Annotated in this window: 198 protein-coding genes and 2 other annotated features (1 of these 200 only partly in view); of the genes, 52 read left to right on the top strand and 146 right to left on the bottom strand. The window is 40.6% G+C overall.

Annotation, left to right across the window (positions count from 1 at the left end; all coding sequences use genetic code 11):
* Positions 1-119: 119 nt before the first annotated feature.
* The 6 genes from AC1Z3S_RS09795 to AC1Z3S_RS09770 form a co-directional block, all read right to left on the bottom strand.
* Entirely contained in the window at positions 120-1109 is a 990-nt protein-coding gene (locus AC1Z3S_RS09795; protein ID WP_461740220.1) for an aldo/keto reductase, read from the bottom strand.
* A 211-nt stretch (positions 1110-1320) separates the two neighbouring features.
* Positions 1321-2229: an ROK family protein gene (locus AC1Z3S_RS09790; protein WP_461740219.1), complete on the bottom strand. Its 909-nt coding sequence runs from the start codon at positions 2227-2229 to the stop codon at positions 1321-1323.
* A 111-nt stretch (positions 2230-2340) separates the two neighbouring features.
* Positions 2341-4353, bottom strand: coding sequence for a beta-galactosidase (locus tag AC1Z3S_RS09785; RefSeq protein WP_461740218.1), 2013 nt, complete (start codon positions 4351-4353; stop codon positions 2341-2343).
* Positions 4354-4380: 27 nt separating this feature from the next.
* Entirely contained in the window at positions 4381-5613 is a 1233-nt protein-coding gene (locus tag AC1Z3S_RS09780; RefSeq protein WP_461740217.1) for an MFS transporter, read from the bottom strand.
* Between the two features lie 106 nt (positions 5614-5719).
* On the bottom strand, positions 5720-6799 hold the full coding sequence (locus tag AC1Z3S_RS09775) for a helix-turn-helix domain-containing protein (protein WP_461740216.1): 1080 nt from the start codon (positions 6797-6799) through the stop codon (positions 5720-5722).
* A gap of 412 nt (positions 6800-7211) precedes the next feature.
* Positions 7212-7598, bottom strand: a complete 387-nt coding sequence (locus tag AC1Z3S_RS09770) for a MerR family transcriptional regulator (RefSeq protein WP_461740215.1) — start codon at positions 7596-7598, stop codon at positions 7212-7214.
* A 339-nt stretch (positions 7599-7937) separates the two neighbouring features.
* On the opposite strand from AC1Z3S_RS09770, the gene AC1Z3S_RS09765 reads away from it, so the two are divergent.
* Entirely contained in the window at positions 7938-8768 is an 831-nt protein-coding gene (locus AC1Z3S_RS09765) for a C39 family peptidase (protein WP_461740214.1), read from the top strand.
* 104 nt (positions 8769-8872) lie between these two features.
* Here the strand turns inward: AC1Z3S_RS09765 and AC1Z3S_RS09760 are convergent, their stop codons facing one another.
* The 6 genes from AC1Z3S_RS09760 to AC1Z3S_RS09735 form a co-directional block, all read right to left on the bottom strand.
* Positions 8873-10147 carry a diaminobutyrate--2-oxoglutarate transaminase gene (locus AC1Z3S_RS09760; protein WP_461740213.1) on the bottom strand — a complete coding sequence of 425 codons (1275 nt, stop codon included), beginning with the start codon at positions 10145-10147 and terminating at the stop codon, positions 8873-8875.
* Between the two features lie 147 nt (positions 10148-10294).
* Positions 10295-10780, bottom strand: a complete 486-nt coding sequence (locus AC1Z3S_RS09755) for a GNAT family N-acetyltransferase (RefSeq protein ID WP_461740212.1) — start codon at positions 10778-10780, stop codon at positions 10295-10297.
* A 58-nt stretch (positions 10781-10838) separates the two neighbouring features.
* Positions 10839-11948, bottom strand: coding sequence for a 5-methyltetrahydropteroyltriglutamate--homocysteine S-methyltransferase (locus AC1Z3S_RS09750; protein ID WP_461740211.1), 1110 nt, complete (start codon positions 11946-11948; stop codon positions 10839-10841).
* A gap of 69 nt (positions 11949-12017) precedes the next feature.
* Positions 12018-12872 carry an ROK family protein gene (locus AC1Z3S_RS09745; RefSeq protein WP_461740210.1) on the bottom strand — a complete coding sequence of 285 codons (855 nt, stop codon included), beginning with the start codon at positions 12870-12872 and terminating at the stop codon, positions 12018-12020.
* 125 nt (positions 12873-12997) lie between these two features.
* Positions 12998-14656 (bottom strand): hypothetical protein, encoded by a 1659-nt coding sequence (locus AC1Z3S_RS09740; RefSeq protein ID WP_461740209.1) that lies wholly within the window; start codon positions 14654-14656, stop codon positions 12998-13000.
* Positions 14640-15368: an ABC transporter ATP-binding protein gene (locus AC1Z3S_RS09735; RefSeq protein ID WP_461740208.1), complete on the bottom strand. Its 729-nt coding sequence runs from the start codon at positions 15366-15368 to the stop codon at positions 14640-14642. The genes AC1Z3S_RS09740 and AC1Z3S_RS09735 overlap by 17 nt, the downstream gene beginning before the upstream one ends.
* A gap of 158 nt (positions 15369-15526) precedes the next feature.
* On the opposite strand from AC1Z3S_RS09735, the gene AC1Z3S_RS09730 reads away from it, so the two are divergent.
* Entirely contained in the window at positions 15527-16408 is an 882-nt protein-coding gene (locus AC1Z3S_RS09730) for an SPL family radical SAM protein (protein WP_461740207.1), read from the top strand.
* Between the two features lie 112 nt (positions 16409-16520).
* Here the strand turns inward: AC1Z3S_RS09730 and nifJ are convergent, their stop codons facing one another.
* The gene (gene nifJ / locus AC1Z3S_RS09725; RefSeq protein WP_461740206.1) at positions 16521-20051 is read right to left on the bottom strand and encodes a pyruvate:ferredoxin (flavodoxin) oxidoreductase; all 3531 of its coding nucleotides are present in this window, start codon (positions 20049-20051) and stop codon (positions 16521-16523) included.
* Positions 20052-20296: 245 nt separating this feature from the next.
* Positions 20297-20746 carry a flavodoxin gene (locus tag AC1Z3S_RS09720; RefSeq protein ID WP_461736309.1) on the bottom strand — a complete coding sequence of 150 codons (450 nt, stop codon included), beginning with the start codon at positions 20744-20746 and terminating at the stop codon, positions 20297-20299.
* Between the two features lie 387 nt (positions 20747-21133).
* Between AC1Z3S_RS09720 and AC1Z3S_RS09715 the strand changes: the two genes are divergently transcribed.
* Positions 21134-21679, top strand: a complete 546-nt coding sequence (locus AC1Z3S_RS09715) for an ECF transporter S component (RefSeq protein WP_461736307.1) — start codon at positions 21134-21136, stop codon at positions 21677-21679.
* A 47-nt stretch (positions 21680-21726) separates the two neighbouring features.
* Here the strand turns inward: AC1Z3S_RS09715 and AC1Z3S_RS09710 are convergent, their stop codons facing one another.
* From AC1Z3S_RS09710 to AC1Z3S_RS09680, 7 genes are all read right to left on the bottom strand, one after another.
* The gene (locus AC1Z3S_RS09710) at positions 21727-23481 is read right to left on the bottom strand and encodes an NADH-dependent [FeFe] hydrogenase, group A6 (RefSeq protein ID WP_461736305.1); all 1755 of its coding nucleotides are present in this window, start codon (positions 23479-23481) and stop codon (positions 21727-21729) included.
* Positions 23482-23493: 12 nt separating this feature from the next.
* On the bottom strand, positions 23494-25377 hold the full coding sequence (locus tag AC1Z3S_RS09705; RefSeq protein ID WP_461736304.1) for an NADH-ubiquinone oxidoreductase-F iron-sulfur binding region domain-containing protein: 1884 nt from the start codon (positions 25375-25377) through the stop codon (positions 23494-23496).
* Between the two features lie 17 nt (positions 25378-25394).
* Positions 25395-25889: an NADH-quinone oxidoreductase subunit NuoE family protein gene (locus AC1Z3S_RS09700; protein WP_265458751.1), complete on the bottom strand. Its 495-nt coding sequence runs from the start codon at positions 25887-25889 to the stop codon at positions 25395-25397.
* A 432-nt stretch (positions 25890-26321) separates the two neighbouring features.
* Positions 26322-27287, bottom strand: coding sequence for a serine hydrolase (locus tag AC1Z3S_RS09695; RefSeq protein WP_461740205.1), 966 nt, complete (start codon positions 27285-27287; stop codon positions 26322-26324).
* A gap of 353 nt (positions 27288-27640) precedes the next feature.
* A complete protein-coding gene (locus AC1Z3S_RS09690; protein ID WP_461740204.1) occupies positions 27641-27772 on the bottom strand; it encodes a FeoB-associated Cys-rich membrane protein in 132 nt (43 codons plus the stop codon).
* Positions 27772-29919 (bottom strand): ferrous iron transport protein B, encoded by a 2148-nt coding sequence (feoB, locus tag AC1Z3S_RS09685; RefSeq protein WP_461740203.1) that lies wholly within the window; start codon positions 29917-29919, stop codon positions 27772-27774. The genes AC1Z3S_RS09690 and feoB overlap by 1 nt, the downstream gene beginning before the upstream one ends.
* Positions 29916-30389 (bottom strand): ferrous iron transport protein A, encoded by a 474-nt coding sequence (locus AC1Z3S_RS09680; RefSeq protein WP_461740202.1) that lies wholly within the window; start codon positions 30387-30389, stop codon positions 29916-29918. The genes feoB and AC1Z3S_RS09680 overlap by 4 nt, the downstream gene beginning before the upstream one ends.
* Before the next feature lie 441 nt (positions 30390-30830).
* Here AC1Z3S_RS09680 and nrdH point away from each other — a divergent pair, with 441 nt between their 5' ends.
* The 5 genes from nrdH (at position 30831) to AC1Z3S_RS09655 (ending at position 35951) form a co-directional block, all read left to right on the top strand.
* Positions 30831-31052, top strand: a complete 222-nt coding sequence (gene nrdH / locus AC1Z3S_RS09675) for a glutaredoxin-like protein NrdH (RefSeq protein ID WP_461736295.1) — start codon at positions 30831-30833, stop codon at positions 31050-31052.
* Between the two features lies 1 nt (position 31053).
* On the top strand, positions 31054-31431 hold the full coding sequence (gene nrdI / locus AC1Z3S_RS09670) for a class Ib ribonucleoside-diphosphate reductase assembly flavoprotein NrdI (RefSeq protein ID WP_461736294.1): 378 nt from the start codon (positions 31054-31056) through the stop codon (positions 31429-31431).
* Positions 31412-33571 carry a class 1b ribonucleoside-diphosphate reductase subunit alpha gene (gene nrdE, locus AC1Z3S_RS09665; protein ID WP_461740201.1) on the top strand — a complete coding sequence of 720 codons (2160 nt, stop codon included), beginning with the start codon at positions 31412-31414 and terminating at the stop codon, positions 33569-33571. The genes nrdI and nrdE overlap by 20 nt, the downstream gene beginning before the upstream one ends.
* Positions 33572-33790: 219 nt before the next feature.
* Positions 33791-34756 (top strand): class 1b ribonucleoside-diphosphate reductase subunit beta, encoded by a 966-nt coding sequence (nrdF, locus tag AC1Z3S_RS09660; protein ID WP_265458254.1) that lies wholly within the window; start codon positions 33791-33793, stop codon positions 34754-34756.
* Positions 34757-34943: 187 nt separating this feature from the next.
* On the top strand, positions 34944-35951 hold the full coding sequence (locus AC1Z3S_RS09655; protein WP_461740200.1) for a hypothetical protein: 1008 nt from the start codon (positions 34944-34946) through the stop codon (positions 35949-35951).
* On the opposite strand, the gene AC1Z3S_RS09650 is transcribed toward AC1Z3S_RS09655, so the two are convergent.
* Positions 35946-36653, bottom strand: a complete 708-nt coding sequence (locus AC1Z3S_RS09650) for a methyltransferase domain-containing protein (protein WP_461740199.1) — start codon at positions 36651-36653, stop codon at positions 35946-35948. The genes AC1Z3S_RS09655 and AC1Z3S_RS09650 overlap by 6 nt on opposite strands.
* An 89-nt stretch (positions 36654-36742) precedes the next feature.
* On the opposite strand from AC1Z3S_RS09650, the gene AC1Z3S_RS09645 reads away from it, so the two are divergent.
* Positions 36743-37636 carry a tyrosine-type recombinase/integrase gene (locus AC1Z3S_RS09645; RefSeq protein ID WP_461740198.1) on the top strand — a complete coding sequence of 298 codons (894 nt, stop codon included), beginning with the start codon at positions 36743-36745 and terminating at the stop codon, positions 37634-37636.
* Positions 37637-37790: 154 nt separating this feature from the next.
* Here AC1Z3S_RS09645 and AC1Z3S_RS09640 read toward each other — a convergent pair whose 3' ends face one another.
* From AC1Z3S_RS09640 to AC1Z3S_RS09630, 3 genes are read right to left on the bottom strand one after another with little or no spacing between them, the layout of a single operon-like run.
* Complete coding sequence (locus AC1Z3S_RS09640) at positions 37791-38624, bottom strand: Cof-type HAD-IIB family hydrolase (protein WP_461740197.1); 834 nt, start codon at positions 38622-38624, stop codon at positions 37791-37793.
* A gap of 21 nt (positions 38625-38645) precedes the next feature.
* Entirely contained in the window at positions 38646-40070 is a 1425-nt protein-coding gene (locus tag AC1Z3S_RS09635; protein WP_461740196.1) for a 6-phospho-beta-glucosidase, read from the bottom strand.
* 26 nt (positions 40071-40096) lie between these two features.
* Complete coding sequence (locus AC1Z3S_RS09630; protein ID WP_461740195.1) at positions 40097-41983, bottom strand: beta-glucoside-specific PTS transporter subunit IIABC; 1887 nt, start codon at positions 41981-41983, stop codon at positions 40097-40099.
* Between the two features lie 136 nt (positions 41984-42119).
* On the opposite strand from AC1Z3S_RS09630, the gene AC1Z3S_RS09625 reads away from it, so the two are divergent.
* Positions 42120-42827 (top strand): GntR family transcriptional regulator, encoded by a 708-nt coding sequence (locus AC1Z3S_RS09625; RefSeq protein WP_461740194.1) that lies wholly within the window; start codon positions 42120-42122, stop codon positions 42825-42827.
* Positions 42828-42909: 82 nt separating this feature from the next.
* Here the strand turns inward: AC1Z3S_RS09625 and AC1Z3S_RS09620 are convergent, their stop codons facing one another.
* From AC1Z3S_RS09620 to AC1Z3S_RS09600, 5 genes are all read right to left on the bottom strand, one after another.
* Positions 42910-43233, bottom strand: a complete 324-nt coding sequence (locus AC1Z3S_RS09620) for a DUF1667 domain-containing protein (RefSeq protein WP_461736288.1) — start codon at positions 43231-43233, stop codon at positions 42910-42912.
* A 17-nt stretch (positions 43234-43250) separates the two neighbouring features.
* Entirely contained in the window at positions 43251-44513 is a 1263-nt protein-coding gene (locus AC1Z3S_RS09615; protein WP_461740193.1) for an NAD(P)/FAD-dependent oxidoreductase, read from the bottom strand.
* Complete coding sequence (locus AC1Z3S_RS09610) at positions 44506-45969, bottom strand: NAD(P)/FAD-dependent oxidoreductase (protein ID WP_461740192.1); 1464 nt, start codon at positions 45967-45969, stop codon at positions 44506-44508. Before AC1Z3S_RS09610 ends, AC1Z3S_RS09615 begins: the two co-directional genes overlap by 8 nt.
* Positions 45970-46158: 189 nt before the next feature.
* Entirely contained in the window at positions 46159-46725 is a 567-nt protein-coding gene (locus tag AC1Z3S_RS09605; RefSeq protein ID WP_461740191.1) for a glycerol-3-phosphate responsive antiterminator, read from the bottom strand.
* On the bottom strand, positions 46715-47839 hold the full coding sequence (locus AC1Z3S_RS09600; protein ID WP_461740190.1) for an AI-2E family transporter: 1125 nt from the start codon (positions 47837-47839) through the stop codon (positions 46715-46717). The genes AC1Z3S_RS09605 and AC1Z3S_RS09600 overlap by 11 nt, the downstream gene beginning before the upstream one ends.
* 96 nt (positions 47840-47935) lie before the next feature.
* Here AC1Z3S_RS09600 and AC1Z3S_RS09595 point away from each other — a divergent pair, with 96 nt between their 5' ends.
* Positions 47936-48754, top strand: a complete 819-nt coding sequence (locus AC1Z3S_RS09595; protein ID WP_461740189.1) for a DUF92 domain-containing protein — start codon at positions 47936-47938, stop codon at positions 48752-48754.
* Between the two features lie 84 nt (positions 48755-48838).
* Here AC1Z3S_RS09595 and AC1Z3S_RS09590 read toward each other — a convergent pair whose 3' ends face one another.
* The 7 genes from AC1Z3S_RS09590 to opp3b all read right to left on the bottom strand — a co-directional run bounded on the left by AC1Z3S_RS09590 (position 48839) and on the right by opp3b (position 55341).
* Entirely contained in the window at positions 48839-49588 is a 750-nt protein-coding gene (locus tag AC1Z3S_RS09590; protein ID WP_461740188.1) for a tyrosine-protein phosphatase, read from the bottom strand.
* 20 nt (positions 49589-49608) lie between these two features.
* Positions 49609-50319: an MgtC/SapB family protein gene (locus AC1Z3S_RS09585; RefSeq protein ID WP_461736281.1), complete on the bottom strand. Its 711-nt coding sequence runs from the start codon at positions 50317-50319 to the stop codon at positions 49609-49611.
* Between the two features lie 129 nt (positions 50320-50448).
* Positions 50449-51150: a glucosamine-6-phosphate deaminase gene (nagB, locus tag AC1Z3S_RS09580; protein ID WP_461740187.1), complete on the bottom strand. Its 702-nt coding sequence runs from the start codon at positions 51148-51150 to the stop codon at positions 50449-50451.
* Between the two features lie 182 nt (positions 51151-51332).
* Positions 51333-52286 (bottom strand): ABC transporter ATP-binding protein, encoded by a 954-nt coding sequence (locus tag AC1Z3S_RS09575; RefSeq protein WP_461740186.1) that lies wholly within the window; start codon positions 52284-52286, stop codon positions 51333-51335.
* 12 nt (positions 52287-52298) lie between these two features.
* Complete coding sequence (locus AC1Z3S_RS09570) at positions 52299-53351, bottom strand: ABC transporter ATP-binding protein (RefSeq protein ID WP_461736548.1); 1053 nt, start codon at positions 53349-53351, stop codon at positions 52299-52301.
* Positions 53348-54400: an ABC transporter permease gene (locus AC1Z3S_RS09565; RefSeq protein ID WP_265458229.1), complete on the bottom strand. Its 1053-nt coding sequence runs from the start codon at positions 54398-54400 to the stop codon at positions 53348-53350. The genes AC1Z3S_RS09570 and AC1Z3S_RS09565 overlap by 4 nt, the downstream gene beginning before the upstream one ends.
* Complete coding sequence (gene opp3b / locus AC1Z3S_RS09560; RefSeq protein ID WP_461736277.1) at positions 54400-55341, bottom strand: oligopeptide ABC transporter permease; 942 nt, start codon at positions 55339-55341, stop codon at positions 54400-54402. Before opp3b ends, AC1Z3S_RS09565 begins: the two co-directional genes overlap by 1 nt.
* An 87-nt stretch (positions 55342-55428) precedes the next feature.
* Here opp3b and AC1Z3S_RS09555 point away from each other — a divergent pair, with 87 nt between their 5' ends.
* Positions 55429-55773, top strand: coding sequence for a DUF3899 domain-containing protein (locus AC1Z3S_RS09555; RefSeq protein WP_461740185.1), 345 nt, complete (start codon positions 55429-55431; stop codon positions 55771-55773).
* A gap of 200 nt (positions 55774-55973) precedes the next feature.
* On the opposite strand, the gene AC1Z3S_RS09550 is transcribed toward AC1Z3S_RS09555, so the two are convergent.
* Positions 55974-57653 (bottom strand): peptide ABC transporter substrate-binding protein, encoded by a 1680-nt coding sequence (locus AC1Z3S_RS09550; protein ID WP_461740184.1) that lies wholly within the window; start codon positions 57651-57653, stop codon positions 55974-55976.
* Positions 57654-58096: 443 nt separating this feature from the next.
* Positions 58097-59761 carry a peptide ABC transporter substrate-binding protein gene (locus AC1Z3S_RS09545; protein WP_461740183.1) on the bottom strand — a complete coding sequence of 555 codons (1665 nt, stop codon included), beginning with the start codon at positions 59759-59761 and terminating at the stop codon, positions 58097-58099.
* Between the two features lie 199 nt (positions 59762-59960).
* Between AC1Z3S_RS09545 and AC1Z3S_RS09540 the strand changes: the two genes are divergently transcribed.
* Entirely contained in the window at positions 59961-61145 is a 1185-nt protein-coding gene (locus AC1Z3S_RS09540; RefSeq protein WP_461740182.1) for a winged helix DNA-binding domain-containing protein, read from the top strand.
* Between the two features lie 269 nt (positions 61146-61414).
* On the opposite strand, the gene rplL is transcribed toward AC1Z3S_RS09540, so the two are convergent.
* The 14 genes from rplL to rpmG all read right to left on the bottom strand — a co-directional run bounded on the left by rplL (position 61415) and on the right by rpmG (position 75725).
* Positions 61415-61786, bottom strand: coding sequence for a 50S ribosomal protein L7/L12 (rplL, locus tag AC1Z3S_RS09535; RefSeq protein WP_265458217.1), 372 nt, complete (start codon positions 61784-61786; stop codon positions 61415-61417).
* Positions 61787-61851: 65 nt separating this feature from the next.
* Complete coding sequence (rplJ, locus tag AC1Z3S_RS09530) at positions 61852-62352, bottom strand: 50S ribosomal protein L10 (RefSeq protein WP_461740181.1); 501 nt, start codon at positions 62350-62352, stop codon at positions 61852-61854.
* Between the two features lie 42 nt (positions 62353-62394).
* Positions 62395-62519: a sequence feature (ribosomal protein L10 leader region), on the bottom strand.
* Positions 62520-62571: 52 nt separating this feature from the next.
* Positions 62572-63261: a 50S ribosomal protein L1 gene (gene rplA / locus AC1Z3S_RS09525; protein ID WP_265458213.1), complete on the bottom strand. Its 690-nt coding sequence runs from the start codon at positions 63259-63261 to the stop codon at positions 62572-62574.
* A gap of 101 nt (positions 63262-63362) precedes the next feature.
* A complete protein-coding gene (gene rplK, locus AC1Z3S_RS09520) occupies positions 63363-63785 on the bottom strand; it encodes a 50S ribosomal protein L11 (RefSeq protein WP_265458211.1) in 423 nt (140 codons plus the stop codon).
* A gap of 229 nt (positions 63786-64014) precedes the next feature.
* Positions 64015-64944 (bottom strand): hexose kinase, encoded by a 930-nt coding sequence (locus AC1Z3S_RS09515; RefSeq protein WP_461740180.1) that lies wholly within the window; start codon positions 64942-64944, stop codon positions 64015-64017.
* A gap of 10 nt (positions 64945-64954) precedes the next feature.
* Positions 64955-65941 carry a tagatose-bisphosphate aldolase gene (gene lacD / locus AC1Z3S_RS09510; protein WP_461740179.1) on the bottom strand — a complete coding sequence of 329 codons (987 nt, stop codon included), beginning with the start codon at positions 65939-65941 and terminating at the stop codon, positions 64955-64957.
* Positions 65942-65977: 36 nt separating this feature from the next.
* Positions 65978-67144: an SIS domain-containing protein gene (locus AC1Z3S_RS09505; RefSeq protein WP_461740178.1), complete on the bottom strand. Its 1167-nt coding sequence runs from the start codon at positions 67142-67144 to the stop codon at positions 65978-65980.
* Between the two features lie 188 nt (positions 67145-67332).
* Positions 67333-68055 carry a GntR family transcriptional regulator gene (locus AC1Z3S_RS09500; RefSeq protein ID WP_461740177.1) on the bottom strand — a complete coding sequence of 241 codons (723 nt, stop codon included), beginning with the start codon at positions 68053-68055 and terminating at the stop codon, positions 67333-67335.
* 799 nt (positions 68056-68854) lie between these two features.
* Positions 68855-71554: a glycosyltransferase family 2 protein gene (locus AC1Z3S_RS09495; protein ID WP_461740176.1), complete on the bottom strand. Its 2700-nt coding sequence runs from the start codon at positions 71552-71554 to the stop codon at positions 68855-68857.
* A gap of 274 nt (positions 71555-71828) precedes the next feature.
* Positions 71829-73562 carry a GH25 family lysozyme gene (locus AC1Z3S_RS09490; RefSeq protein WP_461740175.1) on the bottom strand — a complete coding sequence of 578 codons (1734 nt, stop codon included), beginning with the start codon at positions 73560-73562 and terminating at the stop codon, positions 71829-71831.
* Positions 73563-73645: 83 nt separating this feature from the next.
* Positions 73646-74512: an alpha/beta hydrolase gene (locus tag AC1Z3S_RS09485; protein ID WP_461740174.1), complete on the bottom strand. Its 867-nt coding sequence runs from the start codon at positions 74510-74512 to the stop codon at positions 73646-73648.
* Between the two features lie 192 nt (positions 74513-74704).
* Positions 74705-75247, bottom strand: coding sequence for a transcription termination/antitermination protein NusG (gene nusG / locus AC1Z3S_RS09480; RefSeq protein ID WP_461736264.1), 543 nt, complete (start codon positions 75245-75247; stop codon positions 74705-74707).
* A 134-nt stretch (positions 75248-75381) separates the two neighbouring features.
* Entirely contained in the window at positions 75382-75555 is a 174-nt protein-coding gene (gene secE / locus AC1Z3S_RS09475) for a preprotein translocase subunit SecE (RefSeq protein WP_461736263.1), read from the bottom strand.
* Between the two features lie 17 nt (positions 75556-75572).
* Positions 75573-75725, bottom strand: a complete 153-nt coding sequence (gene rpmG / locus AC1Z3S_RS09470) for a 50S ribosomal protein L33 (RefSeq protein WP_265458195.1) — start codon at positions 75723-75725, stop codon at positions 75573-75575.
* Positions 75726-75895: 170 nt separating this feature from the next.
* Here rpmG and cbpA point away from each other — a divergent pair, with 170 nt between their 5' ends.
* Complete coding sequence (gene cbpA, locus AC1Z3S_RS09465; protein ID WP_265458193.1) at positions 75896-76549, top strand: cyclic di-AMP binding protein CbpA; 654 nt, start codon at positions 75896-75898, stop codon at positions 76547-76549.
* 87 nt (positions 76550-76636) lie between these two features.
* Here the strand turns inward: cbpA and AC1Z3S_RS09460 are convergent, their stop codons facing one another.
* Positions 76637-77149, bottom strand: coding sequence for a QueT transporter family protein (locus AC1Z3S_RS09460; RefSeq protein ID WP_461736262.1), 513 nt, complete (start codon positions 77147-77149; stop codon positions 76637-76639).
* A 196-nt stretch (positions 77150-77345) separates the two neighbouring features.
* Between AC1Z3S_RS09460 and AC1Z3S_RS09455 the strand changes: the two genes are divergently transcribed.
* From AC1Z3S_RS09455 to AC1Z3S_RS09445, 3 genes are all read left to right on the top strand, one after another.
* Entirely contained in the window at positions 77346-77858 is a 513-nt protein-coding gene (locus AC1Z3S_RS09455) for a DUF1307 domain-containing protein (RefSeq protein ID WP_461740173.1), read from the top strand.
* A 176-nt stretch (positions 77859-78034) separates the two neighbouring features.
* On the top strand, positions 78035-79648 hold the full coding sequence (locus AC1Z3S_RS09450; RefSeq protein WP_461740172.1) for an FAD-dependent oxidoreductase: 1614 nt from the start codon (positions 78035-78037) through the stop codon (positions 79646-79648).
* A 117-nt stretch (positions 79649-79765) separates the two neighbouring features.
* Entirely contained in the window at positions 79766-80731 is a 966-nt protein-coding gene (locus AC1Z3S_RS09445) for a diacylglycerol/lipid kinase family protein (RefSeq protein WP_461740171.1), read from the top strand.
* 137 nt (positions 80732-80868) lie between these two features.
* On the opposite strand, the gene AC1Z3S_RS09440 is transcribed toward AC1Z3S_RS09445, so the two are convergent.
* The 5 genes from AC1Z3S_RS09440 to AC1Z3S_RS09420 all read right to left on the bottom strand — a co-directional run bounded on the left by AC1Z3S_RS09440 (position 80869) and on the right by AC1Z3S_RS09420 (position 86521).
* On the bottom strand, positions 80869-81348 hold the full coding sequence (locus AC1Z3S_RS09440; RefSeq protein WP_461740170.1) for a DUF2798 domain-containing protein: 480 nt from the start codon (positions 81346-81348) through the stop codon (positions 80869-80871).
* A 155-nt stretch (positions 81349-81503) separates the two neighbouring features.
* Entirely contained in the window at positions 81504-84227 is a 2724-nt protein-coding gene (gene recD2, locus AC1Z3S_RS09435) for an SF1B family DNA helicase RecD2 (protein WP_461740169.1), read from the bottom strand.
* 23 nt (positions 84228-84250) lie between these two features.
* Positions 84251-84889, bottom strand: coding sequence for a histidine phosphatase family protein (locus AC1Z3S_RS09430; protein WP_461740168.1), 639 nt, complete (start codon positions 84887-84889; stop codon positions 84251-84253).
* A gap of 24 nt (positions 84890-84913) precedes the next feature.
* A complete protein-coding gene (gene trmL / locus AC1Z3S_RS09425) occupies positions 84914-85420 on the bottom strand; it encodes a tRNA (uridine(34)/cytosine(34)/5-carboxymethylaminomethyluridine(34)-2'-O)-methyltransferase TrmL (protein WP_461740167.1) in 507 nt (168 codons plus the stop codon).
* 249 nt (positions 85421-85669) lie between these two features.
* Positions 85670-86521: a methyltransferase domain-containing protein gene (locus AC1Z3S_RS09420; RefSeq protein WP_461740166.1), complete on the bottom strand. Its 852-nt coding sequence runs from the start codon at positions 86519-86521 to the stop codon at positions 85670-85672.
* A gap of 122 nt (positions 86522-86643) precedes the next feature.
* Here AC1Z3S_RS09420 and AC1Z3S_RS09415 point away from each other — a divergent pair, with 122 nt between their 5' ends.
* Positions 86644-87285: a copper homeostasis protein CutC gene (locus AC1Z3S_RS09415; protein WP_461740165.1), complete on the top strand. Its 642-nt coding sequence runs from the start codon at positions 86644-86646 to the stop codon at positions 87283-87285.
* Between the two features lie 100 nt (positions 87286-87385).
* On the opposite strand, the gene mgtE is transcribed toward AC1Z3S_RS09415, so the two are convergent.
* Genes mgtE through yjbM form a run of 4 tightly spaced genes read right to left on the bottom strand, consistent with a single transcriptional unit; the run spans position 87386 to position 91136 of the window.
* Entirely contained in the window at positions 87386-88750 is a 1365-nt protein-coding gene (mgtE, locus tag AC1Z3S_RS09410) for a magnesium transporter (protein ID WP_461740164.1), read from the bottom strand.
* Positions 88751-88768: 18 nt separating this feature from the next.
* Entirely contained in the window at positions 88769-89674 is a 906-nt protein-coding gene (locus tag AC1Z3S_RS09405) for an RluA family pseudouridine synthase (RefSeq protein ID WP_461740163.1), read from the bottom strand.
* 2 nt (positions 89675-89676) lie between these two features.
* Positions 89677-90474: an NAD kinase gene (locus AC1Z3S_RS09400; RefSeq protein ID WP_265458168.1), complete on the bottom strand. Its 798-nt coding sequence runs from the start codon at positions 90472-90474 to the stop codon at positions 89677-89679.
* Positions 90471-91136: a GTP diphosphokinase gene (gene yjbM, locus AC1Z3S_RS09395; protein ID WP_461740162.1), complete on the bottom strand. Its 666-nt coding sequence runs from the start codon at positions 91134-91136 to the stop codon at positions 90471-90473. Before yjbM ends, AC1Z3S_RS09400 begins: the two co-directional genes overlap by 4 nt.
* Before the next feature lie 142 nt (positions 91137-91278).
* On the opposite strand from yjbM, the gene AC1Z3S_RS09390 reads away from it, so the two are divergent.
* Positions 91279-91878, top strand: a complete 600-nt coding sequence (locus AC1Z3S_RS09390) for a CYTH domain-containing protein (RefSeq protein ID WP_461740161.1) — start codon at positions 91279-91281, stop codon at positions 91876-91878.
* A gap of 49 nt (positions 91879-91927) precedes the next feature.
* On the opposite strand, the gene apf is transcribed toward AC1Z3S_RS09390, so the two are convergent.
* From apf to AC1Z3S_RS09350, 8 genes are all read right to left on the bottom strand, one after another.
* Complete coding sequence (gene apf, locus AC1Z3S_RS09385; RefSeq protein ID WP_461740160.1) at positions 91928-92524, bottom strand: aggregation-promoting factor; 597 nt, start codon at positions 92522-92524, stop codon at positions 91928-91930.
* Between the two features lie 421 nt (positions 92525-92945).
* Positions 92946-94472 (bottom strand): alkyl hydroperoxide reductase subunit F, encoded by a 1527-nt coding sequence (gene ahpF, locus AC1Z3S_RS09380; protein WP_461740159.1) that lies wholly within the window; start codon positions 94470-94472, stop codon positions 92946-92948.
* Between the two features lie 14 nt (positions 94473-94486).
* On the bottom strand, positions 94487-95050 hold the full coding sequence (gene ahpC, locus AC1Z3S_RS09375; protein WP_461736246.1) for an alkyl hydroperoxide reductase subunit C: 564 nt from the start codon (positions 95048-95050) through the stop codon (positions 94487-94489).
* A 308-nt stretch (positions 95051-95358) separates the two neighbouring features.
* A complete protein-coding gene (locus tag AC1Z3S_RS09370) occupies positions 95359-96117 on the bottom strand; it encodes a sulfite exporter TauE/SafE family protein (protein ID WP_461740284.1) in 759 nt (252 codons plus the stop codon).
* A 263-nt stretch (positions 96118-96380) separates the two neighbouring features.
* On the bottom strand, positions 96381-98033 hold the full coding sequence (locus AC1Z3S_RS09365; protein WP_461740158.1) for a peptide ABC transporter substrate-binding protein: 1653 nt from the start codon (positions 98031-98033) through the stop codon (positions 96381-96383).
* Positions 98034-98088: 55 nt separating this feature from the next.
* Positions 98089-98793, bottom strand: a complete 705-nt coding sequence (locus tag AC1Z3S_RS09360; RefSeq protein WP_461736244.1) for a gamma-glutamyl-gamma-aminobutyrate hydrolase family protein — start codon at positions 98791-98793, stop codon at positions 98089-98091.
* A 153-nt stretch (positions 98794-98946) separates the two neighbouring features.
* Positions 98947-99564, bottom strand: coding sequence for a DUF1054 domain-containing protein (locus AC1Z3S_RS09355; RefSeq protein ID WP_461740157.1), 618 nt, complete (start codon positions 99562-99564; stop codon positions 98947-98949).
* Between the two features lie 21 nt (positions 99565-99585).
* On the bottom strand, positions 99586-100458 hold the full coding sequence (locus AC1Z3S_RS09350) for a LysR family transcriptional regulator (RefSeq protein ID WP_461740156.1): 873 nt from the start codon (positions 100456-100458) through the stop codon (positions 99586-99588).
* Positions 100459-100604: 146 nt separating this feature from the next.
* Here AC1Z3S_RS09350 and AC1Z3S_RS09345 point away from each other — a divergent pair, with 146 nt between their 5' ends.
* The 5 genes from AC1Z3S_RS09345 to AC1Z3S_RS09325 all read left to right on the top strand — a co-directional run bounded on the left by AC1Z3S_RS09345 (position 100605) and on the right by AC1Z3S_RS09325 (position 104888).
* Positions 100605-101834, top strand: a complete 1230-nt coding sequence (locus AC1Z3S_RS09345) for an L-lactate MFS transporter (RefSeq protein ID WP_461740155.1) — start codon at positions 100605-100607, stop codon at positions 101832-101834.
* 4 nt (positions 101835-101838) lie between these two features.
* Positions 101839-102816 carry an aldo/keto reductase gene (locus AC1Z3S_RS09340; protein ID WP_461740154.1) on the top strand — a complete coding sequence of 326 codons (978 nt, stop codon included), beginning with the start codon at positions 101839-101841 and terminating at the stop codon, positions 102814-102816.
* Positions 102817-103036: 220 nt separating this feature from the next.
* Complete coding sequence (locus AC1Z3S_RS09335; protein ID WP_461740153.1) at positions 103037-103207, top strand: hypothetical protein; 171 nt, start codon at positions 103037-103039, stop codon at positions 103205-103207.
* Positions 103183-103542 carry a hypothetical protein gene (locus AC1Z3S_RS09330; protein WP_461740152.1) on the top strand — a complete coding sequence of 120 codons (360 nt, stop codon included), beginning with the start codon at positions 103183-103185 and terminating at the stop codon, positions 103540-103542. Before AC1Z3S_RS09335 ends, AC1Z3S_RS09330 begins: the two co-directional genes overlap by 25 nt.
* Positions 103539-104888 (top strand): glycosyltransferase family 2 protein, encoded by a 1350-nt coding sequence (locus AC1Z3S_RS09325; RefSeq protein WP_461740151.1) that lies wholly within the window; start codon positions 103539-103541, stop codon positions 104886-104888. Before AC1Z3S_RS09330 ends, AC1Z3S_RS09325 begins: the two co-directional genes overlap by 4 nt.
* 99 nt (positions 104889-104987) lie before the next feature.
* Here AC1Z3S_RS09325 and AC1Z3S_RS09320 read toward each other — a convergent pair whose 3' ends face one another.
* The 4 genes from AC1Z3S_RS09320 to AC1Z3S_RS09305 all read right to left on the bottom strand — a co-directional run bounded on the left by AC1Z3S_RS09320 (position 104988) and on the right by AC1Z3S_RS09305 (position 110505).
* Complete coding sequence (locus AC1Z3S_RS09320) at positions 104988-105914, bottom strand: serine hydrolase (protein WP_461740150.1); 927 nt, start codon at positions 105912-105914, stop codon at positions 104988-104990.
* 216 nt (positions 105915-106130) lie between these two features.
* On the bottom strand, positions 106131-107891 hold the full coding sequence (gene recQ / locus AC1Z3S_RS09315; RefSeq protein ID WP_461740149.1) for a DNA helicase RecQ: 1761 nt from the start codon (positions 107889-107891) through the stop codon (positions 106131-106133).
* Between the two features lie 380 nt (positions 107892-108271).
* Positions 108272-109234, bottom strand: a complete 963-nt coding sequence (locus tag AC1Z3S_RS09310; protein WP_461740148.1) for an aldo/keto reductase — start codon at positions 109232-109234, stop codon at positions 108272-108274.
* A gap of 38 nt (positions 109235-109272) precedes the next feature.
* Positions 109273-110505: an MFS transporter gene (locus tag AC1Z3S_RS09305; RefSeq protein WP_461740147.1), complete on the bottom strand. Its 1233-nt coding sequence runs from the start codon at positions 110503-110505 to the stop codon at positions 109273-109275.
* 198 nt (positions 110506-110703) lie between these two features.
* Here AC1Z3S_RS09305 and AC1Z3S_RS09300 point away from each other — a divergent pair, with 198 nt between their 5' ends.
* Positions 110704-111333, top strand: a complete 630-nt coding sequence (locus AC1Z3S_RS09300; protein ID WP_461740146.1) for a hypothetical protein — start codon at positions 110704-110706, stop codon at positions 111331-111333.
* Positions 111334-111476: 143 nt separating this feature from the next.
* On the opposite strand, the gene AC1Z3S_RS09295 is transcribed toward AC1Z3S_RS09300, so the two are convergent.
* The gene (locus tag AC1Z3S_RS09295; protein ID WP_461740145.1) at positions 111477-114158 is read right to left on the bottom strand and encodes an HAD-IC family P-type ATPase; all 2682 of its coding nucleotides are present in this window, start codon (positions 114156-114158) and stop codon (positions 111477-111479) included.
* A 343-nt stretch (positions 114159-114501) separates the two neighbouring features.
* Between AC1Z3S_RS09295 and AC1Z3S_RS09290 the strand changes: the two genes are divergently transcribed.
* Positions 114502-115278: an epoxyqueuosine reductase QueH gene (locus AC1Z3S_RS09290; protein ID WP_461740144.1), complete on the top strand. Its 777-nt coding sequence runs from the start codon at positions 114502-114504 to the stop codon at positions 115276-115278.
* 88 nt (positions 115279-115366) lie between these two features.
* Here the strand turns inward: AC1Z3S_RS09290 and yicI are convergent, their stop codons facing one another.
* From yicI to AC1Z3S_RS09245, 9 genes are all read right to left on the bottom strand, one after another.
* Entirely contained in the window at positions 115367-117634 is a 2268-nt protein-coding gene (gene yicI, locus AC1Z3S_RS09285) for an alpha-xylosidase (protein WP_461740143.1), read from the bottom strand.
* Positions 117631-118515 (bottom strand): ROK family protein, encoded by an 885-nt coding sequence (locus AC1Z3S_RS09280; protein WP_461740142.1) that lies wholly within the window; start codon positions 118513-118515, stop codon positions 117631-117633. Before AC1Z3S_RS09280 ends, yicI begins: the two co-directional genes overlap by 4 nt.
* 222 nt (positions 118516-118737) lie before the next feature.
* The gene (locus AC1Z3S_RS09275) at positions 118738-120156 is read right to left on the bottom strand and encodes a response regulator (RefSeq protein WP_461740141.1); all 1419 of its coding nucleotides are present in this window, start codon (positions 120154-120156) and stop codon (positions 118738-118740) included.
* 38 nt (positions 120157-120194) lie between these two features.
* Entirely contained in the window at positions 120195-121016 is an 822-nt protein-coding gene (locus tag AC1Z3S_RS09270; protein WP_461740140.1) for an alpha/beta hydrolase, read from the bottom strand.
* Positions 121017-121026: 10 nt separating this feature from the next.
* The gene (locus tag AC1Z3S_RS09265) at positions 121027-122487 is read right to left on the bottom strand and encodes an alpha-L-fucosidase (RefSeq protein WP_461740139.1); all 1461 of its coding nucleotides are present in this window, start codon (positions 122485-122487) and stop codon (positions 121027-121029) included.
* 1 nt (position 122488) lies between these two features.
* Positions 122489-123130, bottom strand: a complete 642-nt coding sequence (locus tag AC1Z3S_RS09260; protein ID WP_461740138.1) for an SGNH/GDSL hydrolase family protein — start codon at positions 123128-123130, stop codon at positions 122489-122491.
* A gap of 162 nt (positions 123131-123292) precedes the next feature.
* Positions 123293-125032: a type 2 periplasmic-binding domain-containing protein gene (locus AC1Z3S_RS09255; RefSeq protein ID WP_461740137.1), complete on the bottom strand. Its 1740-nt coding sequence runs from the start codon at positions 125030-125032 to the stop codon at positions 123293-123295.
* A gap of 32 nt (positions 125033-125064) precedes the next feature.
* Positions 125065-126006, bottom strand: a complete 942-nt coding sequence (locus AC1Z3S_RS09250; RefSeq protein ID WP_461740136.1) for a carbohydrate ABC transporter permease — start codon at positions 126004-126006, stop codon at positions 125065-125067.
* A gap of 11 nt (positions 126007-126017) precedes the next feature.
* The gene (locus tag AC1Z3S_RS09245) at positions 126018-126896 is read right to left on the bottom strand and encodes an ABC transporter permease (protein ID WP_461740135.1); all 879 of its coding nucleotides are present in this window, start codon (positions 126894-126896) and stop codon (positions 126018-126020) included.
* Positions 126897-127207: 311 nt separating this feature from the next.
* Between AC1Z3S_RS09245 and AC1Z3S_RS09240 the strand changes: the two genes are divergently transcribed.
* Together AC1Z3S_RS09240 and AC1Z3S_RS09235 are read left to right on the top strand one after the other, a co-directional pair.
* A complete protein-coding gene (locus tag AC1Z3S_RS09240) occupies positions 127208-127813 on the top strand; it encodes a DUF624 domain-containing protein (protein ID WP_461740134.1) in 606 nt (201 codons plus the stop codon).
* Between the two features lie 8 nt (positions 127814-127821).
* On the top strand, positions 127822-129603 hold the full coding sequence (locus AC1Z3S_RS09235; RefSeq protein ID WP_461740133.1) for a sensor histidine kinase: 1782 nt from the start codon (positions 127822-127824) through the stop codon (positions 129601-129603).
* 94 nt (positions 129604-129697) lie between these two features.
* Here AC1Z3S_RS09235 and AC1Z3S_RS09230 read toward each other — a convergent pair whose 3' ends face one another.
* Positions 129698-131698 (bottom strand): beta-galactosidase, encoded by a 2001-nt coding sequence (locus tag AC1Z3S_RS09230; protein ID WP_461740132.1) that lies wholly within the window; start codon positions 131696-131698, stop codon positions 129698-129700.
* A gap of 107 nt (positions 131699-131805) precedes the next feature.
* Between AC1Z3S_RS09230 and AC1Z3S_RS09225 the strand changes: the two genes are divergently transcribed.
* Positions 131806-132612, top strand: coding sequence for an AraC family transcriptional regulator (locus AC1Z3S_RS09225; protein WP_461740131.1), 807 nt, complete (start codon positions 131806-131808; stop codon positions 132610-132612).
* Positions 132613-132765: 153 nt separating this feature from the next.
* On the opposite strand, the gene AC1Z3S_RS09220 is transcribed toward AC1Z3S_RS09225, so the two are convergent.
* Positions 132766-134226: a glycoside hydrolase family 1 protein gene (locus AC1Z3S_RS09220; RefSeq protein ID WP_461740130.1), complete on the bottom strand. Its 1461-nt coding sequence runs from the start codon at positions 134224-134226 to the stop codon at positions 132766-132768.
* Between the two features lie 212 nt (positions 134227-134438).
* On the opposite strand from AC1Z3S_RS09220, the gene AC1Z3S_RS09215 reads away from it, so the two are divergent.
* Positions 134439-135950, top strand: a complete 1512-nt coding sequence (locus tag AC1Z3S_RS09215) for a glycoside hydrolase family 43 protein (protein WP_461740129.1) — start codon at positions 134439-134441, stop codon at positions 135948-135950.
* 61 nt (positions 135951-136011) lie between these two features.
* On the opposite strand, the gene xylB is transcribed toward AC1Z3S_RS09215, so the two are convergent.
* Both xylB and xylA read right to left on the bottom strand, forming a co-directional pair.
* Positions 136012-137514 (bottom strand): xylulokinase, encoded by a 1503-nt coding sequence (gene xylB, locus AC1Z3S_RS09210; RefSeq protein ID WP_461740128.1) that lies wholly within the window; start codon positions 137512-137514, stop codon positions 136012-136014.
* Between the two features lie 92 nt (positions 137515-137606).
* Positions 137607-138914, bottom strand: a complete 1308-nt coding sequence (gene xylA / locus AC1Z3S_RS09205; RefSeq protein WP_461740127.1) for a xylose isomerase — start codon at positions 138912-138914, stop codon at positions 137607-137609.
* Positions 138915-139067: 153 nt separating this feature from the next.
* On the opposite strand from xylA, the gene AC1Z3S_RS09200 reads away from it, so the two are divergent.
* Positions 139068-140231 carry an ROK family protein gene (locus AC1Z3S_RS09200; RefSeq protein WP_461736219.1) on the top strand — a complete coding sequence of 388 codons (1164 nt, stop codon included), beginning with the start codon at positions 139068-139070 and terminating at the stop codon, positions 140229-140231.
* A gap of 98 nt (positions 140232-140329) precedes the next feature.
* Here AC1Z3S_RS09200 and AC1Z3S_RS09195 read toward each other — a convergent pair whose 3' ends face one another.
* Entirely contained in the window at positions 140330-140626 is a 297-nt protein-coding gene (locus AC1Z3S_RS09195) for a hypothetical protein (RefSeq protein WP_461740126.1), read from the bottom strand.
* Positions 140627-140641: 15 nt separating this feature from the next.
* Positions 140642-141988, bottom strand: coding sequence for an NADP-specific glutamate dehydrogenase (gene gdhA / locus AC1Z3S_RS09190; RefSeq protein ID WP_461740125.1), 1347 nt, complete (start codon positions 141986-141988; stop codon positions 140642-140644).
* A gap of 305 nt (positions 141989-142293) precedes the next feature.
* On the opposite strand from gdhA, the gene AC1Z3S_RS09185 reads away from it, so the two are divergent.
* Entirely contained in the window at positions 142294-143514 is a 1221-nt protein-coding gene (locus AC1Z3S_RS09185; protein WP_322597295.1) for an argininosuccinate synthase, read from the top strand.
* A 467-nt stretch (positions 143515-143981) separates the two neighbouring features.
* The gene (gene argH / locus AC1Z3S_RS09180; RefSeq protein ID WP_461740124.1) at positions 143982-145364 is read left to right on the top strand and encodes an argininosuccinate lyase; all 1383 of its coding nucleotides are present in this window, start codon (positions 143982-143984) and stop codon (positions 145362-145364) included.
* A gap of 257 nt (positions 145365-145621) precedes the next feature.
* Here argH and AC1Z3S_RS09175 read toward each other — a convergent pair whose 3' ends face one another.
* The 3 genes from AC1Z3S_RS09175 to AC1Z3S_RS09165 all read right to left on the bottom strand — a co-directional run bounded on the left by AC1Z3S_RS09175 (position 145622) and on the right by AC1Z3S_RS09165 (position 150181).
* Positions 145622-146737: a 5-methyltetrahydropteroyltriglutamate--homocysteine S-methyltransferase gene (locus tag AC1Z3S_RS09175; protein WP_461740123.1), complete on the bottom strand. Its 1116-nt coding sequence runs from the start codon at positions 146735-146737 to the stop codon at positions 145622-145624.
* A 71-nt stretch (positions 146738-146808) separates the two neighbouring features.
* Positions 146809-147052: a binding site (T-box leader), on the bottom strand.
* Positions 147053-147185: 133 nt separating this feature from the next.
* Positions 147186-148676, bottom strand: coding sequence for a glycoside hydrolase family 32 protein (locus AC1Z3S_RS09170; protein ID WP_461740122.1), 1491 nt, complete (start codon positions 148674-148676; stop codon positions 147186-147188).
* 2 nt (positions 148677-148678) lie between these two features.
* Positions 148679-150181, bottom strand: coding sequence for a PTS transporter subunit EIIC (locus AC1Z3S_RS09165; RefSeq protein ID WP_461740121.1), 1503 nt, complete (start codon positions 150179-150181; stop codon positions 148679-148681).
* A gap of 131 nt (positions 150182-150312) precedes the next feature.
* On the opposite strand from AC1Z3S_RS09165, the gene AC1Z3S_RS09160 reads away from it, so the two are divergent.
* Positions 150313-151128, top strand: a complete 816-nt coding sequence (locus tag AC1Z3S_RS09160) for an AraC family transcriptional regulator (protein ID WP_461740120.1) — start codon at positions 150313-150315, stop codon at positions 151126-151128.
* A 183-nt stretch (positions 151129-151311) separates the two neighbouring features.
* Here AC1Z3S_RS09160 and AC1Z3S_RS09155 read toward each other — a convergent pair whose 3' ends face one another.
* From AC1Z3S_RS09155 to kdpA, 6 genes are all read right to left on the bottom strand, one after another.
* Positions 151312-151683 carry a YccF domain-containing protein gene (locus AC1Z3S_RS09155; RefSeq protein WP_461740119.1) on the bottom strand — a complete coding sequence of 124 codons (372 nt, stop codon included), beginning with the start codon at positions 151681-151683 and terminating at the stop codon, positions 151312-151314.
* 73 nt (positions 151684-151756) lie between these two features.
* A complete protein-coding gene (locus AC1Z3S_RS09150; RefSeq protein WP_461736213.1) occupies positions 151757-152440 on the bottom strand; it encodes a response regulator transcription factor in 684 nt (227 codons plus the stop codon).
* Positions 152430-155063, bottom strand: a complete 2634-nt coding sequence (locus tag AC1Z3S_RS09145) for a DUF4118 domain-containing protein (protein WP_461740118.1) — start codon at positions 155061-155063, stop codon at positions 152430-152432. Before AC1Z3S_RS09145 ends, AC1Z3S_RS09150 begins: the two co-directional genes overlap by 11 nt.
* Positions 155064-155077: 14 nt before the next feature.
* Positions 155078-155611, bottom strand: a complete 534-nt coding sequence (locus tag AC1Z3S_RS09140) for a potassium-transporting ATPase subunit C (protein ID WP_461740117.1) — start codon at positions 155609-155611, stop codon at positions 155078-155080.
* A 24-nt stretch (positions 155612-155635) separates the two neighbouring features.
* Positions 155636-157666, bottom strand: coding sequence for a potassium-transporting ATPase subunit KdpB (kdpB, locus tag AC1Z3S_RS09135; RefSeq protein ID WP_461740116.1), 2031 nt, complete (start codon positions 157664-157666; stop codon positions 155636-155638).
* 52 nt (positions 157667-157718) lie between these two features.
* Entirely contained in the window at positions 157719-159395 is a 1677-nt protein-coding gene (gene kdpA, locus AC1Z3S_RS09130) for a potassium-transporting ATPase subunit KdpA (RefSeq protein ID WP_461740115.1), read from the bottom strand.
* A gap of 691 nt (positions 159396-160086) precedes the next feature.
* On the opposite strand from kdpA, the gene AC1Z3S_RS09125 reads away from it, so the two are divergent.
* Positions 160087-160212 carry a hypothetical protein gene (locus tag AC1Z3S_RS09125; RefSeq protein ID WP_461740114.1) on the top strand — a complete coding sequence of 42 codons (126 nt, stop codon included), beginning with the start codon at positions 160087-160089 and terminating at the stop codon, positions 160210-160212.
* A gap of 122 nt (positions 160213-160334) precedes the next feature.
* On the opposite strand, the gene AC1Z3S_RS09120 is transcribed toward AC1Z3S_RS09125, so the two are convergent.
* From AC1Z3S_RS09120 to AC1Z3S_RS09080, 9 genes are all read right to left on the bottom strand, one after another.
* Positions 160335-160802 (bottom strand): PTS sugar transporter subunit IIA, encoded by a 468-nt coding sequence (locus AC1Z3S_RS09120; RefSeq protein WP_461740113.1) that lies wholly within the window; start codon positions 160800-160802, stop codon positions 160335-160337.
* 10 nt (positions 160803-160812) lie between these two features.
* Positions 160813-161283 (bottom strand): hypothetical protein, encoded by a 471-nt coding sequence (locus tag AC1Z3S_RS09115; RefSeq protein WP_461740112.1) that lies wholly within the window; start codon positions 161281-161283, stop codon positions 160813-160815.
* Positions 161243-162028 carry a MurR/RpiR family transcriptional regulator gene (locus AC1Z3S_RS09110; RefSeq protein WP_461740111.1) on the bottom strand — a complete coding sequence of 262 codons (786 nt, stop codon included), beginning with the start codon at positions 162026-162028 and terminating at the stop codon, positions 161243-161245. Before AC1Z3S_RS09110 ends, AC1Z3S_RS09115 begins: the two co-directional genes overlap by 41 nt.
* Positions 162029-162264: 236 nt before the next feature.
* The gene (locus tag AC1Z3S_RS09105) at positions 162265-163596 is read right to left on the bottom strand and encodes a 6-phospho-alpha-glucosidase (protein ID WP_461740110.1); all 1332 of its coding nucleotides are present in this window, start codon (positions 163594-163596) and stop codon (positions 162265-162267) included.
* Positions 163597-163626: 30 nt separating this feature from the next.
* Entirely contained in the window at positions 163627-165225 is a 1599-nt protein-coding gene (locus tag AC1Z3S_RS09100; protein ID WP_461740109.1) for an alpha-glucoside-specific PTS transporter subunit IIBC, read from the bottom strand.
* A 244-nt stretch (positions 165226-165469) separates the two neighbouring features.
* Positions 165470-166516 carry a Gfo/Idh/MocA family protein gene (locus AC1Z3S_RS09095; RefSeq protein ID WP_461740108.1) on the bottom strand — a complete coding sequence of 349 codons (1047 nt, stop codon included), beginning with the start codon at positions 166514-166516 and terminating at the stop codon, positions 165470-165472.
* A gap of 98 nt (positions 166517-166614) precedes the next feature.
* The gene (locus AC1Z3S_RS09090; RefSeq protein ID WP_461736202.1) at positions 166615-167583 is read right to left on the bottom strand and encodes a sugar phosphate isomerase/epimerase family protein; all 969 of its coding nucleotides are present in this window, start codon (positions 167581-167583) and stop codon (positions 166615-166617) included.
* A 170-nt stretch (positions 167584-167753) separates the two neighbouring features.
* Positions 167754-168827 (bottom strand): Gfo/Idh/MocA family protein, encoded by a 1074-nt coding sequence (locus tag AC1Z3S_RS09085; RefSeq protein WP_461740107.1) that lies wholly within the window; start codon positions 168825-168827, stop codon positions 167754-167756.
* Between the two features lie 32 nt (positions 168828-168859).
* Positions 168860-169894 carry a LacI family DNA-binding transcriptional regulator gene (locus AC1Z3S_RS09080; RefSeq protein WP_461740106.1) on the bottom strand — a complete coding sequence of 345 codons (1035 nt, stop codon included), beginning with the start codon at positions 169892-169894 and terminating at the stop codon, positions 168860-168862.
* 336 nt (positions 169895-170230) lie between these two features.
* Between AC1Z3S_RS09080 and AC1Z3S_RS09075 the strand changes: the two genes are divergently transcribed.
* Positions 170231-171112 carry a shikimate dehydrogenase gene (locus tag AC1Z3S_RS09075; RefSeq protein WP_461740105.1) on the top strand — a complete coding sequence of 294 codons (882 nt, stop codon included), beginning with the start codon at positions 170231-170233 and terminating at the stop codon, positions 171110-171112.
* Positions 171113-171232: 120 nt separating this feature from the next.
* The gene (aroD, locus tag AC1Z3S_RS09070; RefSeq protein WP_461740283.1) at positions 171233-171988 is read left to right on the top strand and encodes a type I 3-dehydroquinate dehydratase; all 756 of its coding nucleotides are present in this window, start codon (positions 171233-171235) and stop codon (positions 171986-171988) included.
* 330 nt (positions 171989-172318) lie between these two features.
* On the opposite strand, the gene AC1Z3S_RS09065 is transcribed toward aroD, so the two are convergent.
* The 4 genes from AC1Z3S_RS09065 to AC1Z3S_RS09050 form a co-directional block, all read right to left on the bottom strand.
* On the bottom strand, positions 172319-172618 hold the full coding sequence (locus AC1Z3S_RS09065) for a DUF2316 family protein (RefSeq protein WP_461740104.1): 300 nt from the start codon (positions 172616-172618) through the stop codon (positions 172319-172321).
* Between the two features lie 207 nt (positions 172619-172825).
* Positions 172826-173206, bottom strand: coding sequence for a hypothetical protein (locus AC1Z3S_RS09060; RefSeq protein WP_461740103.1), 381 nt, complete (start codon positions 173204-173206; stop codon positions 172826-172828).
* Between the two features lie 281 nt (positions 173207-173487).
* Positions 173488-174147 carry an amino acid ABC transporter permease gene (locus AC1Z3S_RS09055; RefSeq protein WP_461736195.1) on the bottom strand — a complete coding sequence of 220 codons (660 nt, stop codon included), beginning with the start codon at positions 174145-174147 and terminating at the stop codon, positions 173488-173490.
* Positions 174147-175004: a transporter substrate-binding domain-containing protein gene (locus AC1Z3S_RS09050; RefSeq protein ID WP_461740102.1), complete on the bottom strand. Its 858-nt coding sequence runs from the start codon at positions 175002-175004 to the stop codon at positions 174147-174149. Before AC1Z3S_RS09050 ends, AC1Z3S_RS09055 begins: the two co-directional genes overlap by 1 nt.
* A 651-nt stretch (positions 175005-175655) precedes the next feature.
* On the opposite strand from AC1Z3S_RS09050, the gene AC1Z3S_RS09045 reads away from it, so the two are divergent.
* On the top strand, positions 175656-176147 hold the full coding sequence (locus tag AC1Z3S_RS09045) for a flavodoxin family protein (protein WP_461740101.1): 492 nt from the start codon (positions 175656-175658) through the stop codon (positions 176145-176147).
* A 123-nt stretch (positions 176148-176270) separates the two neighbouring features.
* Here the strand turns inward: AC1Z3S_RS09045 and cls are convergent, their stop codons facing one another.
* From cls to AC1Z3S_RS09005, 8 genes are all read right to left on the bottom strand, one after another.
* Positions 176271-177746 carry a cardiolipin synthase gene (cls, locus tag AC1Z3S_RS09040; RefSeq protein WP_461740100.1) on the bottom strand — a complete coding sequence of 492 codons (1476 nt, stop codon included), beginning with the start codon at positions 177744-177746 and terminating at the stop codon, positions 176271-176273.
* A gap of 124 nt (positions 177747-177870) precedes the next feature.
* Entirely contained in the window at positions 177871-178836 is a 966-nt protein-coding gene (locus AC1Z3S_RS09035; RefSeq protein ID WP_461740099.1) for a TMEM175 family protein, read from the bottom strand.
* 110 nt (positions 178837-178946) lie between these two features.
* Entirely contained in the window at positions 178947-179405 is a 459-nt protein-coding gene (locus AC1Z3S_RS09030) for an S-ribosylhomocysteine lyase (protein WP_461740098.1), read from the bottom strand.
* A gap of 217 nt (positions 179406-179622) precedes the next feature.
* Positions 179623-181818, bottom strand: a complete 2196-nt coding sequence (locus tag AC1Z3S_RS09025; RefSeq protein ID WP_461740097.1) for an alpha-galactosidase — start codon at positions 181816-181818, stop codon at positions 179623-179625.
* A gap of 343 nt (positions 181819-182161) precedes the next feature.
* Entirely contained in the window at positions 182162-182992 is an 831-nt protein-coding gene (locus tag AC1Z3S_RS09020; RefSeq protein ID WP_461736188.1) for a carbohydrate ABC transporter permease, read from the bottom strand.
* A 15-nt stretch (positions 182993-183007) separates the two neighbouring features.
* Positions 183008-183874 (bottom strand): carbohydrate ABC transporter permease, encoded by an 867-nt coding sequence (locus AC1Z3S_RS09015; protein WP_461736187.1) that lies wholly within the window; start codon positions 183872-183874, stop codon positions 183008-183010.
* A gap of 24 nt (positions 183875-183898) precedes the next feature.
* Complete coding sequence (locus AC1Z3S_RS09010; protein WP_461740096.1) at positions 183899-185170, bottom strand: extracellular solute-binding protein; 1272 nt, start codon at positions 185168-185170, stop codon at positions 183899-183901.
* A gap of 215 nt (positions 185171-185385) precedes the next feature.
* Positions 185386-186390: a LacI family DNA-binding transcriptional regulator gene (locus AC1Z3S_RS09005; RefSeq protein ID WP_461740095.1), complete on the bottom strand. Its 1005-nt coding sequence runs from the start codon at positions 186388-186390 to the stop codon at positions 185386-185388.
* Between the two features lie 284 nt (positions 186391-186674).
* Here AC1Z3S_RS09005 and rsgA point away from each other — a divergent pair, with 284 nt between their 5' ends.
* Positions 186675-187637 carry a ribosome small subunit-dependent GTPase A gene (rsgA, locus tag AC1Z3S_RS09000; RefSeq protein ID WP_461740094.1) on the top strand — a complete coding sequence of 321 codons (963 nt, stop codon included), beginning with the start codon at positions 186675-186677 and terminating at the stop codon, positions 187635-187637.
* A 54-nt stretch (positions 187638-187691) separates the two neighbouring features.
* Here the strand turns inward: rsgA and AC1Z3S_RS08995 are convergent, their stop codons facing one another.
* The 13 genes from AC1Z3S_RS08995 to AC1Z3S_RS08935 all read right to left on the bottom strand — a co-directional run bounded on the left by AC1Z3S_RS08995 (position 187692) and on the right by AC1Z3S_RS08935 (position 202316).
* Positions 187692-188333, bottom strand: coding sequence for a hypothetical protein (locus tag AC1Z3S_RS08995; RefSeq protein ID WP_461740093.1), 642 nt, complete (start codon positions 188331-188333; stop codon positions 187692-187694).
* Positions 188330-190456: a hydantoinase/oxoprolinase family protein gene (locus AC1Z3S_RS08990; protein ID WP_461740092.1), complete on the bottom strand. Its 2127-nt coding sequence runs from the start codon at positions 190454-190456 to the stop codon at positions 188330-188332. The genes AC1Z3S_RS08995 and AC1Z3S_RS08990 overlap by 4 nt, the downstream gene beginning before the upstream one ends.
* 14 nt (positions 190457-190470) lie before the next feature.
* Complete coding sequence (locus AC1Z3S_RS08985) at positions 190471-191754, bottom strand: gluconate:proton symporter (RefSeq protein WP_461740091.1); 1284 nt, start codon at positions 191752-191754, stop codon at positions 190471-190473.
* 125 nt (positions 191755-191879) lie between these two features.
* On the bottom strand, positions 191880-192422 hold the full coding sequence (gene hxlB, locus AC1Z3S_RS08980; protein ID WP_461740090.1) for a 6-phospho-3-hexuloisomerase: 543 nt from the start codon (positions 192420-192422) through the stop codon (positions 191880-191882).
* The gene (locus tag AC1Z3S_RS08975; RefSeq protein WP_461740089.1) at positions 192419-193036 is read right to left on the bottom strand and encodes an orotidine 5'-phosphate decarboxylase / HUMPS family protein; all 618 of its coding nucleotides are present in this window, start codon (positions 193034-193036) and stop codon (positions 192419-192421) included. The genes hxlB and AC1Z3S_RS08975 overlap by 4 nt, the downstream gene beginning before the upstream one ends.
* Before the next feature lie 13 nt (positions 193037-193049).
* Positions 193050-194003 (bottom strand): sugar kinase, encoded by a 954-nt coding sequence (locus tag AC1Z3S_RS08970; RefSeq protein ID WP_461740088.1) that lies wholly within the window; start codon positions 194001-194003, stop codon positions 193050-193052.
* Positions 193996-194730 carry a sugar phosphate isomerase/epimerase family protein gene (locus AC1Z3S_RS08965; protein ID WP_461740087.1) on the bottom strand — a complete coding sequence of 245 codons (735 nt, stop codon included), beginning with the start codon at positions 194728-194730 and terminating at the stop codon, positions 193996-193998. Before AC1Z3S_RS08965 ends, AC1Z3S_RS08970 begins: the two co-directional genes overlap by 8 nt.
* A gap of 19 nt (positions 194731-194749) precedes the next feature.
* Complete coding sequence (locus AC1Z3S_RS08960) at positions 194750-195742, bottom strand: LacI family DNA-binding transcriptional regulator (RefSeq protein WP_461740086.1); 993 nt, start codon at positions 195740-195742, stop codon at positions 194750-194752.
* Between the two features lie 206 nt (positions 195743-195948).
* Positions 195949-196767: an alpha/beta hydrolase gene (locus AC1Z3S_RS08955; RefSeq protein ID WP_461740085.1), complete on the bottom strand. Its 819-nt coding sequence runs from the start codon at positions 196765-196767 to the stop codon at positions 195949-195951.
* Positions 196768-199035, bottom strand: coding sequence for a glycoside hydrolase family 65 protein (locus tag AC1Z3S_RS08950; RefSeq protein WP_461740084.1), 2268 nt, complete (start codon positions 199033-199035; stop codon positions 196768-196770).
* Between the two features lie 82 nt (positions 199036-199117).
* The gene (locus AC1Z3S_RS08945; protein ID WP_461740083.1) at positions 199118-200062 is read right to left on the bottom strand and encodes an alpha/beta hydrolase; all 945 of its coding nucleotides are present in this window, start codon (positions 200060-200062) and stop codon (positions 199118-199120) included.
* Entirely contained in the window at positions 200055-201584 is a 1530-nt protein-coding gene (locus AC1Z3S_RS08940; RefSeq protein ID WP_461740082.1) for an MFS transporter, read from the bottom strand. Before AC1Z3S_RS08940 ends, AC1Z3S_RS08945 begins: the two co-directional genes overlap by 8 nt.
* 252 nt (positions 201585-201836) lie before the next feature.
* Positions 201837-202316 carry a hypothetical protein gene (locus AC1Z3S_RS08935; protein WP_461740081.1) on the bottom strand — a complete coding sequence of 160 codons (480 nt, stop codon included), beginning with the start codon at positions 202314-202316 and terminating at the stop codon, positions 201837-201839.
* 189 nt (positions 202317-202505) lie between these two features.
* Between AC1Z3S_RS08935 and AC1Z3S_RS08930 the strand changes: the two genes are divergently transcribed.
* The gene (locus tag AC1Z3S_RS08930) at positions 202506-202871 is read left to right on the top strand and encodes an iron-sulfur cluster biosynthesis family protein (RefSeq protein ID WP_461740080.1); all 366 of its coding nucleotides are present in this window, start codon (positions 202506-202508) and stop codon (positions 202869-202871) included.
* A gap of 66 nt (positions 202872-202937) precedes the next feature.
* Here the strand turns inward: AC1Z3S_RS08930 and AC1Z3S_RS08925 are convergent, their stop codons facing one another.
* Complete coding sequence (locus AC1Z3S_RS08925; protein ID WP_461740079.1) at positions 202938-203321, bottom strand: hypothetical protein; 384 nt, start codon at positions 203319-203321, stop codon at positions 202938-202940.
* Positions 203322-203658: 337 nt separating this feature from the next.
* Here AC1Z3S_RS08925 and AC1Z3S_RS08920 point away from each other — a divergent pair, with 337 nt between their 5' ends.
* Positions 203659-205806 (top strand): HelD family protein, encoded by a 2148-nt coding sequence (locus AC1Z3S_RS08920; protein WP_461740078.1) that lies wholly within the window; start codon positions 203659-203661, stop codon positions 205804-205806.
* Positions 205807-205913: 107 nt separating this feature from the next.
* Here the strand turns inward: AC1Z3S_RS08920 and AC1Z3S_RS08915 are convergent, their stop codons facing one another.
* From AC1Z3S_RS08915 to AC1Z3S_RS08895, 5 genes are all read right to left on the bottom strand, one after another.
* On the bottom strand, positions 205914-206162 hold the full coding sequence (locus tag AC1Z3S_RS08915; RefSeq protein ID WP_461738192.1) for a GlsB/YeaQ/YmgE family stress response membrane protein: 249 nt from the start codon (positions 206160-206162) through the stop codon (positions 205914-205916).
* A 22-nt stretch (positions 206163-206184) separates the two neighbouring features.
* A complete protein-coding gene (locus tag AC1Z3S_RS08910; RefSeq protein ID WP_461740282.1) occupies positions 206185-206721 on the bottom strand; it encodes an Asp23/Gls24 family envelope stress response protein in 537 nt (178 codons plus the stop codon).
* A 63-nt stretch (positions 206722-206784) separates the two neighbouring features.
* Complete coding sequence (locus AC1Z3S_RS08905) at positions 206785-206976, bottom strand: DUF2273 domain-containing protein (protein ID WP_265458004.1); 192 nt, start codon at positions 206974-206976, stop codon at positions 206785-206787.
* An 18-nt stretch (positions 206977-206994) separates the two neighbouring features.
* Positions 206995-207558, bottom strand: coding sequence for an alkaline shock response membrane anchor protein AmaP (gene amaP / locus AC1Z3S_RS08900; RefSeq protein ID WP_461740077.1), 564 nt, complete (start codon positions 207556-207558; stop codon positions 206995-206997).
* A 503-nt stretch (positions 207559-208061) separates the two neighbouring features.
* Positions 208062-209279, bottom strand: a complete 1218-nt coding sequence (locus AC1Z3S_RS08895) for an MFS transporter (RefSeq protein ID WP_461740076.1) — start codon at positions 209277-209279, stop codon at positions 208062-208064.
* 232 nt (positions 209280-209511) lie between these two features.
* Between AC1Z3S_RS08895 and AC1Z3S_RS08890 the strand changes: the two genes are divergently transcribed.
* The 3 genes from AC1Z3S_RS08890 to AC1Z3S_RS08880 all read left to right on the top strand — a co-directional run bounded on the left by AC1Z3S_RS08890 (position 209512) and on the right by AC1Z3S_RS08880 (position 210772).
* Complete coding sequence (locus AC1Z3S_RS08890; protein ID WP_461740075.1) at positions 209512-209979, top strand: GNAT family N-acetyltransferase; 468 nt, start codon at positions 209512-209514, stop codon at positions 209977-209979.
* 75 nt (positions 209980-210054) lie between these two features.
* Positions 210055-210492, top strand: coding sequence for a VOC family protein (locus tag AC1Z3S_RS08885; RefSeq protein ID WP_461738197.1), 438 nt, complete (start codon positions 210055-210057; stop codon positions 210490-210492).
* A 130-nt stretch (positions 210493-210622) separates the two neighbouring features.
* Positions 210623-210772 carry a hypothetical protein gene (locus tag AC1Z3S_RS08880; RefSeq protein WP_461740074.1) on the top strand — a complete coding sequence of 50 codons (150 nt, stop codon included), beginning with the start codon at positions 210623-210625 and terminating at the stop codon, positions 210770-210772.
* Positions 210773-210874: 102 nt separating this feature from the next.
* Here AC1Z3S_RS08880 and AC1Z3S_RS08875 read toward each other — a convergent pair whose 3' ends face one another.
* Together AC1Z3S_RS08875 and AC1Z3S_RS08870 are read right to left on the bottom strand one after the other, a co-directional pair.
* The gene (locus tag AC1Z3S_RS08875; protein WP_461740073.1) at positions 210875-211858 is read right to left on the bottom strand and encodes a LacI family DNA-binding transcriptional regulator; all 984 of its coding nucleotides are present in this window, start codon (positions 211856-211858) and stop codon (positions 210875-210877) included.
* An 11-nt stretch (positions 211859-211869) separates the two neighbouring features.
* Complete coding sequence (locus tag AC1Z3S_RS08870) at positions 211870-213354, bottom strand: sucrose-6-phosphate hydrolase (RefSeq protein WP_461740072.1); 1485 nt, start codon at positions 213352-213354, stop codon at positions 211870-211872.
* Between the two features lie 250 nt (positions 213355-213604).
* On the opposite strand from AC1Z3S_RS08870, the gene AC1Z3S_RS08865 reads away from it, so the two are divergent.
* On the top strand, positions 213605-215566 hold the full coding sequence (locus AC1Z3S_RS08865; protein WP_461740071.1) for a sucrose-specific PTS transporter subunit IIBC: 1962 nt from the start codon (positions 213605-213607) through the stop codon (positions 215564-215566).
* A complete protein-coding gene (locus AC1Z3S_RS08860) occupies positions 215553-217169 on the top strand; it encodes a glycoside hydrolase family 13 protein (RefSeq protein WP_461740070.1) in 1617 nt (538 codons plus the stop codon). Before AC1Z3S_RS08865 ends, AC1Z3S_RS08860 begins: the two co-directional genes overlap by 14 nt.
* 126 nt (positions 217170-217295) lie before the next feature.
* Here AC1Z3S_RS08860 and AC1Z3S_RS08855 read toward each other — a convergent pair whose 3' ends face one another.
* Positions 217296-219476 carry an alpha-galactosidase gene (locus tag AC1Z3S_RS08855; protein WP_461740069.1) on the bottom strand — a complete coding sequence of 727 codons (2181 nt, stop codon included), beginning with the start codon at positions 219474-219476 and terminating at the stop codon, positions 217296-217298.
* Positions 219477-219557: 81 nt separating this feature from the next.
* Between AC1Z3S_RS08855 and AC1Z3S_RS08850 the strand changes: the two genes are divergently transcribed.
* Positions 219558-220367 carry a helix-turn-helix domain-containing protein gene (locus tag AC1Z3S_RS08850; protein ID WP_461740068.1) on the top strand — a complete coding sequence of 270 codons (810 nt, stop codon included), beginning with the start codon at positions 219558-219560 and terminating at the stop codon, positions 220365-220367.
* A gap of 26 nt (positions 220368-220393) precedes the next feature.
* Positions 220394-221263: a fructokinase ScrK gene (gene scrK, locus AC1Z3S_RS08845; protein ID WP_461740067.1), complete on the top strand. Its 870-nt coding sequence runs from the start codon at positions 220394-220396 to the stop codon at positions 221261-221263.
* 134 nt (positions 221264-221397) lie between these two features.
* Here the strand turns inward: scrK and AC1Z3S_RS08840 are convergent, their stop codons facing one another.
* The gene (locus AC1Z3S_RS08840) at positions 221398-222222 is read right to left on the bottom strand and encodes an AraC family transcriptional regulator (protein WP_461740066.1); all 825 of its coding nucleotides are present in this window, start codon (positions 222220-222222) and stop codon (positions 221398-221400) included.
* A gap of 170 nt (positions 222223-222392) precedes the next feature.
* Here AC1Z3S_RS08840 and AC1Z3S_RS08835 point away from each other — a divergent pair, with 170 nt between their 5' ends.
* The 4 genes from AC1Z3S_RS08835 (at position 222393) to AC1Z3S_RS08820 (ending at position 228015) form a co-directional block, all read left to right on the top strand.
* Positions 222393-224588, top strand: a complete 2196-nt coding sequence (locus AC1Z3S_RS08835; RefSeq protein ID WP_461740065.1) for an alpha-galactosidase — start codon at positions 222393-222395, stop codon at positions 224586-224588.
* 14 nt (positions 224589-224602) lie between these two features.
* Positions 224603-225865, top strand: coding sequence for an extracellular solute-binding protein (locus AC1Z3S_RS08830; protein WP_461740064.1), 1263 nt, complete (start codon positions 224603-224605; stop codon positions 225863-225865).
* An 8-nt stretch (positions 225866-225873) separates the two neighbouring features.
* Complete coding sequence (locus tag AC1Z3S_RS08825) at positions 225874-226749, top strand: carbohydrate ABC transporter permease (RefSeq protein WP_461740063.1); 876 nt, start codon at positions 225874-225876, stop codon at positions 226747-226749.
* 435 nt (positions 226750-227184) lie between these two features.
* Positions 227185-228015, top strand: a complete 831-nt coding sequence (locus AC1Z3S_RS08820) for a carbohydrate ABC transporter permease (protein ID WP_265457975.1) — start codon at positions 227185-227187, stop codon at positions 228013-228015.
* A 319-nt stretch (positions 228016-228334) separates the two neighbouring features.
* Here the strand turns inward: AC1Z3S_RS08820 and gtfA are convergent, their stop codons facing one another.
* Positions 228335-229780, bottom strand: coding sequence for a sucrose phosphorylase (gene gtfA, locus AC1Z3S_RS08815; protein ID WP_461740062.1), 1446 nt, complete (start codon positions 229778-229780; stop codon positions 228335-228337).
* A 4-nt stretch (positions 229781-229784) separates the two neighbouring features.
* On the bottom strand, positions 229785-230686 hold the 3' portion of the coding sequence (locus AC1Z3S_RS08810; protein WP_461740061.1) for a glycoside hydrolase family 13 protein. The gene runs 784 nt beyond the window's last position; only the last 902 of its 1686 coding nucleotides appear in the window; its start codon lies off the right edge, out of view; its stop codon occupies positions 229785-229787.

The raw sequence follows: 230686 nt of genomic DNA, 5'->3' as shown, positions 1-230686 counted from the left end.
GAAATTACTTTGTATTGCATTCAAAACAAGTGGCATATGATCCCTTACTGTTTTTTACTTTCCTGCATAATAAAAAAACCTTGAGCAGCCCTAGCCAACTTCAAGGTTTTTACACAATTTTATTTCAATACATTATCAATTGCTTCTAATTCTTTTCTTGAAAATTCAAGATTGTCGAGAGCTGAAATATTATCATCAAAATTTTTCACTTTAGTCGTTCCGATAACAACTGAGGTAATTGCTTTTTGATTTAGTAACCAGGCTAAAGCTAATTGTGACAGGGTTTGATTCCGCTCATTCGCAATTTGTCGCAACTGCTGTAACTGTTTTTGAGTCTTTTCTCGGTTACCTTTTTCAAGTAGTTGACTATTCGTGCGGTGAATTGGGAAATCATCGGGAATTGCTTCACTGAATTTATCGGTCAATAAGCCTTCTGCAAGCGGACCATAGGCAATTCCACCAATTTTTTCTTCCTCTAAAACATCAAACAGACCATCGGCCTCGAGTTCTCGGTTCATCAAATTATAAGACATTTGGTGAATAACAAACGGAGTACCTTTGCCCTTTAACAATCTAGCCATTTCTTTGGTTTCTTCTGCACTATAATTGGAAATCCCAACATAAAGCGCCTTACCTTGTCGAACAATTAAATCCAGCGCTTCAGCAGTTTCTTCAAAAGGAACTGTCGGATCTGGTCGATGACTATAAAAAATATCTACATAATCTAGCTTCATACGTTTTAAACTAGCATCTAAACTGCTATACAGATATTTTTTTGAGCTCCCTTCACCAAATGGCCCTTCATACATTAAAAATCCGGCTTTGGTTGCAACAATTATCTCATCCCGATAAGGACGTAAATCGGCCTCGTAAATCTGACCAAAAGTACTTTCAGCACTACCAGGACCTGGCCCATAGTTATTTGCCAAATCAAAGTGAAAGACTCCTTGATCAAAAGCATGAAGAACCAATTCACGACTCTTAGCTAAAGTTCCTTGGTCCCCGTGACCTCTCCATAATCCTAAAGAAACTGGTGGCAAAACCAAACCTGATGCGCCGGAACGACGATAAGACATCTTTTGATAACGATTTTCTGCTGCTGAATACATGAATCAAACCCCCTTCAGATTTTAAGATCATCTTTATCTTACCAAAAATATTGAAATATTTTTAATAATACGATTGAAATGATAAAATTTGCAAGGAATTTTTCTGAATCAGGCAAATCAGCCTAAAGTCTCACAACCTAAACAATTATTTAAGTGATTAAAACCCGACGGACGAGCTTTCTACCCAAATCCTTGCGATATAACCTTCCCCTCAGGCCAAATCCTTCTCTAAAAACAACTGATAAATGGCTCCTAACAAGTTGGCTTGACTTCTAAAAGCACAGCTTTGAATTTCCATTGGATAAAAGGAATTTTTGAAAAAATCTGAGACATTCCGCAGCAGATGATATTGACGATTAATTTCTTCAATCAAAATTTCTTGGGCACTGATGCCGCCGCCAATCACAATTCTTTGCGAGTCCAAGGTTGCCTGTAGATTTAAAATCATCCAAGCAATTTCCCGGCAATAGGTTTCAAATAATTCCGTCAGCCGAGGATTATCTTTTCTAGCAATTGCCTGAAACACAGCGACACCGTCACTATCATCGGCTAGTTGTAAAATTCCGCTGGCCCTTTTAATAAAATAGACCGCTGAAGTCGTATAAGCAATCACATTTTCCATTTCAGCAGGTGCAGGTGTCCGTAAAAGAAAACTCAGTTCCCCCGCTTGAAAATGATTACCCTGCACTAATTTGCCATCAACAATAATGCCGCCACCAATGCCTGTGCCTAAAACAATAGCTGCTCCATTGGCCACGCCTTTTAGATTGCCTAGCCATAATTCAGCTAAAGCAGCAGCCTTGCCATCATTACTGACTGCGCATTCTAAACCAAAGCGATCGCTGAAAAATTTCTTAAAGGAAAATTCATGTAAAAAAGGCAGGGCGCCACCGTTATAAATAATCCCTGTTGCCGGATCGACGCGTCCCGGGCAACTGATTCCCACGCCTTTGATTACTTCTTGAACAGGTAGAACGACTTCTTGAATGGCTATCAATAAATCCTCTAAATTGTGGGGCGTTTTAAATTTATTTTCTTTTTCAATATTCCCTGAATGATCAATGGTCGTGTGTTTGACAAAAGTCCCGCCGATGTCAATTGCTAAATATCCATGTGCCATCTTGTCAGCTCCTTCACTAAAAAGTAAGCTGTGATTTCACCACCTTCTGAGAAAATCACAGCTTACTTTTATTTTAACGATTTTATTGATTGAAATAAAGCTTTGCCTGGGTTATTCCTCGATAATGACAACATCCCAAGGAGCAATGGTGATTGGATTGCCGGCTTCGATTAAGCCGTCAGTCCGCAGCAGTTTTCCACTGACTGGTGCGGTAACTTCAGCCATTTCTTTTGCATAATTGAAGAAGAAATTGACTTTTTTGCCCTCGTCATTATAGCCACTCTTTTGAATGAGAGGAAATGTCTGCTCTGTTAACTGATAGTCAAAAATTTTGGTGAAAATACTTTGGATCAGCTGCTTCATGCCGCTATCTTCTAATAAGCAACCGAGATAGACTGCCGTACCTTGTCCTTTGTGATTGAGGGTGATAGCAGTTTTTTCAGTGAATTGTGAATTGTCATACCGAGCCAAAACTTGCGCCTGGTCAGCCTCCAGCATTTCCATAAAGCCGATAACTTTGGTGGCTTCTGTAAAATCAAAAAATTCGCTTTGCAGATAAATATCTTGAGGAATCGCAAATTGATTGTAATGCATACCTAAAGTCTCCTGCAAGTTATGGGGCGTACTATTGCTAGAAATTTTCACATGTTCATTTGCCACAGCCGTCTTAAAGCCGGTTAAAAGCTTGCCGCCTTTTTCCACAAAATCAGCCAATTTTTCAAAAATTTCGTCAGCACCCGCATATAAAGCTGGCACAACTAAAATCTCATAATCTGTCCAGTTCTCGACATCCGGCGACACAATATCGACTTCGATATTCAATTGATACAGTTGGGTATAAAATGCTTTGACGATATCATTGTAAGTAATGCTGGATTGAAAAGCGGCATTTAAATCTACCGGAAACCAATTTAAAGCAGTCAATGCTTCATTGCTGACAACTAAGGCAACATTGTTTTTCTTTTTCAAGTTGACTAGTTTTGGCGATAGTTTTTGAAACTCACTGCCAATTTTAATGGCTTCTGTATAGGTCGCATTTTCTTTAAAATCATGGCTAAGTAGGCCTCGCCAATAGGTCTCGGCTGAATTATGAATCGAATGCCAATGCCAATACATCACACCGTTGGCTCCAGAAGCTACGTGACTATATGCTTGTAGTAATAATTGGTTTTGGTACGGCGTCCACTGGGGAAAGCCTTGCGCTTCTGTTTCCATCACCAAATAATTATTTTTTTTCAAGTTACGAGTGATATCGCCACAAAAGGCAATTTCTTGACCAGTCAGTTGAGCTTGTGTCGGATGATAAATGTCACAACTGGCAATGGTGGTTGCCTTGGCCGCTTTAAAGTGATTGACTTCCGGTTGCACACCATATGAATAACCCCGCCATTCAAAGTCAAAGTTTTGGGTGACGAATTGGTCCTCTCTTTTATATTCGCTGACAATATCTGCCTGCCATTGAAGAAAACGATCGACTAATAGCCGTTGAAATTTCTCAAACTCTGCCCCTAAACTGCCGTTAATCGTCCCGTTGACATCGGGAAAATTTTCCCACGAATCAATACGATTGCTCCAATAATCCAAGCCAAATTCCGCATTTAATTTATCCAAGTCATTGTCGAACTCGTCTTTTAGATATTCGACAAATTCTTTTTGGACATTTTTACTAGATGACCCGTAGGCCTTGGTTTCATTGTCAATTTGAAAGCCGATAACGTTGGCGTGATGAACGGTTCGCTCAATTAATTTGCGGATAATTCTTTCAGCGTAGCGTAAATAGGTGGCATTGGTGATATCCATTGACTGCCGCGGCCCGTAGATTGCCCGACCGCTATTTTTTCTGGACACCATCACATTTGAGTCTAGTTCAACTAACCAGCTGGGAACAGCATAAGTCGGTGTACCGATGATAACTTCAATGCCGGCTTTAGCCATTTCGTCAATCACTAAATCAACGGTCGAAAAATCAAATTTTCCGGGGGCTTTTTCATAAGTAGACCAAGTCGATTCTGCAATGCGCACCACATTGATACCGGCTTTCTTCATCATCGCAATGTCTTCTTGTAGACGGTCATAGGGTAAGTATTCATAATAATAGGCAACGCCATAAATAATTTTTTCCATTGTTATTTCCTCCAAAGGTTTCATGTTTTATTTAAGCCCACTGATTACTTCTAATTCTTCTTCAATACTCATTGGCGTTTCACCCGAGTCATCCGATTTCAGATACTTGGCAGCAAAAAGATAGATGATGCTTAAAACAAATGCCATGATTCCACAAATCAGCAGGGTAAAGCTAGCACTAGTATTCCCTAAAAGTCCGCCGATAAAAGCTAAGACATAAGGCGATAAGTAGCAGCCGATATTACAAAAGACCATTGAAATTGACACTGCTAAATTTGCTGAATTCTTTGGCGCTCGCTCCATAACAATCCCAAATGCAAAGGGAATAAAGAGGGATGAGCCCAAGCCTGTTAAAGCTAAAATAACCGTGAACATCACAATATTAGAAGCGAAGGAAATTCCGATAAAGCCTAAGGAAATAATTAAATAGGCGATGAATAGTGTATATTGTTTAGTATATTTCACAATATTGCCATAAAAGAAACTCGCGACAAAACTGACCAAACTAGAAACGGATAAGGCCGTTCCTAAAAATTCTGGATTAGCCATATTTTGCTCTTGAACTAAAGCAGTTGCCTTTAAGCTAGTTGCCATCAAAATAACAAAGGTAAACAATATGGCACAGGATTCAATGACGACGAAGCGATTCAAGCGCTGCTTTGGTTTTTCAACTTGGCCATTGACCACCGTCGTCTCCGGTTTAGTATCCGGAATAAAGATAAAGAATAAAACGAAGGAAACAATCGCTAAAAAGTAAATCGCAAAGGCATAATGCCAGTTGTAATTCACCAAAATCCCAGCAATAAAAGTTGTAAAGGTCTGACCCAAACTTTGAACCGCCGCTTGATAACCTAGCATTTTATTACGGGTATCACCGGTGTAAAATTCATTGATTAAACTCACCGCCAGTGAATTGAACATGCCCAGTCCTGCCCCTAAAACTAAACGCGAGATGTAAACCATCGTGTAGTTGTCTGAGAAAAACGGGAAAACGCCTCCAATTCCCGCTAAGACAATCCCCAGTAAAACTGTTTTCTTAGTTCCTAAGAAATTGACAATAAAAGCACTTAATAAAACAAAAATCATGACGCTGATGTTGGAAGCTGTTACCAAAGCTTCGACGGCAGTTGCGCTATGGCTGCTAAAGGTTTCCTGCATGTGGCTCACGGCTGAGGCAATGGAGCCGCCGGAAGTCAGCAATAAAGAAATCGACAGCAGAGCAACTTTAAAGGTAGGTTGTTTCGCTTTTTCCAAATTCATCTGGTTCTCTCCTTTTGAAAACGTTTTTTTGATATCGCTATCATACAAGGTTTCACGCTTTCAAAATATAAAAAAACTAAACTGAAATGGAAAAATCTAAGCTAAACTACTCTTGGCGGAACTTTTTTTGATAATCCTTAGGCGTCAGGCCCCTAATTTTTTTGAAGGTTTGACTAAAATGACTCTGATCGCTAAAAGCCAGCGTCGAGGCAATCTCCCCCAAACTTTTTTCTGAATAGCGCAGGAGATTTTCGGCATAACGGATTTTTTCCTTTAAAATATATTGCTTAATCGTCTGCTCCTCACCACTTCTAAAGACGTGCACTAAATATTCCGGTGTCACCTTTAAATCCAGTGCCAAATCTTGGACACTGATTTTTTGATGCAATTGTTGGCTAATCAGCCGTTTAGTTTTGATAATTAACGGATTTTGCTGACGCCCTTCCGCCAGACGAACCTGTGCCACCATCTTGGCAAAAGTAATTTCAATCTCCCTTAAAAAAAGAATCAGACTATTTTGATCTTGAAATTCTTCCAATTGCATAATGCTTTGGTCCACCAGTGTAAATGATTCTTCCGGCTGCAGGCCGCCACGAATGGCTGCTCTTGAAGCCAAAGCAATCACACAGATACAAAGATTTTTTAAATTACGCAGTTGATCCTTCGCCAAAATTCCCGGTTTACCTGAATATGTTTCTTCAAAACTTTTTTGCAGCAATTCCACATTGCCTTGTTCGATACTATCCATCTCCCTCAGTTCTTGATCGTAAGGATTGTGAAACTCAGCCAATTCAATATGCTGAAACAAGTCTTCTGTTGTTTTCAATAAAATGGGTTTGTGCTGATTAGGCAGACCTTGTACGGTAATGGCCTCCGGTGTTAATTCCCGCTGATTGATTAAAAAATCTAAAAAGATAATTTCATTGGCAAAAAGATGAGGATTGACAGTTCCTTGAGTCTGAACCATCACATACAATTGATTGGGCTCCTTTAAATTGATTGTTCCTCCATAAACTGCATCTTTAAAGACCATAAAAAAAGGAAATTCTTGAAAATCCAAAACCGCCTGCAAATATTCTAAATGGCTGTCGGTGGAGTTTATTGCGGCAACAGTTTTAACCTGCCGCTGAATTAAATAAATTCTCGCAGATGTGATTTTTAACCATTGCTCCAAGCCAAAGTTCATAAAATCATCCCTTCTGTAAAATTTTTCATCCTGAATGTTACCGTATCTTTTGCCAACAGGAAAATTTAGCCAGCCGTTACTCTAGCTTGCTAGTGTATTGTCCTTGCATTTTCCCTTGCTTAAATTGAGTCTGTCTTAATTCACCTTAGTAAAACAAATTTATTTTCAAATTGCAAACCAACTCCCGCTAATTGAGCTGCACTTACCCTCAGAAACAAAAAATGAACATTTGATTGATATAACTATGCAAGTTTTTGAAAAACTTACAATCTCTTTAACTAAAACCAAATTGAAATCTTGGTGCATTTCGCTTCTTATTACCTGAAAATTAATAAACAATTTAAACTAAAAAATCTGCGAAATCCTATTAAGATTTTCGCAGATTTTAAATTTCTAGTAGTATCAAAAAGTATTAGGAATTATTTTCTCCTTCCTTTAAGCCATCTGGTTTTAAACTATTTTCATAAAAAGCAATCTTGTCGTTCATCCGTTGCAGCGTCGTTTGAATATCCAGCAGCTTCACTTCCAAACTGTTTTTTTCTTCTTGTAATAAATCTCTTCTAGCTAAGACTGTGCTGTCTCCTAGCTGATATAGACGAATGTATTCAATCAGCCCTTCAATTGAAACGCCGGCGTTGCGCATGCATTTGGTGAAGTCCACCCAGCGCAAATCCTCTTCGTTATAATCACGAATGCCGCCCGGTGTACGATTAACCGGCGGAATCAGACCGATTCTTTCATAATAGCGCAGGGTATCGGCTGAAATATCCTTTAACTCGCTAACTTGTTTTATATTCATAGCAATTACTCCTTCTGTCTAACCTAATCAACAACTTAATAATAGCTAAAGTATAAACTCTAGAGTCCACTCCAAGTCAACTGTTTTTGCTTTCTTTTATTAAATTTTTCCGCTAGTAAAATTTTTATCAATCAAGCGAGTCCTTTTTTAAGCCCGTAGCTGAGATAATAACCAACTCCATATTTTTTGCCTCAAGAGCTTTTTCCAAGCTATCACTGAGTGAACTGAGGCAAAAAAATTCTCAAAATTGAAATACTTTAAATTAATAAAGTTTCCCCCTTGACTTCGACCCGACTCTAAGCTGTAGCATAAATGCAAATGAAAGAGGAGTTGAGTGACATGACCTATTTTCTAAAAAAATACGTCAATAAAAAAAGAGCTGGTCTAACGTTAGGTCTTCTGATTAGTCTAACAGCCTTGCTATTTTTCAGTGAAGCCGATTTTGCGGCACAGCCTGATGAGTTTATTGGCCCCAAAAAAATTGAAATCAATGCCAACCGAAATTTTGTAACAGAAGAAACTATCATAGAAGACGCTCCCGTAATTGAGGAACAACCATTAAAGTCAGCGGTTCGTTTAGATGTCCCCTTGCTGAATCAAATGGCAGAGCCCCGCTTATACAATGGTTGTGAGGTCACCAGTTTGGCGATGATCTTAAATTATCATGGCTTTGCCGTAACCAAAAATCAATTGGCTGAAGAGCTGCCAACCGTGTCGGTTCAAGATGCAAACGGCAATTACGGAAATCCCCATGAGGCCTTTGTCGGGGATATGACGGCCAACAGCGGCCCCGGTTATTTTGTTTACCATGAACCGATTTATCAATTAGCCAGTCAATTTATTGATGATTCTTATGAGGCAATTGATTTGAGCGGCAGTGATTTTACAGAAATCCAGCGGCAGTTGTCTATCGGCAATCCCGTCTGGGTAATTACCACCACAATTTTTGCCGAGACGGGCGATAATTTTACTTGGCAGACTGCAACTGGTGAGGTATCAGTTTCGATGTCTGAGCACAGTGTCGTTTTAACCGGCTATGACGAGAATGAAATTTATTTAAATGACCCTTATGGCAACCAGGATTATGCGACTGATTTAGAAGCCTTTATCGCCTCTTGGGAGCAGATGGGCCGCCAAGCCGTTGTGATCACTGAAGTTTCTGAAGTCTAATAAAAAAGATAGCCCGGCTGTCCCGATTGAAACTTTAATCGAGATGGCGGGCTATCTTTTAGGTTTAAACAGGAAAATTTTTTTGATTAATCTTTGCTAATTAATCATGACACCTTGCAGATATGTCTTTCCTCTTGTAAAACTGTCGCAACTGCAGAAAAAATTATCTTTAGACCGGCTCTTAGTTGCGCTTCCGGAATTGTCAGCGGTGGTAAAATTTTCAAAACAGCATCTTTGCGGCCAGCAAGTTCGATAATCAGGCCTTGAGATACGCATAATTGCTGAACTTTTTTGGCCAGTTGTGAATCAATTTCAGAAAAGTCAATTCCCCAGAGAAGCCCTAAGCCCCGCATTTGTAATTGCGGGTGTAATGGCATCAGCTGCTGAGTTAAAAATTCTGCTACAATCTTCCCTTTTGTTTTAGTCAACAGGGAGAGCTCTTGGGCCGCATAAAATTTCAAGGCTGCCGTTGCACCGACAAAGCCCAGCTGATTACCCCGAAAAGTTCCATTATGTTCCCCCGGATTAAAAACATCCAACTCCGGTTTGAACAACACTAGGGAAAGCGGCAGACCAAAACCACTGATTGATTTAGACATCATTACCATATCAGGCACGATACCAGCTCTTTCAAAAGAAAAGAAACTGCCGGTACGACCAACTCCTGTTTGAATTTCATCAATCAATAATAATAAGCCAAACTCATCACAGATGCTTCTTAACCCCCGCAGCCACTCGCTGTCAGCTACATGGACGCCCCCTTCTGCTTGGACCGTCTCCAGCATGATGGCAGCCGGCAGTTCCAGACCAGAATGGTCATCTGCCAATAAGTCTCTTAAATTTTTAAGGGCCATTTGTGTGTCAGCTGCTGATTCAACAAAGGGCAGATGGGTGACAAAGTTTAAGGGCACACCTGCACCTTTGCGGCTCGCTTGATCGCTGGTTAACGCTAAGGCGCCTAAGCTCATCCCATGAAAGCCACCGGAAAAAGCCAAAATATTTTGACGACCAGTTACTTTGCGGGCCAGTTTCAACGCTGCCTCGACCGCATTTGTACCAGTTGGGCCACAGGACATAATTTTATAGTCCAAATTTTTCGGCTCAAGAATCTCTTTGTGAAAGGTTGCAAAAAATTCTGTCCGAGCGGTAGTGTCTAAATCTAGGCCATGGATAATTCGGTCCTTACTCAAATAAGCTAAAATTTGTTTTTTGATATAAGGATTGTTATGACCAAAGTTCAAAGCCCCAGCGCCGGCAAAAAAATCAATAAATTCCCGTTGGTCGGTCGTCATTAAGGTCGCATTTTTCGCAAAGTCAAACTGAAAGGGAAAACTCTTAGCATAAGAAACGACGTTTGCTTCTAAAGACTGTATCACCATCAACTTCCTCCTTTTCGTTACTAGTTTAACTTTACGACTTGGAGTCAACTTTAAGTCAAGTCTTTTCTCAAATTTTTCGCCTCCTTTTTTAAAAAAACTGAAAAACCTGCTTTGAGCAAGCTTTTTGCTAAGCTTTCTGATTTTTGTTTACTTCACCAACAAGTCCAAGACAAAATATTGCGCTACTGAATCCCATTGAAACCCGTTGGCTAATAAAACAGCGATTGAGGCCTGATTTTCTTTTTCCGGAGCCACAATAATTTTTTTAGCCCCCAAGCGAGTCAGCTTTTCAATTAAAGCGGTGATGATTTGCCGACCATAGCCCTGCTTTAAAAATTGTTCAGCACCAATCAGATAATCCAAACTGAACACTGCCCCCGGCTGATTAACCTCATACCAGTCCTCCAACTGATTCGCAAAATAGCAGTCATAATATTGACAAAAACCGATGGGTTGCTCTGCCAGCATTACAATAAAATGCTGAATCCAACGATATTCAGTCTGGCGGCCGCGAATTTCAGCCAACCAATTTTGCGGATGCTCAAACCAGGCGGCCACGTGAGGCTGCGTCAACCACTCTGACATCAAAGACAAATCTCCATCAGTAAAATCCCGTAAATAAATTGCTGCCATTTAGTCGACCTCCTAAAAAAACACTTCAACTCAGAAATGAATTGAAGTGTCCAAATTTTTATTCTGCATCCGGCCACACTGCCCGAGCCGTTTCAATTACTAAGGCTAGCTTTTGCCATTGGTCTGCTTCGGTAATCGTATTGCCCTCCTGCGTTGAAGAAAAACCGCATTGAGGACTGAGACACAGCTGATTTAACGGAACAAATTGAGCCGCCTCTTGAATGCGAGCCTTCAGCATTTCTGGATCTTCTAAAGCAGCTGTCTTGGTGGTAACTAAGCCTAAAACTAAACGCTGGTCCTGCAAATTAGCCATCGGTGCAAAACTGCCGGAGCGTTCGTCATCGAATTCTAAAAAGAAACCATCAAAATTTTTGATTGCCAATAGCCGCTTGGCAATTTTATCGTAAGAACCGTTATAGAGCCAGTGGGACTGGAAATTTCCTTTACAAAAATGGAAAGTGATTGCCATATCGGCGGGTTTTTTCGCCAGAACAGCTTCGGTGATATCACCAAACTCTTGAATTAATTGATCTGGGTCATAGCCATTTTGAGTAATCATGCCTCTAAAACGGTCATCAAATAATCCACCCCAACTAGTGTCATCCAATTGTAAATAGCGACAGCCGGCATCATAAAAAGCTTGAATCGCTGCTTGATAGGTCACAGTTAAATCAGCAACAAATTCTGATAAATCAGCATAGACTGGTGCTTCGTTGTATTGCTTAGACAAAATCATAGAATCCAAGAAAATCATATTTGGTCCGGGAATTGTCTGTTTCGCCAGTACATCACCAGCCTGTTTTTTGGTAAATTTGAAATGCTCTAGAAAAGGATGGGTCGGGTCAAAGGCCAATTTGCCACTGACAAAAGTGCCCTGCGCTTCTGTGGTGATGCCAAAAGCTGTCGTCTCAAAATCATAGACCGTAATCCCCTGCAGTCCGGCGATAAAATCTAAATGCCACCAGCGCCGCCGAAATTCGCCATCTGTCACAGCCTTCAAGCTAATGGCCTTTTGTTTTTCGATAATCTTGATGATTTCTTGGTCTTCGACTGCCGCCAGCTCAGCAGCAGAAATCTGACCGGCTTTAAAATCGGCCCGGGCCTGTTTTAAAACGGCCGGTCGCAGTAAACTACCGACTTGATCGTACCGAAAAGGAATTTTTTCCATATCCTCGCCTCCTAAAAAATTTCTTAATTATAGCATATATTTTGTGAAAAAATGAACCTATTCCAGATTTTATCCGTGAATTTGTTGATAATTGAGTGCGGCACCGATTAGATTGGCATCATTTTGATACTGGGCCGTAGCAATTTCCGGTAAAATGTATTCTACGCCAAGCTCTTTTAAGCGCCCTTCAAGCCGAGTGCTTAATTGCTCTGCCAAGTCTGGGCGGGCAGAAATTCCGCCGCCTAAAATCACTTTCTCTGGATCCATTACAACTTGAATATCATATAAACTATCAGCAATGTTATCGTACATGCTATTGATGATTTCAAGCGCTAGCTCTTCCCCGTTATCATAACGAGCAAATAACTCCACGCCATCAATTGCTTCACCGGTCGCTTTTTCATAACGAGCCGCCATCTTAACAGCAGTCCCGTTAATACTCAAGGTTTCACCGTTGGCATTTTTCATCATGCCAAACTCGCCACCAAATAAATGGGCCCCTTTATAGAGCTTGCCGTCAATAAAAATTGCTCCGCCAATTCCCGTTCCAATAACCACAAAAACGCTGTTCAAACTGTCTTTGCCAGCACCCAATTCCATTTCGCAAATACCAGCACAGTTGGCATCATTTTCAATTGCCACCGGCAGATTTAAATCTGCCTCTAATAAATCAAAGAAGCGGCCTTCGTGGATAAAAGGTACGGCGCTGATGCCGTCAATTCGACGCTCTTTAACATTGACCGCTCCCGGCGCACTCAAGGCAATGCCGGTGACATCACCGATTTGTGCGACCACCTTTTGCATTTCGGAAACTAATTCTGGATAGCTTTTCGGCGTGGGGAATTTACCGAGGGTCGTTAACTCCTCTGTCCACTTGCCAAATTTTACAAACGTACCGCCAATATCAAACACTGCTAAACTCATCTGCTCACCTCAAAAAAATTTTCTTTTCCAGTTATTTTACCACGTAATCGCTTGCAAGATATGCGGATATCAAATTTTTCGCAAAAAAATTTTCTCAAGGGGGCTCCTTGAGAAAATCTAGTTTTCTAGCTTTTAATTTTAAAGGTTCTCGGTGCGACACGGTAAATAATCACCAAGCCGATGGCCACATACAACAAACAAATCACTGAAATCCCAATTACATATAAAAAACCAGTGAAACGAATCTGCGTATTCATGTAGGCAAAATAATAAAAGACCCAAGTAATCACTTTATACAGCGGACTTTTAACTGTCATATCCACCGTGAAGGGCTGAATTAAATAATAAATAAACAGCTCATGGAAGGAAAAGAGAAAGCCCAGTGCCACTAAAAGTAGTAGTAGCGCACCAAAAAACTGCCAGCTTAAATAAAAATTATTCAATACCTGCAACAAGACAAACAAAAGAAAAATCCCTAAAATAATCAGACTGTTATATTTAAAAGTCTGACGCAGACGATAGGTGAAGCCCTTTAAAATGGTGCTGCCTTCCCGATAAAAAGGATAATACAGCATCGAAGAATCACAGTTAACAAAGAGCATCTGAACAATCTGCTTACCAAATGAGATAAAATACATCAAAAAGAATAGTAGCGGTAATAGTTGCAGGGTTCCGCCTTCATCCAAATAATCAGTGATATTGAAAATTCGCAGGCCGATTAAAAGAACCGTAACCACTGCAAAACCGATCAGCAAATAGCGAATTTTTTTATTAAAGACCTGCCGATAACGACTAAAAAGTAAGGCATTCAAGTATTCACTGCCCTTTAGTTTGTCAACCTTGTCATCGAAATTAACCTCCAGCTGCTTTTGCATCTTCAGGCCTGTACCGATATACTCTTTATTCTTTTGCAAATCGCTAGTATTGGCTTCATAAAAGCCAACTGATTGAACAATTGTCTTGCCGATAAATTCATTTTGTCGCGGATAACGCCACGCACCGCTAAAGCCAACAACAGTTAACAGCAGCCAGACTGGTACTGAAAGCCAGCTAGTATAGATACTTGTTAACGGTGCAATTAAATCAAAGTAATAGAGCCCTGCTATGACGGCTAAAAAAAGACCTGTTGCAATAACACCAATCAGCCGGCGAGTCCCCTTACTGAAGTTCAGCATATACAACCATCGGCAAAAGACAAACAATAAGAAATTCCCTGCTAAATACGATAGTGGGAAAGTCAATGCCAGCGCAATTTTCCCAGCCAATACCCCATAGATCAGTCCAGTCAATAAATAAAAGACAGCACTCTTAAAAATCTCGATAAACTTTTGACCTAAGATAAACTGATTGCGGGAAAGGGCAAATTCTGTGTAGAAATCAATCATTCCTTGTGTAGTAATTACAGAAAATTGATTGTAAAATCCCCAGACGAGCACCACCAATAAAAGCCATAATAAAGCTGCTTGCTGCAGTAGTGGTTGATTGAGCTGCATGAACAACTCAAAAAAATCACCCCCGTCAAATAACGTGACCATGAAAATTTGAGCGGCTACTAGTAGGACAAACACTAGAATTTTCTTCAGAAAAGAATAGCCGACACTCAAAATCGTTAAGAGAATTCCCAAGGCTCTTTTCAGTTCATAGGCCGCATAGATTTGTTCACTAATAATTTTTTTAAGCCCCGGCACTCGCCTTAAAAAATAAAGAAAGCCATTTAGATTTTTGGTCAGTTTATAGTTAAAAAACTGCCAATCCTCTTTAAAGAAACTAGCCAATACTTTCATCCAGCAGCTCCTCTCTATCCGTCAAAAGCTGCACCACTTCCTCTTCAAAATCTTGATCGTGAATCCGCTCAGCCGGCACGCCCCGCAGTTTTCCATGATGCAATAAAACAACCTCATCACATAAATCCTGAGCCAATTGTAAAATATGAGTAGAAAAAATCACCACGGATTCAGATTTCATTCTGATAATCATTTCCTTCATCTCATGGGCAGCTACTACATCAAAGGAAGTCAAGGGCTCGTCCAATAGCAAAACAGGCGGCTGAATCATCAAAGAGACTAGCATTTGAACTTTATTTTGCATCCCGTGGGAAAAATCTTTTAATAAGCGATGGTGGTCTTCTTTTTCGATGCCGACTGATAGCAGATAATCTTCAGTTCGCTGCACCTCTTTAATTTTGTCACGATTGATGTCCACAAAAAAGCGCACAAACTCATAGGCAGTCATGAAGCCCTGCAGATGCGGCGTCGTATAGACAAAGCCAATTGCCGTATTATCATACTGCAGATTTTTTTGACCATCGTCTTCTAGATAAATTTCCCCACTATCGATCGAAATATTGCGGGAAATGCAATTAAACAATGTTGTTTTGCCGGCACCGTTTCGCCCTAAAAGGCCATAGATTTTACCTTTTTCAAACCGAAAACTCGCCTCATCAAAAATAACCTTTTCTTCAAATTTCTTGGTAATCCCATCAATTACTAACTCCATCTCTTCACCTACTCCTTCTGTTAAGAATAAGTGTACTGGAAGCAGCCGCTTTTGAATAGGCAATTTAAAAAAGTTTTTCAACAAAAGCAAAAATAACTTCTCTCCTTGACCTTGACACTATGTCAAAGGGTAAACTTTAGATAGGAGGTGCAGTTGAAATGGACTTATTACCAGCGAAAAAAATTTTGATGAAAACTAAAAGCAACACCTGGTTCGGTACAGATTACACGATGAATCTATACAAGGGCTGTCACCATGGTTGTATTTACTGTGACTCCCGCAGTCGCTGCTATGGCATTGAAAACTTTGAGCGCGTCACAGGTAAACAAAATGCTTTGCAGCTACTAACCTTAGAATTGCAGCAAAAAAGACAGAAAGCCGTGATTGGTGACGGCTCCATGTCTGATTCTTATAATGCCTTTGAAAAAAAGTACCAATTGACTCGACAAGCCCTTAAGCTTTTCGACACCTTCGGCTTTGGTGTCTCTTTAGCCACTAAAAGCGACCTAATTTTACGGGATCAAGACCTACTGAAAAAAATCAGCGGCCATGCTCCTGTCAATATCAGCTTTTCTTTTTCAACCATCGATGACGCCTTAGCAAGAAAAATTGAAAAGCGGGTTAGCTTACCAAGCCAACGAATGGCCTCCCTTAAAGAATTGACTGCTAGCGGTCTTTATAGCGGAGTTCTCTTGATGCCGATTCTGCCGGCTCTGACAGATGATTGGTCAACAATTGAAAAGCTAGTGCTTCAGGCCAAAGAAAATGGCGCTGCCTACATCTATCCTTTTTGGGGTGTCACTTTAAGGGATATTCAAAAAGAATATTACTTCCAACAGCTTAAAAATATTGCGCCTAACTTACTGCAAAAATACCAGCAAGCTTCTACAGACAATTACTATTATCCAATTGAAAATTTGATGGAGACCAAACAAAAATTTGAGAAACTCTGCCGACAGCTGCATCTCGAATACTCAATGACCCGCATTATTGAAAATTATCAGCAGCGGTATCAAGTGGAGCAATTGAGTCTTTTTTAACAGTGTCTTTAGTTCCTTAATTCCTACATCATGAAGTTATTTTTTAGATAGTTTCAATCCAGAAAAAAAGCGCTGCAGCTTTTAACACAGCTGCAGCGCTCTTCTTAGTTTCCTATTTCTTTGTATCCGCTAAATCAACATATTGTTCCTGCCGAGCTTCCATGTCCTCGACGGTTGTATCTAGCATTTCATCTACTTCTTGTTCATCTTTGATATTGTACAAAGCAGAGAAGCGAGTTTGACCTTCCAAGAAGTCATTCATCTTAGAGAAGTCGGTTTTCTTGAAGTCAATCTTCATTGGATTCTTGCCTTTATCTGCTTGACGAGGGTCAAAGCGATACAATGGCCAGTAGCCGGATTCAACGGCCTTAACTGATTCTTCAATCGATTTACCCATACCGCCTTTAATACCATGATTAATACAAGGAGTATAACCGATGATTAAAGAAGGTCCAGGGTAGCTTTCCGCTTCGGCAATGGCTTTGATTGTTTGAGCTGGATTAGCTTCAATCGCCACAGATGCCACATAGACATCCCGATACGTCATCGCCATCATACCAAGATCTTTCTTCTTAGTTTTCTTACCGCCGGCAGCAAACTTAGCAATCGCAGATGGTGGCGTTGCTTTCGACATTTGACCACCAGTGTTGGCATAGACTTCATTATCCATAACAAAGATATTGACATCAGCACCCGTTGACAGTACATGATCGATGCCGCTAAAGCCGATATCGTAAGCCCAACCATCACCACCGATAATCCATTGGCTCGGTTTAGCAAACATATCCTTGTCTGCTAGAATACTCACTAGGTTCGCTTCGGTTTCATCCGCTAAAACAGCGGCTAGTTTGGCAGCTCGTTGTTGCGTGCCTTCGCCATCATCTTTATGCTCTAACCAATCCTTCAGCTGTGCTTTGGTATCATCTGAACCAACATCCGCTTTAACGGCTGCTGAAATCTTATTAGCTAGACGACTGCGTTTAGCTAGGTTAGCCACATACATACCGTAGCCGTACTCAGCATTGTCTTCAAATAATGAATTACTCCAAGCAGGTCCTTTGCCTTCTTCATTAACCGTGTAAGGCGTAGCTGGAGAAGAAGCACCCCAGATAGAGGAACAGCCGGTAGTATTGGCAATCATCATCCGGTCGCCATACAACTGCGTTAACAATTTAACGTAAGGTGTTTCCCCACAACCTGAGCAGGCACCAGAGAATTCTAATAGTGGTTGTTCAAACTGTGAACCTTTAACTGAGAATTTCTTCACAGGATTAGCTTTTTGTTTCAAGGTCATGGCAAACGCCCAATTAACTGCTTCAGCCTTTTGATCATCATAAGGTTCCATTACCAAAGCTTTGCCTTTTGCCGGACAAGCTTCAACACACAAGCCACAGCCTGTACAATCTTCTAAGGAAACTTGAATCCGATATTTAAAGCCATCTGGTCCCTTCATATCCCGGGTAATAAAGCCTTCTGGTGCTTGGGCCATTTCTCCGTCATCTGCTAAGAATGGACGAATGGCAGCGTGCGGACAAATAAAGGCACATTCATTACACATCGTACAAGTTTCTGGAAGCCATTCTGGTACTTCTAGTGCAATACCGCGTTTTTCATACGCCGCAGTTCCCATTGGCATCGTGCCGCCTAACATGCCGTTGCGCATTAAGTCGCCAACAGATAATGAATTGCCTTCTTGGCGATTCACCGGGTCTAAAATATTGCGGACATAAGCTGGTCGATTTTCATCAACTGTTTCAAAGTCAGGCGCATTATTTTCCAAATCTGCCGCTGTCAGTTCAACTTTGTGCAAAGCATCGAAGGTTTCATCAACCGCTTGCCAGTTTCTTTCCACAATGACTTTCGATTTTTTACCGTAGGCTGCTTCAATTTCAGCCTTCAATAATGGAACAAAGGTTTCTCGATCCATGATATCGGTCACTTCAAAGAAGGCTGTTGACATGACGGTATTGATTCTGCGTCCCAAGCCAGCTTTTTGAGCGATATCCATTGCGTTGACAATATAAAAATTAATATTGTGATTAACAATGTACTCTTTAATCGCTTTAGGTAATAGACGACGCACACGATCTTCATCCCAAACAGTGTTTAAGAAGAAGATACCGCCATCTTTTAAGCCCTTCAGCAAATCATATTTATGCAGATAGGCTGCATTGTGGCAACCAACAAAATCGGCTGCCTCAACATTATAAGTTGAGCGGATTGGATCTTTCCCAAAGCGTAAATGGGAAACTGTTAGACCGCCTGATTTTTTAGAATCATAGGCAAAATAAGCTTGCGCATATTGATCTGTGTTATTCCCGATAATTTTGATAGCTTGTTTGTTGGCGCCAACTGTACCATCGGAACCTAAGCCCCAGAATTTCGCTTGGAAAGTCGTGTCTGGCGTCAAATCTAAAATTTCTGTTACTGGTAATGATAAATGCGTCACATCATCGACAATCCCGATGGTGAACCGCGGTTTTAATTCATTAACTGGTAATACTAAATGGTCATAGACTGCAACAATTTGATCTGGTGTCACATCTTTTGAAGCAATACCATAGCGACCACCGATAACGATTGGCCGATTTTCATGACGATATAAAACACTTTGAACATCTAATAATAATGGTTCGCCATCAGATCCTGGCTCTTTAGTCCGGTCCAATACAGCCACTTTTTCAACTGTTTTTGGTAATTTTTCTAATAGATGGTCTGCCGGGAAAGGACGGTACAAATGCACATCAATGTGACCAACTTTACGGCCCTGGGCATTTAAGTAGTCAACTGTTTGTTGAATTGTCGGTGAAGCTGAACCCATGGAAATAATTACTTCCGTTGCCTCAGGATCGCCATAATAATTCATCAAATCATAATTTGTGCCTCGAAGTTCATTGATTTTGCCCATGTATTTTTGAACAATTGCTGGCATTTCATCGTAGAATTTATTAACTGTTTCCCTTTGTTGGAAATGTAAATCAGGGTTTTGTGCAGTACCAGAAACATCAGGATGATTTGGATTCATCCCCCGTTTGCGGAATTTTTCCAGCGCTTCTTGATTGACTAAGCCCTTCAAATCATCATAATCCAGCGCTTCAATTTTTTGCAATTCGTGACTGGTTCTAAACCCGTCAAAGAAGTTCATAAACGGTAGGCTACCTTCAATACTGGCTAAATGAGCAACTGCTGACAAGTCCATTACTTCTTGGACGCCATTTTCAGCTAACATACAAAAACCAGTTTGGCGAGCTGCCATCACGTCACTGTGGTCACCGAAGATACTCAGGGCGTTTGTGGAAACGGCCCGAGCTGCTACGTGGAAAACTGTCGGCAATAACTCACCGGCGATTTTGAACATATTAGGAATCATCAACAGTAAACCTTGTGAAGCTGTATAAGTGCTGGTTAGAACACCCGTTTTAACTGAGCCGTGTAATGTGCCGGCCGCACCTGCTTCTGATTGCATTTCGACGACTTGAACCGGTTCGTCAAAAATATTTTTGCGCCCCTGCTCAGCCCATTCGTCAACTACTTCTGCCATTGTGGAGCTAGGAGTAATGGGATAGATGGCTGCCACTTCAGTAAAAGCATATGAAATATATGCTGCTGCAGTATTCCCATCCATAGTTTTCATCATTTTCATTTGATCACCCTTCTACTAAATAATTTCCTGTTTCGTATGCGTCAACCTACGAGTTCAGATAGCGTGTGATTATCTGAACAAAAAATCCGAGAGTAACAACCGTAAACGTCCTGATGTTCCCTTACTCTCACATCTCTAACAGGGGCGATGTTAACGTTTACAACAACAATTATAAAAGAGGAAACGATGGCCTGTTCAGATATTAAAAATTCCTGAGCCCCATGTTTCCTCAAATGTGAACCAAACTAAGCTTGTGCATCCACCAACGCTTGAACGAAAGCCTTCAAGACTTTTTCGTCATCGTCGTCAGCATCATTTTCAATTTTTACAACATCATGGCCTTTCGTGGCACCAGTGTTGGCAAAGGCTTTGTCGAAATCAATCGCTGCAAAACAGAAATAATCTGGATATAATTCGCTGTCTCCGCTGCCGACAACTCCGTAAACTTTGCCTGATAAATCTAAATCAGGTAATTCTTCATAGAAGTCCTCAAAGTCAAACGGACGCTCGCCATCACCATCTGTGTAAGTTGCAATGACGCAGATGTCTGCATCTTCAAAAGTTTCGTCATCGGCATCGTCAGCTTCTAAGCGTTCAACGTCAATTCCTAACTCTTCAAATGCATCTTCCAAAATTTCTGAGATTCCTTCTGTGTTGCCTGTTGCACTTGCATAAACGATTTTCGCTAGTGTCATGTTATCAATCCTTCCTTGTCTATCAATAATTTAATATAAAGAATTTATTAGCAACCCTTTACATTTTTTAAAACCTAACAAAATAATCCATTCTTTTAAGAATAACCCTTGTGTTTATGATACTCCTTTTTACTATTTTAGAAAAGGGGTTTTACGAATTTTACTCCGACTTCGTTATCTTAAAAACAGCAGAGTCTTGATTAATTATTTTACTTTTTTTAACTTATAACCTAAAAAATGTTACTTTTTTTGAAATTTCTCTTAAAAACGCTTCCAAGTTCTGGTAAAATGCTTTTAAGGGGATTTGTGTAATTATTCACATTATTAAACCTGCATTACCCCTAACAAAATTTGGAAGGATGTGACAGGCGTTTAACGCCAACAATTATGAACAGAAAAGCTCATTGGATTACTCAAACCGCCGTTTTACTAGCGATGCTAGTAGCGGTTCAAGGACTAACTTCGGCCCTTGGCAATCAATTTGTCACCGGAACTTTAGTCAACCTGATTTTAATCGTAGCTGTTTCCCTCGGAGGCTTATCCAGCGGCTTAACGATTGCAATCGTCTCACCATTTTTCGCTAGAATCTTCGGGATTGGGCCCGTCTTTTGGCAAATTACTTTATGCGTGGCTCTAGGAAATGCTGTCTTAGTACTGATTTGGCACTTGATTGCCGGTAAGAAAAATCAATTTGGCTTCAGCATTGCGGCGACCATCGTAGCCGCAGCTGCAAAATTTGGCTTCTTGTATCTCTCCGTAGTGCAATTAGTCGTACCAGTTGTCTTAGCCATTCCAGCACCACAATCAGCAGTTGTATCTGCCGCTTTTTCATTCCCACAATTATTTACAGCTTTAGCGGGCGGCGTGATTGCAACTATCATCATTCCGTTGCTGAAAAAAGCTTTAGGCAATTTACCGCTAGCTTCCCATTAAAACTAAATAGAAAAGGCGTCGCCACAGGCGGCGCCTTTTTCATTGGTTTACTTTTGGTTCGCAGCGTGAACGCGATCACGATAAGTGGTATGCAACATGTGATGGGCCTTCAAGCCGCCAGGTTCACCGATATATTCCTTATAAATATGCTGAAGAATTGGATTTTCGTGGGATTTACGCAGACCACGATCTTTGTCTTCAGCGTAAAGACCTGCCGCCCGCTTAGCTTTTAAGTCAACAAAGTTGCGGACAGATGCTGGCTGAACTGGCTGTCCGCCACCATTAATACAGCCACCAGGACAACCCATGATTTCCACAAAGTGATAGAATTCTTCACCGGATTCAATTTTTTCAATAACTTTTTTGGCATTGCTGATACCGGAAGCCACCGCAACTTTAATCGTATTGCCGCTCATTTCATAAGTCGCTTCTTTGATGCCACTCATGCCGCGAACTTCACCAAAGTCAACCGTCTTCGCTTCGCCGCCAGATAAGATATCGCTGGCTGTCCGCAAGGCTGCTTCCATTACACCGCCGGTTGCTCCAAAGATATAACCAGCACCGGTCGCATCGCCTAATGGATTATCAAAAGCTTCGTCTTCTAATTCAGTAAAGCGAATCCCAGCTTTATCAATCATTCTTGCTAATTCCCGGGTTGTTAAAGCCACATCAACATCTTGATAGCCAGCTGCTGCTTCATCTTCTCGGGTTACTTCAAATTTCTTGGCGGTACATGGCATAATTCCCACCACAAAAATATCTTTTGGATGGACATTAATTTTTTCCGAATACCAAGTCTTAACAATTGCACCAAACATCTGCTGCGGTGATTTACAACTGGAAAGATTTGGAATTAATTCTGGATGGTAGGATTCACAATATTTTACCCAACCTGGAGAACAGGAGGTAAACATCGGGAATGGGCCATCATTTTTAACCCGTTCTAAAAATTCGGTTGCTTCTTCCATAATCGTAAAGTCAGCTGCTACGTTAGTGTCAAAGACGTTATCAAAACCAAGACGCCGCAATGCTGCGACCATTTTCCCTTCTACATTTGAGCCAATCGGCATCCCGAAGGCTTCACCGAGAGTTACCCGTGTTGAAGGAGCTGTTTGAACAACAACATATTTACTTGGATCAGATAGGGCTTGCCACACTTCTTTTGTTTGGTCCCGTTCAGTAATGGCACCAGTTGGACAAACGACGATACATTGACCGCAGGAAATACATGGTACATCCCCTAAACTTTGTTCATAGGCACTACCGATATGGGTCTTAAATCCACGGCTATTAGGGCCAATTACGCCAACCGACTGCCATTTTGAACAAGCTGCCACACAGCGACGGCATAAGATACATTTATTATTATTACGGGTCATATGCACGGCAGTATCGTCAAATTCATATTCGCAGTTTTCACCGTTGTAGTAGTCTTCATCGTCAACGTTGAATTCTTTACATAAGCGCTGCAATTCACAATTGCCGCTGCGGATACAAGAAAGACATTTACGTTCGTGGGTCGAAAGCACTAATTCTAAATTGACTTTACGCGATTTAAAAACTTTTTTCGAATCGGTGGTGATTTCCATCCCTTCTGCAATGGGATGAACACAGGAAGTGGCTAAATTACGAGCCCCTTTAACCTCCACCACACACATGCGGCAGGCTCCGATTTCATTAATTTCCTTTAAGTAACATAAGGTAGGGATTTCAATATTATTGAGCCTTGCTGCCTCCAGAATCGTTGAGCCTTCTGGTGCAGTACAAACTTTTCCATTAATCTTAATCGTTAATTCTTTCATAACTACACCTTCCTAACTCACTGTGATGGCATGGAACCGACAAGTATCCAAGCATAGACCACACTTGATACAGACAGCTTGATCGATTTCATGAGGTTTTTTGATTTCTCCAGAGATGGCCGCCACCGGACATTGCTTGGCACAGGCTGTACAGCCGGTACAGGCATCCTCTTCAATTTCATAACGAATCAAGTTCTTACAAACTCCCGCTGGACAGCGGCGTTCTTCGATATGGGCTAAATATTCTTCTCTGAAATAATGTAAGGTGGAAAGCACCGGATTTGGTGCCGTCTGACCGAGACCACAGAGAGAATTTTCTGAAATGTGATGGCAGAGTTCTTCCATTTTATCCAAATCGGCCAAAGTACCATTGCCCAAAGTGATTTTTTCTAAAATTTCTAAGAGACGTTTGGTGCCGACCCGACAAGGAATACATTTGCCGCAGCTTTCCTCCACCGTAAATTCTAAGAAGAATTTGGCAATATCCACCATACAATTGCCTTCGTCCATGACGATTAAACCACCAGAACCCATCATGGAACCAATTTCAATTAAATTATCATAATCAATTGCTACATCATAATGTTCAATTGGGATACAACCACCAGAAGGTCCACCAGTTTGAGCCGCTTTAAACTTCTTGCCGTCAGGAATTCCGCCACCAATATCTTCGACGATTTCTCTTAAGGTCGTCCCCATGGGAATTTCCACCAAGCCGGTATTTTGAATTTTGCCACCGAGGGCAAATACTTTGGTTCCTTTAGATTTTTCAGTCCCCATGCCGGCAAACCAGTCAGGGCCCTTCAAAATAATCTGCGGAATATTGGCATAGGTCTCTACGTTATTTACAATCGTTGGTTTGCCAAAGAGTCCTTTGACTGCTGGAAACGGTGGCCGTGGTCGAGGTTCGCCCCGATGGCCTTCAATACTTTCTAGTAAAGCTGTTTCCTCACCGCAGACAAATGCGCCGGCGCCCAGTTTTAAATCTAAATCAAAATCAAAGCCTGAACCGAAAATATTTTTACCTAACACGCCAACTTCACGGGCTTGCTTAATGGCAATCCGCAACCGATTTACAGCTATTGGATATTCCGCCCGCACATAAATATAGCCTTGATTGGCACCGATTGTATAACCGGCAATCGCCATCGCTTCAATAACCGCGTGAGGGTCACCTTCTAAAACTGACCGGTCCATAAATGCCCCGGGATCGCCCTCATCTGCATTACAGATAACATATTTCTGATCAGAGACACTCTTATTGGCAAAAGACCATTTCATAAAGGTTGGGAAGCCGGCACCGCCGCGTCCTCTTAAGCCGGATTTTTCTAAAACATTTAACACATCTGCCTGACTGTATTCATTGACCACTCTAGCCAACGCTTGATACCCATCAAAGGCAATGTACTCTTCAATTTTTTCTGGATCAATGCGGCCGCAGTTTCTTAAGGCGACCCGTTTTTGTTTGTGATAAAACGGTGTATCCATCAACTTGTCAATAATTTCTTCCGTTTGATGGTCATGGTACAATAATTTTTCTACCAGCTGGCCCTTCATAATGTGCTCGCTCACGATTTTCTTAGCGTGTTTAGCCTGCACTTGATGATAAAAGACACCTTCAGGATAAATAATCACGATTGGGCCCTGTGCACATAAGCCAAAACAACCAGTTTGCACGATATTCACTTTATCCGTCAAGTCATTTTTAGCTAACTCTTCCTTTAAAGCTGTCACAAACTCGCCGCTTTTTGATGAAATACAACCTGTTCCAGCACAGACTAAGACTTCTTTTTCAAAATGATCCGTCTTTTCTGCTTCAGGCGCATCTTCTAATCGAATGGCCACCTTTTGCCGGTACTGGTCTTTTAATTGACTTAACTCTGTCCAATTCTCCATGTAGCTGCTCCTTCCCCCTATTCACCTTTTTGATAGGTTACTAGCACTTTGTCGGCTTTTTTCTTAGTCAAACGTCCATAAACTTCTTCATTAACCGTCAGAACTGGCGCTAATCCACAAGCCCCGATGCAGCGACAAGACTCCAAACTGAATTTACGGTCAGTAGTTGTTTCCCCCGGCTGAATTTTCAACTCAGTCGCATAGGAATCGATAATGTCTCCTGCCCCTTTGACATAGCAGGCAGTTCCCATACAAACACTGATTGTGTATTTTCCTTTCGGGACAAAAGAAAATTGCGAATAAAATGTCGCCGTGCTGTAAAGTTCCTCCAAAGGAAATTCTAGTTCTTCAGAAATCCGTTCCAAAATTTCAATTGGCAGATACCCATAAATTCTTTGAGCTTCCTGCAAAGCCGGCATTTGTCCCCCCGGCTGACCCTTCAGCTCGGTTAAACTTGCTTGAAATTCCGCTTCTTGACTCTCTGTTTCAATAAATGCAAATTGTGTCTCCATCACCCAGCAGCCTCCTAATCGTTTCTTGATTTAATTTATTTTTAAAGCATTAAATGACAAGTTCAATTGTTCACAAATGTAATCGAAATGGTAACGCTTACCTCTTAACTACAAATATTATAGCAAAAATTTCCGTTTTCGGAAGGCTAAAATCAAGTTTTTTACAATAATTATCGAAAAAAATTACTAAATTTGCTTTTCGAACCCGTTTTCAGTGATTTTATTTAAAATGATTATAAATAACCAGCTTGACTCCTCAATAATTTCTATCGAAAAAAATCATTAAACGCAGAATTAATGAGAAAATCCTAAATTAAGGAAAATTTTGTTAGTTTTTTATCTTGCCAGTTAAAAATTGACAAAAAAATATCTGAAAGACTTCCCTAATAGGATGGAAATCTTTCAGACATTTCATGTAATTTTAAATTAAACCTATTCTCCCGGATACTCACTCTCTGTCAAATTCCAAACGGTATCTGACAGGCTGCTGATTAAGTCTCTAGCAGCATCAATATCATCAGTATTGGTGTAAATCGTTAAGATATAGGGATGATCGTTAAAGAAAATGCCGATATCATGTTGATAGCTTTCATTGCTACCGATTTTATGGGCAACTTGGCCGCTAGTGGTGTCAGTTACTAAGCGGTCATCATAGATAGTGTTGGTCATATTTTTAATCAATGTTTGGTAGCCGGCATTGATGGACTGATTTTGATACAGATAAGCCAAAATAGTGGCCGCATCATCTGAGGAAATTAGGTTTTCACTGTTGCCGCTTTTGCCAAGATACGTTTGATACCATTGATTAATCCCGGCTTCGCTGCCGCCTAATGTATCATACAACATATTTTTTGCAATATTATCTGAATTGGTAATTGCCACCTCAGCAAGCTGGGCTATACTATATTTTTCTTGAATATCATTTTGAATACTACCAGTGCCGGTTTCAAAGTCGCTTTCTTGGTAAGTCAACGACTGGGCCCACTGTAAATTCCCTGCCACTACTTGGTCGCTAATTAGCATGACCAGCGGAACCTTGGTGGTGCTAGCGCCGACAAATTCTTGGCTGCCATTAACCGAAATTTTACTGTTGGTACTTAAATCTAAATAGGTAATGCCGATTTCACCATCAATATCGGCTGCAGTATTCGTTAAAATTTCTTTTAGTTGTTGATAAAAAGCCGCTTGTTCACTTGAATACTGGGGTGCAATGGTACTTTCAGTGGTGGCTTCACTGTTGGTATCGGTGAGCTGCTGACTGGAATCTGTGGCAGCATTGGTATTGACTGCTTCAGCATTTATTTCATTGAGATACCAGAAAAAAAGCGTGAGCAAACAAATTGCCAGCACACTAATTGCTATCTGATAATTTTTCAATTTAGCTAAAAAATTCTTCACAGTCGTTCCCCTTCATACTCATTATCCAAAAAAAGGATTCTGTCTTACCTTAGCAAAATTTGCTGTGAGATTCAATAAAGGAAATGTTACAATCTAGTTTCAAAATGAAAAAAGTGCCCTGACCCAAGTTAGAACAGAGACAACTTCCCCAATCAATATTTAGCAAACTCAACTAATTTACTAAATATTATGGCTTTTGCGATTTGAAATCCTCAGACCGCAAAAGCCGCATTTTTTTGTCCCTTAAATTTACTAGACTTAGAGACAAAAACAATATAATTGGGGGAATGTTCTGTCAAAAAACTTGTGCCACAGACACATTTTTTTCCATTTTTAATTGCTTTATGTTGTTTCTATTTTTCCTCCTGCGGTTTAACTGCACAATCGCAATGGCAATCGCCGCAATCGCTAGGAGCTTTAATTTTTTTATAGACGACATATCCGGCGAAGCCGAAAATACCGGCTGCGATGATAAAAGTTGCCATTATTTTTCACTCCCTACAATAATGTCTTCCATATTCATGACTGCTTGAGGCGCTTTTCTTTCTTTGCGGAAAATCAGATACAGCATAGCTAAGAATAAGCCGGTTGCCACAACTGTCAGCAGATTGAAACTGCCGCCTTCAAAAATGATGTGGCCATATTGATAAATAATCAAGCTCACAACATAGGCTAAACCAGTTTGATAGCCAACTGCAATCATCGTCCATTTGAAATCGCCCATTTCTCGGCGAATGGCACCGATTGCTGCAAAACATGGGGCACAAAGCAGATTAAAGACTAAAAATGCATAGGCAGCGACCGGTGTATAGGCGGCCTGCAATGCTCCCCAGACCTCTTGACCATTTTCAGAGACTTCGCTGATATTTCTAAAGAGAATTCCAAAAGTACCTAACACATTTTCTTTGGCAATTAAACCAGAAATCGTTGCAACGGCGGCCTGCCAGTTGCCAAAGCCTAATGGTGCAAAAATCGGCGCAATCACGCGGCCTAAGCTGGCTAAAATACTATCGCCTTCTGCCACTTCCTGCAATTGGAAATTATAGGTCATCATAAACCAAATCAAAATACTGGAGACAAAGATAATCGTACCGGCTTTTTTGACAAAGGACCAGCCACGATCAAAGGTCTGCCGCAACACGTTTTTAAAAATCGGCAGATGATAAGCTGGCAATTCCATAATAAAAGGTGCCGGATCTCCTGCAAATAAACGGGTTTTCTTCAAGGCAATTCCTGATAAGACAATCGCCGACATACCGATAAAATAAGCAGAAGGTGCGACCCAAGAACTAGTTGGGAAAAAAGCTCCCGCAATCAAGGCAATAATTGGTAATTTTGCTGAACAAGGCATAAAGGTAGTCAGCATGACCGTCATCCGCCGATCTTTTTCATTTTCAATCGTTCGGCTAGCCATAACCCCAGGAATTCCGCAGCCAGTTGCCACAAGCATCGGAATAAAAGACTTACCGGATAAGCCAAACTTGCGGAAAATCCGATCCATTACAAAGGCAATCCGCGACATATAACCACAGTCTTCTAAAATTGATAAACAGAAAAATAAAACCAATAGTTGCGGGACAAAACCTAAGACAGCGCCGACCCCAGCCACAATACCATCTAAAATTAAATTTTGCAGCCATGGTGCTACGTTGATAGACTCTAGACCTACGGCTAAATAGTTGGGCACCCAATCACCAAAGAGAACCTCATTGACCCAGTCCGTTCCCATCGCGCCCACCGTTTGAATCGCTAAATAATAAACTAGCCACATCACGCCGGCAAAAATCGGCAGTGCTAAGATTCGATTGGTGACAATCCGGTCAATCCGATCATTCAAGGTTGCCTTGATATCGGCTTCTTCGCTGTAACAAAGTTTTACAACGCCTTCAATAAAACTATAGCGTTCATTAATTAAAATAGACTCACTGTCTTCATCAAAAATCTTTTCAGTGATCGCAATAATTTCTTCAATTTCTTTGGTTTGAAACTGGCTGAGGGATAATTCTTGGCTTACGCGAATATCCCGTTCAAATAATTTAATTGCATACCAACGGGCTTGCCGCTCAGCTACCGTTTGTCCTAAAATAGTAGCAATTTCTCCCAAGGCCGCCTCTAAACGATCACTATAAACTGGATAACCGTCTTCATGATAATCAACTTGGCTGGCTTCTTTCAACGCTTTACTAACGCCGCGGTTTTTCAAGGCACTCATTGGGACAACGGGTGTATTTAACGCATACGCCAATTTATCTGCATTGATTTGCTGGCCATTTTTTTCTGCTAGGTCCATCATGTTTAACCCAATTACCACAGGAATTCCAGTTTCTAAAAGCTGAGTGGTTAAATACAAATTGCGGGTTAAATTCGTACCATCGACAATATTTAAAATGGCATCGGCCTGACGGGACAATAGATAATCTCTGGCAATGATTTCTTCTGGTGTATAAGGTGACAAAGAATAAATTCCCGGTAAATCTTGAATTTTAATCTCTTTGTTTTCCTTCCAAAAGCCTTCTTTGCGGTCAACCGTTACCCCCGGCCAATTGCCGACTCTTTGATTGGAACCAGTTACTAAATTAAATAGACTTGTTTTTCCAGAATTAGGATTTCCGACTAAAGCAATCTCTCTCATTGGCCAATCTCTCTTTCGACTAAGACTTGGGCGGCTTCATTTTTCCGTAGACTCAATTGGTAGCCCCGCAGTGTAATTTCGATTGGGTCGCCTAAAGGAGCTAAATTTCTGACTAGAATCTCCGTGCCTCTAGTTAACCCCATATCCATCAGCCGGCGCTTGACTGCACCGCTGCCGTAAATTCGCATGACCTTGGCCTTCTCACCGATTGCCAGCATGTCTAAGGAATGCAGGCTAGTTTCTTCTGTCGGTGCTTCCTCCACTAGGATGCCGGCTAAAATTTGCTGGCTCATCGCCAGTCGAGCATTTTGCGAGAGGACGATGCCATTATCCTTTGACAATTTTGTGATGACAATTTTACTGCCTCGCACAATTCCTAATTCCTTAAGATGGCGCGTTGTGTTGTCATCCAACTGAATTTCTTTGACGCGACACGTAATATTTTCCTTCATATCTAATAAAGCATTCATGATTGATCACTCCTGTCAAAATCCGATAATGAGAATCGTTCTCAGTAATTACTTCTAGATTATGCTTTTTTCTTCACTTTGTCAATCTAATTTGTGCATTTCGTACAAATTCTAAGCTTGATTTTAGCGGACTTTAATTTAAATAAAGCGCTTACTAGTTTAAAAGTGCACAGCTTTTGATTTTTTTTACTTTTTTAAGCTGCATTTTCATAGCTTGTGGGTAAAATTGTGGATAAAAAATTTTTTCAGGGAATCATTGAACAGAGAAAAAAGTGAAGAAGCCTTGATTGGCGTGAATGTAAGGGGCTTTAAAAAACAGCAAAACCACAAAACTTAGTATCACAACTTATCCACACCACAATATATAGTGTTTTTCCATTGACTTTTTTCCAGAAGAATTTATACTAATATATGACATTAAATGAGTGGAGGTTTTTCAAAATGGTGAAAATTTATTCTAAAAATAATTGCATGCAATGCAAGATGACCAAGCGTTTTTTAAGTGAAAATCAGATCGACTTTGAAGAAATCAATATCGATTTGCAACCTGAAGCAGTTGACTTCTTAAAGGGACAAGGTTTCCAAAGTGTGCCGGTAACCTTTAAAGATGCCACAGCCATTATCGGTTTCCGTCCTGATCAATTAAAATCATTGGCTAGCTAAGATGAAAATTGTCTACTATTCAATAACTGGTCAAACTCGGCGTTTTATAAAAAAATTGGATTTGCCCGCTTATGAAATTGAGCCAGCAAATCCTTTTTTTGAGATAAATGAGCCCTTTGTATTAGTTGTTCCTACCTATGACATTGAAATGACAGAGGTAGTGAACGACTTTCTTGATTTTAAAGACAATGCCAGCCAGATGCTGGGCGTTGCCGGCGGGGGCAATCGCAATTTTGCCGATTTATTTGTCTACACCGCCAAAGATATTGCCCGTGATTACCACGTCCCCTTAGTGTTCGCCTTTGAGTTTAGCGGCACGAATGAAGACGTCCAAAATTTTCAGAAGGTTGTGATGGAACTTGAGTCTAAAAGAGCTTAAAGATGTCAGCTATTTTAAATTAAATAATGAGATTAATCGTCCCGTTAACGGACAAATCCCTTTAAATAAAGATAAAGAAGCATTGGCGGCGTTTTTCAAAGAAAATGCCGAACCGAATACACGAACCTTTGCTTCTGCGAATGAAAAAATCCAGTTTTTAATTGACAATGATTACTTGGAGGCTGAATTTATCGCAAAATATTCACCAGCCTTTATTGAAAAATTATACCAATTTTTAGCGGAACAAAATTTCCAATTTAAATCCTTTATGGCAGCCTATAAATTCTATTCCCAATATGCCTTAAAATCTAATGATGGAACGGAATACTTGGAAACCTATGAAGACCGTGTTGCCTTCAATGCCCTCTATTTTGCTGATGGGGATGAAGAATTGGCGTTAACCTTAGCTGATGAAATGATTCATCAGCGTTATCAGCCAGCAACACCGTCCTTTTTAAATGCCGGCCGCAAACGTCGGGGCGAATTGGTTTCTTGTTTCTTAATCCAAGTCACCGACGATATGAATAGTATCGGTCGGTCAATCAATTCAGCCTTGCAATTGTCAAGAATCGGCGGCGGCGTGGGCATCACCTTGTCTAATCTACGAGAAGCCGGCGCTCCAATTAAAGGCTATGAAGGAGCAGCGAGCGGTGTCGTACCAGTGATGAAATTATTTGAAGATAGCTTCAGCTACTCCAATCAATTAGGTCAGCGACAAGGAGCCGGCGTGGTTTACTTAAACGTCTTCCATCCGGACATCGAAATGTTTTTATCGGCGAAAAAAGAAAATGCCGATGAAAAAATCCGTGTCAAAACGTTATCCCTTGGTGTCTTAGTGCCGGATAAATTTTACGAATTGACCCGTAAAAATGCCGATATGTACTTATTCAGTCCTTACAGCGTTGAAAAAGAATACGGCGTGCCTTATTCTTACGTTGATATTTCCGCTGAATACGACAACATGGTGAAGAATCCAAACATCCGTAAAACTAAAATTAAGGCCCGGGATTTAGAAAATGAAATTTCTAAATTGCAGCAGGAATCCGGTTATCCTTACATCATTAATATTGATTCTGCAAATAAGCAAAATCCCGTCGCTGGTAAAATCATCATGAGCAATCTTTGTTCTGAAATTTTACAAGTCCAAGAGCCGTCTTTATTAAACGACGCTCAAGAATATGACGTGATGGGAACTGATATTAGCTGTAACCTAGGTTCTACCAATATTGTCAACTTGATGGACAGCCCAGATTTTGGTAAATCTGTGCGAGCGATGACTAGAGCGTTGACGTTTGTCACAGACGCCTCCAATATTGATGCGGTTCCTTCAATTCAAAACGGCAATAAATTAAACCATACAATCGGTTTAGGTGCGATGGGTCTGCATACTTATTTCGCAAAAAATCAAATGGTTTATGGCTCTGAGGATTCCTTAGACTTCACTAATATTTATTTTATGCTATTAAATTACTGGACTTTGATGGAAAGTAATCAGTTGGCGAAGGAACGTGGCGAAGTTTTCCACAACTTCGAAAAATCAAAATATGCGGATGGCAGCTATTTCGATAAATACACAACTGGTGAATTCCAACCAAAATCTGATAAAGTCAAAGCTTTGTTTGAAGGAGTCTTTATCCCAAGCGCTGAAGACTGGCAGAATTTACAGGCAGCCGTTCAAAAAGACGGCTTGTACCACCAAAATCGATTAGCAGTAGCGCCAAATGGTTCTATTTCTTATATTAATGATACGAGCGCCAGCATTCATCCAATCACCCGCATGATTGAAGAACGTCAGGAAAAGAAAATCGGTAAAATTTATTACCCAGCGCCTTATTTAAGTAATGATACCTTACCTTATTACACCTCTGCTTATGATATGGATATGCGCAAGGTGATTGATGTTTACGCTACGGCCCAACAGCATGTCGATCAAGGTATGAGCATGACCTTGTTTATGCGTTCTGACATCCCTCGTGGTTTATATGAATGGAAAAATAATACCAAACAAACGACCCGTGATTTAAATATTTTGCGTCATTACGCTTTTAATAAGCAAGTCAAATCAATTTACTATGTGCGGACTTTTACGGATGATGCTGAAGAAATCGGCAGCAACCAATGTGAAAGCTGTGTGATTTAAACTTTTTGACAAAAACAAACTGAAGAGGCTGTGACATTAGTTAGAACAAAGCCAAACTTTACGAAGAACAGCTAGTGAAAACCACTAAATATTGTCAATTTGCTCCCGCGGACCTACTGGACCGCGGGAGCAGATATAATATAGTTCGGGATTTTAGCTGTTAAAAAACTAATGTCACAGGCTCCTTTCTTAAGCAATTGACTGAAGGAGGTCCCCATTATGGCAGAAACTTATTATAAAGCAATTAACTGGAATGAAATTGAAGACTTAATTGACAAGTCCACCTGGGAAAAATTGACAGAACAATTTTGGCTGGATACCCGTATCCCCTTATCCAATGATTTAGATGACTGGCGCACGTTAAGTCCCTTAGAAAAATTAACTGTCGGCCACGTTTTCGGCGGTTTAACCCTCTTAGACACTGTCCAATCAGAGAGCGGCATGGAACAGCTGAGAAACGATGTCAGAACCCCTCATGAGGAAGCCGTCTTAAACAATATTCAATTTATGGAATCTGTTCACGCCAAAAGTTATTCTTCGATTTTCTCAACCTTAAATACGAAAAAGGAAATCGACGAAATATTTGACTGGACGGATACCAATCCTTATTTGCAGAAAAAAGCCGAGCGGGTCAATGAAATTTATAAAAATGGCACACCCCTTGAGAAAAAAGTTGCCAGTGTCTTTTTAGAAACTTTCCTTTTTTACTCAGGTTTTTACACACCGCTCTATTATTTAGGCAACAATAAGTTAGCCAATGTTGCGGAAATCATCAAACTAATTATTCGTGATGAATCTGTCCACGGCACCTATATCGGTTATAAATTCCAATTAGGCTATAACGAGCTGCCAGAAGGCGAACAAGAAGCCTTAAAGGATTGGATGTACGATTTGTTGTATGAATTATATGAAAACGAAGAACGCTATACAGAAGAATTATACGATGAATTAGGCTGGACTGAGGAAGTCAAAACTTTCTTGCGCTACAATGCCAACAAAGCCTTGATGAATCTTGGGATGGACCCGATGTTCCCTGACACAGCCAACGATGTAAATCCGATTGTTATGAACGGCATTTCCACCGGCACTAGTAACCACGACTTTTTCTCACAAGTCGGAAACGGCTACTTGCTGGGTGAAGTTGAAGCTATGCAGGATGATGATTATTTGATCGGATTGGAATAAAAAAGCAAAAAAACTTGGATAGATGGTATACTTATGTAGCCTCTTGTCCGAGTTTTTTTGCTTGAGCTGGTTAATTGTCTTTAAGTTGACTGATTAACAGTCAAAAGTATAAATAGATTCAATTTAATAGGCTTTTGTACGATACTAAAACCTCCAAATAATACGCAATTATTTGGAGGTTTTTATTTTGGAAAACAAGTCATACTCGAGTGAATTTTCCATTGTAAGGATAACAAAGACAGATACAAAAGAGTATGCTGATGCACTTAGAATTTATAATAAAGAAACACCTAGTGAAATAAAAACAGATTCAAACGAAATCACCAGTATGCTTTCAAAGAAAGATATATTAGATTTTGAGATTTATGGTTTCATATTAAATTACAATGGTAAGGTAAGCGGATTGGCGCTCTTAACATATTTAAAAGATTCAAAAAGTATCTTAATTGAATATATTGCTATAGATAGTCAGATTCGTACTAATATTGCCTTTTTAGTTTATCTTAATTTACTCAGATCATATATTGTTGATATAGCTTTAGATGTATCATATTGGCTAGTTGAAATTAGTAATAAAGATAATGGGGAAAATATAGACAAAGAAAGTCGCCTATTTAGAAAACTTATTTATTTGGATAATTTTGGAAAGCTTGAAGGCAAATACAAAACGCTCCCAATTGGACAAGATAACTACGAAAGTAGTTTTGAGGCAAGTTTATATATCAATGCTGGTGATAATGTCTCCAGCATTTCAAAAGAAACTTATTTACAGATTGTTCAAAGTATTTATTACTACTCAGTAAGGTGGTTTGAATACTTCGACATTTTAGATAAAACTACTAATTTTCAAGAAATAGTAGAGAAAAATATAAATGAGATTAAAAAAACGATAAAACTAAAGCCTAAAATTATTATTGAATACTCTATTTATGATATTCAAAGCAATGGAGACCTTACTGAAAATACGAGTAAACTATTACCATCATCTAAAGATAAAGTACCCAAAAAAAAATTGATAGTTTCTGGTATTTTGGGATTTTTGGGAGCAATTGTTCTTTTGGTATTAGTAAATACGGTCTTAAAAAAGTTTGGAATAGAGATAGGGGATGTCAATACTATCTTAGGGGCTCTTATAACCGTTATTCTTACACCTATTTTATCAGTTTACTTCACGAATATTAAAAATAAATCATAACTTACTGGCTACCATAAGAACATTATCAGCATGTTTCTTAAAATAAGGCAGTTTACTAAATAAATTGTCAAATTTATCAAACTTTGCTGCTTGGTCTTCATTTTGAGAAAATCTAAAATGAAGCGCCCCCAGAATATGAAACCCTTCTCTATTAATAATTTTGAATCCATTACTTTGCAGAAGTTTCGCAACATATACTGGAGAGTATACCCATTGTGCTTGCTTAGATTCGTAATATTTAAGTTCTAAAATTTCAGCATCTTTTTTGTATGCTTCAGTTTTTATGTGTTCAAATCCCCAACTACTTTCAAATTCTAGAATCAGCTTCCCTTGTTTTTTTATCACTCTACTGATTTCAGATACAGTAGTAAGAGCATCTGTATAATTTAAGACACTTCCAACACAAATTACTACGTCAAATGTGGAGTTTTGGTAATTAGTTTTTTCAATACTTCCAACTGTATAGTGTTTAAACTGTTTTATTTTATTCTCCGCTAAGTCTAAATGTTCCATCTTATTTGCCAAATTATAGTCATTTCCACCGGAACCTGCATTTAAAATGAAATCCGTTTTCTTAATCTGCTGTTTAGCAATAAATTTCTCAATAGTTTCTTTTGAGTACGCATACCATCTATCTTGCTGCCAAACTGAGTCAACGGCTTCATAAAATTCTTTTACCTTTTTAGTTTCAATTTTTTTCAAATAAAAACCTCCAAATAATTGCGTATTATTTTCAGTTTTATTATATCATACCTTATAGATAAAATTAATTCAGGAGAATAAAAATTTATATGAACAATTTAATAAAACTTTTCTTAGAATCTAAAATCCTTCAAAATCTTTCAACGAAATCGATTAAAGCGTACACTTTTGACTTAAGTCAATTGAACAGATTTCATCAAGCTAGCAGTGATAAATCTATTGAAAACTCGCTCATACATTATACTTACTTCCTCGTGAAAACCGCCAAATATAAAAGTAGTACAAAGAAAAGAAAAATCATTACTTTAAAAATGTTTTGGAAATTCTTACAAGAAGGTACAAAGGTACAGTTAGAAGACTTTCCAAATATTGAGATTCGAAAGGAATATAGAATTCCCAAAACACTTAGTAATGCGGAAATAGAAAAACTTATCAATACATTGGATTGTACGAGTAATTCAACTTTCATAAAAAAAAGAGATAATTTTAGAGACAAAGCAATTCTAGAAGTGATGATAAATCTTGGCTTAAGAATAAGTGAGGTTAGCAACTTGAATATACAGGACTATAATGAAGGGCATATTTTGATACATGGGAAAAATAATAAAGAAAGGCTACTTTTTCTAACCAGCCAAACCTCAAAAGAAATTTTTGATACTTATTTAAAATATCGAGTAGATTTTATCCCAACAGAAGATGAATCAGCTTTTTTTCTAAATAAATATGGAAAAAGAATTTCCATCTATGGCATTTCAAATATATTTAATAAATATAAAAAATTGGCACAAATTAATTCTTTGTCAACTCCCCACTATCTTAGACATAGCTTTGCAACTAACTTATTAAATAACGGGGCAAACCTTAGAGATATCCAAGAATTATTGGGTCATTCAAATATTTCAACAACAGAAATCTATACTTCAGTTTCCTCAACTAGAAAAAAAGAAGTGCTATCCCTTTATGGATTTAGAAACAATTGCTGAATATAAGCTTTGCCTGTTCTGTCTCTTTTTTGAAAGTAAAGAAAAAAAGAGCCCACCTGCTAAAGTGTGCTCTTTCTTGCCTTATCTTCTTTTTGTAAATTGATTATTACTAATCAACTAAATTTGTAGTTTACTCGCAATCCCCTTCAACGAATTAAATCAACCCAAAATGCTTAAAGGCATTGGCCAACCCATCTTCACTAACCCAGTCAGTAATGTAATCAGCCATCGCTTTGATTTCATCGCCGCCATTGCCCATGGCGACACCAACTGCACAGTATTCTAACATTGGGATATCAACTTTGGCATCGCCAAAAGCCAGAGTATCCTCTTGTTTAGCGCCGATATGATCTAATAAAACATCAATGGCGTGGGCTTTAGTAATATCTTTGACACCTAAATCACCGAACAAAGCAATTTCCCCTTTACCACCCCAAGTGCCGGGTTTTAAATTAGGAAAGGCCTCAATCGAATCTAGATGATCTTGATAGCTATCTAGGATAAAACTAATTTTATTAACATCGTCGCGGTACAAGTCTCCATCAAAAATCATGTCTGGAAACGCATCATGCACGGTCATTTCTTTATCTGCTGGACCGCCTTTGCGTTTGCTATATTCTTGAATCACCGGTTGACCCCGCTTGGCAAAATTTTTGCTGGCAAACAAACCATTGTTACTTTCTAAATAAAATTCTAAGTTGCGGGCGTCCAACCAATCAACGACAGCCCGATTATCCTCGGCTGAAATCAATTGGTGCATAACCACTTCGCCGCCATCTTCGACGTAACTGCCGTTGCCGCCGATAATCCCATCTAAGCCGATGGTTAAAATATCATCGTAAATCTCAGCTTTACTGCGGCCGGTGGAAATATACACCTTATGGCCATTTTTTTGGGCCTGCTTAATGGCTGCCACCGCTGATTCTGGTAAATTATTTTCATAGTCCACCAAGGTTCCATCAACATCTAGAAAAATTACTTTGCTCATTCGTTTCTCCTTATCAGAAAATTATAGTCCGTTATTTTCGATGACTTGACGATACCAGTCGAATGAGTCCTTTTTGTAGCGTTTCATTGTTCCGTTACCCTCGTTGTCACGATCTACATAAATCATACCATAGCGTTTTTTCATTTCGCCAGTAGTAAATGAAACTAAATCGATAATTCCCCAAGGAGTATAGCCTAAAAGCTCAACGCCATCGTAATCAACAGCTTTTTGCAGCTCTTGAATATGTTTGGTTAAATAAGCCACCCGTTCAGGATCATGGACTTGACCGTCTTCTAGCTGGTCAATTGCACCAAAGCCATTTTCTACGATGAATAATGGCAATTGGTAGCGGTCATACAAACGATTCAAGGTGAAGCGCAACCCTTCTGGATCAATCGCCCAACCCCAGTCAGTTGATTGAATGTAAGGATTGTCAACGCCGTTTGCCAAGCCACCGTTAACAACATTATTATCAACTGAATTCTCAGCGTCTGCTTTGACTACAGTAGACATGTAATAGCTAAAGCCAACGTAATCGACTGTACCGGCTTTCAGGACTGCTAAATCTTCTAAACGAATGTCTAAATTGTAGCCTTCTCTTTCAAATTCTTTTAAAGCATAATTTGGATATTTCCCTCTGACATGAACATCGGCAAAGAAAAAGCGTTGGCGATTGGCTTCTTCGGCGGCCATAATATCAGCCGGGTTACATGAATATGGATAAATTGGTACATGGGAAATCATACAGCCAATTTGAAAATCTGGATTGATTTCTTTACCAATCATCACTGCTTTGGCACTAGCCACTAATTCATTATGAGCCACTTGATACATAACTTCTTTGGCATTTTCGCCTTCTTCAACCAATACACCAGAATTAGTCCAAAGGAAAATCGGATTGTTGACATCCATTTGATTATTGATTTCGTTAAAGGTCATCCAATATTTTACTTTATCTTGATAGCGTTCAAAGACAACTTTAGCAAATTTTGCGAAGAAGTCGATGACTTGGCGGTTACGGAAGCCGCCATATTCTCTAGCTAAGTGTAAAGGCATTTCAAAATGAGATAAGGTAATCACTGGTTCAATACCGTTTTTGATTAACTCATCAAAAACATCATCATAAAATTGTAAGCCAGCTTCATTGGGCTCTGCTTCATCTCCCTTTGGAAAAATCCGCGTCCAAGCAATTGACGTCCGCAGACATTTCAGACCCATTTCTGCAAACAAAGCGATGTCTGTTTTATATTGATGATAAAAATCAATCGCCACTTGGTTAGGATAAAATTTATCTTCTTCAATTGTGGCCGTAATTTCTCGGGCCACCCCGTGGGCACCTGCTGTCATCACATCAATCACGCTAGGGCCCTTACCGGCTGCATCCCAGCCACCTTCAAATTGATGGGCAGCTAAGGCGCCGCCCCATAGAAAATCTTTTTGTACCATTTGTATAGCCTCCACTGAAAGTTTTTTTAATTAAATTCTAAAATTGGCTCATTCGCTGCAACGCTGGCTTTTTCAGTTACCAGCACATCGTCTAACTCTGCACTGTTAGGAATCACGACAATCGTGGTGGTTGGATACCCCGCCGCTTTGATGACTTCGCTGTCAAAGCTCAACAATAGATCACCGGCTTGAATTTCTTGATCCTGTTTCACAAAATACTCAAAGCCTTCCCCTTTTAAATTAACAGTATCTAAACCCACATGAATTAAGAGTTCCACGCCATCATTTGAGGTTAAGCCGACCGCATGTTTTGAATCAAAGACCACCGTTACCTTACCAGAAAACGGTGCATAGACTTGATTGTCACTTGGTTCAATTGCAACTCCGCTCCCCATCGCACCAGAAGAAAAGACGGGATCAGGTACAGCACCCAATGGTAAAACTTCACCAGCTAAAGGAGCCAAGACTGGCGTTTTCAAGCCGTCAACAGCAATCAAATGTTCGCTGTCTGCTAATTCTTGATTTAGTTCTTGGTCGTCAGCTAAACTTTCACCAGAACCAAAGAGTTGTACTAAAACAACTGGTCCAATTAACGCAATTGCCGCCCCAATTAAAATACCGATAAATGAGCTTGGATTATCAGCATTGATTCCATTCACAACTGTCAATGGTCCAGGCAAGCCAGCATAAGCATAATAGTAAGGATTGAAGAAACTAGCAACAATCGCCCCGATTGCCCCAGAGATACAGCCATAAATAAACGGCCGCTTCAAGCGCAGCGTCACCCCATAAATCGCCGGTTCAGTAATTCCAAAAATCCCGGTGATAAAGGCTGACAGTGACACACCCTTCATTTCTTTATTCCGTGATTTCAAGAAGACCGCCAAAGCCGCACCTACTTGAGCGATAACGGCAATCGTTTGAAAGGCTTGGAAGGAATCTCGGCCATACATATCAAAATTAGCCAAGACCATCGGCGTCACGCCCCAGTGAACTCCGAAAATAACAAAGACTGACCAGACACCGCCAATAATTGCCGCGGCAACAGCCGGCACTGTTTCTGCCAAGAAGTTATAGCCATTGGCAATCGCTGTTGCAGCACCTGCTGAAACTGGGCCGATGATTAAAATCGTTAGCGGCACCATAATAACTAAACAAATTAATGGGACAAATAAAGAACGCACCACATTGGGAATTCTTTTTTCAATAAAATGTTCCAAATAAGACAAGAGCCAAACCAATAATAATGGCGGTAAAACGGATGATGTATAAACCGTTTCAGACAACGGAATGTTAAAGAAGGTAATCACTTCACCGGCTGAAATTGAACCGGCCATCTCTGCCCAGGTTGGCGATACCAACGCCGCACAACAAGCAATCGCAATATACATGTTGGATTTGAAATGACGAGAAGCGGTAATGGCAATAAAAATCGGTAAGAAGGTAAAAGGCGCCCACGAAATAAAACTAAAGACTTGATATGTGCCAGTCGCCGCAAATTCTGGAAAAGCCAACGTCACTAAAATTAAAATCCCCTGCAAAATCCCAGCCGCTGCTAAGACATAAATAAACGGGGCAAAAACCGCCGACATCGTGGCAATCAGCCGATTTAAAATCGAACTTTTCGGCGCATCGTCATCGCTGGATAGACTTTCCATATTTCCCAGTCCGACAAAAGCATCGTAGACTTCGCCCACATGGGTGCCGATAACAATCTGCATCTGGCCGCCGGATTCAACAGCTGTGATGACACCAGTTAATTCACTCAGCTGCTCTTTCATTTCGGAACTGCTTTCTTTTAATACCAAACGCAAACGAGTCGCACAGCGGGAAACACTGCTGACATTTTCTGCGCCGACAATCGTTAAGATGTCTTTGGCAAGTTTGTTGTAATCTCTAACCTTCTCACTCAATCGAAAAACTCCCTTATCTATAAATTATACCTTTACAATTTATATTGTATGGGTACAATATAAATGTAACCATACACTTTGTCAAGGACCTTTTTTTCTGGTAAAATAAATTTACTGAATATCTGGAGCGAAAATTATGTTGAAATATCAAGAAGTGGCTTCGCAAATTGAAGCCAAAATTATTGAAGAGGATTTAGAGCAGGGAACCAAATTACCTAGCGTTGGTGAATTGGTCACGGAGTATCAGGTCAGCAAAAACACCATTTTACAAACTTTAAAAGTCTTGGAATCACGAGGCTTTATTTATCAAGTCCAAGGCAGCGGCATTTTTGTGCGCCGCAAAAAACGAATTGGCTACTTGACTCTTTTGGAAAATCAAGGCTTTTCCGGTGACTTAGATTATGCAGAGATGCAGGCCAAGGTTCTAAGTGTGAAAGTCATCAAGGCACCAGAAGAGGTGGCGAATAATCTTCACTGCACCACAGCTGATGAGGCCTACCAAATCAAGCGAGTCCAATATATTAATGGCCAAATTTTATGTGTGGAGGAATCCTATTATAAAAAAAGTGTCGTGACCTTTATGAGTAAGTCGATTGCTGAGGGTTCGATTTTTCAATATTTGGTGGATGGTTTGAACATTCACATTGGTTTTTCCGACCGTTATTTGAGTGTCCACAAAACAAAAGGCGAAATTTCCCAGCATTTAGAACTGCCGGAAAACTCGCCGATGTTATTAATTGAAGAAATCTATTATGCCAATAATGGCGATCCCTTTGACTTCGCTAAAAACTATTACCACTACGAGCATTCGCAATTTTTCCTGCAGAGTAATGGACGGATGTAAAAAAGTGTCAGCAGCCAAACTTGTAACAGCCAGCACCCTATTATCGGGGGCGCTTTACAAGCTAAGCTCTGACACTTTTTATTTACATATTTGCAGTTGCCACCACATCGACGCCAGTTCCCAGTAAATCCTTAACCACGACATCACCAATGTGAACCGGTGATTTCAAATGAACTTGATTGATGACCTTCATGGCATCAATCACTTCGGTCTTCGGAATACCATCTGCGGTTTTTACCGGTACACGGTTGCGTTGACCGCCCTCGACAACCACCGTTGATGTCACCACCCGCACAGGATTTGTCGCCTCCGCCTTGCCATATTTAATGCCCTTGGCACAGCTATAGCCGGTCACCGCGTAATCATTTTGTTCATCGACGGAAAGATGACATCCTTTTGGGCACATGATACAAATAAACTGTTTCATACTTGGACCTCCTCTACACAAATCTCAACTTCGCCGTTGTGAATTTTGTCCATGACTTTGCGGCTCAATTTAACCTTTTCCATCTCTCCGGGCACAATATAAGTACGTTTGAATTTCGCCAAGACTTCTCCATCAGATTGAATCGTAATCAGGCTGTCATCGTAAACTTTATTGACTCTAAAGGACAATTCAACCCGCTTATCAACTTGGTCCGCCCGAACTTTTTGCGGCACGACGTAGGTCACATGCTCACCATTTTTAATGGTGAGAAATTCGCCTTCAGCGCTGTCTCCCTGATTTAAGACATACTCGGCAGCGGCATCCCCTGCTTTGATACTTTCTTCCGTCACAAAATCGACTAAATCATGGACATGTACCACATTTCCGCAGGCAAAAATTCCGGGAATCGACGTTTCCATATTTTCATAGACGATAGCGCCATTGGTTCGGCGATCTAAAACCACACCGGCACCTTTGCTTAATTCATTTTCTGGAATTAAACCGACAGACAATAAGACGGTGTCGCATTCAAAGACTTGTTCGGTGCCAGCGATTGGCCGGCGATTTTGATCGACTTCCGCCACTACAACAGATTCCACGCGGTTTTTCCCACGAATATCGGTAATCGTGTGGGATAAAAAGAGCGGAATATCATAGTCATCTAGACATTGAACAATATTTCGAGTTAGGCCGCCGGAATAAGGCATCACTTCAACACAGGCCAACACCTCTGCCCCTTCTAAGGTCATCCGCCGAGCCATAATCAAACCAATGTCACCGGAACCGAGAATAATTACTTTTTTCCCGACTAAGTAGCCCTCCATATTTACATAGCGTTGAGCGGCACCGGCGGTATAAATGCCGGCTGGTCGACTTCCAGGAATGCCGATGGCACCTCTAGTTCGTTCCCGACAGCCCATCGCGAGCACAATCGCCTGCGCTTCTAAAATTTGATAGCCGCCACTTTGATTGACGATGTGGACTTGTTTTTCCGGTGTGACTTCTAAAACCATCGTATCCGTCAAAACTTCCACCTCAGTTGCCGCAATCATCTCGATAAACCGATTGGCATACTCAGGGCCGGTCAATTCTTCTTTAAACTGGTGAAGGCCAAAGCCGTTATGGATGCATTGATTCAAAATACCGCCTAGCTCTTTATCCCGTTCAATAATTACAATGTCTTTCAATCCTTTTTGATAGGCTGCATAAGCTGCTGCTAACCCAGCGGGCCCACCGCCAACCACGATTAAATCATGCATGCTCAGTCACCTCCGCTTCTTTGGTGGCTGCTTCTAAAATAAAGCTGCCCCTTCGATCTTGATAAATATCTAATGGCGAAACACCTAATTCATCCGCTAAAATTTCTACCACACGAGGGCCGCAGAATCCGCCCTGACAGCGCCCCATGCCAGTATTACAACGGCGTTTAATTCCATCAACAGAAACCGGGGGAATCGGCGAGTGAGCCGCTGCTCTAATCTCTCCTTCGGTAATCGTTTCACAGCGACAAATCACCCGACCATAATCCGGTTGTTCTTTAATCAATTGATTTTTTTCGGCCAAGGTCAGATTCTGGAAAATCACGTGTTGCCGTTCATCGATAAATTCATCCTTTTCAACAAAGTGTTCTCCAACAGCTTCTTCCAGCAAGTTTATGCCATATTTGGCAATGGCAGGAGCCGAAGTTAAGCCGGGGGATTTAATACCGGCCAAATCAATAAAGCCCGGTGCCGCTTCTTGAATAATAAAATCACTGGCTGTGCTATTCGCTCTGACTCCCGAAAAATTGCGAATCGATTGCCGTAGATTTAAATCCGGTACGGAGCGTTTTGCCAGCTCCGCTACTTGTTCCATGCCGGCAGCTGTATTGGCTGTATCTAGACCAGTATCTAATTCTTCTGTTGGGACCGCTTCTGAGTTAGGCCCGACAATTAAATTACCATGAACTGTCGGAGAAACCAACACACCTTTACCGACCTTTGAAGGACATTGGAAGACGACTGTATTGACGACATTGCCTTCTGATTTATCCAATAAAAAATATTCCCCGCGATTTGGTGTAATTTTAAAACTAGGTTCGGCTACTAAATTATGAATCAAATCAGAATGGACACCCGCAGCATTAAAAACAAAACGCGTTTCAAAGCTATCTGTTTCCGTTGTAATCCGGTAGCCGCCAGCTATCGCTTCAATATTTTGGACCCGCTGGTTTAAGGACAGCTCAACGCCATTAACAACTGCCGTTTCTCCTAATGCAATACACAATTCCCAAGGATTTATCACGGCTGCTGTCGGCGCCCACAAAGCGGCTAATGCTGTCTGTGACAAATTCGGCTCCATTTCCCGTAATTCTGCTTGATCAATAATTCGTAAATCCTTGACGCCGTTTTGCTGACCCCGCTTCAATAATTCCTGTAAAGTTGGCAACTCATCTTCTGCAAAGGCAACAACTAAAGAACCGATTTGATGATAGTGAACTGATAATTTTTGACACAACTCTTTACAAAGCTCAGCACCTTCAACATTTAACTTGGCCATCAACGTTCCCGGCTCTGGGTCATAGCCGGCGTGCATAATTGCGCTATTGGCCTTCGTTTGACCTAAACTAATATCATCTTCAGCTTCTAGGACTAAAGTTTTCAACTGGTACTTACTTAATTCATAGGCGGTTGAAGCTCCGACAATTCCGCAGCCAATGATTATTACATCGTACATTTTTCCTTCCCCCTGTCTTAAAAATATCCGAAAAAAGAGTACAGCTAACAAACACCAAGTTTTTTGGTGAATGCCGCTATACTCTCATCTCTCTAGCAGATATTTACTTATTGTTATTATATCATTTCACAGAAAAAGCTACAATAGCGTTTTCATGCTTTTAAGTTCCCCTTTTCTTTGTGAAGCTTTCTAGCTATTCCACACCTGCTGACTTGTTGTTGAAATCGCTAAGGCACCAGCTCCCAAAGTGGCAAAGACATCTTCTTTGTCTTTGATTAACCCGCCAACGATTAAAGGCCGCTTCGCCTTTTGCTGAACGCCTTTAATAATTTTGGGAGAAACATTCGGCAAGACCTCCACCAAATCAGCCTCGGTTAAAGAAATTTGCCGTTCAACATTTGCCAAGGCGGTGGAATCTAAAAGAAAGAAGCGCTGGACGGTTAACAGCTGATGCTTTTTGGCTGAGCGAATCATCGCCGGCTTTGTGGAAATAATGCCGTCAAATCCGCTGTGGCGGCTGATGTATTCAATCGCCATATCATCGGTGGATAAGCCTTTAACTAAATCAGCGTGTAAAAAACCTAATTTGCCACTTTCTTTAATTGCTTTTGACAGCGTCGCCAGCTCCATCAAATTAGAATGAAGTACAAAAACGACGGCTACATCAGTCGCCAAAGCAGCAGTTAATTCGCTGCTGTTATTAATAGCAGCGATAATCGGCGAATTTTCTAAGGCTTGATATAATTTACGATTCATCAGAAATCTCCTCACCTTCACTGACGAGGCGGCGATTGCGCAGCTGCCAAATTTTCCGGATATTTAAGACTAACGTTTTGATTACAGCGTAAACTGGAATACAAATCAGCATCCCGACAACTCCGGCCACACTGCCGGCGGCGATTAAGACTAAAATAATCGTTAATGGATGGATATTTAAATTTTTGCCGAATAACAAAGGTTTAATCACATTGCCGTCCAATTGCTGGATGACCAAAATGGAAAGGCCGATATACAGCGCTTGCCATGGAGAAATAAACAATCCGACAATCACCGCCGGCACTGCTCCAATAAACGGCCCCACATAAGGGATAATATTCGTCACGCCGCAGACGACTGCCAATAAAAGTGCGTAAGGCTGATTTAGTAGAGTCATTGCCACAAAGGACATGACGCCAATAATTACCGCATCAATCATCGTCGAGCTAATATAAGCCGATAAGGTGTCATTCATTTCTCTGACTGTTTCCTGTAATTCACTACGAATCGAGGCCGGAAAAAAATTGCCTAAAGCACCGGAAAATTTATCACCATCTTTAAACATAAAGAGGAGGATAAACGGTACTGTAAAGAGAATGACAAAAAATTGCATCAGAAAACTAAAAATAGTCGTCAGGCTATTGGTGACATTAACCAAAACCACATTCAGCAAATTGCTGAGGGTTAGATTAGCCGATTGCAATTCGTTGGTTAAATCCAGTCCCTGCAAATCTGGATGGCGGGCAATGCTTTCTAACCAGCGCCCCGTTTCCTGCAAGTAAGTTGGCAGGCTTTGCGACAGTTGGACTGCTTGATGGGCCAATTGAGGAATAATATTCATCACCCCTAAGACCAGCAATAAAATCAAAACTGCCAAGCAGATAATCGCGCCAAAAATTCGTGGTAGGCCCTTAGCCGCCATTTTCGAAACTAGCGGGTCCAACATATAATAGAGGAAACCTGAGACTAAGAGCGGTAAAAAGATTGCCGACAGCATCGTTAAAAATGGTCGGAAGACATTCGGCATTTGCAATACGAAAAAAATGCCGACAATAATTAAAACGATTTCAATCGTCCAATAAAGTAATTTAGATTGTTTCCTATTTTTTCCCAAAAAATTTCCCCCTTTCTCTCCCATTTTACCAAAGATTATTTTGAAAAGGGTTAATTTTAGAAAATATGGTAAAATTTAAAATGCGAGGTGTGTGTGATGGTCATTTTCTTGTATCAATTGCTGATTGGCCTACTGCTGTCCGGCAGTATCGCTTTTTTAGCCTATTTATTAAACCTTTTAAGCTTGTCAGGGATGGTTGCCAGCATCCTTTTAGGCAGTCTTGTGATTGCAATGGGGCCTTGGTATGCAATTATTCTGATTGGCCTGCTCTTTGGAACTTCTGCCATAATTCAATTTTTAAAACAATTCTTTCATAAAAATGAACAGTCACAAATTATTGAAAAAGGCAGTCGGCGGGACCAACAGCAGGTTTTAGCCAATACACTACCGGCTTTTTTTGCGTTGCTGTTTTATGCGGTCACCAAAGATATTATTTTTCTCATCGCCTTTGTCAGCAGTCTAGCCGGAGCTACTGCCGACACCTGGGCCTCAGAAGTCGGCATGCTTTCAGCAAAGCCGCCCCGTTCGATTTTAACTTTAAAACCATTATTAAAGGGGCAATCCGGTGCCATCAGTTTGCTGGGAACAGCCGCCTCCACCATAGGCTCACTTATAGTTGCTGCAAGTTTTTTTCTTTTTTTAAGCATGAGCCACAGTTTTCAGCTGCCACCGTGGGAATTTTTGCTCATTCCTTTTCTGGTTGGCATCAGCGGTTCCATTATCGACAGTTTTCTTGGTGCAGCGATTCAAGCCCTTTATCGTTGCGTCGTCTGTGGGCAACTGACTGAAAAAGAAGTCCATCACCAACAGGCCACTAAATTAATCAAAGGTTATCAGTGGGCCAATAACGATATGATTAATTTTCTGACTGGTCTACTAACCGTCTTCCTCAGTCTATTTTTGACAATACTCTAAAAAAAACTGGAGCTGTATTACAGGACTGTCTCACTTGTTGAAAATCAACTCTTTAAGACAGCCTGCACACAGCTCCAGACTTTTTTATTTATCTAAATACATTTTTTTCAAATCTGCTAAATCCGTTGCGCTTAATTTCAAAGCATCTTTAGCGTAGCCCACCACACCGCCATAATTTGTATCTAGCAGCTGATAAACCCGCTCTAAATACTCTTGCTTCACTTCTAAGGCAACCTTCATCCCTGCCAACTGATCATCCGTTAACCCTTTTTTCCGCATCTCTTCAAAAAGCAATTCATTCGGTGCTTTTCTCAGCTCATTGGTTTTCAAATAATCTTGGTAGATAGTTTCCCGCGGAACATCTAATAAATCCAAAGTCAATGCCGCAGCCACACCAGTTCGATCTTTACCGGCATAACAGTGGAACAAGACCGCACCATCTTCTGTTCGCAACAGCTCTTCAAAATAGCGCTGATAACCAGCCTGCGCCCCAGCATTCATCGCTAGATTATCATAGATCCCCAACATATGCTGGTCCACTCCATCGACATCTCCAACTTTTGTTAAATCATTAAGACTGCCGGAATTATGAACCTCCTTCATAATATCAATCCACACGTAATCAACGGCTGGAAAAATATCATCCGGATGACCGGCGATTTCATCTTCTCCCCGCAGGTCAACAATCGTCGCTAATTGATGATTAGCTAATAAGTTTTTGGCCTCGGCATCAATTTGATACAATTCGCCAGAGCGTAATAGGCGATTGTGGCTCACCAACTGCCCCTCTTTATTTTTTAACCCACCTAGTTCACGAAAATTCGCTAAATCCACAAAAATTCCTCCTTTTTCCTTTAAATTGTCACTAACCGCAATTCAGTAATATTTTTATAAATAGATAAATCCTCAATCACATCTGTATAAGTCATTCCGCTAGGCAAATCTATCGTATAGATATTCGTGTACAAGCGGTAATCTTCATTAAACGTTACCGTAAAATTGACATCTTCAATCTCAATTTTGTGCTTGTCAAAATATTCGGTAATAAACTCCTTGGTCTCTTCCCGATGAATGTAGCGGACTTCCAATTTCTTACGGGTTGGCACTTTGATGATTCGTTTAATTAATGTCAGCGCAATGATAATTGCCACAAAAGAACTGATGGCAATCGCATAATAGCCCATGCCCACCGCAATCCCGACGCCGGCGACAGCCCATAATGAGGCTGCTGTGGTTAGGCCCAAGACATTTTGTTTGGTCACAATAATCGTCCCAGCGCCTAAAAAACCGATACCGCTGACAACTTGGGCAATCAAGCGGGCCTGATCAGAGCGAATGACCCCCGATAATTCCGGATTGGCCAAGGCATCATTCAATGCCTGCGCAGCAATTTCCACTTGGATTAGTGCAATAATCGTTGCCCCCATACAGACCATGATATGCGTGCGCATGCCAGCTGGCCGATTGGCATATTGTCGCTCATAGCCGACTGAGCCGCCAATCACCATCGCTAAAAGCAAACGAAAAATTATTTCAACAATTGTTAAATCTGCTGTTGCTGTCATTAAGTAACCGTCTCCTTCTTAACTATAGCATTTTCCCTGCAAAAGAAAAACTGAAAGTCAAAAAAGACTGCAAGAAAAGCTGATTTGGCTTCTATCGCAGTCTGGAATTTATTCAGCTATTTTTAAAGATTAGAGAGTTGCTGCCGCCGCTTCATCAACAATCACAACTACATTAGGATGATTTTGTAAAACGCTCGCTGGCAACGCTTCTGTCACGTCCCCGTCTATCATGCCTTTAATCGCAGCTTGCTTATTTTCACCATAGGCCATCAAAATAATTTTTTTAGCCTTCATAATCGAACCAATTCCCATTGACAAGGCTTGGGTTGGCACATCTTCCACTTTATCAAAGAAGCGTTTATTGGCATTAATTGTTGATTCCGTTAAATCAACTAAATGAGTTTGACTATCAAAGGCTGTTCCCGGCTCGTTAAAACCGATATGACCATTTTGACCAATCCCTAAAATTTGTAAATCAATCGGATGTTCTGCAATGATTTGATCGTAACGGGTGCATTCAGCTTGCAGATTTTCAGCTTTACCGTTGGGCACAAAACTTTCTTTAAAGGATTTTTCGTTAAATAAATGTTGATTCATAAATTGACGATAGCTTTGCGAATCTTCCCCGCTTAAACCAACATATTCATCCAAGTTAATTGAGACCATTTCTGAATAATCTCTCGAGCTGTGAATCATTTCTTGGTACAAAGTTTCCGGTGTGCTACCAGTGGCTAAACCCAACACGCCAGCACCTTCATTGATAGCTGCTTCAATTAATTCAAAAGCTTTTTTTCCGCCTGCTTGAGCATCTTTCACGCGAATAATTTCCATTTTTATCCACCTCTTGTTTGGTATAGTCCAATTATAACCAGAAGCCGACAAATAAGCAAGGTAAAAGATGCAGCTTTTGTGATTTTTGAAATAATACTTCTACAGTTTGATTCGACAAAGTCTAATAAAAAAAGCAGCTGAAACTCGAAAGTCTCAACTGCTTAAAAAATTTCAGTCAACAATTAGTTATTGTCGGCTTTAATTTTTTCTTCGATTTTATTGCGGTAATAATCCACTTCATCGTCGCTCGCATAGACATAATGACCATCCGTGATTTCCCGCAAGGAACGAACTTTTCCATCATGCTCAACATCATCTTTATACTTAATCCGCGTACGTGTACGTTCGTAATCGGGATCTGGTAAAGGAATCGCTGAAAGCAGGCTTTCTGTGTAAGGGTGAACGCCGTGATTGTAAATTTCATCACTGGTGCCCACTTCTAATAATTTACCGCCGTGCATTACGCCGATTCGATCACTGATATGTTTTACCATTGATAAATCATGGGCGATAAATAGATAAGTTAAATTATGTTCCACTTGTAAATCTTGTAATAAGTTAACCACCTGAGCTTGAATCGACACATCCAAAGCAGAGATTGGTTCATCACAGACGATAAACCGTGGCTCAACTGCTAAAGCTCTAGCAATCCCAATCCGTTGGCGCTGACCGCCGGAAAACTCATGGGGATAACGAGTACCGTGGTTTGGATCCAAACCAACTGTTTTTAATAATTCATTCACTCGTTCTGCCCGGGCCTCTTTAGAAGCTGCTAGATTGTTGATATCAATTCCTTCAGCGATGATATCATTGACCTTCATCCGTGGATTTAATGACGCATACGGATCTTGGAAAATCATCTGTACATCACGACGGAATTTAGTTAAATCCGCCCGTGATTTTAATGAAGCAACATCACGACCATCAAAAAGTATATCGCCGGCAGTCCGCTGGTTTAAGCGGATGATTGTCCGACCAGTTGTTGACTTACCACTACCAGATTCTCCAACAAGTCCAAAGGTTTCCCCTTCGTAAATGTGGAAGCTGATATCATCTACCGCTTTGACTTCGTCAGGACGGCCAACGTTGAAATATTGTTTTAAACCTTTTACATCTAATAAGATTTTATCTGACATTCTGCCACCCCTTTACGCTTGTTTAACCGCTTGTTTTTCTTGGAAAATTTTCCAGCGACGTTGAATCTCAACCGGCGGCTCAACTTTAGGCGCTTGTGGTGCCAATAACCAAGTCGCAGCTTTATGCGTGCTAGATACTTCAAAGAACGGTGGAGCTTCTTCGGTATCAATCTCTAAAGCAAACTCATTACGAGGATAGAAGGCATCTCCAGTTGGTGGATCTAATAAATCTGGCGGTGAACCAGGAATTGCGTATAAACGATCTTCGCCGCCATCCATTGAAGGCATCGAACCTAACAGCCCCCATGTATAAGGATGTTGCGGATTGTAGAAAATTTCTTCAGAGGTGCCGACTTCAACGATTCGGCCACCGTACATTACGGCAACTCGGTCGGCAACATTGGCAACAACCCCAAGGTCATGGGTGATGAAGATGATTGATGTATTGATTTTCGTTTGAATATCCTTCATCAATTCTAAAATTTGCGCTTGAATCGTCACGTCCAAGGCAGTCGTTGGTTCATCAGCGATTAAGACTTCAGGATAACAAATCAAGGCAATCGCAATGACAATCCGTTGACGCTGCCCGCCAGAAAATTGGTGGGGGTAATTTTTCAAACGCTTTTCAGCATTGGGAATACCAACGAGTTTTAATAATTCTAAAGCGGCTTCTAGACCTTCTTTTTTCGACACTTTATTGTGTTTAATCAAGGACTCAGCAACCTGTTTGCCAATCGGCATAGTCGGATCCAATGAGGTCATCGGATCTTGGAAAATCATGGCAATTTCTTTACCACGAATTGCTTGCATTTCTTTTTCAGTCTTCTTTGCGATATCTTCGCCTTTAAAAAGGATTTGACCATTGTCAATATTGGCATTGTCTGATAAAAGGCGCATCACGCTACGAGTTGTAACGGATTTCCCACTTCCTGACTCACCAACAATTGCTAAGGTTTCTCCTTCGAACAAGTCAAAGCTAACACCACGAATTGCGTGCACTTTTCCGGCAAAGGTATCGAAAGATATTTTTAAGTCTTTAACTTCGAGTACTTTTTTCAAAATTATCCCTCTTTCATCTTCGGATCGAATGCATCACGTAAACCATCGGCCAACATATTAAAGGCAATCATAATAACTGACAACACAAAGGCTGGTGCCCACATTAAGTTAGGCAAGTAACGGAAAGTCTTGTACCCTTCATTCAGCAAAGTACCTAATGAAGCAGTTGGTGCCGAAACCCCTAAACCGATGAAACTTAAGAAGGCTTCGAAGAAAATTGCTGATGGAATACTAAACATCATTTGAATAATAATAACACTGGAGATATTCGGTAAAATATGCTTGAAGGCAATTTTAAATTTCGATTCTCCTAAAGTGATAGCAGCTAAAACAAATTCTTGATCTTTCAGCTTCAAGGTTTGGGCCCGCACAATCCGAGCCATGGAAATCCAGTTAGTAATCGCCATCGCCGCAACGATTGAGATAATACCTGGGTCAAACACAACTAACATCAAAATCATTACAACTAAGTTAGGAATACCTGAAAGGATTTCAATAATCCGTTGCATAAAGGTATCCACACGGCCACCAGCTAAACCAGAAATAATTCCGTAGGTTACCCCAAAGAAAATATCTAAGAAAGCTGCAAAGAAGGCAATAATCAAGGATACCCGAGTACCCATGAACAAACGAGACAATAAGTCACGACCTAAACTATCTGTTCCTAATAAGTAATAGGTACCTTCAGGAACATTCGCTTGAGCATAACGGTCAACCCATTGCCCACTAACCTGTGAATAACCATTAAAGCCATTGATATCAATACCAGGAATTTTAATCGGTAAGTTTGTGTAAGCAATATTTTGCTGCGTTGGGTCAAATGGTGACCAGAAAATAGTAATAATAGAAACCAAGATGACAATTGCCAGTAAAATCATGGAGATCACAGCAGCCCGATTTTTTCTTAAACGGCGCCATGCATCTTGAATAAAGTTTAACGATGGAGCAGCAATTCTTTCCCGTTCAGCAACGGAATTTCGCTTAATAAAATCAAACTTGGAAGCAGGAATTTCTTTGATTTTTTCAGGGATATTATTTAATTTAAAAGAATCCATTAACTCTTGCTCCCTTCTGATACGCGAATTCGTGGGTCAACAATTCCGTATAAGATATCAACGATTAAGATAACTGTAACTAACATCACCGAATACAAAATCGTTACGGCCATAATCGTTGGGTAGTCATTTGTCAAAATTGATTTAGTAAATTGATCCCCGATACCAGGCACAGCAAAGATGTTTTCAATAACCAAAGACCCGGTCATTAAACCTACAGCTAGTGGCCCTAATAAAGTAAGCAAAGGAATCAAACTATTTCTTAAACCATGGCGGAAGGCAACTTGCCAGCGGCTTAACCCTTTAGCCCGTGCCAGTTCCACATAATCACTATGGAGCACTTCAACCATTTCCGTTCTGATGAAACGAGCTGAATCGGCTAATGGCGACATCGCTAAAGCAACGGATGGTAAGATGGTATAAACAAAGCCATCCCATTTTGCGATTGGCAGAATTTGCCATTTAATAGAGAATAAGTATTGCAGAATAACCGCAAAGACAAAGTTAGGAATCGAACGTCCTAAAATCGCGACTAAAGTTGCTAAACTATCAATCCAGGTATTTTGACGCATCGCAGAAATGGTTCCTAAAATAATACCAACAAATGTTCCCAAAATAATTGCTTGGGCACCTAATTGTAAAGAAGGTCCGATTCTAGCAGATAATAAGTTGGCAACTGGTTGGTTTTGGAATTGGAAGGAAATCCCAAAATTCCCGGTTACAAGATTTTTTAAATAAAGCCAATATTGGACGATAACTGGCTGGTCCAAACCATTTTGCGCATTTAACTGAGCAATCACTTCTGGACTCAAACGTTCTTGGTTCGTATAAGGTGTTCCTGGCAACAATTTCATTAAGAAGAATGTGATTGTAGCAATCAACCACAAAGTAATTACCATAAACAGTATACGTTTCAAGAGATATTTTACAAAACTGTTCAAAAATTCCGCCTCCTAAAGTATTTTGACTTCCAAACAAAAATTAGGTAAAGTAAACAACGACTAATCCATTAGAAATGAAGTGAATCTATGAAAAAATTTCGTCTACCACTAATCGTCTCCGCCATCTGTCTTGTACTAAGCATCATAATTGCATTAATCAATGACCAGCTCTCCTGGGGAACCGTTTCAGATTATTTATTTATGTTTATGCTGTTCTTTTTGATAGTCGGTGGCTTTTTAGGGGTCTTTGCTTCTGGCTTCTTTGATTTTTTCCAACATTCTATGCGAAAAGCTCTTGCTCGAAAAGAAAAAAGAGAGCTACCATTTAAAAAATTGTCTGAAGTTGGAGCAGAGAATTATCTATTCTGGATTTTAACAACCGGAATTCTCCTTCTATGCTCTTTATTTTTTTTGCTAGTTTCTTTTATATAACTTTTCTTAACATATGTAAAGAGGTTTAACATGATAAATTAAAAAAAACGACTCAAAAACTTCACAGTTTCCCATTTTTGCATCGCTTTTCTTTCCATTCTTTCATCATAACAGCGTGGCGTATCTGCTATTTACTGATACGCCACGCTTATTTTTCACACGATGAATACTATTTAATTTTAAGACTTTAAAACTACAAATTATTCAGCAGCCATGTAAGCCCATTTGAAGTCTGTATCAACGCCAGATGCGTGTTGAACAACACCTTGCATTGTTGAGCGTTGCATTGTTGCTAATGAACGTTGGTAGAAAGGAATAACACCTAATTGGTCAGACATAATGTTTTCTGCGTCTAACATATTTTGCCAGCGAGCTTCTGGATCGTTTGCGTTTGTTGTTGCTGCCGCTTCAATTAAAGCATCATATTCTGTGTTGCTCCATTGTCCACGGTTATAAGAGTTACCAGTCACAAATAAATCTAAGAAGCTAGATGGATCGGCATAGTCAGCCCCCCATAGAGAAACTACCATGTCAAACTCACCATTTGTTGAACGGTCTAAACGAACTGAGAATGGCACGTTCGTAACTGTTACAGTCACGCCATCTAAAGCATCTTCAATTGCACCTTGTAAGTATTCCAATGAACGCTTAGCAGCATCACCGTCATCACTCAAGATATCAAAGTTTAAGCTATCAATGCCTAGCTCTTCTTTAGCAGTTTCCCAATACTGAGCAGCTTGTTCTGGATCATATTCAAAACCATCAACATCGGTATCTTCAGTAAAGTCATTACCGTCAGGCCCAACAGCTAATGCAGATGGTACGATACCAGGAGCAGAAACTGAACCGTTAGCTAAAATATTTGTTACAAAAGATTCACGATCGATAGCATACGAAATTGCTTTACGCAGGTTTTCGTTGTGCCATACAGAATCTTCTTCTCTTTGATTCATTTCAAGGTAAGCAGTTGTACCTTGAGCTACTGTTACAAATTGCGGATCAGAAGACATTTGTTGTGCTAATTCACCAGATAAAGTAACGTAATCTGCTTGACCATCTTGGAACAAGTTCAAAGCAGTCGCAACTTCAGTTACCACACTAACGTTAACTTTATCTAAAGTCACGCTGTCAGCATCCCAATAAGTATCATTCTTAGTGTATGACCACTCAGTATCAGTACCAGGACCATCGAAGTCAGTTAAAGTAAATGGACCATTGTAAACAGCGTTGTCACTTGTTAAGGCATAGTCAGCACCATATTGCTCAACAGTAGCTTGGTGTTGAGGGAAGAATGATGGGAATGCCAATAAGAAATCAAAGTAAGGCGTCGCCACATCTAAAGTAATTGTCAAGTCGTATTCGCCATCTGCAACAATTCCTAAAGTCGAAACATCAGCATTGCCTTCCATGATATCATTAGCGCCAGCAACTGGAGCATATAGATAAGCATATTGAGAAGCAGTCGCTGGATCAACAGTTCTTTGCCAGCCATAAACATAGTCAGCAGCGGTTACAGGGTCACCATTCGACCAAACTGCATCTTCATTCAAGTGAATTGTGTAAGTTAAACCATCATCGCTAACAGTCGCCATTTCAGCAGCACCAGCAGGTTCAACTACTTGTTCGTCATTGACGCGGTAGATACCTTCATACACTGCGTTTAAGGCTCTGAAACTTACCGCATTCGTTGCAACTGATAAGTCAGCCGTTGGAATTGCCGAACCTTCCACATAATTTAGCTCTTGTGTTGCAGCTAACTCGCTAGAACCAGAACTTGATGTACCGGAGTCATTTGTTGAAGTATCATTACTCCCACCTGAACATGCACTAAGCACTAGGGCACATGTTGCAGTTAAACCAAAAAGAACACTCTTCTTCATTTGATAACCTCGCATTATTTTGTATTTTCAGAAAAATTAGTACTGTCTGAAGTTAATTAAGATTTTAAATAATTTCGATTAAAATTGCAATAGAATAAACCAAAAAAAATCGATAAAATAATGCCAATTTTTCATAAATTCAATACATTTCCAAAATTTCGTGAATATTTCAAGGCTTTATCTAGAGGTTTTCATAAAAAAAATTTTTAAATAACATAAGAAAAATTCAGATTATTTTATTTCATAGCAATTTTATGAGCGTTTTCTAATTATACAATAACCGTTTCATCATTTTAATGGGATGATTTCCTTTAAAAATTTCCCTACATAAGAAATAAATTAAATCGCCGCTGAATTTATTAGATTAAAATAGCAAAAAAAGCTCTGTAGAAGAAAATTTTACAATCATTCTACAGAGCTCCTTCATTTAATCTTTGTCTAGCTTATTCAATATAAGCCCATTTGTAATCATAAGAAGCGCCAGCTCCGTGTACGACGACATTTTTTACCTCTGTGGAACGTAGGTGACCTTCAGCTTTTTGGAAGACTGGAATAACACCCATCTCACCGGAGATAATCGCTTCAGCATCCACTAGATTCTGCCAACGGGCTTCAGGATCATTGGCGTTGGTTGTTGCTGCTTCCGTTACTAAAGTATCATACTCAGAATTTGACCAACGACCACGGTTGTAGGTATTGTCTGTAACAAATAAATCAGTGAAGCTACTTGGATCAGAATAATCGGCACCCCAGCCGCCTAGAACCACTTCGAAATCACCGGTATTCGCCCGATCAATCCGTACAGAAAATGGTACAGTTGCAATGCTTACAGACATGCCATCAAAGGCATCCTGCCAAGCTCCTTGCAAGTATTGTGCTACAGCTTTCGTTGAATCTGTATCATCTGCTAATAATTCAAAACTTAAAGAATCAATTCCTAATTCTGACTTGGCTGCTTCCCAATAGCTTTGAGCTTGTTCTAAATCGTATTCTAAATCAGCTTTTGAATCTACCACAAAATCTTCACCAGTATCTGGATTATACGACATCTCGGAAGGAATCAAACTGGTGGAAGCAACTGAGCCATTGCCTAAAACTTGCTGAACCATCATTTCTCGATCGATGGCATAGGACAATGCCATCCGCAGATTTTGATTGTGCCAAGGAGAATCGGCTTCCCGCTGATTCATTTCGATATACGTCGTCCGGGAAGATTTATCAACTACATAAGCTTCTTCGCCAGCATTCTGCTGAGCTAATTCACCCGTTAAGGTCACATCGTTTAACTGTCCATCATTAAATAAATTTAAACCAGTTGAAGATTCTTTGATAACGGAGACGTTAATTGTATCCAACGCTACATTGTCAGCATCCCAGTAAGTATCATTCTTTTGGTAAGTCCACTCAGTATCCGTACCCGGACCATCAAAATCAGCTAACACGAAAGGCCCATTATAGACTGCTTTATCACTGGTTTGGGCGTATTCGGTGCCATATTCTTCGACTGTTGCTTCATGTTGCGGGAAGAATGATGGAAATGCTAATAGATAATCAAAGTACGGCGTTGCCACCTCCAAAGTAATTTCTAACTCGTAATCACTTAAAGCTTTAATTCCTAAAGTTGAAACATCTGCGCCATCTTCAGTGATAGCAGTCGCATTTGCCACTGAGGAATAGAGATAAGCATATTGAGATGCTGTTGCTGGATCAACGGTTCTTTGCCAACCATACACGTAATCATCCGCTGTTAAAGGATCACCATTTGACCAAGTCGCATCTTCTCGTAACTGTAACGTGTAAACTAAGCCATCGTCACTCACTTCGGCCATTTCTGCTGCTCCCGCTGGTGAAGGTGCTTGATCGGCATCTAGACGATATAATCCTTCATAGACATTATTCAAAGCCGCAAAACTAATTGTATCTGTTGCCAAAGATAAATCGGCGCTCGGCATTTCTTGAACTACCGCAAGATTAAAAACCTGCTCTGCATTTCCCGAAGCAGAGCTGCTGCCTGAAGTGCTACTTCCGTCTGTGGAGTTCGAATCGCCTCCACAGGCTGTTAAGACTAACCCACATAATAAAAATCCTGCAAACAAGCTTTTTTTCATACTTTATCCCCCTAATCTTGTAATTGTTCATATATTAATAGAAAATTCTGAAATTAGCAATAGTTTTTTTAGAATTTCTTCACATTTTATTCATCAATAACCTTTCATTTTCTCATCTGATTGTTATTTAACAGAAAAATTAACTAAATTTGGGAGAAACCCCTTTAGCTTGTATAATAACTTTGAAAGGAGCTTACCAATGAAACAGTTTACTTACGAAGAAATCCGAAATTTCCGTTTGCGCTCGCACCATTTGGATAAATTTTATCCCGCTGAAAAGCTAACAGAACTCATCGGTGCCTGCGGGTTTCAAAATTCTCCCCCAGATGCTTGGCAAGAGGCCCTCCATAATCGGACAACTGCGTTTTCTAAAACAAAGATGAAAGAAGCTCTAGAGGAAGAAAAAATCCTAGTCCAAGCTTGGAGTTTCCGCGGAACACCGGTTGTCTTTCCAACTATAGAAAGCCGCATCTTTTTACCAACCTTAACTCCTTTAGTTGATGAGCCTTGGATTTATACAAAAGGTATCCAGCTAGCTTTGGATTTTTTAAAAATGGACTTTGACCAAGTCTGGCAACTATTACAAAAAGTTATACACCAATTAGATACAACGATTATCGAAAGTAAAACAAGGTTAGACCAAACAATTGCTGAATGGGTAGCAGACTATCTTCCTAAAGAGAAAAAAAGCTTATGGAATGCTCCTTCTATGTACGGCAATCCCCAAAAGCAAACGGTTGGTGGAGCCGCAGTTTCTTTTTTACTTCGGCCCTGTGCTTTTCAAGGACAAGTCGTATTTGCCAAACGGGACGGACGAACTCCTAGCTTTACTTCTTACAAAAATTGGTTAGGAGAGGAACTTGCGTTGAAAGCTCCACCAGTGCGTCAACTGCTCAAAAAATTCCTTCATTGCTATGGTCCCACCGATGAGTTAGCCTTTGCCAATTGGTTAGGCTGTTCACCACAGCAAGCCAAACGAATGTGGCAAACAATTGTAACAGAAATTGTGCCTGTTACAGTTGCTGATAAAAAGCAATTTATCTTGGAAAAAGATTTATCTACCCTAGCAACTCCTGTCAGTAATCACCGGACTTTTCATCTTTTAAAAGGACACGATCCTTATCTTGGTCTCCAAGATCGCCATGTTATTTTAGCCGATAGCTCACATCAGCGAGTAATTTGGCAAACTGTTGCAAATCCTGGAGCAATTTTGTTTGAAGGGGCGATTATCGGCTATTGGAAAACCCGCAGCAAAGGAAGCAAGCTAGAAGCTGAGCTGACTATTTGGCAGGAAGGCTTGGTTTCAAAACAGATGATCGAAGCAGAATTAGAAAGATATGCAAAATTCAAACAGCAGACATTGAGCAAAATATCATTTAATTAGAAGTAACAGCACCGTGTTAGTAAGAATCAAAATCACCTGTTAAATAAGTAGAAAAACAAAGAGCAAATACTCACTACATATAATAGTAGAAACTAGATTTTTTTATTGCTTAAAACCAGATTTTTAGGTTTAAAACAAGGTTATTTGATTAAATATTTTGATAATATCTTCGGCAATTTTACTGAGAAAATTTTGCTTTTGTGGTAACAAAAAAAAGACTAGAAGCCCTGACTTAACAAGGTTTCTAGTCTTTAAATAATTTTGAAAAATTATTTTACAGTTACAGTTGCGCCAACTTCTTCTAAAGAAGCTTTTAATGCTTCTGCTTCTTCTTTGTTGATGCCTTCTTTAACTGCTGCAGGAGCGCCGTCAACTACTTCTTTCGCTTCTTTCAAGCCAAGACCAGTTGCTTCACGAACTGCTTTGATAACTTTAACTTTTTGATCGCCAACTGCTGTCAATTCAACAGTGAATTCAGTTTGTTCTTCAGCTGCAGCGGCACCGCCTGCTGCACCAGCAACTGCTACAGGAGCTGCTGCAGATACGCCAAATTCTTCTTCAATAGCTTTTACTAAATCGTTTAATTCAATGATAGTTGCTTCTTTTAATTCAGCAACGATGTTTTCAATGTTCAATGCCATTTTTAATTTCCTCCATATATTGGTTTTGTATTTTAATAGTAACTAAGCGACTAAATCAACTAAAATTAAGCTGCGTCGTCTTCTTTTTCGGCCACTGCTTTGACAGCGTAAGCCACATTGCGAACTGGTGCTTGTAGCACAGATAGCAACATAGAAAGGAGACCTTCGCGGTTTGGTAATGCAGCCAAGGCAGTGATTTCTTCGATGGAAGAAACTTTTCCTTCAACTACGCCACCTTTTACTTCCAATGCTTTTGCATCTTTAGCAAAATCAACCATGATTTTTGCAGGTGCAACCACATCTTCGTTACTGAAGGCAACAGCAGTTGGTCCAGTGAACACGTCACCTAAACCAGCTAAACCAGCTTTTTCAGCAGCACGAGATAAGATTGAATTTTTGATAACTTTCATTTCAACGTCGTTGTCACGTAATTGTTTACGCAAGTTTGTTACTTCTTCAACTGTTAATCCACGATAGTCAACAAAAACGACAGAGGCAGCTGCTTCAAATTTCGCAGTTACTTCTTCAACTTCTTGGGCTTTTTTTGCAATAATTGCTTCACTCATTGTATTTCACCTCCTGAATTTTGATGGAAAGAGTTTTTCTTTGAAACCAAAAAAATAACCCTATGCCACCGTAGACATAGAGGGACTATTGAATTTCTCAACATTGTCCTCGGTAGGAAATTAAGACTTGCGTCACCTACTGTCTTCGGTACGATTAATATTAATTAACCTTGCTTACCTTACCATAGATAAGGCAAGCAAGTCAATCTTTAATTTACATTAAAATGAAAATTGATCAACGTGAACACCAGGACCAAAAGTAGTCGTTACTGTGATGTTTTTGATGTATTGACCTTTTGCTGCGGCTGGTTTAGCACGCATTAAAACGTCATTGATTGTGTTGAAGTTTTCGATTAATTTGTCAGTATCAAATGATACTTTACCGATTGGTACATGAATGTTTCCAACACGGTCAACGCGGTAAGTTACTTTACCAGCTTTAACTTCGTTAACAGCTTTTGTAACGTCCATTGTTACAGTACCAGTTTTAGGGTTTGGCATTAAGCCTTTTGGTCCTAAGACCCGACCTAATTTACCAACTTCTGCCATCATGTCAGGAGTTGCTACAACTACGTCAAAGTCGAACCAGCCGCCTTGGATTTTTTGAACCATGTCAGCTTCGCCGACATAATCTGCACCAGCTGCTTCTGCTTCTTTAGCTTTATCGCCTTTAGCGAAAACTAAAACTTTTTGTGTTTTACCAGTTCCGTTAGGTAAAACGACAGCGCCACGAATTTGTTGGTCTGCTTGTTTAGGGTCAACGTTTAAGCGGTAAGCCACTTCAACAGTTGCATCGAATTTTGCGATGTTGGTTTCTTTTGCTAAAGCAACTGCTTCTGCAACAGGATATGCTTTATTTTTGTCAACTAATTTTAATGCTTCTTGCATTTTTTTGCTTTTTTTAGCCATTTTGTTTCCTCCTTAGTGGTTATAACGGGTTGAACCTCCCACGTGTTCTATATTTTTCAATACAGAGCCAACTGAGAAGCCGTTGCTTCAGGGTGTAAAAATTATTCTACAGTAATCCCCATGCTTCTTGCAGTTCCTTCAACCATGCGCATTGCTGACTCAACGTTAGCGGCGTTTAGGTCTTCCATTTTTAATTCAGCGATTTCTTGAACTTGAGCTTTTGAAACAGACGCAACTTTCGTTTTGTTTGGTTCGCCAGAGCCTTTGTCAACCTTCGCTGCTTTTTTCAATAGAACAGCTGCTGGTGGTGTCTTAGTTACGAAAGTAAATGAACGATCTTCATAAACTGAGATAACCACTGGAATGATTAAACCTGCTTGGTCAGCTGTGCGGGCATTAAATTCTTTTGTGAAGCCCATGATGTTGATACCGGCTTGACCTAGTGCAGGACCTACTGGGGGAGCTGGTGTTGCTTTACCTGCAGGAATTTGCAATTTAACGATTTTTTCTACTTTTTTTGCCACGAGACATACCTCCTTGAGTCCGTGATGTGGTTAATTGGAGATCCAAATTTCTCCTCCCACTGCTCAGTTACCCCTGAGCATAAAACTGCGTGTCGGAAAACACACACTAAAACAGTATAACAGTTTTGCTGACAGTTGCAAGTCTTTTTCTTTATTTTCCGCTGATTTAACGAATAAAATGGCGTCAAAGGAAAGCTGACTAAACAAGCTTTCCTTCGACGCACTTTTTTTATATTTTAGTGACAGTAATTTTTTCAAACAGTTCTGAAAAATTAGCTGGATTTATCCAACCGGTTTGATGCTCTTGAGCATTTAACATGCCACAAACCATGCCAGTTTTTAATAGCTCTTCATCTGACAAACCTTTTTCAACACTATAGGCTAAACCAGCTAGAGTCGCATCACCAGAACCAACTGGATTGACGACAGCAATTTTAGGAATTTCTACTCGATAAAACAGTCCATTGTGTTTCGCAAGCGCCCCTTGACTGCCCATCGAAATAACTAGCCACTCAATGCCCGTAAAAATGTCTTCCTGTAAAACATCCTTCAATTGCTCAAGATTATCTAGTGATAATTCGACACCAACTAACTCTTGAATCTCAGATAAGTTAGGCTTGATTAGAAACGGTTTGCGCTGACCGGCTAAGCTTGCAGCTAAAGTTTTACCCGAACTGTCCAATAATACAGGAACTTTAACTAGATTGATTAATTTTTGATAAAAATCTTGGGGCACACCCGGTGGTAGACTACCAGAAATCGTCAAGGCCGCAACATCTTTTGTTAAGCCGACAAATTTTTCTAGAAAGCCAGCCAGTTCTAATTCAGAAATTTCTGGACCAGTTTCTAATAATTCCGTTTGTTTGCCCTCGTCATGCAAGATAGCAATCGAGTGACGGCTTTCACCAGCAATCTCATAAAAATCATGGGCAATATCAGTTGCTGTCAGCTGTTCGGTAATAAAACGGCCGATATTGCCACCGATTAAGCCAGTCGCAACAACCGTAGCGCCTAATTGTTTTAAAACCCGCGTAACATTTAGGCCTTTGCCTCCAGCTGTTTTTGAGACATTCGTTACTCGATTCACGTCATCAATAATTAAATGGGGCACCGGATAGGCCATATCCAATGAGGGGTTCATAGTCACTGTAATAATCATGGTTTACTCCTTAAGCTTTTTCAACTTTGCTGAACCAAGGAGTCGCTGTTTTGTCCACTATTGCATTTAATTCTTCAATATTAGCACGACCTTCCGTTTGCAACCATTTGCGAGCGGCCGCTTCCCCTTCTTTAATGAAAGGTTCCACGCCATTTTTCCAAGTTGCCCGGCCGCAAAGTACACCGTTAAAGGTCGAACCAGCTTCTTTAGCAAATAAGAGCGTTTCTTGGAATAATTTTGCCGATACCCCTGCACTCAAGAAAATAAATGGTAAATCAGTTGCTTGACTTTGTTCTTTGAAGTAAGCTGCTGCCTCAGCTTTCGTATAAACTACGTCATCGCCATAGCCTTCAACAAAATTCATGTTGACCGGCACTTCAACTTTTAAAACGTCAACTTTATATTGAGGTTTGGTAAATTCCTTCATCATCTCAATTACTTTGTGGGGTTTAACTTTAGCATATTCTTTTGAAGTTGCATCGGCAATATTAGCATCGTAAGCGACCACTTCTAGATAAAATGGAATATCTTGACCAGCGCATTCGCTACCTAGGCGTTCCACGAAAACATGTTTTTCATGGTTGATTTTTGCATCTTCATCCACATCATAATATAGAAGGAATTTCATCGCATCGGCCTTTTTTTCCTGCAAACGTAACACAGACCATTCCTTCAAAATGTCTGGCAAACGTCCAGGCGTCGTTGCATCGTAACCAGTCTTTTCATAAGCTAACAATAAGCCGGCATCTTTATCCCGGGCATCCGCTGCAGGCAACCCATATTCTGGGTCTAATAAAATTGAAGACGCATATTGGGTCAATTCCTCTGACACCAATTTTTTAAAATCAGTAATATGTTGGCTAGTTGGTTCTTCCCCCAACGCCGTAATCATTTTTTTCAAGGCCCCCCGCTGATCAATTGCCAAGGCTTCAATAAAACCATCCTTTGTTGATAATTGTTCCATGTATTGCCATTTTCCAGCTGACATTTTTAACATAATTTATATCCCCTTTAAAAAATTTTTTTATAAAAGTTATTGATATGGATGGATTGTTACACCTTTGACTACACGGTTAACTGTTCCGCTTGGTGATGGTGTGTCTGGTGTATTGCCGACTTTGACGGAGGCCAACAAGGAAACTGTCTGAGCAACCATTTGAAATGGCAGTGCAAGATACCCTTCAGGCAGTAAGTCAGTCTGACTTTCAAAGATAAAGGAATCATCCGTGAAGTTTCCTTGAGCATTTTGAGAAATGGCGACCGTTGCCCGCGCAATTTCATCGCCGACCACTTCATGTAAAATATCTTGATCGTATTGCCGAGTATATTCATCATTACTTTGATAAACAAAAACCAATGTCTCTTCATTAACAAAAGATTTCGGTCCATGACGGAAGCCCATGGAAGAGTCAAAGACTGTCGCAATTTTGCCGGCTGTCAATTCCAAAATTTTCAATTGAGATTCCCGAGTCAGACCAGCTAGCGAGCCAGAACCCAAATAGACAATCCGATCAAAATCTTTATCAATTAATCCTTGGATTTGCGCTTCTCTGGCAATAACTTCTTTACCTAACGTAATCATGTCGGCAACAAATTTTTCTTTAGCCGCCAAAGGAGTTTGATCGAAGACCAATAATGCTGTCAGTGCCATACAGCTGAAGCTACCGGTCATCGCAAAGCCATCATCGTTGGAGCGTTCCGGTTGCAATAATAACAAATTCCGTTCATCGCCAGCTGCATTTTTTGCTAAAGAACCATCCTTGGCACACGTAATCGTAACATGGAAAAGATTTTTTACAACTTGATTGGCAATTTCGACAGTTGCCACACTTTCAGGTGAATTTCCACTGCGGGCAAAGGATACCAACACTGTCACATCATCAGCTGCCAGATAATCAGCCGGTGTTGCCACAATACTAGTGGTTGCAATGCTTTCAAAAACAAATTGCGAGCTACCCTTATCAGCTAAATAAGGAACAATTGTATCGCCAACATATTGCGATGTACCAGCTCCCGTGAAGATGACCCGAATTTTTTGATCTGTCTCCGCCAAAACTTTGTCTAAAAAGTTTTTAATTTTTGCCTCTTGTTCTTTGAATAAATCCAAGGCTTCCATCCATAATTCCGGTTGTTGACGAATTTCCCTCGTCGTAATTTCGGCGCCTAATTTTTCTAATTCTGCTGCTGATTGTTGAAACATTTGCTCTCCTCCTATATCATCTTTACAACTTAAGTTCTATGAAGCTCCTATGTCAGACCTTTTTCTAAAGGTCTAACTAGCAGTTAAAATAACAATATTAAAAATTCGACTGGTGCTGATAGTTTTGAACCAAAGCTTGTGGCTCAATTTTCCTAGTAAACCACTTTAACTAGACCACTTACCTAACACTACCGAGTATGAACTATTTTATAGCGGAATTGATCCGCTCTAGCGACACTCAAAGTAAATTCAATTACTTCATTTTTCTCATTATAAGTGCGCCGAATTAAATTTAGTACTGGCGCAGACTCTTGAATAGCCAGCTGCTCAGCATCAGAAAAAATTGCTACACTCGCATAAAATTCCTCTTCTGCCAGCTTGATTACTTGATGATACTCTTCGGAAAAAATTTCATACAAAGGTTTTTGTTGCAACAATTCCTCTGTTAATTCTCCAAAGTATTTTTGCGGTAAATAACTCCGCTCTACCATCATCGGTTGCCCATCTGCCAAACGCAACCGCTTGATTTTAATCAACGACTCCCCTTCAGTCAAATCCAAATTATCGGCAAAATATTTTTTCGCCTCGACAATTTCAAAACTTAAAATTGTCGTCTCTGGCATCTTGCCTAAACTTTTCATCTGATCAGTAAAACTATAGGCCCCCGCCAAATTCATGGTCTGCTTGCTTAAATCCGCAACAAAGGTTCCTTTACCATGTCGACGATAAATGTAACCGAGTTTTTCTAACTCCTGCAAAGCTTGCCGCACCGTCGTCCGACTTAAATCATATTGCTCAGACATCTCTCTTTCAGAAGGCAAAAGCGTATCCGCCTCAAGACCGTCTTCAATTTTTTTTATAATCACAGAAACTAACTGATCATATAATGGTTGCTTTTTTGAATTATCCACGATAACGACGCTCCTTCTCACGAAATTATTTCCCAATCCAACTGGTAGTGACCACTTCTAAAGTATAAGAGGTAATTTGATTTTTGTCAAACTAATGTATAAGTCTTTTTAAAATATCTTCTCTGGAAATAGGGTAAACAAGAATGAAGAGCAAGCTGTTATGACTTTAGTCTTATTAACGGGTAAAGTTCCGAGTTACTTTATTATTTGCAACTGAGGTACATATATCCCCATAGCAAACTTTCAATATTTAATTATATTGACGAAATATTGTTCAAGAATTTTGGTTTTGCATTAACTAATGGCATAGCCGTACAAACTTTACAAAACAGTATGAAAAAAATATCGACCTATTCCACGTTGCTTGTCATAATAAATTTGACAAAAGAAGGAACAAATCGATACTCTAATTCATTTTTTCTTAAAGACATCGCAGAGCAATCTGCGCATTACTGTCTATGTCTGCATAAATCATTAAATTAAAACCGTATATAAATCAAAGAACGTTTTCGCGAATAGAATATTCCCTTTCAGACTAATTATTAATTAATAAAAGTCCAAAAAACACATCAAACAATTTGACACAACCAAAAAATTCATGAAATTTGTAAAGAATTATGAATTTAAAATCAAAGTCTAGCCAACTCACCAATTTCGAAATTCCCCAGAGAACTATAGCTAGATCATTTGAGTTGCCTCGACTTTTTTAGAGCCTAATAGCTCTTTTTAAACTTAGCAAAACCTGCTTACTTCCAGACATGTTTTATTCTTAGAAAAAGAGAAAACTACATTGTTAACTCTAACTCGAAAAGGTCTTGACTTTAAAAGGGACCCCTTTTAAAGTCAAGTTTGGATTATAAGCAGGATCTTTTAACAAAAAATCGCCATATCTAGCCTTAATCTTAACTTCATTCAAATTTAAAAAAGTTATTGAATCTTGTGCAGGTTTCGACTGATATATTTTATTGGAAAAGCTATTTACTACTGCATTATGTGCTAAAATGTTCCATTTTCCGGCTTGATATAGTCGTATACTTAAATCAACATCATGATACTCTTCTAATTCTTCATCAAAACCATTGTGAGCAATAAAATCCCCTCGATTTATCATTAAGCAAGCCGAGGAAATAGCCGTATAATTATAATCTGTCTGAAATAACCTAGAGTTCATGGATGTAGTCTCAGAGGTATCCAACACATTAAATTCAGCAACCCCATTTAGGCCCAAAATAATTCCACCAAGTTGAATTTCGTCGTTATGAGATGTAATCCTCGCTCCTACACACCCAATTCTTTCAAATTGAGCAAAACTTAGCATCTGTTCAAGCCAATCTGGCGTTGAAATTTCTGTTTGACTGTCTAAAAATAATAAATATTCACCTGAAGAAATGGCAGCCGCTTTATTGCTAAATTTTGCAGGGCTAAGTGGTTCTTTAAGGTAAACGATCTTAAACCTTTCTCCCAATTTTTCTTTATACAAGTCATGTATAGTCTGTTTTTCTTTATTTTTTTCACCTAAACTGGCAATAATTATTTCATAATTTGAAAAACTCGTTTTCTCGATAATGGAGTTTATACATTTCTTCACATTTTCATCATCAGTTCCAGAAATAATAATACTAATTAAAGATTTTTTTCTAATTGCATAGCGCAGGTTATACAAATTAGAGACATTAGTCAGTCCCACTTCCCCCACAACATTACGCCGCTTTAAAGCTTCTTCAATTACTTTTATACTATTTCTAGCAGTTGAATCATCTTTTTGAATTTCATGATTTAAAGAAAAACTTATAGGCCTTTTGTGATATAAAATTTTAGGAAGGTGGAATATTGTTGCAGAATCTATTTGCTCAGTATAGCGCAGAGTAAAATCATATTCTTCCATACCATTAATATTGGACCGAAAGCCATCAATTTTTTTAGCAATCATTAGATTGTAGAAACACAAACGAGCAATATAATTTTGATTCATAATTAGATCAGGCGACCAATCTGGTTTAAATGTAGGGGAAAAACGTCTCTTCTGATCATCAATTTGATCTTCATCTGAATAAACTAAATGTACATCATCATTAGACTTATTATTTAGCAAGTCAACAAACTCAAATAAGGCATCTGAGGCAAGCATATCTTGGCTGCTCATTAACAAAAAATATTCTCCAGAAGCGAATTCTAAAGCAGTATTCACTTTTACTGAAAAGGATTGATTTTCCCTTCCGGTAACAATTTTTGCTGCAAAACTATCGTCAGCTAATAGTTCGTTTAGATAATTTTGAGTTTCAATAGTCAGAATTGTATTTACAACAAAGCAAACTTCCCACTTTGGATACCATTGATTTTTTATAGACTGAATTGCTCTTTTTAAAAGATTCAAGTCAATTTCATTTAGGATGACAAGTATTGAAATGCTAGGAATTAAACCGAATCCAATATGGCTTTCAAACCGAATTCTTTTTTGCATGTCCTCAATATTATCAATCCAGTTTTGATACTCAACATCTAAAATTTCTTCATTCAAACTATCTTTTGAATTATCTTGATCTTTCTTATTAAACAGACTTTTTACTTTTTGTTTATACTGTTTGCGAAATCCACTGGATTGATTCTCTTTTTCAGTTTCCAAGGTTCGCTGCAACTGTAATAGATCTTTTTCTTTTCCCAACAATTCCTGTTCAATTGTATATTTTTGTGAGTATAAATCATAATTACGGGAATTAAGTTTAGCATTTTCAAATTGAATTTTGATAAACTCCTCGTTTAATTGATCATACCACCCAGCAAACCATTGAGTCGTACTACTAGTATGAAAATCAGGATGTTTAGCCAATATATAATTGTAAACATCAAACCATTTTTGTCGCTGTTCCCGATTTTGAGCACGATTCCCCACTGAATGAGGCAGCACCCGGTAGTTCTGATAAAGTCCTTCTACTTTAACTGCATTCGCGCCTTTAGCAATCAAACCTAAAAAGAAATCAAAGTCTTGCATGAAAAGACGATTCAAATGCAAATCAAAACGATGGTCCCCTAAAATACTACAACGAATCAATGAACAGGTATCAATATAATTGACATTAATTAAACGAGTTAAATCAAAAACCGGCACTTCATTTAGAATATTCTGAGTATCGGCATCTTTTAAAGAAGTATAAGCAATATCAGCCTTCGTTTGCTCTAATAACTGAATTGACTTCTCAATATGATTTTCTTCTAGATAATTATCACTATCTACCATTAAAACAAAATCCCCAGTTGCCCAATCCAAACCAATATTTCTTGAGATACAGCTACCCTTATTATCTTGTGAAAGATATTTATTTGTTTTAAAAGGGGACCGTTTTAGTGTTTTACGAATAACACTATCAGAATCATCCAGCGAGCCATCATTAATAACAAATAATTCGATATTTTGATATGTTTGTCTAAAAATGCTTTTCAAACACTGCTCTATATATTTTTCATGATTGTAACAAGTAATTATCACAGATACTCTTTTCAATCAATTCCCCTCCGCTCCACTTTGTTAAGTTCATTTTTAACCACTCTAAAAATGATTTGTCTTTTTCAATTGTATAGAATCTATTTTTTTTTAGCAAGCTGATAAAATTTAGATGCATAGTATTCCTCGACAAAGTTGATCACACTTTTAAGAAAAATAATTTATTAAGAATGATTTCTAACCAATTTAAGTATAGTTGAAAAAAACTTCATACAGACTTACAAGCCTGTATGAAGCTTAGATTCACAATATCTAATACAGAATCTCTAAATCTTTAGCGGCGCACCATCAATGAGTCAATGCCATCACTGTTCCAATCGCCTACATAAGCTGTATCAGAGGTTAATCCATAATTAATAGTATTTTCTGAGACACCAGATGTCAATGAATTTCTAAAATAATAAGTTACACCACGGCGCACGACAATAGAATCTTCGCCATTACCAGTCCAGTCACCAAAATATACTTCATCATCATTATTTCCATATTTAATGATTCGATCAGCAACTCCAGTTGTTAAAGAGTCTTTAAAATAGTAATCATTCTTTCGTCGCACTACGATTGTATCTTTACCATCACCATCCCAATCGCCAAAATAAACTTCATCATCGTTATTCCCATAAACAATCACAAAATCTGCAACACCAGAGGCGATAAGATTTTTGAAATAATACGTATTTCCTCTTCTGACAACAATACCATCTTTACCATCACCATCCCAGTCACCAAAGTAAACTTCATCATCGTTATTTCCATACTTAATGACAAGATCCGCTGTACCAGAAGTTAAGCTGTTTCTCAAATGGTAAGTATTATTACGACGTACTGCAATTGTATCTTGACCGTTACCATTCCAGTCGCCAAAATATACTTCATCATCAATATTCCCGTATTTAAATGAGCCATCGGCCACACCCGTAGTTAAGGAATTTTTAAAATAATAGTTATTACCTAAAGCATTACTAAAGGTTGATGTATAATCTAAATTAATATCAAAGGGTTGAGAACTATTTATTGAATTAATGTAATATCTTGAAGACCACTGCCATGCAGCAAATTCACTATTCCATTTTTGAGTAGCATTCGGTGAGTATGGATATTGAGGAACCCAGATATTTTTAGCTCCAAAATTGCTGACATTGAAATTCCCACCGTTTTCATTTAACCAGTATTTCCCAATATAATAGTAAACCTTGTTATAACCGGAAGTATTAAGAGCATTTTTAAAAGCTGTTGTATTAGCTGTTAAACTGCTAATATTCATATTAGCTTGAGAATCTGATTTTTCAATATCTATAACCATGTTTACAGATTTCGGCAATCCCATACTGCCTACAGTTCTTGCAAAATGAGCAGCTTCTGCTCTAGCCTTATCAGCATTTGTATACCAAGCAAAATGATACACTGAAACTTTCAAACCCGCGGCTAATGCGTTATTAATTTGAGATTGAGCATAAGGATTAGTATAGGTTGTCCCTTCAGTCACCTTTACAACAACCCCTGTAATACCGTAAGATTGCATCTTTTTGTAGTCGCTTACTGACAAGTTACCATTATGACTTGATACATCGACAAAATGCGCACCAGGACGATTACTTTCACCAGCATGAACGATATCTATTGATGCACGAGCCAAACTAATTGTATCCTCATCAGAATAATATTGCGAAATTGAGCTACCCATTGCACTATTGTTTTCTTCAGTAATAACAACGTCTTCAGACTCTGCACTAACTGTTTCCTCTGTAGAACTACTCGTTTGAGTTTCGGTTATTTCTGTAGTTGACATAGTCTCATCTGGAGCAATACTAGATTCTGACTCATTAGTAGCCGCCATCAAAGAGTCAGATGTTGATTCTGATGATTTTGTTGAACTTTCATTTTCTTGACCATTAGATATTGTTACCGTTTCTTCTGAAGCTTGAGCACTTAAAGGGGCATAAAAACCCAAAACACTTGGTCCAATTAAAAAAAAGGAAGCCAAGGATACCATAACATTCTTTTTCAAAATTTTTCCTCCAATAAAACTAAAAATATATTACATTATTTATAGTAAAGGAAATAACTATATTAAGCAAAACTTTTTTTCTTTTATTCCCACAAAAACTTTTCAACCACTTGGTCGACAGCCGGCTCTTCATGCAGCTGACTATGTTGAATTCCCATAAAAATTTGATAGCTTACAGAATTGCCATTGGTTTGTAGCAGTTGAAAAGGAGCTAAGGCGCTGGTCAAAGGCACCGTTTCATCACTTAAATCGGTTTCTGACAGTTGTCCTGCTAAAAGTAAGACGGGCATATTGGTGGCAACATTGGTAATCCCGGTGGCATAATCTAAATAACGCTGACTTTTTTCTGTCGGACCATTGGTTAACAGATCGTCAATGGTTTGGCTGCCAGAGGTATCCAAAAAATCATTGAAGGGCGCACCGATACCGACAAATTTAGTGACTTTAGGCAAGGTTGTGTCATAGCCATAGGCAGTCAGATAGCGAAAAGCGCTGACGCCTCCCATTGAGTGTCCAACAATGTTGACGGCCTCTACGTTATAATTCGTCTGTAAATACTCCAAGACATCTTTGACCCATTCTGCTTGGTTCCACTCATTATTTTTATTATCAGCAAATAACACTTGAACGATTGGATTGTTCTCAGTATTTGTGTAGGTCCCTTCTGAAGTGATGCTGCCGTCAGTTGCGACTGTCAGTACCATTTCTTTTGTGGCATAGCCGTCCGCTTCAATTCGAGAAATCATACTTTTAAAGGAATTGATTGTGGCGCTATAGCCGTGAAAGAAAATAGTTGGCTCATTGGTTTTCATAATTGTCTCACTTGTCGAAACAGTTGTTTCTTCAGTGGACGTGCCGCTTGTGCTAGAAGTTGTGGTCTGCTGGCTGCTAGAACAAGCCGCCAGAGAAATAAGCAAAATACCTAATATAAACGCCATCATTTTTTTCATTTTCAAAGCCTCCTAGTCATTTGACTACAAAAAAAGAGACCATTGAAATAAGTGCCGCCAGATAAATTTGATGAATTTTTTAGAAGGCAGTCCGTTAGCTTTATGCCAAAGCTGCCAAACTAACGCCTACGCTTTCTACTATTCAATAATTTATCTGTTCACGGAACTTATCTGCCAGTCTCGTTTGCTTTTTTAAATTTTATCTACTTGATCGAAGTCTAATTCGGCGCTGGTTTCCCGACCGAACATATCGATATTAACCTTCAGCTTTTGCTTTTCTTCATCGATTTCAGTCACGACCCCTTCAAGACCAGAAAAGGCGCCTTCGATAATTTTGACAACTTCATCAAGGGAAACCTTCAAATCGCTTTGACGCGTGCTCATGCCGATTGAACGCAGGATGTGATTAATTTCTTCTTGCAGTAAAGGCGCTGGTTTGCTGCCGGCTCCATGCGATCCAACGAAACCGGTCACCCCTGGAGTATTGCGGACAACGTACCATGAATCATCTGTCATCGTCATTTCAACTAACACATAGCCAGGAAAAGTTTTATGCACGATTTCCTTTTCCTTGCCGTTTTTGACCTCTGTTTGGGTTTCTTCAGGAACGACTACTCTAAAAATATAATCTCCCATCCCCATACTTTGGGCCCGTGATTCGATATTCGCTTTTACTTTATTTTCATAACCGGAATAAGTGTGTAAAACGTACCAATTTTTTTCAAAAGTTTCCATGTTTTAAAATTCCTTTCATTTCCTTAAGTGACCTGCTCGAAAGCTGAAAAAGCTTTTTCCATAATAAAAAAACCTCAGTTTCCCGAGATTTTTCTCAACCCTAGTATAACATCGACTTTTCCCTTTGGCTAGCTTTAATTGCCAACAATCCAAGTAATACCATAGCGCAAAGCGGTATCCACGATAAAGAAGAATAGCGCAAAAGCCAAAGATGTTTGGATAACGATAATCGTATCCCGACGCAATTGTTTGCCACTTGGCCAAGTTACTTTTTTCATGACGTCTCTAACACTTTTTAGAAATTTCATTAGTCTGCTCCTTTTTTCTATTTTGTCTCTTTATGTAATGTATATTGATTACAGTGTTTACAAAATTTATTGATTTCTAGACGTTCGCCCTTTTTGCCTTCGCTGACACTCTTGTGGTAATTTCGTGAGCCGCAAACGGTACAAGCTAAAGCCGCTTTTTTATTTGCCATATCGATAAACCTCCTGACGATTTCACAAATGTACTAACATACATTATCACGAGATGATTTTTCTGTCAAACCGGCGCTGTTCTATGTAGTTTTCCACTAATCCTCTATGGTTTCTTTTGAAATTATGTTATTATACAGGGGAAGGAATAGATTGTTAGGAGGAGTATTTTATGTTATTGAAATCAATTGTTCGCAAGAAAAAAGATTTGACGACAGTCACTGAATCCAGCACTTTGGAGGAAGCATTAAACATTTTGGAAGAGTCTGGTTTCCGCTGTGTGCCGATTCTCGATGAAACCAATAAAATTTTTCGGGGTAATATCTATAAGATGCACATCTATCGCCATAAAGCTAACGGCGGTGACATGAGTTTACCGGTGACTCACCTATTGAAAAATGCTACTAAATTTATTGATATTGATACTTCGTTTTTTAAAGTATTCTTTACTATTAAAGAATTACCTTATATTGCTGTTTTAGATGATAACAATTATTTTTACGGGATTTTAACCCATGCGGCTTTATTAAATGTCTTGGCCCAGTCTTGGAATATCGAAACCGGCAGTTATGTTTTAACAATTGCTTCAACCGGTAAACAAGGCGATTTAGCTTACATGTCAAAAATTATTTCTAAATATGTCAGCATTGCGGCTTGTATCACTCTAGATGTCGGCAAGGATGCCTTTATCCGCCGTACGTTAATTACTTTACCGGAAAATACTTCTAGAGAAACCTGCGAAGAAATTATTGCGAATTTAGAGCATAAAAACTTTAAAGTGGTCGAAGTTGAAGACCTGCAACACAATGATGACAACAGTTTATAAAAACAATTCATAAAAAACCGGCAGCCTTAGTTTTCCCACTAAAAGCTGCCGGTTTTATTTATTTTATTCAGTTGTTACAGATGAAGCTTAAACGATTTTTTTGAAGTTCAAGGCTTCATTTAAGACATACATTACTGGCGCTGAAATCGCCATGATGATAAATTCACTCAACGCTAAAGTGCCATACATTGCCCAGAAGCTGCCTGCGCTGCCAGTCATTGTCAGCATATACGCAATGATTGCCATACTGGCCGTGAAAAATAGCGTGTTCAAAGCTAGACGAACAATTGGACTTTTGACTTTATTATACAAAAGAGCTGTTAAGCCTAATGAAATCAAAGTCTGAGCTCCCCCAAAGAGCGCATCCATCACGCCAAATCCGAAAAACAGATTGTAGACAATCACACCGCCTAAGACACCCCAAATAAATTTGCGATTAAAGACGACCAGATGATTTAAACTTTCCGAAATCCGAAATTGAATCGGTCCTGATGAAACGGGAGCCACCAAAATAGTTAGGGCGATATAAAGTGCCATGATTAGCCCGTTGACGATTAAGGCGACGAGGGATTTCCTCGTAGTACTGTTAGTTGCTTGCATGTTTTTTTCCTCCTCCTAGTTTTGGTAACGCGGGATGGTCGACGAACCGCGATAAAAATATGATAACAATGGTCAATTATACCAAAAAAAATAATTTTAGCAATTGCCGATTGCTTGATAACGAAAAATTCCTGCTTCTAAGGCGAAAAATTTGTGATACTATTAATGAAACAGAGATTTTTGGGGGACCATAGAGATGAAAACATTGAAAACCTATCTGCCATTGCTGATTGCCGGCATAATGCTCTTGATTTTAGCAGGCTGCAGCGAAACGGCCACAGAAGTGATTGAAGATAAAACACAACAAACAGCGGTCTATGAGGGTCTCCTTGATGGTGCCCAAACCCAAATTACCATTCAGCATCAAGATGAGACCATGCGGACCGTCGAAATTTTAGCCAGTTTTAAATTAACGGATTTAGGCTTAGAGGAGGATGGCACGCTATCAGAAGAACAGCAGACAGCATTGGAAGAAGCCTTAGCCAGTACCTTTGAAACTTATAGCGACACAGCAGGCGTCACCTTGACTAATCAATTTACCGATGAGGCCTTTGAGGTCAATATTGAACTTGACATGAGTCAAGTCGATAGCAGCAGCTTCGCCAATTTGACCGGCACAACTTTGCCAGATAGTCAGGTCGTTAGCGAATTAGCCTATGAGGATTTTGCTACTAGCTTAAAGGCTGCGGGCTTCACAGAAGTCGAGTAAATATTTTTTTTTATATTTTTTTTAATATTTTTCTTAAAATAACCTCCCAAAACCAGCGAATGATAACTGGTTTGGGAGGTTATTATTTGTTTGAAGTACAATTAGTTGCTTATTTTTTTCAGCAAGCGTAGCATGAATTTATGCTAATTCTTAGAAAAATAAAAGGAGGCTTTTCCATGAAAGTCCTAGTAATTGGCGCTGTCGCCGGTGGCCCTTCATTTGCTACCCGCCTACGTCGTTTAGATGAAAGTATTGAAATTATCATGCTGGAAAGAGGCGCTAATATTTCCTACGCCAGTTGTGCTCTACCTTATTATTTAGGTGGGGTAATTGATGACCGGGATTCTTTAATTGAACGCACCCCGGAAAGTTTAAAAATTAAAAATAATTTAGATGTGCGAATTTTTAATGAAGTCACCAAGATTGACCCGCAAGCGAAAACCGTCAGCGTCACCAATTTGAAAACCAACGAAAGCTATGTGGAAACCTATGATAAATTAGTTATTTCTGCAGGGGCCCGGCCAGTTTTTCCGCTGATTGATGGTTTGACTGAAGCGAACAATGCTTTCGTGCTACGAAGTGTTTCCGATGCCGATGAGATAAAAAATTTCATGGAGCAAGAAAATCCCCAAAAAGTGACCATCTTAGGAGCGGGGATTGCCGGCTTGGAATTAGCCGAAAACTTTAAGCATCGCGGCATGGCGGTGACTTTGGTTGAACAATTGCCACAAGTTGCCTACCCTTACGATCAGGAAATTGCTGATATTTTATATGAAAAATTAATTGCCGAAGACATTCGTGTTTTCCTCGGGGAAACTGCCACAGAAATTAGTGAAAACGGCCGAAAATTGCGCTTAGCAGACGGTCAAGAGATTGAACAAGAAATGCTGATTTTTGCCACCGGCGTCAAGCCAAATACCGAAGTTGCAGCGGCAGCTGGTATCGCTTTGGCCGCTGACCAGCATATTATTGTTGATGATCAGCTGCGAACGAATATTGCTGATATTTATGCTATTGGCGATGTCATTGAAACAACCAGTGTGATTATTGGTCTGCCGATCCCTAGTCTCTTGTCTAGTGCAGCTAATCGCCAAGGGCATTTATTGGCTGATATTTTTGTTGGCAATCCGCTCCGCTATCGCGGCTTTATCGGTGCCGGTGTGGGTAAGGTTTTTGATTTGACCGCTAGCTTTGTCGGTTACACAGAAGCTATGCTAAAAGCAGCCGGTATTACCAATTATAAAACAATTTTTATCACCCCTTTTGACCATGCGTACTTTTATCCAGGGGCCACTCGTTTAAATTTAAAATTAATTTTTGATGCCGACAGTGGTAAAATTCTCGGCGGCCAAGCGGTTGGTGAAAAGGGTGTTGATAAACGGATTGGTGAATTATCTGTGGCCATCACCGGAAATCTCAGCGTCTTTGATTTACCGGACTTAGAATTGCCTTATTCGCCACCTTATTCCACAACCCGTGATCCACTAAATACAGCTGGTTATGTTGCCATCAATCAATTGAGCAACGTGGCAGCCACAATCAAGCTGGCAGACATTCCTGAAGCCGATTTCCAAACCGCCTTTTTCTTAGATATTCGAGAGGCTGGTAAAGCTACGACGGGTTCTTTAGCAGCAACGGCCAATATTCCTTTAAGCGAATTACGGGAGCGACTGACAGAGGTGCCCACCGACCAAACGGTTTATTTAACCTTTAGAAAAGGCTTGAATAATTATAATGCTGCTCGCATTTTGGCCGGAGCCGGTATTCAAGCGCTGATTATTGAAGAATAAAAAAAGTTGGGCCCACAAGTAATTTTGTGAGCCCAACTTTTTCTTTATTTGCTGAATTTCTGCTATAATTCAAAGGAAACGAAAGATTAGTTAATTTTTATAGGAGTAAATTACTTTATGAACTTTCATTATCACTTATTAATTAACCCAGCTGCTGGCAGCGGTACGGGGGCCAATGCTGCCAAAAAAATAGTTACTTTATTGGAAAAAAATCATTTCTTACATAGCGTTTACCGAACAGAAAACATCGGCGATGAAAAAATAATCGCTGCTGAATTGGCGGAAACCACATTGAAGCCGTGGCACGATGACTTACAAAATTCTGAGGAGGTTTACCCGCTGCTAGTGATTGTCGGTGGCGATGGCACGTTGCACGGTGTATTGAATCAATTTTATCTGTTAGGAAAAAAATTCCCGGTGGCTTATTTACCTGCTGGCTCCGGTAACGATTTGGCTCGGGCTATCGGACTGCCAAAGGAAATTGAAAAAGCCTTTTGGCAAATTGTCAATGCTCCAAGCCCCAAAGAAATGCACGTCATCACCTATGATGAGCAAGTCAAAAATCAGCAAGGCTTAGTCTTTAATAATTTTGGCATCGGCTTAGAAGCCTCTATTGTGGCTACCACGAATGACTCTGCCGCCAAGAAAAATCTGAACAAATACCATATGGGTTCTTTTTCCTATATCTTCTCCATCCTAAAAGTGCTCTTTACTCAAAAAGGCTATCCGATTTTAATTGAATCAAACGGTCAAGAGTATTCCTTTGACAACGCCTTTTTATGCACAACAACCAATCATCCTTACTTTGGTGGCGGCGTACCGATTGCCCCGATGGCGAGTGTTGAGCAGGACAGTTTTGAAACGATTGTCGTTGAGCGGATTGCCCTGTTTAAAATTTTTTGGCTAATTATTTTATTGGTTCAAAAGAAACATACGAAGTCAAAATATTTCCACCATTTTAATGGCCGCAAATTGCGTTTGATTTCAACAGTTCCTGAGTTCGCCCAAACAGACGGCGAAGTGTTAGAACCGCAGCCCTTTGATGTTTCCTTTCAATTAGACAAACAATTATTGTGGTATTAATCAGCTATCTAAAAATTATTTAGAACTATTTCCTACAATAAAAAAACCGTATCTTCCTAAGTTTTCAGTGCAGCCGGTCTAACACAGACCTGCGACTTAGAGAACTTAGCAGAAGATACGGATTTTTTTATGTTACTTTAAGCTTCAGGGTCAAATTCAACCGCTGATTTTGCAGTATAGCCCTGGAATAAACCTAATAACTTGCGGGAAATTGGTCCAACAATCAATAATTGCAATGGCAAGGCTGCAATAATATTAAAGCCAATCGCGGTCAGATACATCATCAAAAAGTTTTCGCTGAAGCCTTGTTCATAGACAACTCCGTAAAATGACATACATAAAACCATTCCTGTGACCATACAACCTGAAATAGCTAAAATTTTATGCAGCATTTTTTCTTTGTTGATGGGTAATTTAAAGGCTACTGACTTGGCAATTTTACCGACGATAAAGACATCCAAAATAAAAGCAACGATAAAGCCAGTGATTAAGCCACCGAATAAGGCTCCCCATGAGAAACTATGATGAATCGCTAAATTATAAGCGCTCATTCCTGTTACCATTAATAGACACATTGTAGTTGTAAAAAGAATTCCTTCGAGTTTTGTTTTTGGCATTGTTTTGCTCCTTTGTTTTCATAAAATAAAAAAAGCGCCTGAAGAGAATTTTAGCCAATGGCATTCTTTTCAGTCGCAAGAGTTAGCTTATCACAAAAAAAAATTTCGTGTAAGAGATTTGCTTAAATTTTTTTGAAAATATTCAAAAACGTTTTTCAGGAGAAATCCTGAGGCGTCACACCCGCCATCCCGATTAAAGGATCGATTTGCTGTTTTTGAATGGCTGTTAAGGTCAAAATGAAATCCTTTTGCTGTGGTTCTGATTGATTGACAGCGTTAGCGGACTCATTAACTGTTGCAGATTCATTTGCAACGTCAGCAGATTCCATGGCTACTGCAGATTCATTGACAGAGTTGGCAGATTCCTTGGTTATTGGAGATTCGACATCCACTGTTTTTTCTGAATCAGTAGTTTGATAGCTTTCACTGGCTTCAAAAATATTCGGTTGATTAGCAGAGTTATCCAGCTCAATCCCGCTAAATAATTGGGGCTGCTTTTCCTCAGCAGTCGTCCCAGTCTGTTTTTTTTCTTTCGTCGGTTGAACAGTCCGTCGCGGCCGCTCCTCATCGGTGAAGGGATCGGCCATTAAAGATTCTTCGTAGGCTTCTAATTTGCTACGCAGAGTCAGTGACATTTCAGAGGCGTTGAGAATTCTTTCCTTTAAAGTTGTTAAGCGGATTGCCGATTCATTTTGTACACATTGGACAAAGGCTTCGGTCTCCCCTAATAAAATTAGCAGGTCCTTGCTACGGGTGACAGCGGTATAAAGCAGATTTCTCTGCAGCATGCGGGAATACTGTTTGACCATCGGCAAAATGACCATTTTAAATTCACTACCCTGTGCTTTATGAATCGAGCAACAATAGGACAGCGTGATATTGATCCACTCATTGCGGCGATAGGTCACTTCAGTGGCGTCAAACAAAATCGTCAACTGGTCAACTTTATCTTCATTGTCTTTAGCAAAGGTGATGCCGGTGATAACTCCCATATCGCCGTTAAAAACGTTCAGCTCTGGCTCGTTGACTAATTGCAAGACTTTGTCTCCGATACGATAGACAGTGTCATTCCATTTAACTTCCTTACGGGAGCCGTCATTAGGATTAAAAATTTCCTGCATCATTTTATTAATGGCATCGATGCCGGCCACGCCTCGATACATCGGTGCCAAAACTTGAATATCCTGTGGAGTGAAACCCTTCAACTTGGCCTTTTCGACAATTTGCCGAATCAATGGCTCAATCTGATTGGCATGGGCATTAAAAAATGAGCGGTCCTTCTGATTTTTATTGAAATCAGCCGGCAGCATTCCTTGGCGAATTTCATGGGCTAAAGGCACAATCGTGGAATCCGAGCCTTGCCGATAAATTTCCGTCAATTCTTTTTTGGGAATTTCGGCAATTTCCAATAAGTCGTGAAGAACTTGCCCGGGACCAACTGAAGGCAGCTGATCTTTATCCCCCACAAAAATTACTTGCATATTAGTGGGAATCGCTTTAAATAATGTGTTGGCCAGCCAAGTATCCACCATCGACATCTCATCAACAATCAACAGGCCGCCTTCTAATTCCTTAGCGGAAAGGCTCTGGGATTTTTCCCGTCCGTTCAAGCCTAACAATCGGTGAATTGTGCTGGCGGGCAAGCCAGTCGTCTCATTCATTCGTTTAGCTGCTCGACCAGTCGGGGCCGCCAATAAAATTGGAAAAATTTCATTGCTGTATTTTTTTGGATCTAATTCAATGCCGTTTAATTCAGCAAACAATTGGACAATCCCGTTGATGACTGTCGTTTTTCCGGTCCCTGGTCCGCCAGTTAAAATAAACATCGGCGCTTTGATAGCATCTCTGATCGCTTTTTCCTGCGATTCACCATAGACAATGCCGGAAGTTTTTTCAATCAGGCGCAACGCTTTATCAATTTCTTTTTTGGGATAGCTAATTTCTTTTTTACGACCTAACAACCGGTCAACAGCCCCACCAATTCCCCATTCGGAAAAATACAAGCTGTTTTCATAGAGCTTGGTTTCCTCCTGCTGGATTTTGCCTTCCTCCACCAGTCCAATGATAACATCGGCTACTAAATTCGGCTTGATTTCAAAGGGCCGACTGCTCTCTAAAACGTAAATCGTTTGGTTCAGCAACATTTCAGCCTCTGCATAAGTGTTACCTGTTTGCAACGCCTGCTGAAAATTTTGATGCAGGACAGCCGCTCTGATGCGTTGCGGCGAATCTGCGACAATTCCCAACTGCTCGGCAATATTATCGGCTTTTTTAAAGCCAATTCCCTCGATATCCTCCACCAGCTGATACGGATTCTCTTGAATAATCTCCAGTGCTTCATTTTGATACGTTTGATAGATCGAAAAGGCTAGCTGATTACCAAAGCCATAGCGGGTCAACCCGACAATCACTTGGTCCATACCGTGATTCAAGCGTACCGTTTCTAAAATGGTCCGCTGCTTAGTTTCATTTAAATTGGGAATTTGCTGCAGCAGACTTGGATCTGCCAGCATCCGTTCAATCGCATCTTCTCCTAAAACTTCGACAATTTTTTCTGCAGTCCGCTTGCCGATGCCGGGAAATTTATCAGAAGATAAATAGCTGACGACACCATGAGCCGAAGTTGGCCGCTCTTGTTCATAGCTTTCGGCTTGAAATTGTTTGCCATAGCGGGGATGGTCAACAAAGTCACCAAAAAAACGGTAGCTTTCCCCCTCCTGCATCTGACCAAAGCTACCGGTCACCACAATTTCAACTTCTTTAAATTCACTGTTGGTATCGCTGACTTTAATCAACAACACCTTATAAAAGTTGCCGGGATTTTGAAAAAAAATCGCCGCTACTTCACCGGTGATATAAATGCGCTCTGCTTCAAACATACTCTCATCCTTTAATTTATCGACTACTCCGTTAAAAAGCTGACATCATTCCATAATTTTAGCTGATAAGGCAGCTCGCGCTTTGGTTCGACCGCTTCTAAAATCGTTAAGCTACTATTTAACAAACCGCCTTGACTGCGGACTTCTGCCAAAGATTTTCCCGCCAGCCACTGAATGGAGGAGGTCAAAGACGCCCCGTGTCCCACAAAAAGTAGTGGCTGATCGGTAGTATTATCCGCCACAGCTTGCGTCACAACGTTAACAATGCGGGCAATCGCTTGATCAATCGGCTCCCCTTCAAAGGGAGTTGGATCATATAAATCCATCCGATAGCGCATATTGTCTAAGTTTTCGGCAAAATGTTTCCGACGGCTTTCGATCGACCGCCCCTCCAAAGTTCCTAAACCTAATTCCCGCAAATCCGGCGTGGAAATAATTTCCACCGGCTGAGCTAGCTGGCTAACAATTCCTTTGGCAGTATCTTGGGCCCGCTTAGAGGTGCTGGCGTAAACTTTTGCAAAGGGAATCTCTTTGACATGCTGGCCAAATTGCTTAATTTCATCATGGCTAGTAGGCAATAAAGGGGAATCCCCCATCATTCCTTGAAAACGGCCAGCTAAATTCCATTCAGTTTTCCCGTGGCGTGTAAAATATAAATCCATTTTGACGTCCTTTATCGTTTATTTTTAATCTAATTTATCATGCTCATAATGATGCTCAAGTTCCAAATTAGGAAAATTTTGCTGCCGCAATGCTTCATAGACAATTAAGGCAGCGGTGTTCGATAGATTTAATGACCGCACATGCTCGTCATTCATTGGAATCCGCAAACATTTTTCTTCATTCTCCCGCATAAATTCCTCCGGCAGACCAGTCGTTTCCTTTCCGAATAAAAAGAAATGGTCCTGCCCGTCGTTGTAGTCAACATCACTGTAAACTTTGTGAGCAAATTTAGTGATTAAATGAAGCTGGCCCTCACCAAGGTATTCTAAAAATGCCTCTAAAGATGTGTGGTAAGTAATATCGACATCGTGCCAATAATCTAAACCCGCTCGTTTCAATTGCTTGTCATCTGTCGAAAAGCCTAGAGGTTCAATTAAATGTAGCGGTGAATTAGTCGCCGCACACGTCCGGGCAATATTGCCGGTATTAGCAGGAATTTGTGGTTCAAACAAGACTATCTGATTTGTCATGGAAAAGTTCCTTCATTCTATAGTTTATCGTCAATCGCAATACTAACAGTATAGCGGATTTCGTGATTTTTGCATAAAAAAAACGTACCGCCTCGGTGTCTAGCACTGCGAGTCGTTACGTTAGTGAAGCTCTTTTCACTAACTTTTATCAGAACAGGAACCTGATAAAAACCAATGAAAAATGACTTGAATGTAATATAACATCATTCGTAAAATTTTTCAAGTCTTTTCTTAAAATTATTTCAAATTTCAGGCCATTTTCTTTACAGCCTTAATCACATCGACATCAATTGTGATTTTTCTTAAGGGGTTTTCTGAAAGAAACTGTTTTCTTTCGGAGCTGACCTGCCACTCTAAAGGCGACATTGACAGTAAATCCAAGCGATTTTCTTCGGGAATATCAAAGCTATAAGTCACACGTTTTTGCTGTATAATCGCCATTTTTTCAGAAAGCTTTTGAATAACTGCCTGATTTGAATAAGATTGCTTGTCTTCTTGATCTGGATAAAAAGCAGCTCGCAATTCTTTTAAATAACAAGACTGTGGAACTATTTTTAACAAAAAGCCGTCTTTTTGCAACACCCGCTGAAACTCTTGATAATGGGAAGGGGTAAAAATATTCAATAAACAGGTAAAACTTTGATCAGCAAAGGGTAAATTGGTCAAATCTGCAACACAGTAAAAATTTTCTCCCGGCTGATTGCTGGCCAAATAGATGCCTTCTTTAGAAATATCAAAGCCTACGCCAATTGGAAAGTTCACTTTCTCCTTCAGCCGAGACAAAAAACTGCCCTCGCCACAGCCGACATCTAAGACCCTCATCTCAGAACTTAACCAGCTGGCTGCGACATCCAACACCGGCTGATACATGCCTGCTTGAATCATGCGGCCCCTTGGTTGAAACATTTCCTTCGAGTATTCAGTAACATGTCCCTGCTTTAAAAAAAACAGCGTGCCTTTTTTGGATAAATCAAAGCGATGATCGCTCTCACAAATTAAGCTATATTCTTTAGACTGCATCCCTCGATGGCAGAGAGGACAGCGAAATAATTTAGCATTTTTTTCAATAAATAATTGGGCTTGATCAATTTTTTTTAGCATCTTTTCTCTCACTTTTTTAACTAATGACTCCATCTTAAAGCTTGCCCTCAACAACTGCAAGTAAATATGCTAAAATAGCGGAGAAATCTTGATTTCAGCTTAACTATTAAGGAGGCAAACAAGTGATTAAAGAATTTTGTGCCGAAAATTTTACGAATATTCCTAAAGCCATTGCCAATGGTGCCAAACGGATTGAATTATGCGACAACTTGGCCGTTGGCGGAACGACCCCTAGCACAGGCGTCATTGAAGAAGCCTTGAGCTATGGCAATGAGCATCAAGTACCTATCATGACCATGATTCGGCCTCGAGGCGGTAATTTTTTCTATAATGATACCGAATTAAAAATTATGCACACAGATTTAATCGAAGCCAAAAAATTAGGCACAGATGGCGTAGTCTTCGGCTGTTTGACTGAAGATCATTGGTTGGATGAAGAAGCTTTAGAAATGCTTTTAGAAAATGCTGAAGGGTTACAGGTGACCTTTCATATGGCCTTTGACCAAATTCCAGCCGACAAACAATTTCAGGCGATTGATTGGTTAGCAGAGCATGGCGTTCAACGAATTTTAACCCACGGTGGAGCAGCCGGCACAAAAATTGAAGACAATTTTTCCCGTCTAAAAGAATTAATTGAATACGCTAAAGATAAATTAATTATCCTGCCCGGCGCCGGCATCACTGATGAAAACGTTGAGTCCGTGATGACGACTTTGAATGTTCACGAAGCCCACGGTACAAAAATCGTTGGCAATTTTGGCTAAAGTAAACGACAACACTAAAGCGACCCTCAAAGGTTAGACCAAAACTCTAACTTTTGAGGGCCGCTTCGCATCCTTGTTTGATGCTGTCTTTTTTGTGCTGTTAATGACCAATAAAGTAGCTCATAAAGAAACTGGCAATGTTGAAATAAATCAAAACACTTGTTAAGTCACTCAAGGTCGTGATGAAAGGGCCACTGGCAACCGCCGGGTCAAAGCCTAGCTTGTCCATTAAAACTGGAATCAAACTGCCGGCCAAATTGGCGACTGTAATTGCCCCCAGCATCGCCATGCCAATGACAAAACCTAAAATAAAATCTTGTCGCCAAATGCCGACAATAATCATGATAGTAACACCAGTGATGGCTCCGGTAATCGCACCGGTGGCAACTTCACTTAAAATCATACTGGTAAAGCCTTTTTTTTCATCTGAAACTGCTAGCCGTCTCACGGCAACCGCCAGTGATTGCGTGCCGGCATTCCCCGCAGTCCCAGTAATCAAAGAGATAAAGACGGCCAAAATACTCGCTTCACTGACCAAACTTTCATAATGCGAGATTAACGTCGCTGTTGACATGCCTAAAAAAAGTAAGGTGATCAGCCATGGCAAACGGCGTGAGGCCGCCTTCATTGGATTCTCACTGATTTCTTCAACGTTAACCCCCGCCAAACCAGAATAATCGCTGGCGGCTTCATCATCGATAACATCGATAATATCATCGACGGTGACAATTCCTAGTAGATGGTCATCATAATCAGTCACCGGCAGCGCAAGGAAATCATAATCCCGGAAAGTTTGGGCAACATCCTCTTGGTCATCGCCAACATGAACCGAGATCACCCGCTCATTTAAAATTTCTGAAATCATCGTGTCGTCATCGTTGATGATTAAATCCCGCAAGGAAATAACCCCGACCAATTGTTCATCAGCATTGACCACATAAACATAGTAAATTGTTTCCGCGACAAAGGCTTCATTTTTTAAAACATACATGGCGGAGCGCACCGTTTGATTGGCGACAATCGACACATATTCAGTCGTCATAATTGAGCCGGCGGTGTCATCTTCGTAATGCAAAAGTTCTTTGATTTCGCTGGCGGATTCGGCGTCCATCAAGCTGAGATACTTTGCAACTTGTCGTTTATTTAAGGTGTTCAATAAATCCACGGCATTATCGGTAAACATTTCGGCTAGCATATCAGCGGCATAATTAGGCCGCATTTCAGCTAAATAATCCTTCATGTTTTCATTATCTTCTTCAATAACGTCAAACATATCCGCCAATTCTTTTGGCGATAGATAACCGTAAACTTGCTGCCGTTGGGTTTCATCGAGGTCTTGGTAGAACTGCCCCTGCTCGTAAATATGCAGGTCCAAAAAGCGTTCTCGAAAATCTTGAATCTTATCCTGGGCTAAATCCTCCAGTAATAGGTCAAACTGCTCCTGCAATTCTTGATTTTCATCCATTTCCCTCACCACAACTTTCTAGAAAATATTTTTCTGTTGTTCTAAAACTTTTTGCATGTCCTCCGCTAAAGGCAGCTCAAATGCTAAAGCTGCTCCTGTAAAAGGATGTTGAAAACGCAAATCATAACAGTGCAATGCTTGCCGTTCAATACCTAAATCCAAGCGACCGTTATACATCTCATCTCCCAATAGCGGGCAATTAATCGCCGCAAAATGGACCCGAATCTGATGAGTCCGGCCGGTGTGCAATTGAATATCGACTGAAGCTACTTCCTGACTTAAATAATCCAACCAGTATTCCGTGACTGCCTGCTGGCCTTCTGCAGCAACTTTGCGTTTTAATAAAGAAGTTAAATCTCTGGCGATGGGTAAACTGATTTCAGCATGTTTTTGCAGCGTATTAATTTCACCAGCCACCAGAGCTTGATATTTTTTTATAAATTGCTTTTCCCTCAGCTGGACGTCTAACTTCGCATGGGCAAAACCATGCTTAGCAAAAAGCATCAGTCCGCTGGTATCCCGATCTAAACGGGTCACAACATGAACCACTTGATCGACATAGCCTTGTTTTTTATAATAATATTTTACCCGATTGGCCATCGTCCCATTCGGATGGTACTGGGCGGGAATTGATGAGACCCCCCAAGGTTTATTCACCACTAATAGATGCTCATCTTCAAAAATTATATCGATTGGTGTCTCATCTAAAAGAACTGTTTCATGTTCTTTTTCATCCGGAATCACAACTGTAACCTTATCATTTGCCTTTAGAGAAAACAAGACATTTTGCTCCTGCTGATTGACAAAAATCTGCCCGCCTTGAAATTTAATTTTTGCCAGCAGCCCTTTAGAAATTCCCTGCTCTTTTAAAAAGCTCCGCAAAAGCTGCGGGGCTTCTTTTTGATATATCCAATTAAATTCCACGGCTACCCCTCACTGATAAAGGAATCCCGCACCCGTCGCCAAAAATGTGTATGGCGATAAGAAGCAAAGTGAATCCGTTCCTTGGCAATTCGATAATAAATAGAGGCAATATTGTCTTGACGAATATCCAATTGATCGACAGTCACAAAGTAATCACTGCGATCCTTCAAATTAATTTCCAGCCATTCATTTTCTGCAATAATAATCGGTGAGCCCAGCGTTCTGAAAATCCGATTATTTAGTGAAGCAATTTCTGCCAATTGAAAAGCATTGATACTAGGATGAATCACTGCACCACCGATACTTTTATTGTAAGCCGTTGAGCCGGTCGGTGTTGAAATCGACAGCCCATCCCCCCGAAACCGCTCGAATAATTCATCTTTAATATAGACATCCGCCACCATCGTGCGATTGCCCCGCTTAATCGTCGACTCATTCAAAGCCAGAAAATGATTTTGCGTCTTGCCATCTGAATATTTGATAACAATATCTAATAAAGGATAGCTGACACTCTGGCCGCGGTTATTTTTTAAACTTTCGACTAGTTCAGTCAGCTCATAATCTCGCCAGTCAGTATAAAAACCCAGATGCCCCGTGTGCACACCCAAAAAGCTGACCTTGGATAATAAGTGATTGTAACGGTGAAAGGCCGAAAGTAATGTGCCGTCGCCGCCGACAGAAATTACCAGTTCAGGATTGCGTTCATCTAAAATTATATTTGCTTGACCTAAAAGATCCCGCAGCTGCTTGGCAACTGCCAATGATTTTTCTTCGTGATTATTTACAATCGCAACTTTCATGATTGATCCTCGCTATTTTTCTGGAAATAATTATCCCGCTCAGAGCCTCGCCCGTGGGAGAAAAGTTTTTGGGCTTCTTGAATTTCTTCGCGAATTTTTGACATTTCTTCATCTAAAAGATAGGCCGCTTCAGCTGCCCGCTGCAAACGTTCGCTCATCTCCTGAGGAAACTCCCCTTTATATTTATAATTTAAAGAATGTTCAATCGTCGCCCAGAAATTCATTGCCAGCGTTCTGATTTGAATTTCTGCTAAAATAATTTTTTCGCCGCCTACAAGTTCCACCGGGTATTCAATCACCAAATGATATGAACGATAGCCGCTCGCTTTATTATTAGAAATATAATCCCGTTCTTGAATCACCTTAATATCCCGACGATTCTTTAAAATCTGCACGACTTGGTGGATGTCCTCCACAAATTGACACATGATTCGCAGGCCAGCAATGTCTGACATCTCTTCTTCTAAACGGTCTAAAGGAATGTGCCGCAGCTGCGCCTTCGCCAAAATACTTTCCACCGGTTTCACACGGCCAGTCACAAATTCAATCGGCACATGTTCACTTTGTTCCCGGTATTGTTTGCGGATTCCTCGCAGTTTTATCTTCAATTCTGACACCGCTTGTTCATAAGGCGCCAAAAATAAATTCCAGTCTCGTTCCATTTATTTTTCCTCAACTTTGCATTTTACATACACCTTATTTTACCATAAAGGCCTAGCAGAATTAAGGAAAGCACTTCATTTTAAAATAGTTGTCGATTTTGATTTTGTCTACTATGATGGAGAAAAAAGCGAGGCGAAATTCATGAGTGAAAGTGTCGAAATAGAATACAAAAGTTTACTAGCAGCTGCAGATTATCAGAAACTAATTGATTTTTACCAGCTAACTGCCGCTGATTTCTTCAGCCAAACCAATGCTTATTATGATACAGCGACGGGCCGGCTGCAAAATGCCGGCTGGGGTTTGCGGATTCGCCTCTACAGTGATTATGGTGAAGCTACTTTAAAAACGCCTTTAACGGATGGACTTTTAGAAACGACTGACAACCTTTCTTTAGCGGAAGCGAATACCTATGTCGAAGCTGGAAAATTTTTATCAGCAGGTCACACGGTGAAAAAAATGCAGGAACTTGCGGTCACTCCCGCTGAGCTAAAGCAAATTGCCCAGTTAACCACCAAGCGGGCTGAATTTAAAATTCCTGAGGGCTTATTAGCAATTGACCATAGCTTTTACAGCGGCCAAGAGGATTTTGAAGTGGAATTAGAGGTGACCGATGCCCAAATCGGTCAGCAGGCGTTTAGGACCTTTTTGCAGAAATTTGACATCCCTTATAAAAAAGCCGACAACAAAATTAAACGGGCTTTTTTAGCCGCAAATCTTGAAAAAAATAAAAGAAAAGACTGAAATCAAAAAATGATTTCAGTCTTAAAATCTGCTTCAATTTTCTTATTTCTTAATACCAGCCATTTGCTAACCAAAAGGCTTGGGCAGCTGTCCATGAACCATAACGGCTTGCTACATAAGCATCAGCAACTGCTTCTTGATTGGCAGCTGAATAGTCACCGTTCAAGTATGAAGAAGTTAATTGGTAACGGCCGATGTATTGTCCATTAGTTGCTGTATAAGAACCACCAGATTCTTTTTGGGCAATCCATTCTTTCGCTTCAGCTTCACTACCGCTCACACTAGAAGTATAAGCTGAAGTGCTTGAAGTATAAGCTGAAGTGCTTGAAGTATCAGCAGTCGTTGTTTCAGTCGCAGCAGAAGTTGTTGTTTCAGCAACGGTGTAAGTTCCGTTGGCAATTTCTTCTTCTGTTGGAATTGATAATTCTTGACCGACGATAATTAAGTTAGCGTCAGTTAAGCCACTTGCTTCAGCAATAACATTAACATAAGCATCACTGCCAAAAAATTCAGATGAAATATGTGAAAGAGTATCTCCTGATTGAACTGTATAAGCTTCGGCAGCACTAGCATTGGTAGCACCTGCGAAAAATCCGATTCCGGCAATGGCAGCTGTTCCTAATAGTAAAGTTTTAATTGATTTCATGTAACTCTCCTTAAATAAATAAAGTGTTGTTCGCATCAGCGACGAACACTACTTTAACACCAGAAAATATTACATAGGTTTAAATAATATAACACTTCGTTACGGGAAACGGGGTTTTCGTAATACCTTGTAAAAAAGGCGGAGAGCCCTTGGTGCATCAAACTTTTTACTGTTTTATAACAAGGACAAAATTGGTCAATATTCTTAAATTTATTTTGTAAAGAATTTTTTGACCGTCTTATGTTACGAAGTTTGACAAATGTTACAAAATTGCAAACGCTATTTATTACTTTCTTAAGAATTTTACCGATTGGATTCAGCAAGTACCGCGGGTTTCAATGGAAAAAAGCTCTTCTGAGAACTTTTTAGGTTCTCAAAAGAGCTTTTTAAAATTTTTCCTACTATATAAGTTAAGAAAAGGTTAACTGCGAATCAAATGATCAAAGGCACCTAAGGCCGCTGTTGCACCTGATCCCATTGAAATAATGATTTGTTTGTAAGCACTGTCGGTACAATCGCCTGCGGCAAAAACACCCGCCATACTAGTTTGGCTTCGTTTGTCGACGACAATTTCGCCCATACGACTCAACTCTAGCGTATCTTTTAGCCAATCGGTGTTTGGAACTAAACCGATTTGCACAAAAACGCCCGCTAATTCAATATGATGCTCGTCTTCTGTTTCACGATTCATATAAGTTAAGCCGTTTACTTTGGTGTCGCCAGTGATTTCTTTAGTGGCGACATTTTTCAAAATAGTCACATTCGGTAAACTAGCCAAACGTTCCTGCAGCACTTGGTCAGCTTTTAATTCTGGTAAGAATTCCAAGAGGGTCACATGTTTGACAAGGCCTGCCAAATCAATTGCCGCTTCCACACCGGAATTTCCGCCGCCGATTACTGCCACGTCTTTACCTGCAAAGAGCGGACCATCACAATGGGGACAATAAGCGACCCCTTTAGTTTTAAATTCTGCTTCACCAGGAACGCCAGTATTACGCCAGCGAGCACCAGTTGCTAAAATTGCTGCTTTTGTTTGCAGCACTGCACCATTTTCCAAGGTGACTTCGACAAATTCTTTTTTCTCAATTTTAGCTGCCCGTTGAGCCTTCATCACATCAACTTCATATTGATTAACATGTTCCTCAACAGAAGCCATAAATTTTGGTCCCTCGGTATAAGGGGTACCGATAATATTTTCGATGCCTAAGGTTTCCATCACTTGTCCGCCAAAAGTTTCCGCTAACAAACCAGTGCGAATTCCTTTGCGGGCAGCATAGATTGCCGCACTCGCTCCAGCCGGTCCGCCACCGACAACTAAAACGTCGAAGGGTTCTTTGGCTGTATACTCAGATGGATCACTTGTCACCACTTTTGCTAAAATATCATCTAGCGTCATGCGGCCACTTTCGAAAAATTCACCGTCTAAATAAACCGTTGGCACTGCTAAGATTTCTTTTTCTTCCACTTCGGCTTTAAACATGCCACCTTCAATCATTGTATGACTGATTGTTGGGTTTAAAACACTCATGATGTTTAGTGCTTGTACCACATCCGGACAATTGTGGCAGGTCAAACTGACATAAGTTTCAAATGCTAACGGCTGCTTGATAGTTTTAATCAAGGCAACCTGTTCATCAGAAATTTTTGGTGCCCGACCACTCACCTGTAGCAAAGCCATAATTAATGAAGTAAACTCGTGCCCCATTGGCAATCCAGCAAAAACAACACCGGAATCTTCGCCGGGACGAGTTACTTTAAAACTAGGCGTCCGCTTTAAAGAAACTTCTTTAAAGGCAATCTTATCTGACATCTCAGCAATTTCTGTGACAAAGTCGCGGACTTTGCCGGAAGCTTCGCTGTCATCTAAACTTGTTTCTAAAACAATTGGATTTTCCAACATGGTTAAATATTGGGCTAATTGTCCTTTTACTTCAGCATCAAATGCCATAAAGACGTTCCTCCTTAAATTTTACCTACTAAATCAAAGCTAGGAGTTAAGGTGTCTTCGCCTTCTTGCCATTTGGCAGGGCATACTTCACCTGGATGGTTACGGACATATTGGCCTGCTTTGATTTTATTGATTAAAGTGCTAGCATCACGGCCGATACCGTCTGCATTAATTTCAATTGCTTGAACTACGCCATCAGGGTCGATGATAAAGGTACCGCGGTTAGCCGCTCCTTCTTCTTCATCCAACACATCAAAGATGCGGGAAATTTTATGGGATGGATCACCAATCATAATGTATTCAATTTTGCCGATTGCATCTGAATGATCATGCCAAGCTTTATGGGTAAAGTGAGTATCTGTTGATACAGAATAAACTTCCACTCCTAAATCTTTCAATGTTGCGTATTGTCCCTGTAAATCCTCTAACTCAGTTGGACAAACAAATGTAAAATCTGCTGGATAAAAACAAACGATGTTCCATTTCCCTTTAAAATCTTCAGAGCTTACATCGATAAATTCTCCCTCGTGGTAAGCCTTCGCTTCAAACGCTTCGATTTCTTTTCCAATTAATGACATTGATAATTCCTCCTCACAAATTTTAAGGGTAGATTCCCTATTTATAATTATTATAATAAAACAGCCATTAAGTCAATCTTTTTTCCACTTTTTAAAAAACTTTTTTGACAATCTAGAAATTTTTTCACAAAGATTATCTTTTTGATAGCAAGGAATAGGGCCTATTTAAGTCAATTTAAACAAAACTTGAAAGCTATTTCAGAAGTTTGTTGACTTTGTTGAGAATGATTGTCTTTAAAATGAGAATCAAAAAACTTGCAACGAAGGAAATTTCCCAAAGTTACAGATTTTTAAAAAGTGTCACTTGTTTAAATGAAAATGCGGATGCCATTGTAAATATTAATCAAGATGACTAAAATAATTACCCCTTGAAAAACGGTTGTCACCTTTTGCGGCGATAAAACTTGGCTGAATTTCGCCCCGATTAAACCACCGCAGACGGCAGCGGGAATCACAAAAAATAGCATTCGTAAATCATAGCGGGCAAAACCGCTGGAAAGCGCAATCGTCGCCAGCTTGGTTAGCTGAGAGAAAAAAATCGTACAGATGGAGTAAACGGTCGCTTCTTTAATTGGCAGACTAAAGAGCAGCATCAACAGTGAGACATTAATCGGCCCGCCGCCAATTCCTAACAGGCTGGCGAGGAAACCTAAAATCAGCCCACAGAGGCAATACCAAAAAATGCTGTTTAATTGAAATTGTTTCCAGTCATATTTGCTGTATAAAAAGGCAAAGACCAGCGTAAAAATCGTAATCACGATTTGAATCAGCTGCACGTAGTCTTCATTGGGAAATATTTTTAAGAGGCCTTCAAAGCCAACATTGCCGAGAAAACCACCGATGACCGCCCCCAAAGACACCCAGAGAACAATCGGACCATTCAGTTTGCGGCCGCTAGCAAATTGCCGCCAAGTGGAGACAATCGACATTGTAAAAACCGCCACCGCTGAATAAAAGGAGACCGCCGCTACGGAATCATAGCCGATAAAATCCAAGACCGGCTTAATGATGACGCCGCCCCCCATACCCGAAATCGCTCCAACGGTATTGGCTAAAATAATTACCATAAAATAAAGTACACCGATTCCAATCACCTTGTTCACTCCTTGTTTAAAAAAGAAAAATAAATTATCCTACTTCAAAATTAGCACACCTGCTTTTTAATTAAAAGCACAAAAAAATTCGCTGCTACTATTACTTGAATAAATCAGTTAAAAATCGGCAACTTATTTCCCTCTCTTTAATCAGACTTTTCTAAAACAATCAAAAAAACTTTGAAAAGCAGCCGCTAAATGCAGCAGCACTTTTCAAAGTTTATCGATTATATTTTTTATTCCGTTACATAGGCTAAACGATAAGAAACTGTTCGTCCAAATTGGAAGGTTTGCACCCCTTGTAGACGTTCTGATTGCAGATAAGCCAGCGCCCCTTGATAAATCGGCAGAACTGCGGTATCTTCTTCAATCAATTGTTTTTCTAAAGCCAATAATTCATCCCAACGGGCTTCTGGATCGTTGGCTAAAGTAGTGCGGGCATCCTGCAGGCCAGCATCATAGGATTCACTAGCATAACCAGAAGTATTCAGTCCGCCGGTTGAATCATAAAATTCTAAGAAGTTAATCGGGTCAGCATAATCCGGCGTCCAAGTCCCAAAGACTAAATCAAAGTTACCTTCTGTTTGTCGTTGTAGACGATTGGATAACGGCATAGAAGCCACACTGACAGTCAATCCTTCTAAATTATCCTGCCATTGGCCCTGCAAGAATTCAACTGTTCTTCTGGCAACCGTTGAATCTGCAGAAAGTATTTCTAAGGTAATTTCATCTTGACCTAATTCTTCTTTAGCGGCAGCCCAAGCTTCTTGTGCGGCATCTAAATCATATGGTAACAAGTCGCCATTTTCTTCACGGAAATCTTCACCATTATCTGGATCATAGGCAAAGTTAGCCGGAACAAAACCATTTAATGCAGTGGAGCCGTCACCTAAAACATTTTCCACATAGCCTTCTTTATCAATCGATTGTAACAAGGCTTGACGAACTAAAACATTGCCGGTCACTTCCCGATTTTGGTTGGCAGAAACATATCCGACTAATGAACGAGTATCATAATGAGATAATGCGTTATCTTGTTCTTCTTGCGCATAGGTATCCGTTAATAAAGTAAAGTCCAGCGCACCCGTATCAAATAAATTCACGCCGGTTGCAGTTTCCGTAATCACCTGCACATCAATTTGATCTAATTGAACGTTGTCAGCATCCCAATAATTTTCATTTTTGGTTAGAGTCCAAGACTCGCTGTTGCCGTTCCAACCAGAGATGGTGAAGGGGCCGTTGCCAAGAAAATTGTCCGAACTAGTGCCATAAGCTGTGCCTAAATCACCAGCAAAACTTTCATTTCTCGGCATAAACGGCGTACCAACTAAAATTTGATCCAAATAAGAAATCGGACTTGCCAACGTTAATTCCAAAGTTTCATCATCTAAAGCCGTCACACCTAAAGTATCTGGATCAGCGTCACCGTTTCTGACTTCATAACCATTTTGGAAAATATCCATTTGATTAATACTAGAGGATGCATTTTCTGGATTCGCTACATATTTAAAAGCATATTCAAAATCATTAGCTGTTACCGGATCACCATTGCTCCACTCAGCATCACGGATTTTAAAGGTGTAGGTCAAGCCGTCTTCGCTGATCTCAGGATCTTCAGCGGCCATTGCCAATTCCGGCTGGCCATCGGCATCTAAACGATACAAGCCTTCTGCGAGCTGACCAATCATATCAGAACTATAAGTATCTGTGTATTGCCCACTATCTAAAGTCGTCAATTCCCCAGCTGTAGAAACTGAGATTGTTTGATTCACTGCGGCTGTGTCTCCTGAAGTTGAAGTATTGCCACTATCTGTTATATCTCCGCCGCCGCTGCAGGCTGCCAATAAAAGTGCAGCAGTCGCTAAAAGCCCCATAAATTTCTTTTTCATGTAAATCCCCTTTCGTTTAAAAACCAAACTAACCAATGCAAGCAAAAATTTTTGCTTACAGACTTTCAACCAAATATCTAAAGGCTGATAACTCCTGCGGCAACGCATCATAAGCAAAATCTGGATGCCATTGCACCCCTAATAAATGCTGCTGACGATCTTCAATGCCTTCAATCACGTCATCTGGACTCCAAGCAGTCTCTTTAAAATTAGTGGCCAAATGATCCACCGCTTGATGATGAAAAGAATTCACCATCGTCTGATCCCCATAAATATGATTTAGAATGCTGCCTTTTTCAGTAAAAATTTCGTGGGTAGCAACCTGTCGCGGAATCGGGTCCTGCATGTGAGAAATTTTCATTTGACTAATGTCCTGATGCAAAGTCCCGCCTAAAGCAACATTCAGTAATTGCATGCCACGACAAACTGCAAAAATTGGTTTTTTCTGCAGCAAAGCCGCTTCAATCAAAGCCAATTCAAATTCATCGCGGGCTAAAAAAGTCGAATCCGCAGTAGTCATTGCTTCTCCATAAAATTTCGGCGACACATTTTGGCCGCCAGCTAAGACTAGCTTATCAATCTGGCTAACATATTCCTTCGCAGCTGCCTTTTCGCTGATTGGTAAAACCATTGCCAAGCCGCCAACTTCTTGAATTGCTTTTGTATAGCCGAGGGGCGTATACAAAATTGGCATCTCATAGAGCACAGTTCCCGGATTTTGACTTTCATTTGCTGCTACACCAATAATCGGTTTCGCCATTGTAACACCTTCTTGCTTAAAATAGAAAAGCTAAGCTTAGTATATTTTCATAGTAAACTCATCTTTCTTTAATTGATTTTTCTATTTTAATATAAATTTCACAAAAAGTATATTAATTTTGACCGCTACGTGATAGTTAAAAACTATCACTCACTATTTTATCGCCAAAGGCATGACTAAACGATACAAAGGTAACAACTCCATGTAAGTTTCCAACATAAATTTGCGGGCCTTGGTGGGAGTCTTAAATAATTTGTCGCCACGATAAATCACTCGACCAATTTGAAACTCACCTTTTTTGACATCCCTAAAGCGAACCAAAGCCTGCTGTAAATCGGCCTCATCCAAGGGCACAACAGCCGCCTGTGTGTGGTCTAAAGATAAAGAAAAATCAGCCAATCCAGTAAAAACTTCTGGATGAGCTAACATCGCTTCCGCCATTGCTTTTTCATTCTGGGGATTGTCAATAAACGACAACCACATAAACACATATTCCGGAAAAATTCCCAATTGAAAATGCGGCTCCATTTTATAGCCGCGTTTTTTGCGACTGAGAGCCGACCAAGTATTTTCCGGCGGATAAACACTGCGGCGGCGATGTTGAGCAATATGAACAAAGAGCTCCTCATTCAATTCTTTTTCTAAGTGATTTTTAAAGTAATCATCCAGTTCCTGAAAGATGGGTTGAATCTCACTTCTGATGGCTGTCATCCGATTTTCAAGGCCTTCAATCTCAAACACTTTAAAACTTTTATCTGTGAACATTAACATGACTGCATCTACTCCTTCTTCTTAACTACCGGTAATGAATTTTTTGGTAAAATCGACAAACTGTTTGATTTTAGTTTCGGCAAGACGCTCCTTTAAGACCGTCAAATATACACTGTGATACCTGTCCTCATCCGGCAAAATAAATTTATGCAAATCAAATTGCCGCAATAAAGAAGTGTCTGCCACCAAGGCAATCACTGGATTTTCCATCACATAGCCGCCAATCGAAGTTTCATCATCCATTTCTGCCACTATCTGTGGATGAGGATTGTAGCTGTGCAATACTTGATGGGTGTTTTGGCCAATCGGGACAGTTTTGCGATAGGTCACTAGTGGTTGTTGAAATAATTCTTCTATAGAATACTGACTCAAGGGAAAATCTTGGTTAGCAATTAAAGCAAAATACTGACGCTCGACTTCAAAAAATTCCAGACTTTCATCAGCGATTTTTGAACAAAAACCAACATCGTAATCACCTGTTTCCAGCTTAGCAATAATTTCATTGGTAAAGCCATGAAAAATATGATAATTCTCAGTTGCAAAATTTTCCCTCTGACTAGCCCGCAACATTTTAGGCATAAAGCTGCTGGCCAAGGTGGGGATGATGCCGATATTTAATTGCTGAGCTGCTAATTGCTCTGCTTCTTGCAAATTGACAGCCGCCTGATCGACAGCAGCGATGGCTTGTTCTGTTACCTTATGAAATTTTTCTCCGGCTTTAGTTAATTGGATGTGGCGGCCGACTTTTTCAAATAAGGAAAAACCTAAATCCATTTCTAAATGCTTAATCGCATAGGTTAAGGAAGGCTGGCTGATTCGTAAAATTTTTGCCGTCTCTGTGACGTTGCCATTTGCCGCCAAGGCGTTAAAATATTTTAAATGATTGTAATTCATCTGCCACCTCCTGAAAAAATTTGAACTTTTTTTCAGTATACCACATCAATAGATACTCTCTATGAATTTACTAAAAATTAGTATTGGTTATGCCCTCAGAAAAAAGTTATGCTAATTGTGAAATAAAACACAAGGAGTGAAACAATATGGATATCACCCAGCAACAGCAATTATCAGTTCGAAAAATCGTTTTTGTCGCCGCATTTTTTGTCATCTTTGTTTGTTCGGCTTCAGCGGCCTTTTCCGTTTTTTCGATTCCGCTTCAAGAAGCAACCGGCGGTGATGCTGCTCAGGTCGCCTTCGCCTTAACTATTTATCAATTTTTCATGGCCCTCTTCGGCATTATTTCAGGACGGATTGTCGATAAGTCCGGTCCAAAAAAATTAATGTATGTCGGTGGTTTAGTTTTTGGTTTAGGTTGGTTTGCGACAGCCTTTGCTACTAGCATTCCGATGCTTTACATCACCTGCGGCTTTGTCGCCGGCGCCGGTAATGGATTATTATATAATCCCGCATTGAACACAGCTTTGCGCTGGTATCCAGAAAAACGCGGCACCATGTCGGGTGTTTTACTCTGCGCCGCATCCGTCGGCCCGCTAGTTACCGCTAGAGCCGGTGCCATTTTATGTGACGCCTTTGGAATTCAAGGCTTAATGTATTTAGGGGTTGCTTATCTGATTGTCATCTGGGCGGTTGGTTGGAAAATGTCTCTGCCGGAAAAAGGCTGGCAGCCAGCAAATTTCACTCAGCAAACGGCTCAAGGCAATCCATCAGGAAAAAGTTTTTCACCAAAGGAAATGGTTTCGACTTTACAATTTTGGTTGCTATTGCTGCTCTTTTCCGTTGCCTGTACTGCTGGCATCATGATGATTGGTTCGTTATCGGCCATCGGACAAACCCAATTAGGCATGAGCGCTATCGCTGCCTCCAATTTAGTGGCTGTAAATTTAATTTCAAATCTTTGTGGTCGTTTGATTATCGGCAAGCTCTGTGATAAATGGGGCGAGCTGCCAACACTAGCCCTCATCTTTGTGCTAACTTTTGTCGCCTTAATCGGTTTAAGCTTTGCTTACTCGCTGCCCGTCTTTATTTTCTTCTTAATTATTTTGGGCTGGTCCTTTGGCGGAGTGTTAGTGGTTTTCCCACCGCTGACAGCTAAAACTTTTGGCATGGAATTTTCTGGTGTCAATTATGGCATTATGTTTTTCGGTTACTCAGTCGGTGCTTTGTTTGGTCCGCAAATTGCGGCTCGCTTTGTGAACGCAAGTGCTGGAACGGCTGCTTATCATACAGTCTTTTATGTAGCTGCAGCAGTTGCAGTCTTTGGTTTAATTTTAGTTGCATTGGTTCGTCAAATTTTAAAGAAACGAGGATAAGTAAATGGAATATATTAAAGTCAAAGGAATTGAACAACCGATTTCAAGAATGATTATGGGGACCGCTTGGTTTGGCATTGGCGCAGATGTGCGGGAAGAAATTTTTAAGATGCTCGACTTATATGTGGAAGTTGGCGGCAATGTGATTGATACCGGCCGTTTTTACGGCGCTGGCCGGGCGGAATTAATTTTAAAAGAATGGCTGGATTCCAGAGACAATCGAGATCAATTAATTATTATGGATAAAGCCTGCCATCCGATTATCACTGAAGACGGGACCCATCACCCTGAATATTGGCGGGTGAAACCCGATTTAATTACCGATGATTTACACAGCAGCCTGTTAAGAACCGGTTGTGATCATTTTGATTTGTATTTAATGCATCGTGATGACCCCGATGTTCCGGTGGAATTGATTATGGATCGTTTAGAAGCGCATCGCAAAGAAGGCTTGATTACGGCTTGTGGTGTTTCGAACTGGGAATTATCGCGAGTTGAGGATGCCGTAAATTATTGCCATAAAAAAGGCTATCAAGGCCTGTCAGTCAATAATCCATCTTATTCTTTAGCAACGGTTAAGAAAACCCGTTGGCCAGGTTGTGTTTATGCAGATGATGCCTATGCTCAGTGGCACAATGGTAAAGATGTGACGTTGTTTAGCTGGGCTGCGCAAGCCCATGGATTTTTTGCCGATATTTATGATGAAAATGCGCCGCAAGATATTAAGGATGCCTTTTTCAGTGATGAAAACTTTGAAAAATTGCACCGCTGTCAAATTTTAGCTAAAAAATATCAAGTGGACAGCATCAATATTGCTTTAGCCTATGTCCTTTGTCAGCCTTTTAAACCGGCAGCGATTATCGGTAGTCGCAGCCGCAAAGAATTTGACTCTTGCATTCAAACCCTTGATTTAAAATTAACTGACAGGGAGCTAGCTTACCTCTCGCTACAAGCGGATTCCGCAGAAGAAGCCGCTTCTTAATAAAAAAATCCAACGACAACCTCGGCTGCCGTTGGATTTTTTTATTTGTCACAAGTTTATGGTTAATTCTTTCACCTTTGTTCACACTTTCGTCATATAAGAGCGGATTCATTATGATTTCTTTAATTTCCATCAAAGCCTGTACTGCTGCAAGCAAACTAATATCTTTATTTGTATTTTGGGCTTAAAATACAAACGAAGTCAAAAGGAGTGAAGAAAAATGAAAAAAATTTCCCGTGAAGATGTTTCCCATATCTTAGTCAAAGATAAGTATTATGAAAAAGGTCATCTAGGCACAAAAATCTTTCAAAGTCTGGTTGCACTGATTGGTTGGTTTGGCGTTATCTTGCCTTTTATCTGGATTTTGTGCCAATTTTATTCCCTGACTTAGAAATCAGCCGTTATTTTCACAGTTATTCTGAAGAAATTCGGGCATTGATGTTTTTAGTTATTTTCTTAGCCATTTCATTCGTCATTATTTTAATTACCTATGTTAGTTTGACTCTTTGGAATAATCACCGTTTCGGCGGTCAGTTACGCAAGGAAACCACCTATGACGATCAACGTTTAGCTAAGCGCCGGCAAGTCTTAAATGACAGCTACAACGAACGCTTCGGCAGTCAAGACTATCGCCACACAGTCAAATATTATGCTGTCAAAGAAGAACAAAATCTCGACACGCACTTCGTCGCTGATCTCTACAAAGAAAATGGGGTGAAATTATGAACCTGATGTTTCATACTGGCAATCAAATAATCGACATCTTTTTAACCTTACTCTTTTTAATTTTATTAACCTACCCAATTCTAGGCGGTTTCTCGTGGTTTATCGGTGTTTTTTGTTATCGGTTTATCTTCCGCTATCGGCAAAAAAAATGGGACGATATTCCGATTGAAATCGAACCCTTTGTGACTATTATGGTTCCGGCCCACAATGAAGAAGTCGTTATTGAAAATACAATCGATTATTTGATGACCAAATTAAATTACGAAAACTACGAAGTCCTCGTCACCGATGATGGCTCCACAGATGATACCCCTAATATTTTAGCCCGCTTAATGGAAAAATATGATAAGCTACGAGTCATTCGCATTGAAAAAAATAAAGGCAAAGCTCATGCCTTTGATATCGGTGTTGGTTTTGCTAAGGGTGAATTAATTTTAAGCAACGATGCCGATACCGTTCCTGAACCAGATGCTTTGAATCGCTACATTAATTATTTTATTCGTCAAGATAGTACCAATATTGCAGCTGTTACAGCTAATATGGATGTGCAAAATCGCAGCCGCTTAATTACCAAATCGCAAACGGTGGAATTTTCCAGCATCGTCGGCATTATCAAGCGGACACAAAAGGGTGTCTTCGGTGGCCTCTATGCCTATAGCGGTGCCAACACAATGTATCGCAAAGACGCTTTAGTCGACGTCGGCCTCTTTCGCCAAGATCGCGCAACAGAAGATATCAGTATTGCTTGGGACCACCAAATGGACGGCTGGTTATCTTTGTTCGCTCCGCAAATTATGTTCTTTATGGAAGTCCCTGAAACAATGCGGATGCTTTATCGGCAACGTCGCCGCTGGGCCAAAGGCGGCACAGAAGTGTGGTTGACTAACTTTAAAAAAGTTTTTCTGCATCCCTTTAGAAATATCGGTCGGACTATTATGTACCTCGATCAAACCTTAAGTATTCTCTGGTCATTTTGTTTCTGGATTTTTACCGCTTGGTTTATCGGCCTCTTCTTTTACTTTTTGAGTATGGGCAATTACGAAAGAATTTATCACATGTTTACGATGGCCTTCGTCTTTGTCATTTTTGAAATGATTTCCGGCTTCTTCCAATTAGCTGCAGCTTTACTGGCTGATGACCGAGGTCGTAAATTAAAATACATGTTCTTTGCGCCTTTGTATATGCTGTTTTACTGGATGATGAACGCTTTGACGATTGTCACCACCTTTGTTCCAGCAATCAAAACGATTTTAGGTCATGGCTCTGGCACTTGGAAAAGTCCTGAGCGAAGTAAAAAACATGCCAAAGATAATTCTGAAAATGAATTAATCAAAGAACTACATTAAATAAAACAGCTGCCAAACTTTCATTATGGAGTAAGCTTCAAAGTTAGCTTTTAAGTCTAACTGTGAAGTCACTTCATCCGTCAGTTTTGGCAGCTGTTTTTAGTTTGGATAACTGGTTGTTTGCAATTCCCACAGCTCATCAGATAACTCAGCAATCAGTTGATCTGCATCGCTGACCCCTTCAGAATAAACGGTCACAATATAAGGCGCTTCGCTGTAAAAAATTCCGATATCATGGACGTCGCTGTCGAGACTGCCAATTTTATGGGCAACGAAACCAGTTGTTTCAGTAGTTTCTAAGCGCTCAGAAAAAGCAGTCGCTAGCATATTTTCAATTAGAGTTTGATAATTGTCATTATCGGCACTTGCTTCATAGAGATAGCTTAAAATTACCGCCGCTGCATCAGAGGTAATTTGATTTTCATTTTGACTGATGTCTTCGCCTAAATATTTCAAATAATAGGCACTGCGGGTGCTATCATAACCACCTAAGGCAGCATAAAGCATATTAGTGGCAATATTATCCGACTCGACAATCGCCAATTCAGCCAGCTCCGCCAACGTATAACTTGCTTGCGGGTCATATTGAACCGTACCTGTTCCCGATTCGTAATAACTATCATCGTAGTAAATGACATCCTCCCAAGACAAGACGCCGGCATCAATTTGATCACTGAGATACATCACCAGCGGCACTTTTGTGGTGCTAGCAGCGGCGTATAATGTTTCCCCATTATAAGAAATTGTTTCACCGCTAGTCAGATCTGTATAGGTGATTGAAAGCTCGCCATAGCTTGAAATTATTTCTTCTACGTCTTCTAAATAATCCGTTAATTCCTGAGAGTCTTCTTCACTGCTAATCGCCAGTTGGGTCACGGTGGCTGTCTCTGACGCTGTTGTTTCAGTCGTCTCAGTGGTTTCGACTGTTGCTGCTAATCCCAAAACATCATTGTACCAAGTTTCTAAAACCAATCCCGTTAAGCCACTTAAAATTACCCCACCCAAAATTAGATGTTTTAATTTCACAGGAAGCCTTCTTTCTAAAAATTATTTTATTTCATGACTATAAGGATGATGGCTTAAATAGAGCTTAAGGATTTGCAAAATTAAAATCATCAAAAAAAGTCCACTGTCTTTAAAAGCTTTTCATGAAGCCAAACTTTTTTAGACACTGCACTTTTTTGATTTTTTATTTTGAACACTGACATTTCAAGCAACTCAGCTAGACTCACTGATATTTTTTTATTCCGTTTGACTTGATTGTTGAATCAAGTCGATAAAAACTGCGCCATATTTATCTAGTTTATTTTGACCAACACCATTGATGGCCAAAAATTCCAATGAATTTTGCGGTTGTTTATCCGCCAACTCCCGCAAGGTTTTATCTGAAAAAATCATATACGGTGGCAATTTCTGCTGTTGGGCTAAATTTGAACGCAGCTCCCGCAATCGTTCAAATAAGGCATCATCCGCCACCAACTGCCGCACTTGTGCTTGTCGGCGATAAACTTTCCGCTGACCTTTCAATACTTCAACACCGCTGTTGGCTAATTTTAACGTTGGAAATTGTCCGTCTGAGGGGATCAGATAACCCTCGGCTGTTAAATAATCAATCAGCTGGGTCAGTTCTTTTTGGCCCCAGTCCTTCATCAAACCATAGGTCGGCAATGTTTCAAAATGCCATTGTAGCACCTTTTGATTTTTTGAACCGGTCAAAACTTGCGCAACTAAACCTTTACCAAATCGTTCTCCCATGCGTTTAATACACGAAAGAATTTTTTGCGTTTCTAAAGTAATCTCCACCTGTTCCCTTTGGTCTAAACAATTACTGCAGCGACCGCAATCGGCTGCTTCCTCGCCAAAATAATGGAGAATATAGCGCTGCAAACAGCCCTGAGTATGGGCGTATTGTTCCATCTCCCGCAGCTTTAAATATTCCTGCTGCTGATAGGCAATCGTTCCTTGGGATTGTTCGATAAAAAATTTCTGGACTTGAATATCTTGTGGTGCGAACAATAAAACGGCTTCACTTGGCAGACCGTCCCGACCTGCACGGCCAGCCTCTTGATAATAGGATTCCAAATTACCGGGAATTTGATCGTGAATGACAAAGCGCACATTGCTTTTGTTGATGCCCATTCCAAAGGCATTGGTGGCAATCATGACCGTCGTTTGATCAAATAAAAAAGCTTCTTGATTACTTGAGCGTTCCGCCTCTGACAAGCCGCCATGATAACGCCCCACTGAAAAACCGCCATCCTTTAAAATATAAAATAAACGGTCAACTTCTTTGCGGGTGGCAGCATAAATAATTCCCGCCTGCCCTTTATTTAATTTCAAATATTCTTGTAAGTACAAATCCTTTTGCTCTTTAACAACCTTAAAGGCTAAATTTTCTCTGGCAAAACCAGTTTGCACACGATTTTCAGCAGGAATCTTTAACAGCTGGCAAATATCATCAGCCACTTTCGGCGTGGCCGTTGCCGTTAAGGCCACCACGCTGGCAGAAGCTGGTAAGCCTTGCAACAGCTCAGGAATTTTTAAATAGCTAGGGCGAAAATCATGGCCCCACTGGGAAATACAGTGGGCTTCGTCAATCGCCACTAAATCAATTGGCAAACTTTCCAGCAGTTGTTGAAAAGATGCGGCCTCCAAACGTTCAGGAGCGACATAAAGCAATTTTAATTCGCCATTGCGGGCTTGCCGCATCCGCTGTTGCCATTGTTCTTGACTGAGGCTGCTATTAATATAAGCCGCCGCAATCCCCATCTCCTGCAGACTATCCACTTGATCTTTCATCAGGGCAATCAGTGGTGAAATCACTAAAGTTACACCGGGTAATGCTAGTGCTGGCAGTTGATAGCAAATCGATTTACCACCACCAGTGGGCATAATCCCCAGCACTGGTTTTTTTTCAAAGATTTTCTCAATAATCGCCTGCTGTCCTGGTCGAAAACTGCGATAACCAAAAGTTTTTTCTAATAAAGGAATTAAGTTTTGCATACTAGCCTCATTTCTAAACACCCCTCATTATACGCAAAAGTTGACGAAGAAAAAAGGCTCTCGAAAATAAAAAATTAATTCAGCTGAGTTTTACTTCTTTCAATGCGCTATAAAAAGATGCGCAAAAATCAACCACTTACTTCGTGATAAAAAAATTTGTATAATTTAAAGCTTTTCAACAGCTGCTTTGCGGTTATAAAAAACTAACTGAAAGTTTTCTAGTCTACTGCTTTACAAATTCCTACTATTATATAAAGCGTCATTGTGAAAATTGGCACTTTTAATTTAGTGCTCCTGTCAGACTTCTTATCGAAAAATAAAATAAAGAAGACTCGCACTCCTTTCATGATAAAGGATGAGCAAGTCTTCTATTAAAGGTCTTAATCTTTTAATTCTAAATAAGCAATTTCTGCTGGAGTCAAGCTAACCTCTAAGGCTTTTAAGCTTGAAAGTAATTCATTTTTATTACGAGGTCCAATCGAAACTGTTACTTCAAAACGAGGGTCTAAAACATAAGCTAACGCAACGTTAACTGGCTCCACGCCTTTTTTCGCAGCTAATTCTTCTACACGAGCTAATTTCTTAAAGTTTCTTTCTGTGAAGAAGGCGTCTTTAATATCTTGCGGAGCATCGGCGTTCATATCTTTCCATAAAGGAACGAAGAAGCCGGCACTTTGAGCGCCCCAACTCATCACAGTGATACCTAAATCAGCATTAGCTTTAACATAATCGGCATCCGCATAGACAGTTCCAACCCAGCGAGGTTTTTCAACATCTGCTAAAGTAAACGACGGGCTGTTGACACTAATTCCTTGATAGCCTTTAGCATTACAATACTCAGCGGCTTCTTTGACCCGAGCCAATGACCAGTTGCTCATACCATAAGCTTTGATTTTGCCTTCTTGATGATGCTCTTCTAAACGATCCATCAATTCCGCTACAGGGACGGATTCATCGTCTCGATGCAAGACATATAAGTCAAAGAAATCCACGCCCATATTTTTCAAAGAAAATTCTAAATCTTCGGTAATATATTTCGCAGCAACACGGCTTTGCTCTGGATAATGAACATTGTTTTCATCCACATAATGATGGACCGCTTTGTTGACGAGAATCAACTCGTCACGATTGCCTCGTTCTCTCAACCATTTGGTAATAATTGTTTCGGACTTGCCACCGTTATAAAAACGTCCTGTATCGATTACGTTGCCGCCTTGTTTAACATATTCATCCATTAAATCAAAAATCACAGCTTCATCTTCTGGGCCAAACCAGCCAGTTCCTAATGAAACACGGGCGACCTCTTTATCGATTCCTTTGATTTTCGTATACGTCATTGTCATTGTGAAACGCTCCTTAATTTTTGCTTTTCTTTTGAAAATTATTTACTACTGACATCGGCTGTTTTGCCAAATTTATTGCCAATTTTGGCACCGAAAACTTTGCTGTAACGCATTCCGATTAAGAGTGCTAGGACAAAACAAACGGTTGAAAAGGCTACTGCTAACAACATAACCCGTGTAAAGTCGCCAGCCATTAAAGTTTGGACTAAAACTGGCACCACATAAGAAGCACCTGCCATAAAGACATTGTAAAGACTTGTGTTGCGGCCTTTGCCTTCTGGGAAGAATTGGCTCAACATCGCATTACCGATTTGCAAGACACCACCAGCTGCGAAGAAACCAACACCGAAGGAACCGATTGTTAATGTTAATTGGCTTGGAATCAGATAGACCATCGCTAATAATAAAGTAGCCACTAAACCGTACACGATCATGACGGTGATATCTTTGATACCTTTTGACATGATAACTGAAGTTAGAAGTACTGCAATGAAACTACCTAAACTATAAATTGTCACTAAACTACTAGAAGCCACATCAGACATGCCAACAATATCAACTGCGTATAAAGTTGATGTTTGTTGCCATAAATAGAAAGTGCCGAAGATAAAGAAAGCGTAAGCCATTAAGAAAATGCCTTCCAGATAAAATTTCGGTTTGCTGGCAAATTTGGCTTCCTCTGCCTTTTCTTCCTTGGCAACTTCTTTTCCTTTAATATCTGGGAACTTGGCAGTCATCATGAAAATGAAATTCACGGCAACCACGACTAATGGTAAAACTAATGACCAGCCATACCAAAGATTATTCGTTCTCAAGAAACTGATAAACAACGGCGCTACACCGCCGGCTGCGATAAAACCTTTGACAATTACAGAAGCGACACTTGGTCGGTCCGGATAAATTTCCATCAAAGCAGGATAAGTTGCCCCATCTAAGAAAGAAGTTGCTGCCCCAGCTGTGAAAGCCACCACATAAGCTAAAGTTAAATTATTACATAAAATTAAGCCGCCGAAGAAACAAATGTAGCCAATCATTCCGATTAAAGCAATCGGCTTGCGACCAAATTTATCCGCTAACATACCTGAGAAAAGCAACACGATAATTTTGCCGATTCCGGTAGCGGCAATCACGCCCATCACGCCAGCCGTGGTGGTGTTCCAGTTTTCAGCAAAGTTATTGATGTTCTGTGAAATAATAATTGCTTGGATACCCTGTACAAAATAATTCATGTATAAACCGAGTGACGTTGAAAAATATTTGTTTTTTAACATGTCCTGAACCCCTTTAATTTACCCAGCGTTTTTTTGTTAATGTGATGTTTTTCACATTAACTCTGCACAAATAGTTTAATACAGGTAGAATGATAAAACTAATGCTTTATTTTGATTGTTTTTATAAATTTTTTTCATATGTGGATTTGCAATAAAAATTAAAACTTGATAAGCTATTTGTAAGGAGAATGAAAGGAGATGAAAAAGTTGGAAATTAATTACATTTTAGAAAATTCTGCCAAAAATCTGTGGCGAACCAAAGGCAAGCTAGGTACGATTTTATTATTAATCATCGTCGGCAGCTTCTGCTACTTCTTTATGCTTTACAGCTCTTTCATCGGTCACTGGCAGGCAGACTCCATGGCAGCTGCCGCAAAATCTTCTTTCGGTATCCAATCCATCAGTAACACGCTGCCGATTCAGCTGGCAAAATTTATGGCGACCTTGCTTTCCTTTTGTTTTTTTGTCTTGATGGCGGTGTATACTAAACGCAGCACCATTCAATATGCCCAAATTCAAAAGGAGGATTTTGAAATTCAAAGTTTTCTTGGCGAGCGGACCTCGATAATTGCCTGCGAATTTGCTCTACAATCCATTTGCTACCTATTAATTTCTCAGCCAATTGGTTTAGCAATCGGCAATTTTTTATATCGTCGCAGCATGGTGGGCTTGATGAGCGCCGCTGAGTTCAACAGCTTATTAAAAACATTTCCTTTTCCAATCTGGACCTTTCTTGGCTTGTTACTGGCAAGCTGCCTCTATGTCTTTCTAGGAAATTTTTCCTACATTTATCGTCTATTACTACGGGAATTTAATCGTGAAGACTAACATTAATGAAGGATTGAAAAGCCTGCGCCAAGAGCTTTTCAATCCTGCAATTTTTTTAAAATAAAAAACCGCAGGAGTTAGCTTCTAGCTGAAAAAGCTAGGCAAAATTTCTGCGGTTTATTTTTGTCTAATGGATTTAAAGCTTAACGCCATTCACTGGCGTACAAATCTTTTTCTTCTTGGTTGCCGAATTTATTGCGAATAAATTTATCCGCTTCGGTAATCACCAAGATTAAAGCTCCGGCCACTAAAGTCACGCCCCATTCCGTCAAACTCATCGCTTCCGTGTGGAAGAACTGATTCATAAACGGTACATAGGTGAGTAACAGTTGCAGCCCCAGCATAATGGCAATGATGACAAAGGCCATTTTGTTGCTGAAGAAATCTTTTGAAAAGGCAAAGCTGTTGGTCCGGATATTAAAGAGATAAAAAATCTTACTCATCACCATAATATTAACCATCATCGTGCTAGCTGTTACCTGATTAACCCCTTGAGCAAGAATCCACTCATAGGCAAACAAACTAATCAGCGCCATCAAAATAGAGACATAGGCCATCTGAATCACATCATGGCGATTCATCAAGTTGGCGGAATTTTTGCGGGGCTTCCGCTGCATAATTCCCGCTTCTGCCGGTTCAAAAATAAAGGCAAACTGAATCGTAATCGCCGAGACCATATTAATCCACAACAATTGGGTCGCCTGCAACGGCATTTCCCGCTGCATTAAAATGGTGAAAGCAATAATCAGCCCTTCTGCAAAAGAGGTCGGCAATAAAAAGAGAATGCTCTTTTTAATATTATCGTAAATTCGGCGGCCTTCACGAATCGCCACCCCAATTGTCGCAAAACTATCATTGGCTAAAATCATATCCGCCGAATCTTTGGCCACGTCTGTCCCAGTAATACCCATTGCCACGCCGATGTCGGCTTTCTTCAAAGCCGGTGCATCATTGACACCATCACCAGTCATGGCGGTGACTTTGCCGCTCTCTTGTAAAGCAGCAACGATTTCCAATTTATTTTTTGGCGTCGTGCGGGCAAAAACTTGGTGGCTAACTGCTGTTTCAGCTTTTTCTGTTTCAGAAAGCTGATCCCAATCAGGACCAGTAATGACTTTGATATTTTTGGCTAAGCCTAATTTTTCTCCAATCGTTTTAGCAGTCGTCGGGTGATCACCGGTAATCATTTTAACTTCAACACCAGCTTCCCTCATATCTTTTAAAACACTGATGACTTCTTCCCTCGGCGGGTCGATGATTCCAGCAACACCTAGAAATTGAATTCCTTCAGCTAATAATTCATGGGTAATCTCTGTAACATCCGCCGGCACTTTCTGATAACCGACTGCCACCACCCGCTTACCTTCTTCTGTCAATCGCTGAACTTTTTGGGCCCAGCTATCAAAGACAAAGTCCGCTGTACTGGCTTGGGCCATCGGCAATAATTTATCCGGCGACCCTTTAATAAAGATAATATTTTCCAGGGTAGTTCCCCGAACTAATTTTGCCATATAGCGGTAATCTGAATCAAAGGGCAGCATATCGATTTCTTCATAGGCTGGTGCCTTTGAAAAAACTTTATGATACAAGGTTAAAAATGAACCATCGGTGGGTTCACCATTAATCTGCCACGTTTTATTTTCCTCAAACAACAAAGTATCATTCGCTTCAAACCCAGCCTCCAAGAATAATTTTAATTTTTCTGTCACTGGCTGTTCTTTACCAAACTCAGAAATTTTTCCGACTGGCTCATAGCCATTGCGGCTGACCTTATAATGATGGTCATCAATCAAAAGGTCTTTGACCGTCATTTCATTTTTCGTCAAAGTCCCGGTTTTATCGGTCGCAACCACATCGACGGAGCCTAATGTTTCCACCGCCGGCAAAGATTTCACAATCGTGTGCTTGTTTTTAGCCATGTCGCTCACGCCCATCGCTAAAATAACTGAAGTGGTAGCCGGCAGTCCTTCTGGAATCGAACCGACAATCATCGTCACAACAGCTAAAGCTAAAACCGAAAGGGAATAGGTTTCAAAAAATAAACCTAATGCGAACAAAGCAACCGCTGCAGCCAAGACAACATAAGAAACGCCTTTACCTAAATTATCAATTTGGCGCATCAATGGAGACTTGCCTTTTTTAACTTGGCTGACCTCCGTTGAAATTTTCCCGATTTCCGTATCGGCCGCAGTCGCAACAACGACGCCAAGCCCACTCCCATTGGTCACAGAAGTTGAGGCAAAGGCCATGTTAAATTGTTCCGCCAAGGGAATATTTTCGCCAACTAAATCCTCTGCTGTCTTTTCTAACGAGTCGGCTTCACCGGTTAAAGAGGCCTCTTGAATCCGCAAATTATCGGCATCGACAATCCGCAAATCCGCTGGCACACTATCACCGGCTTCTAAGAAAACCACATCGCCGACAACTAAATCTTCAGCGGGAATATCCTGCCGTTGACCATCCCGATAAACCGTCGCTTTCGCCGCTAACATTTCTTTGATTTTATCCAAGGCATCAGAGGCATTGGCTTCTTGATAATAACCAATTAAGGCATTGGCAATAACCACTAGGCCAATAATCACGGCATCCGAATAATGACCCATCAAAATCGTCAGTAAGGCTGCTAAGACTAAAATATAAATAATCATATTGTGAAATTGTCGTACAAAAAGTTTCCACTTTGGCGTCTTTTCGCTGGCCAACTGATTGGGACCATTCGTTGCTAGCCGTTTTTCGGCTTCTTCAGCACTTAGTCCATTTTCAAAATTTTCTGCTTGATAAGCTTGTTTCAATTGATTGATACTCTGGTGATAATCTTCCTTCATTGTGTTTAAACACTCCTTGATTTTTTACTTTTTAGCTACACAAATAAACGCTCCGCAAAAAAATGCGCACCGCTGCCTGCTACTCGATTAAAAAATAAGGAACTTCAAAAACATACAACGACGTCTCGGCGTCAGGGTCCATTATACTATCACCTCCAAATAAAAATTAATTTTAGCATAGCAAAAATAACGGCAGTTGTCAAAGGGCTTACATTTTCTTAGCATTTTTATAATCATTGCAAGTTGAAAAAAATTCTTAACAACTCTTTTCCTAAAAGAAAATCTTCGTTATAATATGGACAATTAGTTGCGGAGACTTTCCGCTGAAAAAGAGGTCAAAACCATGTTAGATGCTACAACTGTCCTAGAAAAAATGGCCATGCAAAAGGTCAATTACGATAAAGTATTACGCAAAGTTATCAACGACTGGCAAAAAAATGAAGAGCGCCCAAAAATTCTAATGCACTCCTGTTGTGCCCCTTGCAGCACCTATACTTTAGAATTTTTATGTGAATATGCTGATGTGACCATCTTCTTTGCTAATTCTAATATCCATCCCGAAAGTGAATACCAGCGGCGGGTTTTAGTTCAAAAAAAATTCATCGATGATTTCAACGCCAACACTAATCATGCTGTACAGCTAATTGTCGATGAGTATAAACCCAATGAATTCGTTAAAATAGTGACCGCCGCCAAATTAGATAAAGAACCAGAGGGCGGCGAGCGCTGCACCGCTTGCTTTAATATGCGTTTAGATTTAGCCGCCGAAAAAGCCGCCGAATTAGGCTTTGATTACTTCGGCTCAGCTCTGACAATTTCGCCGAAAAAAAACAGTGCTCTAATCAATCAAATCGGCATGGACATCCAAAAAATTTATAACACAAACTATCTACCCAGCGATTTCAAAAAAAACAGCGGCTACCAACGCTCAATTGAAATGTGCAAAGAATACGATGTCTACCGCCAATGCTATTGCGGCTGTATCTTCGCCGCCAAACAACAAGGCGCCGATATCAAAGCAGTCAACCAAGAAGCCAAAGCTTACGTTGCTGACCATCAGGCAGAATTGGCAGAGCTGTTGCCAGAGAGAAGGGTGAAAGCGAAAGAAACATCCGTCTAGACAATAATTTTAGGCAACCATACAACTAAAAGAGGAGCTGGCGATGACCAAGCTCCTCTTTATTTTCTCTGTGCATTCAGTTTCTTTATTAATTCAAATCAATTGAAAATTGTTTTTGCGTAATTTGCGCTGTCACAGTTTCTTTAGCTGCTAAATGAAGGATAACTTGCCCTGTCACATCCCCGTCAATTGCTACAGAAGCCTGTTGACCATTTCGAGAAATAGAAATTTCTGCTAAGTATTGACCAGTAGTATCAAATATTTTTGCCTGACAATTTTGTGGTTGATACACATGAATTTCAACATCTTGATGGTAGTCGTATTCAGCTTTGTTATCTTGTCCGGTTACTAAAATACTATTGGGTTTCACTAATAGCGGCAGATGGAAATAGTCATAGGTTTCTTGATACCATTTGCCACCAGCATAAGTTTTACCGGATAAATAATCGGTCCAAACAGCTTCTGTGTCCGGTACATAAAAATCAACGACTCCCTGATCATTAAAGACAGGTGCCACTAATAAATTTTCGCCCAACATATACTGCTGATCTAACGTATGGGTTGCTCGATCTTTTTCAAAATCTAAGAACATACTACGCATCATCGGCACACCTGTGTGGGTTGTCAGAACCGATTGACTTTGTAAATAGGGCATCAAACTTAATTTCAATTTTGTAAAGAATTGCGAAACTGCCACCGCTTCTTCTCCATATAACCATGGCACTTTATACTCCCAACTACCATGATAACGACTATGAGAAGAAAGCAAACCAAATTGCGTCCAACGCTTGTATAAATCTGGTGTCGAACCTGCTTCAAAGCCGGAAATATCATGGCTCCAATAACCAAAACCACCTAAACCAAATGATAAGCCAGCCCGCAAAGTTTCCGCCATTGAAGGATAATCGGACGTACTGTCGCCACCCCAGTGCACTGGGAATTTTTGTGAGCCAACGCTAGCACTACGGGCAAATAAAACTGCCTGGCCCTCGCCTTTTTCTTTTTTCAGCAAATCAAAAACGACTTCATTATATAAATATGCGTAATAGTTGTGCATTTTTTCAGCATCTGCACCGTTGTAATAAACTGCATCTGTCGGAATTCTCTCACCAAAATCCGTTTTAAAAGAATCCACACCCATATCTAATAATGCTTTTAGTTTACCATTGTACCAAGCAACCGCTTCTGGATTAGTAAAATCAACGACTGCCATACCAGCCTGCCATTTATCCCATTGCCAAACGTCGCCATTCTTGCGTTTCAAGAAGTAGCCACCTGCCATGCCTTCGTCAAATAGCGGAGATTTTTGCCCGATATAAGGATTAATCCAGACACAAATTTTTAAGCCTTTTGCCTTTAAGCGCTGCAACATTTTAACCGGCTCTGGAAAAGTTCGTTCATCCCAAGTAAAGTTACACCATTCATATTCCCGCATCCACAAACAATCAAAGTGGAAAACCTCCAAAGGAATATCCCGCTCAAGCATCCCATCGACAAAGGAATTGACAGTTTTCTCATCATAATCTGTCAAAAAGGAGGTGCTAAGCCACAACCCAAATGACCATGCTGGTGGTAATGCAGGTTTTCCAGTTAAATCCGTATAATTATTAATGACATCTTTGATGGTTTCACCAGCAATCACGAAGTATTCTAACGCTTCACCCGGTACACTAAACTGCACGCGGGATACTTTTTCACTTCCCACTTCAAAGCTGACTTTGTCTGGTGAGTTAACAAAAACACCATAGCCTTGGTTGCTAATATAAAACGGAATATTTTTATAGGCTTGTTCGGTACCCGTTCCGCCATCGGCATTCCAAATATCAACAGATTGACCATTCTTAATAAAATTAGTGAATCGTTCTCCTAAACCATAAATTTTTTCATCCACCCCAATTGTCAACTGCTCACTAATATACGGCAGCCCTTTCGGATCATGAATGTAGGCTTTGCTGCGGGAGAGACTTTGGGTAATTGGTTTACCTTTATAAGAAAAATTAGCTTCTAAACCTTCTCCTTTGGTTAATTCGACAGAGAGATCACCAGATGTATAGCGATACACTTTTTCATCTTCTAAAATTTCCGGTTGGATTTCTTGACTGCTAATTTCAAAATCCGGGAATTTTTTTTGAATTCCTTTATAGTTGTATAACTTCACCCCGATAACATCTTGATGGGGTGTGGATAGTTCCATTGTTAAAAGCCCACCATCTAATGTTGCTCCTTTATGGCCAACATAAGTATAGGGCATATAAGCAATCAGCTTATTTTCCTTTTGAACTGCATCGTAAATATGCACGGCATACTTAACATCATAGCCCTCTTTAATTAGCCAGCCACCATCTGAATATTTCATCCTTTTCGCTCCTTTGAAATTAAATATAAAGCGCCTAATAAACCAGCGTCATTTGAATAAAAACATTTTTCCACCACCACTGAAAAATCAGGCCAGTGGGGGTTTTCTTGTAAAGCTGCTTCAACTAACGGTACTAATTGCGGATTTTGACTGACGCCACCGCCGAGTAAAACTTTTTGCGGATTCAAAGTTGTCACAGTATTAAAAATTGCGATTGCTACATAGCGACTCCAATTTCTTAAAATTTCTTTGGTAGTCAATCGCTCATCGGCAAAAATCTCTTCTCCAGAAATTTCTTGCTCCGCTGATATTTGATAAAACTGACGGTATTGGTCAACTAAAGCTCTAGTTGAAGCGAAGTCATGGAGCGTTTGATAGCCGCTATCAGAAAAATTGGTAATCATCATCCCAAATTCACCGGCTCTGAAACCCGCACCATGAATAATTTCTCGATTCTCGACAATGGCTCCGCCAATTCCGGTACCAAGTGTAATCAGTAAAAAATCAGCAACATCTTGGGCATTCCCTTTAGCTAGTTCTGCTAAAGCGGCACAATTGGCGTCGTTCTCAATTTTTATGGGAACCTCGTGATTAATCTCTTTTGCCAATAATTCAATAATATTGGCTCCGTGCAAATTAGCTAAAGCCCCAGCTAGAAGTGCCTCACCACTTTCTGGATTGATAAATCCGGGAAAACTCAGACCAATTCCTTCAATTTGAAAATTATTTTTGGCAGTAAAATAGCAGTCTGCTAGACTGGTGAAAAAAATTTTTTCCTCATGATTCGTTGGCATCTTCCCCTTGGTTAAAAACTGGCCTTCGTCAGTTAATACTGCGTATTTGACAAAGGTCCCGCCAACATCAAAACATAAGTAGTTCACTTCAACACCTCCTTATGATAACCCTTTCAAAGTTTATTATACGTAATCACCTGCTCTTTTTAATACCGCTAATATTAGTGGCAATACTGTGAAAAATAGTCTTTTCCTTTGACCTGTTACCTAAAATAGAAAAACACTTCAGCTACTGTAAACTATCCACCATCATCAATCATAATTGACTGCGGGAAAAATAGTTCTACTAGCCCAAGTGTCCAACCTAGATTACTCTGTTATCTTTTTGCGGAACTCATTTGGTGACTGTTTAAAAAATTGCTTAAATTTTTTGTAGAAATAATCCACATTATGATAACCGACATTTTCGGCCACCTCATAGACCATTAAATTAGAATTTTGCAAGAGGTCCGCTGCTCGATTCATTCTAATCTTCTCTAAATAGCTTAAAAAAGTTTCATTGGTTTTCTTTTTAAATTTTTTCCCTAGATAAGCGCTGTTATAACCGAATTGATCTGAGACTGACTTTAAGGTTAAATCCTTTTGATAATTTTTCTCCAAAAAATGGATAATCTCTAAAACAATATCTAAATTGTTTAACTGCTTAGCAACAGAAAGTGAAAATTCCGCCAGCCTTTCTTGAAAACGTTGCAGTAAATCCGCACAAGTCACTGCACTCCAAAAAAATTCTTTGTTTGAATGATTTTCAGCGGTTAACGTTTCTGGGTTAGCACCAATCCGCTGGGCTACCAGCAGAATAATCTGTTCAAACTCATGATTGACATGCCACTTGATGTCCCGTTCATAAGCCAATTCAAAAATAAAATTATTTCGGTAAGCCGTTAAGATGGGCAGTAAGGGCTGATTATTTAAAATAGCTTCAACAAACTGATTGGTAATATGCTCCGTGTAGAGGACCTGACTTTGTTTTTTTAGTAGTTTTGCTTGGGAAATCCACTGATTGGAAAACAAAAAGGTCATTCGCTGTAATTCTCGAACAGTCTCCGCGATTACGTGCAGATCTTGATTTGTTTTTAACCAACCCGTCATTAAGATTTCTTCTTGTCCTAACAGGTCGACTAAACTTTTACCAGCTACTTCAAATGCCACTCTATCTAATAAAAATAAATAATTATAGCCAAAGTTATTCAAAGTAACGGTCACGGCCGCATGCTGAACAATTGTTTCTAACATTTCAGGGACTTCTTCTTGGGGATAACACAGACAATTAATCTGCTGAAATCCTTGCAGACCAGTGTGATCATTACCGAAAATTTTGCTCATCAATTCTTGCTTCAAGGTATTTTCCCGCTGTACTTGATCGCTTTGATTAATTGAAATGAGAATTTCAATTAATTCGTCTTCATCCACGGGCTTTAGCAGATAAGACGCCAAGCCGAGCTTAATCGCTTCTTTAGCATACTCAAAATCTGAATATCCCGATAAAACAATCGAATAAAAATCACTTTGCTGCGCCTTGGCCTGCTTCAACATCTCTAGACCGTTCATTTTCGGCATCCGGATATCAGTAATGACTAAATCCGGATGCTCAGACAAAATAATTTTTAAACCTTCTTCACCGTTTTCAGCAGTCCATGCTACCTGATAACCATAGTCTTCCCATTCAATCAAATTAGGTAATCCCGTTCTAATCATTTCTTCGTCATCAATTACTAATATCTTTTTCATGGGGACCTCCTAGTTTTTTTATCTCTTTAACCTCACAATTACTTACTGTTAAACAACTCTTCAAACCACTTTGCAAAAAGTTCTGGCCAAACAGCTACTGTTTTTTCAATTCCATATAGTGGCTGACCAGTAGCAGTTTCCTTCACAGCTAGCGACAGGCCGTGCCCACCCTTGGTGAACAAATGCAGCTCAACAGGAACCTGCACTTTACGCAAGGCCGCCGTAAATAGCAGACTGTTTTCAGCTGGTACCAAGCCATCCTCGCCAGTATGCCAAATAAAAGTCGGTGGCGTCTTGCTGGTTACCAAATTTTCTAAGGAAAAATCAGCGGCAGCCTGTTGGTAATTTTCCCCTAATAGATTTTTAAAAGAATCCTGATGTCCAAAAGAACCGCTACTAATTACAGGGTAGCTCAGGAGCAATGCGTTAGGTCGCCATCTTTCACAGGGACCCTCAAGATAATCAGCAATCATTTCAGTTTGCCAAGCGGCACCAAGATGGGCTGCTAAATGCCCCCCGGCAGAAAAACCAGCAACAATAATTTTTTCGGGATTTACAAACCATTCCTCACTATTTTTTCTGACTAGCGCAACGCTAGCAGCTAACTGTATTAGAGCTGTTGGATAGGTTGCTGGTTGAACACTGTAATGTAAAACGAAAACTTGATATCCAAAGGCCAGCATCTTTATAGCAACTGGTTCTGCTTCACGATCAGAGGTCACTTCGTAACCACCACCGGGGCAAATAATCATTGCCGGTCGTCGTCGGTTCACATCCATTTCCTGAGAATTTTCCATCACATAAGTTGTCAAGCTTGCAGTGCTTCCGTTAATTGGTAGTGCAATTTTATCATGAATCACAAAAATCCCTCTACTCTATTTGAATTTTTAATACAATCGGCAATTCTGTCGTTAATTTTGGTAAATTCACCTGTAAGCCTTGTTGACTTTTTTGCCAAACTAGCTCCTCTGAATTTTCTAACAAGATAATCCTTTTGATAATTCCGTGAAACTCTGGAATATTTTGATCTTGACTATCGCCTAAGGATTTTATCCAAGCAGTCCCTTGCGGCGGCTCCATAAATATTGCATAAATGCTATCCCCTTGAACCGTAAACCTGATATCTTTAGAAGTATAGTTTTGAATACTTGCCTCTTGAAATTGACCCGACTTTAATTGTGTCGGTCCTTCTCCAGCTTTACGCCACGGCTTTGATTTATAAATGGCAGCTCCATTAACTGCTAACCAAGCCCCGAGGGTTTCTAAAATTTCGCGGTCTCGCTGGGGAATTTCACCATTCCCCTTTGGCCCAACATTTAATAATAAATTGCCATTTTTGCTAACAACTTCAATTAAATCATGTAAAATTTCTTTTGGTGTTTTGTAATCCAGTGTAGTAGTGTAGCACCATGAGTTGCGAGCAATTGCCGTATCTGTCTGCCAATAGAACGGCTGTGAATCAGCAAATTTCCCTCTCTCGATTTCCACAATACCCGAGCCAAACATCATTGCGTCATGTTTATAGGAAATACTAGTCGGTCTGTTCCATTGGACACCACGATTGTAATAAAAAGCCGCCAGCAATTGTAAGCTTTCCTTAAAAGCAGCATGTTGAATCCACCAATCGAAATACAAGATTTCTGGTTGATATTGCTCAATAATTTCACAAGTACGCAAGAGCCAGTCTTCTAAAAATTCAGCTGTTGGATAGGGTTCACTATAAAGTGCCTGGTTATCCGGTTCTGGCATAGCTGGCCAATAAAAATCACCTTTTTCTAACGGCTCTTTGACATCGCTTGTAAACTCTTTACCGTGACCAAAGAAAAACCAATGCTCAGCCCGATGAGAAGACGTACAAAAATGCAGACCAGCAGCCTCTGATGACTGTTTCAACTCCTTCAAAATGTCTCGTTTGGGTCCCATCTCAACTGCATTGAAGTGCGAAATTTCACTGTTATACATTTGAAAGCCATCATGATGCTCGGCTACAGGAAAAATATATTTAGCTCCCGCTTGTTTAAATAAAGACACCCATTCTTCGGGATTAAAATTTTCAGCAGTAAATAATGGAATAAAATCCTGATAACCGAATTTATATTGCGGACCATACGTTTGACGATGATGATCAAATTCTGGATGACCTTCAATATACATATTGCGGGAATACCATTCATTATTAAACGCTGGAATGCTGTATAGTCCCCAATGAATAAAAATGCCAAACTTGGCCTCCTTAAACCACGCAGGTATCTCAAATTGATTCAAAGATTGCCAATTCGGGAAAAAAGGACCTTGATTGGCAACTTTTTTAATTTCTGTTAAAGATAGCATTTTACCCCTCCAATCCAACCGCCTGCAACCAGGCTTTGGCGATTATGACATGTCCTGCCAATGATGGATGGACCCGATCTGCACTCAAAACATAGGACGACTGAAGTGCTGTAAAGCGATCCATCTCAGCTTGTAAATCAACATAAGACAAGCCATATTTGTCCGCCAATTTTTCAGTAATCTGATTATAAGTCATCAGCATTTTTTTCATTGGGTCCTCTTGATTAGCCTCTACCATAAAAGCAGAGAGCAAGACAAGCTTTATTTTTTTTTCTAAACTTTCAAGAATAAGCTCCTCATAGATTTTTTCAAATTTATCTTGTTTTACTTGTTCCTGCTGCATAAACGTTCCGTCAAACTGTCGCCAGACATCGTTCACACCAATCATAATCGTTAAACAGTCTGGCTGAAGAGCCATAACTTTCCCCCATCTCTCCTTTAAATCTGTAATTCGATTGCCACTGACCCCTTGATTCATAATCATCAGTTCTTTTTCAGGATGAAGGCCTGTTGTATAGGCATTGATTAAATTAACGAAGCCTTCGCCCCAAGAAGACCAAGCAGCCGGAGCAGCTTCATAGTCACGATTAGCATCGGTAATCGAATCTCCGACAAAAACTATGCGTTGCTTTTTTTTGAACATGGTATCAAGTCCTTTTTTATTTAGTTGGTAAATCTTCAATTGACCCTTATAAAGTAAGTTTCCTTTTGATTTCTCAAAAAAGGAATTGCAGCACAAGTAGCGGCTACTTATGTTACAACTCCTTTAATTAAACATTGCGATTCATTATTTGAAACACATTGTTTACTGCTCTTCAAATTCCTCAACTACAGCAATTCTATCATCATTTTGTTGTTGGGCATTCGTCATATCAAATTCCAAAACCTGTGAATATCCTAGGCCCTCTGCCGTGTCCTGCAACTCTTTAAGTAAGCTATTGAACTCTGCTTCATCTTTTGCAAAGACCATACGCCAAGAATATTCTTTGACCGTTGAGGCTACTTGATTTCTTAAAGCAGAAATATCTGAGGAATCCTCTGGAGCAACGTAACTTGCTCCTGGTGCAACTAAAATTTGATCGTTGGCTTCCAAATAATCAACAGTTGTTTGGGCATCTCCCATATGACTTGACCAATCTTCTTTAACAGAATTAGTATTCTCTTCTTGATAAGAATCCCACATCGTGTAAGCATAAGAGTAGCCAGTTTCAGGATTAATATCTATTGGTAAAACGGTATTTACGTTTAAAGCAGATACACCATCTTTGTATGTACCTCCACCATATTCTTCAGGAACGTCAGCATTTCCATCTAATAACGCTTCTTTACCAAAGTCAGTTAGTGTTGGCACCCCATCTACCAATTCCCAAGTCAATCCTTCTGGTCCACTGCTACCGCTTGTTTGGGAAGAATTTGAAAGTACACCTTCAGGAGAATACAGCCAATCAATAAATTCTGCAATCCGCTCTGGATCTTCTGCATTTGAACCAATTCCAATAAATTGTTTTCCACCGTAAAGTTCAGCACCATAAGAGAAAATCTTTTGATCTTGAATTGGCACTAACATATAACCCTTGCCTTCGTTCAAATTAGTGGTCGTATTATAAGCCGCTTGTCCCAACCATGGCCACCATGAGAATAGAACTTGCCCCTCTTGAAATTTAGCATACAATGTATCATAATTTTGCGTTGTCGACTCTGGATCAACTAAGCCTAATTGATTTGCTTCATAGTAGAATTTCAATGCCCGGATATATTCTGAGTCGCTATCCAAAATTCCTTGATAATCGCTCCCATCTGCTTTTGCAAGAACGAAGCCGAGCTCATCATAGCCATACAAAGCTGCCAATTGTTTCCCAGCATTCATCAGATTGCCATCCCAATCAGCGAATAGTGAAAAGCCGTATACTTTTTTTCCTGATTCTGTTGTTGCATTGGCATCTTGCATTTGTTTCATCACTGGTAAAAAGTCTTCTAAAGTTGAGATTTCAGGATAACCTTGCTCAGCATAAAGATCCCATCGTAAATAGGCACCATAATTTAAATCTAGCCCTTCTGAAGGCGTTGTCGGACTTAGTGTTGAAACTGATGTTGGAAAACCATACAGTCCATCTTGTCCAACATTCAGATGCTGAACAGCTGTGTCAAATCTTTGAACATTTTCCATACTGTCATAATATTCGCTAGCATCTTTTAATAAACTAGCCTGCACTAATTCATTATACTGTTGCCCGTTGTCAACAATAACCAAATCACCTAAATCACCGGCCGCTGTTCTTGTCTGATAAAGCGTGTCCCCATTCCCAGCAACGTTAGGCGCGATAATATTTAATTCCATATTAAATTTATCTTTCACTAGCTTCGCAAACCAACCTTCTTGAATCCCCATATAGTTTGCCAAACCATCATAAACGTCAATCGTAATTGTTTCCTCACGATCGACAGTCTCACTGGCAGCTTCTTCGCCGCTACAAGCGCTTAATCCTGTTAAAACAGTTGTCGCCAATAAAGTTGATGCTACTAATTTTTTCCACGTTTTTCCCATTTTGTTTCCCCTTTCAAAATAACTTACTGATTTTAGCCTTTAACTGCCCCCAACATAATTCCTTTTACAAAATACTTTTGGAACATTGGGTAAATAAACATAATTGGTAATACTACTACAACTGAAACAGTCATACGGATTGAAGTCGGAGTTTGAGCCGTAGCAGCTGATGCGATACTGGCTGTGACACCACCAGTAGTTTGAACCATTTGTGCAAGTGAATTCGCTTGATTGATATAGGTATACAATAAATATTGTAAGGAATATAAGCTTTGATCCGTGATATAAATCAACGTATCTTGGAATGAATTCCATTGGGCAACCGCTGAGAAAATAGCTACGGTTGCTAAAATTGGTGTACAGTTTGGCAAAATTACTTTGAAGAATACTTGTAAAATATTAGCGCCATCCATTTCAGCTGCTTCCTGCAATGATTTAGGAATTGATTCGATATACGTCTTCACTAAAATGATATTAAACGGTTGGACGATTGCTGGTAAGATATACACCCAAAAGCTATTCGTCAAGCCAAGATTTCTCATCGTGATAAACATTGGAATCAATCCAGCATTAAAGTACATCGTAATGATGATAAAACGATACCAAAATTTGCGTTTCCAAAGTTTTTCTTGAGTGAACATAAAGCCTAAAAATGCTGAAGCTAAGACTGTTGCCGCAGTCCCTAGAACCGTTCTAGCAACTGAGACAATTGCTGCTGAATAAAGACCATTTAATTGTAAAACTTGTTTATAATTTTCAAAATGAATTCCCTCGGGGAAAAAGCGAATGGCTCCAAGTGAACTCAAATCGTTATTACTGATGGAATTAATAATTAAGTAATAGAATGGATAGGCACAGATGAGAGTAACAATGCCAAAGAAAAGATAATTCACAATATTGAATGCTGCATCTTCTTTTGAAAATAATTTTCTTTTTGGCTTTTCCTTCTTACGATCTTTCATAGACAATTCCATTTTCTCACCTCCTAAATGATGGATGACCCACGAATTTTTTTCGAAGCAAAGTTAACAACTACTAACAATGCTACACTAATCAAACTTTTTAGCATGCTTATCGCAGTAGCTAAAGATAAACTGTTACCACCTAATCCAAGATTATAAACATAAAGGTCTAACACTTGAATATTTTGGCGATTGAACGCATTCTGAAAAACGAAATACTGATCCATCCCATTGTTTAATAAGTTGGCAATCGAAAGCATCAACATTACTAAATAGGTCGGCATCAATGCAGGCAAAGTGACATTGCGCATTAATTGGAAACGATTGGCCCCGTCAATGCGCGCTGCTTCATAAAGTTCTGGGTCGATACCAGAAATTCCCGCCAGATACATGATAGCTCCCCAGCCAAGACCTTTCCAAAGATTCCATAGGCACATCATCAACCAAGTGTGACTGTTGCTGTCCAAAATTTTAAGGGGTTCAACAATGACGCCCCAATCTAAAAGCAGGGAGTTCAACAGTCCGGTTGTTGAAAATAAGCTAAAGGCAATTGTATAAACAAGCACCCAACTAATAAAATTTGGTAAGGTGGTGAGTGTCTGTACAATATTTTTAAACCACTTGCATTTGATTTCATTTAAAAATATCGCAAAGGCAACTGGGAAAATAGAAGTGGCAATACCTAAGAAACTCATCGCAAAAGTATTTTTCATTACTTGGAGAATTTGACTCACTTGTGTTGGATTGGATACCAACATATTAAACCATTTCAAGCCAACAAACTCACTGCCTGACAATCCCAATGCCGGCCGATAATCATATAATGCATAAATCCAGCCGTGTAATGGAAAATAAGCAAAAAGAAAAACTAAAATTAAGAAGGGTATAATCGTTAAAAACATGATTTTTCCTTCTCGGTTAGCCCTTTTTTTAGCTTTTTTCCGGCTCTTCAACTGAACCTCCATAACAATACCCCTTTTCTTGTAAACGTTTTATTTTCTATATCATAGCATTTGGAAGCGGTTCTTCCACCGGACAAAAGAGTATCTCCTTACCCTACAAAATAGACTTCTTTTTAACCAAAACCTGTTAATTATAAATAAAAAGCCCGATGGATAGCGCTTTCTTGATTGTTTTAACAACTTTTACCAAATTTTGTATTCTACTCTTTATAAGGTAAAATACAACTATCTTATAAGAAGGACTGATGACCATGATTACTTTTAATCCTAATAGTCAATTTTTTAAAATTACAACGACAGCGGCGCAATTTATCTGTTTAAATGTCATTTACATTCTATCCTGCTTACCAATTATTACGATTGGTATAGCCACAACGGCGCTCTACGATGTAACCTTAGATTTTGCAGATCATGAAAGTGGCTATCTAATTAAAAACTATTTCAAAAGTTTTAAAAACAATTTCAAAACTGCCTTAAAGCTATTTCCTTTTTATCTGATTCCGTTGGTGGCTTTAACTTTTAGTGCATTCTTCTGGTTTTCTTTTGAAACGACTTTAGGGACAGTTATTGGCATGCTGGCAGGTCTTGTTAGCCTATTTCTTTTTTTAGCCTTTCTAATTAGTTGCGGCTTAACCGCTAAGTACCAAACCACAACTAAACAAACCTTGCAAAACAGCCTACTGCTAGTGATGGCTCATCCAATGAAAAGCTTAGGAATTTTACTGATTCCATTGACGATGTTTCTATTGGCCTTCATAATACCGGGGTTCAGTTATTTCATTTTGTTTTTAGGTTTTTCATTTTCAGCCTATTGCGGAGACTTCTTGCTGCTATCGATTTTCGCTAGCCACAGATAGGTCTGCTAATGAAAAACAAATGGAGCAAACTCAACTTAAGTCAATATTCGATTAAGTTTCAATTATTTATTATCTATATTCCAATCATCTTTTTAGCTACCTTGATTATTGGCGGCTTACTAATTTTAGATTCAACTAGACAGCTTAGTCAAAGCTACCAAGATTTAGCTATTTCAGATGCACAACGAGTCCGTTCTGTGATTTTTGAGCGCACCAGCTCCTTAAAAAATGATGTTGCAAGTTTATCGACGGATACAGAGCTCCGGTCACTGCTGAGTCAAGATTATGAGTCAGAGACCGCTGCCCGAGAATCTTTAAGCCAATATGATGCTTTAACAAAGCTAAAACAGCAGGATACTTCCATCTCATCAATTCGGATTTATACTACGAATTTGACAATACCTGATTATCAAAATTTTGCTCAAGCAACAACAGAATTGCAGGCAACTGACTGGTTTGAGCAAGCCACCGTCACACCAGACTCCTTCTGGAAAACTAGTCAAACAGCAGATGGTAATTTTTCCTTGTTGACGATTTATAAGCAGCTGCCGCTTCCCCTCTCCGATTATCAGGCAGTCGTGGAAATCATTGTGGATTATAATTTTTTGCGTAATCGCATTAATAATTCTGATTACACCAATCAGATGTCTTTAAACCAAGATGTCCTATTTTACAGCGACCACATTAATGATTTGGGGACCAATCCTTTTGAGGAGTTAAAAGCCCAATCAGAAATAATTAATACCCAGTTTGCAACGATTGGTAACAGAGAAAATGTTTTACTGGCTACCACAACTTTGGATTTAGGGAATCAGTCGGATCAAATCCACATTTATTCAATGGATTTTAACGCCTTTGGCAATCTGCGTAATAATATTTTCAAATGGTCGAGTGTCTTACTGCTGACACTTTTGACAACGGCGATTATCATCATCATCTTTGCTAATATTTTTGCCCGCAGAATTAAAAAGCTGCAATCGGCAGTTTACCACGCTTCGATTGAAGACTATCAATTTTTTCAAAATATTTCTGGGAATGATGAAATTTCTAAAATCTCCTTGGACTTCCTTAAGATTATCCAACATATTAAACAAAATGAAGAGGCGATTTTCCAATCGCAATTGCATGAACAAGAACTACTGACGCAACAAAAACAAATGGAATTCAGTGTACTCTCTAGCCAGATAAATCCACATTTTTTATTTAATACGTTAGAGACCATTCGCATGACCGCTTTAAAAAATCAAGATAAAGCCGCCGCCCAATCGATTAAATTACTATCAAAATCCATGCGCTACACCTTAGATAGTCAAGGTAAAAGACAGGCCACTTTGGCTGAGGAGTTGGCGGCAACTAAACTGTATGCCGACATTCAAAAATTGCGTTTTGGCGATCGCGTAAATTTAGAAATTACCGTAGCAGATAATCTTGATACTGAAGGAATTCGCTTACTACCGCTATTGATTCAGCCGTTAGTTGAAAATGCGATTTCCCATGGTTTGGAGGGACTAACTACTACTGGCCACATTCAACTAACCATTACTCGAGACGCCAATTACTTGATTATCCAAGTGACAGATAACGGTATGGGCATTTCATCCGAACGCCTGATTGAAGTCCACAAAAAAATTGCCGAAAATGATCTCGGCAATGCGCAAAATATTGGATTAAGAAATGTGAATAGCCGCATAAAAAATTATTACGGAGCAGAATGCGGCCTGACAATTACTAGTCAAGTTGGTATTGGCACGACAGTTACTTTAAAAATTAAATCAACGATGGAGCATTAAAAAGAAGCTACCTTACAAGCTTCAGTCGATAATTTCTTTCTCTTTGAAATTTATCTACTGCATTAGCCTATTCGGTAGCTTTTTTAATTTTCTTTTATTTTACCGCAATCAACTTCACATAAAAAGGTTCTAACTCGACAGCCCCGCCACAAGCTTGACTAGTCAGTAAATCAGTACCGTTGAAAGGCAGTGTGGCTGTAACGGTTTCATTGCGATGATTCAAAACAAATTTCAAAACTTGATTGCCTTTAATTCTTGTTTTGACTTCAATGCCCGCTGGTAAAATTAATTCGGGAATGTCTAAGTCAGCTAGGATTAAATCAAACAATTCTGTCATACCCGTCTCTGATAACATGGTACCGACATAATAGGCTGCACCTTTGCCAAATTGATTGCAGGTGACTGCAGGCGTATCTTGATAGAATTCACCTTTACCATAATTAGCAAGCGTTTGGGCCCCTTGCGGATGGATAATATCACAAAGCATGCGACAATCCTGTTGCGTTCCATCTTCAAAAACGACTTGATAATGCGTTTCTGGTGGCAGCGCGTCAAATTCCTCCACCCAGATTCCTAATAGTTCCTTCAATGGTCCCGGATAGCCGCCTAAATGAACATTATCTGATTGATTGACAATCCCGCTCATCATGGTGGTCACAAAGGTGCCGCCAGCTGCAACATATTTTTCAATCTTTTTAGCGCTCTCTTCTTCAATCATATATAAACAAGGCGCCAGCAATAAATCATATTTTTCGTAATCGCCATCAATCGGTACCAAATCAACATCGATGTTACGACGATACAATTCTTGATAATAATGATGAATTTGTTCGACATATTTTAATTCAATTGTCGGACCGCTAGTATATTCTAGTGCCCAATAGTTTGACCAATCAAAAATGAGTCCTACTTTGGCTGGTGTAGTTGCCGTTAAGAAGCTGTCACCAAGTTGAGCCAGTTCACCGCCTAATTCAGCAACTTCTCTAAAGACTCTTGTATGTTCATTACCGACATGGTCAATCACAGCGCCATGGAATTTTTCGCAGGCACCTTTTGAGCGACGCAGTTGGAAATATTGAATCGTGTCTGCTCCGTGAGCGATGGCTTGATAGCTCATATTTTTCATTTGCCCTGGGCGTTTTAAAGAATTATACGGCTGCCAGTTTTGCTGGCTTGGCGTTTGTTCCATCAGCATAAAGGGTTGACCATTTTTCAAGCCCCGCATCAAATCGTGGCACATCGCTGTATAGCTTGCCGGTGTATTATAACTCGGGTAACTATCCCAAGAAACAAGATCCATTTCCTTCGCCCATTTAAAATAATCTAAACCTTTATACGTGCCCATTAAATTTGTAGTGATTGGCGTTGTTGCATCAAATTTGCGGATTTGATTTTTTTCATCGACAAAATTTTGCAGCATCGAGTCTGACATAAAGCGGCGATAATCAATCGAAATTCCGGCAAAGGCTGTTTTTTCAGTACCAATCGCATCGCCCAATGCATTTGGTGCAACAATTTCATCCCAGCTATAAATTTTATGACTCCAAAAAGTCATGTTCCAAGCGTCATTTAATTTTTCTAACGTTTGATATTTTTTCTTCAACCACACGCGAAAAGCTTTTTCACAATTTTCACAATAGCATTCTCCGCCGTACTCATTGGAAATATGCCAGCAGGCTACCTCAGACAAATCACCATAGCGCTCTGCCAATTTCCCTGCCAAAAGTGGGCTGTATTTTCTAAAGGTCGGACTATTGGGACAAGCATTGTGGCGATGGCCAAATTTATGCTGGCGCCCTTCAAAATCAACCCGATTTACATCAGGATAACGACGACTCATCCAAGCCGGCAAGGCCGCCGTCGAAGTCGCCAATACAATCTGATAATTATGTTTTTTAAGCATGTCCATGATGTCGTCCAATTGTGAAAAATCATATTCCTCTTCACTAGGCTGCAGCTGGGCCCAAGAAAAAACATTGACAGTCGCTGAATTAATCGAAGCTAAGTCAAACATGCGCATATCTTCTGTCCATACTTCCTTAGGCCATTGCTCAGGATTGTAATCGCCACCAAACAAAACTTTTTTAAATGTCATAGTAAACCTCCAACTATTTTTTCTCATTTTAACACGCTTACATGGTAGAATAGTAGTAAATAAAAACGAGAAAATATCATAAAACGAAACAATTGGAGGCGTTGATTTTGCGCTATAGTTTTAATCAAAAAGATCGCAGCTTACCACTCTTTGTCGACAGCTTTGGCACTAACTGGCAGCAGGAACAGATTCAGCGGCCTAAAGGATACCCTTATGTTCATTGGCTTTTCTCTGAAAAAGGCAGTGGCACTGTTTTGATTGACAATCAAAAAATTAATTTACCCGTTGGTACCAGTATTTTAATCAATCAAACGATTCCCCACGACTACTATCCAAATGACGCCTGGGAAACAGCCTATTTTACTTTTGGCGGCGCTTTGATTTCTGAAATCATGACCCTGCTTGGCTTCGGCAATTATTTAGTAATCTCTGAAAATGCAATTGATGTTGAAAATTTTGTCACTCAATTAACAGCAGAAATTGAAAAAGATACTTTAACGACGCCGTTAAAAGTATCCGGAATGATTTATTCTTTTTTAATGCTGATTAAAGAGTCCACCTTAGCTGAATCAAGCCATTATTCAAAATATCATGATTTGATTCAGCCTGTGGTCACTTATATCAAAAAACACTACGCTGAAGATATTCGCAATGAAGAGCTAGCCCAGTTAATTGGCTATAGTCCTCAATACTTAAATCGACTTTTTAAAGATGTCTATCAGACTTCTCCAAATCAATATCTACTTGAGTATCGGATGCAAAAGGCCAAAGAATTATTGGCCAACGAGCCGTTACTAACCATTCAAGAAATCAGTGATGCCACTGGCTTTAGTAATGCCAGTCACTTTATTGCACTTTTTAAAAGAAGCGAACAGGTGACGCCGAAGAATTTCCGGCGGTATTATCACAGTTGAAACAAAAGAAGCTATGACTTAGGCTTAAACAAAAGAATATCTTTATGTGAGACTTAATTAGAAATTTCTAAATCCCACTGAAGGTTTACTGAGTAGCAAAACCAAATCTTAAGAATTCTCTCTGTAAAAACTTATGTCATAGCTGTAACTTTTTTATTGGAGGTTCCGACCATTTTCTTGAATTACTTTTTGATACCAATAGAAGCTGTCTTTAGGAATACGCTCCAAACTTCTTTCTTCATGCTCGTCTCGATCGATGTAGACAAAGCCATAGCGCTTTTTATAGCCATTTAGCCAACTTAATAAATCCGTGAAGGACCATGCACAGTAACCAATAATTTCAACGCCATCGGTAATTGCCTTACGCAGCTCCACTAAATGTTTTTCCAAATAATCAATCCGATATTGATCGTGAACTTTTTTATCGGTCGTGAGTTGATCGATGGCGCCGAGACCATTTTCGGTAATAAAAATCGGCAAGTCATATCGGGCTTGAATTCGTCTTAGGGCTACTCTGAAACCAACTGGATCAATTTCCCAGCCCCAATCAGTCTTTTCCAAATATGGATTAACGACACTGTTAAACATCGGAACTTCTGGTGAGACTGCCTGCTCTTCTTTCGGCTGCATCAAATAAGGATCAGTTTTTGAAAATTCTTTTTCCTCCTCGATGGGCGCTTCAATCCGATTCGTCTTGGCAGTACCGCCATGATAATAATTGATTCCTAAAAAGTCTGGTTTGACGGAGGCCAGAAGTTTGGCATCCTCTTTGGTGACCTCTGGGGCAATTTCCAATTGTTTTAATTGCTTCATCACAAATTTAGGATATTTCCCAAAGCAATACACGGACAACCACCAATCATTATTAAAGGCCTCACCATTTTCTGCCGCCAGTACATCTTGCGGGTCAGCTGTTAGTGGATACATTGGTCCATAACCAAAGCTGGGACCAATTAAACCTTCTGGTACCATCTTGCGAAAAAGCTTAATCGCTTCAGCATTTGCTAAATTGACAATATGGCTGGCAGCATACATTCGTTTAACATCGGTCACTGCTGGTGGATGCGCCACCCAGCGATAGCCTAAAGAAATAAAGACATTTTGTTCATTCATCGTAACCCAATACTTTACTTTTTTACCCAATCGTTCAAAGAGAGCTTGGCAATATTTTTTGAAAGCTGCAACAGTTTTGCGGGATTCCCAACCACCGTATCGTTCCTGTAATGCTTGAGGTAAATCCCAATGATATAAAGTCAAGACTGGTTCCACTTGATTTTCAATTAATTCATCGACGAGAGCTTCATAAAAATCCAACCCCGCCTGATTTACTTCACCATCGCCATCAGGAATAATTCGGCTCCAAGAAACACTAAAACGATAAGCTTTCAAGCCCATCTTTTTCATCAACGCGACGTCTTCTTGATAATGTCCATAATGGTCTACAGCAACTTCTCCATCTGTTCCTTCAAAAGTTTTCCCAGGTATTTTTACAAAATCATCCCAAATAGAAGGTCCCTTGCCATCTTTATCCCATGCGCCTTCAACTTGATAGGCTGCCGAAGCTGCTCCCCATAAAAAATTTTCCGGAAAAGCATCTAATGTCTTGTGATACATGTTCATCCCCCGTTCTTTAGCTTAACTTTAGCACAAGCTTTTTTGAACTTATTCAAGAAAATTAACCTAAAATAATAGAATTTGAAACTGTTTTCCAGACTGAGAAAACGCTCTATAAATAGCGCTAATTTGTACAGTAACACAGCTAATTTCTCCATCTTTTTTATTGGTGATTCATGCTATGATTCACACAAAAAGGAGGCGTTTTCATTTTGAAGTATCAAAATCCAATTCTATCAGGTTTTCATCCTGACCCCAGCATCTGCCGCGTCGACGAAGATTATTATTTAGTCACCAGTTCATTTGAATATTTTCCTGGCTTGCCTTTATTCCACAGTCGGGATTTAATCCATTGGCAGCAATTAGGTTACTGTATTTCCCGCAATAGTCAATTAACACTTTCCCATAAAGTTCCAAATGGTTTTGGTTTGTATGCACCGACCATTCGATATCATAATGGCCGTTTTTATGTTATTTGCACAAATGTATCAGAGGGGGATTTTACATCAGGAAACTTTGTCATTTGGACGGATGATATTCACGGGGAATGGTCCGACCCGATTTGGATTGATTTACCCGGAATTGATCCTTCTTTATATTTCGAAGGGGACAAAGCCTTTTATGTGGGGACCCACAAAACAATTTATCTTTGCGAGCTGGATTTAACGACAGGCGCAACCGGTCCTCGCCATGAATTATGGCAGGGCATTGGCGCTGCTGATCCCGAGGGGCCGCATCTTTATAAAAAAGGCGATTATTACTATTTAGTAATTGCCGAAGGTGGGACATCTTTTGGGCACATGGTGACGATTGCCCGCAGTAAAAATATGTTAGGACCTTATGAAGCTTATGCTGAAAATCCGATTTTAACGAACCGCAGTTTGCAAAATCCAATTCAAGCGGTTGGTCATGCAGATTTAATTGAAGATCATTTAGGAAATTGGTGGGGCGTCTGCCTCGGTATTCGCACAATTGGCACCTTCACACCGAAACATTTGCTGGGTAGAGAAACCTTTTTATTCCCAGTTGATTGGTCAGGGGCATGGCCGATTTTAGGCAATAATGGTAGCCTCTCATTAGAAATAGAGGCAACCGGTCTACCCGAAAAAGTATTTCCTAGTCAGCCATCAAAAATAATTTTTTCAAAACAGGGCGTCGATGCAACTTGGAATTATTTATACGAACAAGATGATGTTCATATTTTTACAGATGAACAGGGACTGAATCTGTTGGGATCCGCTGAAACTTTAAACTCCGAAGCTGGTCTGACTTGGTTAGGCCGTCGACAAACAGCTTTCAATTTTTCTGCTAAAGCGAAATTCATTTTACCAAAAATGGAGGATGGCACTGAATTTGGTTTAAGTATTTTTCTTAATCGTCAGCATCATTATGAAATTGCGCTGCAACAAGATGAGCCCACCGCCGTTATCTTCAGACAAACCGTTAGTATTTTTGACAAGATGACAAAGGTTACTGAAAATTCACTGATGGCTGGTACCCCTTATTATTTAGAAATTCGTGGCGATAAAAAACTCTACCAATTTTTTGGTGGAAGAGAAGAAAATTCTCTACAAAAAATTGGCGAGGCAACCACGGTCAATTTAACAACAGAGGTTGGCGGCTTATTTACCGGACCATATCTAGCCTTATACGCTACTGGAAATGGGAAAGAATCAGTGACGCCAATTGTGTGTGAATGGTTTGACTATCAAGAATTAGATTAAAAAAATTGCTTCTGAGAACTCCACGCTCAGAAGCAATTCTTTTTACAAACATTTTACTATACTATTCCCCCGCCAACTCCCGCAACTCATGACTCAACTCGCTTGTCGCTGGGTAAACTTTCCGGTACTCATGATAAATTTTTTGATACGCTGCAACATTTTCTTGAATTGGAAAATGTGATTGTTTATATTCCACAAATACTTCTGCACAAGCTTTTAAGTCAGCAAACCAATTTAAACCGATAGCGGCTAGCATAGCTGCTCCTAGGCCTGGACCTTGTTCGGAGACCAGACTGGTTACTTCTGCATTAAAAATGTCTGCTTGCATCTGCAGCCAATCGGCATTTTTAGCACCACCACCAACTGAAATAATTTTTTCAAATTTGCGCCTAGCCACTTCCTCCATCAAGACCTGTGAATCCTTCAAAGAAAAAGTAATGCCCTCCAATACAGCTCGGGTAAAATAATTGAAGGTGTGTTGATCATCCATCCCGATAAAACTGCCGCGAATTTTACCATCGACATGGGGTGTCCGTTCACCGCTAATATAAGGCGTGAATAACAATCCCGCAGCCCCTACTGGCACGTCGTGGACGCCCTTCAGTAACTCATCAAAGGATAAACCTGCTGCGAAAACTTCTTTAAACCAGCTGAGGCTATGGCCCGCTGCTAAAGTCACGCCCATTGAGTAATAACTATCTTTTTGAGCGTGATTAAATAAATGGAGTTTCCCTTGATAATCTTGGTCAGCGGAATTTTCATAGGACAAAAAGACGCCAGAGGTTCCGATGCTTGCCATGCCAATACCTTCTGCCAAAATTCCTGAGCCAACTGCAGCACACGCATTATCAGCACCGCCAGCAAAAATTTTAACCTCTTTGCTGAAGCCAAATTGTGCCGCCAATTCCTTTTTCAAGAAGCCAGTCATTCCCGATGATTCAATTAATTGCGGCAATAACTCCTTCGAAATAGCAAACTTTTCTAGAATCGCCGGTGACCATTGTTTTTCTTTAATATCCAAAAGCAACGTTCCAGTAGCATCAGAATAATCCATGTGAATTGTATCTGTCAGCCAATAGCCGAGATAATCTTTTGGCAGCATTAAATGGCGCACCTGCTGCCAAATCTCTGGTTCATTTTCCTGTACCCATAAAATTTTAGGCAGAGTAAAACCTTCTAAAGCAATATTTTTCGTAATTGCTAACAGTTCTGTTCCAAATTCTGCCATGATTTCCTGACATTGTTTTGTGGTTCGCACATCATTCCACAAGATGGCATTGCGCAAAACTTGTTTTTCTTCATCTAACAAAACTAAGCTGTGCATTTGTCCTGAAAAACTAATGCCGGCCAATTCCTCTGTAAAATCAGCCACTTCATTTTTTAAAATTTCAAAAACAGCGCTACAGGCTGCAACCCAATGCTGAGGATCTTGTTCGCTGTAGCCAGAAGCTGGCTGAATTAATGGATAATCTTGGGCTGCTGTAGCAACGACTTCACCGGTCTGATTCATCAAAAGGCCTTTTAGAGAGCTCGTGCCTAAATCAATTCCTAATACGTAGGGCATTTTTTCGTACCTCCTAAAAAAAGCTGCGACATAAGCTAAACAGATGTAATTAATCTGTAAAAATTCTTATATCACAACCTCTTGCTTCATTTTTAGACTAAATAATCATTCAAACGCGACTTGACAACTTCCAGGTGGCTGGATTCATTCGTAATATCATCGTGATCCAAGGCATAAGTGGTCAGGCTTTCTAAATCTTCTTCGTCAGCAACAATTTTTGCGCCGATACCGGTCGTATAGCTGGCATAACGTTTTTCTTTCAAATCATCAAAGAAGCGATCTTCCTTCAAAGCGGCCGCTGCTTTCAATCCGCGGGCAAAAGTATCCATTCCGGCGATATGGGCCAATAATAAATCATCCATTGCAAAAGAAGAACGACGTACTTTTGAATCAAAATTGATACCGCCAGGTGCGATGCCGCCATTTTCTAAAATTTCGTACATAGCTAAGGTTGTATCATAAATATTGGTTGGAAATTCATCTGTATCCCAACCCAATAAAACATCCCCTTGGTTGGCATCGATTGAGCCCAATGCATCATAATCTCTGGCAACATTTAACTCGTGTTCAAAAGTATGTCCAGCCAAAGTTGCATGGTTAGCTTCTAAGTTCAATTTGAAATCATTTTCCAAACCATGTTTTTGAATAAATGCCATCGCCGTCGCTGCATCAAAATCATACTGATGTTTTGAAGGTTCCATTGGTTTTGGTTCAATTAAAAATTGTGGCTTATGACCAATTTTTTCTCCGTAAGCAATTGCCATTTTAAATAGCCGGGCAATATTGTCCTGCTCAAATTTCATATTGGTATTTAGCAGTGATTCATACCCTTCACGGCCACCCCAGAAAACATAATTTTCGCCACCGAGTTTTTTACTGACATCCAAACCTTTTTTCACTTGAGCTGCTGAATAGGCAAAGACTTCTGCATTATTTGAAGATGCTGCACCATTCACAAAACGTGGATGGCTAAACATATTTGCTGTGTTCCATAATAATTTAATGCCAGTTTGATCCATTTTTTCTTTGATTAAATCCGTAATCTCATCAATATTACTGAAAAATTCTTCTAACGAATCGCCTGCAGGTGCAATGTCGACATCGTGGAAGCAAAAATATTCAACATCTAATTTAGTTAAAATTTCAAAGAAGGCTTCAACACGATTGCGGGCAGTATCCATTGGCGTTTCCCCAAACCAAGTCCGTTGATTGACTGGATCACCAAATGGATCAGAACCATCTTGAGTCAGGGTATGCCAATAAGCAACGGCAAAACGCAAATGCTCCTTCATAGTCTTCCCCATAATTACTTCTTCAGGATTGTAGTGACGAAAGGCAAATAAATTTTCTGTCGCTTTTCCTTCGTATTTAATTTTTTCAACATTTGGAAAGTAAGCCATTTTTAAATCCTCCTAAATTTTACTTGAATTAAGTTTGTTTGTATAATAAACTAACCTTGTGATGTAAATATAAAATACTCAAAGAATTTTGTCAAGCGTTTTCAAAAAGAAATATAGTATAATTTAAATGAAAAAATAAAAAGGATTGATGAGATGATTTCCACTAAATATACAATTCGTGAACAAAACGAGGCGACTGTCTTAGCGCAAGTGATAAAAAAAGGCGAAATTTCCCGCGCAGAATTATCCAACATTACCAAGTTGAATAAAGCTTCAGTCTCTTCGATAGTAAAAAAATTAATTGATGACCAGCTAATCTCTGAGGTGGGCATTGGCAGCTCTTCAAATGTCGGCGGCCGAAAACCGACGATGATTACCTTCAACGGCCATTCTGCGCTAGTGATTGCTATTGATTTAGGGGTGGACTACATTGAAGGGATGCTCGCCTATCTCGATGGTACGGTTATTGAAACAATTCGTAAAAAGGATGTCAAGGTCCAGGCCGATAATGTAGTGAAGCATTTGTCCTCCTTAGTCGATTATTTTATTGACAATCAACCTGATACTTACCATCGGATTATTGGGATGAGTATCGCTATTCACGGAATTGTTTTTGAAAACAAAATTATTTTTACCCCTTACTACGATTTAGATACGATGGATTTGCATGAACAGATTAGTCAAAAATGTAATTTCCCAATTTTTTTAGAGAATGAAGCGAATTTGGCTGCTTTGGGGGAATATACCTTTTCTTCAAAATCGCAAAAAATTATTTCCATCAGCATGCACAGTGGTGTAGGGGCCGGCATTGTTGAGAATGGTGAAATTCAATTAGGTGAGCATGGTCGTGGTGGTGAAATCGGTCATACAATTTTACGTCCGAATGGTAAAGCTTGCCCCTGCGGTAACAAGGGCTGTCTAGAACAATATGTTTCCCACAAAGTTTTGTATGATTCGATTAATAAACAAGTGAATTTGAAAAAAATTAACTCACAAATCATTCAGGAATTAGTTGAGGCTGATAATTCTGCAACAATCGAGCTATTAAAGAAAAATGCTGAACTACTTAGTATTGGTGTGAATAATGTTGCCATGCTGTATGACCCTGAAGTGGTAATTATCAACAGTTCCGTTTATCGAAAAATACCGGAGTTGATAGACGATTTGAAAACCTCCATCACTAATCGCTACCTCAATAACTTGTTTATCCGTAACACCACCCTTAAAGATCAAGCAACGCTCTTCGGCGGTTTTGCTTTAGCAACGCAAAACTTTTTGAACATCACGGAATTAAAATTATTAAAAGAATATCACTAAATAAATGTCGTTACTTCTTCAATACAATTTTTATTTCAAACGCAAAAAACCAGCCCTCAACCAATCCTATTTCAGATTAGTTGAGGGCTGGTTATACTTTATTCCTTGAAAAAATCTCCATAGCCATCAATCGTCTCGCCGTCGTAATAACGAAGCAACTCATCAATGGTCAGCTGTTTTTCTTCTGGCTCGTCCTCTTCTTTAGGAAGATGCTCTTGACGATAGATTGCATAGGCTTCGGCCAGTTTGCGAAAAACGGCCTGGCGTGACTCCCCTTCTGCTGCGGTAAAAGGCAGTTGGCGGATATACGCGCTAAACTGTGTCTTGCCGTCAATCATTTCAATCGGTAGCTCTATCACATCTAAATCAACTTCTTTAAATAATTCATCGTACATTTTTGTCTTCCTCTTTTACACTAAGCCTTGAGCTAACATTGCTTTAGCAACTTTAGCGAAGCCGGCGATATTAGCGCCCGTTAATAAATCATCTTTGTGGGAATATTTTTCAGCAGTTTCTTTACAATTTTTATAAATCGTCGCCATGGTACGGTCTAGCTGTTGGTCAACGGCTTCAAAGCTCCAGTTTAAGCGTTGACTGTTTTGGGCCATCTCTAAAGCGGAGACAGCAACGCCACCAGCATTGGCTGCTTTTCCGGGACAGTAAATAATGCCCGCTGTTTGGATTTTTTTAACGGCTGCTAAAGTGGTCGGCATGTTGGCCCCTTCGCCGATAATTTTAACGCCATTGGCAATTAAAATATCAGCATGCTCTTCATTGATTTCATTTTGTGTTGCACAAGGTAACGCAATATCAATATTGCCACGATAATTCCAAACGCTGCCTTCAAAATATTCAGCTTGTGGTCGTGCTTTTTGATATTCAGTTAAACGTTGGCGTTTCACTTCTTTAATTTCCTTCAGTAAAGCTAAATCAATGCCCGCTTCATCGACAATATAGCCATTGGAATCCGAGCAAGTAATGACCTTGCCGCCATATTCCTGCACCTTTTGAATTGCGTAAATCGAAACATTGCCGCTACCTGAGACTTGAACTGTTTTACCTTTAAAGGAATCTTGGTGTTCTTTTAGTAAATGTCTGACAAAATAAACCAGACCATAGCCAGTTGCTTCTGTCCGCACGAGGCTGCCGCCGTATTCTAACCCTTTACCTGTTAAAACGCCCGCTTCTGCTCCCCGCAGGCGGCGATAAGTGCCGTATAAATAACCAATTTCTCGTCCTCCTACGCCGATGTCACCGGCGGGAACATCCAGCGACGGACCGATGTGACGATACAATTCTGTCATGAAACTCTGACAAAAGCGCATGATTTCGCTGTCGGATTTTCCTTTAGGATCAAAATCACTGCCGCCTTTACCGCCGCCAATCGGCAGACCGGTTAGACTATTTTTAAAAATTTGTTCAAAGCCGAGAAATTTTAAAATGCTTAAATCAACGGTTGGATGAAAACGCAGGCCGCCTTTATAAGGGCCAATCACCGAATTAAATTGGACACGAAAGCCCCGGTTAACCTGCCAATTTCCTTGATCGTCTTGCCAAGGCACTCGGAATTGAATAATTCTTTCCGGCTCTACCATCAGCTCCACAATATTTTTTTCCAAATATTCAGGATGGTCTTCTAAAAAAGGCACGATACTTGGTAAGAATTCTTCTAAAGCCTGCAAAAACTCCGGCTGGTGGGCATCTTTGGCGACTAATTTTTCTTGTAAAGCTGCAATTGCTTGGGAACATTGTGACATCTGATTTCCTCGTTTCCGCTAATTATTTTAGGCAACAAATGCCCTTCACTAAACTTTACACTATTCTTTTTTTGGAAGCAATTTCAGCAGGCCGAAAATTTAAAAAAGGTGCTTCTCTATAGATTGAATTATAAATTTTCTAAAAAGAATTTATGCATGCTTTCCTTGCATAAACGAGATTAAACGTATATTTAACTGAATTATTTAACTTTTTGTGTATATTTATTTACTTTTTGCTTGCATCTCTTTGAAAAGGGTGTTATGATACTTTCATCAAAACAAAAGCATTAAGGGGAGAAACAATCATGAAAGAAAAAGTAATTTTAGCGTACTCCGGTGGTTTAGACACCTCCGTATCAATTAAATGGCTCGTTGATGAAGGCTATGATGTCGTTGCCGTTTGTTTGGACATCGGCGAAGGAAAAGATATTGATTTCATTAAAGAAAAAGCTTTAACAGTTGGTGCTAGTGAATCTTATGCAATTGATGCCAAAGAAGAATTTGCCAAGGATTTTGTTTTAATCGCCTTACAAGGCCACACTTATTATGAAGGAATTTACCCATTGGTTTCTGCTTTAAGCCGGCCTTTGATCTCCAAAAAATTAGTTGAAATCGCCCATCAAACTGGCGCAACAACAATTGCCCATGGCTGTACTGGTAAAGGGAATGACCAAGTTCGTTTTGAAGTGGCGATTGCCGCTTTAGATCCAAACTTAAAAGTGATTGCTCCAGTGCGGGAGTGGAAATGGTCACGGGAGGAAGAAATTGCTTACGCTGCTGAAAAAGGTGTGCCAATCCCTGCTGATTTAGACAATCCTTATTCAGTTGACCAAAACCTATGGGGCCGGGCTTGTGAATGCGGAATTTTAGAAAATCCATGGGCAACGCCGCCAAAGGGTGCTTATGAAATTACCGCTGAGTTGGAGGATACGCCTGATACCGCTGATATTATTGAAATCACTTTTGAACAAGGGGTGCCAGTAGCCTTAGATGGCAAAGCCTTTGAGTTATATCCTTTGATTCAAGAATTAAATGAAATTGCCGGCAAGCATGGTGTTGGTCGGATTGATCACATTGAAAATCGGTTAGTCGGCATTAAATCTCGGGAAGTTTACGAATGTCCCGGTGCGGTAACGTTAATCGCTGCACATAAAGCGTTGGAGGATTTGACTTTCGTACGGGAAGTAGCTCACTTCAAACCAACGATTGAAAATCAATTGAGCCAAACGATTTATGATGGCCTTTGGTTCAATCCATTAACAGATGCCTTGATTGCCTTCTTAAAATCAACCCAAGTCTATGTAAATGGTGTTGTGCGGGTGAAATTATTTAAAGGGAACTGCATTGTTGAAGGTCGGAAATCTGACAACAGCTTATATGATGAAAACTTGGCTACTTATACTTCTGCGGATACCTTTGACCAAGATGCTGCAATTGGCTTTATCAAGCTGTGGGGTCTACCGACAAAAGTTAATGCTGAAGTGCAAAGCAAACTAAAAGCTGACCAAGCAGTCCCTAATGCTTAATCTGAAATAATTTGGCTGATGCAACTGATGTGAGGCAAACTTTTCCGAGAGAAAATAATTTTGTCCGTTGACATCTTGATTTACTTTTAGTGAGTTTCTTTTCTTACTTAACAGGAAATAAGGAAACCAGTAAATCGCCAATTTTTAATTTAGCAGTTTACTTAAGTGAGAAGTCCATTTTCTAAAAATTAAAGGCTTCCTGTAACTGCTCTCCCCTAGAAATTTGGAGGCTGTGACATTAGTTCAAACAGAACCGAACGCTGCGAAGATTAGTTAGTAAAAGCAGCAACATATTGAAAATTTACTTCAGTGGACTCAGTTGACCTCAGAAGCAAATCAATATAGTTTGGTGGATTATCTGTTAAAAAGACTAGTGTCATAGCCTCTTTTTTACGAGAAAAATTACTTTCTCCGCTTTTTAAAAGCATTTTTTGATATACTGGAAAAAAAGAAGAGGTGACCAATTTATGGCAAAACTTTGGGGTGGCCGTTTTGAAGGCCAAAGTGAAGCATGGATTGATGAGTTCGGCGCATCAATTCCCTTCGACCAAAAATTAGCGAAACAAGATATTACCGGCTCTTTAGCCCATGTGAAAATGCTGGCTCATACGGGAATTATTACCGAGGCTGAGGCTGCAGAAATTACGAAAGGCTTAAAAGCTGTTGCAAAAAAACTGGCAGATGGCGAATTGACCTTCGCCATTGAAAATGAAGATGTTCATTTAAATATTGAAAAATATTTAACCGAAGAAATCGGGGCTGTCGCTGGCAAACTTCATACTGCCCGCAGTCGCAATGACCAAGTGGCGACAGATATGCATTTGTATTTAAAAGAGATTGTCAAAGAAGTCGTAGAAAAAATTCATTTTTTCCGCAAGGTCTTAGTCCATCAAGCTGAGGAAAATATCGAAACGATTATGCCCGGCTATACTCACCTGCAACATGCCCAACCGATTTCCTTTGGTCATCACATGATGGCTTATTACGGCATGCTGACGAGAGATCAGGAACGTTTTGCTGAAAGCCTGAAACGGATTGATATTTCGCCTTTAGGTGCTGCTGCTTTAGCCGGCACAACCTTTCCAATTGATCGGGAATTTTCGGCTAAAGAACTCGGCTTTGCTAATATTTACACCAACAGTCTTGACGCTGTCAGCGATCGAGATTTTATCTTAGAATTTTTAAGCAATTCATCGATTATGATGATGCATCTCTCGCGTTTTTGCGAAGAAATTATTTTATGGACCAGCAACGAATTTAAATTCGTTGAACTGACGGATACTTTTTCCACCGGCAGCTCGATTATGCCCCAGAAAAAAAATCCCGACATGGCAGAATTAATTCGCGGTAAAACCGGTCGGGTCTACGGCGACTTATTTGGTCTGTTGACGGTGATGAAGGGTTTACCGCTAGCTTATAATAAGGATTTACAAGAGGATAAAGAAGGCATGTTTGACACGGCTCATACTATTTTGACTAGCTTAGATATTATGGCGGGCATGGTGGATACGTGGAAATTAAACAAAGCCCACATGGCAGAATCCACTGAAAAAGATTTCTCCAATGCAACTGAGCTAGCGGATTATCTTGCAGCTAAAGGTATGCCCTTTAGACAAGCCCATGAAGTGGTCGGTAAATTGGTTTTGGCCTGCACCAAAAAAGGCATCTACTTGCAGGATGTGCCGTTAACTGAGTATCAAGAGATTACACCACTAATTGAAGAAGATATTTACGATACGCTTTCCTCCAAGACAGCTATCGCCCGCCGCCATTCTTTAGGCGGCACCGGCTTTGATCAGGTGCAAGCACAAGTCGCTTTAGCCCATCAACAATTAGCTGACGAAGAATAATTTTTTTAAGTTGTTAGTTGCTGTAAGGAATTCATAAGCTTCTTAAGGAATCCTTAATACAACTTCACAAAAAGGTTACACTTTCTTAGGCTCACCTTAAGTTTTGCATTGTATTATAAATGCATACCAACAAACAACCCTAAAAAACACTTTTTCATTTTTAACTCCTTGCCCGCCAGCCACCCACTGGCGGGTTATTTTTTTGTTACAAAAAAATACGAACTACTAATAGTCCGCATTTTTGATTGGTGATTATTTTAAGCCGCGCCCCAAACTTCTTCAGTGATTTCTTTAATCAGCTGCAGTTTTTTCCACTGATCTTCTTCTGTAAGAATATTGCCTTCTTCGGTCGAGGCAAAGCCGCATTGGGGTGAAAGGCTGATTCGATCGAGGTCAACATATTTTGTGGCCTCGTGAATCCGGTTGATGATGGCTTCTTTATCTTCTAATTTACCATCTTTACTGGTGACTAGGCCTAGAACAACTAATTTATCTTCAGGAAGATGGCGCAATGGTGAAAAGTCACCTGAGCGTTCATCGTCAAATTCTAAAAAGAAGGCATCGGCATCTTCTTGACCAAATAAAACTTCACCGACTGGTTCATAACCACCAGAAGTGGCCCAGGTCGAATGGTAATTCCCGCGACAAATGTGAGTAGTGATTTTCAAATCCTCTGGCAAATTTTGAACGCCCTCATTATTTAACTTCAAATATAATTCCTGCAAAGCACTGGTGTCGTATTCCCCATTGGTCATCGTTTCCCAGAAATTTTTATCCACGAGCATGCCCCAAGTACAGTCATCCAATTTAACTTGACGGGCGCCTAAATCGTACAAATGCTGCAGTGTTTCTTGGTAAGCTTTAGCGATATCAGCATATAAATCTTCCCGATTAGGATAGAAGCGGTTAACCCAGTCTTCGTTGTCTTCCCGAACTAATTCGGCAAATAATTGTGCTGGTGCGGGGATGCTTTGGCGAATTTTTTCTGGCGCAACTAATTTGGCTAAGGAAGTGAATTCCGCAAAAACCGGATGCTCTGGATTAAAGGCAATTTTTCCTGATAAGCGGGCAGAATCAGCTCGGGTTTCTTCGCCGTGGAATAAATAGCCTTGATCTCTGACAATATGTTCGACACCGTTAAAGCCCCAAAAGAAATCTAAATGCCAATAGCTGCGGCGAAATTCACCATCACTAAAAACTTCTAAGCCGGCTTGTTTTTGTTTTTCCACGAGATCAGCAATGGCCTGGTCTTCAACTTTCGTTAATTCCGCTTGCGTTAAATTGCCCGCTTCAAAAGCACTTCTCGCTTCCTTCAAAGCTTCTGGTCTTAAAAAACTACCGACGATTTCATAACGATTGACTGTTTTACACATAATAAATTTCCTCCGATTTTTTCTAGATTCGTGGACTCCATCAATAAAAAAATCCCTAGAAGAATTATTCTTCTAAGGATGTCGTTGACATGGTACCACCTTAATTTGTAAAAGTTACCTTTTACCTCTGCCAATACTTTAGCTACTAAAATACTGGAATTTTCCTAACGAGGATTACCCCGTGTGCTCCTTAACCTTGTCTTGGAACACCCGCTCAAAAGCCATTTTCAAATTTGCTGATTCTCACCTCTTTTCAGCTACCGAGGCTCTCTGTTGAAAACTGACAAATTTTACTTTCTTTCTCATTGCGTTTGATTATTCGTTTTTTTAATCTTACTTTAATTATTTTATTTCCGCAATCTAAAATAGGTTATTTGCCTATATGGATTTTTTATCTATGGTTATAGTTTTTGGCTATATAGATATTGCTTTAAATCAGAATAGACATTCAGTTATTATGCTGAATATCCCAGCTAGCAATTTTTACTGAGACATCCTTGTCAAAGTTTCCTCGGGTATAACGTTGTTGGCTAGTCGGAAAGATTCGGCTTGAAGCAACTTCTGTTCCCTCATCAATAAAAATTTCGATTGAGCTTGTATCAATAAAAATTTGAAGACTCAATTCTCCTCGAATATTTTTTTTCAACAGACGCTTAGTCCCGTAGTTCTCACCAACAACTGTCCCAGATTGGGAACGATCCAGCCACAATTCAGCTCTTTTTCCATCATAATACAACCTAGTGTATTCTGAAAAATCCTGATTTCCACATAAATCAATTTCAAAATTTTCCTGAGCTAATTTTGAAATTTTAAACTGGAGTTCCAAAGCTTCAGAAACTTTTTGACCTGATGCCATTTCCTCTTTACTAAAGGCTGTGTATGAGCCTCGCTTCGCTTTTATTTCTCTGATAGGCTTTTGAAGAAGCTGTCCTCCATCAATAGTCAGCTCTCTTGGTATGGTCAAGGTACCACAATAGCCAAATTTCTCTGTCGGATACTCCAACTCGGGCAGCCCCATCCAACCAATCAAAATTCTTCTGCCATCTGACGCAATTGTCGTTTGTGGAGCATAAAAATCAAATCCCAAATCTAATTCTGTAAAAGTTAAGTTTTGGCCTAATGTTAATTGATTCTTTGATATAGGATTACCGATAAAATAGCCTGTTTGGTAAATATTTTGATACTGCTCCTCCTCTTGCTGAAGCCCTTGAGGAGAAATTATCAGGACGCCCTCTCCGGCTAACTCGAAATAATCAGGGCATTCCCACATATAGCCGAATTCTTTGTGTCCAGTCTCAACTTCACCCAGACACTGCCAGTTATAAGTATCCTTCGAATGAAATACTAAAGCTGCACCGGTTAAATTATTTCTTTGAGAACCGATTACTGCCAAAAATTCACCATTTTCAGTGGACCAAATTTTAGGATCTCTAAAGTGATCGGTATAACCGGCAACATTTCCGATAACTTCCGGCAATTGTCGTTTTACAATCTCACCATTTTCGTTCATCTTAGCTATTATCTGATAAGGAATTCTTTTACCAGAGGCTGTTCGTGTATTGCCAGTGTAAAATAAAAGTAGTTCATCTGTCATAGCCAGACCACTCCCGGAGTATGCCCCATGAGTTTCAAATTTAGAATCTGGCTCAATGCCAGGGCCTAAAAATTGCCAGTCAACTAAGTTATCCGAGACCAGATGATACCAACCTTGATACCAAATATTTTCTTTAGCATAGCGATATGGGCTCCATTGAAAAAATAAATGGTACTGTCCATTAAAAAACGCAAAGCCATTAGGATCATTTAAGTAACCTGTCGGCGCTTCAATATGGTATTTTTGGCGATAAGAACTCAGTGCAACTTTTTGAGTGGCTTCTTCTTTAATGCCTTCAGGAATTTCTGAAAAACGAAAATACTTTTCTATATTATCAACAACCATCATTATTCCTCCACCGCTTTGATGATTGCTTCAGCATCATTTTCAATGTCAGTTTCCCGTGCTTCTTCTGTGATAACATCTCGATTGGTTCCCTTATTATAGAACTTGCCTAAAATTAAAGTAAAAGTAATTCCTAACCCAATGGCTAATAAATGAGAAATTGCAAAATGCAGATAGCCTTGATTGGCTGGGTCAACAATTGTAAAGCCCGGTAATCCCGTGGTACCATAACCAACTGCAGTTAATTTCGACAGATAGACATAAGCTCCACCAACAGCTCCCGCCAAACAACCAGCAACTAATGGAAATTTGTATTTCAGTGTGACACCGAATAAGGCCGGTTCAGAAATGCCAAACAAGACTGAGGTAAAAGCTGAAACGGAAATTTCTCTAATTTTTTTATTCTTTCTGTTTAACAACATATATCCAAGAACAGCACCACCTTGAGCGACTAAAGCAACTGACATCAAGGGATTTAAGAAATCTCGACCAGTGTTTGATAATAATTGCCCTTCAATCGCACCAAAAGTATGATGTAATCCAGTAATAACGATAATTTGTTGAACACCGGCAAAAATCATATAACCAAAAATTCCTAAATGCTCTGCCATCCACAGTAGACTGTTTGTTAAACCATCCCCCAAGGCTCTGCCTAACGGACCAATCACAATAAATAAAAGCAAGGAAGAAATTAAAATTGTCAGCATCGGTGACAATACAAATTTAATAATATCTGGTAAGACTCTGTTAAAGAAATTATCAAGTTTTGCTACCACAAAGCCAATCATCAGAGCAATGATTATTCCTCCTTGAAAGCCAACCAGCTCAACATTTAAACCAAATAAATCGACTAGTTCTGCTGAAGCTGAGCCAGAGGCAACTTGAAAGGCATCGCCTAAATTAGGATGCACCATAATGGCTCCGATAGCTAAGCCCAAAGCTGGTCGGCCACCGAAACGTTTGGTTGCAGAGTAAGCAACAATCATCGGCAGAAAAGTAAAAATCCCAGAGCTAGCAATGGATATAATTCGGTTTAAGCCAGCAATTTGTGGCAGCATCTCAACAATCGATTCAGAACCAAATAGTCCTTTTGTCGACAATAAAGAGGTTAGCCCCATTAGTAAAGCTGCCGCCAAAATAGAAGGCATAATCTCAATAAAGACATCTGAAATCGATTTGATAAATGTTTGAATAGGATTCTGCTTTTTCTTATTACTTTGTGTTGCTTGCGGCTGAGTGTCATCAATTGTTTGATCATAGCTCTTTAAAAATTCTGCATATACTTGATTGACTAAACCTGCCCCAAAGATAATCTGTAATTGATCACCAGCCACAAAGGCTCCTTTTGCTAACGAAACATTTTCAGCCTCCTCAAGATTCATAGCACTATTATCTTTTAAGACGAGGCGCAAACGGGTTGCACAATGCGTCACCTTTTCAATGTTTTCAACACCACCGACAGCTTCAGCTATTTCAGCAACTGTTTTTTTCAAATCTTTTTCCATTCAGTTTATCCTCCTTGATTTCTGCAACTTGATTATTTATAGTTTCATTTTAACGACAATTCCATTAAAATTAAATGCAGAAATGTAGACAATCAATGTGGATTTGTCTTATTTAAAGGAGATTTTCAAAAATGAATTATTTTTTTAATAACCATATTGAAAGTGAGCAACTTTACTTATACTCTGGGGGTTATGAACCAACCGCTAAGGGTCATGTCTATGGACCGACTGTCCGCAGTGGCTATATGTTGCATTATATCTATAAAGGAAAAGGAAAATTTACCTCCGGCAATCAGACTTACAATCTAGGTCCAGATGATTTCTTTTTTATTGAACCGAATTTGCCAATTAAATATGTAGCGGATTCAGAGGATCCTTGGGTGTTTTATTGGATTGGCTTTCGGGGAACATTGGCTAAAGAATATCTTCAGCGGACAACGATAACTTATAATAATCCTATTTTTAAGAATTCGAACAGTTTACAGATTAAAGAACTACTGAGTGAGATGATTGAAATTTCTTATGTTCATCAAGATAACGATATTTTATTAAATGGAAAGCTGCTGGAAATTCTCTTTCAAATGGTGAGCCATTTTCCTGTTGAACAGACACAGCCCCGCAGTAAAAAAAGCCAACTATTAACAGAAGCTATTCAATTTATGCGTAATAATTATGAGCATAATCTGCAAATCAATGAGATTGCCGAAGCTCTGAGAATTGATCGCACCTATTTGCATCGACTTTTTCAAAATGAACTAGAAACTAGCCCTAAAGAATATTTAACGGCTCTGCGGGTGCGTAAAGCACAAAAATTACTGACCGAATCAGATTTACCAGTGAAAGTCATTTCTTATTCTGTTGGCTATGAAAATACTCAGCAATTTTCCCGGGTCTTTAAAAAGAATACTGGTTTTTCCCCCCGGGATTTTCGACTGACTACAGAATAAAGTTTTGTATAAAAATTGTTTCAAATTCACAGCCCGATAAACAACTTTTCCATAAAAATATCCGAACAATTTTCTACTAAACTGCCATCTAATTTTTAATCAGCGCTTCGCGCCAATTATGCTAAGAAGGAAAAGCAGTTAGTATCTTTGTTCGGATAATCTTTTCAATACTGTATAACACTTTTAATACCGACTGCTCACAATCTGAGCGCCAAAAGGCATCAATGCGAGCTTTGCCATTTTCAGAGACTGCATGGCAAATGGAATGCCAATAATCGTAATGGTTAAAAGGAGCGCACTTCCTAAATGGCCGATAGCCAAAGGAATGCCTGAGAAAATCAACCAGAGAATATTTAAAATTAGGCTGCCTCCGCCGCCACCATAAACAACTTCTTTGCCAAAAGGTGCCAAGGCTAAACCGGCAAATTTAAAGCATTGCAGGCCAACAGGAATGCCGATAATCGTGATACACCACAGACAGCCAGCTATAAACCAGGTAATAGCCCCAATCAGTCCGCCAAAGATAAACCAAATTATATTTCCTAAACAACTCATTTAAATCCCCTCCACTTTTTAAGTTTATCAAAAAATAAACAGAAAAAAATCCGTACTAAGACGGATTTTTTAACTAGCGCCAATCCTTCAAGCGGTAACCGACACCAATTTCAGTAAATAGGTATTCAGGTTCCAGTGGATTGCTTTCAATTTTTTTGCGGATATTGGAGAGGTTGACCCGCAGCACTTGCTGGTCGCCAGTATAAGGGCCCCACACGGCGGTCATCAAAGTTTTATAGGTCACTACTTTTCCAAGATTTTCAAAGAGCACTTTAACAATTCGATATTCATTTTTAGTTAAATGAATTTCTGTCTCCCCCTTAAATAATTGATGGCGGGGGATATCTAATCGCAAGGCGCCATTGGTAATAATTGGCTCAGCCTGCGCTTGAAAATTTTTATGCCGCAAAGCCGTACGAATTCGTGCCAATAGTTCTCTGGTGCCAAAGGGTTTTGTAACGTAATCATCCGCCCCTAAATCCAGCGCATCGACCTTGCCCTGTTCGTTATCCCGAGCAGAAATAATAATCACCGGCACTTGGCTTTGCTTGCGAATTATTTTCAATAATTCGCTGCCGTCAATATCGGGCAGACCTAAATCCAGCAAAATTAAATCCACCTCATGGCCTTGAAAATAATTCAGGCCGCTCATGCCATCAGCGGTCGTTGCCAGTTGATAACCTTCCTTTTCTAAGACTACCTGCATAAAATCGGTAATCACTAAATCATCTTCAATTAATAAAATATTAGGCTTCATAGGAACTCTCCTCTCCTAAAATTTTGACTTCGAAAATTGTCTCTTTTCCATCCTGTAACACTTGCAGTTGACCGTCATGGGCCTTGATAATTGTTTTGACGATACTCAGCCCAATTCCAAGACCATTTTTCGAATCGACGGGAATCTCATCGTCACTGGATAAATTATGGAGAATTTTTTGATATTGCTGCTGAGTCATCTGACCTTGACTACTAATTTGAAATGTCACAAAGGGCTCTTGATAGCTGATCTTCATTTTGACAGGTGCTCCCTGATTGCCATGGCGGAAGCCATTTTCAATTAAATTGAATAGTGCTTGTTCCAATAAAATTGGGTCAGCGGCCACAAAGAGCATCTCCGTGGGCAAATCAATCAGTAATTGCTTTTCAGGATAAGCTTTGCGGCTGCGGGCTAAAACGGCCTCGGCGATTTCTTCGACAAGTTCTGGCGTTTTCGTGACCTCCATCGTATCCATATTAATTCTGGTGACCGACAATAAATTTTCCACCATTCGCACTAGCCACTGAGATTCATCTTTGACGTCTTGCAATAATTTAACTTTCGTTGCTTTAGGTAAATTGGGTTGCTCCTCGTCTTCAATCAAGGTTTCTGCTAAACCTGAAATTGAGGTCAGCGGTGTCCGTAAATCATGGGAGACTGCCCGCAAAAGATTGCTGCGGACTTTTTCCCGTTCATTTTCCACCCGCATTTCCTGTTGGGTATTTTTCAGGCGGGATTGTTCTAACACGATGGCTAATTGAGTCGTGACCAATCGCAAGTAATTCAATTGATTATTTTCTAAATTATGCTGCTGGTTTCGTAAAATTCCTAAAACGGCTAGGGTTTGTCCCTCGGCGGCCACCGGCAAATAATAACCTTTGGCTCCACCTAAAGTGTCCGTGCCAAAGCCTGCCTCCCGCTGATTTTTACCGGTCCAAAAGGCGACTCCCATTTCTTCTTTAGTTTGCAATGTCTGAGCCGTTTCGGGACTGTGGCTGATAATTTCAGTTTCCGGACTGTATAAAACAATTTCCCGCTTTAAAAGGCGGGCTAAAAAACTCGTCGCTGTATCATAAATCTCTTGATTATCCGTTGCCACAACGTAGCGTTTGTTCAGCTCGTATAAAATCTCCAATTGGTGCTCCCGTTCCATCGCACTGCTGGCCTTCATTTTTAAACGAACCACTAAGTTGCTGACCATTAAAGCGACAATCAGCATAATCAAAAGGGTAATCAAGTAGCTCGCCCGATTAATCACCAGTGAGTAACGGGGCTCAACAAATAAATACGTATAAATCAGCACGCTTAAAATGGAGGCTAGGCCGCTCCAAAGATAGCCGTTTGTTAAACGAGCGGTGATTAAAACAAAGACCAAATAAATCATCATCTGATTTTGGTCACCAAAATGAAACCACTGTAAAATTTCAGTGATAATCGTGGCACTGATGACCATCAGCAAAGTAACCATCAAATTTCCCCAGCCGCCTGTGGGAATCAGCTCCTGCCACCACTTTGTTTTTTGTTCCTTCTCTTGATAAGGCACTAAATGGATTTCAATATCCGTCAGCTGTTCCAGCAAAATATCCTCCGGGTCGCTGACAAAAAGTCGTTCGTACCATTTTTGATTGAGCCGCTTGCCCATCACAATATCGGTGGCCTGAATTAACTCCGCATATTTAGCAATCGTCTCATAGCTACTGTCTTCCTCCAGCGTGACGGTTTCAGCCCCCAGTTTTTCTCCGAGGTCTAATAAAAAACTCGCATCCTTTGTTTCTGGTTCATTTTGCGAATGCACCAAGACAACGGTCCAATCGACACCAAAGCCCTGCACTAAACGAGCCGTCCAGCGAATACATTTTTCGCCCATTTTGGGAAAACGGTCTTCGACAATTGTCAGTAGCTTGGTTTGGACTTTATTGGTGATAGCCGCCTGATTGATATAATCAGAGGCCCGCTGAATTGCTAAGCCCCGCAATTGATCCAATTTATCAAGGGAAAAAAAGTTTTCCAAAGCCTTGCGGGCATTGCCGGCCGCATAAATTTTCCCTTCGGCTAATCGCTCAATCAATTCCTCCGGTTCAATGTCCACAACTTTAATCGAGGCCTGTTTTAAAACGGTATCCGGCACAGTCTCTTGCACTTCTACGCCGGTGATGTCATCGACTAAATCATTCAGGCTTTCTAAATGCTGAACGTTCATCGTCGTTAACACATTAATGCCCGCCTGTAATAATTCTTCGACGTCTTGGTATCTTTTTTTATTGCGGGAGCCAGGGGCATTGGTGTGGGCCAATTCATCCACCAAAATAATTTCTGGTTTAATGGCTAAGGCCTGATCGATATCAAACTCTTTTAAGGTGATGCCGCGATAAGTGACATCCTTTGCTGCTAATTGAGGTAAGCCCTGCAGTAATTTATTGGTTTCCGGCCGATCATGAGGCTCGACATAGCCGACTAAAACATCCCGTCCCAATTGCTGCAGCTCTTGAGCTTCCTGCAACATGGCATAGGTCTTGCCGACACCGGCAGCAAAGCCAAAGAAGACCCGCAAGCGTCCCCGCTGCGAAGTCTCCCGTTGAATTTTTTTTAGTAATTCTGAAGCGCTTGGTCGGTTTTCTGCCACCATAATTCCTCCAATTACTCTTGACTCAATTTATCTAAGGCCAAGTTTAATGCTAAAACATTAACATAAGCTCGATTGCTGAGAAAATCCCGTTGTATTTGTGCTTTTATTATAGCATTGATTGCCTCTTCTGAAAGATTCCGTTGATTGGCAATTCGGGCTACTTGAAATTCCGCAGCGGCGAGACTGATATCCGGATCGACACCGCTGGCTGAAGCGGTGACTAAATCTAACGGTACTTGGGTTTCAGTCGGATTTTCAGCTAGTAATTTTTCTTTTCGTTTGGCTACTAGGCTGGCCTGCTCAGCAGAAAATGCCGCTAGATTGCTGACCTCAGTTGGTCTACCTTGAAAATAATCGGCCGTCTGCATATCTTGGCCGATTAATTTTGAGCCGACAACTTTGCCCTCTTGAACAATCAAACTGCCGTCCGCTTTTTCTGAGAAAAATGTTTGGCCGACGCCGGTGATGACCAAGGTATATAAACCACCAAACACGACAATCGCTAAAACTAAAAATCGCAGACTGGCTAAGACTGTTTGTTTCATTTTTAAACCTCCTAAGTTTCTCTGTTATAAAATAATCAGCGCCAACAGCATATCAATCAACTTGATGGCGACAAAGGGTGCCAACATGCCGCCTAAACCATAGAGCAATAAATTGTCCCGTAAAATTTGGCTGGCAGGTTTTTCCTTATAGCGCACGCCTTTTAAAGCCAAGGGAATTAAAGCGACAATAATCAGCGCATTATAAATCAAGGCGGCTAAAATCGCCGTTAAAGGACTAGCTAAATGCATCACGTTTAAAGCATTCAACTGCGGATAAATACTGTAAAACAAGACGGGAATCACCGCAAAATATTTGGCAATATCATTGGCGATACTAAAGGTTGTCAAGGCGCCACGGGTCATCAGCAATTGTTTACCAATTCGTACCACCTGCAATAATTTAGTCGGACTAGAATCTAAGTCAATCATGTTGCCGGCTTCTTTGGCGGCTTGGGTTCCGGTATTCATCGCCAGAGCCACATCGGCTTGGGCCAAAGCCGGCGCATCATTGGTACCATCGCCAGTCATCGCCACTAAGTGTCCTTCTTCTTGATAATTTCTAATCAGAGTCATTTTATTTTCCGGCGTCGCTTCGGCTAAAAAGTCATCGACTCCCGCTTCTGCGGCAATCGCCGCCGCTGTCAAAGGATTATCGCCAGTAATCATAATGGTTTTAATACCCATTTTTCGCATATCAAAAAATTTTTCTTTGACGCCGTTTTTAACGATATCTTTTAAGTAAATCACGCCTAAGACTTGTAAGTCTTTGACAACAACCAATGGTGTTCCACCAGCTCTAGCAACCTTATCGACGAGTTCATCGCAATCAGCCGGATAGGTTTTGCCTGCTGACTCGACGTATTTTTTCATCGTATCAGCGGCACCTTTTCTAACCTGCGTGCCTTGATAATTAATACCACTCATGCGGGTTTTCGCACTGAAATCAATAAATTCAACTTCTTTGTCGGTAAATTCTCGTTCACGGATGTCGAATTTTTCTTTGGCTAAAACGACAATACTACGACCTTCCGCCGTTTCATCGGATAAAGAAGAAAGCTGCGCTGCATCGGCTAATTCCCGTTCGCAGACGCCAGCAACTGGTAAAAACTCACTGGCTCGCCGATTACCTAAAGTAATTGTTCCTGTTTTATCTAATAATAAAATATCGACATCGCCAGCCGCTTCAATCGCACGACCGCTCATGGCAATCACATTTTCTTTGGTCAGCCGACTCATCCCAGCAATCCCGATGCTAGAAACCAAAGCACCAATAGTTGTCGGGGCTAAACAAATTAACAACGCAATCACAATGACGGTTGATAAGGCTTCGCCATTGCCGGCTAACTGGCTGGAAAAATCAGTGAAGGGCACCAGCGTGACAGCGACCGCTAAGAAAATAATCGTCAGCGTCACTAAAAAGATTTGCAGCCCAATTTCATTCGGCGTTTTTTTCCGTTGCGTGCCTTCTACCATCGAAATCATTTTATCTAAAAAGGAATGTCCATTTTCAGCGGTCACTTTTATTACCAGAAAATCTGACACTAAACTAGTCCCACCAGTCACCGCACTGCGGTCACCACCGGATTCCCGAATGACCGGTGCCGATTCTCCGGTCACGGCACTTTCGTCCACTGAAGCGGCCCCTTCAATAACCTCCCCATCAGCAGGAATTTGCTGGCCGGCTTTGACATAAATCAAGTCGCCTTTTTTTAAATCAGAAGAAATCACTTCGCTAAATTTTTCCTGCTGCCAATCATTTGGCTGTTGGATTTTGAAAGCTGGCACGGCTTTTTTGGCCTCTTTTAAACTAGAGGCCTGTGCTTTTCCGCGTCCTTCGGCAATCGCTTCAGCAAAATTGGCAAACAGGAGGGTCAGCCATAGGAAAAAGGCGACCGTCACCATAAACCAGAGGGGCACACTTTGCTTGGTAAAACATAAAATACTGGTGACAATTGCGCCGATATAGACGATAAACATCACCGGATTTTTTATTTGCAAGCGGGGATCTAATTTTTTAACAGCATCCAGTAGCGCCGCTTGGTATAATTTGTTCATTTGATTTTCCCCCTTTATTTCATAAGTAGTTACAATGTTTTTCTTTATTCAACTAGTTTGTAAAAAATTCAGCAATCGGTCCTAAGGCCATTGCCGGTAAAAAGCTTAAAGCCCCGATGACGACAATCACAATCATTAGCATAACGACAAAGGTTGCGTTTGTGGTCGATAAGGTCCCTTCGCTGACGGCTGCAATTTTTTTCTGGCTCAAGTTTTGTCCTAGAAAAAGAATCGCCGCCATTGGAATAAAACGGGACAATAGCATCATAATGCTGCCTAGAAGATTTAAAAAAGTCGTGTCCGCCGTCATGCCGCTAAAGGCACTCCCGTTGTTATTTGCCAAGGAAGTTGCGTTATATAGTACTTCAGTAAAGGCATGGGGCCCTGAATTTTTCAACCAAGAAAAAATATCTGGATGTAAGACTAAGAGCATGCCGCCAAAGAGTGTCAGCAACAGTGGTGTTAAAATTACCAGACTGGCCATCTTCATATCAAAAACTTCAATTTTCTTGCCTAGGTATTCTGGCGTGCGGCCCACTAATAGCCCCGCCACGAAAACTGCCAATAAAATAAAGGCGAGCATTCCGTATAGGCCGCTGCCGGCACCACCGAAAATAATTTCTCCCAGCTGCATTAAAAACATTGGAATCAAGCCGCCAAATGGAGTAAAACTATCCATCATGGCATTGACTGAACCGTTGGCAGCTGCGGTTGTGCTGACCGCCCAAATGCTGGACCAGCCGACACCAAAACGCATTTCTTTGCCTTCTAAATTTGCTTGGCCTAAAACATCTGCAAATTGTGGCCCATAAGTTTCACTGATTAAAACGCCAACCACCGCCAACAAGATAAAGCTTAAAGAAACAATGAAAATGGTTCGTCCCTGCTGCCATTCTTTAACCCAAAAACCAAAGGCAAAAATCAGCGCCATTGGAATTAAAAGAATGCTGATATTTTCAATAAAATTTGTCAGCAGATTCGGATTTTCAAAGGGATAGGCCGAATTGGCACCATAGAAGCCACCGCCATTTGTGCCTAATTGTTTGATGGCTACTTGGCTGGCGACTGTTCCTAATGCCAACCATAAACTTTCACCATTTAAGCCTTCATAATTAAAACCGCTACTGAAGGTCTGGACAACCCCTTGGGACATCAATAAAATCGCCACAATTGTCGCCAGTGGCAGCAGTAGATAAACTAAACTGCGCACAATATCCTGCCAAAAATTGCCGATAAATTTTTGCTGCCGCTGAATTAAGCCGCGGATTAAAACGGATAAGACGGCAATCCCAATAGCCGCAGATAAAAAATTTTGCACGGTTAAACCAAAAATTTGCGAGAAATTTGAAAGCATTTCTTCACCGGCATAAGCCTGCCAGTTTGTATTGGTAATAAAGCTGACGGCAATGTTAATAGCTAGCGGAAAGCTTAGATTTTCTGCGCCATTGCCATTGAGGGGCAGCCAGCCTTGCGTCATTAAAATTAGCAATAAAACCAGTAGTGAAAATAATGAGACCGTCAATATTGAAACCAAATATTGTTTAGCTTTCATCGTTTGACGACTAGCCGGCCCGATAATTCGATAAAATAATCTCTCAACCGGTTGTAAAAACCGCATATATTTAGGAATGTTCCCTTGTAAAATTTCTTTTATATACCAACCTAATGGTATTGCCAATCCAATTAATACGAGGAAGAACACACTTCCCTGCAATAAATTGCCGATCATTGTTGATCCCCCTTAAATAAATACCAAAATAAGTAAACCATGATTAACAGACTTAAAAGCCCCAAAACCAGATTCATAAACGTCACGTCTCCTTTACATGTTTAGCTTACCTAAAGGGGTATAAAGATAGTGTTAAAGTTTAGACATTTCTTTATGCTATCTTTATATGGGGATTTTTGAGTGAAGGTTATTTTGAATTTTTATTTATCGGGGAGATAGAAATACACAAAACTATGGGGCTCAGGACTGGTAAAGTTTTAAAAAACACCATTTAAAAATTAGGAAACTGGACCTTTATACCGTATCTAATTGGACTAAAAATGAAAGTTCTCTTTCACAAAAAATATTCAAGAAGATATTTTTTTATTGTATAATTTAATTATCTTTATAGCTGTTAAATTATTAACAACTTACGGGAGGTCTGATTATGGCTTTTGCACAAAATTCGCTTATTGTCAGCAGTTTATTTCTAGTCATTTATATCATCTGCATAGTTTTCCTCAATAAGATAAATAAAGTAACTAAGTTTACTAACTACCTTTTTTCTTTCGCCTTTATGGGATTTATCATCTATTACAATCTAAACTTTTTTCATAATTTAAATGAAAGCAATTATCTCTTCGTGGATACAATCACAAATATCTTTTCTTTCGTCTTTTATGTGCCATTTGTGTTGGGGAGCTTCTTCAGGTTGAAAAAATTATTAAGCAAACAGGAGCTAAAAATACTGACGATTATCGCTTATATCTTTATGATGGGACTTTTTTTGTATCTGTGGAGAATTCTCTTTTTTGGTATGTTTGTCGGATTTGTTTAAACCTAGAGCATCAATCCAAAGTTTGAAACCACTTAGTCTCTTATAAAAGTTGCTTTGATGCTGCATTACAGCACCTTAAATGCACAAAAAAAGAGGCTGATTTTTTCAGCCTCGCTTTTTTATTATTCCAATTCCAAAACTACTTCACCTTTTTTGACTGGGCCTTCGTTGATGGTAAAGGTCTCGCCCATTTTACCGGGGAAGAGAACCATCACTGTCGCTGGCTTGTCATTGCTCTTTAAGGTTGCTAGGTCCATTGAGATTAATTTGGTGTCTTGATCCACCTTGTCGCCTGCGTTGACATAACTGGTAAAGCCGGCGCCATCTAATTCCACCGTATCGATTCCCAGATGGACTAAAACTTCGGTGCCATCCTCCATCACTAAACCAACCGCATGTTTTGTCGGGAATATAGAAGCAATTTTGCCGACAACCGGTGAATAAACTTCCCCATTGGCCGGTTCCACAGCATAGCCGGCTCCCATCATTCCTTGGGCAAAAACGGGGTCAGCGACTTTTTCTAATAAAATTAATTCGCCGTCGACCGGCACAAAAACTTCTTTTTTCTTTTTCTTCTTAAAACCAAACATATTTTTCCTCCTAGAAATTCGTGATTAAGGTCAAAGCGACAACTAAAATGGACAATAAACCAATTAGGCCCATCAGCAAATAGCTTTCAAATTGTGTTTTCGTTGTGGCAACACCTGCTGCAATCGGTTGGTGCTTCACTGATTTGAAATATGCGAAGACCAGAGCAGCGCCAATTAAATTAGCCGTTGCCACCTGCTGAACCAAAGCAAAAATCACAAAACGCTTTAACAACTGCTGATTATTTTGATCCTTGGATAAAGTATACATTAGAAAAGCCAGTAGTAACATCAGACACGTCAAAAGAAAAGTCAGCGTCAAGGAAGGTACTTCGGCAATCAGCGTCGTAAAACTGCTTTGACTATTAAAAGCAAACAGCAGCACAAAACTGTAAAACAACACCGGCAGCAGCAGCCAATAACCAATTACAAAATTTTTAATTCTATTCGGTGTCAGCCAGTTCATCGCTTTCGTTAAGATCATAGAGAAATTCACCAAACTTTCTAAAAAGATAATCCATGCCGCAGCTGAGACTCACCAAGCTGGTGACATAGGATTTTTTGCCGACTGCAATCGGCGTTATGTAATAAAACAGAGCATAATCAGCATTTTTACTAAAGAAATTGTCACCAAAAGCTGTGAAGGCCATCGTGGTGATGCCCCGCATCTTCAGAGAAATCAAGTTTTCTTTGACTTCTTCCGTTTCACCGCTTAATGAAACAAAAATCACCATATCGGCTTTTTTAATCATTGGCATCGCCATATCAAATTCCGTGCTATTGGGCAGACAAATCACCCGCTTTTCAACCGCCATCATCATCTTGGAAAATTCATCGACAATTTTCCGCTGAGAATAGCCAGTGCCATAGCAGTAAATCGTTTCTGAACGATGCATCTCCTGTAAGATGCGACTGAAATCAACATTGTCTAAATAAGCAATCGTCCGTTGAATGTCCTGCTGCTGGGCGTCAAAAATATCCACCTTAGCAGCGGTGGTATCCTCCTGTTGATTTTGCTTAATAAAATACTTAAACTCAGAAAATCCGGTAAAGCCAATCTTTTTTGTCAAACGTAAAATTGTTGATTTTGACGTATGGACAGCCTCGCCTAACTCAATAATGCTCATCTTAGTGACTAGCGCCTGATTGTCAATGATATATGCCAAAATTTCTTGGTCCAACTCACCTAAATCCTTTTGATGCTGTCGTGCAATCGTTTCCAAATTCATAATCGGCCTCTTTTCTTCATCCTCTTTTATTTATTATAGAAGAAATAAGAAAAAATATGAATGGAAACTTTTTTATGTTGCTGAAAAATCAAGAAGTTTCCTCAGCCATCAGGGCAAATTGAAATTGCTAAAAGTCAGGCTGGAGCTTTTAAGGCTAAATTTAGGGGACTTAGCGGCCTATAAATCCCCAGCCTCCTTTAGCGTAATTCAATTTAATTTGTTTAAGGATTAGCTCTTTATTTTAGTGTTGGCCAAAATTCTTGATTGGCTTCTAATAAGTCATCTAAAATTTCTCTGGCAATCCGCGCGTTTGGTACAATTCTGGAAAGAGTCAAGGCTTGCCATAGTTTTTGGTAAGAGCCTTCTTCCCAAGCCTGCACCACTAATTTTTCTACAGAAACTTGTTGTTCCATCAATCCTTTTTGGAATTGTGGAATTTTCCCTTGAGTTAATGGCTCAGGACCATTAGCGCCGACGATACACGGCACCTCCACCATAGCCGTTTCATCAAAGTTAACGATTGCTCCTTCATTTGGCACAATCAATAACATTCTTTCATGGGTGTTATACGCAATTGCTCTAGCTAAATCGACAATGTAACTAGCATGTTCATCAACTTCTAAAGTCATGCCAGCTGCTGTGCCAGCTTCAGCAATGCGATTACATTCACCGAAAACATGCTTTTCTCTTCCCGCCATCACTTCATTGGCCCGAGTATATTCGGGATTGGCATGAGCTACTTCGTCCTGTGGGTATAAATAATATTTCAAATAAGTATTTGGCAACGTCGCTGGATCAACCGCATAGACATCTTTAGCTTTGGCAAACGTATGCATCCAGCTAGCATCGGTATGTTGCGATTCTTCAATCTCATCCTGTAACGAATAGCCGTACTTGTTAACGTGTTCTTTAATTTTCGGCATTAAGTCATTGCCTTCAAGGTCACGAATATCTGTCCACCAGCCAAAATGATTCAAGCCGTAATAACGGACAACCATTTCTTTACGGGAATTCAGGCCAACGGATTTCGCCATCCGTTCTTCAATCCCTACTGGCATGTCACAGATATTGATAATTTTTGAATTTGGTCGTAATTTACGGGTCGCCTCAGCCACAATTGCTGCTGGGTTGGAATAATTTAACATCCAAGCATCCGGTGAATATTTTTCCATGTAATCGACTAATTCTAAAACGCCGCCGATTGAACGCATCCCGTAGGCAATTCCGCCAGGTCCACAGGTTTCTTGGCCGACAACGCCGTATTTCAATGGAATTTTTTCATCTTGTTCCCGCATCGCATACAAACCAACGCGAATATGAGCCATCACAAAATCGACATCTTCAAAGGCAGTCTGAGGATCAGTCGTGGCAACAAAGTTAATTTCTGGTGCCCGTTCTCGAATAATAATTTCGCAGGCATCGGCAATTTGCTGCTGCCGTTCCTCTAAGTTGTCATAGAATTTAATTTGGCGAATTGGAAAACGCTCCAGATTGTCTAAAAGCATCAAGACAATCCCCGGTGTAAATGTACTGCCGCCACCAGCGATAACGATTGAAAATTTCTTCATTTTGTTCTTCTTCCTCTCACTTTTCCTTTTTTAGTCGTTAACTTGTAATAATTGTTCAAATTGTTCTCTGACTTGTGGAACATCTAAGCCCACAATAACTTGGAAGGCATTGCCTTTGCGGACAACCCCGTGGGCTCCGCCTGAACGAAATTCCTCGTCGGCTCCCACCAGATTTTCATCTTTAACGGTAATCCTTAAACGAGTCGCACAGTTGTTGACCTTATCAATATTGTCAGAACCGCCGAAAGCTTCTAGATAAATAGCTGCTTGTTCAGTATATTGGTTGCCACCTGCGATTGCACTGGCACCGGCTGGTTCGCCAGCTTGTTTAGCTTTGTAATCTTTTTTAGTATGCAGTTTAATTTCTGCTGCATCTGGTTCCCGCCCTGGTGTCGCAAAGTTAAATTTCAAAATTAAGAAGCGGAAAACAACGAAGTAAATTAAGGTAAATCCTAGACCGATGGCAATTTGTGTGAAAATCATGCCGCTGTGATTGGCAAAGAGCGGTAACCAGTTTTTGGCAATCATATCGATTAAGCCGCTACCCATATCGCCAACAACCCCAAAAGCAAACATCGTTGCAGACATTGAAGCGGCTAAGAAAGCGTGGACCGCAAACAATGCAGGTGAAACAAATAAGAAGGTAAACTCTAGTGGTTCGGTAATCCCTGCTAAGACAGCTGTCAAAGTTGCTGGAATTAAAACGGCCAAGACTTTTTTCTTGTTTTCAGGTTTTGCGGTAAAGTAAAAGGCTGCCGCAATCCCCGGTGAAGCGAAGATTTTTGAGTTTCCGTGTAAAGCAAAGCCGCCTTCTGGGAACAATTGTTTTAGCGGTGTAGTCGTTTGCGAGAACTCATTTAAATGGGACATCCAATAATTAACAATTCCGCCTTCAACAACTGCTGGTCCAAAAACAAACGGCGTGTAAATGAAATGATGCAGCCCGGTCGGAATCAATATTCGTTCCAAGAAGGTGTAGAGCCAAACGCCGAAGACGCCGGCACTTGCTAGAAATCCTTGCATCGAACCGATGCCCATTTGAACTTTCGGCCAAATCAGACAGAATAGAAAAGCGACAGGTAACATCACGAAAAATCCTAAAATTACAACAAAGGATGAGCCTTGGAAAACCCCCAAGAAATCTGGCAATTTTGTATCGAAGTAACGATTGTGAAGAAAAACAACAATCGCTGAAATTAAAATTGCGCCGACAATACTAGTGTCTAAGGTTTTGATACCGGCGATTAATTTCAAACCGCTTTCGCCGCCAACCTCTTGATTGTAGTTGACTCCGAAAAAGTCGCCGAAAAATTCTAACATGCTGCCGATAAAATATTGAGCCGTCAGATAAACGACAAAAGCCTCTAGCGCAGCGCGGGCATTCGCCTTTTTAGCTAGACCAATCGGCAAGCCGATGACAAATAATAATTCCATTTGATTAAATACGGTCCAAGCACCATTTTCAATAATGGTCCAAATACTGTACCAAGTGGTGCCTTCATTGGCGATGCTGCCGATAATTAACGGATTTTTAAAAATAATTGCTACCGCCAACATAATCCCGGAAAAAGAAAATAGTAAAACCGGCGTAAACATGGCCCCACCAAACCGTTGGATCTTTTCCATCATAAGTGAACTTCCTCCTCTTCTCTGTGCAAAAACAATTTTTATTTTTGCTGGTACATTAGTTATACCAATCCCAGTATCCGCTTACAAGTCTTCTGGTTAATCCTGGGAACCAGCGCCATTGAATGAACCAAAGTGTCAGGCGCTGGGAAATTTCCCGCAGCTAATTTTAGACAAAAAAAATAGCGAGAAGCAGCTCCGTCTCCCCACACATTTCAGCAGACGACTGCTTCTCGACATTCTTTTTTTATAAATTTAAACTGGTTGCCTTTTCCGCCGCCAATTCAAAAATCTTTTCAATTAGGAGCATCACGCGGCGAACCTCAGCATTTTTGACAATTGGTTCCGCTTGGCCAGCGACGACTGCAGCAAAATTTTCATAAAAAGTTTGGTATTCTGCTTTAGCTTCAGGGAAACTTAAAACTTCCACCGCATCCTCTGAAGGTGGCGCCATCGTTTTAGTTAGACCAACGCCGGCTTGAATCGGCGCAGGTGCTGCGGCGTAGGCATTCTCAGCACTGGCAATAATTTCTCCAGATAAATCCCAGTCATCAATTTTGGCGGTGCCTTTAATGCCCTTCACGTACCAACGGGGCAGTTTAGTATAATTCGTGGTTCCCACTTCAATTAAACTCCGCAGACCATCTTCAAAAGTCAGATAAACGATAAAGCCATCATCGACTTCATCCCCTAAAATAAAACTCAAATCAACGGCGATATCTTTAATTGGACTGTCGACTAGAAAAAGCATTTGGTCAAACAAATGCACGCCCCAGTCTAAGATCATACCGCCACCGTGCTGTTTCAAATGGCGCCAGTCGCCGGGAATTCCGTTAGCACCCTGCACCCGCGATTCGATTTGAAATAAATCGCCAATTTGTTTTTGACGATACAAGTCCCGAATAATTAAAAAATCTGGATCCCAACGGCGATTTTGATGGACCATAAACGTATTACCGGTTTCTTCAGCTACTGCTAAAATTTCATCCAGCTCGGCCACATTCATCGCCACAGGTTTTTCACAAATAACCTGCTTGCCTGCTTTCAAACTGGCAATTGCCAATTCCTTATGGCTGTCATTAGGCGTGGCAATCAAGACTGCCTCGACCTTTTGATCTGCCCACAGCGTTTCTAAATCAGGAAACACCTGCAGACCATTTTTTTCCGCTTCTTTTTGACGGATTGGATCAATATCATAAATACCGACAACTTGGACGCCGGGATTTTGTTCAGGAATCAAAGTTTTTACATGATAGCTTCCCATGCCTCCATAGCCGATTACTGCTAAGTTCATAAGCTGCCTCCTAAAAATAATTTTGCAACTAACGTCGAGGCTGTCTTTTTGAGAATAAGACTTCCAGCACAGCCTCGAACGATTTTTTTACTTAATGCTTATGCCCACCACATATCAGCCGGCATATCTTTAATCATTACACTTCTTAAGTTGGTGATTGCCCGATTTAAACCTTCATCAATCGACATAATTGGATCTTCGTGTTCGATACTTAAGACATAATCGTAGCCGTAAATCCGCAACGCTGAAATAATATCTGACCAAACTTTCAAGTCATGACCACAACCAACAGAACGGAAAGTCCAAGCCCGCGTTTTAACATTGCTGTAAGGCTGCATATCTGTTAAACCATGCATATTGATATTGTCTTGATCTAAATACGTATCCTTTGCATGGAAATGATGAATGGCATTGTCAGCGCCTAAAATTTTAACCGCCGCAACTGGATCAATTCCTTGCCACCATAAATGACTTGGGTCAAGATTACAACCGATGGCCTTGCCAGCTGCATCCCGCAGGCGCAACATTGTATAAGGTGTGTGGGCTAAAAATCCACCGTGTAATTCAATCCCGATTTTCACACCGGCACTTTCAGCAATGCCGTTGATATTTTTCCAATAAGGAATCAGTTTTTGGTCCCATTGATATTCATAACTGTCTGTATATTCAGTTGGCCACGGTAAAACGGGCCAGTTCACTTGTGTATCGGTAGCATTTCCGCCGGCAACTCCAGAGAAGCCGTTGACAACTTCAACGTTCATCAGGCTAGCTAATTTAATGGTTTTTTGTAATAATTCATCAGCTTCTTTTGCAACCGCTGCATTTGGTGAGATTGGATTATGATGGGCACTCAATGCAGAAATGCTCAAGCCTTTGTCCGCTAATTTTGCCAAATAATCTTTTCTTTCATCACTAGATGCCAGTAATTTATCAATATCTAAATGGGCATTGCCAGGGGAACCGCCAGTTCCGATTTCGACTGCTTCCAAGCCTTTTTTAGACACTACATCAATCATTTCATCAAAGCTCAAGTTGTTAAATAATGGGGTAAATACGCCTAATTTCATCTAAAAATTCCTCCTAGTATTTGTTAAACTATTTTCATTTTTTAACCTTACACAGTTTATTAATTTTGAAAATCGTAAGCCGCTGTCGTCAACGGCCCACGTCGATAAAATCATTCTCGCTGTATCCGCCAGCTTGCTTAATTTTTTCAAAGTAAGTTAGTAGCCATTGTTTATAAAAAGACGGGCTCGCCTTTTGCGGAAGATTGATAAATAGCTTCCAGAATTTCTGTTACTACTAGCGCTTCCTCTGGCTTCACAACAGGTTCGGTATCATTTAAAATGGCTGCTACCCAAGATTCTGCTTCTTTTAAGGCAGGATCATCGCCAGCACCATCGTAAAAATCAACGCCGCCTGTTTCCAACTCAATTTTCTTTTCAAATAAAAGACCGTGATCTTCACCATTAATACTCAGGCCATCATTCATATCAGCGCCGCCTTTAGTTCCGGCTAAAGTTGTTTTAGCTTCTTTGACATCCAGGCTGTTTAAAGCCCAGCTGGATTCTAAGAAGATTGTTGCGCCATTTTCCATCGTGATAAACCCAAATGCTGAATCTTCTACCGTGAATTTTTCTGGGTCCCAAGGTCCCCAAGCATTGGCAGCATTTTTAGTTTGTGATAATTGATGGTAGGCTTTACCGACCACAAATTTTGGTTTGTAATTGTTCATCATCCACAAAGTTAAATCTAAAGCGTGGGTGCCGATATCAATTAATGGTCCGCCCCCTTGCGCTTCTTCATCTAGGAAAACACCCCAAGTTGGGACTGCCCGCCGGCGAATCGCATGGGCTTTGCCGAAATAAATATCGCCTAATTCACCATCTGAACATACTTCGTGTAAGTATTGAGAATCTGTCCGGAAACGATTTTGATAGCCAATCGTTAATTTTTTGCCGGTCCGTTTGGCAGCCGCAATCATTTCTTTGGCTTCGGCGCTGGTTTTGGCCATCGGTTTTTCACACATTACATGATTGTCAGCTTCTAATGCTGCAATCGTTAATGGCGCATGACTGCTGTTTGGGGTGCAGACATGGACAACATCTAATTTTGCTTCTGCTAACATTTTTTTGTAATCGGTGTAGACTTCAGCCGTTTCAGTTCCAAAGTCAGCCTTCGCTTTAACTGCCCGCTCTTCAATAATGTCGCAAAAGGCTACCATTTCTACTTCTGCAACCTGTGCCAATGAGGGCATATGTTTGCCATTTGCGATTCCACCGCAACCGATAATTCCAATTCTTAAAGTCATTTCATTTCCTCCTGCTGATAATACATTCATTTTTATTTTTTTGGTTTGCCGACAGTCTCACGAATCACTAATTCTCCTGGCAGAGAAACCAATTGCTTCCTTTTTTCTTGGGGCTTTTGCATTTCCTTAATAAGCATTTCCATCGCTTGTTCACCTTTATTGATTTGATTTAAACGAATCGTCGTCAACGGCGGGTCGCTGTATGCTGCAAAACGAATATCATCAAAACCGATAATCGACAAATCCTCCGGCACCTTCTTGCCATGCACCCGTAAAAAGTGGATGAACTGCAACGCTAAATCATCGCCGTCAACAACGACGCCGGTAAAATTGTCAATTTGCGCCAATAACTTGGACATTTGTTCCTCGTAAAAAAAGTTTTCTTTTCTTAAAGGCAGCTGCTCTTGTTCCATTGTTGCTTTAAACCCGTGATAGCGTTCTTTGATAACTCCCGGCTGCTCTTCGTCAAAGTGATGACTTAAAAAAGCAATCTGGCGATGACCTTGGCTAATTAAATAGCGGGTGGCTTTTTTACCCATTTCAAAATCATCTGTATTGATTACAAAGCAATCTGGATAATCTTTTAAGCTTTGATACAACTTTGGCTCCAAATGAGTATCGACAAAAATCGTCGGCTCCTTTAATTTGCCTCGAACTTTTTCAAACATTTCCTGAGAAAAACTAACGGCGATAAAGCCTTCAAACAGCCAATTATTTTGAATGGTCAAAATTTCATCGACATTGGTGACATTATGAATCAAGGTAAAGTAACCTAGCTCTTTGACCTTCCGCTCGACCCCTTCCAACACTTCTGAGGCAAAGGGGGTGGAAAAATCAACCGGTCCCGCCGCCTCGTGACTAAAATACAACAGACCAATTAGTCTTGAAGAGGAGTTGACTAACGAGCGGGCGTTCATATTGGGAACATAATCATATTTTTTAATAATCGCTTGAATGATTTCTCTCTTTTCAGCAGAAACTCGATGAGCCTTGTTATTCACAACATTGGAAACTGTTGTAACACTGACGCCGGCTTCTTGAGCGATTTGTTTGATTGTGACCTTCATCCATCTTCTCCTCTAAAAATTTTTCTTAATCAGCTAGCCTCCTAAGATTTTTATTTTAGTTTAACGTTAAACTCATTCCTACAAAAAGAAGTTTAACGTTAAACTAAATAATTGTCAACGATTTCAAAAAAAATAATTTTAAATTTTTTTTGAAGTTGAAAAGAAAGCAATCCATAGCTGTGATAAATCAGTTTTATCAAAAAAACGAATTGGAATTTCTGCTGGCATTCCTTTATGATGAAAGAAGCTTAAACATGTGAAAAAACGAACTTTCCAAAATACTTTTAATTTAGCATTAGTTTGAAAAAAATTATAGAATTTGTGAGGTCAACTACAATGACAGAAAGATTATCCGGACACACCCTACTAATCAGTTTAATTGCGACACCTATTCGCCACAGCCTTTCACCAAAAATGCACAATGAAGCCTTCGCCAAACTTGGCTTAGATTATGCTTACTTAGCCTTTGAAGTCGGCAATCAAGAATTAGCCGATGCAGTGAAAGGGATTCGGGCGCTAGGCATTCGTGGCTCAAATGTTTCCATGCCCAACAAACAAGCCATCCTTCCCTTATTAGATGAATTATCTCCAGCGGCGCAATTAGTCGGTGCAGTCAACACTGTGGTCAATCAAGATGGCAAAGGCCATTTAGTCGGTCATATCACCGATGGCACTGGCGCAATGCGCGCTCTCAAAGAAGAAGGCGTCAGCGTCAAAGACCAAATCATCACGATGACTGGCGGCGGCGGAGCTGGTACGGCGATTGCAATTCAAGCCGCCTTAGATGGTGTTAAAGAGCTACGGATTTTTAATATCAAAGATCCATCTTATGCTAATGCTCAGGAAACAGTCGATAAAATTAATCAGCATACAGATTGTTTGGCAACCTTAACGGACCTTGCTGACCAAGAAGCTTTCAAAAAATCAATCGCTGAAAGTACTATCTACATTGATGGAACTGGCGTCGGCATGAAGCCTTTAGAAAATCTTAGCTTGATTAACGACCCTGAAATGATTCGTCCAGATTTAGTGGTCTTTGATGTTGTCTATTCCCCAAGAGAAACAAAATTACTAAAATTTGCCAAAGAACACGGTGCTAAAAAAGCGATTAATGGCTTAGGCATGATGCTCTATCAAGGAGCGGAGGCCTTCAAATTATTCACCGGCGAAGAAATGCCGGTGGACTATATTAAAGCTGTTCTGTTTGATGAAGAATAGCAAAAAAATTATTAGAACTGATTTGCCTCTCTTGAAAAGAATATTTACAATGGTACTAGCTACTATACAAAGTTGAGGCACTCCTGCCGCAAGTGAAATGAAGGAAAAGGATTGATTGATGTGAAAACCGTTAAAGTAGGAAAAATTGAAATTGGCTCAGGCCTGCCGAAAATTATTGTCCCGCTGGTGGGGCAAACCCGCGATAAAATTATCGAAGAAGCCCAGCTCGTTGCCCAATTAGATTGTGATTTAGTCGAATGGCGGCTAGATTTTTATCAAGACGTTTGCAATTTTCCTCAGACTCTTGCCTTAGTTAAGGAAATCAAAAACATTATCGCTAAACCGCTACTGGCAACGTTTCGCACCCAAGCAGAGGGTGGTGAGATGGCTCTGCCAACGGAGGATTATTTTGCTCTTTATCGTGCATTGATTCATGATGCGCAGATTGATTTGTTGGATGTGGAATTGTTTTTACCAGCGGAACCCGTGGCAGAAATTGTCGCAGCCGCCCAAGCAAACGGTATTAAAATCGTGATGTGCAATCACGATTTTCACGCCACACCGGCCAAGGATGAAATTATCAGCCGCTTGCGAAAAATGCAGGATAAACACGCCGATATTTGTAAAATCGCCGTCATGCCGCAAAATGCCGCTGACGTGTTGGTCTTACTCAGCGCCACCGAGGAAATGAAACGAAAATTTTCTGATCGACCGCTAATCACCATGTCGATGGGCGCTTTAGGCATGGTCAGCCGAGTCTCCGGTCAAGTCCTTGGTTCAGATGCGACATTCGGCGCTGCCAAAACCGCCTCAGCCCCCGGACAAGTGCCAGTTGCTGAATTAAGAAGTATTTTGAAAACTTTACGAGTGGAATAACATTAATTTATAGGGAGATTTCCTCCTTTGAGGTGCTATTTCTCCCGTGGTTTAGGAAGTCTTTTACGCAAACTATAAATTGACACACTTACTACCTACTTGAAATGCATAGTTTTGAATGCTTAGTTCTCACTAAACTAATATTCATTTGATATTTAGTTCTAAACAAATTGATACTCGTTTAAATGTTTAAAACTAATTAAACACCTATCCCAGCTTGTTTTTTGCAAAAAAATAACCAGACGGCTGACCTTCTGAGCACTCTTCAACAGCTTTATTCGCTGTGTGAAGTTGCTCTTTAGGCCAGTTATCTGGCTTTATTTTTATCGTTCAGCTAATCTGCTTGGTTAAAACCTTTTGACTATCGATAAACCAATAGTCCTCTGGATTCCCCTTTAATGCGGTGAAGGGAACGGGGGTTTTTCCCTGTGCCCGAACTTTTTCCAGTAAGTAATTCCGCAAAATCCAGACATCTTCGATTGCTTTTGGTTTTAACATCAAGAGACTTTGTAAAGTTGTGACTGAAATTTGCAAATCTGCTGCAATTTCACTTTCGCTTAAGCCGGTGAGTTTGATATTTTCAACAAATTCTTTTTTAGTCCGGCGACGTTCTAATGGATTCAGTGACATAAGATAACCTTCTTTTCTAAACAAACCTAAGTTTACTCTACTCCCCACCAGCTTTTTTAGCAAATTAATTTGCCGGGTTTAGAGGATTTTTTAGATTTTTTTATCTAGAAGCTTATTTAGAAAAACTAAAAATACAATCCTTGATCATTTCTAACTGTTTCCTCAAACTGATGTCCTCTGAGAATTTTTCTTTAGAGAAGCAACACTTTAATTCTGATGGGCGCTGAAGGGTAGTTTGCATTTTAATGTAAGCAGTAGGTACAAAGCACTGCTGAACTGAATTGCCCCGACGAAGAAAAAAATTACATGCAGCGGTGTAACGCTCCAGAGCATCAGACATTGGATGATAATCCACAGCATTAAAATGCCCCCCATTAAGACCGCAAAAAAGACTGCGCTGGCCTGCTTTTTTAAAAACAGCAGGCCGTTCACCAAATTACCGCCGCTTAAAACTAGCAAAAGAAACAAGCCCGGAATTAAAAAAGTTTGAAAGGGCGAATTTTTAAGGGCCTCTGCCGTCAGTCCCATACTCTCTGCCGCTCCGGGAATCAAAGCGGCCAGACTACCAAAAAAAGCGCCAATTGCCATGAAAAAATTGATACCTACATTAACACGTCTAAAAAGTTTTATCTGCTTGATGGTGCTCTCCCCAATTCTGCTAATCGTTTCCTTTGATTATAAAGAAAGACTCAGCTGATAGAAAGGTATTTCAAAGAAAATCAACCTGTTAGCTGACACAAATTGTAACTAATAATCTGAGGAACAAGGGTTTCATATTTTTGCGGTGACCGCTATTTTTTTCGCAGACAGCAAGTTTCTAGTTCTTAGCTAAGAAAAAGCCCTCGCCAAAAAAGCGAGGGCTAAACAAGCTATCCATATCTTTTGCTGTAGAAGAGTTCCAAGCGTTTTTGGAAGAACTCAATAATCAAACACAGCATCCAATAAATTAAGGCGACTAAAATATACATCGACATATAATCAAAGGTGCGGCCGCCGACAATCTTAGCCTTTTGAAAAATATCCGGTATCGTAATCATCGCCGCCAGTGAAGTCCCTTTAATAATATCGATGGCGACATTACTCAAAGCCGGCACGGAAATCCGCACCGCCTGAGGCAAAATAATCAGACGCATCACCTTGCTAAAAGGCATGCCCAGCGCATAGGCAGCATCCCATTGACCAGAGTCAATTCCGACAATCGATCCTCGATATATTTCACCGATAAAGGCGCTGCTGGTTAAAGTGAAACAGATGATCGCAGCCGTTAAAGCATTTAGTCGGTACGGCAGGCCGAAATACAAAATAAACAACAGCACTAAAGCCGGCACGCCCCGCAAAAAAGAGATATACACTCTGACGATGGCATTGATGACTTTATTTTTCACCAGACCTAAGACTGTCAACAAAATTCCCAAAATATTCCCCAGCAGAAATGAAGCAGCTGCTAAGCCGATTGTATAGGACAAACCGCTTAAAATAAAAGGTAGCGACTCCCACATCAAAGCAAAATCAAGCTTGGGAATATACATTAGTCCACCGACACCGTTTCCGTGATTTCCACATCAGGCTTAACTGATACATCAGCATTAAAGTATTTTTCAGAAATTTCTTTTAAAGTCCCGTCTTCTTTCATCTTGGTCAAAGCGGAATTAATTTGCTCCTGTAAAGCTTGGTCTTCTTTATCCATTAAAAAGCCAGATTCGCTTTCGTTAAAATAGACATCTTCTAAAATTTTGACAGGAATATCCGGCAGTGCTGCTACTGACATTTTTTGCAAGTAGTAATCATTTAAAATAACGTCGGTCCGGCCATTGGCTACATCGGTGAGGTATTGGTCATTAGTCGCATTATCATAGGTGACTAATTCTGCACCATAAGCTTCGGCAATTCGCATATAGCTGGTATTTGGTTCACCAGCGGCTTTTTTCCCTTGCAAATCTTCCAAAGAAGCAATCCCTGAATCATCACTTTGTCTGACAATCATGCTGTCAAAAGAGTATTTATAAGGCTCAGATAAACTGAAATATTTTTTTCGATCCTCAGTGCTCAAGCCAAAATCATTGGCAGCGAAATTACTTTCGCCATTTTGCACAGAGGTCACCTGTCCATCGACGTTGTATTCTTTAAATTCAATATCCAAATCCAAACGATTGGCAACTTCTTGGGCAATCTCAACATCATAACCAACTAATTCGTTATCATCATTGTAATAAGAAGAAGGGTAAAGTGTTCCTGATGTTGCCACTACAATTTTCCCAGCTGATTGCACGTCGCTCCAACTAGTATCGGCTTGGGTACTCGAAGTTGTTGATGAAGAATCACTGCCGCAGGACACCAAAAATAAAGTTGCTGCCGCAATTGTCAAACCTGTTAGCCATTTTTTCAAAATCATATCCCCCTGATGGTTTTTTAACTTCTTTTATAACACATTATCAGTCTGTTACATAACAAATTATTCGTCAAATAGAAGTCTCATACATAATAGCAGAGACCCTGATTCTCGACAAGAAATTAGCGTTTTCTAAAATGCAAAATAAGCACAGTTTTATAACCTGTGCTATTTTATAAATCGTCTTCAAAATTTTAATTTTATCAGCAAGTATTTGCTGATGAACCCAGCTTAAAACCATTAGTCGCTCTTTAAATGGTCTAGCCTTCTCAATAGGAACTAACAACATTCAAAAATTGCCGCCAAAAAATAAAAAGGTAAATAGAAAATAAAACAGTAGGCCCCCGCCAAAGATTAGCAAAAAATAGACAGTCTTCTTCGTTGTTTTCGTAACAGTAGTTTCCTTTTTGATTTTTCTAGCCAGAAAAATCAATCCCACAACATATAAGACAAGTAGAAAAATTCGCCAAAGCATTTCAAATCCCCACCTTCAATAAAATTTGCTAATTAAAGTATAGCATGTTTTAACCTAATAGCTTGCTTGGTAGCGAAGGCATTAACCTGCTGCTTTGAACTTTTCAGCCTTACCATCTTGTTATCTTGTGAAAAAAATCCTATAGTTAAAGAAACGAACAAAAGGAGCAGCGGATGAAACTTGCGATTATTTATTACACCCACGGAGGACATACCAAAAAAATGGCGGAATGCATCGCTCAAGGAATGAGCGCTTCGCCTGTTGAGGTGCGTTTATTTTCTTTAGATGAAGAGTTGGATGTCGCTTATTTAAATGACTGCGCTGGAATTATCTTTGGCACGCCGACCTATCTCGCAACGGCCCATTGGCGAGTATTGGAATGGCTGACCACCAATCATTCCGTAAAACTTGGCGGCAAATTAGGCGGCTGTTTTGCCACTGCCCATTACGCGCAAGGTGGCAGTGATTCTGCTATTATGGCGTTGACGGGCATTTTACTAACGAAGGGCATGCTCGTCTATTCCGGCGGCTCAGCCTTAGGCAAGCCCTTTATCCATCACGGCCCTGTCGCCTTGGATGCAGTCGGCAATCACTTTGAAGAAGCTCAGGAAATGTTTACGATTTTCGGCGAGCGCTTTGCCCAAAAAGCGCTGGAACTTTTTTAAAGGGCAGAAATTTTTTTAGTATGAGTTCCCTTACAATTGCATAGCAAAAAACCATCAGCTTTCTGTTAAATAAAAGCTGACGGTTTTTTGCGTTATATTCGCTTTAAAAACTTTACTTAAATGCTACAAAATCGGCGATAGCAAGCGGGAAAAACTTTGCTTGAAGCGCAGCCACAGCGATTGCTTTTTAATAATTTCATCGGTTAGCAGGATACAGTTCTTCATATCTTCTGTAAAAACCTTCCCGAGTTGGGCTGCGAAATCCGGATCATAGATAAAAACATTGTCTTCAAAATTTAGTGAATAACTGCGGGTATCTTGATTGGTGGAGCCGATGGTACAAATTTCATCATCCACCACCATCGTTTTGGCATGCATAAAGCCGCCCCGCTTATCCAAACCATCATATTGATAGATTTTAATTCCTAGCCGATGCATATAGTTTGCATGGTACTGGGTGGCCCGATAAATAAAAGGGTGATCCGGTTTATTGGGAATCATCACCTTTACATCAATCCCCGAATGGGCCGCTACTAAAAGCGCCGTCACCATACTATCATCAGGAATAAAATACGGGGTTTGAATCCAGACCGATTTTTTTGCCGCTAAAATCATGCGGATAAAGCCGCCCTTGATAATATCAAAGCTGGAATCGGGACCATCAGCGACCACCTGGACAGCTGAGGTTCCCGGACAATCCTGGTCGATTTCCGGAAAATAAATTCCGCTGTAAGGCAGCTTGCGACTTTTATCTGAAATTGAAGCATTCCAGTCCATGATAAAAATTTCCTGTAAAGAGCGCACGCCAGAACCCTTCATTCGCAGATGAGTGTCCCGCCAATAACCGAATTTTTCGGTCATCTCTAGATACTGGTCGCCGACATTAAAGCCGCCGGTCCAACCGATTTCTCCATCTATAATCACAACTTTTCTGTGCAGGTGATAATTCAAGCGGGTTTTTAACACTAAATTCTTAGACGTGATAAAAGCCGCCACTTCTCCGCCAGCCGCTTTAAAGGAATCAAACCATTTGGGCTTTGAATTAGCGCCCCACGGATCGTAAATAACGCGGACTTCAAGGCCTTCTTTGGCTTTTTCAGTTAAAGCCTTCAATAATTTATTGCCGATGCGGTCATCAAAAAAAGCATAATATTCAACATGAACGGTATCCTTGGCTTGACGGATATCCTCTAGCAGCGCCGCAAATTTTTCCTGTCCATCTGTAAAAAGTTTTAATTCATTCCGCTTTGCTAAAGGCGCCCCATCCATATTGCTGAAATAATGAATCAGCGATTGCAGATTTAAGTTATCTGCTTCGATGTTTTCATTATTCACCAGATGATTGTCTTGAGAAATACTGCGGCGAATATCCTTAAGCTCATTTTTTTCAACATCAGTTTTCCCAAATAACTCTTTGCGGTTAGTCAAACCGCGGCCGACAAAGGCATACAAAATAAAGCCCAACACCGGAATTAAGACTAAGGTTAACAGCCAGGCCAAAACACTGGCGATACTGCGGGGCTTTCGAAAAACGGTAATAATCGCCGACACCGTATTGATGAAGATTAATACCAACAGCACAATTTCAAATATTCTCATTTCGTTCCTCCTAGATACTCCCTAATCATACCAAATAACCCGATTACTTTGAAGAAATTCCGTCAGCTCAGCTAAAAAGCTGTCTGTTAAAATCTTCTAACTAAAATTATCTAAACTATAAAAATTATTTTTTAGGCTTGCGGTGTCTTTCCTGCTGCTGTTGTTTGTGTTGCTGCCGCTGAAAGCCCCGCTCTTGATTTTGCTGCATCATGGTCACCCGTTTGCGAAATTTTTCCTGTTCGCTGGTCAGCCGTTGCAGCTCATGCTCTAAATGATTTCTTTCAGAAGCGTTACTATTTGCCAAACGCTCTTTTGTCTGTTGAATCTGGCCGGCTAATTGAGCCTCCCACTGCTGATTAAATTGACTCCACCACTGAGCGTCCGGCCGCTCGCCATTTTGCTGATACTCCTGCAGTGAATTACGCAGCAGCTGGGAATATTTTTTCATAGGATTACCCCAGACTTGACCTCGCTCCTGCAAATAATATTCCTTTTGCTCGCCATCCATCTGCTTGACCAAACTGTCTTCTTCTCGATCGACAATATTTTGCAAAAAGGAAACAATCGGCAGAATCAAATAAATTACCAGACCAATCTGCACAAAAAAGTGCCCAATAATCAGTAAGGTTAAACGCAGACCGACATCGATTCGATTGCGCCCCTTCAAGACTTCAATTTGATAGGCCTCCACTTTTTTCTCGGCGATAGCTTGCTTTGTCAGACTCATAATCAAAAATTGCGTCAACAACAAAACAATCAGTGTCAACACGCCATAAATCAGCATCACCTGAGAATTCGTGTCTTCAATTAAAAGTCCCGTCGACATCGGTACTAACGATAAGAAGAACAGTGAAAGAAGATAAATAACTAAGTCGCGATTGGTGACTCGTTCAACTTTATTAAAGCTTTGGGCCGTCTCAAACCAAAGATTAGCCACAAAACAAAAACTGATAAAATAAATTCCTACTCCGCGAAACAATTCAGGAAAATTAATCACGCCGCTATGGAGGTCCACCGGCAATTCCAAAACCATAATCGTCAAAATAATTGCAATAACTGCATCACTAAATAAAACTACCCGTTCTTTCATTCGCTAAGCTCCTTTGTTAGTCTCACCATTTTACTCTATAGAAGGCTTTTTGGGCAAAAATAAAAAGCCGCTGTGCTAAAAAAGCACGGCGACTTCTTCATTTTAGGAAATTAAGCAAATACTTGGCCCCATTCAGACCGTTTCGCTAAAAATTCTTCGGCAAGAGTTTGGGCGCCCGCCAATGTATGACTAGCTGCCCAGCCGCATTGAATTTCATTGCTCGCAGGTACTTCGGTGGCAGTTAAGACATCTTTCATCGTCAGCTCTAAAACATCCATGATTTCAGCTATATCCTCATGATTTAAGACAGTCAAATAAAATCCAGTTTGACAGCCCATCGGCGACCAATCCACGATGTAATCTGCGTGATTACGAATTAATTCCGCCGTTAAATGTTCCAAAGAATGCAGCGCCGCCATCTCCATATGCTCTTGGTTAGGCTGTTTCAAACGCACATCATATTTGACAATGACATCGCCACTTCCGCCCGTCTTGCGGTCAGCCACCCGCACATAAGGGGCCTTAACCTTCGTATGATCTAAATTAAAACTTTCCACGTTCATTTTCATGATTGATTCCTCCGTAAAAGGTGCAACACAAGCTGACTTTGCTGTCAGCCTTGCAAAGATTTTAAAAACTGTCCATATTTTACCATGTTTGAAGGCTGTTGTGTTATTGGGATTTTCCGGTGGCTAAATGCTACTTGCAGCCGCAAAAAAAAGCTTGGCAAATCCTTCTCAAACTTCGAAGAATGCACCAAGCTCTTATTTACTTTTTTCACATTTTTTATTGCGCCTGCAAATGTAAAATACTCGATTGGAAATCACCGTTAAAGTTCAGGCCCATATACAGTCCTAAATTCATCAGCTGATCCCCCTTCGCTTTTAAATCAAGGCCATCGCCAGTCACATGATAGGTATACTTGGCGTCCAAGCCGGCTAATTGCAACACTTCAAAAGGCGCAACCGCTTCGGCCAATGTTTGATAATAAAAGACGAGAGCTTCTTTGCGGTCTGGGGCAATAAACATCCATGCCGTTTGATTTTTTTCAAAGGGACTGCGTAAACGGATAAATTCTCCGTATTGAATCAATTGCCGATGCTTTTTATAAAAAGCTACCTGCTCTTTAAATTCGGCTTTTTCCTCTGGCGATAATGTTGTCAAATCTAATTCATAACCAAAGACCCCAGACATCGCCACCGCTCCCCGAGTTTGTAAACTCGTAATCCGGCCAGTTTGATGATTCGGCACCGCTGCAACGTGAGCCCCCATACTAGAAATCGGATAGACCAAGCTGGTGCCGTATTGAATTTTCAAGCGGGAAATCGCATCGGTATTGTCGCTAGTCCAAACCTGCGGCATATAATACAGCATCCCTGGATCAAAACGGCCGCCGCCGCCAGAGCAGCTTTCAAATAAAATATCAGGATAGGCCTGAGTCAGTTTTTCTAACAAATCATAAAGCCCTAACATATAACGATGGGCAACTGTTCCCTGTTCCTCTGCTGTCAATAAACTCGAGTAAACCTCTGTCATATTGCGATTCATATCCCATTTAATATAATCGATGGGCACCTCATCTAAAATATTTTTCATCTGCTGGAAAATATTTTCCCGCACGTCGGCTCTGGAAAAATCTAAGACAAACTGGCCCCGTCCCGGTGACATTGGCCGACCGGGTACGTGAAAGGCCCAATCGGGATGCGCTTTAAACAGTTCGCTATCTTCAGAAATCATTTCCGGTTCAAACCACAGGCCAAATTGCATCCCGTTTTGTTTAATTGCTTCAGCTAATGCCTTTAAGCCATGCTTTAATTTGCGGCGGTCCTCCACCCAATCCCCTAACGAGGAATCATCGCTGTCCCGGTGACCGAACCAGCCATCATCTAAGACAAATAATTCAACGCCTAAATCCTTGGCTTCATCGGCAATTGCCATAATTTTTTGATCATCAAAGTCAAAGAAGGTTGCTTCCCAGTTATTAGCCAGAATCGGCCGCTCTTGATTGCGGAATTTGCCCCGCACTAGACGATTGCGATACAGCTCATGATAGGCCTGAGACATTTGATTCAAGCCTTGACTCGAATAAGCCATCACCACTTCTGGAGTCACAAAGCTTTCACCGGCAGCTAGCGGCCAGTCAAAGCCAAAGGAATTAATGCCCATTACAACCCGTGTTTGATCGTAGGCATCCTTTTGAATAATCGCTTCATGATTACCGCTATAAACTAAAGAAAAACCATAGACATCGCCAACTGTTTCAGTTGCATGGGGACTTAACAAAGCCACAAAAGGATTTTCAAAATGGGAACTGGAACCCCGTTTGCTATCAATTTTTTTGATGCCGTGGTGGACTACTTCCCGTTCAATTGTGCGCTCTCTGGACCAACTGCCGCAAAGATGCAGCAACTCCAAATCTCTTTTCGGAAAATCAAGACTGCTACTGGCCAATTTTTGAATGTGGACCGTCTGCTCTCCGACATTGCGCAATTCGCTCCAACGGGAAACAAGCGGCTGATCAGCAAAAATTGTATAATACAAATCCAAATACAAGCCACCAACTTCATCCTTTAACGTCACCTTTAAAGTATCCGCTTCAGCATCGGCTTCGACATAAGTCGCCGGTAAATCTTTTAACTTAGGCTTACCGGAGATAATTTCATATGAATCATAACGAAAATCACTAATCGTCGAGCCATCCGGATGGCGAATCATCTGAGCTGGCTCACGAAAATCACCATTTCCATGACCGGGAAATTCCTGCAGGACAGTATCTAAAGAAAAAACCCGTTCAGTTGAATTTGGCAAATTAGCCGCAAACGACCGATCCACTCGCGGAAAGCGAAAGCCCTCTTGATAGTCTGCAATTTTTTTGCCGAAATACAAATGGCTCAAGATGCCCCCTTCTTCAATATAAAAAAGGTAGCTAATGGTCTGGTTGGAAAGATGGAAGACCCCATTTTCCACGCGAATACTTTTCATAAATTCTCCTCCTAGATGGTACCAATATGTAATTTTTTTGAAAAAAAAGGCGAAGATACTCAACCGATCCCCGCAATTTTTTCTATCCGTGAATTCCTCAGCTGAAATTACCCGTACCGCTTGAAATGTGAGACAGCTTCTGCTGAGGATCAACTTCGTTTTTTAACTATTGTCATCAGTAAATCCTGATTGTTATTAATTGCAACTTTTTAAAGTTCAATTACCTCAACAAGCTCCCCTTCATTGTAACGAATCTTGCGATTGATGAAAAGACTGCCGAGGCGATTTTATCAAGAAACTCATCAGCTATTTAAGCTAACAGCGGAAGTTTACTGCTACTGTTTTATTTGACAGAGCCATTGGTCATACCGGAAATAATATTCTTTTGGAAGACCAGATACACGATTAAAATAACGACAATCCCCACCACGTAAGAGGCAAAAGATGGCCCAAAATCGTTTAAATATTGACTGGAGTAATTGTATTGGAATAATGGCAAGGACCAGTTGGAGGCATCCTTGTTTAAAATAATCAAAGGGAGCAAAAAGTCATTCCAAATCCACAAAGCATTGACAATTAGAACTGTCGCATGCATCGGTTTCATCAAGGGGAAGATGATTTGGAAATACATCCGCAGCTTGCCGGCACCATCAATTTCCGCCGCTTCATCAATATCCACCGGTACGGTATTTTTAATGTAGCCCACATATAAAAACAACGTCTGCGGTACCGAGTAGGCGAGATACAAAATAATTAAGCCGGTGATGCTAGATAAATTCAGCTTGGTCATCAAGCTGGCAATCGGAATCATGATAATTTGAAATGGCACGAAAATCCCCAAAATCAATAAGGTATACAAAATCGCAAAAGCTTTGCGCTTTGAAATATTTCGGGCAATTGAGTAAGCTGCCATTGGTACAAAGAGCAAAATCAAGAGAATCGACACGACGGTAATCGTCACAGAATTAAAGAAATATTGACTGATGCCGTCATCTAATAAACGGGTAAAGTTATCCCAAGTCAAAGGACTCGGCAGTCCCAGAAAATCGGTTTGAATTTGCTTTGTTTCTTTTACGGAGCTGGTAATTGTCAAAATCAAAGGAATTAAGATTAGAACTGCTCCAACGAATAAGAATAAATAATTAAAAATTGCACTTTTCTTCTTTGTTTTCATTCCTGACTCACTCCTTTAAATTTCAAAACGCCGTGATATTCTGATTTGCACCAGTGAAATCACCATGACAATCAAGAATAAGACTAACGCTAAGGCATTGGCATAACCAAATTTATTACTCTTAAAAGCGTAGTTGTAAACTAATAGCCCGATTGATGTGGTCTTATTGCTCGGGCCGCCACCGGTTAAGGAATAAATCAAGTCAAAAGCAGTCAGGCCATTTTTCAAGGCCATGATAAAGACCATGCTGATTGATGGTAGTAAAAATGGCAGTTCAATATGGGTAAAGGATTGCCATTTATTGGCTCCGTCAATTTTACCAGCCTCAAGAATTTGCGTCGGAATACTTTGCAAACCAGCTAAAAAGATTACGACTGGAATTGCAATTCCTTGCCACAATGCGACAAACAGAACGGCGGCAATCGCCGTTTTTTCATTGGCTAAAAGATTGACCTTTAAAAACTCAATATCAAAGGATTGACCAATTTGCGTTAGGCCATAGCTGAAAATTTGTCGGAAAATCAAACCTAGAGTCACCGTACTTAAAACAGCCGGGAAAAAGTAAAGGGTTCTGAAAAAACCGATGCCTTTAAATTTATTATTTAAAACCCGGGCGATAAAAATACCGATTACAATCTCACCGACAATCAGCCCTACCGTGAAAATCACGGTAAAGCTGATTGCGCTGGTGAATTTTGCATCTGATAAAATTGCTTTAAAATTATCAAAACCAATAAAATTGAAATCAGGAGTTAAGCCAGTCCAATCGGTGAAGCTATAGAAGAATCCTTGAAACATTGGAAAATAAAAGAAAATTAATTGTAATATCAAAGGGACGATGATAAATAAGTATCCCCAGCTATAGGATTTTTTCTTTTTCATGGTTTAACCTCTTTCAATCTTTAATTATTTCATCGTATCTACAAATGTGTTCAAGCTAGAAACAAATTGGTCTGCATCCCCATTTAAAATGTAGTCAACTGTCAATAGACCAAAGTCAGTTTCTGAGGACCAGTCTTTTGCCAACCACACGATTTGATTGTCAGTACCAACCAATTCAGTGACACCTTCTGTTTCAGGGAATTTACCTTCTGTATCGACGCCATCCACTAAAACTGGTCCGCCGTCAACGTCGTAGTATTTTTGCATTTCTTCTGCGCTAGACACAAATTTAACAAATTTTTCTGATGCTTCTTTATGTTCAGAGGTTTCGCTGACAGCCAAAGCCAAGTCAGCCGCACCTGCTGTTAATTCTTGACCTGCTTCATCGCCAGGGAAAGCAAACATGCGGATTTCAAAATCTGGTTCCAAGGCTTGGATTGCTGGTAAAGCCCAAGTACCGTTGATTAACATTAAGCCGTCGCCACTAGCAAATGAAGCAATTGAATCATTGTAAGCTGCCCCAGCTGCATTCGCTTGGTAGTTGTCCCGCACGATATCTAATTTAGATAAAACTTCTTGAATCACTGGATCGCTGACTTCAATTGAATCTTTTGGCGAATCCAACAAGAAAGCATTAGCTTCGTCATAGCCGCCAGTTGTCGTAGCAAAAGCTAGTTGGTCAAAACCAATCATAAAGCCGGCTGCATCACTGGATAAAGCTGCTGCAAATGGTGTTTCACCAGCATCTTTAATCGCTTGAACATCTTCTTCAAATTCAGCAAAGGTCGTTGGTGCTTCAATGCCTAATTCTTCAAAGGCAGTGGCATTGTAGAAAATGCCATAAGCATTATTGGATAACGGTACAGCATAATCTTTCCCATCAATTGCATAGGTTTCAGCCACGCCGTCTTTGACATTATCTAATAAGTCTGTATCAGTTAAATCAGCAAACACGCCACTTTCAGCCCAAGTTTGGAAATCTTGTTGGTGAGGATAGACATGGACAACATCTGGTACGTCACCGCTGGCCATTCTAGTTTTTAACACTGTTGCCCCATCAGGTACATTCGTTAATTTAACAGTAATATCAGGATTTTCGGCTTCGAAATCTGCCACAATTTCCTTCATCGTGTCGAGCATTTCTTGCTTTTGAAAGAAAAATTCAATTTCTTCTTTATCACCTGAAGTACCGCTGTCAGCGCTGGATGAATTGGAAGAACTACCGCAGGCGCTTAAGCCGCCGACCAATCCCAAAGCTGCAACCGACAGTAACACATTTTTTGTAAATCGTTTCATTCTTTCGTCCCCCTAATATAGTAAACGTTTAATTTTTGTTAAGCGTTTCCACTTAACTTGTTTACAACATATTGTTTACTAAACTAATTGTCAATAGTTTTTTCATAGAATCTTCAAATTTTGTTAAAAATAATTACATAAGTTTTTTTACTAATCAAAAAAGCCTTTGAACTTATGCGTTCAAAGGCTTTTCCTCAGCGTTTATTAAAAATTTATCATTCACTTTCTCGAACAATAATTTCGGCCGGTATTACTAAACCAATTGGGTAACCACGGACCTCTTGAATCTTTTCTGAAGCTAAACGAATGGCAGCTTTGCCCATCTCGCTGGTTTTTAAGTCCGCCGTTGACAATGGCGGCGTCATAAATTCCGATACTTCAACATTATCAAAGGAAACAACCGCAATGTCCTCAGGAATCGTTAAATCATTTTTAGCCAACGCTCGATAGACACCGACGGCTAAAGGGTCACTAGCAACTAAAATCGCTGTGGGTAATTTATCTTGATGGTCTTCGATCAATTGTTCCGCCAAACGCATCCCATCTAAAGGCCCCCAGCCAGCTAAGTATGTTTGGATATTCTCACTCAAGCCGCGGGTCACCATCCAATCGCGATAAGTCTGGGCCCGAATATCATCATCTGATATCTTAAATTTATGATTTTCCTGCATGCTATTTCGCAGACCGCCGATAAAAGCAATATTGCGATGGCCTTTATCATAGAGCCGGTCCAAGTGGTTTTCAGTCGCTTTGGCAATATCGACGTAGACCATGTCGTATTTTTCCTCCGCCAAAGGATCGTCCACCACAATAATATTGGGATTATGCTGATAAAGCTTTGCCAATAATTCTTTGGCCAAATGCCCCATCACAATTACTGCACCAAAGGCATCAATTTCCGGCAGCGGTTTATCCTCGTTGAGCCGGAAAATCCGGTTGGCGGCAATTTTCATTTGCCGCGCCTCCTGTGTCAAGCCTAAACGAATCGCCCGAAAATAAGGGTCATCGATTTCTTCTTCCTCAGACACCGGCGTGATAATACAAATGGATGCGTTGCGTTTAATTTTCTTTTTTACTTGGTAATCTAATTCCTTAACTGCCGCCAAAACACGCTGGCGGGTTTCTTCAGTCACCGACAAAGTCTGATCTTCATTCAGCAAACGTGAAACCGTGGCAGGAGAAACTTGTGCCCGTTTCGCAACATCTCTAATCCCAACCATCTCTTCACCTTCCTTTTTTAGTAAACAATTTTCTTTTTACTAGTATACAGCTTTGAAACAAAATAAACAAGCGAAATTCCTTTAGTGACTACATCTAGATAAAAAAATTTGTATCCGTTAACAAAACGATTGTTTTATTTTGAAACTATCTTTATACTTAAACTTGGTAATACAAAACCAATAACTTTTTTTGAAAGGGGAAATGTATCATGAGTAAATTTACTGCAATAAAAATTGGAGGTTTCCCTTTTTAGTGTAAACCTCCGCAAAATTTAGGAGGCTTTATGGAAGAAAAAAACATTGGTATTGTGATTTTCCAAGGACAGGATATCGCAAAGATTTTATTGTCGACTGGCCCGGTTAAAGGAAAAGTTTCCGGCAGCCTGCGACAGAAGCTACTCGCCCCCGCTGATTTTCCGATTGTCGGCGATTATGTCAGAGGTCGTCTCTATGACCAAGAGGCATTTTTAATTGAAGAAATTTTACCGCGAAAAAGTTTTTTAGCCCGCAAAGTTGCTGGCAACCGCTTAGATGAACAAGGAATTGCCGCTAATATTGAAACTGTTTTTATCACCACCAGCGGCAATCAGGATTTGAATTTTTCCCGTTTAGATCGCTATCTGACTATTGTGTGGGATAGTGGTGCTATTCCCGTCTTAGTCATTACCAAAACTGACTTATTGGACGCTTCAGAAATCACTCAGATTGAAGCCGACTTGCACCAGCGTTTTGTCGGTGTCCCGGTGATTTTAACTACTAGTCAAGAGGACAACCGCGAAAAATTTGCACCTTATTTAAAAGCACACTCGATTGCCGCTTTTATTGGCTCTTCTGGCGTTGGCAAATCAACCTTATTAAACCAATTGCTAGGGGAACAAAAACAAGTTACCCAAAGCACTCGCCTCGACGATGATCGAGGACGGCACACGACAACTAGCCGGCAGCTTTTTCTTTTGGCAAATGGCGCAATGCTTATCGATACCCCCGGTATGCGGGAAATCAGTTTAGCCGCACAGCAAAGTGAAGGCTTTGAGCAGCAGTTTCATGAAATTGATGCACTTGCCCAGCAATGTCGCTTTAAAAATTGTCAGCATTTGACGGAACCAAATTGTGCTGTCAAAAAGGCCATCACCACCGGCCAGTTACCAGCTGAGGTACTAAAAAATTATCAGAAATTGCAAAAAGAGCTCGCCTATTTACAGCAAAAAGAACAACGGCAGCAACGCCGCCTGCAAAAAAATAAGTAAACAATAAGAAATCCGCAGAACTGGCTGAGAATAGCCGGTTCTGCGGATTTTAAATTAGTCAATGCGTTTAAATAGTTTAGTTAGTCGCCCCTCAGCTTCCTGCGGATAAAAAGCCGCTGGTAAAAAGAGATTCAACAGATAAGGATAATAGTTTAGCTGTAAAAGTTCTTTAGCAAAAACCATAGCCGCAATTTCCTCAAGACTTCCTATACTTGTCTGGTGCTGATAAAAGCCCAGACTCCATAGCGACAGTCGATAAGATTTAACAAAGAGCTCCTCTGGCTCGGCAAAGAAATGAAACAGCTCATGGGCGATTGCTACCTGCTGCCAGTTTTCAAAAAGCAGCTCTGGTAGGCCAGCCTTTTTAAAATAGGCATCTTTTGTTTGAAAGCTCTGATTGATCGTAATCTGGTTTGGTAGCTCGAAGGCCCCCAGTGAGATAAATTTTTCAGAAATTGGCAGTTCAGCAAAGCTAACCTTCAACTGCTGAGATTTTAAAATCTCAGCCAAGCTGTAGTCGGGAAATTTTTGCTCCACACTCGCCGCTAAATTTTTGCCATCTGCTGCTGCTTTGGCAATCAGCTCAGGAATCTCATCAGAGGGAATTTTTTTAAAGGAGGCACTTTCCTGCAGCTGTAATAGCTGCAGTTTTTCCTCTGGCGAGCCTTTGAAGGCTCGCCATAACTCGCCGATCATAGATTGTTCCGGGCGCCCACAACGATGACCTCTTCCCGACCACCATGCTGCATCAATTCAGTATCCATCACCATGTGCAATTGAGAAAGCTCGAGCATCCCAGTATAATCCACGACCTTCGCTCCAATACAAAGATAAATATCTGGTGCCAGCTTGATATCACTCTTATAGACTGCCAAATCTTCCCAATATTTATCCACTACATTGCGAATACCGCCGACGGTTGTTTTCGTTGCTTCGCCATCAGCCCGTTGAATCTTAATAAAGCCTTTTTTATCAATAATCCGTAATTCCTGCTGCTCATCCTTCGTACCCTTCATCGTACCGAAACAGAAGAAATACTCATTTTCAGCCACTAGATAAACTTTTTCTTCACTGACCTGCATTGATTTAGCAACCAATGTCTTCGCTTCAGCTTCATCAACACTAGCTGATAAATCAGTTGTTTTAACTTCAGTTGAACCCGTGGCAATCGCCCGCACTTTATTAGTCTGTGAGTCGATTTCCATTTGAACTTCGATGGTTTCCGGAGAAGCACCGGATTTCGTTGCAGATTGAATCGCTTCGTTACGAATATCCTCTAAGTCCTGTGGCGCTGGATTAGGAATTACCCGTTCTACCACGTCACGAACCATCGCTAAAGCCACTCCAATCGAAGAAATAACCTCGGCATGTTGGGCAATGTCATAGCCTAGGCCCATTTTCTTGGCCGTATATGGCAATAATGATGTTGCTCCGCCACCACCGCCAACTAGAGAAATTTGATCCCGTTCAACTTTATGTTTGTCTGCTAAGAAATTAATAACTTTGATTACCACATCTGAAGCCCGTTCCATAATTTCTGTGGCAGTCTCCTCCACTGATTTACCGATATCCTTAGCTAAGGCCTCCATCGCTTTGTAACTGGCTTCGTAATTCCCGAAAGAATAATCCCCTTCCTTCACCAATTCCAAGACATTGGCAGCACAGGTTACCGTGATGGCAAATCGCTGTCCATTTTCTGATTCAATTGCGACATAATCGGAAGGGTCATTTTCTAATGGTTGAATATGGACAACTTTAGGATTGATAATGTCCTCTGGTTTTGAAAAAGCGGCATACGGCAGTTTAGCAATATGGGCTGACCGTGGTCCAACCGCCACAACGCTCGTCTTGTCGGCCCGCACCATGCTCCCGCCGGCCACACCAGAAACGTGAACATCAAGAGAACTAATTAATGTTTTATGTCCGCCAACTACTGAGTAATCAATCATCGGCCGACCATTTTTAATTACCCCAATATCGGTTGAAGTCCCACCAACTTCAAAGAAAATCGCATTGGAGGCTTTTAGATACATCAAGGCGCCAACTGTTGAGGCTGCTGGGCCGGAGAGCATCGTCAATACCGGCCGCTTGCGCATTTCATTAATGTCCATAACACCGCCATCCCCCCGCATAATCATCAGCGGAACTTTGATGCCGGCTTTGCGCACGCTGTCTTCGGTGCTGTCGGCTGTTTCAAACATTTTTGGCAGAATTGAAGCATTGATTACCGCCGTCCGAGTTCGTTTGGATAAACCATACATCTTACTAATATCAGAAGCCTGTGAAACTTCAACATTCATCTCTTTACCGATAGCGGCGATTTCTTCTTCTTGCCGCTTGTTGTCCACCCCAAAGGCTTTGGAAGCCACAATAACCTCGGCTCCTTCGCCTAACAATTCCTCCATTGTCCGTTTGGCGACGTCTTTAGAGAATTTTTTCAAAGGAATATATTTATTATGGGTTTCAATCCGGCGCTTGCCGGTTTCATCTAAAATAATATCTTTAATCACTGATTGGCGTTTAGCTAAAAAGCTATTGCCCATGCCAATAACACCCGTTACCGCCACATCCCCTTCTAAAAGGGCGTTGGTCGCCTGTGTGGTACTATGGGCGATGAACATCACCTCATCCGGAGAGATGTTATTTTGCGTCAAACATTTTTCAAAAGCCTGCACCACGCCAGCGGAAACTCCCAACTCATCATCATGGGTCGTTTTAACTGAACCAATTCCAACTATTTCAAAGGTATCCCCATCAATTGCGACAGCTTTCGTATGGGTGCCACCTACGTCGATTCCGACACGAATTGCTCTTTTCATTGAAAATCTCCTCTCTATGCGAACATGAAGTAACAAACCATCACGTTAATTGCCCCGGCTAACCAGCCCCACGGTACCCCTGTCATCATAAACTCTTTGGCGCCGACTTTAGAATAATTCAAGGCCCATAAGTTCCATGATTGGGTCGGACACGTTGATAAGTTCATGGCAATCGTTGGAATGTACATCAGCGGGAATAATAAACTGACAGGGAAAATACCCATCGCTTGCAAAATACCAACGGTTGCACTACCAGCACCGAAGATTGTCAACGGACCCCGGAAAAGCCCCAACGGAATTAAACTGGCAAAGGCAATACAGAGAATCAACGCGCTACTTGGAATAAAGTCCCCTAAAACCGCTTGGAAAAACGGCGCCGCAATCCCAGAAGCCTTATTAAACATTGGTAAAATAAATAGGAAACCTAATAGTGAGGCCACATCGACAACCCCATCATAGAAGGTTCTAGTAATTAATCGAGTACCTTCTTTGTAATTTGGCAGTTTTCCACAAACTGCCAATGCGTATAATGACGCTACGATAAAGGCCGGAATTGGTTGCCAGCCAAACACAATCGCTAATAATACTGGAATCACTGGCGTAATCAAAGCATAAATCGGAATGTCTTTTTCATCTTCGATATCTTCAACTGACGAAGCCATGTTGAAGGTTTTCTTTTTCCGCAAACCGAAAATCAACATTAAAATAACCATCAAAGTTTGCACGCCTAAAGCCGTGAAACCAAATTTTAAATAATTCCAATCATAAGCATAATCAGTAAGGATCCCCTGCATCTGCTTGAACAATACAATGTTGACATACATCCCGCTACCGACACTCATCAGATAGGAGGTTACCGCTAACGGTTTCGGCACGCCCAATGACATTAAGATTGGCAAAACGATAATCCCGATGGCCACAACTGCACCGGCGCCAAAAGTTGAAGTAAAAATCAAAGTGGTGACAATACATAAAAGAATCGTTGTGAATAAAGGATTTTCTCCACTCAGCTCGACAGTTTTCTTAATTAAAATGGAAGCGATTTCAGTTTCGATCAAAATACGGCCGAACCAGCTACCGAAAATTACGATAACGGCTGTTGCCCCCCAGCTTTCTGGGCCGCCCTGCCACACCTCAATCATCGCCTGATCCCAAGTTAATTGGCCACCGATAATACTAAAGAAGACCCACACAATTGCCATTACGAAGAAACCTACCATGAGGTTCCCGCCCTTTGCAGCGAAACGAATCAAGAGAAAGTAGCTAATCAACAAAATAATTCCAATAATAAAATCCATATTCTCGCTCCTCCATAATTTTAAATTCCTGCTGAAATTTGGTTTACTCTATTGTTACGGAAAAAGAGCCAAGTCTTTTCCAGCAATGCCCTCAAGTGATTGGCCTTTCCGTAAAAATCCATCGATTACTCCATATTTGAATGCTGCTGATTGGCCGCTTCGTTGCTGACATTTTTCAGCTTACTTAGTTGCAGACAGATATAATCCAAGGTGATATGCAAGGTTTGATCAAACAAACTGCTCAATAATTGAATCGAAGGTAGACCGCTCTTTGTTTTAGTCGCGCCTGGAATTACAAGCGTTACATCCCCTAGCTCCCCAAGCGGCGAATCGCCTTTACTAGTCACTGCTAAAATCTTGACGCCTTGAGCCTTGGCCTTGGTAGTCAGGCTGACAATTGCACTTGTCGTTCCCGAACCAGAAATTGCTACAAGTAAGTCACCGGCTTGCACAGAAGGGGTCGTCGTTTCGCCGATTACATAGACCTGCAGGCCGATATGCATCAGCCGCATCGCAAATCCCTTCCCCTGCAGTCCGCTGCGGCCTTCTCCTAAAACAAAAATCCGCTGGTCTTGATTTAATAAATCAATGGCCGCCTGCACTTCTTCTGGATTGAGCTTGGCTATCACCTGATCAATCTCTTTGAGGATAATCTCCATATCCTTCATTTTAGAACCTCCTTAAATTTCACCAGTTCCTTTTGTGGTTCTGGACTTTTAACAATGCTGCTGCCGACAATCGCAATTTCTAAGCCGCTATCTTTTAATTCGGCAACCTTTTCTAAAGTTAAACTGCCAGCTAGTGCCGTCCGCTTAATCTGTGGAAAGCGGGCCTTAAAATTTTGGACTTCTTCAACAACTGAAACCGGCTTTTGACTGTCTTTAGCAAAATGCAGACTGTAAATCGCCTTTTCAAAATGCGCAATCTGGGCAATTTTTTCTACTGAGCATTCCAGTAAGTCAATCATCATTTCTTTGCCTAATTCTTCTGCAACTTGGTAACAAATTTCTAAAGTTTCAAGGGCACTCGCCCCCATCACTGTCAAAATATCAGCACCTGCGGCAAAATATTGGCGGAATTCATATTCCCCTTCATCAATCGTCTTAATGTCGGCTAATATTTTAGCTGAGCCGGCAATTTTTTTGGTTTCTGTCACTGAGAGCAGGCCGTAATCTTTGCCTAAGGAAGTCCCCAATTCGATGATGTCGGCTGCTTGCAGCTGATTTACCAGCAGACAAGCCTCACTTAAAGTTACGCGATCGATTGCTACTTGTATCTTCATGGCCTTCCTCCTTTTACTCTGGATGATTTTGAATAAAATCAGCTAGTTGCTCTCTCGTTGGTAGATTTTCATTATCACTGATATGGCTGACTTGAATCGCTCCAATTGCGTTCGCCCGAACCAATAGTTCCTTCATCGGCAGCCCTTCTAAAAGGCCGCTGACAATCCCTACCGCAAAGCCGTCACCAGCACCAACGGTATCGACCGCTTCGACTCTAAAGCCAGCTTGCGTGAGAATGTGATCACCAGCTAAATCCCGCCATTTGGCATAGGCACCCTTTGAACCGAGTTTAATGATGACTGCCTTAGCTCCTAAGTCCAAATAAAAATCGGCAATTTCATCCGGCTCTGTTCGCCCGGTTAAAATAAAGCCTTCGCCGATTCCCGGTAAAACATAATCTGCATACTCAGCAATATGATTGATTCGTTCAGTCATTAACTCTCGACTGCCCCACAAAGTCGGCCGCAGATTGGGATCAAAGGTAATAATTGTATTTTGGGCTTTTGCTTTTTGAATGAGTCCTTCCATCAATTCATAAGTCCCGTCATTTAAAGCCATCAAAATGCCCGTTACATGAAAAATATCAATATCTGAAAAATCGATTTCCGCTGCCCGCTCAATTCCCATGTGATAAGCGGCCGAACCTTTACGGAAATAAACAACCTCTGGATCATTTTTAGAATCCTTATTTTTTAATTGAAAACCAGTCGGATATTCAGGGTTAATTTCAATCAAGGAAGTATCAATGTCCTCTGCCTCCAAAAACTCAACGATGTGTTCACCAAAAGGATCTTGGCCTAATTCCGTCACGTAGGTCACCTCATGTTCCAAGCGAACCAAGCCTACTGAAACGTTGACCTCGGCTCCTGCAACATAGCGGTCAAAAGATTTTACATGTTTTAATTTCTCCGGTGTTTGCGCAATAAACATCGCCATCGGCTCGCCGATTGTCAGCACTTTACCCATTTTCAATAACCTCCTGTACTTTTTGATATTCTTGTTCCAGCTCCGTTAAACTCATGGGATACTCGATGCCAGTTGGCCACTCAGGTTCTAAAAATTTCCGCCAATTTAGTTCCCCTTGGTCTAATAAAACCGGCTGACCTTGAAAAATATTTTTCAAATGGAAAATCGTGATTTTTTCTTTTACTTGTTGGAAGGCGGCTTCTGGATTCTCTCCCATCACCACCCAATTACCTAAATCAAAGGTGTAGCCTAGCGGAAGCTGTCGCTCTTCAATCATTGTTAGCGCTCTTAAAACAGCGGCTAACTTTCCGTTTTCTTCAGTCTGGTCATTTTCAATGGTAACCGTCAGTTCTTTTGGCAAAAGCTTTTCCAATTGCCCTCGAGAAACTTTTTGCAGGCCCACTAAACTGCCGATATTTAATTTTAGTGAAACTGCAGCTAGGCTTTCAGCTTCTGCTAGCCATTCTGACAAATCAGGATTTACTCCATCTGCGACAAAAAGTGGCTCAGGAATCGAATAACGCAGCTGCCAGTTCTTTAGTTTACCGGTTTCCAAAATTTCTAAAAATTCCTGCTGTTTTTCTACGGGAATTTTTGAAAAATATTCCCGCCGCACTTCAATTCCAGAAAGCGACAACGGCAACTCTGCCAAGGCTTTAACAAAAGCTGTCTGGTCTTGATAAGGAGTTCCTTCTTTGACAATTGTGTTCACAAAAATATTTCCCATGTTTTCTCTCCTTCGCTATTTACAATGAGCCCCGCAAATGAATTTCAGCAGCAATTTCAATGGTTTCTGTTGGTTGAGGAATGTCAATCTCCTGCATTAAAACTTCAACCGCCCGCTCACCAATCCGCTCAGGCAGTTGGTGAATCGTAGTGATTCCCGGTTGAATTAGTTCTCCCCAGAACCAGTCGTCATAGCCGGCCAAACCGCAATCTGTCGGAAATTTTAACTGACAATTATTCAAGCCAACGACCGCTTCATACATTGCATTCCCATTGGCTGCAAAGAAACAAGTCTTTTCATTGAACTCATGCCCGCTACAAAACTCGACAATATCTTGTCCCTTACCAGTATGATGCAGTTCCAACAATTCCACTTGACAAGTAGTATCTAAAGTTCCTAGCCGAATGCCTTGATAGCGTTCGGCCCGCGGACCAATTTTTCCAATGGCTTCACTGACGTGGATAATTTTTTGATAGCCATTTGCAACGATAATTTCCGCCATCTTTTTGGAAACCTGAATATTATTGGTTTGCACTGTCGTCCAGCGATCGATGTTTAAGGAACGATCGACTAGGACTGTCGGAATTTCTTGATCGATGATTTGTTGAAAAGCAGTCAGCTCGGTTGCAACTGGCTGCAAGAGAATGCCGTCAATATTTTGATCAATTAATTTTTGAATGGCCCGCTGCTCCTCTACCTCAGAATTATTTGTGTTCATGATTAGCAGTTGATAGCCGGTGTCCATTAAAGCGTCCTGCACGGCTTTAATTATGTAAGCCGTATATTGATTGGCAATATCAGCAACAAGTAAACCGATTAACCAACTTTTATTTGATTTTAATCCCTGCGCCTGTTTGCTGGGACGATAGTCTAATTCATCGATAATTAATTGGATTTTTCTTTTTGTATCAAGAGACATGTTGCCAAATTTGCCATTTAAATATCTAGAGATGGTCGTTTTAGAAACGCCAGCACGGTTAGCAACCTCTTGAATTGTGACATGTTTTTTCATAATCTTTCACCTTCTGGTTTACCGGTTAACCATATTGTAAACGGTTTCTGAAATAAATTCAAGGTTTTTTGACAAAAAGATTTTTTTCACGAGTTTGAGAAGGTGGCAGATAAAATTTGAGCCACAATTCCTTTTCAAAAAAATAAAAATGCGCAGCCAACAAGAAAGCGGCCCACGCATTTTATTTAGAATAATCGATTCATGATTTATTTTTTGGCAAATTGATTTTTTAACCAACGGGCCGCCATCTGCGGCCAGTTTTCGACATCTTCTAGAATTTGATACGGTTCGCTGGCACGTCTAGTTTCAACAGTCCCTAAGCTTAGACCATGCAGTCCCCGGTTATAAAGATGAAATTCAAAGGGAATACTCGCATCATATAAAGCATCCGCCAACAATAAACTATTTTTGGCTGGCACGGCATCATCAGCCACAGTATGCCAAACAAAAGTTGCTGGAAAATCTTGATCGACTAATTTTTCAATGGAGACAGCCGCATTTTCTTTAGGATAATCAGCTCCTAGCAACGCTTGGAAACTGCCTTGATGGGCATATTTACCACTGGAAATCACTGGGTAGCTTAATACTAGAGCATTCGGATAGATTTCTGCAGCCGGTGCAATGTCTGCCAGTAACGGCTTATTCCAATTAACACCTAAAGAAGCGGCCAAATGTCCACCGGCAGAAAAGCCCAACACGGTAATTTTTGCAACATCAACAAAAAAGTCGCCCGCATTCTTACGAATAAAAGCTACCGAAGTTGCCAGTTGCTTTAAAGCCACTGGATAGCGAACTGCTGGTGCGACACTGTATTTTAAGACAGCAGCTTGATAGCCTAAGCTGAGAAAATGCAACGCCACTGGTTCGCCTTCCCGCTCTGATAAAAATTCATAGCCGCCACCTGGGCAAATTAAAATCATCGGCCGCTGGCGCAGCGGGTCGATTTCAGCCGAGTTGTCCTGCAAATATAAAATCAGTTCTGCCTCATGACCAGCTGCTTGGATTTTTTCCGATAACACTCTCATTTAAGCACCTCGTTTAATGACTGTTTTTTCTTCAACTAAATAAGTTTCTCCATTAATCATAACAGATTGTGCTGCTCCTGCCACTAACGTCAAATTAATCGTTGCTTCAGAAATTTCTGCTAAAAATTGGCTGCCTTGATAATGGAAGCTGAAGGTCATTTTATCCCAATTTTTTGGCAGCTGCGGCCGCAGACTTATGCCGCTTTCAGTTAAGCGTAAGCCGCCAAAACCAAAGACAAGTCCTAAATAAGTCCCCCCCATATTGGCTGCATGAATACCATCTTTGGTATTTTTATGGGAATTGGTGATGTCAATTTTTGAAGATTCATCGAAATAATTATAAGCTTTCTCGTTATCGCCAAACTGATTCGCCACAATGCTGAAAATACAAGAAGACAAAGAAGAATCATGAGTCGTTAACGGCTCATAATAATCATAGCCCCGTTTAACGGCCGCTTCTTCAAATTGATTTTCGTATAAGAAATAGGCCAAGACTAAATCCGCCTGTTTTGTTACTTGATGCCGGTATAAATACAACGGATGATAGTGAAGCAATAGTGGAAACTTCTCAGCCGGCAAGTTTTTAAATTCCATCACAGGTTTTGATAAAAAGCTGTCGTCTTGCTCATGAATTTGTAATTCTTTAGAAAAAGGCAAATACATAGCCGCCGCTGCCCGCTGCCATTCGGCGATTTCAGCAGAGGTTAAGCCGATTTTTCCAATGACTTCAGCAAGGCCTGCCTCGGTTAATACTTGATAAAATTTCCCCGCCCATTCCAAATGGTATTTAGCTGAGATGTTGGTATAAAAATTATTGTTGACGACACAAGTGTATTCATCGGGGCCAGTCACCGCATTGATGACAAAATGTTCCTTGGTAAAATGGCCGACCTCTAACCAAACGCGGGCCGTTTCAAAAATAACTTCCGCTCCGTAATCGGCAATTAATTGCAGATCCCCGGTCGCCAAATAATATTGGATGATGGCATAAGCAATGTCGCTGTTAATATGATATTGGGCCGTGCCTGAAGGGAAATAACCGGAAGACTCCGCCCCGGCAATCGTGCGCCATGGATAAAGGGCGCCGGTCTGATGACCAAGAATGCGGGCATTTTCCCGGGCCTTATCCAAAATACTATAACGATAGTGAATCAATTTTTGAGCAATTTGGGGATTGGTTAAGGTAAAAAAGGGCATCATATAAATTTCAGTGTCCCAGAAATAATGGCCTTCATAGCCTTCGCCGCTTAAGCCTTTGGCGGCAATATTGGAAATGCCGTCCTTACCAGCCGACTGCAATAAGCTATATAAACTATAATCCAGAGAATCGTTTAATAATTGGTCGCCGCTCACTTCCGCCACCGCATTTTGCCAAAAATCCGCCAGATAAGCGGCTTGCTTTTGATATAAATCATTGAGACCAGCTGCTTTAACTTCCGCAATTAATTCTTCACTCGCCTTAGCTAAATCATAGCGACGGGAATCTAGAAAGAGACTGAATTTTGTGAAGTTCAGCGGTCGCTTAGGAGCAATTTCCCCTTGATAGATAAACGTATTTTCAACCTCTGTTGCCACAAGTTCAGTTAACGGTAGTTTGCTCTCATGAAAAACAATTGTTTCAGCCGCTAAATCTGAAACTTGAGTCTTAGCAGTGATTTTAGAAATCCCCTGCGCTTCATCCACCTGATTGCCGACAACCCGCAGATAATGCTCGGATTCTGCGGCAACCCGTGGATCATTAGGGTCAGCAAAGTTAGTCACCTCGCCATTATGCTTAGACGTAATTTTAATTTCACCGCTAAATTCATTTGAAGTGATTGTCAATTCAATGGTGAACAAAGGCAACACAACAAAAGACGCCATCCGTTTGAAGGCAATTTGAAAGCTTTGGCCAGCTTGGTTGTGCCAAGTAAATTGACGAAGGGCTGTACCTTTTTCCATATCCAATTCCCGATAGATATCTGTAGCGTTTTCAAAAATTGAGACAGCTTCTCCGCCGATTTCAATCGTGAAGGATTGCGTATCAGCAACGTTTAGCATCACTTCTTTTTTATTGACAAAACCATATAGCTGCTCGGCCTGCTTCATCTCGGCAACATCGTAAAAGCCGTTGATATACTGTCCTCGACTGGAGGAAAAGCCTTGAGGATAGCCTTCTTCAAAATTTCCTCTCACACCAAGATAGCCATTAGCTGTATGGAACAGTGTTTCCTGCAATAATAAATTGTCGTTGGTTAATTCAAACCCTTGCTTAATCAGTTTTTTCATCCGTGAGTCCTCTTTCAATTTATGATGGTGGTGGCAAGCCAGTAGCCGTTATTTCCGCCACTGGCAAAACTCAACTTATTGCTTAAGCCATTACTTCATCTAAAAAGGCTTTTACTTTTTGCCAGTAAGCCTCGCCGGCAATAATTCCTGACATGGCGTGCTGTGCTCCAGCCACCGGCAATTTTTCTTTAAAGGTGGGGGCCGCCTGATAATTTTCCGCCAACATGCCGAAAGGTACAAAAGTATCGGCAGTTCCGTGGATAAACAGTGCTGGCAGTTTGGTTTTCGCCAGCTGCTTTGTACTACTGGCTTCACCTAGCCACCAACCTTGACGCACTTTATTGATAACCGAGACGAGGGGAATCAAAGGAAAAGCCGGCACATGGAACAAATTTTTCAATTGATAGCTCAACTCTTCTTTCACAGAAGCATAGCCGCAGTCTTCAATTACTGCTTTAACATTGCTCGGTAAATTTTCACCGGCCGTCATCATCACGGTTGCCCCGCCCATGGAAACCCCATATAAAATAATTTCCGCTTCCGGCTCTTTTTGTAAAATAAAGTCAATCCACAGCTGAATATCTTTGCGATCCGGCCAGCCAAACCCGATGTAGCGGCCTTCACTAGAGCCATGGGCCCGCAAATCCGGCAGCAGCACATTGAAGCCTAAATCTTGAAAATAAGGCGCCTTGTCGAACATCTCTTCATGGCGGCTGTCAAAGCCGTGGACTAAGATGCCCCAGCGTTTGCTTGGCTGAGCTAAAGAGTAGCTGAAGCCCTTCAATTTTAAGCCGTCTTGGCTGGTGATGCTGACCATTTCTTCAGTAGCTTTGGCTACCCACTCCGCCTTTTTATCCAAAACTGGTTGCAATAAAGTAGCCTCTGGGGTATCAATCCGATTGTGGTCGGACTCCATCGTTTCTGCCCGATTGGTCGTTTTTAAAAAAGCGATTGTAAATAGTTTATGGGCCGCAAAAAGTAGCACCACTGCCAATAACAGGACAATAATTAAAATAATTTTAAGCATGAATATCACCTTCAGGATTAATGGAGGTTGTAGCTTCCGCCTTGGCATCCCGTTCTTTGATTTCCTCAGTAATTTGTGCAAACTGACTTTCGGTCATGATGCCTTTTTTCTTATATATAGTGTAGGCAATCGTGATACCGATTAAAGGCACCACCGTTAAGAAAATTAACAGCAGACGACCTTTGATTTCCGGTGTGGCATTTAGAATTTGTTGGATCATACTTTCTCTGGCGGTGGCGGAAATCGTACCAGCCGCCGCTTGATTTTCCAAATCAGAAATTTGGTTAGTGGTGGAAAGCACACCAATCACCAGATAAACTAACATGGTCCCGAACTGACCTAAGCCCATGCCTAATTGCGTTACAAAGGGCCGCACTGAAAAAATAATGCCCTCATTGCGGGTGCCAAATTTCCAGTCATTCCATTCAACCCCATTGGCAATACTAATCATAATAATTAGATAAAAGACGCCATTACCAACTGCTGGCAAAATATTAACCAATGCCAAAATAATTAATTTGGTCATTTCTAGACTGTTTGGCAAAATCCAGCCGGCTGCCAATAAAAGGAAATAGCCGGTTAACGACATCGTTGCGGTAATTTTAATTAAAGTATCGCGGTTGAATTTTTTAGAAATGGCGGGAAACATAATAAAGACTAGGGCGCCGGCAACTTGTCCGACGATATTAAAAATCGTCACCAATAAGCCGTTGTAACCAAAACTAAAGTATAGATAAGTGGAAATCAACGTTGTGCTCAAGGTGGTGACCAACATATAAACAAATAAAATTACGCCGCTCCACAAGGCTTGTTTATTGCGGTAGATAATATGAACAATTTCCTTCACACTGATTTTCGTGGTTTCTTTTTTCACCGCAGGTCTTGGCGGTTCTTCAACGCCAAATAATGTGATAGCCTGCGTCAAGAGCATAATTAAAGAAAAGCCAATCCCAATAGCTGCATAACCGGTTACGGCACTGCCGCCGATTACCAAACTGCCGACGGTAAATGTCGGCACAATCAAAGCCGTTAAGAAGGCCCCGATGCCCGCCATCAAATTGGTTAAAGACATCAAGCGATTGCGACCGTCTTGATCTTTTGTCAAAGCGGGAATCATGCCCCAATAAGCAATGTCGTTAATCGAAAAGAAAATACTAAAAAGAAAATACATAATGCCAAAGAAAATGACGTAGGGCCAGCCTTGTAAATTAGATGAAAAAGACAGGCTGACGATAATTGCTGTTCCGATGACCCCGGCTAAAATAAAGGGTTTGAATTTTCCCCACTTGCTGTGGGAAGCATCAATCACATTCCCCAAAATCGGGTCAATGACGGCATCGAAAAAGCGGGCTGCCACCATAATAACGGTAATCACAGAAAATTGAGCCGCCGTTAAAGTTTTAGTAAACAACACGTAATTTAAGAGATAGTTGACAAATAATCCGGCGGCCGCCATATCTCGACCGACAGTACCGATTGAAAATGACCAAAGATTGCGTTTAGATAACTGTGTACTCTCCATGGTTGATTCCCCCTTATAAAAAAAACACCTGTCAGGTATTAATTTAGTTTAATTTACTGTTTACTAAACAGCTTGTCAATCAATAATTCTTCAAACAAAAAAAGCGCTGTCTCCTGCCTGACGAAAGCTTCTTCAATCAAGTGGATAATCAGGTCAGCCAAGCCTTATCAAAAGGCTTTGGCGCCTAAACAAATCCTGTTCATTTGATTTGAAAAAAATTTCGTGAAGCAAACCCAACAGAGCTTCATAATCTTAATTTTTTATTTGATAGCGTTGTACGTAAGAAAAAATAAATAGGCCAGTCAGCACCAACGCCAATAACGCAAATCTCAGGCCGCTGTGATTGTCCAGCCAAAAATAGGCGGCTAAACTAACCACCGTCAAGGAGCTAAAGCTCGTGATACTCATCAGGTGGCTACTTTTTTTGACCTGCAAAATAGCTGCTGCAGAATAGCTTCCGTAAAAATTGCCAAGAATACCAAGACTTGCAAGTCCCAACACCAAACTGATACACAGAGCGAAGATCATCAAAAAGATACTATTATAAGCCTGCTCTGCAAAGCCAGCAATTGTTGAAAATATTGAAAAAATGAAGAGGCTGGCTGCTAAAAATGCCAAATTCAAGCCGCCAAGCTTCAGCCAAACCTGCTGTGGCTGCTGGCGCCATTGGAACCAAGCTGTCAGTCCGCTAAAGCTGACCCACAGCGCTAAAAAAATCCCCATCCCGTTCATTTCAACGCCTCCCAAAAAAGCTGCAAATTGTTTTTTCATTATACCGCAAATCTGCAACAAGAGATAGCTTTGCTGATTTTACTGCTGATTAGCTTTGGTTTTATAAGCAGATTATTAGAGTCTACTGCTTAAAAAGAGTAGGATATAGCTGTACTTAATAGAATGTATAAACTCACAGGGGGCCTTACAATGGAAATCAAAATGAGTCCAGAAGTTGAAAAAAAATTAGCACCCTATCAACAGGATGCTAAACTATTATTAGATTTAGACGACGGTGTCGGCAGTTTCTCAAAATTCGGTGTTTGCTCTTTAGATACCAGTTTTCGGGTTTTAGTAGTCGCAAAAGATAGTGATTTGCAGGACTACCCAACGGCTTTAACCTCCCCTATCGGCGACCTTTATATTAAAGAATACACCAGCAATTACTTTGCTGAGGAACCGGTGTTAGAATTAAATCCCCGCTTTCAAAATCTAGTTTTGAAAACCGCCAGCGGAACCGTTGATGGAAATGTTGAAATTATCGACATGCGGGCTCTACAAAGTCTGCAAAAATAAATGTAATCTTTGCCAACTCGCTTTTGTCAGAAGTTCGGCAGCTTTAATTAAGCTGCCGTTTTTGCACTAGTCAGTTGGCTTTTTCTTTTCTAGTAATTGCTGCATCTGATTCAGCTGCTCCTTCAAGGCTGCCAAGCCTTCCATCAGAGCTAGCAATTTTTTATGAAGCACATCGAATTGTTTGCTTTGGGAATAGAGACTGCCCCAATTCGAAGCTTCGTATAAGCTGACCAGCTCTGGAACTTTTTCAGCAGCAATTTTGACATGGGTCACTTCGACGGTGCCGCCGTTTCGATAGACAGTCGAGGTTAAGGTCTCCATCTCCGGCCAAGCAGCGGGCCCAGCGATATAGCCGCCTTCAGTTTTTTCAATTAATTTCGTTTCCTTTAGCCAGCCGTAAAAGCTTGTTTGATTGAAACTGTATTTTGCTTTAATTTCCTGTAATTTCATCTGCTCCTCCTTTGTTTGGTCAACTAGAAATACGCAGGCGGGCAAATCATCCATGAAAAAAGAGCCTGTGATATTAGTCTTTCTAACAGATGAAATCCCGAACTATATTTTCTTTGCTCCTGCGGTCCAATAGGTCCGAATTGCAAATTAACAATATCTAGTGGTTTTCACTAGATACCCTTCGTGAAGTTCGGCTCTGTTCTAACTAATGTCACAGCCTCTTAAATTTATTTTATCTTCTATAGTAATTATACTGCAAAAAATCCTGAATTTGTAGACTAGTATTTCCACCGGATACTTGTATAATGAAGCTCACGTTAAAAAGGAGGCGGATTTTGTGGACAAACAGGCTAGTCAAAGAGCTGAGCAAGAACACTTGACCCAAGTTTATCAAGAGTTAATGGAAAAATTATCGCGTCTAGAAAATTTTCTAACGGCCGGCTATCAGTCGGGGCGAGAAGAGTTGCAGAAGATGCAAGGGGAAGTCGCTTTAAATTTTGAGACTATTTCCGATAATCTCGATACCTTTGCGGCGTTAGAAGCGCAAAATCGTGAAATTGATCAGCTGAATATTTCACTGCAATCAGCAGAAAAGGAAGTCGCCAAAATCAAACGGCTACTGCCGACTCCCTACTTTGGCAAATTGTCTTTGCGTTTTGCCGACGATGTGGAGGACATTTACATTGGCATCAACGGTTTTACCGATCAGCAGCAGGAAAATCTAATCTATGATTGGCGCTCGCCGATTGCTGAATTATTTTATACGAATGCTCATGGTCCAACCGCTTATACAGTCAACGACTTAACCATAGACGTCATAATTGAGTTGCGGCGGCAATTAATCATTCAGAAAAATCAGCTGCTGCAATTTTTTGATACCACCATTGCCATTCAAGATGATGTCCTATTGTCCAGTTTAGCCAATGATTCCAGCGAAAAAATGCAGGATATTACGGCCTCGATTCAACAGGAGCAAAATCAGATTATCCGTGACCTTAGTCACCCGACAATCTTAGTTCAAGGGGTAGCTGGCAGTGGTAAAACTTCCGTGGTGATGCAGCGGATTGCTTATCTGCTCTATCGAAAACGGGAGAGTATTACTGCTGATGACTTGCTGATTCTTTCACCAAATCGCCAGTTTATCGACTACATCGCTGAAGTGCTGCCGGCTTTAGGGGAAAGAAATCCCCGCAATTTAACACTGCTGCAGTTTGTCGATGATTTGCTGCCGCAAAATCGATCTTTAGAAACTGAGACAGATTACTTTCACCGGATTGCTGAGTCCCATGTCGCAAATGAAACGCAAAATTTGCGGAGTGGGGCCTTTGCTGCTTTTTTAATAAAGCAAGCAGCCGACAACCTGTCCATCATTCCCACCTTCACCGACTTACACGTTCGCCATAAAGTTATTATCAGCCGTTTAGAAATCACGGCGGCCTTTAATCAAACACCAGCTGGTCCTTTACAAAGGAAACTTCAGGGAACTAAAAAAATCCTGCTGGAAAACTGGCAGCGACGGCTTTTGAAAAACGCCCGCAGCCCCCTTTTACAAGCGCAGCTCAGCAGCTTGTCAGAAGAACAACAGCTACACTATTTTGGAGAATTAATTGAAGATGAAACGCCGCAGAGTTTACAGAGATACGCTTTACGGCTACTGCAGAAAAAATACCGGCGCATTGAGGACCAATTGCAAAAGCTGGCTTGGGTAAATATTGAAGCGTTGTTAGCAGCTTTATACCAAACTTTATTTGACATCCCGCTACAAGCGGATTTTGCCAATCCGCTGAGCCTTGATACCGCCGTTAGCTATTTATTCGTACGACAGCTTTTTGCTGAGAAGCTGCCGCTACCTTCGATAAGCTATTTGCTGATTGATGAAGTGCAGGATTATACCTTTTTGCAGTTGGCATTTTTATTAGAACTATTTGAACAGACCGAGATTACAATGGTTGGTGATGACAATCAGGCCATTTTTAATTCCCAGATTAGCTTTTCAGAAATTACCGCCTTATTAACTAGCAAGAGAAGTTCACTGCAGCCATATCAATTGCTGAATAGTTACCGTTCCAGTGGTGAAATTACTAAAATCTTCAGCCGCCTAACCTTAACTGCGACACCTTTAAAAATTGTCGCAGTGCGGCCTGCCGGTGAGGTGCCAACATTTATCAAGTTTAGCAACTTGACTGAATTTCAAGAGCTGGTCGCAAAACAAGTAAGCTCAGCTTCTGAAAAACTGACAATTTTAACAAAAACCCAAAAAGAAGCCCAGCTGTTAACAGAACTGTTAAAGGAAAGCCAACAGATAACCGTGCTGCCCATCAGTTATGCCAAAGGCTTGGAATTTAACCGTGTGCTACTCTATGATGTTTCCAACACTAATTTTCAATCCAATCAGGATAAAAAAATTCTCTACACCGCTGTTTCCCGGGCCACCCAACAGCTGATTGTCACCTATCAAGGCCAATTAACCAACTTTTTAGCATAAATACAAACAAACAGCTCTAGCGGTTAGCTTTGGAAAAAACTATTTCCAAAAAGCGACCTACTAGAGCTGCTTATTAAAATTACTTGTTATTCACTCATTAATTTGTGCTACGCGCGGCTGCGGCCAAAGAAAAATGACACAACAGCGACTAAGATAACGGCCCCTAAGATAGAAGGGAACACTGCCATCCCTGCAACCGTCCAGCCCCAAGTGCCGAATAGCGCTTGGCCGATAACCGAACCTAGTAAACCGGCAACTACGTTTGCGATGATGCCCATCGAGCCGCCTTTATTTGTGATTGCTCCTGCGATGAGACCGATAATCCCACCGACAATTAATGACCAGATTAAACCCATGATAATCACTCCAATTTATTTTTTATTGAACACGCGGTTCTGAATTGTCTTCAATTTTGTCGCGGCCTTTTGCGAAGGCCGATTTTGCTTTATCTGCTTGTTTTGAAGTAAAATCGCCGGTTGCTTCAGCAGCGTTACCTAATTTGTCTTGATAGGTTTCACTGTCTTCTTCAAATTGTTGACGAGTCTTAATATCGACTACGTTCACATTGACTTCAATCACTTCTAAATGAGTCATCGCTTTAACTTCACGGGCAATGACATTTTTAATATTTTCAAAAATTTCTTCAATGTCTTTACCATATTCAGCGACAATGTCCATGTCAACAGCGACTTGTTTTTTGCCGACTTCTGTTTCAATTCCGGTAGTCACATCGTCTGAATTAACAATTTTTTCTTTGATATTGGAGAAAAAGCCACCATCAACTGTCAACAAGCCATCCACTTCGGCAATGGCAATGCCAATGATTTTTTGAATGACTTTGTCTTCATAAGTCAACTCGCCACGAACGTGTTCGCCATTGTCCATTTGGGAATCTTTTTTCAACTTCGGATCCATGTTTTCTTTATTCATTGTGTTCATTGTATCCATTTTTTCCATCATAAATTCCTCCTAGATTGTCTAATTTCTTTTGAAATAGTTTTGAATGATATGATTTCTATCGAGATACAGCGCGAGATAAGCGCCAATCACCGTTAGAAGCAAAATTAAGATTGTCTTGAAAAAACCTAAAGTCACCAGCAATATCGCAAATACTAACCCGATGAGAGCTCCGACTAAAGGCACTTTGTAAATACGTAGCCACGTTTCCATAAATTAGCCTCCTTATCCTCACTCAACTCTTGCCGTTGCATAGGGCTTGCTGTCTTTTTCCAAATTCTTGTAAGCGACCTCCACTTGAATGTCATAATCCGTTCCAACTGTTTGGCGAATCTGCTGACGAATTTCTTCAGTCCACTCCGCTGTTCTCCCTATAAGACCAGATGTGCGCTTCAAGTCGCCTTTGATCAAGACTTTGATTTTCCGCTTAGTCGCCGCCACCGAAATCGTCGGCTGACTCACAAAATCTTTTTCGGAAACAGTTGCGGCAACCAGTCCTTTGATTGCTCGATCCTTAACAGCTAAACGACCATTTTGTTCTTTAATCACAAAATCTCGTTTGGCTTTCGGATAGAAAATCACCCAGAGTACAGCCAACAATAAAATAACCGTCAATACTGCGGTAATCCAAAAGATAGTCAGTAAAAAAATTTCATGGCTGACTAATGTAAACTGCAGCCGATTCAAAAATGAATACTGTTGCGAGGCCGACCTCGTTACTAATAATAGGAAAAGCAGCGGAATAAGAGTAACCACAATTAACAGGACCAAACATAATTTTTGAAACCTATTCACATATACCTCCTTCTTTCCTTGAAAATAAAGCTTTTTTATTTCCTTTGACAAAATTAATGCTAGTCTTATTCCCTTTTTTTCACAATCAATTGAATTTTTTGAAACGCTTTTCCCGTTATTTTTAATATTTTTTTGTTATGCAAAAAAATATGAAGGTCACTTTACTTTAGTTCAGTTTTTCCTTTCTGTAGTTGCCAAAACCACTTTTTGCTTAAAAATCCTTAGCTAACCACAATAGAATAAATAACGATTTTTCGAGAAATTCAAGGCCTTCTAAAAGAGCTTACAAAAAGTTAGCAAAAAACTGCATTTCCTTCCTATTTTTCTCAAATCCTTCGTTATTAAATAAAAGACTGATATTTTTGAAGTCTCCCCTGCAAGGCAAAAAAACAGCAATCAAAAAATCTGATTGCTGTAAAACATTTTATTCATTTTTGCTACATTCAGCGTAAAATCGGATAGCTGGTAAAAAATGATAGATATTTTTATCATTGGCAAAAGATTTATGAAAGTTCTTCCAATTCTGCTGGGCTGTCGGCAACTGCCTGCAGTGACTTGATTCCCGGAATTGTCAATAGCACCAACAAACTGATTACGTAAATCCCGCTTAAAAATAAAATCACCGCTGTCAGATTGTAACGGTCCATCAAAAAGCCAATGATAATGGCGGAGAAACCACCGACGGCCCGCCCCAAGTTCATAATAAAATTATTAGCAGTTGCACGGATCTCTGTCGGATACAGACTGCTAATCACCGCTCCATAACCACCATACATGCCATTGATAAAATAGCCGACAATCACAGCCGCCGCCACAAGCGTCAGCTGACTGTGGGCCATGACCAACAGATACACCGAAAGTGCGGAGCAGATAAGAAAAATGGCGAAAGCTTTTCTAGGCCCGATTTTATCCATCACAGTGCCAAAGGTAAACATTCCCAAGGACATACCCAAAATAGTGCAGACCATCCAAAGTGACGAGCCAGACACCGACAAGCCCAATTGATTTTGCATAATGGAAGGCAACCAATTCATCAAGCCAAAATAGCCGGCGATCTGGACTGTTACCATTAAACTTAAACCAATCGTCTGCCAAGCAAAGCTTTTTGTTGCAAATAAATCTCGAAGCTTTGCGCTGCGCCCTTGTTCTTGGGCTTTAGCAAAGGCGGCGGGTTCCTGCAAGCCGCGGCGAATAAATAAAACCATCAGAACTGGCAGAACACCAACCACATAGAGCATCCGCCAGCCAAACAGCGGAATAATGATGGAAGCCAAAATTGCAGCCAACGCTGCCCCAACTTGAGCACCAATGCCGGCAGTGGAAGCGGCCCGTCCTAATTGTTTTTTCGAAAAAGTTTCAGAGATGAGGGACATACAAGCACCATATTCGCCACCAGCGCCAATCCCTGCGATAAAACGAAACAGATAGACGAGATAAATATTTGAAGCGAAGAACATTAACAAAGAGGCAATCGAAAATAAAATCACCGTATAAGAAAAGACTTTGACGCGGCCGTATTTATCCGCCATCAGGCCAAAAAAAATACCTCCAACGAGCATTCCCAAATTGGTAATTGTAGCAATCCAGCCAGCTGCTGTGCTAGAAATCCCAAAGGTTGCAATCATTGAAGATAGTGAAAAAGAAAGAAACATAATATCCATATTCTCTAGGGCAATGCCCGCTGAAGTAGATAGCAAAACTTTACTCTGATACTTATTCATTTCAATTCTCCTTTTTTAAGATTCTCAAATTGATATGAGTTTACAGAAACTTCCACTAAAATGCAAGCGGAATTTTCGGAAAAGTTTTCATTAATATAATTTGAACAGACTAATGTAACGTCGATTGTTAGTTTGACTGATTTTAAATTTCTCCACTTCAATTCACCCCGTCCATGTTAAAATAAAAGATAACCAGCAGACTTGCATCACTAAAATTTAGAAAGGAGTTCCTATGACAAATCAAATTAATTTTCGCCATACACAAAATGACGATTATCCAGCTATTATTCAAGTCTATATTGACGTTTTTTCAGACGAGCCTTGGAATGACGCGCTAACCGAGGCACAAATTACACAATATGTGACGGATATGACGGAGCTCAACACCTTTATCGGTTATCTGCTTGAGGATGCTGACACTCATGAATTAATTGGCTGTGCTTTAGGTTTCATCAAACCTTGGTACCAAGGTCGTGAATATATGTTGGATACTTTATTTATTCGCCAAAAGTATCAAGGTCAAAAGCTAGGGCAAACCTTTATTTCAAACATAAAAACGGCCCTTCAGCAGCAAGAAATATATACGATTTTGTTAGATACTGACCAGGGCACTCCGGCTGAAAAATTTTATTTGGTCACTGGCTTTAAACCGATGGAGGAGGCGCTTATGCTGTATCTTTCATTTCCACCTGAAAACTAGCACATGAAATCTCTGAAATTTTTTTCAGCATTAACTGAGTCAAAATTACTCAATTAGAATAAAGGAGGATTCCTGATGAATCGAATTAATTTAATCTGTTTAGGGGTTAAGGATATGACCAAGTCACTAGCTTTTTACAAGGAGATTGGCTTTCAAACCTTGGAACAGGAGAAAAATCCCCCGATTGTCTTCTTTGACAACGAGGGCACGAAGTTGGAGCTATTTCCTTTAGCTGAATTAGCTAAAGACATTAATGAAGTTTCACCACCTGAACTACAAACTTCTGGTTTTTCAGGCATCACGCTGGCGATTAACACGCGTTCTAAAAATGAAGTTGATGAACTCTTCAGCAAAATCGAGCCGGCCGGAGGGACAATTGCCAAAGCCCCTGAACAAAACCGCTTATGGGATGGTTACTCGGGCTATTTTACCGACCCAAATGGTTATTATTGGGAAGTCGCATATGGTAAAAATTGGCAATTTGATGACAATAATATGTTGATTATTGATTGATGGAAAGTTTCTGTTTTAGTTTTAATCATTATTAAAACTTCGATTATCGCTTGCAGCAGAATCTTTTACAGAATTTTTACATGGAATTAATACTCCTTCGTTATGCTATGAGTAGAGAGGAGGTTAACCTATGAACGCTGTAGAAATTCCCCGTCAAGTGCGGGTCACCTATGATGTTAAGCTGAATATCTTTTTAGTCTATGCCAAAAATGATCCACAAAAATTTGCTACTGGCATCACGATTGAAAAGGCCATTCAAAACTTATATCAAGCCGCTTAAAAACCACTACCGGATTTTGGTAGTGGCTTTTTTTATTACCTATTTTAACCAGAAAACTAGTTTATTTTTTGAGCAACGTTGACTGATTTTACGCTTTTACTATCACAAAGTCTTCCCCTGAAAAATTTTCGTCGGCAGTTGGTAATGCTTTTCCAGTTGCTTTTCAGGATTTTCAATCCGCTGAATCAACAGATCCACCAGCAGTTCCGCAAAATCCGTTAATGGCTGCACAATTGTCGAAAGCTGAGGAAAATACGTTTGGACAAACTTGGTGCCATCATAACCCATGATTTTCATTTGTAATGGGACTTGGATATGTAATTCTTGGCAGAGATTGTAGACTAAGATGGCGGTCAAATCATCGGTGCAAAAAATGCTGTCAAACTCCTCTGTTTCTAAAAGCCGTTTGATTTCAACGCTTTTCAAAGTAGCGGAACGGGTCTGCATTTGCAGCTGGAAAATTTGTGGCTCTATTTGCTTTTCCGCTAGGAAGCTGAGATAACCGTTTAAGCGTTCATTCGTAGGGGAATCGGATTTTTGACTGCCAGTCAGAATAGCAATTTTTTTAGCCCCATGAAGATACAAATTTTCGGCTGCCAAATAGCCGCCACGAAAATTATCACTACCGACAATGGGGATGCCTTCTGCCAAATAGCGGTCAAAGGAGACAATCGGCAGTTCGATATTTTCATATTCTTGAATTCCTAGATTATGGGCGCCGGCGATAATCCCGTCAACTTTATTAGCTGCAAGCATATTAATATAATTCCGTTCTTTTTCCTTATTGTCGGCACTGTCGCAAAGAATTGTTTTATAGCCAAGCTCAAATAACTTGGTCTCGATTTTTTCAACCAATTCCCCGTAAAAAGGATTGGCGACAGTTGGAAAAATGACACCAATGAGCTGGGTATTTTTTCCCTGCAGCGAGCGGGCTAGCGAATTCGGCTGATAATTTAATTCCTTCATCGCCTGTTGTACCTTATCAATTGTTTTTTGGCTTAAAGAACCGTAATTGTTAATCACCCTAGAAACTGTCGTTGCTGAAACGCCGGCTCTTTTGGCGACATCCGTTAATTTAACTACCATACAGGCACCTCTTATTTCATTTTGCGCAAGGACCAAAGCTGACCGCTGTAGCTGATTGTTTCGCCGGAAAGATAGATGCTGCTTTGACTGCTGGTTGGAAACACCCGTGCCGTTGCAACCTGCTGTCCGTCATTGATAAAAATTTCCACTACCGAAGCATCGACAAATATTTGCAGCGTTAATTCGCCAGCGGCAATCGCAAAATGACGAGTCACGCCAAATTCTTCGCCAAATGTCAATCCGCTTTGTCCACGATTTATGGTCATTGTACCACGGACGGTATCAAAATGAATGCTAAATTTATGGCCTGCTTCATCTGCGAATAAATCTAGTTGACCGACAGCGCCGGCCGCTAAGTTAAGCTTCAATTCATATTGATGAGGCACGGGTCCGGCGATTTTTTTAGGAGTCTTTGAAATGACTCCTGAAAAGTCTGTCTGTGTTTCCCGCAATTCTTTCATTTCTACTACGGGTTGTTGCAGTAGTTCCTCGTTGACAATTTTAAATTCCTTAACAATGCTGAGGCAATGAGCCCAACCATCTTGGTCGCTGGGATAATCAATTTCCGGCAGGCCAATCCAGCTGACTCCTAAAGCACGGCCATCTGGCGCATTAAAAGCTTGGGTCGCATAGACTTCAAAACCTTCATCTAGATTTTTTAGCGGCGTCGCATCCAGAATTTTATTTTCTGTCAGCTTAAATTCACTTCCCATCACATAAGTATTGGGATAAATATTTTGATAAGCAAATGTTTCTTGAGCTAATCCCTGCGGACAAAACAGCAGGACTGGCCGCCCCTTTATAAAAATTAAGTTCGGACATTCCACCATAAAGCCCATTTCTTCTTTTGTATAATCCAGCTCACCTAATAATTGCCAGTCTTTTAAATTTTCTGATTGATAGGTTAAAACTTTTCCCTTCAGCTCTTGATCTTGCGCTCCTAACAGCATCAAGTAGGAGTCTTCGTAAGCAAACACCTGCGGGTCACGAAAATGATCGGTGTAGTTGGGGTCTGGACTGATTAAAGGCGTTGCAATTTTTTCAATCTGATTGTCTTGATTCAGCCAAGCTCCCATCTGATAGGATTGGCGCTGCCAGTTCTCATCACGAACATTACCAGTATAGGCTAAAAATAACTGATCGCCGACTGGTAGAGCCGAGCCGGAATACACTCCGTGGCTGTCAAATTCATTGTCCGGCAATAAGGCGATGCCCTCCGGCTGCCAGTCCACCAAATTTTCTGATGTTAAATGAAACCAAGATTTTAATCCGTGGATTGGCCCCAACGGAAAAGCTTGGTAAAATAATTGCCATTTGCCATTGTAAAAAGAAAAACCATTGGGGTCATTCAGTAAGCCTGTCTCCGGTTGAATGTGATAACCCAAACGCCATGGTGATTGAGTCACCTTTTCTTTTAATTCAGCTAAATAAGCAGAGCTCCACTGGTCATATTTTTGATAACGCAGCGCCTGTGTCCAATCTGTAATCAATGTCATTTTTATATTCCCCTTTTTTTTGCTATAAAGCTTTCCTCGTAAGCGTCTTCTTTTTTGTATCATAGCTTGCTTAATAAAAAATGTCAAACGTATAACAAAATATTTTCTAAAACAATTTCCTTTTATAAAAGGCTAATAAACAGAATGTTAGAAAAATTAAAAAATATTTTTGATAAACGTTTGACAATTTTAAAAAACCATGGCATACTGTTGTCAAATAAAAGCGATTACAGTTTAAGGGGGAAATAAAATGAATTATAAAAAAGTCGCTGAGGAGATTGTTGAAGCTCTCGGAGAAGATAATGTACAGGCAGCCGCCCACTGTGCCACACGGTTGCGCTTAGTCTTAAAGGATACGGATAAAATTGACCGGCAGGCCTTAGACAATAACGATGACGTCAAGGGCACCTTTTTAGCCAATGGCCAGTATCAAATTATCATCGGCCCTGGTGATGTCAACCATGTCTATAAAGAGTTTATTCAATTAACCGGCGTTGGCGAAGCTTCTACCGATGATTTGAAAGCGGTGGCAGCCAATCAGAAAAAATTAAATCCGGCGATGGCTTTGATTAAAGTCTTATCGGATATTTTTGTACCAATCGTGCCGGCCTTAGTTGCAGGCGGTTTATTGATGGCAATCAATAATGTGCTAACCGCTCAACATTTATTCGGCCCACAATCTGTCGTTGAAATGTTTCCAGCTCTGGCTGATATTGCCGGCATTATTAATTTGATGGCCTCTGCCCCCTTTGCCTTTCTGCCGATTTTAGTCGGTTTCTCGGCAACACGCCGTTTTGGTGGTAACCCTTATCTCGGTGCAGCCATGGGTATGGTGATGGTCATGCCGGATTTAGTTAACGGTTATGGCGTCGCCAATGCAATTGTCGATGGCAGCATGCCTTATTGGGATATTTTTGGTTTAAACGTGGCCCAAGCTGGCTATCAAGGTTCCGTTTTACCGGTCTTAGCAGTGGCGTGGATTTTGGCAACGTTAGAGAAATTTTTCCACAAAAAAATTCCAGCTGCTTTTGATTTTACCTTTACGCCAATGTTGGCTTTAATCATCACCGGCTTTTTAACTTTTATCGTTGTGGGACCAGTTATGCGAACGGTCTCTGATGGTTTAACTGACGCTTTAGTTTGGTTATATGAAACAACTGGCGCTCTTGGTCTCGGTGTGTTCGGTCTCTTCTATTCACCGATTGTCATTACCGGTCTGCACCAAAGCTTCCCAGCAATTGAAACAACTTTACTGGCAGACGTAGCACGTACCGGCGGCTCCTTTATTTTCCCGGTCGCTTCGATGGCCAACGTGGCCCAAGGTGGCGCAGCTTTAGCTGTCTTCCTCTTAACTAAAAATGAAAAGCAAAAAAGTTTGGCCTCTTCAGCAAGTATCTCCGCCCTTTTAGGGATTACCGAACCGGCCATTTTCGGGGTCAATTTAAAATTAAAATTCCCGTTTATCTGTGGAATGATTGCTGCTGGAATTTCCAGCGCCTTTATCGGCTTCTTCCACGTACTTTCAGTAGCGATGGGGCCTGCTAGTGTCATTGGTTTCATTTCAATTTCTACTTCCTCCATTCCCTTCTTTATGATTGGAATTGCGATTAGTTTAGTCTTAGGCTTTGGCTTCACCTTTATCTATGGCCGCAATAGGATGAACGAACCTGTTGCAGTGGACGTTGAAAATCCAACGGCTGTAGCTGTCAATGAAACTCCGCAAAATAAAGAAATTTTGCCGCAGGATGAAACGATTGCTGCAGCAGTCAGTGGGAATGTTGTTTCATTAAAAGATGTCAATGATCCAGTTTTCTCTACTGAAATGATGGGCAAAGGTGTGGCCATCAAACCAACTGACAATACCATCTACGCACCAGCGGATGGACAGTTGACCGTGGCTTATGACTCTAAACATGCTTATGGCATCAAAACGGATACCGGCGCCGAAATTTTAATTCATGTCGGCATCGACACCGTTAATTTAAACGGGGCACAATTTACTAGTGCTAAAAAACAAGGGGACCTAGTGAAAAAAGGTGATGTCTTGGGTACCTTTAATTCAAAAGAAATTCAAGCGGCGGGCTATGATGACACCGTGATGATGATTATTACAAATTCGATGGCCTATGGCGACGTTGAGGTCTTGGATAAAACCTCAGTAGCCGCCGGTGAAAATATTTTAGCAGTGAGTGCAGCCTATGAAGAAGACTAATTGGTGGAAAAATGCTGTCTTTTATCAAATTTACCCCCGCAGTTTCCAAGATACAAATAACGACGGCATCGGCGACTTGCCAGGCATTACCCAAAGGCTAGATTATCTAGCCTTTTTGGGAGTCGAAGCACTGTGGCTGAGCCCTGTTTATGCCTCGCCAAATGATGATAACGGCTATGATATCAGCGACTATCAAAAAATCGGCCCAGAATACGGCAGTATGCAGGACATGGATGAGCTGATAGCAAAAGCCCAGAAAAAAAATATCAAAATTATTATGGATTTAGTTGTGAATCATACATCTGATGAACATCCTTGGTTTCAAGCCGCGCTAGTTGGACCAGAAAATCCTTATCATGATTTTTATGTCTGGCGCAAAGGTATTGACGGTCAAGTGCCAAATGAATTGCTGTCAAATTTCGGCGGCTCAGCTTGGACTTATGTGCCATCTCTGGATGAATATTATTTGCATTTGCATTCAAAAAAACAACCGGATTTAAATTGGGAAAATCCCAAAATGCGTCAGGCGATTTATCAGATGATGAATTTTTGGCTGGCAAAAGGCATTGGCGGCTTCCGTCTCGATGTGATTGATTTAATCGGCAAAGAACCAGATCAATTAATTACTAAAAATGGGCCAAAATTACACGAACTATTGCAAGAAATGAATCAAGCAACCTTTGGGAACTACGATGTTGTCACGGTTGGCGAAACTTGGGGGGCGACTCCCGAAATCGCCCAATTGTATTCTGATGAGCAGCGGGAAGAGCTGTCGATGGTTTTCCAATTTGAACACATTAACTTAGATAAACAGGCCGGCCAAAGAAAATGGGACTTAAAAGCTTTAGAGCCTCAAGAATTGCACGCAGTCTTTTCAAAATGGCAGACTGAATTAGCCGGTAAAGGTTGGAATTCTTTGTTTTGGAATAATCACGACCTGCCCCGAATTATTTCCCGTTGGGGCAACGATCAAGAATATCGCGAGCTCAGCGGCAAAATGCTGGCAACCTATTTACATTTTATGCAGGGCACTCCCTACATTTATCAAGGGGAAGAAATCGGCATGGTCAATTATCCGGTTGCCGATATTGCGGAAGTCGACGATATTGAAAGTCGGCGGATGTATGCAGAACGTTCTGCCGCTGGCTACTCAAAAGAAGAGATGCTCACTTCGATTAACGCTAAGGGCCGAGACAACGCCCGCCATCCGATGCAATGGAATGACGGTCCCAATGCTGGCTTTAGCCTAGGAACACCGTGGCTGCCGGTGGGAAATGCCAGTGAAATTAATGTTGACGCTGCTTTAGCAGACAAAAATTCATTGTTCTATACCTACAAACGCCTGATTGAACTAAGAAAAACCGAAGTAACGATGATTGACGGTGACTATCAAGTTATTGAAACCAATAATCCGCTAGTCTTAGCTTATCAGCGACAATTGGGTAGTGATAAAATTTTAGTGGTGGTGAATTTTTCAAAAGAGATTCAATCTTATCAACTCGTTGAAAATCCGCAAATAAAAACTTGGCTGATTACAAATTATCAAGAGCAGCTGACAAATCAGCTGCAACCTTATGAAGCATTTGCCCTTAAAATTTTATAAAAATAAGTGGCTGTGACATTAGTTAAAACAGAACTGATTTCCCGAAGAACATCTGGTACACACTACCAAATGCAATCTCATTCGGGAATCTATCTGTCCACAAGACTAATGTCACAGCCATTTTTTCTATTCCTTAGTAAAATGTACGGCCATCACGGCAAAATCTTCTTTTAAGCGGGGAATTAAAATTCCCTCCTGATTGAATTCTGCACCGCTAGCCACTTCGCCAGTTGCATCATTGCGGTACATCGCTTCGGCATCTAGATAATGCAATTTCAAATAATTTGCAGGGACCGCTGGCTGCGCTAAGCCATTGGAATAAATCAACAAAGCTTCTTTTTCATTTTTAAAGAGCCAAGCCGTCGCAAATTGCTGAGCTGTTGGTGCCAACAGACGATAGAACTCGCCAAATTGCAACAGCTGGCGATGCTTTTTATAAAAGGCAATTTGTTCTTGAATTTTTCCCAAATCAGCGGGCGTTTGCTTGCTGATATCCAGCTCATAACCAAAATTTCCACTCATGGCAATCCAGCCCCGTGTTTCCAGCGGCGTTATCCGTCCCACCTGATGATTCGGCACATCAGAGACGTGGGCCCCCATCATAATCGGCGGATACAAATAGCTGTATCCATATTGAATACTCGTACGACAGAGAGCATCAGAATTATCACTGGTCCAAGTTTGCGGCATGTAGGCCATCATGCCAGGATCGAAACGACCGCCACCACTGGAGCAATTTTCAAACAAAACTTGTGGAAACTGTTGAATTAAGCTAGCTAAAATCCGATACAAGCCTAACACATAACGATGGCTGATTTCTTTTTGCTGCTGTGGAGGTAAAACGAAATTGCCCACCTCAGTTAAATGGCGGTTCATATCCCATTTAACATAGTCGATGGCTCCAGTGGCTAAATGCTGACTCAAAGCCGCAACAACAAAATCTTGAACTTCAGCTCGACTTAAATCTAAGACTAACTGCTGACGGCCTTCGGTTAACGGATAGTCAGGCACCTGTAACGCCCAATCAGGATGGGCGATAAACAAATTACTATTTTTTGAAATCATTTCCGGTTCAAACCAGAGACCAAATTTTAAACCTAATTTGTGGACCTCATCAGCTAAGCCCGTGATGCCATGGGGCAGTTTATCTTGATTGACCTGCCAATCACCTAATGAAGTGGTGTCATCGTCGCGCTGACCAAACCAGCCGTCATCTAAGACAAATAATTCTATACCTAATTGACTGGCAATATTTGCCTGCTGAATTAATTCTTCCTCCGCTAAGTCAAAATAATTGGCCTCCCACGTATTTAATAAAATCGGTCGCTCCGCTTTGGCGAAAGTTTGCGGTACTAGATACTCTTGATAAACTTGGTGGAAGGTTTGCGACATTCCATTAAAGCCCTTTTGACTATAATTTATAACGACTTCAGGTGTTTGAAAACTAGTCTGAGGATTTAATTGCCATTCAAAGGTCTCCGGCTGAATCCCCATTTGCAGCCGGCTTGAGCCATACTGCTCCACTTCAACTTGCGCTGCAAAATTACCACTGTAAACTAAATGAAAGCCAAAGACTTCCCCAGCAAATTCTGTTGTGCTGGCATCTGCCAAAGCGATAAAGGGCTGATGCTGCGGGCTGCTGGTGCCGCGACTGCTTTCGATTTTTTGAATTCCGGGATGGAGCGCCTGCCGATGCAGATTGGCTTCATTTGTGTGGGAGCCGTTCAGGGTAATCAGCTCAAAATCATTTCTAGGAAAATCCAGCTGCAACGAGCCGGCATTCTCTAGAAAAACGGCTTGGCTGCCGTTGTTTTCAAATAAAACATTGCGGGTAATGACCGGAAATTTTTCATATAAATTATAGACCAAGGTCATTTGCAGCTGGCTGATGTCATCTACAAGCTGAATTTCTAATGTCGTCACCTCAGTCTCGCCGCCTTTTAAAGCCGGCAGACCAGCTAAACGTTGTTTACCTTGATAAATTTTATGACTAGCATAGCTGAAGTCGGTCACATTGCTGCCGTTTGCTAAACGAATTTGATAATTGGCGATTCGGTGGTCGCCATTTCCCTGCGTGCTGGTTTCTAATGGTAGCGCATTGAGGGATAGGCCCCGCTCTTCAGGAAAAGGATTGGTCGCAAACCCTCGGTCAATGAATTGTAAATGATTGCTGCCATGATAGCTAGGCAGCCTAGAACCGAAATAGCGGTGGGTCAGATATTTTTCTCTTTCCACCCCAATTACGTAGCTCAGCTGCTGATTTTGCAGATGGAAAAAATTTCCTGTCTCTTGATAGAAAATTGGCATTTTCTTTACCTCCAAGTTTGTATATACTGTTTATATAATGAGGATAAGCAAGATACTGATTGGCCGCAAGAAGAAATAATTGTGGAGGTGGGTAAAAAATTGCAGCAGTTCGTCAAACGATTTCATTATTTATCACCCCAAAATTTACCTTACATCCAAGGTGCAGGCCGCAGTCAAGGTCACGCTAATTATTTTTGGGACGGTGCCGCCCGCAAAGACCAACTGGTGGTGTTGCAACTGACCCTTGCCGGTGAAGGGCAACTAAATAGCGGCGGCAAAGATATTCCCCAACGGCCCGGCGATTTTTTTGTCGCCGCTATCCCGGGAAAATTCAGTTACTCTGGCACGGATTGGCAGTTTGCCTATCTGGAATTTGCGCCAATTTTTCGTCAATGGTTGACAGCTCCCACGCAAATTGGTCAAGGGGCCAGCCCCGCCTTTCAAAAAAGACTGCTCAACTTGGTGGACAGCTTAGCTACAGCAGACTTGAGCTTACACGAGAATGCCAAGCTGGCGTTTGATTTCTTTTTAGATTTATTGGCGGAATTAGAACGGCTGCAACAGGCCCGTTCTCCAGAAGCTGAACAGATTAAAAAGTATTTAGAGGAACACTTCCAAGAAGATTTTGGCTTGGATGACTTGGCGGAGCTTTTTGCTAAGTCTAAATACCAAATTATCCATCTTTTTGAGGCCGCCTACACCATCACGCCGATGGCTTATCTGCGGAAGTTTCGCATTTTAAAAGCCTTGGAGCTATTAGGTGAAAAGAAAAATTTACAGGAACTCGCCGAAGCGGTCGGTTTTTCCGACGGCAATTACTTCGGCAAATTATTTAAAGCCGAATTGGGGCTAACCCCCACGGAATATAAATTGAGCAAAGGCTATCACTAATTTTTTATAAACTGGAGGAAATGTACATGTACGGTTCAATCGAAGCCGGCGGGACTAAATTTGTCTGCGCTGTCGCCAATGAAGAATTAGAAATTTTAGAAAGAGTGAGTTTTCCCACAACCATCCCAGAAGAAACAATGGGCTTGGTGATTGAATTTTTCCAAAAATATGCCGCTGAATTAAAAGGCATCGGCATCGGCTCATTTGGCCCGATTGATATTCATCGGGACTCACCGACTTATGGTTTTATTACATCCACACCAAAAATTTCCTGGCAAAATTTTGATTTTGTCGGCAGCATGAAAAAGGCTTTTTCACTGCCAATTGCTTGGACCACCGATGTGAATGCCGCAGCCTATGGTGAATATGTTTTTGGTAAAGGTCAAGGCTTATCCAGCGTAGTTTATTATACAATCGGGACTGGCGTTGGCGGCGGTGCATTGCAAAACGGCCAATTTGTCGAAGGCTTCAGCCATCCAGAAATGGGCCACATGATGGTCGTGCCCCATCCAGATGATAGCTTCAAAGGCAGCTGTCCTTTCCATGGCAACTGTTTAGAAGGAATGGCAGCTGGACCGGCCGTTGAAAAACGCAATGGCAAAAAAGGCCAAGACATTCCGGAGACCGACCCTTTTTGGGATATGGAGGCCTACTACATTGCCCAATGTGCCTACAATACAACCTTGATGCTTTCGCCAGATGTAATTATTTTTGGTGGCGGTGTGATGAAGCAGCGCCATATGGTTGAAAAAGTACATCAAGCCTTCACTAAATTAATTAACGGCTATGTCAAAACTCCGCCGCTAGCAGATTATATTGTTACACCGGAGTTGGAAGACAATGCCGGCACTTTAGGCTGTTTAGCACTAGCCAAAGAAGCCAAGTTACATTCTTAAACTAAAAAGGCAGTAAGTTGCTATTTTTGAATTTCCAGCAAAGGCAAAACCTTCGCTAAGAGATTCAAAAGAAACTTACTGTCTTTTTTTATTTTTAAGTTAGTCGTGGAAAGATTTATCAAGCTCTTCCTAACCTATTTTTCTAAACGAAATTCCTGCGGTGATTTCCCCACCAGCCGCTTAAAGGCTTTAGAAAATGTAAACTGGTCTTTATAGCCTACCAGACTGGCGACATTTTGCAGAGAATAATTGGTGTCCTTCAAAAATTCTTTGGCCGTTTCCACCCGCAAATTTAATAAATACTGCTGTGGACTGCTTTCCGCAAATTTTTTAAAAATCGTATGGAGATAGCTGCGGGATAGATGCAACGCCGCACCGACATCGGTGACATTGTAGCCATCTGCCAAATTATCCTTCATCAACTGCACCGCTTGACTGAAATGCTCATAGGAACTAGTTTTTGACTGGCCTTTTTGCGAAGGATATTCCTGAATCAGCTGATGGAAGGTCTGAAAAATCCCGCTCTGCACTAAGAGGCGGTGACTCAAATTCAAAGGCTGATGCAGGCTCTGATATAAAGTTTGATATTCTTTGGCAAACTGACTGCTGGCAACACCCTTTAAGTAATGCCGCTCCATTAATTGACTCTGGAGCAAAATATCCCGAACGCTGCTGCCGGAAAAACCAATCCAGCTATACTCCCACGGATCTTGATGGTCCGCTTGATAAAAACACGGTACCCCCCGCGGCAAAATAAAAACATCCCCCGCCGTTAAATGTGTCATGCGATTGCCGGCACTGGCAAAGCTACCCTTCCCCGATAAAATAAAATGCAACACATAATAATCCCGCGCATTATTGCCGGAGTAGGCATAATCCGCCGGCGTTAATTCCCGCCCAAAGAAGAGGACATTACAGTCAAAATGTTCAATACTAACTTTCTTGTATTCGTATAGCATCGCTTTCCCTCCAGAAAATATGTCAAAATGTCTTAATTACATTATGACATATTTTACCCACACCTAACCATGTTTTTATAAAAAAATTCTTGTTATGATTAATCCATCGACAGTAAACGTTTTCAAATCCACTGAACCACTACATATTTTTTTTAAAGGAGTACAGAACTATGACAAACTTAATTTCTTACGACGGTGAGCGGCAGGTCTTTCATTTAAAAAATCAACAGATCAGCTACCTGTTAGCAGTTGAGGATTTTGATCTAATCAGCCATTTATATTTTGGCAAGGCCGTTGAGAATTATCACGGCCAAAGAAAATATCCCCGAGTTGACCGCGGCTTCTCCGGCAATCTGGCTGGTGTTGAGGACCGCCGTTATTCTCAAGACACATTACTAAGGGAATATAGCATGGCCGGCGAAGGGGATTATCGAACCCCCGCTGCTAAAATTGTTCAAGCCGATGGCAGTTATGCTTTGAATTTTAAATTCACCGGCTTTGAAATGTTTCCCGGCAAGCCCAATTTGACTGGCTTACCGCAAGCCTATGTCGAAGCTGACAGCGAAGCCGAAACCTTGGTCATCACCTCATTTGATGAAGTCAGCCAATTAGAATTGGCTAACTATTACACAATTTATCAAAATCGCCCGGTGATTGCCCGTTCAACTCAGCTAAGAAATCTAAGCAATCATTCAGCTGTGATTAATAAATTGGCTTCTCTGCAACTCGACTTTGCAGCCGAAGAATTTTCGGTAATTTCTCTACCGGGAGCCCACAATAAAGAACGCCAAGTCCAAAAAGAAGCGATTGGCTATGGCATTAAAAAGTTCGGTAGCCGCCGCGGCTCAACGAGTCATCACATGAATAATTTCATCGCTTTAGAAAAAGGTGCCGCCGATGAATTTCAAGGAGAGGTCTTTGGCTTTAATCTAGTTTATTCTGGCAACCACAGCTTTGAAATAGAGCGAGACCAAATTGATCAGCTGCGTTTAGTAGCTGGTATTAATGAGGAAGATTTTGCTTGGGAGTTAAATGCCGGCGAAACATTCCAAACACCGGAAGTTCTGATGGTTTACTCAGATCAAGGCTTAAACAAAATGAGCCAAGCCTATCATGATTTATTGACCAACCGGGTAGCTCGAGGCAAGTACCGCAACGCGGAACGCTCGATTCTAGTGAATAACTGGGAAGCCACTTATTTTGATTTCACCGAAGAAAAATTATTACCGATTGTCAATGCTGCCGCTGAGGTTGGCATTGAAATGTTTGTCCTAGATGATGGTTGGTACGGCCAGCGGGATGCCGACAACAGTTCCTTAGGGGATTGGGTTGTAGACAAACGCAAATTTCCAAAGGGCTTGAATCATTTTGCTGATTATGTTCATAAAAAAGGCTTGCAATTCGGTCTGTGGATGGAGCCAGAAATGATTTCCATTGATTCCGATTTATATCGTGAGCATCCAGATTATCTGATGGCTTATCCCGGTCGCACGCCGGCACCGAGTCGCAGCCAGCATTTGTTGGACCTAGGTCGCAAAGAAGTGCGGGACAATGTCTTTCATCAGCTATCAGCCATTTTTGATGAAGGCTATGTTGATTATGTTAAATGGGATATGAACCGCAGCCTATCAGAAGTCTTTTCTCAGCAATTGGCGCCGAGCAATCAAGGGGAAGCCTTCCACCGTTATATTTTAGGACTCTATGAGCTTTTAGAAAACCTAGTTACAAAGTATCCCGACATTCTTTGGGAGGGCTGTTCCGGTGGTGGTGGTCGTTTCGACAGCGGCATCTTACACTATATGCCGCAATCATGGACAAGTGACAATACGGACGCTGTTGAGCGTTTGAAAATTCAATACGGCACTTCCTTAGTCTATCCGCCGTCTGCCTTCACCTCTCATGTTTCTGATATTCCCAATCATCAAACCGGTCGCAAGGTTTCCTTAGAGACTCGGGGAAATGCCGCCATGAGTTCGACTTTTGGTTATGAATTGGATTTAACAAAACTAACAAAGACCGAAAAACAAGCTGTTGCTGAACAAGTTTCCTTATATAAAGACATTCGGCAAACGGTCCAATTTGGTCAATTTGCCCGCTTAAAAAATCCTTTTACCAGCAATGAATGTGCGTGGCAGTTTATCGCTCAAGATAAAAAAGAAGTGCTGGTGATGGCCTTTAAAATTCTAAATCAAGGGCAAGAACCTTTTAGCCTGTTGAAACTAACAGGCTTAGAACCAACTAAAACCTACCAAGCTGAAAATGGTGAGCTCTTTGGTGGCGATGAATTGATGAATCTCGGCTTTTATTTACCGCAGCAGACAGAAGATTTTTCTTCTTGGCTGTATCGCTTTAAACTTGTTGACTGATAGGAGTGGAAAAAATGCAGTTATCTAAAAATAAATGGCTTCTGACCACTGGCTTAGCTTTAACAGTGGTCGGCCTTAGCGCCTGCGGCAGTTCGGAAACGAGCAGCGACGGCCGAGTGACGATTGAATATTTTAACCAGAAAAAAGAAATGTCGCAAACTATCCAAGAAATCGCTAAAGATTTTGAAGCCGAAAATCCTGACATTCACGTTGAGGTGATTGATGTTCCCAATGCCGGCGAAGTAATTAAAACCCGCATGTTGGCCGGTGACGTGCCGGATGTCATCAATCTCTACCCCCAAAGTATTGAATTGCAGGAATGGGCAAAAGCCGGCTATCTCGAAGATTTAACGGATGAGCCTTACTTGGAAAATATTAAAAATGAATATGCCCAACGTTTCGCTGTAGACGGGAAAGTCTACAATGTACCTTTATCTGCTAATGTTTATGGCTTTTACTACAATAAAACTGCCTTTGATGAAATGGGCTTAGAAGCTCCTGAAACTTGGGCGGAATTCCAAGACTTAGTGGCTGATATTGAAGCTCAAGGTCAAGTTCCCTTTGCAATAGCTGGGTCTGAAGGTTGGACCTTAAACGGTTATCATCAGCTGGCCTTAGCGACAGTGGCCGGCGGTGAAGAAGAAGCCAATGATGTTTGGCGTTTTTCTGAAGTCAACGGCATCAGTGTCGATGAACCAGACATGCAGGGAGATTTCAATCGTCTAGATTTATTAAGAGAACCCGGTGCTCTGCAAAATAACTGGCAGGGAGCCGGCTACAATGACACCGTTGTGACCTTCACAAAAGGCGATGCTTTGATTATGCCGAATGGTTCTTGGGCGATGCCGATGATTAATTCGCAAGATCCTGATTTTGAAGTGGCTACCTTCCCGTTTCCAGCTGATGAAGCTGGCGAAAGTTTGACGATTGGCGCCGGTGATTTGGCGATGTCGATTTCTGCAACTTCTGAGCATAAAGAAGAAGCTCAGCGTTTTGTTGAATATATGACCACTCCAGAAGCAATGCAAAAATACTACGATGTCGATGGTTCACCTGTCGCCGTTGAGGGCGTGGTGGAAAATGACGAAGACTCGCCATTAAGCGGCCTGACTGAGTTAGCCTTTACTGACCGCCACTTGGTTTGGTTAGCCAAAGACTGGAATAGCGAAAATGATTTTTACACCTTGACGACAAATTATTTACACAACGGCAACCAGCAGATGATGGTGGATGCACTGAACGCTTTCTTTAATCCGATGAAAGCAGATGGAAGGTAGGGAGTTTCATGAAAATAAAAGAGTTTTTAAACCGTTATTGGGCCGTCATCTTTGTTGCAATTCCAATTATTCTGCAAATCGTCTTCTTCTACTTTCCAATGGTGCAAGGAGCCTTTTACAGTCTTACCAACTGGACCGGCTTAACCTATAATTTTGATTTTGTTGGGTTGAATAATTACAAAATCCTCTTCTCAGATCCAAAGTTCATTAAATCAATTGGTTTCACTTTAATTGTCACCGTTTGCATGATTGCCGGCCAAATCGGCTTTGGGATTTTAATCGCCCGGGCCTTGAACTCCAACATCCGCGGAAAAACCTTCTTTCGAGCTTGGTTCTTCTTCCCCGCTGTTCTGTCCGGCGTAGTCGTTTCCCTAGTTTTTAAACAAATTTTCAACTACGGCTTGCCGACAATCGGTAATGCGCTTGGCATTGAATTTCTGCAAACGGGCCTCTTAGGAACCACTTGGGGCGCTATCTTTGCTGTGATTTTCGTCCTGCTGTGGCAGGGAATTGCCATGCCAGTTATCATCTTTCTTGCTGGTTTTCAAAGTATTCCCCAGGAAATCATTGAAGCTGGCCGGATTGACGGGGCTAATGACAAACAAATTTTTTGGAATATTGAACTGACCTATTTATTACCAAGTATTTCGATGGTCTTCATTATGGCTTTAAAGGGCGGACTGACTGCCTTTGACCAAATCTTTGCCTTAACCGGCGGCGGACCAAACGACGCCACAACCTCTTTAGGTCTTTTAGTCTACAACTACGCCTTTAAAAATAACCAATTTGGCTATGCCAATGCCATCGCCCTAGTCCTATTTATCCTCATCGGGCTCGTTTCAATGGTGCAATTAAAAATGTCGAAGAAATTTGAAATCGAGTAAGAGCTTATCCGTTACAAACAAACGGATGAATGAGAATCAAACTAATTTTCTGCAAGAAAATTATTCCCTTAATACGAAGTAGGATTTCAGTTCCGCTTTTCACAGTCACTCTCGGTTAATAAAACAAACTTTTAGCTAAAAGAAGACTTGAAAAAGCCTGTTTAGCGGAATGACATACGGATGAGAATTAAACTAATTTTCTGCAAGAAAATTATTACCTTAACACGAAGTAGGATTTCAGTTCCGCTTTTCACAGTCACTCTCGGCTAATAAAAAAACTTTTAGCTAAAAGAAGACTTGAAAAAGCCTGTTTAGCGGAATGACATACGGATGAGAATCAAACTAATTTTCTGCAAGAAAATTATTCCCTTAACACGAAGTAGGATTTCAGTTCCGCTTTTCTCCAATTCAGTTCAATACAATAGGAGGTTCCTAATGAAAACATCGAAAGAAAAAAATATTCCAAAATACTTGCTCTTGCTGTTAGGCGGCTTTATGATTTTAGTGCCGCTGCTAGCAACCTTGTTCAGCTCCTTTAAAACGACCCCAGATATTATGAATAATTTCTTCAGTCTGCCAAATCCCGGCACACTGGATAACTTTAAGCGACTACTAGAAGACGGCATCGGCCATTACTTCTGGAATTCAGCCGTGATCACGGTCATTGCCGTCCTCTTAGTAACGGCAATTATCCCGATGGCTGCCTATTCGCTGGCCCGCAAAATGTCCAGCGGCAAAGCTTACGGATTAATGTATCTCTTTTTAATTCTAGGAATTTTCGTTCCTTTCCAAGTCATTATGATTCCAATTACCGTTATGATGAGCCGGATTGGCTTAGCAAATATGTGGGGCCTAATCTTGCTTTACATCACGTATGCTGTCCCACAAACGCTGTTCCTGTACGTTGGCTTTATCAAATTAAACGTGCCAGTCAGCTTGGATGAAGCTGCTGAAATTGACGGCGCCAGCCATTTTACCACCTATTTCAAAATCGTTTTTCCAATGTTAAAGCCAATGCATGCAACCACCGTCATCATCAATGCCCTGTGGTTCTGGAATGATTTCATGTTACCGTTGTTGATTTTAAATAGGGATTCTAACATGTGGACCTTGCCTTTGTTCCAATACAACTACACGGGACAATATTTCAACGACTACGGCCCAAGCTTTGCTTCTTACACGGTGGGGATCATCACCATCACTTTAGTCTATCTAGTCTTCCAAAGAAATATCATTGCCGGTATGAGCAATGGTGCTGTGAAATAAAAGAAACCTGAAGAGTCCTCGCTCAAGTGATTGCAGCGGGGATTTTTTGTTTTGAGAATTATTCAGGCTGTCGATATAGACAGGACTAAATTTTTAATTAGTCCTTGTGGGTATTTGGATTGTGGCGAAACATTATTACAGCGATTTCTAACGGGTTTAAAATAATTCATCCCATCAGCTACAGAATTATTAGGTCAGCTTACCCATGATTGTCTTAAAAATGTTAGGCCAACTCTCACGCTCTTAACTTCCATCAGCAACTTCAAACCACAAAAAGTCCCTACAACGGTTTAATTTCCGTTGTAAGGACAAATTTTATTTACTGTTCAGAAACCAACTTGCCATTTTCATAAATACTGAAGCTTTTTGTTTGGCAATCAGCCGTCAGTGTTGCCGTTACCTCACCCGTTTGATTTTTACGGGTAATGACAATTTCCGTTGCGCTTGGTGTCTCCACGGTGATGCTGCCAGCTAAATCAAAGGCAGCACTGTGATTGCGGAATTTCAATAATTCAAAAAGCTGTTGAACAACCGGCCGCTGAACTTCCTCCGCAATTTCAGCTAAGTCATAGTAATGGCGATTGATATTGCGCCCTTCTTTGGTGGCCTCTAATAGCTCAATATCATTTTTCCCGGCCAGTAATCCGACATAATAAACCTGCGGAATACCTGGAGCAAAGCATTGCAGCGCCCGTGCCAACAGATAGCTGCGATCATCGTCGCCTAATGCACTGTAGTAGCTGCTGTTGATTTGATAAATATCTAAGTTGTTGTAGCTTTCAGAGGAATAAATCTTTTTAACATTGGCGCCAACTTTATACAACTCTTCAGAAGTATAGCTCAGCTCCTCCGGGGATAATAAATCCCGGGCATCCACGACCCCGATGCCATCATGGGTATCCAGTGTCGTAAATTGTTTCATCGGGCTCATCTTCAACCAATTTGCCAAAGGCGCGGTCTGACCGCTATACAGGCTATATAAAGTCAGCATCGGCAAAGCAAAATCGTAGATAAAATAGTCGTGATTGGCAATTTTCATTTGGATTGAATAGTGCTCGTGAATTTCCGGCAATAACGCCACTTGATGTGTGGCCGCCTCCGCCCTAACCTCATCCAATAATTCCCAAATTTCCGGTTCAACAAAAAAGTCATTGGTGTCCAATTTTTTGATGGCATAGGCAAAGGCATCAAGGCGAATCAGCGAACAACCATGAGCCGCCATATCGGCAATCGTTTCTTGAATAAATTGTTTAGTAACGGCCTTCGTGACATCCAAATCAATCTGCTCTTCCCCAAAGGTATTCCAGACTAATTCCTGCTGACCATCGGCAAAGGTCACCTCTTGAAAAGGCGCCTTGTCTTTGCGTTTATAAATTAAGTCAATGTCGGCTTGTGTCGGTCGATTTTCAGGAAAAAACTCGTGAATCCGGATGAACATTTCTTTATAAGCGGAGTCTTCGTGCTTTTCTTTAAAGTCTTTAAAATAAGTTGATTGGCGAGAAATATGATTGATCATAAAATCAAACATCAGGTAATATTTTTCCCCTAACGCTTCAATCTCCGGCCAATCGCCAAAAGCACTGTCCACCTCCCGATAATCAATCGGGGCAAAACCGCGGTCGCCCGTCGATGGAAAAAAGGGCAGCAGATGAACTCCGCCAATCACATCCGTTAAATAATTATCCAGCACTTGATTTAGTTCTTTCAGATTTTTGCCTAAGCTGTCAGCATAGGTGATTAGCATGACTTGATTGGTTAGCTTCATTTTTTTATCCTCCAAAATTGGCAATGATGAGACTCTCGTATGGCTTCAGCATCAATTGTCCTGCTGAAATTTTTTGTCTCCCATAATTCCCTAAAATAAAATGATCGAAATCCTCTGATATTTCAATTTCTTGGACTTCGTTTGTCACATTAACGACTGTTAGAATTTCCTTTTCAGCAAGTTTTCGTAGATAGACAATCGTTTGGCTATTGTCAGTCAAAACTGGTTGAAATTCTCCGTAGATGACAACGTCACGATAAATACTGTTTTTCCGCAACGCAATTAGTTGTTGGTAATAACGAAAGACTGAATGTTCATCAGAAATTTCAGATGCAGCATTTATTTCAGGATAATTGGGATTCACCTTTAACCATGTTTGATCAGCAGTTGAAAAACCAGCATTTTTTGAATTCTCCCACTGCATTGGCGTGCGGGAATTATCACGACTGCGCTGGCTGACAGCTTCAAATGCTGCAGTTTGTGTCATACCGGACAATTTAGCCCTATGAAATTGGTCATGGGTGGCGATATCATCAAAATCGCTAATAGCTGTCATCCCAGCGTTATTCGTCATCCCTAGTTCCTCTCCCTGATAAATAAACGGGGTTCCCCGAAGCATCATCCATAATGTAGCCAACATTTTTTTACTTTCATTATTGATATCGGCTGCTGGTAAATATTTATTAAGCGAACGGGGTTGATCATGATTTTCTAGATAAGTCGCTCCCCACCCCTGTTTTTGTGTCTCCACTTGACTCTCGAAAACTTTTTCTGCAAATAATGGCCAAGTCCAGCCACTCGGTTTAAACCATTCCCCGGTTGTCGGCACGTCGATATCTGTATAACTAAAATCAAAAACCATGGAATAAAAACCATCTTCACCAATATATTCACCTAAACGCTCAT

It is taken from the genome of Enterococcus sp. LJL90 (genome assembly GCF_056924355.1).
This window is presented reverse-complemented; position numbering and strand designations above follow the sequence as displayed.

Excerpts from the sequence above, each read along its gene's own strand:
- AC1Z3S_RS09795 (WP_461740220.1), bottom strand. The coding sequence starts at position 1,109 with ATGTATTCAGCAGCAGAAAATCGTTATCAAAAGATGTCTTATCGTCGT.
- AC1Z3S_RS09790 (WP_461740219.1), bottom strand. The coding sequence starts at position 2,229 with ATGGCACATGGATATTTAGCAATTGACATCGGCGGGACTTTTGTCAAA.
- AC1Z3S_RS09785 (WP_461740218.1), bottom strand. The coding sequence starts at position 4,353 with ATGGAAAAAATTATTTATGGCGTTGCCTATTATTATGAATACTTACCC.
- AC1Z3S_RS09780 (WP_461740217.1), bottom strand. The coding sequence starts at position 5,613 with ATGAATTTGGAAAAAGCGAAACAACCTACCTTTAAAGTTGCTCTGCTG.
- AC1Z3S_RS09775 (WP_461740216.1), bottom strand. The coding sequence starts at position 6,799 with ATGAACTTTGGCTTGGAGCAATGGTTAAAAATCACATCTGCGAGAATT.
- AC1Z3S_RS09770 (WP_461740215.1), bottom strand. The coding sequence starts at position 7,598 with ATGAATATAAAACAAGTTAGCGAGTTAAAGGATATTTCAGCCGATACC.
- AC1Z3S_RS09765 (WP_461740214.1), top strand. The coding sequence starts at position 7,938 with ATGACCTATTTTCTAAAAAAATACGTCAATAAAAAAAGAGCTGGTCTA.
- AC1Z3S_RS09760 (WP_461740213.1), bottom strand. The coding sequence starts at position 10,147 with ATGGTGATACAGTCTTTAGAAGCAAACGTCGTTTCTTATGCTAAGAGT.
- AC1Z3S_RS09755 (WP_461740212.1), bottom strand. The coding sequence starts at position 10,780 with ATGGCAGCAATTTATTTACGGGATTTTACTGATGGAGATTTGTCTTTG.
- AC1Z3S_RS09750 (WP_461740211.1), bottom strand. The coding sequence starts at position 11,948 with ATGGAAAAAATTCCTTTTCGGTACGATCAAGTCGGTAGTTTACTGCGA.
- AC1Z3S_RS09745 (WP_461740210.1), bottom strand. The coding sequence starts at position 12,872 with ATGAGTTTAGCAGTGTTTGATATTGGCGGTACGTTTGTAAAATTTGGC.
- AC1Z3S_RS09740 (WP_461740209.1), bottom strand. The coding sequence starts at position 14,656 with ATGAAAGTATTGGCTAGTTTCTTTAAAGAGGATTGGCAGTTTTTTAAC.
- AC1Z3S_RS09735 (WP_461740208.1), bottom strand. The coding sequence starts at position 15,368 with ATGGAGTTAGTAATTGATGGGATTACCAAGAAATTTGAAGAAAAGGTT.
- AC1Z3S_RS09730 (WP_461740207.1), top strand. The coding sequence starts at position 15,527 with ATGGACTTATTACCAGCGAAAAAAATTTTGATGAAAACTAAAAGCAAC.
- nifJ (WP_461740206.1), bottom strand. The coding sequence starts at position 20,051 with ATGAAAATGATGAAAACTATGGATGGGAATACTGCAGCAGCATATATT.
- AC1Z3S_RS09720 (WP_461736309.1), bottom strand. The coding sequence starts at position 20,746 with ATGACACTAGCGAAAATCGTTTATGCAAGTGCAACAGGCAACACAGAA.
- AC1Z3S_RS09715 (WP_461736307.1), top strand. The coding sequence starts at position 21,134 with ATGAACAGAAAAGCTCATTGGATTACTCAAACCGCCGTTTTACTAGCG.
- AC1Z3S_RS09710 (WP_461736305.1), bottom strand. The coding sequence starts at position 23,481 with ATGAAAGAATTAACGATTAAGATTAATGGAAAAGTTTGTACTGCACCA.
- AC1Z3S_RS09705 (WP_461736304.1), bottom strand. The coding sequence starts at position 25,377 with ATGGAGAATTGGACAGAGTTAAGTCAATTAAAAGACCAGTACCGGCAA.
- AC1Z3S_RS09700 (WP_265458751.1), bottom strand. The coding sequence starts at position 25,889 with ATGGAGACACAATTTGCATTTATTGAAACAGAGAGTCAAGAAGCGGAA.
- AC1Z3S_RS09690 (WP_461740204.1), bottom strand. The coding sequence starts at position 27,772 with ATGGCAACTTTTATCATCGCAGCCGGTATTTTCGGCTTCGCCGGATAT.
- feoB (WP_461740203.1), bottom strand. The coding sequence starts at position 29,919 with ATGAGAGAGATTGCTTTAGTCGGAAATCCTAATTCTGGAAAAACAAGT.
- AC1Z3S_RS09680 (WP_461740202.1), bottom strand. The coding sequence starts at position 30,389 with ATGAATGCTTTATTAGATATGAAGGAAAATATTACGTGTCGCGTCAAA.
- nrdH (WP_461736295.1), top strand. The coding sequence starts at position 30,831 with ATGGTGAAAATTTATTCTAAAAATAATTGCATGCAATGCAAGATGACC.
- nrdI (WP_461736294.1), top strand. The coding sequence starts at position 31,054 with ATGAAAATTGTCTACTATTCAATAACTGGTCAAACTCGGCGTTTTATA.
- nrdF (WP_265458254.1), top strand. The coding sequence starts at position 33,791 with ATGGCAGAAACTTATTATAAAGCAATTAACTGGAATGAAATTGAAGAC.
- AC1Z3S_RS09645 (WP_461740198.1), top strand. The coding sequence starts at position 36,743 with ATGAACAATTTAATAAAACTTTTCTTAGAATCTAAAATCCTTCAAAAT.
- AC1Z3S_RS09640 (WP_461740197.1), bottom strand. The coding sequence starts at position 38,624 with ATGAGCAAAGTAATTTTTCTAGATGTTGATGGAACCTTGGTGGACTAT.
- AC1Z3S_RS09635 (WP_461740196.1), bottom strand. The coding sequence starts at position 40,070 with ATGGTACAAAAAGATTTTCTATGGGGCGGCGCCTTAGCTGCCCATCAA.
- AC1Z3S_RS09625 (WP_461740194.1), top strand. The coding sequence starts at position 42,120 with ATGTTGAAATATCAAGAAGTGGCTTCGCAAATTGAAGCCAAAATTATT.
- AC1Z3S_RS09620 (WP_461736288.1), bottom strand. The coding sequence starts at position 43,233 with ATGTGCCCAAAAGGATGTCATCTTTCCGTCGATGAACAAAATGATTAC.
- AC1Z3S_RS09615 (WP_461740193.1), bottom strand. The coding sequence starts at position 44,513 with ATGCATGATTTAATCGTGGTTGGCGGTGGGCCCGCTGGGTTAGCAGCA.
- AC1Z3S_RS09610 (WP_461740192.1), bottom strand. The coding sequence starts at position 45,969 with ATGTACGATGTAATAATCATTGGCTGCGGAATTGTCGGAGCTTCAACC.
- AC1Z3S_RS09605 (WP_461740191.1), bottom strand. The coding sequence starts at position 46,725 with ATGAATCGTAAATTATATCAAGCCTTAGAAAATTCGCCGATTATCGCT.
- AC1Z3S_RS09595 (WP_461740189.1), top strand. The coding sequence starts at position 47,936 with ATGGTCATTTTCTTGTATCAATTGCTGATTGGCCTACTGCTGTCCGGC.
- AC1Z3S_RS09585 (WP_461736281.1), bottom strand. The coding sequence starts at position 50,319 with ATGACAGCAACAGCAGATTTAACAATTGTTGAAATAATTTTTCGTTTG.
- nagB (WP_461740187.1), bottom strand. The coding sequence starts at position 51,150 with ATGGAAATTATTCGCGTGAAAGATGCTCAAGCAGGCGGAAAAAAAGCT.
- AC1Z3S_RS09575 (WP_461740186.1), bottom strand. The coding sequence starts at position 52,286 with ATGTCAGATAAAATCTTATTAGATGTAAAAGGTTTAAAACAATATTTC.
- AC1Z3S_RS09565 (WP_265458229.1), bottom strand. The coding sequence starts at position 54,400 with ATGGATTCTTTTAAATTAAATAATATCCCTGAAAAAATCAAAGAAATT.
- AC1Z3S_RS09555 (WP_461740185.1), top strand. The coding sequence starts at position 55,429 with ATGAAAAAATTTCGTCTACCACTAATCGTCTCCGCCATCTGTCTTGTA.
- AC1Z3S_RS09550 (WP_461740184.1), bottom strand. The coding sequence starts at position 57,653 with ATGAAGAAGAGTGTTCTTTTTGGTTTAACTGCAACATGTGCCCTAGTG.
- AC1Z3S_RS09545 (WP_461740183.1), bottom strand. The coding sequence starts at position 59,761 with ATGAAAAAAAGCTTGTTTGCAGGATTTTTATTATGTGGGTTAGTCTTA.
- AC1Z3S_RS09540 (WP_461740182.1), top strand. The coding sequence starts at position 59,961 with ATGAAACAGTTTACTTACGAAGAAATCCGAAATTTCCGTTTGCGCTCG.
- rplL (WP_265458217.1), bottom strand. The coding sequence starts at position 61,786 with ATGGCATTGAACATTGAAAACATCGTTGCTGAATTAAAAGAAGCAACT.
- rplJ (WP_461740181.1), bottom strand. The coding sequence starts at position 62,352 with ATGAGTGAAGCAATTATTGCAAAAAAAGCCCAAGAAGTTGAAGAAGTA.
- rplA (WP_265458213.1), bottom strand. The coding sequence starts at position 63,261 with ATGGCTAAAAAAAGCAAAAAAATGCAAGAAGCATTAAAATTAGTTGAC.
- AC1Z3S_RS09515 (WP_461740180.1), bottom strand. The coding sequence starts at position 64,944 with ATGATTATTACAGTGACTATGAACCCCTCATTGGATATGGCCTATCCG.
- lacD (WP_461740179.1), bottom strand. The coding sequence starts at position 65,941 with ATGTTAAAAATGTCAGCTGGAAAATGGCAATACATGGAACAATTATCA.
- AC1Z3S_RS09505 (WP_461740178.1), bottom strand. The coding sequence starts at position 67,144 with ATGTTTCAACAATCAGCAGCAGAATTAGAAAAATTAGGCGCCGAAATT.
- AC1Z3S_RS09485 (WP_461740174.1), bottom strand. The coding sequence starts at position 74,512 with ATGAAAAAAATGATGGCGTTTATATTAGGTATTTTGCTTATTTCTCTG.
- nusG (WP_461736264.1), bottom strand. The coding sequence starts at position 75,247 with ATGGAAACTTTTGAAAAAAATTGGTACGTTTTACACACTTATTCCGGT.
- secE (WP_461736263.1), bottom strand. The coding sequence starts at position 75,555 with ATGAAATTTCTAAAAAGTGTTAGAGACGTCATGAAAAAAGTAACTTGG.
- rpmG (WP_265458195.1), bottom strand. The coding sequence starts at position 75,725 with ATGGCAAATAAAAAAGCGGCTTTAGCTTGTACCGTTTGCGGCTCACGA.
- cbpA (WP_265458193.1), top strand. The coding sequence starts at position 75,896 with ATGTTATTGAAATCAATTGTTCGCAAGAAAAAAGATTTGACGACAGTC.
- AC1Z3S_RS09460 (WP_461736262.1), bottom strand. The coding sequence starts at position 77,149 with ATGCAAGCAACTAACAGTACTACGAGGAAATCCCTCGTCGCCTTAATC.
- AC1Z3S_RS09455 (WP_461740173.1), top strand. The coding sequence starts at position 77,346 with ATGAAAACATTGAAAACCTATCTGCCATTGCTGATTGCCGGCATAATG.
- AC1Z3S_RS09450 (WP_461740172.1), top strand. The coding sequence starts at position 78,035 with ATGAAAGTCCTAGTAATTGGCGCTGTCGCCGGTGGCCCTTCATTTGCT.
- AC1Z3S_RS09445 (WP_461740171.1), top strand. The coding sequence starts at position 79,766 with ATGAACTTTCATTATCACTTATTAATTAACCCAGCTGCTGGCAGCGGT.
- AC1Z3S_RS09440 (WP_461740170.1), bottom strand. The coding sequence starts at position 81,348 with ATGCCAAAAACAAAACTCGAAGGAATTCTTTTTACAACTACAATGTGT.
- recD2 (WP_461740169.1), bottom strand. The coding sequence starts at position 84,227 with ATGTTTGAAGCAGAGCGCATTTATATCACCGGTGAAGTAGCGGCGATT.
- AC1Z3S_RS09430 (WP_461740168.1), bottom strand. The coding sequence starts at position 84,889 with ATGGATTTATATTTTACACGCCACGGGAAAACTGAATGGAATTTAGCT.
- trmL (WP_461740167.1), bottom strand. The coding sequence starts at position 85,420 with ATGACAAATCAGATAGTCTTGTTTGAACCACAAATTCCTGCTAATACC.
- AC1Z3S_RS09420 (WP_461740166.1), bottom strand. The coding sequence starts at position 86,521 with ATGCTAAAAAAAATTGATCAAGCCCAATTATTTATTGAAAAAAATGCT.
- mgtE (WP_461740164.1), bottom strand. The coding sequence starts at position 88,750 with ATGGATGAAAATCAAGAATTGCAGGAGCAGTTTGACCTATTACTGGAG.
- AC1Z3S_RS09400 (WP_265458168.1), bottom strand. The coding sequence starts at position 90,474 with ATGAAAGTTGCGATTGTAAATAATCACGAAGAAAAATCATTGGCAGTT.
- yjbM (WP_461740162.1), bottom strand. The coding sequence starts at position 91,136 with ATGGAACGAGACTGGAATTTATTTTTGGCGCCTTATGAACAAGCGGTG.
- AC1Z3S_RS09390 (WP_461740161.1), top strand. The coding sequence starts at position 91,279 with ATGAGTGAAAGTGTCGAAATAGAATACAAAAGTTTACTAGCAGCTGCA.
- apf (WP_461740160.1), bottom strand. The coding sequence starts at position 92,524 with ATGAAATCAATTAAAACTTTACTATTAGGAACAGCTGCCATTGCCGGA.
- ahpF (WP_461740159.1), bottom strand. The coding sequence starts at position 94,472 with ATGGCATTTGATGCTGAAGTAAAAGGACAATTAGCCCAATATTTAACC.
- ahpC (WP_461736246.1), bottom strand. The coding sequence starts at position 95,050 with ATGTCATTAATTGGAAAAGAAATCGAAGCGTTTGAAGCGAAGGCTTAC.
- AC1Z3S_RS09370 (WP_461740284.1), bottom strand. The coding sequence starts at position 96,117 with ATGGTAATTATTTTAGCCAATACCGTTGGAGCGATTTCGGGTATGGGG.
- AC1Z3S_RS09365 (WP_461740158.1), bottom strand. The coding sequence starts at position 98,033 with ATGAAAAAGAAATTTATGGGGCTTTTAGCGACTGCTGCACTTTTATTG.
- AC1Z3S_RS09360 (WP_461736244.1), bottom strand. The coding sequence starts at position 98,793 with ATGGCGAAACCGATTATTGGTGTAGCAGCAAATGAAAGTCAAAATCCG.
- AC1Z3S_RS09355 (WP_461740157.1), bottom strand. The coding sequence starts at position 99,564 with ATGTTAATGTTCACAGATAAAAGTTTTAAAGTGTTTGAGATTGAAGGC.
- AC1Z3S_RS09350 (WP_461740156.1), bottom strand. The coding sequence starts at position 100,458 with ATGAATTACAATCATTTAAAATATTTTAACGCCTTGGCGGCAAATGGC.
- AC1Z3S_RS09345 (WP_461740155.1), top strand. The coding sequence starts at position 100,605 with ATGGATATCACCCAGCAACAGCAATTATCAGTTCGAAAAATCGTTTTT.
- AC1Z3S_RS09340 (WP_461740154.1), top strand. The coding sequence starts at position 101,839 with ATGGAATATATTAAAGTCAAAGGAATTGAACAACCGATTTCAAGAATG.
- AC1Z3S_RS09335 (WP_461740153.1), top strand. The coding sequence starts at position 103,037 with ATGAAAAAAATTTCCCGTGAAGATGTTTCCCATATCTTAGTCAAAGAT.
- AC1Z3S_RS09325 (WP_461740151.1), top strand. The coding sequence starts at position 103,539 with ATGAACCTGATGTTTCATACTGGCAATCAAATAATCGACATCTTTTTA.
- recQ (WP_461740149.1), bottom strand. The coding sequence starts at position 107,891 with ATGCAAAACTTAATTCCTTTATTAGAAAAAACTTTTGGTTATCGCAGT.
- AC1Z3S_RS09310 (WP_461740148.1), bottom strand. The coding sequence starts at position 109,234 with ATGACAATGACGTATACGAAAATCAAAGGAATCGATAAAGAGGTCGCC.
- AC1Z3S_RS09305 (WP_461740147.1), bottom strand. The coding sequence starts at position 110,505 with ATGTTAAAAAACAAATATTTTTCAACGTCACTCGGTTTATACATGAAT.
- AC1Z3S_RS09300 (WP_461740146.1), top strand. The coding sequence starts at position 110,704 with ATGAAAAAGTTGGAAATTAATTACATTTTAGAAAATTCTGCCAAAAAT.
- AC1Z3S_RS09295 (WP_461740145.1), bottom strand. The coding sequence starts at position 114,158 with ATGAAGGAAGATTATCACCAGAGTATCAATCAATTGAAACAAGCTTAT.
- AC1Z3S_RS09290 (WP_461740144.1), top strand. The coding sequence starts at position 114,502 with ATGTTAGATGCTACAACTGTCCTAGAAAAAATGGCCATGCAAAAGGTC.
- yicI (WP_461740143.1), bottom strand. The coding sequence starts at position 117,634 with ATGAAATATTCAGATGGTGGCTGGCTAATTAAAGAGGGCTATGATGTT.
- AC1Z3S_RS09275 (WP_461740141.1), bottom strand. The coding sequence starts at position 120,156 with ATGAAAAAGATATTAGTAATTGATGACGAAGAAATGATTAGAACGGGA.
- AC1Z3S_RS09265 (WP_461740139.1), bottom strand. The coding sequence starts at position 122,487 with ATGCTATCTTTAACAGAAATTAAAAAAGTTGCCAATCAAGGTCCTTTT.
- AC1Z3S_RS09260 (WP_461740138.1), bottom strand. The coding sequence starts at position 123,130 with ATGTTCAAAAAAAAGCAACGCATAGTTTTTGTCGGAGATTCGATTACC.
- AC1Z3S_RS09255 (WP_461740137.1), bottom strand. The coding sequence starts at position 125,032 with ATGGGAAAAACGTGGAAAAAATTAGTAGCATCAACTTTATTGGCGACA.
- AC1Z3S_RS09250 (WP_461740136.1), bottom strand. The coding sequence starts at position 126,006 with ATGGAATTGTCTATGAAAGATCGTAAGAAGGAAAAGCCAAAAAGAAAA.
- AC1Z3S_RS09245 (WP_461740135.1), bottom strand. The coding sequence starts at position 126,896 with ATGTTTTTAACGATTATACCCTTCTTAATTTTAGTTTTTCTTTTTGCT.
- AC1Z3S_RS09240 (WP_461740134.1), top strand. The coding sequence starts at position 127,208 with ATGATTACTTTTAATCCTAATAGTCAATTTTTTAAAATTACAACGACA.
- AC1Z3S_RS09235 (WP_461740133.1), top strand. The coding sequence starts at position 127,822 with ATGAAAAACAAATGGAGCAAACTCAACTTAAGTCAATATTCGATTAAG.
- AC1Z3S_RS09230 (WP_461740132.1), bottom strand. The coding sequence starts at position 131,698 with ATGACATTTAAAAAAGTTTTGTTTGGTGGCGATTACAATCCTGAGCAA.
- AC1Z3S_RS09220 (WP_461740130.1), bottom strand. The coding sequence starts at position 134,226 with ATGTATCACAAGACATTAGATGCTTTTCCGGAAAATTTTTTATGGGGA.
- xylB (WP_461740128.1), bottom strand. The coding sequence starts at position 137,514 with ATGCCCTACGTATTAGGAATTGATTTAGGCACGAGCTCTCTAAAAGGC.
- xylA (WP_461740127.1), bottom strand. The coding sequence starts at position 138,914 with ATGGCTTACTTTCCAAATGTTGAAAAAATTAAATACGAAGGAAAAGCG.
- AC1Z3S_RS09200 (WP_461736219.1), top strand. The coding sequence starts at position 139,068 with ATGATTTCCACTAAATATACAATTCGTGAACAAAACGAGGCGACTGTC.
- AC1Z3S_RS09195 (WP_461740126.1), bottom strand. The coding sequence starts at position 140,626 with ATGTACGATGAATTATTTAAAGAAGTTGATTTAGATGTGATAGAGCTA.
- gdhA (WP_461740125.1), bottom strand. The coding sequence starts at position 141,988 with ATGTCACAATGTTCCCAAGCAATTGCAGCTTTACAAGAAAAATTAGTC.
- AC1Z3S_RS09185 (WP_322597295.1), top strand. The coding sequence starts at position 142,294 with ATGAAAGAAAAAGTAATTTTAGCGTACTCCGGTGGTTTAGACACCTCC.
- argH (WP_461740124.1), top strand. The coding sequence starts at position 143,982 with ATGGCAAAACTTTGGGGTGGCCGTTTTGAAGGCCAAAGTGAAGCATGG.
- AC1Z3S_RS09175 (WP_461740123.1), bottom strand. The coding sequence starts at position 146,737 with ATGTGTAAAACAGTCAATCGTTATGAAATCGTCGGTAGTTTTTTAAGA.
- AC1Z3S_RS09170 (WP_461740122.1), bottom strand. The coding sequence starts at position 148,676 with ATGGTTGTTGATAATATAGAAAAGTATTTTCGTTTTTCAGAAATTCCT.
- AC1Z3S_RS09165 (WP_461740121.1), bottom strand. The coding sequence starts at position 150,181 with ATGGAAAAAGATTTGAAAAAAACAGTTGCTGAAATAGCTGAAGCTGTC.
- AC1Z3S_RS09160 (WP_461740120.1), top strand. The coding sequence starts at position 150,313 with ATGAATTATTTTTTTAATAACCATATTGAAAGTGAGCAACTTTACTTA.
- AC1Z3S_RS09155 (WP_461740119.1), bottom strand. The coding sequence starts at position 151,683 with ATGAGTTGTTTAGGAAATATAATTTGGTTTATCTTTGGCGGACTGATT.
- AC1Z3S_RS09150 (WP_461736213.1), bottom strand. The coding sequence starts at position 152,440 with ATGAAGCCTAATATTTTATTAATTGAAGATGATTTAGTGATTACCGAT.
- AC1Z3S_RS09140 (WP_461740117.1), bottom strand. The coding sequence starts at position 155,611 with ATGAAACAAACAGTCTTAGCCAGTCTGCGATTTTTAGTTTTAGCGATT.
- kdpB (WP_461740116.1), bottom strand. The coding sequence starts at position 157,666 with ATGAACAAATTATACCAAGCGGCGCTACTGGATGCTGTTAAAAAATTA.
- kdpA (WP_461740115.1), bottom strand. The coding sequence starts at position 159,395 with ATGATCGGCAATTTATTGCAGGGAAGTGTGTTCTTCCTCGTATTAATT.
- AC1Z3S_RS09120 (WP_461740113.1), bottom strand. The coding sequence starts at position 160,802 with ATGTTTGGTTTTAAGAAGAAAAAGAAAAAAGAAGTTTTTGTGCCGGTC.
- AC1Z3S_RS09115 (WP_461740112.1), bottom strand. The coding sequence starts at position 161,283 with ATGATCTTAACGAAAGCGATGAACTGGCTGACACCGAATAGAATTAAA.
- AC1Z3S_RS09110 (WP_461740111.1), bottom strand. The coding sequence starts at position 162,028 with ATGAATTTGGAAACGATTGCACGACAGCATCAAAAGGATTTAGGTGAG.
- AC1Z3S_RS09105 (WP_461740110.1), bottom strand. The coding sequence starts at position 163,596 with ATGAAGAAATTTTCAATCGTTATCGCTGGTGGCGGCAGTACATTTACA.
- AC1Z3S_RS09100 (WP_461740109.1), bottom strand. The coding sequence starts at position 165,225 with ATGATGGAAAAGATCCAACGGTTTGGTGGGGCCATGTTTACGCCGGTT.
- AC1Z3S_RS09095 (WP_461740108.1), bottom strand. The coding sequence starts at position 166,516 with ATGAACTTAGCAGTAATCGGCTATGGAGGCATGGGAAGCTATCATGTA.
- AC1Z3S_RS09090 (WP_461736202.1), bottom strand. The coding sequence starts at position 167,583 with ATGAAATTAGGCGTATTTACCCCATTATTTAACAACTTGAGCTTTGAT.
- AC1Z3S_RS09085 (WP_461740107.1), bottom strand. The coding sequence starts at position 168,827 with ATGACTTTAAGAATTGGAATTATCGGTTGCGGTGGAATCGCAAATGGC.
- AC1Z3S_RS09080 (WP_461740106.1), bottom strand. The coding sequence starts at position 169,894 with ATGAAGGTCACAATCAAACAAATCGCTCAAGAAGCCGGCGTCAGTGTT.
- AC1Z3S_RS09075 (WP_461740105.1), top strand. The coding sequence starts at position 170,231 with ATGACAGAAAGATTATCCGGACACACCCTACTAATCAGTTTAATTGCG.
- AC1Z3S_RS09065 (WP_461740104.1), bottom strand. The coding sequence starts at position 172,618 with ATGTCACTGAATCCATTAGAACGTCGCCGGACTAAAAAAGAATTTGTT.
- AC1Z3S_RS09060 (WP_461740103.1), bottom strand. The coding sequence starts at position 173,206 with ATGGCAATTGGCGCTTTTTTTGGTAGTCTGGCCGCTTTGATTCCCGGA.
- AC1Z3S_RS09055 (WP_461736195.1), bottom strand. The coding sequence starts at position 174,147 with ATGTATATTCCCAAGCTTGATTTTGCTTTGATGTGGGAGTCGCTACCT.
- AC1Z3S_RS09045 (WP_461740101.1), top strand. The coding sequence starts at position 175,656 with ATGAAACTTGCGATTATTTATTACACCCACGGAGGACATACCAAAAAA.
- cls (WP_461740100.1), bottom strand. The coding sequence starts at position 177,746 with ATGAGAATATTTGAAATTGTGCTGTTGGTATTAATCTTCATCAATACG.
- AC1Z3S_RS09035 (WP_461740099.1), bottom strand. The coding sequence starts at position 178,836 with ATGAAAGAACGGGTAGTTTTATTTAGTGATGCAGTTATTGCAATTATT.
- AC1Z3S_RS09030 (WP_461740098.1), bottom strand. The coding sequence starts at position 179,405 with ATGAAAATGAACGTGGAAAGTTTTAATTTAGATCATACGAAGGTTAAG.
- AC1Z3S_RS09025 (WP_461740097.1), bottom strand. The coding sequence starts at position 181,818 with ATGAAAAGTATTCGCGTGGAAAATGGGGTCTTCCATCTTTCCAACCAG.
- AC1Z3S_RS09020 (WP_461736188.1), bottom strand. The coding sequence starts at position 182,992 with ATGAAAACAAAGAAGAAAAGTGCAATTTTTAATTATTTATTCTTATTC.
- AC1Z3S_RS09015 (WP_461736187.1), bottom strand. The coding sequence starts at position 183,874 with ATGAAAAAGAAAAAATCCTATAGCTGGGGATACTTATTTATCATCGTC.
- AC1Z3S_RS09010 (WP_461740096.1), bottom strand. The coding sequence starts at position 185,170 with ATGAAACGATTTACAAAAAATGTGTTACTGTCGGTTGCAGCTTTGGGA.
- AC1Z3S_RS09005 (WP_461740095.1), bottom strand. The coding sequence starts at position 186,390 with ATGGTTGGGATTAGAGATGTTGCGAAACGGGCACAAGTTTCTCCTGCC.
- rsgA (WP_461740094.1), top strand. The coding sequence starts at position 186,675 with ATGGAAGAAAAAAACATTGGTATTGTGATTTTCCAAGGACAGGATATC.
- AC1Z3S_RS08995 (WP_461740093.1), bottom strand. The coding sequence starts at position 188,333 with ATGATCGGCGAGTTATGGCGAGCCTTCAAAGGCTCGCCAGAGGAAAAA.
- AC1Z3S_RS08990 (WP_461740092.1), bottom strand. The coding sequence starts at position 190,456 with ATGAAAAGAGCAATTCGTGTCGGAATCGACGTAGGTGGCACCCATACG.
- AC1Z3S_RS08985 (WP_461740091.1), bottom strand. The coding sequence starts at position 191,754 with ATGGATTTTATTATTGGAATTATTTTGTTGATTAGCTACTTTCTCTTG.
- hxlB (WP_461740090.1), bottom strand. The coding sequence starts at position 192,422 with ATGAAGGATATGGAGATTATCCTCAAAGAGATTGATCAGGTGATAGCC.
- AC1Z3S_RS08975 (WP_461740089.1), bottom strand. The coding sequence starts at position 193,036 with ATGAAGATACAAGTAGCAATCGATCGCGTAACTTTAAGTGAGGCTTGT.
- AC1Z3S_RS08970 (WP_461740088.1), bottom strand. The coding sequence starts at position 194,003 with ATGGGTAAAGTGCTGACAATCGGCGAGCCGATGGCGATGTTTATTGCG.
- AC1Z3S_RS08965 (WP_461740087.1), bottom strand. The coding sequence starts at position 194,730 with ATGGGAAATATTTTTGTGAACACAATTGTCAAAGAAGGAACTCCTTAT.
- AC1Z3S_RS08960 (WP_461740086.1), bottom strand. The coding sequence starts at position 195,742 with ATGAAAAAACATGTCACAATTCAAGAGGTTGCTAACCGTGCTGGCGTT.
- AC1Z3S_RS08955 (WP_461740085.1), bottom strand. The coding sequence starts at position 196,767 with ATGAGAGTGTTATCGGAAAAAATCCAAGCAGCTGGTCATGAGGCAGAA.
- AC1Z3S_RS08950 (WP_461740084.1), bottom strand. The coding sequence starts at position 199,035 with ATGAAAAAACTGATTAAGCAAGGGTTTGAATTAACCAACGACAATTTA.
- AC1Z3S_RS08945 (WP_461740083.1), bottom strand. The coding sequence starts at position 200,062 with ATGCTTAAAATTATTTTAATTATTGTCCTGTTATTGGCAGTGGTGCTA.
- AC1Z3S_RS08940 (WP_461740082.1), bottom strand. The coding sequence starts at position 201,584 with ATGGAGAGTACACAGTTATCTAAACGCAATCTTTGGTCATTTTCAATC.
- AC1Z3S_RS08935 (WP_461740081.1), bottom strand. The coding sequence starts at position 202,316 with ATGAACGGGATGGGGATTTTTTTAGCGCTGTGGGTCAGCTTTAGCGGA.
- AC1Z3S_RS08930 (WP_461740080.1), top strand. The coding sequence starts at position 202,506 with ATGGAAATCAAAATGAGTCCAGAAGTTGAAAAAAAATTAGCACCCTAT.
- AC1Z3S_RS08925 (WP_461740079.1), bottom strand. The coding sequence starts at position 203,321 with ATGAAATTACAGGAAATTAAAGCAAAATACAGTTTCAATCAAACAAGC.
- AC1Z3S_RS08915 (WP_461738192.1), bottom strand. The coding sequence starts at position 206,162 with ATGGGTTTAATCTGGTCATTAATTGTCGGTGGGATTATCGGTCTCATC.
- AC1Z3S_RS08910 (WP_461740282.1), bottom strand. The coding sequence starts at position 206,721 with ATGGATCCGAAGTTGAAAAAAGATTCCCAAATGGACAATGGCGAACAC.
- AC1Z3S_RS08905 (WP_265458004.1), bottom strand. The coding sequence starts at position 206,976 with ATGGAAACGTGGCTACGTATTTACAAAGTGCCTTTAGTCGGAGCTCTC.
- AC1Z3S_RS08895 (WP_461740076.1), bottom strand. The coding sequence starts at position 209,279 with ATGAATAAGTATCAGAGTAAAGTTTTGCTATCTACTTCAGCGGGCATT.
- AC1Z3S_RS08890 (WP_461740075.1), top strand. The coding sequence starts at position 209,512 with ATGACAAATCAAATTAATTTTCGCCATACACAAAATGACGATTATCCA.
- AC1Z3S_RS08885 (WP_461738197.1), top strand. The coding sequence starts at position 210,055 with ATGAATCGAATTAATTTAATCTGTTTAGGGGTTAAGGATATGACCAAG.
- AC1Z3S_RS08880 (WP_461740074.1), top strand. The coding sequence starts at position 210,623 with ATGAACGCTGTAGAAATTCCCCGTCAAGTGCGGGTCACCTATGATGTT.
- AC1Z3S_RS08875 (WP_461740073.1), bottom strand. The coding sequence starts at position 211,858 with ATGGTAGTTAAATTAACGGATGTCGCCAAAAGAGCCGGCGTTTCAGCA.
- AC1Z3S_RS08870 (WP_461740072.1), bottom strand. The coding sequence starts at position 213,354 with ATGACATTGATTACAGATTGGACACAGGCGCTGCGTTATCAAAAATAT.
- AC1Z3S_RS08865 (WP_461740071.1), top strand. The coding sequence starts at position 213,605 with ATGAATTATAAAAAAGTCGCTGAGGAGATTGTTGAAGCTCTCGGAGAA.
- AC1Z3S_RS08860 (WP_461740070.1), top strand. The coding sequence starts at position 215,553 with ATGAAGAAGACTAATTGGTGGAAAAATGCTGTCTTTTATCAAATTTAC.
- AC1Z3S_RS08855 (WP_461740069.1), bottom strand. The coding sequence starts at position 219,476 with ATGCCAATTTTCTATCAAGAGACAGGAAATTTTTTCCATCTGCAAAAT.
- scrK (WP_461740067.1), top strand. The coding sequence starts at position 220,394 with ATGTACGGTTCAATCGAAGCCGGCGGGACTAAATTTGTCTGCGCTGTC.
- AC1Z3S_RS08840 (WP_461740066.1), bottom strand. The coding sequence starts at position 222,222 with ATGCTATACGAATACAAGAAAGTTAGTATTGAACATTTTGACTGTAAT.
- AC1Z3S_RS08835 (WP_461740065.1), top strand. The coding sequence starts at position 222,393 with ATGACAAACTTAATTTCTTACGACGGTGAGCGGCAGGTCTTTCATTTA.
- AC1Z3S_RS08830 (WP_461740064.1), top strand. The coding sequence starts at position 224,603 with ATGCAGTTATCTAAAAATAAATGGCTTCTGACCACTGGCTTAGCTTTA.
- AC1Z3S_RS08825 (WP_461740063.1), top strand. The coding sequence starts at position 225,874 with ATGAAAATAAAAGAGTTTTTAAACCGTTATTGGGCCGTCATCTTTGTT.
- AC1Z3S_RS08820 (WP_265457975.1), top strand. The coding sequence starts at position 227,185 with ATGAAAACATCGAAAGAAAAAAATATTCCAAAATACTTGCTCTTGCTG.
- gtfA (WP_461740062.1), bottom strand. The coding sequence starts at position 229,780 with ATGAAGCTAACCAATCAAGTCATGCTAATCACCTATGCTGACAGCTTA.